Source organism: Aquaspirillum sp. LM1, from assembly GCF_002002905.1.
Classification (GTDB): domain Bacteria; phylum Pseudomonadota; class Gammaproteobacteria; order Burkholderiales; family Aquaspirillaceae; genus Rivihabitans.
Map to the genome: position 1 here is coordinate 1,775,672 of NZ_CP019509.1, position 230,686 is coordinate 2,006,357.

General features: G+C 61.5%; 189 protein-coding genes, 5 tRNA genes, 2 pseudogenes and 2 riboswitches. Of the genes and pseudogenes, 96 read left to right on the forward strand and 100 right to left on the reverse strand.

The features are described 5' to 3' along the window. Positions 1–66 precede the first annotated feature (66 nt). The 6 genes from BXU06_RS07575 to BXU06_RS07600 all read left to right on the forward strand — a co-directional run bounded on the left by BXU06_RS07575 (position 67) and on the right by BXU06_RS07600 (position 8,087). Positions 67–1,101, forward strand: a complete 1,035-nt coding sequence (locus BXU06_RS07575; RefSeq protein WP_077298326.1) for a dienelactone hydrolase — start codon at positions 67–69, stop codon at positions 1,099–1,101. Between the two features lie 6 nt (positions 1,102–1,107). After that, complete coding sequence (locus BXU06_RS07580; RefSeq protein ID WP_216352555.1) at positions 1,108–1,830, forward strand: MOSC domain-containing protein; 723 nt, start codon at positions 1,108–1,110, stop codon at positions 1,828–1,830. A 131-nt stretch (positions 1,831–1,961) separates the two neighbouring features. Beyond that, on the forward strand, positions 1,962–2,360 hold the full coding sequence (locus tag BXU06_RS07585) for an acyl-CoA thioesterase (protein WP_077298328.1): 399 nt from the start codon (positions 1,962–1,964) through the stop codon (positions 2,358–2,360). A gap of 286 nt (positions 2,361–2,646) precedes the next feature. Next, a complete protein-coding gene (locus tag BXU06_RS07590) occupies positions 2,647–4,125 on the forward strand; it encodes an OmpP1/FadL family transporter (protein ID WP_077298329.1) in 1,479 nt (492 codons plus the stop codon). A gap of 325 nt (positions 4,126–4,450) precedes the next feature. Further along, on the forward strand, positions 4,451–6,829 hold the full coding sequence (locus BXU06_RS07595; RefSeq protein WP_077298331.1) for a 3-hydroxyacyl-CoA dehydrogenase/enoyl-CoA hydratase family protein: 2,379 nt from the start codon (positions 4,451–4,453) through the stop codon (positions 6,827–6,829). A 55-nt stretch (positions 6,830–6,884) separates the two neighbouring features. Then, a complete protein-coding gene (locus BXU06_RS07600) occupies positions 6,885–8,087 on the forward strand; it encodes an acetyl-CoA C-acyltransferase (RefSeq protein ID WP_077298333.1) in 1,203 nt (400 codons plus the stop codon). 39 nt (positions 8,088–8,126) lie between these two features. Here BXU06_RS07600 and BXU06_RS07605 read toward each other — a convergent pair whose 3' ends face one another. Next, the gene (locus tag BXU06_RS07605; RefSeq protein WP_077298335.1) at positions 8,127–9,335 is read right to left on the reverse strand and encodes an RNA-guided endonuclease TnpB family protein; all 1,209 of its coding nucleotides are present in this window, start codon (positions 9,333–9,335) and stop codon (positions 8,127–8,129) included. A 61-nt stretch (positions 9,336–9,396) separates the two neighbouring features. Between BXU06_RS07605 and tnpA (BXU06_RS07610) the strand changes: the two genes are divergently transcribed. Continuing rightward, positions 9,397–9,774 (forward strand): IS200/IS605 family transposase, encoded by a 378-nt coding sequence (gene tnpA, locus BXU06_RS07610; RefSeq protein ID WP_256364074.1) that lies wholly within the window; start codon positions 9,397–9,399, stop codon positions 9,772–9,774. Between the two features lie 153 nt (positions 9,775–9,927). Then, positions 9,928–10,065: a hypothetical protein gene (locus tag BXU06_RS17685; RefSeq protein WP_171982152.1), complete on the forward strand. Its 138-nt coding sequence runs from the start codon at positions 9,928–9,930 to the stop codon at positions 10,063–10,065. Between the two features lie 102 nt (positions 10,066–10,167). On the opposite strand, the gene BXU06_RS17350 is transcribed toward BXU06_RS17685, so the two are convergent. Beyond that, positions 10,168–13,266, reverse strand: a complete 3,099-nt coding sequence (locus BXU06_RS17350) for a hypothetical protein (RefSeq protein ID WP_150125145.1) — start codon at positions 13,264–13,266, stop codon at positions 10,168–10,170. Between the two features lie 461 nt (positions 13,267–13,727). Between BXU06_RS17350 and putA the strand changes: the two genes are divergently transcribed. The 3 genes from putA (at position 13,728) to BXU06_RS07630 (ending at position 18,987) form a co-directional block, all read left to right on the forward strand. After that, entirely contained in the window at positions 13,728–17,363 is a 3,636-nt protein-coding gene (putA, locus tag BXU06_RS07620; protein ID WP_077298339.1) for a trifunctional transcriptional regulator/proline dehydrogenase/L-glutamate gamma-semialdehyde dehydrogenase, read from the forward strand. Positions 17,364–17,468: 105 nt separating this feature from the next. Continuing rightward, the gene (locus BXU06_RS07625) at positions 17,469–17,735 is read left to right on the forward strand and encodes a hypothetical protein (protein WP_150125146.1); all 267 of its coding nucleotides are present in this window, start codon (positions 17,469–17,471) and stop codon (positions 17,733–17,735) included. A 58-nt stretch (positions 17,736–17,793) separates the two neighbouring features. Then, complete coding sequence (locus BXU06_RS07630) at positions 17,794–18,987, forward strand: branched-chain amino acid ABC transporter substrate-binding protein (protein WP_077298343.1); 1,194 nt, start codon at positions 17,794–17,796, stop codon at positions 18,985–18,987. A 119-nt stretch (positions 18,988–19,106) separates the two neighbouring features. Here BXU06_RS07630 and BXU06_RS07635 read toward each other — a convergent pair whose 3' ends face one another. The 9 genes from BXU06_RS07635 to BXU06_RS07675 all read right to left on the reverse strand — a co-directional run bounded on the left by BXU06_RS07635 (position 19,107) and on the right by BXU06_RS07675 (position 34,419). Continuing rightward, positions 19,107–19,988: a prephenate dehydrogenase/arogenate dehydrogenase family protein gene (locus tag BXU06_RS07635; RefSeq protein ID WP_077298345.1), complete on the reverse strand. Its 882-nt coding sequence runs from the start codon at positions 19,986–19,988 to the stop codon at positions 19,107–19,109. Between the two features lie 211 nt (positions 19,989–20,199). Next, positions 20,200–20,637 (reverse strand): hypothetical protein, encoded by a 438-nt coding sequence (locus BXU06_RS07640; RefSeq protein ID WP_077298347.1) that lies wholly within the window; start codon positions 20,635–20,637, stop codon positions 20,200–20,202. Continuing rightward, positions 20,634–21,575 carry a Nudix family hydrolase gene (locus BXU06_RS07645; protein ID WP_171982153.1) on the reverse strand — a complete coding sequence of 314 codons (942 nt, stop codon included), beginning with the start codon at positions 21,573–21,575 and terminating at the stop codon, positions 20,634–20,636. The genes BXU06_RS07640 and BXU06_RS07645 overlap by 4 nt, the downstream gene beginning before the upstream one ends. A 42-nt stretch (positions 21,576–21,617) precedes the next feature. After that, the gene (locus BXU06_RS07650) at positions 21,618–22,496 is read right to left on the reverse strand and encodes an ATP-binding protein (RefSeq protein ID WP_077298350.1); all 879 of its coding nucleotides are present in this window, start codon (positions 22,494–22,496) and stop codon (positions 21,618–21,620) included. Positions 22,497–22,595: 99 nt separating this feature from the next. After that, positions 22,596–23,261, reverse strand: coding sequence for an HAD family phosphatase (locus tag BXU06_RS07655; protein ID WP_077298352.1), 666 nt, complete (start codon positions 23,259–23,261; stop codon positions 22,596–22,598). Between the two features lie 28 nt (positions 23,262–23,289). Continuing rightward, positions 23,290–23,967 carry a DnaA regulatory inactivator Hda gene (hda, locus tag BXU06_RS07660; RefSeq protein ID WP_077298354.1) on the reverse strand — a complete coding sequence of 226 codons (678 nt, stop codon included), beginning with the start codon at positions 23,965–23,967 and terminating at the stop codon, positions 23,290–23,292. A gap of 178 nt (positions 23,968–24,145) precedes the next feature. Continuing rightward, complete coding sequence (locus tag BXU06_RS07665; protein ID WP_077298356.1) at positions 24,146–31,729, reverse strand: SwmB domain-containing protein; 7,584 nt, start codon at positions 31,727–31,729, stop codon at positions 24,146–24,148. 402 nt (positions 31,730–32,131) lie between these two features. Further along, complete coding sequence (locus tag BXU06_RS07670; protein WP_077298358.1) at positions 32,132–33,271, reverse strand: ABC transporter permease; 1,140 nt, start codon at positions 33,269–33,271, stop codon at positions 32,132–32,134. Then, entirely contained in the window at positions 33,268–34,419 is a 1,152-nt protein-coding gene (locus tag BXU06_RS07675) for an ABC transporter permease (RefSeq protein ID WP_077298360.1), read from the reverse strand. Before BXU06_RS07675 ends, BXU06_RS07670 begins: the two co-directional genes overlap by 4 nt. A 256-nt stretch (positions 34,420–34,675) precedes the next feature. Between BXU06_RS07675 and BXU06_RS07680 the strand changes: the two genes are divergently transcribed. Beyond that, positions 34,676–36,730 carry a di-heme-cytochrome C peroxidase gene (locus tag BXU06_RS07680; protein ID WP_216352556.1) on the forward strand — a complete coding sequence of 685 codons (2,055 nt, stop codon included), beginning with the start codon at positions 34,676–34,678 and terminating at the stop codon, positions 36,728–36,730. Positions 36,731–36,768: 38 nt separating this feature from the next. On the opposite strand, the gene BXU06_RS07685 is transcribed toward BXU06_RS07680, so the two are convergent. Genes BXU06_RS07685 through BXU06_RS07695 form a run of 3 tightly spaced genes read right to left on the reverse strand, consistent with a single transcriptional unit; the run spans position 36,769 to position 41,068 of the window. Then, positions 36,769–38,703, reverse strand: a complete 1,935-nt coding sequence (locus BXU06_RS07685; RefSeq protein ID WP_077298364.1) for an ATP-binding cassette domain-containing protein — start codon at positions 38,701–38,703, stop codon at positions 36,769–36,771. Positions 38,704–38,710: 7 nt separating this feature from the next. Then, on the reverse strand, positions 38,711–39,733 hold the full coding sequence (locus BXU06_RS07690) for an HlyD family secretion protein (RefSeq protein WP_077298365.1): 1,023 nt from the start codon (positions 39,731–39,733) through the stop codon (positions 38,711–38,713). Next, entirely contained in the window at positions 39,734–41,068 is a 1,335-nt protein-coding gene (locus tag BXU06_RS07695; RefSeq protein WP_171982154.1) for a TolC family protein, read from the reverse strand. It abuts the gene before it with no gap. 710 nt (positions 41,069–41,778) lie between these two features. On the opposite strand from BXU06_RS07695, the gene BXU06_RS07700 reads away from it, so the two are divergent. Beyond that, the gene (locus BXU06_RS07700) at positions 41,779–43,077 is read left to right on the forward strand and encodes a calcium-binding protein (RefSeq protein WP_077298369.1); all 1,299 of its coding nucleotides are present in this window, start codon (positions 41,779–41,781) and stop codon (positions 43,075–43,077) included. Between the two features lie 239 nt (positions 43,078–43,316). Here the strand turns inward: BXU06_RS07700 and BXU06_RS07705 are convergent, their stop codons facing one another. Further along, positions 43,317–44,453 carry an ISAs1 family transposase gene (locus BXU06_RS07705; RefSeq protein ID WP_077297545.1) on the reverse strand — a complete coding sequence of 379 codons (1,137 nt, stop codon included), beginning with the start codon at positions 44,451–44,453 and terminating at the stop codon, positions 43,317–43,319. A gap of 214 nt (positions 44,454–44,667) precedes the next feature. After that, positions 44,668–44,882, forward strand: a riboswitch (cobalamin riboswitch). Positions 44,883–45,028: 146 nt separating this feature from the next. On the opposite strand from BXU06_RS07705, the gene BXU06_RS07710 reads away from it, so the two are divergent. The 7 genes from BXU06_RS07710 to cobD are packed head-to-tail and all read left to right on the forward strand — an operon-like array spanning position 45,029 to position 52,601. Further along, entirely contained in the window at positions 45,029–46,873 is a 1,845-nt protein-coding gene (locus BXU06_RS07710) for a TonB-dependent receptor domain-containing protein (RefSeq protein WP_171982155.1), read from the forward strand. Continuing rightward, positions 46,870–47,907 carry an iron ABC transporter permease gene (locus BXU06_RS07715; RefSeq protein ID WP_253189550.1) on the forward strand — a complete coding sequence of 346 codons (1,038 nt, stop codon included), beginning with the start codon at positions 46,870–46,872 and terminating at the stop codon, positions 47,905–47,907. The genes BXU06_RS07710 and BXU06_RS07715 overlap by 4 nt, the downstream gene beginning before the upstream one ends. Next, the gene (locus BXU06_RS07720) at positions 47,904–48,677 is read left to right on the forward strand and encodes an ABC transporter ATP-binding protein (protein WP_077298373.1); all 774 of its coding nucleotides are present in this window, start codon (positions 47,904–47,906) and stop codon (positions 48,675–48,677) included. Before BXU06_RS07715 ends, BXU06_RS07720 begins: the two co-directional genes overlap by 4 nt. A 27-nt stretch (positions 48,678–48,704) precedes the next feature. Further along, on the forward strand, positions 48,705–49,334 hold the full coding sequence (cobO, locus tag BXU06_RS07725; protein WP_077298375.1) for a cob(I)yrinic acid a,c-diamide adenosyltransferase: 630 nt from the start codon (positions 48,705–48,707) through the stop codon (positions 49,332–49,334). Beyond that, positions 49,328–50,617, forward strand: coding sequence for a cobyrinate a,c-diamide synthase (locus tag BXU06_RS07730; protein WP_077298377.1), 1,290 nt, complete (start codon positions 49,328–49,330; stop codon positions 50,615–50,617). The genes cobO and BXU06_RS07730 overlap by 7 nt, the downstream gene beginning before the upstream one ends. Further along, on the forward strand, positions 50,611–51,573 hold the full coding sequence (cbiB, locus tag BXU06_RS07735) for an adenosylcobinamide-phosphate synthase CbiB (protein ID WP_077298379.1): 963 nt from the start codon (positions 50,611–50,613) through the stop codon (positions 51,571–51,573). The genes BXU06_RS07730 and cbiB overlap by 7 nt, the downstream gene beginning before the upstream one ends. Then, positions 51,564–52,601: a threonine-phosphate decarboxylase CobD gene (cobD, locus tag BXU06_RS07740; protein ID WP_077298381.1), complete on the forward strand. Its 1,038-nt coding sequence runs from the start codon at positions 51,564–51,566 to the stop codon at positions 52,599–52,601. Before cbiB ends, cobD begins: the two co-directional genes overlap by 10 nt. A 24-nt stretch (positions 52,602–52,625) precedes the next feature. Here cobD and BXU06_RS07745 read toward each other — a convergent pair whose 3' ends face one another. From BXU06_RS07745 to BXU06_RS07755, 3 genes are all read right to left on the reverse strand, one after another. Continuing rightward, positions 52,626–52,940, reverse strand: coding sequence for a metal-sensitive transcriptional regulator (locus BXU06_RS07745; RefSeq protein WP_305764635.1), 315 nt, complete (start codon positions 52,938–52,940; stop codon positions 52,626–52,628). Continuing rightward, positions 52,933–53,142 carry a heavy-metal-associated domain-containing protein gene (locus BXU06_RS07750; RefSeq protein WP_077298385.1) on the reverse strand — a complete coding sequence of 70 codons (210 nt, stop codon included), beginning with the start codon at positions 53,140–53,142 and terminating at the stop codon, positions 52,933–52,935. Before BXU06_RS07750 ends, BXU06_RS07745 begins: the two co-directional genes overlap by 8 nt. A gap of 87 nt (positions 53,143–53,229) precedes the next feature. After that, the gene (locus tag BXU06_RS07755) at positions 53,230–55,584 is read right to left on the reverse strand and encodes a heavy metal translocating P-type ATPase (RefSeq protein WP_077298387.1); all 2,355 of its coding nucleotides are present in this window, start codon (positions 55,582–55,584) and stop codon (positions 53,230–53,232) included. A gap of 585 nt (positions 55,585–56,169) precedes the next feature. On the opposite strand from BXU06_RS07755, the gene BXU06_RS07760 reads away from it, so the two are divergent. Then, positions 56,170–57,186 (forward strand): IS481 family transposase, encoded by a 1,017-nt coding sequence (locus BXU06_RS07760; protein ID WP_077298389.1) that lies wholly within the window; start codon positions 56,170–56,172, stop codon positions 57,184–57,186. Positions 57,187–57,348: 162 nt separating this feature from the next. On the opposite strand, the gene BXU06_RS07765 is transcribed toward BXU06_RS07760, so the two are convergent. The 7 genes from BXU06_RS07765 to BXU06_RS07790 all read right to left on the reverse strand — a co-directional run bounded on the left by BXU06_RS07765 (position 57,349) and on the right by BXU06_RS07790 (position 64,691). Then, on the reverse strand, positions 57,349–57,651 hold the full coding sequence (locus BXU06_RS07765) for a hypothetical protein (protein ID WP_077298391.1): 303 nt from the start codon (positions 57,649–57,651) through the stop codon (positions 57,349–57,351). Beyond that, entirely contained in the window at positions 57,648–58,259 is a 612-nt protein-coding gene (locus BXU06_RS17355) for a nucleotidyltransferase domain-containing protein (protein WP_150125149.1), read from the reverse strand. Before BXU06_RS17355 ends, BXU06_RS07765 begins: the two co-directional genes overlap by 4 nt. Position 58,260: 1 nt before the next feature. Then, complete coding sequence (locus tag BXU06_RS07770; protein ID WP_077298393.1) at positions 58,261–59,112, reverse strand: pentapeptide repeat-containing protein; 852 nt, start codon at positions 59,110–59,112, stop codon at positions 58,261–58,263. A 566-nt stretch (positions 59,113–59,678) separates the two neighbouring features. Beyond that, positions 59,679–60,710 carry an ABC transporter permease gene (locus BXU06_RS07775; RefSeq protein WP_077298395.1) on the reverse strand — a complete coding sequence of 344 codons (1,032 nt, stop codon included), beginning with the start codon at positions 60,708–60,710 and terminating at the stop codon, positions 59,679–59,681. Further along, positions 60,703–61,785, reverse strand: a complete 1,083-nt coding sequence (locus BXU06_RS07780) for a DUF484 family protein (RefSeq protein WP_077298397.1) — start codon at positions 61,783–61,785, stop codon at positions 60,703–60,705. The genes BXU06_RS07775 and BXU06_RS07780 overlap by 8 nt, the downstream gene beginning before the upstream one ends. A 24-nt stretch (positions 61,786–61,809) precedes the next feature. Beyond that, entirely contained in the window at positions 61,810–62,865 is a 1,056-nt protein-coding gene (locus tag BXU06_RS07785) for a microcin C ABC transporter permease YejB (protein ID WP_216352587.1), read from the reverse strand. A 2-nt stretch (positions 62,866–62,867) separates the two neighbouring features. Next, a complete protein-coding gene (locus tag BXU06_RS07790) occupies positions 62,868–64,691 on the reverse strand; it encodes an extracellular solute-binding protein (protein WP_077302748.1) in 1,824 nt (607 codons plus the stop codon). A 72-nt stretch (positions 64,692–64,763) separates the two neighbouring features. Here BXU06_RS07790 and fabI point away from each other — a divergent pair, with 72 nt between their 5' ends. The 5 genes from fabI (at position 64,764) to BXU06_RS07815 (ending at position 70,069) form a co-directional block, all read left to right on the forward strand. Continuing rightward, positions 64,764–65,555, forward strand: coding sequence for an enoyl-ACP reductase FabI (gene fabI / locus BXU06_RS07795; RefSeq protein WP_077298402.1), 792 nt, complete (start codon positions 64,764–64,766; stop codon positions 65,553–65,555). Positions 65,556–65,741: 186 nt separating this feature from the next. Beyond that, positions 65,742–65,981, forward strand: a complete 240-nt coding sequence (locus tag BXU06_RS07800) for an exodeoxyribonuclease VII small subunit (protein ID WP_077302750.1) — start codon at positions 65,742–65,744, stop codon at positions 65,979–65,981. Further along, on the forward strand, positions 65,974–66,870 hold the full coding sequence (locus tag BXU06_RS07805; RefSeq protein WP_077298404.1) for a polyprenyl synthetase family protein: 897 nt from the start codon (positions 65,974–65,976) through the stop codon (positions 66,868–66,870). The genes BXU06_RS07800 and BXU06_RS07805 overlap by 8 nt, the downstream gene beginning before the upstream one ends. 14 nt (positions 66,871–66,884) lie before the next feature. After that, complete coding sequence (gene dxs / locus BXU06_RS07810) at positions 66,885–68,765, forward strand: 1-deoxy-D-xylulose-5-phosphate synthase (protein ID WP_077298406.1); 1,881 nt, start codon at positions 66,885–66,887, stop codon at positions 68,763–68,765. Further along, positions 68,765–70,069, forward strand: coding sequence for an MgtC/SapB family protein (locus BXU06_RS07815; protein ID WP_077298408.1), 1,305 nt, complete (start codon positions 68,765–68,767; stop codon positions 70,067–70,069). Before dxs ends, BXU06_RS07815 begins: the two co-directional genes overlap by 1 nt. Before the next feature lie 30 nt (positions 70,070–70,099). Here the strand turns inward: BXU06_RS07815 and radA are convergent, their stop codons facing one another. Then, complete coding sequence (gene radA / locus BXU06_RS07820) at positions 70,100–71,467, reverse strand: DNA repair protein RadA (RefSeq protein ID WP_077298410.1); 1,368 nt, start codon at positions 71,465–71,467, stop codon at positions 70,100–70,102. Position 71,468: 1 nt separating this feature from the next. Beyond that, complete coding sequence (locus tag BXU06_RS07825; RefSeq protein ID WP_077298412.1) at positions 71,469–72,392, reverse strand: alpha/beta fold hydrolase; 924 nt, start codon at positions 72,390–72,392, stop codon at positions 71,469–71,471. 174 nt (positions 72,393–72,566) lie between these two features. On the opposite strand from BXU06_RS07825, the gene BXU06_RS07830 reads away from it, so the two are divergent. The 4 genes from BXU06_RS07830 (at position 72,567) to murB (ending at position 76,212) form a co-directional block, all read left to right on the forward strand. Further along, a tRNA-Ser gene (locus BXU06_RS07830) sits at positions 72,567–72,656 on the forward strand. Positions 72,657–72,774: 118 nt separating this feature from the next. Then, positions 72,775–73,617 carry a 23S rRNA (adenine(2030)-N(6))-methyltransferase RlmJ gene (locus BXU06_RS07835; protein ID WP_077298414.1) on the forward strand — a complete coding sequence of 281 codons (843 nt, stop codon included), beginning with the start codon at positions 72,775–72,777 and terminating at the stop codon, positions 73,615–73,617. Positions 73,618–73,779: 162 nt separating this feature from the next. Further along, complete coding sequence (locus BXU06_RS07840) at positions 73,780–75,186, forward strand: MATE family efflux transporter (protein ID WP_077298416.1); 1,407 nt, start codon at positions 73,780–73,782, stop codon at positions 75,184–75,186. 3 nt (positions 75,187–75,189) lie between these two features. Continuing rightward, entirely contained in the window at positions 75,190–76,212 is a 1,023-nt protein-coding gene (gene murB / locus BXU06_RS07845; protein ID WP_077298418.1) for a UDP-N-acetylmuramate dehydrogenase, read from the forward strand. A gap of 90 nt (positions 76,213–76,302) precedes the next feature. Here murB and BXU06_RS07850 read toward each other — a convergent pair whose 3' ends face one another. From BXU06_RS07850 to dinG, 8 genes and pseudogenes are all read right to left on the reverse strand, one after another. Beyond that, positions 76,303–76,992 (reverse strand): RNA ligase family protein, encoded by a 690-nt coding sequence (locus tag BXU06_RS07850; protein ID WP_077298420.1) that lies wholly within the window; start codon positions 76,990–76,992, stop codon positions 76,303–76,305. Positions 76,993–76,997: 5 nt separating this feature from the next. Then, positions 76,998–77,540, reverse strand: coding sequence for a hypothetical protein (locus BXU06_RS07855; protein WP_077298422.1), 543 nt, complete (start codon positions 77,538–77,540; stop codon positions 76,998–77,000). Then, positions 77,537–78,637 (reverse strand): DUF3696 domain-containing protein, encoded by a 1,101-nt coding sequence (locus tag BXU06_RS07860; protein WP_216352557.1) that lies wholly within the window; start codon positions 78,635–78,637, stop codon positions 77,537–77,539. Before BXU06_RS07860 ends, BXU06_RS07855 begins: the two co-directional genes overlap by 4 nt. Then, positions 78,619–78,864, reverse strand: coding sequence for an AAA family ATPase (locus BXU06_RS18600; RefSeq protein WP_216352558.1), 246 nt, complete (start codon positions 78,862–78,864; stop codon positions 78,619–78,621). The genes BXU06_RS07860 and BXU06_RS18600 overlap by 19 nt, the downstream gene beginning before the upstream one ends. A gap of 367 nt (positions 78,865–79,231) precedes the next feature. Further along, a complete protein-coding gene (locus BXU06_RS07865) occupies positions 79,232–80,452 on the reverse strand; it encodes an RNA-guided endonuclease TnpB family protein (RefSeq protein WP_077302752.1) in 1,221 nt (406 codons plus the stop codon). A gap of 335 nt (positions 80,453–80,787) precedes the next feature. Beyond that, the gene (locus BXU06_RS07870; RefSeq protein ID WP_077298424.1) at positions 80,788–84,699 is read right to left on the reverse strand and encodes a Dyp-type peroxidase; all 3,912 of its coding nucleotides are present in this window, start codon (positions 84,697–84,699) and stop codon (positions 80,788–80,790) included. 481 nt (positions 84,700–85,180) lie between these two features. Further along, positions 85,181–85,468 (reverse strand): annotated as a pseudogene (locus BXU06_RS07875) (DUF3579 domain-containing protein); the annotation flags it as partial. Positions 85,469–85,641: 173 nt separating this feature from the next. Then, positions 85,642–87,777: an ATP-dependent DNA helicase DinG gene (dinG, locus tag BXU06_RS07880; RefSeq protein WP_077298428.1), complete on the reverse strand. Its 2,136-nt coding sequence runs from the start codon at positions 87,775–87,777 to the stop codon at positions 85,642–85,644. A 967-nt stretch (positions 87,778–88,744) separates the two neighbouring features. On the opposite strand from dinG, the gene BXU06_RS18480 reads away from it, so the two are divergent. Then, complete coding sequence (locus BXU06_RS18480) at positions 88,745–91,075, forward strand: calcium-binding protein (RefSeq protein WP_171982156.1); 2,331 nt, start codon at positions 88,745–88,747, stop codon at positions 91,073–91,075. Between the two features lie 28 nt (positions 91,076–91,103). Here BXU06_RS18480 and BXU06_RS07890 read toward each other — a convergent pair whose 3' ends face one another. Next, positions 91,104–92,378: an RNA-guided endonuclease TnpB family protein gene (locus tag BXU06_RS07890; protein ID WP_077298432.1), complete on the reverse strand. Its 1,275-nt coding sequence runs from the start codon at positions 92,376–92,378 to the stop codon at positions 91,104–91,106. A 251-nt stretch (positions 92,379–92,629) separates the two neighbouring features. Here BXU06_RS07890 and BXU06_RS07895 point away from each other — a divergent pair, with 251 nt between their 5' ends. After that, entirely contained in the window at positions 92,630–93,736 is a 1,107-nt protein-coding gene (locus BXU06_RS07895) for an alpha-hydroxy acid oxidase (protein WP_077298434.1), read from the forward strand. 91 nt (positions 93,737–93,827) lie between these two features. Here the strand turns inward: BXU06_RS07895 and BXU06_RS07900 are convergent, their stop codons facing one another. Next, a complete protein-coding gene (locus tag BXU06_RS07900) occupies positions 93,828–95,072 on the reverse strand; it encodes an RNA-guided endonuclease TnpB family protein (protein WP_077298436.1) in 1,245 nt (414 codons plus the stop codon). A 23-nt stretch (positions 95,073–95,095) separates the two neighbouring features. On the opposite strand from BXU06_RS07900, the pseudogene tnpA (BXU06_RS07905) reads away from it, so the two are divergent. Together tnpA (BXU06_RS07905) and BXU06_RS07910 are read left to right on the forward strand one after the other, a co-directional pair. Then, positions 95,096–95,425: pseudogene (gene tnpA, locus BXU06_RS07905) on the forward strand (IS200/IS605 family transposase). Between the two features lie 67 nt (positions 95,426–95,492). Further along, on the forward strand, positions 95,493–95,711 hold the full coding sequence (locus BXU06_RS07910) for a hypothetical protein (RefSeq protein ID WP_077298438.1): 219 nt from the start codon (positions 95,493–95,495) through the stop codon (positions 95,709–95,711). A 27-nt stretch (positions 95,712–95,738) separates the two neighbouring features. Here BXU06_RS07910 and BXU06_RS07915 read toward each other — a convergent pair whose 3' ends face one another. From BXU06_RS07915 to BXU06_RS07925, 3 genes are all read right to left on the reverse strand, one after another. Beyond that, positions 95,739–98,543 carry an EAL domain-containing protein gene (locus BXU06_RS07915; protein ID WP_077298440.1) on the reverse strand — a complete coding sequence of 935 codons (2,805 nt, stop codon included), beginning with the start codon at positions 98,541–98,543 and terminating at the stop codon, positions 95,739–95,741. Positions 98,544–98,551: 8 nt separating this feature from the next. Then, a complete protein-coding gene (locus BXU06_RS07920; RefSeq protein WP_077298442.1) occupies positions 98,552–99,400 on the reverse strand; it encodes a phosphate/phosphite/phosphonate ABC transporter substrate-binding protein in 849 nt (282 codons plus the stop codon). A 121-nt stretch (positions 99,401–99,521) separates the two neighbouring features. Next, entirely contained in the window at positions 99,522–99,941 is a 420-nt protein-coding gene (locus tag BXU06_RS07925) for a YbaY family lipoprotein (protein WP_171982157.1), read from the reverse strand. A 270-nt stretch (positions 99,942–100,211) separates the two neighbouring features. Between BXU06_RS07925 and BXU06_RS07930 the strand changes: the two genes are divergently transcribed. The 10 genes from BXU06_RS07930 (at position 100,212) to BXU06_RS07975 (ending at position 113,942) form a co-directional block, all read left to right on the forward strand. Then, positions 100,212–101,585 (forward strand): phosphomannomutase/phosphoglucomutase, encoded by a 1,374-nt coding sequence (locus BXU06_RS07930; RefSeq protein ID WP_077298446.1) that lies wholly within the window; start codon positions 100,212–100,214, stop codon positions 101,583–101,585. Between the two features lie 78 nt (positions 101,586–101,663). Continuing rightward, on the forward strand, positions 101,664–102,566 hold the full coding sequence (gene prmB / locus BXU06_RS07935; protein WP_077298448.1) for a 50S ribosomal protein L3 N(5)-glutamine methyltransferase: 903 nt from the start codon (positions 101,664–101,666) through the stop codon (positions 102,564–102,566). Next, positions 102,563–103,411, forward strand: a complete 849-nt coding sequence (locus BXU06_RS07940) for a DMT family transporter (protein ID WP_077298450.1) — start codon at positions 102,563–102,565, stop codon at positions 103,409–103,411. Before prmB ends, BXU06_RS07940 begins: the two co-directional genes overlap by 4 nt. A 145-nt stretch (positions 103,412–103,556) precedes the next feature. Beyond that, complete coding sequence (gene folE2 / locus BXU06_RS07945; RefSeq protein WP_077298452.1) at positions 103,557–104,357, forward strand: GTP cyclohydrolase FolE2; 801 nt, start codon at positions 103,557–103,559, stop codon at positions 104,355–104,357. Positions 104,358–105,151: 794 nt separating this feature from the next. Continuing rightward, positions 105,152–109,453, forward strand: coding sequence for a cadherin domain-containing protein (locus BXU06_RS07950; RefSeq protein WP_077298454.1), 4,302 nt, complete (start codon positions 105,152–105,154; stop codon positions 109,451–109,453). A gap of 420 nt (positions 109,454–109,873) precedes the next feature. Beyond that, positions 109,874–110,905: a hypothetical protein gene (locus BXU06_RS07955; RefSeq protein ID WP_150125150.1), complete on the forward strand. Its 1,032-nt coding sequence runs from the start codon at positions 109,874–109,876 to the stop codon at positions 110,903–110,905. 42 nt (positions 110,906–110,947) lie between these two features. Beyond that, positions 110,948–112,192 carry an RNA-guided endonuclease TnpB family protein gene (locus BXU06_RS07960; protein WP_077302754.1) on the forward strand — a complete coding sequence of 415 codons (1,245 nt, stop codon included), beginning with the start codon at positions 110,948–110,950 and terminating at the stop codon, positions 112,190–112,192. A 161-nt stretch (positions 112,193–112,353) separates the two neighbouring features. Then, complete coding sequence (locus BXU06_RS18130; RefSeq protein WP_077298458.1) at positions 112,354–112,956, forward strand: hypothetical protein; 603 nt, start codon at positions 112,354–112,356, stop codon at positions 112,954–112,956. Next, a complete protein-coding gene (locus BXU06_RS07970; protein WP_077298460.1) occupies positions 112,910–113,137 on the forward strand; it encodes a hypothetical protein in 228 nt (75 codons plus the stop codon). Before BXU06_RS18130 ends, BXU06_RS07970 begins: the two co-directional genes overlap by 47 nt. Next, positions 113,130–113,942, forward strand: coding sequence for a substrate-binding domain-containing protein (locus BXU06_RS07975; RefSeq protein WP_150125151.1), 813 nt, complete (start codon positions 113,130–113,132; stop codon positions 113,940–113,942). Before BXU06_RS07970 ends, BXU06_RS07975 begins: the two co-directional genes overlap by 8 nt. A gap of 102 nt (positions 113,943–114,044) precedes the next feature. On the opposite strand, the gene htpX is transcribed toward BXU06_RS07975, so the two are convergent. Further along, entirely contained in the window at positions 114,045–114,920 is an 876-nt protein-coding gene (htpX, locus tag BXU06_RS07980; protein WP_077298464.1) for a protease HtpX, read from the reverse strand. 591 nt (positions 114,921–115,511) lie between these two features. Between htpX and BXU06_RS07985 the strand changes: the two genes are divergently transcribed. The 10 genes from BXU06_RS07985 (at position 115,512) to leuA (ending at position 128,424) form a co-directional block, all read left to right on the forward strand. Then, complete coding sequence (locus tag BXU06_RS07985; protein WP_077298466.1) at positions 115,512–117,386, forward strand: hypothetical protein; 1,875 nt, start codon at positions 115,512–115,514, stop codon at positions 117,384–117,386. Between the two features lie 69 nt (positions 117,387–117,455). Then, positions 117,456–118,562 (forward strand): ferritin-like protein, encoded by a 1,107-nt coding sequence (locus tag BXU06_RS07990; RefSeq protein WP_077298468.1) that lies wholly within the window; start codon positions 117,456–117,458, stop codon positions 118,560–118,562. Positions 118,563–118,881: 319 nt separating this feature from the next. Beyond that, the gene (locus BXU06_RS07995; RefSeq protein ID WP_077298470.1) at positions 118,882–120,063 is read left to right on the forward strand and encodes a 3-dehydroquinate synthase; all 1,182 of its coding nucleotides are present in this window, start codon (positions 118,882–118,884) and stop codon (positions 120,061–120,063) included. Positions 120,064–120,102: 39 nt separating this feature from the next. Beyond that, a complete protein-coding gene (locus BXU06_RS08000; protein ID WP_077298472.1) occupies positions 120,103–120,402 on the forward strand; it encodes a hypothetical protein in 300 nt (99 codons plus the stop codon). Beyond that, positions 120,402–121,205: a TatD family hydrolase gene (locus BXU06_RS08005; protein ID WP_077298474.1), complete on the forward strand. Its 804-nt coding sequence runs from the start codon at positions 120,402–120,404 to the stop codon at positions 121,203–121,205. The genes BXU06_RS08000 and BXU06_RS08005 overlap by 1 nt, the downstream gene beginning before the upstream one ends. Further along, positions 121,181–122,299: a metabolite traffic protein EboE gene (gene eboE, locus BXU06_RS08010; protein ID WP_077298476.1), complete on the forward strand. Its 1,119-nt coding sequence runs from the start codon at positions 121,181–121,183 to the stop codon at positions 122,297–122,299. The genes BXU06_RS08005 and eboE overlap by 25 nt, the downstream gene beginning before the upstream one ends. Beyond that, positions 122,289–123,659, forward strand: coding sequence for an alkaline phosphatase family protein (locus BXU06_RS08015; RefSeq protein WP_077298478.1), 1,371 nt, complete (start codon positions 122,289–122,291; stop codon positions 123,657–123,659). The genes eboE and BXU06_RS08015 overlap by 11 nt, the downstream gene beginning before the upstream one ends. Before the next feature lie 3 nt (positions 123,660–123,662). Beyond that, positions 123,663–124,370, forward strand: a complete 708-nt coding sequence (locus tag BXU06_RS08020) for a UbiA family prenyltransferase (RefSeq protein WP_077298480.1) — start codon at positions 123,663–123,665, stop codon at positions 124,368–124,370. Positions 124,371–125,037: 667 nt separating this feature from the next. After that, on the forward strand, positions 125,038–126,705 hold the full coding sequence (locus tag BXU06_RS08025) for an alpha-isopropylmalate synthase regulatory domain-containing protein (protein WP_077298482.1): 1,668 nt from the start codon (positions 125,038–125,040) through the stop codon (positions 126,703–126,705). 54 nt (positions 126,706–126,759) lie between these two features. Next, a complete protein-coding gene (leuA, locus tag BXU06_RS08030; protein ID WP_077298484.1) occupies positions 126,760–128,424 on the forward strand; it encodes a 2-isopropylmalate synthase in 1,665 nt (554 codons plus the stop codon). 71 nt (positions 128,425–128,495) lie between these two features. Here the strand turns inward: leuA and BXU06_RS08035 are convergent, their stop codons facing one another. The 6 genes from BXU06_RS08035 to flhB all read right to left on the reverse strand — a co-directional run bounded on the left by BXU06_RS08035 (position 128,496) and on the right by flhB (position 135,878). Beyond that, positions 128,496–129,314, reverse strand: a complete 819-nt coding sequence (locus BXU06_RS08035; RefSeq protein WP_077298486.1) for a flagellar motor protein — start codon at positions 129,312–129,314, stop codon at positions 128,496–128,498. A 105-nt stretch (positions 129,315–129,419) separates the two neighbouring features. Further along, a complete protein-coding gene (locus BXU06_RS08040; protein ID WP_077298488.1) occupies positions 129,420–130,160 on the reverse strand; it encodes an RNA polymerase sigma factor FliA in 741 nt (246 codons plus the stop codon). Between the two features lie 40 nt (positions 130,161–130,200). Continuing rightward, positions 130,201–131,061 (reverse strand): cellulose synthase operon protein YhjQ/BcsQ, encoded by an 861-nt coding sequence (locus tag BXU06_RS08045; RefSeq protein ID WP_077298490.1) that lies wholly within the window; start codon positions 131,059–131,061, stop codon positions 130,201–130,203. Between the two features lie 13 nt (positions 131,062–131,074). Next, a complete protein-coding gene (gene flhF / locus BXU06_RS08050) occupies positions 131,075–132,610 on the reverse strand; it encodes a flagellar biosynthesis protein FlhF (RefSeq protein ID WP_077298492.1) in 1,536 nt (511 codons plus the stop codon). Between the two features lie 6 nt (positions 132,611–132,616). Next, positions 132,617–134,701, reverse strand: a complete 2,085-nt coding sequence (gene flhA / locus BXU06_RS08055; RefSeq protein ID WP_077298494.1) for a flagellar biosynthesis protein FlhA — start codon at positions 134,699–134,701, stop codon at positions 132,617–132,619. Positions 134,702–134,711: 10 nt separating this feature from the next. After that, positions 134,712–135,878 carry a flagellar biosynthesis protein FlhB gene (gene flhB / locus BXU06_RS08060; RefSeq protein ID WP_077298496.1) on the reverse strand — a complete coding sequence of 389 codons (1,167 nt, stop codon included), beginning with the start codon at positions 135,876–135,878 and terminating at the stop codon, positions 134,712–134,714. Between the two features lie 88 nt (positions 135,879–135,966). Between flhB and BXU06_RS08065 the strand changes: the two genes are divergently transcribed. From BXU06_RS08065 to infA, 8 genes are all read left to right on the forward strand, one after another. Further along, positions 135,967–136,761, forward strand: coding sequence for a thymidylate synthase (locus tag BXU06_RS08065; RefSeq protein ID WP_077302756.1), 795 nt, complete (start codon positions 135,967–135,969; stop codon positions 136,759–136,761). Continuing rightward, complete coding sequence (locus BXU06_RS08070) at positions 136,758–137,273, forward strand: dihydrofolate reductase (protein ID WP_077298498.1); 516 nt, start codon at positions 136,758–136,760, stop codon at positions 137,271–137,273. Before BXU06_RS08065 ends, BXU06_RS08070 begins: the two co-directional genes overlap by 4 nt. A 137-nt stretch (positions 137,274–137,410) precedes the next feature. Further along, positions 137,411–138,244: a diaminopimelate epimerase gene (gene dapF / locus BXU06_RS08075; protein WP_077298500.1), complete on the forward strand. Its 834-nt coding sequence runs from the start codon at positions 137,411–137,413 to the stop codon at positions 138,242–138,244. A gap of 74 nt (positions 138,245–138,318) precedes the next feature. Then, entirely contained in the window at positions 138,319–138,984 is a 666-nt protein-coding gene (locus tag BXU06_RS08080) for a DUF484 family protein (RefSeq protein WP_171982159.1), read from the forward strand. A gap of 8 nt (positions 138,985–138,992) precedes the next feature. Beyond that, positions 138,993–139,547, forward strand: coding sequence for a hypothetical protein (locus BXU06_RS08085; protein WP_077298504.1), 555 nt, complete (start codon positions 138,993–138,995; stop codon positions 139,545–139,547). Positions 139,548–139,777: 230 nt separating this feature from the next. Continuing rightward, entirely contained in the window at positions 139,778–140,092 is a 315-nt protein-coding gene (locus tag BXU06_RS08090) for a hypothetical protein (RefSeq protein ID WP_077298506.1), read from the forward strand. 265 nt (positions 140,093–140,357) lie between these two features. Next, a tRNA-Met gene (locus tag BXU06_RS08095) sits at positions 140,358–140,433 on the forward strand. Positions 140,434–140,737: 304 nt separating this feature from the next. Next, entirely contained in the window at positions 140,738–141,004 is a 267-nt protein-coding gene (gene infA / locus BXU06_RS08100; RefSeq protein ID WP_077298508.1) for a translation initiation factor IF-1, read from the forward strand. Positions 141,005–141,152: 148 nt separating this feature from the next. On the opposite strand, the gene BXU06_RS08105 is transcribed toward infA, so the two are convergent. The 4 genes from BXU06_RS08105 to lptF form a co-directional block, all read right to left on the reverse strand. After that, on the reverse strand, positions 141,153–141,818 hold the full coding sequence (locus tag BXU06_RS08105; protein ID WP_216352559.1) for an alpha/beta fold hydrolase: 666 nt from the start codon (positions 141,816–141,818) through the stop codon (positions 141,153–141,155). Between the two features lie 138 nt (positions 141,819–141,956). Next, the gene (locus tag BXU06_RS08110; protein WP_077298510.1) at positions 141,957–144,539 is read right to left on the reverse strand and encodes a [protein-PII] uridylyltransferase; all 2,583 of its coding nucleotides are present in this window, start codon (positions 144,537–144,539) and stop codon (positions 141,957–141,959) included. Positions 144,540–144,582: 43 nt separating this feature from the next. Next, entirely contained in the window at positions 144,583–145,656 is a 1,074-nt protein-coding gene (gene lptG / locus BXU06_RS08115) for an LPS export ABC transporter permease LptG (RefSeq protein WP_077298512.1), read from the reverse strand. Then, positions 145,653–146,738: an LPS export ABC transporter permease LptF gene (gene lptF / locus BXU06_RS08120; RefSeq protein WP_077298514.1), complete on the reverse strand. Its 1,086-nt coding sequence runs from the start codon at positions 146,736–146,738 to the stop codon at positions 145,653–145,655. The genes lptG and lptF overlap by 4 nt, the downstream gene beginning before the upstream one ends. Positions 146,739–146,965: 227 nt before the next feature. Between lptF and BXU06_RS08125 the strand changes: the two genes are divergently transcribed. The 3 genes from BXU06_RS08125 to BXU06_RS08135 all read left to right on the forward strand — a co-directional run bounded on the left by BXU06_RS08125 (position 146,966) and on the right by BXU06_RS08135 (position 149,681). Further along, the gene (locus BXU06_RS08125) at positions 146,966–148,534 is read left to right on the forward strand and encodes a leucyl aminopeptidase (protein ID WP_077298516.1); all 1,569 of its coding nucleotides are present in this window, start codon (positions 146,966–146,968) and stop codon (positions 148,532–148,534) included. Further along, a complete protein-coding gene (locus tag BXU06_RS08130) occupies positions 148,518–148,946 on the forward strand; it encodes a DNA polymerase III subunit chi (RefSeq protein WP_171982160.1) in 429 nt (142 codons plus the stop codon). The genes BXU06_RS08125 and BXU06_RS08130 overlap by 17 nt, the downstream gene beginning before the upstream one ends. 96 nt (positions 148,947–149,042) lie before the next feature. After that, positions 149,043–149,681 (forward strand): Rpn family recombination-promoting nuclease/putative transposase, encoded by a 639-nt coding sequence (locus BXU06_RS08135; protein WP_077298518.1) that lies wholly within the window; start codon positions 149,043–149,045, stop codon positions 149,679–149,681. 165 nt (positions 149,682–149,846) lie between these two features. Here the strand turns inward: BXU06_RS08135 and BXU06_RS08140 are convergent, their stop codons facing one another. The 6 genes from BXU06_RS08140 to hpnC form a co-directional block, all read right to left on the reverse strand. Further along, positions 149,847–150,431, reverse strand: coding sequence for a thermonuclease family protein (locus BXU06_RS08140; RefSeq protein WP_077298520.1), 585 nt, complete (start codon positions 150,429–150,431; stop codon positions 149,847–149,849). 157 nt (positions 150,432–150,588) lie between these two features. After that, positions 150,589–151,092 carry a hypothetical protein gene (locus BXU06_RS08145; protein WP_150125152.1) on the reverse strand — a complete coding sequence of 168 codons (504 nt, stop codon included), beginning with the start codon at positions 151,090–151,092 and terminating at the stop codon, positions 150,589–150,591. A 5-nt stretch (positions 151,093–151,097) separates the two neighbouring features. Then, entirely contained in the window at positions 151,098–151,856 is a 759-nt protein-coding gene (locus BXU06_RS08150) for an SDR family oxidoreductase (RefSeq protein WP_077298524.1), read from the reverse strand. Next, complete coding sequence (gene hpnE, locus BXU06_RS08155; RefSeq protein ID WP_077298526.1) at positions 151,856–153,154, reverse strand: hydroxysqualene dehydroxylase HpnE; 1,299 nt, start codon at positions 153,152–153,154, stop codon at positions 151,856–151,858. Before hpnE ends, BXU06_RS08150 begins: the two co-directional genes overlap by 1 nt. After that, the gene (gene hpnD / locus BXU06_RS08160) at positions 153,151–153,987 is read right to left on the reverse strand and encodes a presqualene diphosphate synthase HpnD (RefSeq protein WP_077298528.1); all 837 of its coding nucleotides are present in this window, start codon (positions 153,985–153,987) and stop codon (positions 153,151–153,153) included. The genes hpnE and hpnD overlap by 4 nt, the downstream gene beginning before the upstream one ends. Before the next feature lie 104 nt (positions 153,988–154,091). Then, entirely contained in the window at positions 154,092–154,907 is an 816-nt protein-coding gene (gene hpnC / locus BXU06_RS08165) for a squalene synthase HpnC (protein WP_077298531.1), read from the reverse strand. Positions 154,908–155,076: 169 nt separating this feature from the next. Between hpnC and BXU06_RS08170 the strand changes: the two genes are divergently transcribed. The 6 genes from BXU06_RS08170 to ribD all read left to right on the forward strand — a co-directional run bounded on the left by BXU06_RS08170 (position 155,077) and on the right by ribD (position 157,777). Next, positions 155,077–155,152: transfer RNA gene (locus BXU06_RS08170), tRNA-Ala, on the forward strand. A gap of 56 nt (positions 155,153–155,208) precedes the next feature. Next, positions 155,209–155,284: transfer RNA gene (locus BXU06_RS08175), tRNA-Glu, on the forward strand. A gap of 62 nt (positions 155,285–155,346) precedes the next feature. Next, positions 155,347–155,422 (forward strand) — tRNA-Ala (locus BXU06_RS08180). Between the two features lie 115 nt (positions 155,423–155,537). Then, on the forward strand, positions 155,538–155,852 hold the full coding sequence (locus tag BXU06_RS08185; RefSeq protein ID WP_077298533.1) for a hypothetical protein: 315 nt from the start codon (positions 155,538–155,540) through the stop codon (positions 155,850–155,852). Positions 155,853–156,200: 348 nt separating this feature from the next. Beyond that, positions 156,201–156,665, forward strand: a complete 465-nt coding sequence (gene nrdR, locus BXU06_RS08190) for a transcriptional regulator NrdR (RefSeq protein WP_077298535.1) — start codon at positions 156,201–156,203, stop codon at positions 156,663–156,665. Further along, complete coding sequence (gene ribD, locus BXU06_RS08195) at positions 156,662–157,777, forward strand: bifunctional diaminohydroxyphosphoribosylaminopyrimidine deaminase/5-amino-6-(5-phosphoribosylamino)uracil reductase RibD (RefSeq protein ID WP_077298537.1); 1,116 nt, start codon at positions 156,662–156,664, stop codon at positions 157,775–157,777. The genes nrdR and ribD overlap by 4 nt, the downstream gene beginning before the upstream one ends. 97 nt (positions 157,778–157,874) lie before the next feature. Here ribD and BXU06_RS08200 read toward each other — a convergent pair whose 3' ends face one another. The 10 genes from BXU06_RS08200 to BXU06_RS08245 form a co-directional block, all read right to left on the reverse strand. Next, complete coding sequence (locus BXU06_RS08200; RefSeq protein ID WP_077298539.1) at positions 157,875–158,081, reverse strand: hypothetical protein; 207 nt, start codon at positions 158,079–158,081, stop codon at positions 157,875–157,877. 278 nt (positions 158,082–158,359) lie between these two features. Further along, positions 158,360–159,775 (reverse strand): sodium:proton antiporter, encoded by a 1,416-nt coding sequence (locus tag BXU06_RS08205; RefSeq protein WP_150125153.1) that lies wholly within the window; start codon positions 159,773–159,775, stop codon positions 158,360–158,362. Between the two features lie 260 nt (positions 159,776–160,035). Next, the gene (gene gloA, locus BXU06_RS08210; protein ID WP_077298543.1) at positions 160,036–160,425 is read right to left on the reverse strand and encodes a lactoylglutathione lyase; all 390 of its coding nucleotides are present in this window, start codon (positions 160,423–160,425) and stop codon (positions 160,036–160,038) included. A 194-nt stretch (positions 160,426–160,619) separates the two neighbouring features. After that, on the reverse strand, positions 160,620–161,330 hold the full coding sequence (locus BXU06_RS08215; RefSeq protein ID WP_077298545.1) for a M48 family metallopeptidase: 711 nt from the start codon (positions 161,328–161,330) through the stop codon (positions 160,620–160,622). A 9-nt stretch (positions 161,331–161,339) separates the two neighbouring features. After that, a complete protein-coding gene (locus tag BXU06_RS08220; protein WP_077298547.1) occupies positions 161,340–162,065 on the reverse strand; it encodes a 1-acyl-sn-glycerol-3-phosphate acyltransferase in 726 nt (241 codons plus the stop codon). A 37-nt stretch (positions 162,066–162,102) separates the two neighbouring features. Continuing rightward, on the reverse strand, positions 162,103–162,648 hold the full coding sequence (gmhB, locus tag BXU06_RS08225) for a D-glycero-beta-D-manno-heptose 1,7-bisphosphate 7-phosphatase (protein ID WP_077298549.1): 546 nt from the start codon (positions 162,646–162,648) through the stop codon (positions 162,103–162,105). Positions 162,649–162,796: 148 nt separating this feature from the next. Continuing rightward, positions 162,797–164,872 (reverse strand): glycine--tRNA ligase subunit beta, encoded by a 2,076-nt coding sequence (gene glyS / locus BXU06_RS08230; RefSeq protein WP_077298551.1) that lies wholly within the window; start codon positions 164,870–164,872, stop codon positions 162,797–162,799. A 20-nt stretch (positions 164,873–164,892) separates the two neighbouring features. Further along, positions 164,893–165,312, reverse strand: coding sequence for a surface-adhesin E family protein (locus tag BXU06_RS08235; protein ID WP_077298553.1), 420 nt, complete (start codon positions 165,310–165,312; stop codon positions 164,893–164,895). 5 nt (positions 165,313–165,317) lie between these two features. Further along, a complete protein-coding gene (glyQ, locus tag BXU06_RS08240; protein WP_077298555.1) occupies positions 165,318–166,208 on the reverse strand; it encodes a glycine--tRNA ligase subunit alpha in 891 nt (296 codons plus the stop codon). Positions 166,209–166,383: 175 nt separating this feature from the next. Continuing rightward, positions 166,384–166,749 carry an Mth938-like domain-containing protein gene (locus tag BXU06_RS08245; RefSeq protein ID WP_077298557.1) on the reverse strand — a complete coding sequence of 122 codons (366 nt, stop codon included), beginning with the start codon at positions 166,747–166,749 and terminating at the stop codon, positions 166,384–166,386. Between the two features lie 274 nt (positions 166,750–167,023). Between BXU06_RS08245 and BXU06_RS08250 the strand changes: the two genes are divergently transcribed. The 7 genes from BXU06_RS08250 to BXU06_RS08280 all read left to right on the forward strand — a co-directional run bounded on the left by BXU06_RS08250 (position 167,024) and on the right by BXU06_RS08280 (position 175,670). Next, the gene (locus BXU06_RS08250) at positions 167,024–168,253 is read left to right on the forward strand and encodes a pyridoxal phosphate-dependent aminotransferase (protein WP_077298559.1); all 1,230 of its coding nucleotides are present in this window, start codon (positions 167,024–167,026) and stop codon (positions 168,251–168,253) included. An 84-nt stretch (positions 168,254–168,337) separates the two neighbouring features. Then, positions 168,338–169,648, forward strand: coding sequence for a homoserine dehydrogenase (locus tag BXU06_RS08255; protein WP_077298561.1), 1,311 nt, complete (start codon positions 168,338–168,340; stop codon positions 169,646–169,648). An 84-nt stretch (positions 169,649–169,732) separates the two neighbouring features. After that, the gene (gene thrC / locus BXU06_RS08260) at positions 169,733–171,142 is read left to right on the forward strand and encodes a threonine synthase (protein WP_077298563.1); all 1,410 of its coding nucleotides are present in this window, start codon (positions 169,733–169,735) and stop codon (positions 171,140–171,142) included. 304 nt (positions 171,143–171,446) lie between these two features. Continuing rightward, entirely contained in the window at positions 171,447–171,932 is a 486-nt protein-coding gene (locus tag BXU06_RS08265; RefSeq protein WP_077298565.1) for a hypothetical protein, read from the forward strand. 136 nt (positions 171,933–172,068) lie between these two features. Next, complete coding sequence (locus tag BXU06_RS08270; RefSeq protein ID WP_171982090.1) at positions 172,069–173,295, forward strand: IS4 family transposase; 1,227 nt, start codon at positions 172,069–172,071, stop codon at positions 173,293–173,295. A gap of 82 nt (positions 173,296–173,377) precedes the next feature. Then, complete coding sequence (locus tag BXU06_RS08275) at positions 173,378–174,874, forward strand: hypothetical protein (RefSeq protein WP_171982161.1); 1,497 nt, start codon at positions 173,378–173,380, stop codon at positions 174,872–174,874. Between the two features lie 205 nt (positions 174,875–175,079). Further along, on the forward strand, positions 175,080–175,670 hold the full coding sequence (locus BXU06_RS08280) for a cyclopropane-fatty-acyl-phospholipid synthase family protein (RefSeq protein ID WP_077298567.1): 591 nt from the start codon (positions 175,080–175,082) through the stop codon (positions 175,668–175,670). Positions 175,671–175,717: 47 nt separating this feature from the next. Here BXU06_RS08280 and BXU06_RS08285 read toward each other — a convergent pair whose 3' ends face one another. Then, a complete protein-coding gene (locus tag BXU06_RS08285) occupies positions 175,718–176,671 on the reverse strand; it encodes an RsmB/NOP family class I SAM-dependent RNA methyltransferase (protein ID WP_077298569.1) in 954 nt (317 codons plus the stop codon). Between the two features lie 336 nt (positions 176,672–177,007). Here BXU06_RS08285 and BXU06_RS08290 point away from each other — a divergent pair, with 336 nt between their 5' ends. Beyond that, positions 177,008–178,414, forward strand: coding sequence for a 3'-5' exonuclease family protein (locus tag BXU06_RS08290; RefSeq protein WP_253189551.1), 1,407 nt, complete (start codon positions 177,008–177,010; stop codon positions 178,412–178,414). 86 nt (positions 178,415–178,500) lie between these two features. Here the strand turns inward: BXU06_RS08290 and BXU06_RS08295 are convergent, their stop codons facing one another. The 3 genes from BXU06_RS08295 to BXU06_RS08305 all read right to left on the reverse strand — a co-directional run bounded on the left by BXU06_RS08295 (position 178,501) and on the right by BXU06_RS08305 (position 182,232). Continuing rightward, the gene (locus BXU06_RS08295; protein ID WP_077298573.1) at positions 178,501–179,775 is read right to left on the reverse strand and encodes an RNA-guided endonuclease TnpB family protein; all 1,275 of its coding nucleotides are present in this window, start codon (positions 179,773–179,775) and stop codon (positions 178,501–178,503) included. 163 nt (positions 179,776–179,938) lie between these two features. After that, complete coding sequence (locus BXU06_RS08300) at positions 179,939–181,375, reverse strand: cobyric acid synthase (protein ID WP_253189552.1); 1,437 nt, start codon at positions 181,373–181,375, stop codon at positions 179,939–179,941. A gap of 23 nt (positions 181,376–181,398) precedes the next feature. Next, complete coding sequence (locus BXU06_RS08305) at positions 181,399–182,232, reverse strand: ABC transporter substrate-binding protein (RefSeq protein ID WP_077298575.1); 834 nt, start codon at positions 182,230–182,232, stop codon at positions 181,399–181,401. Positions 182,233–182,641: 409 nt separating this feature from the next. Here BXU06_RS08305 and BXU06_RS08310 point away from each other — a divergent pair, with 409 nt between their 5' ends. The 4 genes from BXU06_RS08310 to BXU06_RS08325 all read left to right on the forward strand — a co-directional run bounded on the left by BXU06_RS08310 (position 182,642) and on the right by BXU06_RS08325 (position 185,172). Then, the gene (locus BXU06_RS08310) at positions 182,642–182,956 is read left to right on the forward strand and encodes a cupin domain-containing protein (protein ID WP_077298577.1); all 315 of its coding nucleotides are present in this window, start codon (positions 182,642–182,644) and stop codon (positions 182,954–182,956) included. Between the two features lie 96 nt (positions 182,957–183,052). Further along, positions 183,053–184,309 carry a cation diffusion facilitator family transporter gene (locus tag BXU06_RS08315; protein WP_077298579.1) on the forward strand — a complete coding sequence of 419 codons (1,257 nt, stop codon included), beginning with the start codon at positions 183,053–183,055 and terminating at the stop codon, positions 184,307–184,309. A gap of 42 nt (positions 184,310–184,351) precedes the next feature. Further along, complete coding sequence (locus BXU06_RS08320) at positions 184,352–184,957, forward strand: sigma-70 family RNA polymerase sigma factor (RefSeq protein ID WP_077298581.1); 606 nt, start codon at positions 184,352–184,354, stop codon at positions 184,955–184,957. After that, positions 184,954–185,172: a zf-HC2 domain-containing protein gene (locus BXU06_RS08325; protein WP_077298583.1), complete on the forward strand. Its 219-nt coding sequence runs from the start codon at positions 184,954–184,956 to the stop codon at positions 185,170–185,172. Before BXU06_RS08320 ends, BXU06_RS08325 begins: the two co-directional genes overlap by 4 nt. 21 nt (positions 185,173–185,193) lie before the next feature. On the opposite strand, the gene BXU06_RS08330 is transcribed toward BXU06_RS08325, so the two are convergent. After that, on the reverse strand, positions 185,194–186,876 hold the full coding sequence (locus BXU06_RS08330; RefSeq protein WP_077298585.1) for an AarF/ABC1/UbiB kinase family protein: 1,683 nt from the start codon (positions 186,874–186,876) through the stop codon (positions 185,194–185,196). Between the two features lie 249 nt (positions 186,877–187,125). On the opposite strand from BXU06_RS08330, the gene BXU06_RS18605 reads away from it, so the two are divergent. Continuing rightward, complete coding sequence (locus BXU06_RS18605; protein ID WP_253189553.1) at positions 187,126–187,983, forward strand: C40 family peptidase; 858 nt, start codon at positions 187,126–187,128, stop codon at positions 187,981–187,983. Continuing rightward, entirely contained in the window at positions 187,980–188,195 is a 216-nt protein-coding gene (locus tag BXU06_RS08340; RefSeq protein WP_077298589.1) for a hypothetical protein, read from the forward strand. The genes BXU06_RS18605 and BXU06_RS08340 overlap by 4 nt, the downstream gene beginning before the upstream one ends. Positions 188,196–188,270: 75 nt before the next feature. Here the strand turns inward: BXU06_RS08340 and kdpE are convergent, their stop codons facing one another. The 8 genes from kdpE to ribB all read right to left on the reverse strand — a co-directional run bounded on the left by kdpE (position 188,271) and on the right by ribB (position 199,652). Next, complete coding sequence (gene kdpE, locus BXU06_RS08345) at positions 188,271–188,963, reverse strand: two-component system response regulator KdpE (protein ID WP_077298591.1); 693 nt, start codon at positions 188,961–188,963, stop codon at positions 188,271–188,273. Beyond that, the gene (locus tag BXU06_RS08350) at positions 188,935–191,598 is read right to left on the reverse strand and encodes a DUF4118 domain-containing protein (protein ID WP_216352560.1); all 2,664 of its coding nucleotides are present in this window, start codon (positions 191,596–191,598) and stop codon (positions 188,935–188,937) included. The genes kdpE and BXU06_RS08350 overlap by 29 nt, the downstream gene beginning before the upstream one ends. Next, the gene (gene kdpC, locus BXU06_RS08355; protein ID WP_150125155.1) at positions 191,595–192,185 is read right to left on the reverse strand and encodes a potassium-transporting ATPase subunit KdpC; all 591 of its coding nucleotides are present in this window, start codon (positions 192,183–192,185) and stop codon (positions 191,595–191,597) included. Before kdpC ends, BXU06_RS08350 begins: the two co-directional genes overlap by 4 nt. Positions 192,186–192,240: 55 nt before the next feature. Then, entirely contained in the window at positions 192,241–194,340 is a 2,100-nt protein-coding gene (gene kdpB / locus BXU06_RS08360) for a potassium-transporting ATPase subunit KdpB (protein ID WP_077298595.1), read from the reverse strand. A 20-nt stretch (positions 194,341–194,360) separates the two neighbouring features. Further along, positions 194,361–196,046, reverse strand: coding sequence for a potassium-transporting ATPase subunit KdpA (gene kdpA, locus BXU06_RS08365; RefSeq protein ID WP_216352561.1), 1,686 nt, complete (start codon positions 196,044–196,046; stop codon positions 194,361–194,363). 424 nt (positions 196,047–196,470) lie between these two features. Further along, positions 196,471–198,441 (reverse strand): bifunctional diguanylate cyclase/phosphodiesterase, encoded by a 1,971-nt coding sequence (locus BXU06_RS08375; RefSeq protein WP_171982162.1) that lies wholly within the window; start codon positions 198,439–198,441, stop codon positions 196,471–196,473. Between the two features lie 145 nt (positions 198,442–198,586). Further along, positions 198,587–198,913 carry a hypothetical protein gene (locus BXU06_RS17690; protein ID WP_171982163.1) on the reverse strand — a complete coding sequence of 109 codons (327 nt, stop codon included), beginning with the start codon at positions 198,911–198,913 and terminating at the stop codon, positions 198,587–198,589. A 115-nt stretch (positions 198,914–199,028) separates the two neighbouring features. Next, complete coding sequence (gene ribB / locus BXU06_RS08385) at positions 199,029–199,652, reverse strand: 3,4-dihydroxy-2-butanone-4-phosphate synthase (RefSeq protein ID WP_077298603.1); 624 nt, start codon at positions 199,650–199,652, stop codon at positions 199,029–199,031. A gap of 128 nt (positions 199,653–199,780) precedes the next feature. Next, positions 199,781–199,928: riboswitch (FMN riboswitch) on the reverse strand. A gap of 351 nt (positions 199,929–200,279) precedes the next feature. Here ribB and trpE point away from each other — a divergent pair. The 8 genes from trpE (at position 200,280) to cysN (ending at position 209,354) form a co-directional block, all read left to right on the forward strand. Further along, positions 200,280–201,752 carry an anthranilate synthase component I gene (gene trpE / locus BXU06_RS08390; RefSeq protein WP_171982164.1) on the forward strand — a complete coding sequence of 491 codons (1,473 nt, stop codon included), beginning with the start codon at positions 200,280–200,282 and terminating at the stop codon, positions 201,750–201,752. A 457-nt stretch (positions 201,753–202,209) separates the two neighbouring features. After that, positions 202,210–202,761, forward strand: a complete 552-nt coding sequence (locus tag BXU06_RS08395; protein WP_077298605.1) for a hypothetical protein — start codon at positions 202,210–202,212, stop codon at positions 202,759–202,761. Between the two features lie 162 nt (positions 202,762–202,923). Further along, on the forward strand, positions 202,924–203,523 hold the full coding sequence (locus tag BXU06_RS17360) for a HEPN domain-containing protein (RefSeq protein ID WP_150125156.1): 600 nt from the start codon (positions 202,924–202,926) through the stop codon (positions 203,521–203,523). 64 nt (positions 203,524–203,587) lie between these two features. Further along, complete coding sequence (locus tag BXU06_RS08405; protein WP_077298609.1) at positions 203,588–205,063, forward strand: hypothetical protein; 1,476 nt, start codon at positions 203,588–203,590, stop codon at positions 205,061–205,063. A gap of 31 nt (positions 205,064–205,094) precedes the next feature. Next, positions 205,095–205,691, forward strand: a complete 597-nt coding sequence (locus tag BXU06_RS17365) for a hypothetical protein (RefSeq protein WP_150125157.1) — start codon at positions 205,095–205,097, stop codon at positions 205,689–205,691. A gap of 108 nt (positions 205,692–205,799) precedes the next feature. Beyond that, positions 205,800–206,675 carry an AEC family transporter gene (locus BXU06_RS08410; RefSeq protein ID WP_077298611.1) on the forward strand — a complete coding sequence of 292 codons (876 nt, stop codon included), beginning with the start codon at positions 205,800–205,802 and terminating at the stop codon, positions 206,673–206,675. Positions 206,676–206,909: 234 nt separating this feature from the next. Continuing rightward, the gene (gene cysD / locus BXU06_RS08415; protein ID WP_077298613.1) at positions 206,910–207,830 is read left to right on the forward strand and encodes a sulfate adenylyltransferase subunit CysD; all 921 of its coding nucleotides are present in this window, start codon (positions 206,910–206,912) and stop codon (positions 207,828–207,830) included. Between the two features lie 87 nt (positions 207,831–207,917). Beyond that, the gene (cysN, locus tag BXU06_RS08420) at positions 207,918–209,354 is read left to right on the forward strand and encodes a sulfate adenylyltransferase subunit CysN (protein ID WP_077298615.1); all 1,437 of its coding nucleotides are present in this window, start codon (positions 207,918–207,920) and stop codon (positions 209,352–209,354) included. 235 nt (positions 209,355–209,589) lie between these two features. On the opposite strand, the gene BXU06_RS08425 is transcribed toward cysN, so the two are convergent. From BXU06_RS08425 to hybD, 15 genes are all read right to left on the reverse strand, one after another. Then, positions 209,590–210,813 (reverse strand): IS110 family transposase, encoded by a 1,224-nt coding sequence (locus tag BXU06_RS08425; protein ID WP_077296620.1) that lies wholly within the window; start codon positions 210,811–210,813, stop codon positions 209,590–209,592. Between the two features lie 378 nt (positions 210,814–211,191). Beyond that, positions 211,192–212,238: a hydrogenase expression/formation protein HypE gene (gene hypE / locus BXU06_RS08430; protein ID WP_077298617.1), complete on the reverse strand. Its 1,047-nt coding sequence runs from the start codon at positions 212,236–212,238 to the stop codon at positions 211,192–211,194. Beyond that, positions 212,235–213,353 carry a hydrogenase formation protein HypD gene (gene hypD / locus BXU06_RS08435; protein WP_077298619.1) on the reverse strand — a complete coding sequence of 373 codons (1,119 nt, stop codon included), beginning with the start codon at positions 213,351–213,353 and terminating at the stop codon, positions 212,235–212,237. The genes hypE and hypD overlap by 4 nt, the downstream gene beginning before the upstream one ends. After that, positions 213,350–213,574, reverse strand: coding sequence for a HypC/HybG/HupF family hydrogenase formation chaperone (locus BXU06_RS08440; protein WP_253189425.1), 225 nt, complete (start codon positions 213,572–213,574; stop codon positions 213,350–213,352). Before BXU06_RS08440 ends, hypD begins: the two co-directional genes overlap by 4 nt. An 832-nt stretch (positions 213,575–214,406) precedes the next feature. Continuing rightward, a complete protein-coding gene (locus BXU06_RS08445) occupies positions 214,407–214,715 on the reverse strand; it encodes a GIY-YIG nuclease family protein (protein ID WP_077298623.1) in 309 nt (102 codons plus the stop codon). Next, positions 214,712–217,051, reverse strand: coding sequence for a carbamoyltransferase HypF (gene hypF / locus BXU06_RS08450; RefSeq protein ID WP_077298625.1), 2,340 nt, complete (start codon positions 217,049–217,051; stop codon positions 214,712–214,714). The genes BXU06_RS08445 and hypF overlap by 4 nt, the downstream gene beginning before the upstream one ends. Continuing rightward, positions 217,051–217,968 (reverse strand): hydrogenase nickel incorporation protein HypB, encoded by a 918-nt coding sequence (hypB, locus tag BXU06_RS08455; RefSeq protein ID WP_077298627.1) that lies wholly within the window; start codon positions 217,966–217,968, stop codon positions 217,051–217,053. Before hypB ends, hypF begins: the two co-directional genes overlap by 1 nt. Before the next feature lie 585 nt (positions 217,969–218,553). Further along, entirely contained in the window at positions 218,554–218,895 is a 342-nt protein-coding gene (hypA, locus tag BXU06_RS08460; RefSeq protein ID WP_077298629.1) for a hydrogenase maturation nickel metallochaperone HypA, read from the reverse strand. Then, complete coding sequence (locus BXU06_RS08465; RefSeq protein ID WP_077298631.1) at positions 218,888–219,931, reverse strand: hypothetical protein; 1,044 nt, start codon at positions 219,929–219,931, stop codon at positions 218,888–218,890. Before BXU06_RS08465 ends, hypA begins: the two co-directional genes overlap by 8 nt. Then, positions 219,928–220,359, reverse strand: a complete 432-nt coding sequence (gene hybE, locus BXU06_RS08470) for a [NiFe]-hydrogenase assembly chaperone HybE (protein ID WP_077298633.1) — start codon at positions 220,357–220,359, stop codon at positions 219,928–219,930. Before hybE ends, BXU06_RS08465 begins: the two co-directional genes overlap by 4 nt. Next, positions 220,356–220,562 (reverse strand): rubredoxin, encoded by a 207-nt coding sequence (locus BXU06_RS08475; RefSeq protein ID WP_253189426.1) that lies wholly within the window; start codon positions 220,560–220,562, stop codon positions 220,356–220,358. Before BXU06_RS08475 ends, hybE begins: the two co-directional genes overlap by 4 nt. Continuing rightward, a complete protein-coding gene (locus tag BXU06_RS08480) occupies positions 220,555–221,421 on the reverse strand; it encodes a hydrogenase expression/formation protein (RefSeq protein ID WP_077298637.1) in 867 nt (288 codons plus the stop codon). The genes BXU06_RS08475 and BXU06_RS08480 overlap by 8 nt, the downstream gene beginning before the upstream one ends. Continuing rightward, positions 221,418–221,867, reverse strand: coding sequence for a hydrogenase-1 expression HyaE (locus BXU06_RS08485; RefSeq protein ID WP_171982165.1), 450 nt, complete (start codon positions 221,865–221,867; stop codon positions 221,418–221,420). The genes BXU06_RS08480 and BXU06_RS08485 overlap by 4 nt, the downstream gene beginning before the upstream one ends. Before the next feature lie 14 nt (positions 221,868–221,881). Then, positions 221,882–222,181, reverse strand: coding sequence for a HypC/HybG/HupF family hydrogenase formation chaperone (locus BXU06_RS08490; protein WP_216352448.1), 300 nt, complete (start codon positions 222,179–222,181; stop codon positions 221,882–221,884). Between the two features lie 9 nt (positions 222,182–222,190). Continuing rightward, positions 222,191–222,811: a HyaD/HybD family hydrogenase maturation endopeptidase gene (hybD, locus tag BXU06_RS08495; protein WP_077298643.1), complete on the reverse strand. Its 621-nt coding sequence runs from the start codon at positions 222,809–222,811 to the stop codon at positions 222,191–222,193. A 108-nt stretch (positions 222,812–222,919) separates the two neighbouring features. On the opposite strand from hybD, the gene BXU06_RS17370 reads away from it, so the two are divergent. Next, on the forward strand, positions 222,920–223,303 hold the full coding sequence (locus BXU06_RS17370; protein WP_150125158.1) for a hypothetical protein: 384 nt from the start codon (positions 222,920–222,922) through the stop codon (positions 223,301–223,303). A 57-nt stretch (positions 223,304–223,360) separates the two neighbouring features. Here BXU06_RS17370 and BXU06_RS08500 read toward each other — a convergent pair whose 3' ends face one another. The 5 genes from BXU06_RS08500 to BXU06_RS08520 form a co-directional block, all read right to left on the reverse strand. After that, entirely contained in the window at positions 223,361–224,194 is an 834-nt protein-coding gene (locus BXU06_RS08500) for a calcium-binding protein (RefSeq protein WP_077298645.1), read from the reverse strand. A gap of 158 nt (positions 224,195–224,352) precedes the next feature. Beyond that, complete coding sequence (locus BXU06_RS08505; RefSeq protein ID WP_077298647.1) at positions 224,353–225,030, reverse strand: alpha/beta hydrolase; 678 nt, start codon at positions 225,028–225,030, stop codon at positions 224,353–224,355. Positions 225,031–225,125: 95 nt separating this feature from the next. Further along, the gene (locus BXU06_RS08510; protein ID WP_077302768.1) at positions 225,126–226,361 is read right to left on the reverse strand and encodes a branched-chain amino acid ABC transporter substrate-binding protein; all 1,236 of its coding nucleotides are present in this window, start codon (positions 226,359–226,361) and stop codon (positions 225,126–225,128) included. 188 nt (positions 226,362–226,549) lie between these two features. Then, positions 226,550–227,779, reverse strand: coding sequence for a branched-chain amino acid ABC transporter substrate-binding protein (locus tag BXU06_RS08515; protein ID WP_077298649.1), 1,230 nt, complete (start codon positions 227,777–227,779; stop codon positions 226,550–226,552). 747 nt (positions 227,780–228,526) lie between these two features. Then, positions 228,527–229,084 (reverse strand): glutathione peroxidase, encoded by a 558-nt coding sequence (locus tag BXU06_RS08520; RefSeq protein WP_077298651.1) that lies wholly within the window; start codon positions 229,082–229,084, stop codon positions 228,527–228,529. 452 nt (positions 229,085–229,536) lie between these two features. Between BXU06_RS08520 and BXU06_RS17380 the strand changes: the two genes are divergently transcribed. Further along, entirely contained in the window at positions 229,537–229,725 is a 189-nt protein-coding gene (locus BXU06_RS17380; RefSeq protein ID WP_150125159.1) for a hypothetical protein, read from the forward strand. Positions 229,726–230,058: 333 nt separating this feature from the next. Further along, positions 230,059–230,607, forward strand: a complete 549-nt coding sequence (locus BXU06_RS08525) for a hypothetical protein (RefSeq protein ID WP_077298653.1) — start codon at positions 230,059–230,061, stop codon at positions 230,605–230,607. The last annotated feature ends 79 nt before the right edge of the window (positions 230,608–230,686 follow it).

Here is a 230,686-nt window from a genome sequence, read left to right on the forward strand (position 1 = left end):
TGATGGTGATGCTGGGGGTTTGTCTGGTTATGCACCATTCATATTGTTGGATCACGATACGAGCTCATGCCCATGTGGATTCGCACCCTCTTAAGCGGGTTGGCGCTAGCACTTTGCGCCAGCTCGGCGCTGGCGTCGGTTGGCCTACAGGAGTGGCCGGCCAATGCGCTGTCAGGGCCAATCACCCTGTTTTATCCCAGTCAGGCGACGGCCAGCAACACACAGCGTGACGGTTTTGCCATGCCGCTGGCGGTAAATGCGCCGCCTTTACCTGGCAACCGCAAGCTGATTGTCATGTCACATGGCTCACCCGCTTCTCCCTGGGTGCATTTCGATCTGGCGCAGACCTTGGTTGAGGCGGGGTTTACTGTGGCGCTTCCCGAACATTTTGCCGATCACGCCAAAGACGACAGTGACCCCGGCCCGCCCAGCTGGAAACGGCGGCCACAGGAAATTTCGCGGGCAATTGACCGACTGCAGCAGGATGCCCGGTTTGCGGCGCTGGATTTTGCCCACATTGGCCTGTTTGGCATGTCGGCAGGAGGCCACACGGCGTTGACGCTGGCAGGCGGGCGCTGGTCTGCTGCGCGCTTGCGTGATCATTGCGAGGGGAATCTTGAACAGGATTTTCATGCTTGCGCCGGGCTGAGCGTGACGCTGACTGGCGGACTGCTGGACGGCCTGAAAAAATGGCTGGTGTTAACCATCAACGCCTACAAGCTCAGCGATGCCAGCTGGCATGAGCATACCGATCCACGCATTGTCGCCATTGTTTCCGGCGTGCCTTTTGCCGCAGACTTTGACCCAGCTTCCTTGCGCCAGCCAAAAGCCGCTCTGGCCATCATCAGCGCCAGACAAGACCAATGGCTTATCCCCCGTTTTCATAGCGATGCGGTATTGGCCGCCTGTCCGCCCTGCACCCATCTGGCCGATCTGCCCAACGCTGGGCACGGCGCGCTGCTGGGGCCTTTACCGCCGCATCCTCCAGGACGGTTGGCCCAACTGATTGCGGATTCAGCCACGTTTGACCGGCGCCTTGAGATGCCAAAACTGAACCGTACCATTACTGATTATTTTTCTGACAAGCTGCTCCCGCGCTGAATCCTCTTGTCCGTCGAAGATTCCGTGGTAGCACACCTGTCCAACCATTTTGCCCATGTGATCAAGTCCATGCCCGACCTCACCCTCTCCCAACTGTTCATCGGCCAGCTTGCCAACCTGCCCGGCGATGGCACGCCCACCGGCATGTACAAACACCCGGTGGCCGAGGCCTGGGCCGACCTGAACGGCCTGCGCGGCGATGTGCAGGCCGACCGGCGCTTTCATGGCGGGCCGGACAAGGCCGTGCATCACTATCCGGCTGAGCACTACCCCCGGCTGGCCGCGCAGGCACCAGCGGCGGCGCAGGCGCTGTGTGCCGGCAGCCTGGGCGAAAACCTGTCCACCACCGGTTGGGATGAGCATAACGTGTGCATTGGCGACTGTTACCAGGTGGGCGATGCGCTGCTGCAGGTGACCCAGCCGCGCAAGCCCTGCTGGAAAATCAATGCCCGCTTTGAAGTGGAAGGCTTGTCGGTATTTGTCGCCGAACAGGGGCTGACCGGCTGGTATTGCGCGGTGCGCCGCCCTGGCCGGCTGTGGCCGGGCGCGCCGCTGCGGCGGGTGTCGCGTCCGGCGGAGACATTGAGTCTGGCCGACTTCACCCGTTTGCAGGCCGAACACCGCCCCGATCCGGCCCGCCTGCTGGCGGCGGCCAGCATTGACGGCCTGGCGGCGGATCTGGCGCAGCGTCTGCGCGAGCGGGCGGCATGGTTGCAGCAGCTGGCGTGAACACACTGCTGCAGCCCGCCGCCCAGATCGCGCACCTTGCCATCTGGGCTCGCATTTTGTAGCGACACTCTCTAAGCTAAGCACATCTGCCCAGCCAAAAATGATGGGCTTTCTTTCCCGGGAGATTTTTCATGCCTGATCGTTCTGTGATTGAACGTTGTGACTTGCCCAAAGACCGCATGCCCACCATCCGCGTCAATGCCGAGCCGCGCAGCACCAATGCCCATGGCAAGGTACATGCCGGCTGGCTGATGGCCAAGATGGACCTCGCTGGCGCGCTGGACGCCGAGCGGGTGGCCAAGGGGCAGGTCACCACCGTGGCGGTGAATTCGTTTCAGTTTGCTGCGCCGGTTCTGGTGGGCGACCTGCTCAGTTTTTACGTGGAGCGTCTGCGCATGGGGCAGAAGTCAATCACCAGCAAGGTGGAAGTGTTTGCCGAGCGGCTGGACGGCAGCTGTGTGCGCATTACCGAGGCGGTCATGACATTTGTAGCCATTGATGATGCTGGCCGTTCGCGCTTGATTGCCTGAGGTAAAATTGGCAAAACCCGCTTGCCAAGTCAGGAATTTCGTGAGGGCAAGCACTGACAAGGCATGGCTGCCAGAACAGCCAAGGCTTCTGCTGCAGTGCAACATGGTCAAAATTCGTAAAGTTGTAAAAAAACAACACTTGGCGGATTTAAACGGTTGTTTAGAATAAATGTACGAAACGGGCTTCTCCTCGGCAAAAAATCTTTGCTAGTATCGTCTCAGGCTGCCAGATGGCATGACCTCACGCAAAAACATCCAAGTCCACGTTGGAGTAGAGGAAGAGCACATGAAATTCAACACATTGAGCCTGTCGGTGATGATGATGGGAACGCTGGCCAGCGCAGCCAGCCTCCAGGCCCATGCTTCCGGGTATCACTTTGGCACCCAGTCGGTCAGCGCTCAAGCGACGGCCAATGCCAGTGCTGCCGAAGCCACAGACGCCACCACGCTGTTTTACAACCCGGCGGGGATGACCCGACTCAAGGGCACCCACTTTTCTGGCGCGCTGAACCTGGTGATGCCCAGCGTCAAGTACAACAACGCCCGCGCCAGCTACCCCACCCAGCCTTACGCGGCACAGCCGCTGCCCAACGGCATGACCCTGCCAGCCGGGCTGAACCGCAGCACCGCCATCAATGGCACCACCAGCGGCAAGCTGACTGACGACCTGATTGCCGTGCCGCACATGTACCTCACTCACCAGCTCAACGACCGCATCACCCTCGGTGTGGGCGTGTATGTGCCCTATGCCTCGGAAACCGAATACCAGCGCGACTCGGTACTGCGTTACAACGTTAACCAGACTTCGCTGAAAACCATCGACATCAACCCGACGGTGGCGTTCAAGCTCAATGACCAGCACTCGCTGGCAGTCGGCGTGATTGCCCAGCACGCTGAAGCCTCGCTGCGCCAGTACGCCAACTTTGGCGGCAGCGCCAACCCGGCGCTGAACAGCCTGATGAGCGGCGTGGGCGGCGGCCATGGCAATTCCGACGGTTATGCCGATGTGGAAGGCAAGGACTGGGGCTTTGGCTACACCCTGGGCTGGATGTGGGAAATCGACCCGACCGCCCGCGTGGGCCTGGCCTACCGTTCGGCCATCAAGCACACCCTGACCGGCACCGCCGACTGGACCACGCCGTCCACCCTGGCCGGCCAGGCCGCAGCAGCACGCGGCTATATCGACAGCGATGCCAAGGTGAACATCAAGACCCCGGAATCGCTGTCGCTGCATGGCTTCAAGCAGCTGGACAGCAAGTGGGCAGTGATGGGCGACATCACCTGGACCCGTCACTCGCGCTTTGACTCGCTGTCGATCAACTACAGCCAGCCGAAGTCTGCCCCGTTCAGCGCCAGCAACTTTGCCGGCCAGACCACCGATAAAACCACGCTGGTGCCGCAGTGGAAAAACAGCATGAAAGTGGCCATCGGCGGCACCTACCAGTACAGCGCGCCGTTGCAGCTGCGTTTTGGCGTGGCCTACGACCAATCCCCGGTGCCGGACGAAGAACACCGTCTGTCCACCATGCCGGACAACGACCGCATCTGGCTGTCGTTTGGCGGCAAGTATGACCTGAGCAAGACCAGCTCGATCAACGTGGCGTACAGCTACATCCACATCAAGGACTCCACTGCCAAGGTGAACGGCTATTGCGGTGGTGCCACTGCGGGTGCAGTCAACTGCGTGTCCAGCTACACCGCTGGCCAGGCTGATTACAAGAGCCACGCCCATATTCTGGGTGTGCAGTACAACCACCAGTTCTGATGGGGGTTCCGCCCGGTTTTGATGCCGGGCGGCCAACCTGGTGCGTGGCCAGCCCCGCTGTTCAAGGGCGGGGGAAACGCCAGTTTATCGTTGTGTGAACTGAGTGCAGGCCGTAGTATTCCTGCACTGCTGCCTTGCCGCAGGGAAACCTGCCCAAGGCAGCAGTTTGTAAACAAGCGTTTTAAACGTTTAAATTAGTGATACACCATCGGATGGCCCTGCCATCCGGCCTGTGGGTGGGGATAAACAGATTTCAACCGGAACATACCGGCAATCGCAGGGCCACCCCGCCCGTTTTGCAAGTGCTGACCATTCTGAGGAAACCATGTCTCAAGCCAAATTCAACGTGCGCAAGGTAGCCGTGCTGGGCGCCGGTGTGATGGGAGCGCAAATTGCTGCTCACCTCGTCAACGCCAAGGTGCAAACTGTACTGTTTGACCTGCCGGCAAAAGAAGGCAACAAGAACGGCATCGCGCTCAAAGCCATTGCCGGGCTGAAAAAACTCAAGCCAGCGCCGCTGGCAGGCCGCGATCGGGCCGACTACATCACCCCGGCCAACTACGAAGAACATCTGCATTTGCTGCAGGACTGCGATCTGGTGATTGAAGCCATTGCCGAACGCATGGACTGGAAAGCCGACCTTTACCAAAAAGTGGCCCCGCATCTGGGCGCGCACACCATTTTTGCCACCAACACCTCCGGCCTGAGCATCAACACCCTGGCCCAGGCCTGCCCGGACAGCCTGCGCCCGCGCTTTTGCGGCGTACACTTTTTCAACCCGCCGCGCTATATGCACCTGGTGGAAATCATCCCCTGCCTGACCAGCGACGCTGGCGTGCTGGACAACCTGGAACGCTTCCTGGTCACCACCCTGGGCAAGGGCGTGGTGCGCGCCAAAGACACCCCGAACTTTGTCGCCAACCGCATCGGCGTGTTCTCCATGCTGGCCACCATCGCCAATGCCGAAAAATACGGCATCCGCTTTGACGTGGTGGACGACCTCACCGGCCCGCGCCTGGGCCGCCCGAAATCCGCCACCTTCCGCACCGCCGACGTGGTGGGCCTGGATACTTTTGCCCACGTGGTCAAGACCATGCAGGACACCCTGCCCAACGACCCGTGGCACGGCCTGTTCAAAACCCCGGCCTGGCTGGCCGCGCTGATTGAAAAAGGCGCGCTGGGGCAAAAAACCAAGTGCGGCATCTACAAAAAAGAAGGCAAGCAAACCCTGGTGCTCGACCCGGCCAAGGGTGAATACGTCAATGCCGGCGAAAAGGGCGACGACGCGGTCAAGGCCATCCTGAAAGAAACCAACCCGGCGGTGAAATTCAAAAAGCTGCGCGACAGCCAGCACCCGCAGGCGCAGTTCCTGTGGGCGTGCTTTCGCGACGTGTTCCACTACATCGCCTACCACCTGGCCGACGTGGCCGACAACGCCCGCGACCTCGACCTGGCCATCCGCTGGGGCTTTGGCTGGTCGGTTGGCCCGTTTGAAACCTGGCAGGCCGCCGGCTGGCAGCAAGTGGCCGGCTGGATGCAAGAAGACATCGCCGCTGGCCACAGCCTGAGCCAGGCCGCGCTGCCGGCCTGGGCGCTGGAAGCCGACCGCGCAGGCGTACACTTTGCCCACGGCTCGTACAACGCCGCCCAAGGCACGCTGGCCGGCCGCTCCACCCTGGACGTTTACCAGCGCCAGCTGGCCCCGGCCCGCGTGCTGGGCGAAGATGCGCCGCAACTGGGCGAAACCGTGTTCGAAACCGAAGGCGGCGTGCGCGCCTTCACCTCGGGCGACGGCGTGCTGGTGGTGAGCTTCACCTCCAAGGCCCACGCCATTGGCCCGGCAGTGATCGAAGGGCTGAACAAGGCCATCGACCTGGCCGAAGCGCAATATAAAGCCCTGGTGATCTGGCAAACCGAAGAGCCGTTCTCGGTGGGCGCCGACCTGCAATCGATGATGCCGGCCTTCATGACCGGCAACTGGGCGGCGATTGACGACACCGTGCGTCAGTTCCAGAACACCTCGATGCGCCTGCGCTACAGCCTTGTGCCGGTGGTGGCGGCCTCGCAAGGCTACGCCTTTGGCGGCGGCTGCGAGTTCCTGATGCACTGCGACAAGGTAGTGGCCGCGCTGGAAACCTATATCGGCCTGGTGGAAGTGGGTGTGGGCCTGCTGCCGGGCGGCGGCGGCTGCAAGGAATTTGCCCTGCGCGCCGCGCAGGAATCCCGTGGCGACGTGCTGGCCGCGCTGAAAGACTATTTCATGGCCATCGCCACCGCCAAGGTGGGGACCAGCGCGCTGGAAGGCCAGGCCATCGGCTACCTGAAAAAGACCGACACCGTGGTGTTCAATGTGCACGAGCTGCTGTACGTGGCCAAGCAAGAAGCGCTGGCCATGGCCGAAGCCGGCTATCGCCCGCCGCTGAAGGCCAAGGGCTTCCCGGTGGCCGGCCGCAGCGGCGCCGCCTCGATCAAGGGCCAGCTGGTGAACATGCTGGAAGGCAATTTCATCAGCAAGCATGACTTCACCATCGCCAGCCTGATTGCCGACGTGATGACCGGCGGCGACCTGGAAGCTGGCACGCTGGTGGACGAACAATGGCTGCTGGATCTGGAGCGCAAGGCCTTCATGAGCCTGCTGAAAAACCCGCTGAGCCAGGCGCGCATCGCCAATATGCTGACCACTGGCAAGCCGCTGCGCAACTGATCGCCCGAACCCTTGCGGCGCGCGCCCAGTCGGCGCGCGCCTGGAGAATGACCTCATGAGCAAACAGATTCAAGAAGCCTATATCGTCGCCACCACCCGCACCCCGGTGGGCAAAGCCCCGCGCGGCATGCTGCGCCACGTCCGCCCGGACGACATGCTGGCCCACGTGCTCAAGGGCGCGCTGGCGCAAGTGCCGGAACTGGATGTCAACCTGATCAACGATGTGGTGGTGGGCTGCGCCTTCCCCGAAGCCGAGCAAGGCCTGAACATGGCCCGCATCGGCGCCCTGCTGGCCGGCCTGCCGGAAACCGTCGGCGGCCTCACCATCAACCGCTACTGCTCGTCCGGCATCAACGCCGTGCAAATCGCCGCCGACCGCATCCGCACGGGTGAAGCCGACGTGGTGATTGCCGCCGGTTCGGAATCCATGTCCATGGTGCCGATGATGGGCAACAAGGTGTCGCTGAACCCGGCCATTTTTGCCAAAGACGAAAACTACGCCATCGCCTACGGCATGGGCCTGACCGCAGAAAAAGTTGCCCAGCAGTGGAAAGTCAGCCGCGAAGACCAGGACGCCTTTGCCGTGGAATCCCACCGCCGCGCCATCGCCGCCATCCAGTCTGGCGCCTTTGCCAATGAAATCACCCCGCTGGACGCCACCTACCGCACGCCCAACCTGGCCACTGGCGAAGTGATTCTGCGCAATAAAGTGCTGGACACCGACGAAGGCCCGCGCCTGGACACCACGCTGGAAGGCCTGGCCAAGCTGAAAACCGTGTTCGACGCCAAGGGCAGCGTCACCGCCGGCAACAGCTCGCAAATGTCCGACGGCGCTGGCGCCGTGGTGCTGGTCAGCGAAAAGGTGCTCAAGCAGTTCAACCTCACCCCGCTGGCCCGCTATGTCAGCTTTGCCGTCAAAGGTGTGCCGCCGGCCATCATGGGCATCGGCCCGAAAGTGGCCATCCCCGCCGCCCTGGCCAACGCCGGCATCGCCCAGTCCGACCTGAAATGGATTGAACTGAACGAAGCCTTCGCCGCCCAGGCACTGGCGGTGATCCGCGACCTGGAGCTGGACCCGGCAGTGATTAACCCCAACGGCGGTGCCATCGCCCTGGGCCACCCGCTGGGTGCCACCGGCGCCATCCGCACCGCCACCCTGGTACACGGCATGCGCCGCCGTGGCGAAACCGGCTACGGCATGGTCACCATGTGCATCGGCACCGGCATGGGCGCAGCGGGCATTTTGGAAATTCTTTGACATCCTCGCCGGCCTGAAGGACGGCGATTCCTACGGCACTCAGGCGACAATCGCCTGAGTTGCTTCGGTGGGTTCCTGCTTCACCGAGCGGCCCGACTGCACCGACTCTCCACAGGCTAAAACGCGATGCCCTCGCGCTAGGATATTGATTGCGCCGACTAGATCGGCGTTTTCTTCGTAGGCACACTCGACGCAGGCGAATTTCGTTTGTACCTGACGGTTGTCTTTCGATACGTGGCCGCAGCACGGACAGGTTTGACTGGTGTATTGCGGCGGCACGGCGACGACGAAACCGCCATTCCACGCAGCCTTGTACTCCAGTTGTCGGCGAAACTCGCACCAACCTTGATCGAGAATCGAACGATTCAGGCCGGACTTCTGCTTCACCCTCTTGCCGTGCTGTTCGCTGTTGCCCTTGGCAGACTTGGACATATTCCGAACCTGCAAATCTTCGATGGCGATCATGGCGTGGTTTTGGCTGATCTGGCACGAAGCTTTGTGCAGGAAGTCTTTCCGGGTATTGGCGATGCGAGTGTGAATGCGCTGGATCTGGGCTTTCGCCTTCTTCCAGTTATTGCTGAATTTGACTTTGCGGCTCATGGCTCGCTGGTAGCGCGCCAGCCGTTGCTGGTGTTTCTTGAAGCTGTTGAGCGGTTCGATATGGCGTCCATCGCTCAGAGTGGCGAAACGGGCGATACCCATGTCGATGCCAACAGCCTCACCTTGCGGCAAAGGCTGATCGACTTCGCGCTCCGTTTGGATCGACACAAACCACTTGCCGCCTGACTGGCTGACGGTCGCGTTCTTGACCTCGCCCAACACGTCACGGCTGTTGCGGTAGCGCAGCCAACCCAGCTTCGGCAGGAAGATGCGGCTGTTGCCCTGATCGAGTTTGATGCCTTTCGGATAGCGGAAACTGTCCGACTGGCCTTTTTTCTTGAAGCGCGGAAAATTGGCACGTTTCTCGAAGAAGTTTTTGTAGGCGTGTTCCAGATTCTTGAGTGCCTGTTGCAATGCTTGGCTTGGCGTTTCGTTCAGCCAGAGCGTTTCCGGCCGCGCCTTCCATTCGGTTAGCGCCTTGCATAGAGCGGCGTAGCCGAGCTTCTTTTCTCCCGCCTCATGCCGCGCCTGCTGCAACGCCAGCGCCTTGTTGTAGACGTGCCGACACGAACCGGCAAAGCGGCGCATGAGGCGCTGTTGTTCGCCGTTGAGCTTTAGCTCGAATCGGTAGGCTTGAAGACGTTGCATGTCGCATAGTGTATTTTGGTCTATGGAAGAAAACAACGACATTTAGCACGGACAGCACTATATTTTTAACATGCACGTCAATTTGGTCTTTGTGGCGAAGTATCGTTGCAAAGTATTCGACTCGGCAGCTAACGACAGGCTGCGCGAACTGTTTACCAAGGTTTGCAACGACTTCGAGGCGCAACTGGTCGAAATGGACGGCGAGCGCGACCATGTGCATTTATTGGTCAGCTATCCGCCGAAAGCGCCGGTGTCTGCCTTGGTCAATAGCTTGAAAGGTGCATCCAGTCGTGTGCTGCGAAAAGAAAGGCCAGACATCGCCAAACGCTTCGACTACAAGGGTGTGCTGTGGTCGCCGTCCTACTTTGCATCCTCTTGCGGCGGCGCTCCGATCAGCATCATTCGCCAATACATTGAGCAGCAGGCGACTCCAACTTAACGGCTGAAAAGGAGTCCTGCGGACTCCGCGCTATCCATCCCCGGCCTGAACGCCGGGGCTTTCCGCGCTAACTGGTAAGCGGCGCGTGCCGCCGCCCTGCCCTGCTACAATCTGACTTATTGACCACCCACGCGCCGCAAGGCGTTTTTTGCCATGCATATTATCTGGATTGGCTGGCTTTACGTGGTGCTGATGTTCGCCCTGGGCCAGCGCAAGCGGGGTGAGGGGGGGAAAGAGAAGATTAGTGGCGTCAATGGCTTGGTGTGGCCAGCACCATCTCTTGCTTGCTAAGCCAGCCCACCCTCACCAGCGACAGCTCATGACCTTGGTTTATATGAGGGAGCGGTGAGCCAGGATAAACTCATGCTTCCCTCTATTTGAAAAACAGCTGGTTTATGTTGAAACGGGAGAAGCGTCAAGCGATGGTTCTTCAGGGGGAAGTGGTAAGCCGCGTGCGAGTGCCCAATATTTACCAAAATCTTGTCGCAACATAAGGTCGTCAATATACTTAATAAGCCCACGGTATTCAGTTCTAATTTGCTCGATGGGCATTGGTGTCTTTAGGTTTTTTTCTACCCACCTGTAAAGATCTTCAAGCTCATTAGAATCAACTGATACAGTCGGCGGTGTACCATATAACCTCATCCAAAAAGGAAGAAGAATACAGTCTTCATTTTCATTCGACCAAAAAAACAAAGGGGTAGCAAAAGATTTGCGATAATCTTTAAGAGCAAGGCAACCCCAAGCTTTTAGCTCTTCCACACTAATCAAGAATCTGCCAGGGTTAAGATATGTGTGATAAATCAGTGCGCCGGAAATTGCAGCATCCACATCTAGCGATGAAGGAGGGGTATCGCTAAGCATAAAAATATTTTGATACACCCACCAACCCTTGTCTCCAGTAGATTTATCGATCGGGCACAGATCCCCAACAGTATCATCAGGATTTTCTACATATACAGTTTTTCCCACAGGGTAAATTCGACCTTGGTGTTTTTCTTTCCATTCGCGGATCAAAAATCCACAGAACAAATCATAATCAGAAATTCTTTCAATGAATAAATCCACATCTGAACCAGCAGGGGAATTTTTAGCAACAAACCAAATACCCGAGTTGACTTTACAGCCAAAATACATGGAGCTTAACTCAAGAAAATCCTTAATAACCACACCACTCTGCAATGGAAATAGCCCCCACTCTTTATCATCTTTATCCCCATCCCACCTGTTACTATCTTCAGCAGCTGAATTCAAAGCCAATCGCGAGACCCGTTTTTTAAATAGTGATTGAATAGTTGGTTTGCGTGCCTTTACCTGAATTTTACCTAGCTTTAACAGCTCCACTAATCCACCCTCTACAAGCCCCACTAAAGATTGTAAATTTTCCTGCACAATACTACCTCTATTTAATGCAAGCCAATTCTCAGCAGACCCAGCCAAAATATTTACATTCAAATAACAAAAGGGAAAGTAATTTAGTTCATGTGATTCTTTAGCAACAGGCCTGCCTCGATAGAAAATTCGATGCTCTCTTTGTGAGTTAAAGAACGAAATTGCAATTTTACGATGCTGATCGTAATGCCATTCTTGCCCAGGGACATTATCACTCTCAGTTGGAATTCGGATAGTTTTTCGTGCCCGCCCATTGAGCGTTAGATCAATTTTACCAAGCGCCACCCTTGGCATAGCCATACACTCTAATTCATTGAGTTTTTGGGCAATTAGAATTAACTCGACCGGAAAGCCAAGCACAGGGTCAATTGTAGATAAAATGTGATTTCTACCACGATACAAGCGGCTATTCAATTTTTGCTTCTCGGTTTTAAATTCAAAGCTTAATTTTGTCCCATATTTATTACACTCTCCATGTAGGGCAGTTGGTTTCCTTATAACTACCAAACCCTCATCTTTCCCCATGGGGCTATGCAACGTAACAGAAAGGCCTGTTTTATCAAAAAAACTGTAGGTTTCAATGCGCACCTCATCTACCCACAAAAACACACTTTGCAAACCGATTCCAAATATACCTGATGGCCTCATCCATTCAGGCATCTCACGAATTAGCCTCTGGCGAAATTTGTTTTCTTTAGAACCTCCAATCTTCAGCATGTGAGCAAGGTCTTTTTGATGAATTCCTGTTCCGGCATCTCGAATGGTAACAACACACTTAAAATAGCCATCTTGTTCTCCCTCTAACTCTTCGAGATCAACATCCACCAAAACTTTATTTTCTTCTTGGTGTAAGATTTTTTGAGGGGTAGGGTTTAGTGGATTCTCCCACTCCTCTCGTGAGTACTGCCCGTCTGTCAACCAAATTCTAATCAATGTTGAGTCAATTGCATTTTGCACCAACTCGTTAATACAGGCGAATCTATCCGAGTATAAATTACTGCCCTGAAGCAATTTAACCGCATTTTTGCCTTCAATACTGAACTGAGGCCGCTCACCATCGCGCAAAATTTCCTGTCCCTTAAGAGAAACCTTTAACTCCCCCAGTGTCGGCAGCAGCCCCAATTCTCGACGTGGGGCAATATCACTCCAGTGCGACATCTGCTGTTGCATTTCCTGCTTCAACCAGTCAAACCATTTCCAGGTTTCCAGATAGCTGTCGATGTCTTCGCATTCGGCGCTGACTTCGATGCGCTCGCGGTCCATGCGCAGGTGGCGGATGCTTTGGTGTTTGGCTTCGTGCGCCTTGCTCAGCGCCGGGCGGTTGTCGCCGGCAATGTTTTGCATGACCGGGCAAAAACGGTTGTCGTCCAGGTCGAGCAAATCCCCCAGGCGCAGCAGGCAGGCCACAAAACGCGGGTGGCAGTCTTCTTGCGCCATGCCGGCCTCGCGGAAAGGCAGGCGTTCCATCATGGTGTCAAAGTCGCTGCCATGCATCAGGCAGATTTGCCCCAGCAGGCGGAACAGGCGGGAGGGGATCAGCTCGGTGCGCGGCGAGCTCAGGCCGATGGTTTGCCAGGGGGATTGCACCACTTCGCTGGCGCGGCGGGCATGTTGGCGGCGAAACCATTCCGCCATCAGTTGGCGGAATTTATCCACGGCATCCACCGGGGAATGCGCGCCAGCAAAGCATCGGCAGGGATCGCGGGCGTCAAACTGGCTGGCCAGCTGGTGCAGTTCGTGGTGTTCGTTGCGGCTCAGCTCGGCCAGGTAGTCCTTGAAGCCTTCTTCGGCCAGGGCGTCTTCCAGCGCTTTTTGCGGCACCACCATGCCGATATCGTGCCAGTAGGCGGCTTCCAGCAGCAGCCAGGTGTCGGTGGCGGTGAGCAAGGAGAGATTGTCGGCAAGCAGACGCTCGATATTCACCAGGATTTGCTTGCTGTGTGATTCGTCGTGACGGCTGTAGTGCGGAAACAGCGCGCCAACACTTTGCAGGGCCTTGGGAATCAGCTGTTGGTCAAACCCCCATTGGTTCACCAGCATGGCGAGTGAAGAATGTTTTTGACCTTTTTCTTCAAGGTGACGGATCAGCAAGTCGGCCATGGGGTGTCCTGGGGTGGCGTTGGGCTCAGTGTCATAAATGATAACACTGGCATGGCACACCCCTCAAAAGATCGCGGAGAGCAATCGGTCAGCGCCGCTCGCAACTCCGCATCGGGCCAGTAGCCAGGCCTGGCAAAGGCGGGCCATGAGCGCCAAGCCAGGGGAAGATTGGGCTGATGGTGCTGGCAAAATCTGGCCAACGCTGGCCAAACTGGGGGTTTTGTTCGGAATTGCGACATGGGCAACCATGGCTGTGTCATTCCGGCCCTGGGTGGATTTCCGCCCCGCCACTTTCGCGACACAATGCGCCGGTCACTGCTTGAGCGACCCCGCTTGAGCAGTGGCGGGCCCAGCCAGAAGCGGGCATGTGCCGCCGCACCGGACAGCGACCCTGACCGGTGCGGACTGCCTTCCTTGCGCCTGCTCCGGCGGCTCGCCCGATTACCTACGGAGTCCACACCATGCCGTCGTTTACCGAACTGTCCCGCGCACAAACCCCGCTGCGTGACGCCATCACTTCTGCTTACCGCCGCGACGAACGCGAATGCGTTCACACGCTGGTTCCGCAAGCCTCGCTCTCTCCCGCCCAGGTGCTGGACGTCAAGGGCCTGGCGCGCCGGCTGGTAACCGAAGTGCGCGCCAAGCGGACCCGGGCCAGTGGCGTGGACGCGCTGATGCATGAATTTTCGCTGTCCAGCCAGGAAGGCGTGGCGCTGATGTGTCTGGCCGAAGCGCTGCTGCGCATCCCGGACAAGCACACCGCCGACCGCCTGATCCGCGACAAGATCAGCAAGGGCGACTGGAAAGCCCACCTGGGGCAAAGCCAGTCGCTGTTTGTCAACGCCGCCACCTGGGGCCTGGTGGTCACTGGCAAGCTGGTGTCCACTCACAGCGAAACCAGCCTGTCCTCGGCGCTCACCCGCCTGATTGCCAAACAGGGTGAGCCGGTGATCCGCAAGGGCGTGGACCTGGCCATGCGCATGCTGGGCAAGCAGTTTGTCACCGGCGAAACCATCGACGAAGCACTGGCCAATGGCCGCGAGCGCGAAGCGCGCGGCTATCGCTTCAGCTACGACATGCTGGGCGAAGCGGCCATGACCGAAGCCGACGCCCAGCGCTATCTGGCCGACTACGAAATGGCCATCCACGCCATCGGCAAGGCCTCGACTGGCCGTGGCGTGTACGAAGGGCCGGGCATTTCGGTCAAGCTGTCGGCCATCCACCCGCGCTATAGCCGCGCCCAGCGCGAACGGGTGATGAGCGAGCTGCTGCCGCGCCTGAAAAAACTGCTGGTGCTGGCCAAGCAATACGATATCGGCCTGAACATCGACGCCGAAGAAGCCGACCGCATGGAGCTGTCGCTGGATTTGCTGGAAGCGCTGGCGTTTGATGCCGACCTGGCCGGCTGGAACGGCATTGGCCTGGTGGTGCAGGCTTACCAGAAACGCTGCCCGTACATCATCGACTACCTGATTGACCTGGCCCGGCGCAGCAACCACCGCTTCATGATTCGTCTGGTGAAGGGCGCTTACTGGGATGCCGAAATCAAGCGCGCCCAGGTGGACGGCCTGCCGGGTTATCCGGTGTACACCCGCAAGGTGTACACCGACGTGTCTTACCTGGCCTGCGCGCAAAAGCTGCTGGCCGCGCAAGACGCCATCTACCCGCAGTTCGCCACCCACAATGCCTACTCGCTGGCGGCGGTGTACGAGCTGGGCGAAGGCAAGGATTACGAATTCCAGTGCCTGCACGGCATGGGCGAAACCCTGTACGACCAGGTGGTGGGCGACGACAAGCTGGGCCGTGCCTGCCGCATTTACGCGCCGGTGGGCTCGCATGAAACCCTGCTGGCCTATCTGGTGCGCCGTCTGCTGGAAAACGGGGCCAATACCTCGTTTGTGAACCGCATTGTGGACGAAACCGTCAGCATCGACGACCTGATTGCCGACCCGGTGGAAGAGTCCCTCCGTCTGGATGGTCAGCCGCACGACAAGATTGCCCTGCCGCGCGCGCTGTACGGCGCGGTGCGCGCCAACTCGCGTGGCATTGATCTGTCCAGCGAACACGCGCTGGCCACCCTGTCGCTGGGCCTGGCGGACAGCAGCCATGAACCCTGGCAGGCCCTGCCGATTCTGGCCGACGGCGATGTGACCAGCGCCGCCGCGCTGCCGGTACTCAACCCGGCCAACCACGCCGACAAGGTGGGCACGGTGCAGGAAGCCACGCTGGCCGATGTCGATGCCGCGCTGAGCGCCGCCACCGCTGCCGCACCGCGCTGGGCCGCCACCCCGGTGACCGAACGTGCCGCCTGCCTGCTGCGCGTGGCCGACGCCATGGAAGACAATCTGGCCACGCTGATGGGCCTGGCGATTCGCGAAGCCGGTAAATCCATTCCCAACGCCATTGCCGAAGTACGCGAGGCGATTGATTTCTGCCGTTACTACGCCGAACGCATCAGCCTGGAATTCCACAATGACACCCATCAGGCGCTGGGCCCGGTGGTGTGCATCAGCCCGTGGAATTTCCCGCTGGCCATCTTTACCGGCGAAGTGGCCGCCGCGCTGGCCGCCGGCAACCCGGTGCTGGCCAAGCCGGCAGAACAAACCGCGCTGATTGCCACCCTGGCCGTGCGCCTGTTCCACGCCGCCGGCGTGCCGCGTGATGTGCTGCAACTGCTGCCGGGCCGGGGCGAAGTGGTGGGCGCGGCGCTGACCGGCGACGCCCGTATCAAGGGCGGCATCTTCACCGGCTCGACCGAAGTGGCCAAGCTGATTCACCGCACCCTGGCGGCGCGCAGCGAAGAAGTGCCGCTGATTGCCGAAACCGGCGGCCAGAACGCCATGATCGTCGACAGCTCGGCACTGCCCGAGCAAGTGGTGGCCGACGTGATCAACTCGGCCTTCGACAGCGCCGGCCAGCGCTGCTCGGCACTGCGCGTGCTGTATCTGCAGGAAGACATTGCCGACAAAGTAGTGAGCATGCTCAAGGGCGCGATGGACCAGCTGACCGTGGGCAACCCGGCGCTGCTGTCCACCGACATTGGCCCGGTCATCGACGCCGAAGCGCGCGACGGCCTGCTGGCGCACATCACCCGGATGAAGGGCGAAGCCAGAAGCTGCTACCAGACCCGCCTGGGCGACGATTGCACCAACGGCACCTTTGTGCCGCCGACGCTGTTTGAAATCGACCGCATCGACCAGCTCAAGCGCGAAGTGTTTGGCCCGGTGCTGCATGTCATCCGCTTTGCCGCGCCAGAGCTGGCCCAGGTGATCCGTGACATCAACGCCACCGGTTACGGCCTGACCCTGGGCGTACACAGCCGCATCGACGACACTATTGATCTGGTGTGCGACACCGCCCATGTGGGCAATATCTACGTCAACCGTAATATCGTCGGCGCAGTGGTCGGCGTGCAGCCGTTTGGCGGTGAAGGCTTGTCTGGCACCGGCCCGAAAGCCGGCGGCCCGCTGTATCTGCACCGGCTGATCCGCAGCGCGCGTGCGCCGCAACTGGCCGCCCCGGAGCAAGCGCCGCCCGCGCTGGAGCGTCTGGCCCAGCTGCGCGCCGCGCTGCCGATGCTGAAATGCCTGAGCCGTCAGGAATGCGACCAGTTGCAACACTGGGCCGACCTGGCCGCCCGCCACACCCCGCTGGCGCAGATGCAAACCCTGCCAGGGCCGACCGGGGAAACCAACACCCTGCGCTTTGCCCCGCGCGGCACGGTAGCCTGCGTGGCCGACCACGCCCCGGCGCTGGTGGCGCAGCTGATTGCCGCGCTGGCCACCGACAACCGCGTGCTGCTGGGTGGCGCGGCGGCGGACGAAGTGATGCACGCGCTGCCGCAAACGCTGGCCATTGCCTGGCTGGCCTCGCCGGTCACCCAGCCAACGCTGGATGCCGTGCTGTACGCTGGCGACGCCGCCGGAGCCAGCGCGCTGCGTCAGGCGCTGGCCGAACGCAGCGGCGCGCTGGTCAGCGTGCATGGGGTCGATCAAGTGGGCGAAGCCGATTTGTACCGGCTGGTGGCCGAACGCACGGTAAGCGTGAACACCACGGCGGCAGGTGGGAATGCCAGCCTGATGACGATTGGCGATTAAGCGTTGCGCACACACCCCGCCTGGCGTTGTGGTGTGGTGTGTGCTGTCTGCGGCAGCGCGTCGGGCCAGGCGCGCTGCGCTGGGTTTTGTTTAGGGACGCGCGGATTGATTCAGAAAAATCGTGTTTGCCAAAAGCAAAACCCAGCAAAATCAACACCTTGGATTCCCGCTTTCGCGGGAATGACGATTTTTTCGGCGTTTCCTCAGGCAAATGCTGAAAAAAATCGCCCCCTGTTCTATTACAAGTGTTTGGGTGAAAACGCACGCAACGGCCAGCCCGCCGTGCGTTTTCACGTACAATCCTGGGCGCGCACCATAAGTGCGTCCAAATCACCGGGCTTTGCCGCGCAGCAAGGCAAAAGCCGGTTTTGATACCTGTTGCCGGGAGAACCGGCAGCCAGTTTCATTCCACAATCAGAGGAAGAAGACTATGTCTCACAAACTTTTGACCATCTCGTGCGCAGTGGCTGCTGCGTTGTCCATCGCCGCCTGCGGCAAGAAGGAAGAAGCCAAGCCGGCAGACACCGCTGCGGCCCCGGCTGCTGCGGCTCCGGCAGGTGACCTGGTGGTCAAGCTGGGTTTTGCCGCGCCGCTGACCGGCCCGCAAGCCCACTACGGTGAAGAATATAAAAACGGCGTGACCCTGGCCATCGAAGATGCCAACGCTGAAAAACCGACCATCGACGGCAAGCCGGTGAAGTTTGAGCTGGTGGCCGAAGACGACCTGGCCGACCCGAAGGCAGCCACCCAGATCGCGCAAAAGTTTGTGGACGCCAAGGTGAACGGCATTATCGGTCACTTCAACTCGGGCACCTCGATCCCGGCTTCCAAGATCTATTCCGACGCCGGCATTCCGCAAGTGGCCATGGCCACCGCCCCGGCCTACACCCAGCAAGGCTTCAAGACCACCTTCCGTTCGATGACCTCGGACACCCAGCAAGGCACGGTGATGGGCAAGTTTGTGGTGGAAGTGCTCAAGGCCAAGAAAGTGGCGATCATCGACGACCGCACCGCCTATGGCCAAGGTCTGGCTGATGAATTCGAAAAGGCCGTCAAGGCCAACGGCGGCGAAGTGGTGAAGCGTGAATTCACCACCGACAAGGCCACCGACTTTGCCGCCATTCTGACCACCCTGAAGGGCGTCAGCCCGGATGCGGTGTTCTACGGCGGTGCCGACGCCCAGTCCGCCCCGATGGCCAAGCAGATGAAGCGCCTGGGCCTGAAAGCGCCGCTGGTGTCGGGCGAAATGACCAAGACCCCCACCTTCCTGAAGCTGGCCGGCAAGGAAGCCGAAGGCAGCATCGCCTCGCTGGCTGGCCTGCCGCTGGACCAAATGCCCAAGGGCAAGGACTACGAAACCCGCTACAAGGCACGTTTCAATGCTGACGTGGCCACCTACTCGCCGTACGGCTACGACGCCACCCGCGTGGTGATCGAAGCGATGAAGAAAGCCAACTCGGTTGAGCCGGCCAAGTACCTGCCGGAACTGGCCAAGATCGAATACGCTGGCGTAACCTCGTCGAGCTGGGCCTACGACGACAAGGGTGACCTGAAAGACGGCGGCATCACCGTGTACAAGGTAGAAAACGGCGAATGGAAGGTCATGCAGACCGTGGGCAAGTAATTACCCGCCTGTAGCCAGCTCAGGAAGTGCTGAAAAAACCTTGATTCCCGTGCATGCCTGAGCACATAGCAAACACCCCCGCCGCGATGCCTTCGCAGCGGGGGTGTTTGCATGCCACATCAGTTTTTGCCAAAGCCCTGATGCCAGCGGGTGCGGGCTTCGCGTGCCTGCTCGAACATCTGCTCCAACGCCTCGCCATCGCCGGCTTCCACCCACTGCGTCAGCTGGGCCAGCTGGGCCTGGTAGGCGTGCAGGTCGGCCAGCAGGGCGTCGCGGTTGGCCAGGCTGATGTCGCGCCACATTTCCGGGTGGCTGCCGGCAATCCGGGTAAAGTCGCGAAAGCCGGTGGCGGCAAAGTCGAAGCAGCGCTCGGCGTCGGCTTTTTGCCGGATCATGTCCACATAGCTGAACGCCAGCAGGTGCGGCAGGTGGCTGACGCTGGCAAACACCGCGTCGTGCTCGTCCGGGCGCATGGTGAACACCGTGGCACCGCTGGCCTGCCACCAGTGGCTGATGGCGGCTACTGCGTCGGGCTGGGTGTCGGCCAGCGGGGTGAGCACCACCCGGCGCTGTTCAAACAGGCCGTACTGCGCGGCCACCGCGCCAGAGCGGTCGGAACCGGCAATCGGGTGGGCGGGCACGCAGTAGCCCAGGTGCTTGGGCAGATGCTGGCGCATCAGCGCGGCCACGTCGCCCTTGGTGCTGCCGGCGTCGCTGACAATCGCCTGCGCCGGCAGCACCGGGGCAATGGCGTCAAACACCCGGCCCATCTGCCCCACCGGGGTGGCCACCAGCACCAGGTCGGCGTGCTGCACCGCCAGGGCCGGGTCGTGGCTGGCCTGGTCAATCACCCCCAGTTCGATGGCGCGCTGCAGGTTTTCTGCTGAACGGCCCACGCCCACCACCTGGCTGACCAGGCCGGCGCGTTTCATCGCCAGCGCAAACGAGCCGCCAATCAGGCCCACGCCAATTACTACCAGTTTGCCGATGCTGCGCACCACAGTTCTCCTTGCGCGCTGGCGCGGTTGCCAGCGGGGGTCAGATTGTTCATGTTTCAACGGGCTTTTCGCGCCGCTAAAGAAACGCTGAAAAAATCGTCATCCCCGCGCAGGCGGGGATCCAGGGGGTTGATGTTGCCGGGGGTTGCCTGATACCGCGCCAGCCAGTGCGGCAAGGCCCATCACCACGCCAGCAGGATTTGCTGAGCGGCGCTTACTTGGGGCCGGCCACAAAATCCACCTGCAGGCGTTTGCCGTGCAGATCCAGCAGCAGCAGCCAGTCCTGCCGGCCCGTCACGCACACCGGCAGCATGATATCGGCCTGCCAGCGGCCATGGCCCTGGTCGCGCAGCGGAAAACGCGCGCTGCCCATGTCCATGCCGGCCATGGCGAATTCCACCACCGGCGGCGGGCTGTTGGCCGGCCAGCCGTCCAGCTGCACCGGAAAATGCTGGCCATGGCGGGCCGGGCGCAAAAAACGCAGGCTGACGCCGTCGGCCAGCGGGCAGCCCTGGTTCAGGTCGGCGCAACTTACCCGCTCCGGGGTGCTGTGCTGGCGGGCCAGATAGGTGTTGATCAGCCAGAACTTCACCCCGGCAAAAATCAGCAGCGCCACGCCAATCAGCGCCCATTTGCGTTGGCTGTCGCTCATGCCCACGCTCCCCGCATCAGCGCCACGCCGTGGGCACCCTGCTGGTGTGCGCAGGCCAGATCCGCCGCGCTGAGCCCGCCCAGCGCGTATACCGGCAGGCGCGGGCCAGCCTGGGTCAGCCGGCAGGCCAGACCTTCCCAGCCCAGCGGCGGCGCGTCCGGATGGCTGGCGCTGGGCTGCACATGGCCGAGCAAGGCGTAGTCCAGCCCCAGCTTGGCGGCGTGTTGCAACTCATCCACCCGGTGGGTAGATGCGCCCACCCAGGCAAAGTCCGGGCGCTGGCGGCAGGCAACCAGCCGCGCGCTATTCAGATGCACGCCGTCAATCGGCCAACCGGCCAGCCAGTCGGGGTCGGCGTTGACCAGTAGCCGGCAACCGGCGGGGCGGGTGTGTTCGGCCAGTTTCGCCACCCAGTCGGCCAGTTCGGCGCGTGAATAGCCGGGTTCGCGCACCAGCAGCAGACGCAGGCCGTGGGCCAGTTGTGCCGGCAGCGCGGCCAGAATGCGTGCCTGGCCGATTTCGCCCGCGCAGGTCAGCGCAGCCAGGTCGGGCAGCGACAGCGCGCGCAAGATGGGCGTATTGGCCGGCAGCATTGGACTGACGTCCAGCTGGCCGGGGTGTTGCCAGCGCAGTTGCTGGCCTTCCTGCGCGTGCGGCTCGCCCTGCCAGGCGCTGATGCGGTAAAAGCGCAGATGGACATGGGCGTGCGGATAGATAAATTGTTGCACCAGCCACGGCGTGGCGGCGGTAACGGTGATGGCCAGTTCTTCCTGCAGCTCGCGCACCAGCGCGGCGTAAGGCGCTTCGCCGGGTTCAATCTTGCCGCCGGGAAACTCCCAGTAGCCGGCGTAGGCCTTGCCGGGCGGGCGCGAGGCCAGCAAAAAACTGCCGTCGGGGCGTTGCAGCACCCCGGCGACCACTTCGAGCATCTTGGACATGGTGTGGCGGGTTCTCAACGATAGGCAAAGTCAGGTGGGGGTTCAGTCGGCCTTGCGTTCAGCCGGGGTACGCCCGGCCCAGTCGCAGGCAAACTGCCAGGCCACCCGGCCACTGCGCGCGCCACGGGTCAGCGCCCACAGCAGCGCAGCGCGTTCGGCCTGGGCGGTAAGCTTAAGCCGGTAATGTGCCAGCCAGACGCTGACGGCGGCCAGATAGGTGTCCTGGTCAAACGGATAAAACGACAGCCACAGGCCAAAGCGCTCAGACAGCGAAACTTTTTCTTCTACCGCTTCGCCGGGGTGGATTTCGCCATTGACGTTGCGGGTGTCGAGGTTGTCCTGCATGCGCTCGGGCATCAGGTGGCGGCGGTTGGAGGTGGCGTAGATCAGCACATTGTCGGCGCGCTGGGCAATGCCGCCGTCCAGCGCGGTTTTCAGCGCCTTGTAGGCATCGTCGCCTTCTTCAAACGACAGGTCATCACAATACAGAATGAAGCGCTCGGGCCGCCCCGCCACCAGACTGACAATATCGGCCAGATCGGCCAGATGGGTTTTGTCCACTTCAATCAGGCGCAAGCCCTGCGCGGCCAGCGCCGGCAGCAGTGCCTTGACCATCGACGACTTGCCGGTGCCGCGTGCGCCGGTCAGCAGCACATTATTGGCGGGTCGGCCAGCCACAAACTGGCGGGTGTTGCGCAGCAGCCGGGCTTTTTGCTCGTCCACGCCGATCAGCGCGTCCAGCGCCAGCGCGTGCGGCTGGCTCACGGCTTCCAGCGTGCCACGCCCGCCGGGGGTGACCCGCCAGCGCCAGGCGGTGGCGTTCCAGTCGATGGCAGCCGGGGCAGGCGGCAGCCAGGCTTCCAGGCGCGCCAGCACGGCTTCGGCGCGAATCAGCAGGGTGCTCAGCTCAGAGGTGGACATGGCAGATTTCCTGTAATAGGGGGGCTGATGGCGTCAGGGAAAGCGTTATTCAGCAGTCTGGACCCCGCCTGGCGGGGAGGACAGTTGTTCAGCGTTTCCTTAGCGCAGCGAGATTACCGGCCAGCCATACGCCTGGGCGTGGCTACGCAGCGCATCGTCCGGGTCTACCGCCACCGGGTCGCTCACTTGCTCCAGCAGCGGGATGTCATTGCGTGAATCGCTGTAAAACCAGCTGCGCGGAAAATCGCCCAGGGTTTGCCCGCGTTCGGCCAGCCAGGCGTTCAGCCGGGTGATCTTGCCGTCCTGAAAGCACGGCGTGCCCAGCGGCTTGCCGGTGTAGCGGCCATCGGCACCTACCTCGGCCTCGGTGGCAATCAGGTGTTCCACCCCCAGTTCGGCGGCAATCGGGCCGGTGATGAAGCGGTTGGTGGCGGTGATGATCACCACGCAGTCGCCGTTGGCCTGATGTTGCTGGACCAGCGCACGGCCCTTGGCGGTGATGATCGGGCGGATATGGCTATCCAGGTATTGCCGATGCCAGGCATCCAGCTGTTCGCGGCTGTGGGCGGCCAGGGGTGCCAGCTGGAAGTCGAGAAAGGCGTAGATATCCAGGGTGCCGGCCTTGTAGTCGGCGTAAAAGCGGTCGTTTTCCCGGTTGTAGTGGTCGGCATCCAGCGCGCCCTGGGCAATCAGGAAACGCGGCCATTCCACGTCGGAATCACCGGCCAGCAGGGTATTGTCGAGGTCAAACAGGGCAAGATTCATGGCAGAGCTTCAAGAGGGAAGGGGCGGCTCAGTCCTGCAGCAGCCGGGATTGCAGAATATTTTTCACCAGCGGCACGGTCACGGGCCGTTGCAGCGCCAGCGAGTAGCGATCCAGTGTGTCGAGCATGCTGGTCAGGCTGGACAGGTCACGCCGCCAGTGGGTGAGCAGATAGCGGAACACTTCGTCCGGCACGTTCAGTTGGCGGGCACCGGCATGGCGGCGCAGCGCGGTGAGCTTGTCGCTGTCGGACAGCGGCTTGACTTCCAGCACCAGGCCGGAGGCCAGCCGGGTGGCCAGGTCGGGGCGCAGCGCCAGCTGGGCCGGCGGCAGGCGGCCTGCCGTGAGCAGGCGGCCACCGGATTCTTTCAGGGCGTTGAACACCGAAAACAGGGTGATCTGGTCGTCCGGGTCAAGGTCGTCCACGTGGTCAACCGCCACTGCGCTGGCCTCGCGGACAAAATCCGGCAGGCGTTCGCTGCGCGCATCCAGATAAATGGCGGCCCGGCCTAGCGCGTGGGCGTGCTCCACCCAGGCGTTGAGCAGGTGGGACTTGCCGCTGCCGCCCTCGCCCCACAAGTGAACAAAACGTTCGGCTGGCGGGGCCGCTGCGGTGAGCGCGGCAATGACTTCCCGGTTGCGCTCGGCAATGAAGGTGTCAAAGGCCGGCGCGGGAGGCGGGCTGAGGTCGAGGATCAGTTGGTTCAACGGTGTGCGTCGCCGGTGGCAAATCATGAAAAAAACATCAGGAGGCGATTTTACCGTATTTGCGGCAAAAGCTTGTGGCTTCTCGCACGCATGGGCTGACAAAAGCCCGCCCCCCGCTACCGGGCAGGGCAGCGGGGGGCGGGGTGGGGTGGCTTGGGCGGTGGCCCCTGCCGATGGATTACATCTTGACGAAAGCCAGATCGCTGAAGGTGAATGCCGGCGTTCCGCTGAGCTTGATGGCCAGGTCATCGCTGGTAAAGCTGCTGGCACTGGTTTGATCCAGCACCAGATAGGTATCACCGGCAAAGGCAAACGCAGTGACCTTGGGCGCGCTGGCCGAGCCGGCCACTGCCGCCTGGTTAAGCAGCGAAGCCAGGGTGGCACCGCCCGATGGCGTCAGGGTGGTCAGGGTAGTGGGCAGGGTGGCGCTGAGGCTCAGGGTAAACTTGACCTTGTCCTGACCATGAACAAAATCGCTGAGGGTCAGGGTATTGCCGCCGCTGCTGTGGTCGCCCACATAGCCCTGGGTCATCCAGAACACATCGCTGCCGTTGCCGCCGGTCAGGGTGATCTGGCCGGTGTGGACATTGGGCGTACCCAGCGAGCTGGCGTGGGTGACCGGAGCCAGGGTGTCGTTACCGTTACCGCCATCCAGCAAGTCGTTGCCGCCCTGACCGACCAGGGTGTCAGCACCATCCCGGCCCAGCAGCACATTATTGCCAGCGTTGCCCAGCAGGTAATTGACCAGCTCGTTGCCAAAACCGTCGATATTGGCCGTGCCGGTCATCAGCAAGCGCTCGACATTGCCGGTGGTCACCGGCACATCGACGCTATCGGGAATGAACATTTCGCCGGCTTGCAAAGAGAAGCTGACGCTGGTTTGCACGGTGTCGTAGCCATCATTCACATTTTCAATCACGCGGTTGTGGATATTGTTGATGACATAGGTGTCGTTGCCCGCTCCCCCCATCAGGTCGGATTTTACATCGCCTTGTGTGGCGTTGAGCGTATCGTCACCCGCATCGCCATAGACATACGACCCCCGGTCGCCATTGGCCAGCGTACCACTCACATATAAGGTGTCGCTGCCCAAGCCACCATGGACATGCTGCTCCCCGCCTTTGTCTCCCAGGGTATAGATGGTGTCATTGCCTTCGCCACCATCAATCAGCACATCCTGGCCAGCAGAACCATAAATGACATTGTTGGCGGCATTGCCAATGGCGGTTTGCCCATCCGCTGTCATCCGCAAGGTTTCCACATTGTCTGCCAGGGTGTGGCTCACGGAGGCATAGACCGTATCCACGCCTTCATTGGCTTGCTCGGTCACCACATCAGCAGTGTGATCCACATAATAGGTATCGTTGCCCAAACCGCCAATCAGGGTATCTGCCCCCTGCTTGCCATCCAGGCGATCGTTGCCCGCCAGACCCATCAGGGTATTGTCCAGTGCATTACCGTTGAGCATATTGCCCAGCTCATTGCCCTGCCCCACCACGGCCAGAGTGCCCAGCAAGTTCAGCCCTTCCTGATTGGCACCCAGCGTGTAATCGAGGTAGGCATAAATGGTGTCATTCCCTTCGTTGGCCAGCTCGATCACGCTGTCACCGGCCTGATCCACATAGTAGTAGTCATTGCCGGTGCCGCCCAGCATGGTGTCCGCACCCTGTTTGCCGTCAATCCGGTCATCACCAGCCAGGCCAGTCAAGGTATTGGCCAGCGCGTTCCCGGTCAATCCATTGGCCAGCTCATTGCCCTGGCCCTGGGTGGCCTGGCCCATCAACACCAGATGTTCCAGATCATTGCCCAAGGTGTAATTGATCGAGGCGTACACCGTGTCGGCAATGCTGTCATTCGCCTGTTCAATAATCTGGTCATCAACAGAATCCACATAGTAGGCGTCATTGCCTGCGCCACCACTCAGGGTATCGCTGCCTGCGCCACCATCCAGCGAATCGCTGCCGTCCTCTCCCAGCAATTGATCATTGCCCAGCCCGCCCAGCAGACGGTCATTGCCTTGTCCGCCACGAATCACGTTGTCTGCGGCGTTACCGGTGATCTGGTTGTTCAATGCATTGCCCTGGATAGTCAGCGCCGCCGTGCCGGTAGCGGTGTAGTTGACGGTGGTGGCATCCATCACATAGCTGGTATTGGTGCCAAGATTACTCACCACACGGTTCAATACGGTTTGCGCATCGTTGCCGCTGCCATCCTGAACGGCTTGTGCATCGTTGCCGCTGCTCGGGTCGGTGTAGCTGACCGTCACCGCTTGCCCGGCCAGCACCGGATCGGCCAGCGTCAGGGTCACTGTGCGTGCCGTGGCGTTGACCACTGGCGTGCCAGTCAGGCTGACGGTCACGCCTGCCACCTTGACATTGAATGCCGACAGCGCCGGTGGATGGGCAGCATCCAGCGGGCTGGTGTCGCTATAGGTCAGCACCAGGGTGCTGTCCGTCAGGCTGGCGCTTTGCAGCACCGGTGGGGTGACGTCAGCGGGTGTTGTCAGGTTATTGACCGGGGTGGCCGCCAGTGAGGTGGCATCGTTACCATAGCGGTCCTGAATGGCGGCGCTATCGTTGCCGCTGCTCGGGTCGGTATAGCTGACGGTCACCGCCTGGCCATTTTGTACCGGGCTGGCCAGGGTCAGGGTCACGGTTCTGGCCAGGGAATTAACACTGGCGGCACTCACACTGGCGGCATTGCCGTTCACCATCACGGCAAACGCGCCAAGCGGCAGCGCAACACTGTCCAGCGGGCTGGCATCACTGTAGCTGAGCACCAGCTGATTGCCATTCACGCTGGCCTGGGTGAATACCGGCGGCGCGCTTTCTGCTGGCAACAGCTGATTCTGCTGGCTGAGCTTGGTGAACATCAGGTCGCCAATGCCCAGCGGCATGGAATAATTGAGCTTGATGGCCAGATCGTTGCTGGAGAATGTGCTGGCATCGCTCTGGTCAAGCACCAGATACGCGCAGCCCACGTTTTCATTCAGGATGATGGTCACTTGGGGTGCCGCCGCAGAGCCCCGGCTGGCAGCTTGATCCACGGCGCTGGCCAGCGTCATGCCGGCGGTCAGGGTAAGGGTGTTCACCGTGGTGGGCACTAGGGCAGCTTCACTCAGGGTCAGGCTGATTTTGTCCACGCCGCGTTCAAAGTCGGAAATGTACACGCCCTGGATGCCGACTGGCTGGCTTGGCGAGTAGTAATTGCCGCTAAATTCATTCGGGTTCCAGCCATCCTTATGGTCACCCACAAACCCTTCGGCCATCACAAAAATATCTGCGCCATTGCCGCCGCTCAGTTGCATGTTGCCGGTCAGCACGCGGGTATTTTCGGTCATGTGGCTATGCGCCACCGGCGCAATCACATCGTCGCCATCGCCCCCTTCCAGCGTGTCATCTCCACCTTGGCTAATCAGCGTGTCGTTGCCAGCCAGGCCTTTTAACAAACCGCTGGCCTGATTGCCCAGAAGATAATTGTCACTGGCGTTGCCAACTACATTAAAACTCTCGCTATTTTTAGCGATCAGATTCTCAATATTGGCCGACAAGGTAATCAGCGACACAACCAGATTGGCTCCTGGCATCACGTATACGCTATCGTTGCCTTCATCCGGCTGCTCAACCAAAAGGGTAGCCAGGTAAGCAATTTCATACCGGTCGTCACCGCTTCCCCCAACCAGCCTATGGCTGCCACCCAGCCCGCTATTGAGCACATCATTACCGGCCTCGCCATATAGCCTGTCACCGTTATTGCCGCCACCAAGCAATGTATCGTTGCCGGCACCGCCCATCAGATTATTGGGTTTGCTGTCCCCCGTCATCAGGTTGTCGAGCGCATTGCCCATCACGTTGTACTGCGTGGCAGTCACGGTATAGCTGGTTTCGCCTGCCGCCATCTGGTAGGTTGGCACCGTCAGATTGCTGACAGAAAAATCCACTACGCTCGCGGCGTCATTGCCGGCCACATCCTGAATGGCCAGAAGATCATTACCGCTGGTCGGGTCGGTATAGCTGAAGGTCACTACCTGACCCGCCAGGACGGCATTGGCCAAGGTGATTAAAATAGTGTTATTGCTGGGATTGGCCGTCATACCATACGTCTGGGCAACAACGCCATCCACCTTAATGACATAGAGGCCACCCATTGAGGATTTCAGCGGGCTACTGTCGGTATAGCTCAACAGCACCTGGTCGCCATTTACCGTAGCGGATGTCAGCACGGGAGGCGTGACGTCGCCAAGCGGCGTGAGATTGCTTACCGCAATGTTATTCAGCGATGCGGCATCGTTTCCTGATGCATCCTGAATGGCCTGGCTGTCATTGCCGCTGGTTGGGTCGGTGTAGCTGAGGGTAACTGCCTGGCCATTCTGAGCTGGAGTGGCAAGGGTCAGCGTGATGGTTTTAGCCGTGGTGTTCACCACGGGTGCCCCACTCAGAGTGGCCACACTACCCGCCAGCTTCACCGAGAAGGCGCTCAGCAGCGGGCCCTGGCTGCTTAATACGTTGGTGTCGGTATAGCTGAGCACAACTTCATGGCCGGAAACAGTGGCGGATGTCAGCACAGGCGGGGTGGTGTCCACTGGCGTGATATTGCTTACGGCAACGTTATTCAGTGATGCTGCGTCATTTCCATACACATCCTGAATGGCCTGGCTGTCGTTGCCGCTGGTCGGGTCGGTGTAGCTGACGGTAACCACCTGACCATTCAACACCGGGTTGATCAGCGTCAGGGTGACGGTTTTTGCTGCTGTATCGACTTCTGGCACACCACCGCTCAGCAACACTGCGTTACCGGCCACGTTGACCGAAAATGCACTCAGCAACGGAATCTGGCTGTGCAATGCGCTGGCGTCGGCATAGCTAAGCACGAGCTTTTTACCATTGATGGTGGCGGATGTCAGTACAGGTGGCGTGATGTCTATCGGCGTGAGATTGTTTACCGTGACTTGAGCCAGCGATGCGGCATCATTTCCATACACATCCTGAATGGCCTTGCTGTCATTGCCACTGGTGGGATCGGTGTAGGAGACCGTCACCGCCTGACCATTCAGCACCGAGTTGACCAGCGTCAGGGTGATGGTTTTTCCCCCTGAGTTGACAACTGGCGTGCCGGTCAGCGCGACCACGCTATTATCCACTTTCACCGAGAAGGCGCTCAGCAATGGGCTGTTATTGACATCTAATCCGCTGGCATCGGCGTAGCTGAGCACGAGCTTGCTACCATTGATTGATGCCGAACGGAATACAGGGGCAGTAATATCGGGCGTATAGTTGCTTAACATGGCCATACCATCCATAGCATCTGCGCCGCCAATATCCTGTAATGCATCCATAGCATCCAGAATAAACTGACCGTCATCTGGCATGGGGTCGTTATATTTGACCAGCACCTGTTGGCCCGCCAGGACAGGGTTGGCCAGAGTCAATGTCAGTGTTCTGGCATTGCCATCAACCACGGCAACTCCGCTCAGTGCAACGGCTACGTTGTCAGCGAGAACTTCAAAACTGTCCAGGCTTGGCGGGTGGCTGGCATCCAGTGGCAAATCTGACGAAAACTGCACTTTGATGTTATTGCCATTTACGGAGCCACTTTCCATAAAAATGCGCCCACTCCAAGTCAGATCGTAATTCTGACTTGCCACCTCGGTATTGCTGCTGGCGGTATGCAAACGAACCTTCAGCACATTCGGGCCCTGATACAGAGATTGACCCAGCAACGATTGATCTAGCGACCAGTAGGTTTGGCCGGTGCTGTGATTGGCTGTTTCCCAGCTCATGCCGTTATTCACAGACACTTGCACTGTCTGGCCATCAACGGTAGGTGTTTGCAGGTGTCCACTAAGGGTTTGCACTGGCTGGAAAGTGATCAAATCGCTATCACTCACCCCAGTGTCAGCAGAAAACCGGACGGCGGCCATCGGTGCCGTGGTCAATGTAAATGAAGCTGCATCATTGCCAGCCAGATCCTGCACAGCCTGGACGTCATTATTGGTACTGGCGTCGGTATAGCTCAGAGAAACGGTTTGTCCCAATGCCACCGGGGTGCCAAGAGTCAGGGTGACCGTATGATGCACGGCATCAACCACGGGGGCACCGGTCAGGGCAACTGGGCTATTGTTGATCTTGGCGGCAAACTGGCTCAGCGCCGGTGGATGAACGGCATCCAGTTGGGTGATTTCGGTGTAATGGACAATCAGGGAAGTACCAGCAACTTCCAGCCGGGAAACCACCGGCGCAATGCTGTCAACACTGCCTGTGGTATTCAGCAGCACGGACACACTGTTGCCGCTGTAGCTACCCACCACCAGATCCTGCTTGCCATCTTGATTAAGATCGCCGGCCCGAATATGTTTTGGCAGTGTATCCAGCTGAATATCCTGCTTGGCGGCAAAGCTGCCATCGCCATTGCCCAACAAAACTGAGACGGAGCTCGTATTGGCTGTGGCCAAGTCCACCGCGCCATCGCCATTGAGGTCAACCGCCACAATATCTGTAGGTGCCGTCCCCGTGGCGTAATGGCTAGCGGGGCCAAGCAGGCCATTACCCTGGTTCAGCTTGACAGAGACGCTACCAGCAAAGATGTCAACAGCGACTACATCCTGATAACCATCGCCATTCACATCCGCACTGGTCAGATTAAAAAGCTGGTTCTGATAGTCGCCTTCTTGGTAGCTCACACTGTTGGCAAATGTGCCATCGCCATTATTCATCAATACGGAGATAGTATTATTATAGCTAAGCGCAATGACATCCTGCTTGCCGTCATTGTTCAGATCCGTGGCATGCAATTGGTTAGCGTCACCCTCACTCGCCAAGGCATAGTTGACCGGAGCCGCCAGTGTGCCATCGCTCTGGCCAAGCAAGACACTGAGCGTCTGCTGCCCTTGTATTGTGCGGCTAACCAGCAGATCAAACCGTCCATCATTATTTACCTGTGCGGCAATGGCATCATAGACAGTTTCATTTTGCAGATAATATTGCTGATTGGTAAAGCCATTTTGGGCAGAACCCCGATTAACGACCACCGCATTATAGATACGGGAAACCAAATCAAGATGGCCATCACCATTTAAGTCTGCCAGTTCGCAGCCCCACTCCCCATTCGGCTGTCCAGTGCCACTGGCATCATTGGCAAAAGAACCATCTCCATCATTAATTAGCGTGCTCGCGTCATTGAAGATTCCGGTAGTCTGAATGTCCAGTGTGCCATCACCATTCAGATCCCCCAAGGCCAGCCCTCCCATCTCTTGGCTGGCCTGATAAGTGACACTGCTGGCAAACTGCGCCGGCGCGGGCAGCGTATGGGCAAATTCAAGCTGGGCGCGCGCTGAAAATGGCGCGTTGACTGCCGGAGACAGCTGCCAGAACCCTGCACCAACCTCCACTGCACTGGCCGCCACCTGCGCCCCCGTGGCGCGAGTCAATGCCTCGACAAAGGCATATCCTGGTTCGCCGGCTCCGGTATGGCACGACCAGAAAGCCACGTCCAGATCCCGCTCGGCAGCACCATCAAAACGCTGGCAAAAGTCAGCGGCTGTCAGGGCTTGCCCGGCAATCATCACACCGCCGGGCATCCCATGCGACAGCCAATGCAGTTGGGTCAGGCCAGCGCTGGCCAGTGCCTGCCAGAATTCACCCAGCGCCTCGCTGGCACTGTGAACCAGACGCAAATGCACCGACGCCGGCAAGTCAGCCAGCAGTACCGGCAAATCCTGCAAGGTGGCATCGGCGATCAATATGCACGTATAGGACTTATCCATTTTTTAATGCCCTTGTATTATCGTTGAAAATAAAATAAACATCAACGAATACTTTATCACAAGGTCATCAATGCATCAATCAAACGCAGTGGCCCATCCATTAGGGCTGATGACTGACCGAACGGACTGTTACCTGCCAGTGACATAAACCAGGTTTAGCCATTTATGGTGGTAGTTCACCAGGCAAAGATCACAATCTCGTGTTATCACCTGTCATTGCATTTGCCTGGAAAAATGGATAAGCAAGTTACATTGCACGTCGTGCATTCCTGACTGGCTGGTCGCCCGCCTAGGGATACGCTGAAAAAATCGTCATTCCCGCGAAGGCGGGAATCCAGGGTGTTGATTTTACTGGGTTTTGTTTTTGGCAAAAACGGTTTTTCTGAATAAATCAGCGCGTCCCTAGCCCATCCGCACCCGCCGCAGCCCCCAGACAAACACCGTTACCCCAATCAGCAGCATGCTGGCCAGCGAGCGCCACAGCTCGGTCAGACCCTGGCCCTTGAGCAGCACGCCAAACGAAGCATCGATGTAATAGTGCATCGGCGACAGATACATCAGCGCGCGCAGCCAGGCTGGCATGGCTTCAGGCGGCGTCCACGCGCCGGATAAAAAGATCATCGGTGCCAGAATCAGGATCGACAACATGCCCACCTGCGCCAGATTGCGCGCCACGGTGGCAGCCGCCAGGCCCAGGCCAGCGGTGGTGAATACATACAGCGCGGTCAGCAGCAAAAACAGCAGCGGGTTGCCACGAATCGGAATGGCAAAACCCAGGTGCAGCACGGCAAACAGCGCCAGCGCGCTGCCCAGCACAATCACCACCGTCATCGCCAGCACCTTGGGAAACACAATCTGGAAGGGCGACAAGGGGCTGACCAGCAACTGCTCCACCGTGCCGCGTTCTTTTTCCCGCACCATGGCCGCCGCAGGCAGCAGGATGGCAAACACGGTGACAATATTCAGCAGTTCGGTAATCCCCATAAACCAGCTGTCCAGCTGGTTGGGGTTGAACCACACCCGGATCTGGTTATCAATCACCGGCAGCGTGCCGCCGCCGCCGCCGTTCAGGCTGGCGGCCTGTTCCAGGCCAAAGCGGCTGACCATCAGGTTGGCGTAGCTGGCCGCCAGAAAACCCAGCACCGAGTTGGTGGTGTCCACTTGCAGCTGCACCGAGGTGGGCAGGCCGCGTTGCAGGTCGGCCTGAAAGCCGGGCGGGATGGACAACACCAGCATGCTGCGCCCATCGTCCAGCCGCGCCTGCGCCTGGCTGTCGTGCGCAATCTGGCCGTCGATGCGGAAATATGGCGGCACAAAGCGGGAAATCAGCTCGCGCGAGGCGGCGGACTGGTCAAAGTCCTGCACCACAGTGGCGGCGCGGTTCAGTTGCAAGCTCACCCCAGACGCCGCCAGAAAAATATCCACGCTGAAGGCGTAAACAATAAACGCCAGCAACACCCGGTCGCGCAGCAGCTGGCGCATTTCCTTGACCAGCATCACCCGCAGCCGCAGCCACGCCAAAGACAGATCCGACCACGTCATGTGCTGGGCCTTTTGGTAAACAGCAGATAGCCGGCGGTGAACAGCGCGCCAGCGTAAGCGGCCAGAATCAGCAGCTCCGGCCACAGGGCAGCCAAGCCCACGCCCTTAAGAAAACACCCCACGGCAATCCGGGTGTAGTACACCGCCGGCATCAAGTGGGCAATGCCCTGCGCCAATGGCTTGAGCGACGGAATCGGAATAATAAAGCCGGAATACAAGATGGCCGGCACCAGGGTCACAATCAGGGTGACGATCATCGCCGCCATTTGCGTGCGCACCAGCACCGACACCAGCAAACCAATCCCGGTGGTGCACAGCACATACACCACACTGGCCAGCATGAAAAAGCCAAAGCTGCCCTTGAATGGCACATGGTACAGCCACACCGCCATCGCCCATAAAATCAGGATGTTCAGCGTGGAAATTGCCACATACGGTGCCAGCTTGCCCAACAGGAACTCGCCCCGGCTGGTGTTGGACGCGTACAGATTGAAAATCGACCCACGTTCTTTTTCACGCACCACGCCCAGCGCGGTGAGAAAGGGCGGCGAGGCAATCAGGATGAACATGATCAGCTTGGGTGCCAGCCCCCAGATGCTGGAAATGCTCTGGTTGTACAAATAGCGGGTGTCCAGCTTCACCGGCTGCAAAGCGCGACGGGCCTCTTCCGGCGTGACCCCCAGCTGGCCGGCCTGGCTGGCCAGATTATCCAGGCTGGCCGCAGCATTGATGGCGGTAATGTAGCCCTTGGCAATCAGCGCCCGGCTGGGAAATGTACCGTCCAGCAGGGTTTGCACCTGCGCCGGCTGGCCAGACAGCAACTGGCGGCCAAATTGCGGCGGAATGATGATCACCGCCCGCAACTGATTGGTGGACAACAGCTCGCCCGCCTGGCGTTCGTTGTCCAGCTGACCATAAAAGCGGAAATAATGCGAGGCGCTGAAGCGTTCGACATAGGCGCGGCTTTGCGCGCTGCGGTCGTAATCCACCACACCCAGCGGCAGATGGTCCACATCCAGCGACAGGCCGTAGCCAAACAGCAGCATCAAAAAGGCCGGCACGATAAACGCCAGGGCAAAAAACAGCCGGTCGCGAATGATCTCGCGCCATTCCTTGCTGGCCACGGCGAGGATGCGTTGTCGGTTCATGGGGGAGCAATCCAATGCGCCGTGAGCAGGGGTAGCGCGTAAGTCAATGTAATCGACATATCGGGTCAGAGGCTTGAACCTTGCAGCTCCTTGGCATGTTGTGCGTCTCGCCAGATGCCAGGCAGATAAGAATCTGTACCCAGCCTGCTGGGGCATTTCCAAAAACACTGTTCTCGAACAAGCGATTGTACCAGCGTAAACGCCCACATCGCTTTCCGAGCTGCAAAATCCCTTACTGGAGACCTGCATGGAGTCTATGTCAACGATAAAGCGCTGGATCAAATGGGGGCTATGGCTCCTGCTGGGCCTGGTGGTGTTGGTGGTGGTGTCCAACTGGCTGGCACGTACCTACCAATACCGGGACAAAGATCCCAATCGAGGCAGCATGACCATGCCGCAGCCCGATGCCATGGGCGACCGTTTTGACAAGGTCGTGTACCTGGAGCAAGGCTGGAAACCGGAACAAAGCCTGTGGTTTTACAATACCTCGCAGGGCTCGGACTTGATCCCGTATGATTTTTTTCTGGCGCTGGAACAGGAAAAATCCGGCAAGCGCTTTGCCGATCACGACAATATGAACGCCTACCGCTACCTGCCACAAAAGCCCACCTCCAGCAATCCGGATGGGCTGCCGGTGGGCTTTGTGCGGGATAATTACAAAGGCAAGAACTACGTCGGCCTGACCTGTGCCGCCTGCCACACCGGCCAGGTGAATTATCAAGGTACAGCCATCCGCGTGGATGGTGCGCCCGCTGCTGCCGACATGGAAAGCTTTATCACCGACCTGGGCAAGGCGCTGTCTGCCACCCAGCAGGATAAAGACAAGCTGCAACGCTTTATCCAGACCGTGCTGGCCAAGGGCGACTACCGCAACGCCAGCGAGGTCAAAACCGACCTGGACGCCTTTACCCTGCGCCTGCAAAGCTATGCTTTCTTTAACCAGCCTACTCGCGCCAACAACCCGAACATCCAGTATCACTATGGCCGGCTGGACGCCTTTGGCCGGATTTACAACCGGGTGCTGGAGCATGTAATGACCGGAGATCAGCTGCGCGACATCCTGATCACCGAATTTGGCCAGGCCGAGTATGAGCGCCTGAAGGTCAAGATCGACGGCGTGTTCAGCAGCCAATCCCGTGACACCTTGCTGGCCCGTCTGAGCCGGGAACTGACCCCGGATCAACGAGCCCACCTGCGCAACCGGATTTTCAACCCGCCCAATGCCCCGGTCAGCTATCCCTTCCTGTGGGACATCGCCCAGCATGACTATGTGCAATGGAATGGCCTGGCCAGCAACGCCGGCCTGGGGCCGCTGGGCCGCAACGCCGGTGAGGTGATTGGCGTGTTTGGCACACTGGACTGGCGTGCCGAAGACCGCAACTCGCTGCTGACCACACTGACCGGACAGAAAGACGCCCCGTTCAAGGTCAATTATGAATCGTCGGTCAATGTGCACAATCTGGTGGGCATGGAGCAACAACTGACCAGCCTGCAATCGCCGCAGTGGCCAGAGGCCATTTTGGGCAAGCCTGATCCGGTCAGTGTACAACGTGGCCGCAAGCTTTACGACAACCAGTGCATGTCCTGCCACGACACCCTCGACCGCAGCGACCCCAAGCGCCGGGTGGTGGCACAAATGACCGGGCTGGATGTGGTCAAAACCGACCGCACCATGGCCGACAACAGCGTCAGCTACATCGGTTACAGCGGCATTTTGCGCAATCTGTATGTCAGCGCTGGCGTGGGTGACATCCTGATTCAGCGGCAAGCGCCGGTGGCCAGCCTGCTGACCAAGGCCGACATGAATGTGATCCTGACGCCCGACCCAGACAAATCGCGCATCCGCGCCACGCTGGAACGTGTTTACGATTACATCAACGGCTATCGCGAAAACGAAATCAGCGCCTCAATCAAGCAGGGCACTTACACACCAGACACCACCGCTGCGCCGTTTAACTCGCTGCAAGCCTATAAGGCGCGTCCGCTCAACGGTATCTGGGCCACCGCGCCGTATCTGCACAATGGGTCGGTGCCCACGCTGTATGCCTTGCTGCAACCGGCCTGCACGGCGAACAGCGCGCAGGCCGACTGCCGACCCGCACAGTTCAAGGTGGGATCGCGCGAATTTGACCCAAATCTGGTAGGCTTTCGCACCGATGTTGGCCAGCTGTTTGACACCCGCACGCCGGGCAATGGCAATGGCGGCCATGAATACGGTGCCGTGGCCACCAAACTGCCCAATGGCAAGGCGATTCCGGCGCTCACCCATCAGGAACGCCTGGATTTGGTTGCGTATCTGAAAACCCTGTAAAGCCAGATGGCTTCGGCCAGTCAGGTCAGTGGGGCGCATCAGCGCCCCGCTGTGCTTTCCAGCGCCGTCACCCGCTCGACAAACACATCTTCCATGCTCACCGGGTGGCGGCGGCACTGCGCGTCCGCCACCTGGGCGCGCACCACGCTGCCAGGGTCGGCCAGTGGGCTGAGCAGGTGCAGCCGATTACCGTAGGCCGATACGTCCAGCCCCTGCGCCCGCAGCCGCAGCAGCGCGCTGGCCGGGTCGGCGCAGCGGATTTCCCACAGTTGGCCTTTTTGTGCCACCAGCGCCTGCTTCATCTGCGCCGGGCTGGCATCGGCCACCACCCGGCCAGCAAACATCAGCGCCAGATGGTCGCAGTGCTCGGCCTCGCTCATGGCATGAGTGGTCACCAGCAGCGCCACGCCATCGCGGCGTGCCAGGGTGAATAAAATATCCCAGAACTGGCGGCGGCCCAGTGGATCGACGCCAGAGGTGGGTTCATCCAGAAACAGCACCTGCGGTTCGTGTACCAGCGCGCAGCCCAGCGCCAGCCGCTGGCGCAGGCCCATCGGCAGGCTGGCGGCCAGCGCGTTTTCAAAGCCAGGCAGGCCGGCCATGTCGAGAATCCAGTCCAGCCGGCGCTGGGTGCGGGCGCGGTTCAGGCCGTAAATCCCGGCGTACAGGCGGATGTTTTCCACCACAGTGAGATCCAGGTACAAGGAAAACGCCTGCGACATATAGCCAATGCGCTCCTTGATGGCCTGGCCGGCGCTGCGCATGTCCGCGCCCGCCACCCGGCCCACCCCCGAGGTAGGCGGCAGAATGCCGGTGAGCATCTTGATCACCGTGGTCTTGCCCGCGCCATTGGCACCAAGCAAGCCAAAAATCTCGCCGGGCATCACCTTGAAGCTGACGGCATCGGTGGCGCGAAACTCAGCAAACAGCCGGGTCAGCTGATGGGCTTCAATCGCCGGCTGGTCGTGGTCGCCGCGCCGCTGCTGCGCCGCGCCCAGCCCGCTGCTGTCGGGCAGACGCTGGCCGCGCAGCCGCAGCATGGCAATAAACACGTCTTCCAGCTCGGGCTCGCTGGCTTCCAGCTGCAGCTGGGCCAGATCCAGCGCCGGGCGCAGGCAGTCGGCCACCGCCTGGCAGGCGGCGGCTTCGTCGGGCTGGGTTTGGTCCACATAAACGGTCAGCAGGCTGCCCAGGGCGCTCAGTTGGGGAAACTGCGGGCGCAACGCCGCCATGGCGTCCAGTTGCTGTGGGGTGCTGACGCTGACCAGGCTGCCCGGCGCATGCGCCAGCAGCTCGCCGGGCCGGCCCAGCGCCAGGGTCTGGCCGGCGTGCATCAGCGCCACCCGGTGAAAGCGGCTGGCTTCGTCCATATAGGCGGTGGACACCAGCGCGGTCATCTGTTCTTCGGCCAGCAGCTCGGCCAGAATCGCCCAGAAATCCCGCCGCGATACCGGGTCCACGCCGGTGGTGGGTTCGTCCAGAATCACCAGCGCCGGGGCGTGGATCAGCGTACACACCAGGCCGAGTTTCTGCTTCATCCCGCCCGACAGGTTTTTCATGGGCCGCTGGCGAAACGGGGTCAGCCGGGTCATCGCCAGCAGTTTATCCTTGCGCGCGGCGGCAATGTCGGGCGGCACCAGGCGCAGGCGGGCGAAGAAATCCAGGTTTTCTTCCACCGACAGATCGGCGTACAGGTTTTGCCCCAGCCCCTGCGGCATCAGCCCCAGCCGGGCTTTGACCATTTCGCCGTCGGCCTCGCTGTCCAGCGACTGGCCAAACACTTCCACCCTGCCGGCGTCGAAGGTCAGCACCCCGGCAATCGCCTTCATCAGGCTGGATTTGCCCGCCCCATCCGGGCCAATCAGGCCAAACAGCTCGCCGGGGGCAACATCCAGATCCATGCCATTCAGCGCCACACTGGCACCGTAGCGTTTGACCACGCCACGGACGCGGATCAGCGAAGAAACCGTCATGGCCGGCTTACCAGCGCGGTTTCTGCCAGGCCACGCCGTCTTTCCAGCGGATCACCGCATCGGCAGGCAGGCCAGGGCTGAGCTTGCGCTCGCGGTTGTCCGCCACATTCAGCTTGACCGCGTACACCAGCTTCACCCGTTCGTCCGGGGTTTGCACTTCCTTGGGGGTAAATTCGGCGCGGCTGGCCACGGTGGCCACCTGGGCGGCAAATGCGCTGTCTGGCCAGGCGTCCACATACAGCTGCGCCGGCTGGCCCAGCCGCACCTTGCCAATCAGGTTTTCCGGCACATACACCTTGAGGTAAAGCCGGTCGAGATCAACCAGATCCAGCAGCGGCGTGCCGGCAGCCAGGGTTTCACCGGTCTGTTTCAGCTTGCTGGTCACCACCCCGGCGCTGGGGGCGCGCAGGGTGAGGTCGGTCAGCACCGATTGCGCTTCGGCTTGCGCCGCCTGCGCCTGTGCCAGCTGGGCGCGCAGCGCCTCCAGCCGTTGCGGGCCGAGTTCGGCTTCGCGCACCTGCTGGTCAGCCTGGGTCAGCTGGGTGCTGGCGCTGATGGCAGCCAGGCGCATCTGCTCGGCGCGGCGGCGGTCTACCGAGCCGCGTTCAAGCAGCGCGTCAAAGCGTTCGGCGTCGCGACCGGCCTGCTGGGCGCTGGCGGCGGCGCGTTCACGCCCGGCACGCGCCGAGGCCAGCGCCAGCGGCACTTGCTGTTCGGCCACCCGCAACTGCGCGCTTACCGCCGCCACCGCCGCGCTAGCCTGCGCCAGCTTGGCCTGAATCTGGCTGTCGTCCAGTTCGGCCAGCACCTGGCCGGCCTGCACCGTATCGCCTTCGCGCACCAGCACCTTGGCCAGCCGGCCAGGAAACTTGCTGGCAATCAGCACATGATCGCCTTCAATCCGGCCATTGGCCTGCACCAGACCATCTGGCAGGGCCGGGTGCTGGCTGCGCCAGAACAGATAAGCACCGCCGGCCAGCGCGGCAGCCAGCAGCGCAGCCAGGATGACAGGGCGCGTCAGGGGGGGCATTTATAATTCTCCAGTGGCCCGCTTCAGCCGCAACAGGGCCAGCGCGTGGTCATAACGGGCATTAAACAGATGGCGCGCCGCATCGGCACGGCGGGTTTGCGCGTCCAGCACTTCGGTCTGGATGGCCAGGCCGTTGGCGTAACGGTCGCGCTGGATGGTCAGGTTTTCGTCGGCCAGCGCCAGCGCCGCCTGCGCCACCTCGCGGCGTTCGGCGGCTTCGTCTTGCAACGACCACGCCTGTTCCACCTGCAACGCCACCTGGCTGGCCAGATCGTTGCGCTGGGCGCGCAATGCATCGGCCTTTACCGCCAGCGCGGCGGCGCGCTCGCGGTGGATGCCGGCGTCCAGCAGGTTCCAGCGGATCATTACCCCGGCAGAGTTGACATGCTCGCGGGTCAGGTAGGAGTTTTGCACATAGGTGTGGGCGGCAAACAGCGCCACTTGCGGGCCGTCTTCGGCGCGCAGGCCGCGTGCCTGGGCGTGCAGCGCTTGCGACTGCGCTGCCAGTTCGTCCAGCTCGGGCCGGTGTTGCGCGGCGCTGTCCTGCAGCGCCGGCAGCGGCTCGGCCTGACGCGGCCAGTCTATCTCGTCCAGCGCCACCGGCGTGGACAAGGGGCGCGCCAGCAGGCGGTTATATGCGCTGCGGCTCAGGCTGAGCGCATGGCGCGCCTGAATCTGCCGCTGGCGGGCGTCGGCCAGCATCACCTCCACCGCCAGCACATCACTGCGCGCCACCAGCCCCTGCCGGTAAAACTGGCCCACATCGCGCTGATGCACGCCCAGGCTGGCCACCAGCTGGTCGGCCACCGTCTGCGCGGCGCGGCTGCGCAGCACATTCAGATACGCCTCGGCCACCGCCAGCTTGAGATCTTGCCGCGCCCGGTTTTCAGCCGCTTCGGCAGCGTCCACCCCGGCTTCAGCGGCGCGGATGCCGGCAGAAATCTTGCCGCTGGTAAACACCGGCAGCGTTACCGTGGCATTGGCCGCCCAGCCCCGATCATCCGCCACCGGCTGAGCCAACGAGCCGGGCAGCCGGGCAATGGCCTGCGGCGGCAACAAGCCGGCCAGCCCGCTGGACAGCCCGGACAGGTCGGTTTGCACCTTGGGCATTTCCTGGTGATGCGCCCACACCGCCCCCAGGCTGAGCGTGGGCCAGCGGGTGGCCTTGGCGCTATTCACCAGATGGCGGCTGGATTCGGTATTGGCCTGGCTGGCCTGCCAGGCCGGATTAGCCGCCAGCGCCACCGCCCAGGCCCCTTCCAGCGTCTCCGCCTGAACCGGGCCACCCAGCAGGGCGAGGGGCCATAGCGCGTAAAGCCATCGGGCGTGTGTCATGCCGACTCCCACAGGAAAAACAGCGCCAGATTGATCACACTGGCGCAGGGGCTCAAGCATACGTTTGAAAAATGGGGCTGACAAGCGGGAATGCCAAGGGTATCTCATGGCCGCCACGCTACCAGAATGGGGCTGGGGCGTCGAGCGGGGGGGGGTGATGGGGTGGGGAGGGTTTTGCTGTCCATGCGAGCTAGCCAAGGTCAGGATGTGGTGGGGAGCAGAGGGGCGTGGGTAGGAAGGGTATGGCGTAGTGGCGGCTTGTGATTGAGCGAATGGCATTGATGCGATTGCTTGGTGGGGTGTTGCTTCAGGGCAATCACATCGATGCTTTTATCATGCGATTGACTGGGGTTTACCCACAACCGACAAGCCAGAGACTGTCCACACCCTCTCTACTTGTGATTTTTTTGGACGGAATCATGGACAAAGAAGGCCCGTAGCGGCTGGCAGAGTGTTCATTTCATGAGAATGGCCATCAACTGTTCTGCGAACTTGGGTTGATATCCGTTCATGCGATTGCCCTGGATGTTGCTTGTCATGGGAGATGATATGGTGTTTAATCCGGAATACATACAATCTGTTCTACTCGTCAGTAAGCTGGCCTGGGGCTCAAGGATACGCTGAAAAAAATCGCCATTCCCGCGTCGGGTCGCGATACCTATTGACTGTTGCACTTACTTTTTGAACTCACCACCTATGAAAGCATTCTGATGTCCATCATTGAGCGCGCTGATAGCAAATATTATACCATGGCCCCTGACGCCGATATTTTGTATCTTTACGGGGTGAGTTCGCCAGATGCTAATGGGCGACTTGTGAACTTTTCCTCAGGCATTGGCAACGACAAAAACAATGCCATATACGGCACGGATGGTGCCAAAAGCAATACTCCAGGCGACGGAGGCAACTGGATTGACGCTGGGGCTGGTAACGATACGGTATTTGGTTATGAAGGCAATGACATCATCCATGGCGGTGATGGCAATGACCGCCTGTATGGTGGCGCAGGTGGCGATGTGTTGTATGGAGAAGCCGGTAACGACGTGATTTACGCGGGCAATGTCATTTACAATGGTTATACTGACAATACTGCATGGTATTACTATGGTGATGGCCTGGGGATTTCACCTGGTCTGGCCACAACCCAGATGGGGATTGCTGGGGACAGCATTGATGGTGGTGATGGTGATGACCGCATTTACTCTGATGGTTACGATGTCATCTATGGTGGAGCAGGAAATGACCGAATTTTTCTGCAAAATTCCGTGCATTCTTATGTCTACGGCGACGACGGGAATGATCGTTTCTTTGTAGCCGGTTACGCCTACGATGATTTGCTGGGCTATACTGATGCCGCTATTCATGGCGGTAACGGTGTTGATACCATTGTGGTGACGCGCGGCAATTTTAACTTGTCTCGCGTGGACGCGGATGTTGAACGCGTCGTGGTGCGCACCACGACCGGCTCTTATATTGTTGGCCGTTCAGCAGACGAAACCATGATGGGTGGCACGGGTGACGACACGCTGATTGGCGGTGGTGGTAAAGACCGTCTGGTTGGCAACGATGGTAACGATACATTGCAAATCGGTAATTCTGGCCGAACCAATCTGGTAGGTGGCAATGGCATTGACACGTTTTATTTTACCCAAAACATGTCGGGGAATTGTGCCCAGGGTGCAGACGACATGATTTTGATCCAAGACTTTGAGGGTGGTGTTGATAAAATTCGTTTTGGTTATGACGATACTCAATCCCCCTACAAAACCTCTGTCGGCACCACCCTCACACAGATTGCCAATACCGGCCAATCCTTTAATACACTGTACAATCAGGCCAAATCCGTGCATACCAGCTTGTACGGCACATCCGTGGCTTACTTTGAATACAATGGCAATACTTACGTTGTTCAAGACAAGTCTTCTTCTGCCTCGGTTGCAGAGTTTTCCATCCGCTTGACGGGGGTGCATAACCTGACCATGTCTGATTTTCTGATTGAGCCATTCTAACGATCATGGAGAGTAGCGCCACCCCAGAAGATGAAAGAGACTATCGGGTGGAAGTTGGCGGGTCGAGGTCGTATTAGTACTTTGCGGCTTGACCCAGCCTCTAACGTGACCTGCCAGACTGACTCGCACCCCGGATTGCTTCCATCGAGAGCGCACGCTAAACAGGCCGTTGGCGACTTGTCGCCTTCAGGCTCATTCAGTCCTGGTGCCCGCCTCCTTCCCAGGGCAATCGCATGAATTCACGCCCGCCCAAGTCCGAAAAGCTGCTCACGGTATTCATCCGACGTCGCCGCAATCAGTCGGCGCACCTTGATGCCCCCCTTGCGCGGAATCGGATCCAGCCGAATCAGATTCAGCGTGATGTGCTTGAGCACCGCCAGGTTGTGCGCGGCATGGCCCGTACGGGCACGCATCTGATCATCACCAAACACCACGTCCATGCACCAGTGCAGGCGGTTCTCAACTGACCAATGCGCCCTGATGGCATGCGCCAGGCGTTGTGCATCCGCTGCCAGACTGGTGAGGTAGTAGCGCTGCTCGCGGGTGGTTTTGCCTTTGACCAGACGCTCTGAATCCATCACCACAAAAGCATATAAATCAGGCCATTGCGTTGGTTTGTACAGACAATCCAGTTGGTCGAAGACGTAGCAGCGACGATGTTCAATACGTCCGTGATCCTTCTCTATCTGCTCATGAAAGCTGTGCGGGGTTTGTTCCGCCGGGGCAGATTGGAACTGTGTGAAGAAGTCGCGCATTGAGTCGGCGAGCGTAGGGTGGTTGTCCTTGACCGCCAGAACATAGTCAGCTTTCTTGTCGCGGATGGCCTGGGCAATGTTGGTTTGCGTGCCCATCGCGTCGATGGTCACGATGCAACCTTCCAGCGCCAGGGTATTGAGCAGCGTCGGGATGGCGGTTTTTTCATTGGATTTTTTTGCCGTTGCCGTTTGTCCCATCACCAGCCCGGCCCCGGCGGCAAAGGCGCTGACCAGATGCAGTGCGGTGGCGTCCACCTTGCCGGAGCGTCGGCTGGTTTTGCCGTCGATTGCCACCACATCCTGAGCAGCCAGAGCGGGCAGTATGCTGCGAACCCAGCGTTGAAAGGCAGACTCGAATTCTGTTGGATCAATCAGCCCGAACAGCCGCCCAAACGTGTCATGAGAGGGAATGCCGTGTTCCAGCTTGAGATAGCGACGAAACCATGTCAGTTTCTCGTTGGCCCAGGCTTCGATCTCGACGAAGGTGTCGGCACCGGCCAGTACGCCGTTGACGGCGACCACGAGCACTTCGACCAGATCGTGCCGTGTCTTGCGGGTTTGGCGAGGGTCGGTGATGGAGACAAACACATCCGCTAGCTGCAACTTGCCTTCTGTCTCCATGAGTCGCTCCCAAAAAGCGGGACGCTACACAAATCAGGGGCAGGTGAACAGTCTGGGGCGTCATGGCTTGTAGGCGTTAGGGCAATGGCATTCATGCGATTGCCCTGACCCGGTCGATGCTTCGGGATGAACTGACGCCACTCTGTGCTACACTCCCCCGCCTTGCTGGTGCCTGCGCGCAATTTGATGATCGCGCAGGGCCAGCCCATCCGCCTGCTGCGGCCCACTTCCGGGCCGCGCGGCGATGGGCTGAAACGGGAAACAGCGTCGCGCCTTGCGCGGCCACTGTGCTGCCCCCGCAACGGTAAGCGCTTGCCCGGCCACTTGGCCAGGGCTAGCCGGATTGACGCCACTGCACGCCTTGCGTGTGGGAAGGGAATCCGGAGACGAGCGCCAGCCCGGATACCGGCCAGCAAGGGCGGTGAAGTTGCCGCATGCGTGAGGCACTGCGGTGGGCGGTGGCCGGAAGCGCCACTGGCGTCCTGCCGTGGCGCGTCCTGCCCTGGCCGACGGCGGGCCTTGTCCGTGAGTCCGGACATGCGGGGTCGCATGTCCCAGCAAGAGCAGGTTTTTTTATGGTTTTAATGTTTCCTGGCCAGCCATCGCGTCTGGCCGCACTCTGTCTGAGCGCCTGGTGCGCCTCATCGCTTTCCCTGGCCCAATCCCTGCCTGAAATCACGGTGACCGGTGCGCGCAGCGCACAGGCGCGCGCCGAAACGCTGGCGGATATCACCGTGATCGACCGCGACACACTCAGCCGCGCCGGGCAGGATGCCCTGCCGCAGCTGCTGGCGCGTGAGCACGGCGTGGAAATCGCCGGTAACGGCGGTATCCACAACAGCACCGGGGTGTTTATTCGTGGGGCCAACAGCAATCAGACGCTAGTGCTGATCGACGGCCAGCGCATTGGCTCGGCCACCAGCGGCGGGGCCAGCCTGGACGCCATTCCGCTGGGCAGCATCGAGCGGGTGGAAATCTTGCGCGGGCCAGCCAGCAGCCTGTACGGGGCAGATGCCATTGGCGGGGTCATCAATGTGGTCACCCGCCAGGGCGAGGCCGGGCCGGCGCGCTTGACGGCCACCATCGGCGCGGGCAGTGACGAAACCGTGCGCACCCAGCTGGGGGTGAGTGGCGGCCAGGAGGGCTGGCAGTACGCATTCAGCGGCAACTATGGCCGCAGCCGGGGCTTCAGCGTCATCGCCAATCGCGGCAGCAGCCAGTTTAACCCCGACCGTGACGGCTACGCCGAACGCGGGGCCTCGGCTCGGGTGGGCTATCAGTGGCAGCCGGGGCAGTCACTGCAGGCCAGCTATCTGAGCAGCCGGGTGAATAGCGAATACGACGGCAGCAAAACCGGCTACGACCGCACCCGCCAGCGTGTCTCGGCGCTCAACCTCGCCAGCCTGAACCAGCTCACCCCGTGGTGGCACAGCCGGGTGCGCGTGGGCGAAACGCTGGACGACAGCACCACCTATTCGCTGTATCCGTCGCAAATCCGCACCCAGCAGCGGCAGTACAGCTGGCAAAACGACCTGACCCTGGCCGCGCAGCAGCAGCTGAGCGTGGCGCTGGAGCGGCTGGAAGAAACCGTCAGCAGCTCGGGCTTCAGTGGCCAGGCCCCTACCGAACGCAATACCGATTCGCTGACCGCCGTGTATCGCGGCCAGTTTGCCGCCCATCACCTGCAGGCCAATCTGCGCCACGACCACAGCAGCGCCTATGGCGACAAGACGACCGGCGGGCTGACCTACGGCTACGACCTGAACCCGCACTGGCGTGCCAGCCTGAGCGCCAGCACCGGGTTTCGCGCACCCACCTTCAACGAGCTGTACTATCCCGGCTACGGCCAGACGCAGATTCGTCCGGAAACCTCGCGCAATCTGGAGGCCAGCCTGCGCTATCAGGAGGGCGGCAGCCAGGCCGGGCTGACCGTTTACCGCAACCGCGTGCATGATCTGATCGTGTCGCAAAACCCGTGCAGCACGCCCGGCTACCGGTATTCCTGCGCCAACAACGTCAGCCGCGCCGTGCTGGAAGGCGTCAGCCTGGGCCTGGGCCAGCAGTGGGCCGACACCCGCGTGCGCGCCGACCTGGACTGGCAAAACCCGCACGACGCCAACACCGGCAAGCGCCTGGCACGTCGCGCCAGCCGGCTGGCCAAGTTCAGCGTCAGCCAGCAATGGGCCGGCTGGGATCTGGGCGCGGAATGGCAGCTGAGCAACCGCCGCTACGACAATGTCACCAACACCAACCCGCTGGGCGGCTACGGCCTGGTCAACCTCACCGCCAGCCATGCGCTTAACCGCGACTGGCAGCTGCAGGCGCGCTGGAACAATATTGGCAATAAACAGTACGAACAGGCCAAAGACTACGCCACCGCCGGCAGCAGCGTGTTTGTCAGCCTGGTGTACCAGCCGTGACACTGAGCCGACCCCGCCTGCCCGCTGCCGGCAGCCCGGCGCATGCGCTGTGGCTGCTGGGCGGCTTGCTGCTGGCCTCGCTGGCGGCACTGCTGCTGGCCTGCCGGCTGGGGTCGGTGCCGCTTTCCAGCGCCGAGCTGTGGGAGGCGCTGGGGGGCTGGCTGCACGGCCAGCCTGACTCACTGGCCGGCACCCTGCTGGGTTTGCGCCTGGAGCGGGCGCTGGCCGCCTGGCTGACCGGCGCGGCGCTGGCGCTGGCCGGCGTGCTGATGCAGGCGCTGCTGCGCAACCCGCTGGCCGACCCGTATATTCTGGGCGTTTCCAGCGGCGCAGCCGTGGGCGCGCTGCTGACCCTGCTGCTGGGTGGCGCGCTGTGGATGGTAGACCTGGCCGCGCTGGCCGGGGCGGCGCTGGTGTCGGCGGTATTGCTGGGCCTGGCCCGGCAGGATTTGCGCGGGGGGCCACTCGGGGCCACCCTGCTGTTGTTGACCGGCGTGATGGTCTCCGCCGGCTGTAATGCCTTGATCAGCCTGATGCTGGCGATTGCCCCGGACAGCCGCTTGCGGCCCATGGTGTTCTGGCTGATTGGCGATTTATCAGGCAGTAGCTGGCGCGGCGCTGGCGTGGCGGTGCTGGCACTGGCCTTGCTGCTGTGCGCGCGCCAGGCACGCGCCTGCAATGTGCTGGCCTTGTACGGTGACGCCGCCAGCACGCTGGGCGTGCCGGTGGCGCGGCTGCGCACGCTGCTGTTTACCGCAGCGGCAGCGCTGACCGCCAGCGCCGTGGCTACCGCCGGCAGTATTGGCTTTGTCGGGCTGATTGTGCCGCACGCCTGCCGCTTTGCCCTGGGGCCGGACCACCGCGTACTGATGCCCGCCGCCGCCCTGAGCGGCGGCCTGCTGCTGGTGCTGGCCGACACCGCCGCCCGCACCTTGCTGGCTCCGATGCAACTGCCGGTGGGGGTGATTACCGCGCTGATTGGCGTGCCGGCATTTTTGCTGCAGCTGCGCCATGTGCGCCGGGGGCAGTCATGACGCCGCGCCACGCCACCGGCCTGGCCTGCCAGGGCCTGCACCTGGAACTGGGCGGGCGCTGCCTGCTGGCCGCGCTGGACTGGCAGGCCCACCCCGGCGAATGCTGGGTGGTGATTGGCCGCAATGGCGCGGGTAAAAGCACACTGCTGCGCACCCTGGCCGGCTTGCACACCGCCAACGCCGGCCAGGTGCAGCTGGGCGGTGCGCCACTGGCCACGCTGGCGCTGGCCGAACGCGCCCGCCGTCAGGCCTATCTGCCGCAAAGCCAGCGCGATGCTTTTTCCTGCAGCGTGCGCAGCGCCATCCTGATGGCCCGCCATCCGCACCGGCAGGGCTACTGGGACAGCGCCGACGACCACGCCCACGCCAGCGCCGCACTGGCGGCGCTGGATATCGCCCACCTGGCCGAGCGCGACATCCGCACCCTGTCTGGCGGCGAGCGCCAGCGGGTGGCAATGGCCGCGCTGCTGGCGCAAGACACCCCGGTGCTGCTGCTGGACGAACCTGCCGCCGCGCTGGACATTGCCCACCAGGCGCAGCTGATGGCGCTGCTGGCGCAACGCTGCCGCGACCATGGCCACACCGTGGTGCTGGTCAGCCACGAGCTCAACCTGACGCTGAACCACGCCAGCCACGCCCTGTTGCTGCTGGAACATGGCCAGTGGCAGGCCAGCCCGGTGGCCGAGCTGGCCGCCGATGCGCTTAGCGCCTGCCTGGGCCATCCCCTGAGCGCGGTCAGCCACGCTGGCCGCCGCTATTTTTTACCCTGATTTGCCCACCTTGCCGGAGAGCTGCCAATGCCCGCCCCCCTGACCCCTGCTGAAGAAGCCGCCCGCAATGCCCGCCACCATGACCGCATGGCGCGCAAAAAAGCCCTGATGGACGCCCGGATTGCCCAGGCGCAAGGCCAGGCCGGGCTGCTGCTGGTGAACTGCGGCAACGGCAAGGGCAAAAGTTCCAGCGCGTTTGGCATGGTGGCGCGCGCGCTGGGGCATGGCATGAAAGTGGGCATTGTCCAGTTTATCAAGGGGGCCTTGCCCACCGGCGAAGAACAGTTTTTTCGGCGCTTTCCCGATGAAGTGCAGTTTTACGTGATGGGCGAAGGCTACACCTGGAACACCCAGGACCGCGCCCGTGATATCGCCTGCGCCGAACAGGCCTGGGCGCAGGCGCAGCTGCTGCTGGCCGACCCGGCCATTGGCCTGGTGGTGCTGGACGAACTGAACATTGCCCTGAAATACCGCTATCTTGACCTTGAGCAGGTGCTGGACGACCTCAGCCAGCGCCCGGCCATGCAGCATGTGATTGTCACCGGGCGCGGCGCGCCGGAAGCGCTGATTCTGGAAGCCGACACGGTCACCGACATGCATCTGGTCAAACACGCATTTGCCAGCGGCATTGGCGCGCAGGCGGGCATCGAATGGTAAACCCGGTACGCGTACTGCTGGTGGCTGCCTGCGCCTCCGGCCAGGGCAAAACCACCGTGACCGCCGCGCTGGCCCGCCGGCTGACGCGCAGCGGCCAACGGGTGCGGGTGTTCAAGACCGGGCCGGATTTTCTGGATCCGCTGACCCTGGCGCGCGCCAGCGGCGCGGCAGTGGACACGCTCGACCTGTGGATGGTGGGTGAAGACGAATGCCGCCGCCGGCTGGCGAAAGCCGCTGAACAGGCCGAGGTAATCCTGATTGAAGCGGTGATGGGTCTGTACGACGGCGCGCCGTCATCTGCCGACCTGGCCCGGCGCTTTGGCCTGCCCGTGCTGGCGGTACTCGACGCCAGAGCCATGGCGCAAACCGCCGGTGCGGTGGCGCTGGGCCTGCGCGACTACGGCCCGGTGCAGTTGGCCGGGGTGCTGGCCAACCGGGTGGGCAGCGCCAGCCACGCCGCCATGGTGGCCGAATCCTTGCGCGACATTCCCTTGCTCGGGCATTTGCCAGCGCAGGCGGCATCGCTGCCCGAGCGCCACCTGGGCCTGGTCAGCCCGGACGAACTGGCCGACTTTGACGCCCGGCTGGATGCGCTGGCCGACAGCCTGGTGCTGGACGACGCCGCGCTGGCGGCGCTGCCGCTGGTGCAGTTTGCCCCTCCCGCCCCGCAACCCCAGCCACGCTGGCTGGCCGGCTGCCGGGTGGCGGTGGCCCGCGATGCAGCGTTTGCGTTTATTTACCCGGCCAATCTGGACTGCCTGCGCGCGCTGGGCGCAGAGGTGCTGGAATTCTCCCCGCTGGCCAACCAGCCGCTGCCGGCGCAAGCCAACGCGCTCTACCTGCCCGGCGGCTACCCGGAACTGCACGCTGCCACCCTCAGCCAGGCGCAGTGCTGGCAAGCCAGCGTGCGTGCCGCCCACGCCGCCGGCCTGCCAATCTGGGCCGAGTGCGGCGGCATGATGGCGCTGGCCGACGCAATTGAAACCGCTGATGGCCAGCAATGGAGCATGGCCGGGCTGCTGCCAGGCATTGCCCGCATGCAAACGCGGCTGGCCGGCTTGGGCAGCCAGGCCTGGGGCACACTGCGCGGGCATACATTTCATTACTCGCAGCTGGCGCTGGCCCCGCAAGCCTGCGCCCACACCGTGGCCTTGCGCAGCGGCCAGCCTGGTGAGGCGGTGTATCGGGTGGGCAGCCTGCAGGCCAGTTATTTTCATGCTTATTTTCCATCCTGCCCGCGCAGCGCCGCCGCGCTGTTTTGCCAGGAGCCGCCAGCATGCTGAGCGGCCTGCCTGGCTGGCTGCTAGCACTGGCCCTGCTGGCCGGGGTGGCACTGGATGCGTGGTGGGGCGAGCCGCGCCGCTGGCATCCGCTGGTGGGCTTTGGCCGGCTGGCTCAGGCGCTGGAAGCGCGGATAAACCGGGGACGGGCCGGCGTGCGGCGCGGGGCATTGGGCTGGGCACTGCTGGTGCTGCCGCCCGTGGCAGTGCTGGCGCTGGGCCTGGCCGCACTGCAAGACAATGGCGGACTGGCGCTCGCCCTGGCCGTTGCCGTGCATGCGCTGACGCTGTATGCAGCGCTGGGCTTGCGCAGCCTGGGCGAGCACACCTTGTCGATTGCCCAGGCACTGGACGCCGGCCAGCTGACCCTGGCCCGCCAGCGCACCCGCTGGATTGTCAGCCGCGATACCGACCAGGCCAGCCCGGACGAACTGGCCAAGGCGGCGGTGGAATCCCTGCTGGAAAACGGCAATGACGCGGTGTTTGCCACCTTGTTCTGGTTTGCTGTGGCCGGTGGCCCCGGCGCGCTGCTGTTTCGCCTGGCCAACACCCTGGACGCGATGTGGGGCTATCGCTCGGCGCGGTTCAACCGGTTTGGCCGCTGCGCTGCCCGGCTGGACGACGCGCTGAACTACCTGCCGGCCCGGCTGACCGCCGGCAGCTACGCGCTGCTGGGCCACACCCGGCTGGCCTGGCGTTGCTGGCGCAGCCAGGCACCGGCCTGGCCCAGCCCGAACGCCGGCCCGGTGATGGCCGCTGGCGCGGGCGCGCTGGGGGTGCAACTGGGCGGGCTGGCCCGCTACGACGGCGTGGACGAATACCGCCCGCCGCTGGGCGACGGCCCAGCAGCACAGCCGGCTGACATTGGCCGCGCCTGGCGGCTGGTATGGTGCAGCTGTGCGCTATGGCTGCTGGTGCTGAGCGGGCTGGCGCTGGGGGTGGAGTGGGCATGCCGCTGAACGCCCTGCTCGACTGGCCAGCGCGCCCGCCGCACGGCGGCAATCTGCACACCGCCATCGCCCGCTTTGGCGGCACGCCGGACGACTGGCTGGATCTCTCCGCCGCGCTCAACCCGCAGCCCTACCCCACGCCCACGCTCGACCCAGCCCTGTGGCAGCATCTGCCGCCGCCCTGCCCGGCGCTGCTGGACGCCGCCCGCGCCTACTACCGCGCGCCGCACCTGCTGGCCGTAGCCGGCAGCCAGGCCGCCATCCACACCTTGCCGCGCCTGCGCCGGCCTGGCCGGGTGGCGCTGGTGTCGCCCAGCTACGCCGAGCACCGCTGGGGCTGGCAGGCCGCCGGCCATCAGCTCAGCGCCTGCCCGCCCGACGCTCACGCCCTGCTGGCCGCTGCCGCGCAGCACGACGTGCTGGTGGTGTGCCAGCCAAACAACCCGACCGGCCACTGCTACCCGCCTGAACTGCTGATTCACTGCGCCCGCCAGCTGGCAGCACACGGCGGCTGGCTGGTGGTGGATGAAGCCTTCATCGACCCCACCCCTGAGCTCAGCGTGGCCGCCGCCGGCACCCACTGGCCGGGCCTGGTGGTGCTGCGTTCGGTAGGCAAGTTTTTTGGTCTGGCCGGCCTGCGTCTGGGCTTTGTACTGGGCCATCCGCAGCTGCTGGCCGCGCTGGACTGTGCGCTGGGCCCCTGGACGGTCAGCGCTGCCGCCCAGCAGATTGGCAGCCTGGCGCTGGCCGACCCCCACTGGCCCGCCCAGGCCCGCCAGCACCTGCATCACGCCAGCGCCCAACTGGCCGCCCTGCTCACCAGGCATGGGCTGGCGGAATCCGGCACGGCGCTGTTTCGCAGCGGCTGGCCGGACGCGGGTGCCATCCCTGCCGCCCAGCTGCATCAGCGGCTGGCCGAACAGCGCATCTGGACCCGCCTGCTGGAAGGCGATCGCCCCGGCGTGCGCTTTGGCCTGCCGGCGGATGCCGTGGGCTGGGCGCGGCTGGCGCGCGCGCTGTCGGCCAGTGTGAGGTGAGCGCATGGTTGGCGGCAAACCGGCTTACACCAGTTTTTTTACCACCCCCATCAGCTCATTGATCGCCGCGTCGCCTTCGCCGCTGCGAATGGCCTGCTGGACACAGCCATGGGCGTGGTGGGTGAGCAGTTGCATGGCCACGCCGTTGAGCGCAGCGCGCACGGCGGCCAGCTGGGTCAGCACATCCACGCAATAGCGGTCGTCTTCCACCATGCGTGCCACGCCGCGCACCTGGCCTTCAATCCGTGCCAGCCGGGCAAGCAGGGCGGCTTTGTCGGGCTGGACCACCCGGCGCGGGTCGCCTGCGTCGGGGTCGGGGGGTTGGCAGCACTCAGTCACGGACGTCAAACCCGGCGTCTTCGATGGCCTGCTTGAACGACGCGGCATTTTGCTGGGTTTCGTCAAAGGTGAGGGTGGCGCTGGCGGTTTCCTTGCTGACATCGGCCTGGCTGACGCCGGGCAGGGCGGTCAGCACGCGGGTGATATTGCTGACGCAGCCCATGCAGGTCATGCCATCAATCGAGAGGGTGAGGGTTTGCATGCGGTGTGCTCCTGATACGGGGTTGATAAAGAGAAAAAAAATGGCGTGTTTGGATGCAAGCAGGGGCAATGGCCTGGTCGGGCGGGTTCACCGCGCGGGCCGCCAGCGGCGCAACAACAGGGCATTGCTGACCACCGACACCGAGCTCATCGCCATTGCCGCGCCGGCAATCACCGGGTTCAGCCCGCCCAGCGCCGCCAGCGGAATGCCCAGAATATTGTAAATAAAAGCAAAAAACAGGTTCTGGCGGATTTTGCTCAGGGTGCGGCGCGACAGCTCGATGGCGTCGGCGGCGGCCAGCAAATCGCCGTGCATCAGGGTAATGTCGGCAGTTTCAATCGCCACATGGCTGCCGCCGCCCATGGCCAGGCTGACATCGGCCTGCGCCAGCGCCGGGGCGTCGTTAATGCCGTCGCCGGCCATGCCCACCCGCTCGCCGCGCGCCTGCAGCTCGGCAATGGCGCGCGCCTTGCCGTCCGGACGCACGCTGGCCTGCCAGTGGCGAATGCCCAGCTGGCCGGCCACGCGGGCGGCGGTGGCCGGGTTATCACCGGTCAGCATATGCACCTCAATGCCCAACGCATGCAGGCGGGCAATCGCCGGTGCGGCAGAAGGGCGCAGGGCATCGGCCAGCGCCAGCAACGCCAGCACCTGTTTCTCATCGGCCAGCGCCACCACGGTCTGGCCGGCGTTGGCCAGGCGGGTGACTTCCGCGTGGCCGGCCAGCGCCGGGTCAACCCAGCCTGGCACGCCCAGCCGCAACTGCCGGCCTTCCAGCCGGGCGCTGACGCCCTGGCCCACGCTGACGGCAAACTCGCTCACCGGCTGGTGGCGGGCACCACATGCGCTGGCCGCGCGCAAAATAGCCGCCGCCAGCGGGTGTTCGCTGCCGGCTTCCAGACTGGCAGCCCAGCCCAGCACACTCACCTGATCGTCGCCGGCCAGACAGCACACCTCAGTCACTTGCGGGCGGCCTTCGGTCAGCGTGCCGGTTTTGTCCACCGCCAGCACCGTCAGCCGGCCCGCGTGCTCCAGCGCGGTGGCGTGGCGAAACAGCATGCCATGCCGCGCCCCCAGGCCAATGCCCACCATCACCGCTGCCGGCGTGGCCAGGCCCAGCGCGCACGGGCAGGCAATCACCAGCACGGCCACCGCCTGCATGATGGCACGGGTCCAGTCGCCACTGAGTGCGCCCACCAGCAGCAAGGTCAGCAGGGAAATGGCCAGCACGCCAGGCACAAAATACCCGGAAATCACATCAGCCAGATGCTGGATGGGCGCTTTCGAGCCTTGCGCCTGCCCCACCTGGCGGATAATCGCCGCCAGCTGGGTGTGCCCACCCACGCCGCTGGCGCGCAGGCGCAGCACGCCTTGCAGATTGCGCGTGGCGGCGTACACCGGGCTGTCGGCGGTTTTGCTGACCGGCGCGCTTTCGCCGGTCAGCAGGCTTTCGTCCACGCTGCCCTGGCCATCAATCACCACGCCATCCACCGGCACGCTTTCACCTTCGCGCACCCACACCACATCGCCCACCTGCACCTGCGCCGCCGGCACGTCCACCACTGCGCCATCGCGTTCGATGCGCGCCGTGCCTGGGGCCAGACGCAGCAGCGCTTCCATGGCACCTGCCGTTTTGCGCCGGGCGCGCTGTTCCAGCCATTTGCCCAGCAGCACCAGGGTGATTACCGACACGCTGGCTTCAAAATACACATGGCCGTGATGCGGTGCCGTCAGCACCGTCCACACGCTAAGCAGGTAGGCCATGCTGGTGCCCAGCGCCACCAGCACGTCCATATTGGCCCCGCCACCGCGCAGGCTGTGCCAGGCACCGCGATAAAACCGCCAGCCCACCAGAAACTGCACCGGCGTGGCCAAGGCCCACTGCCACAGCGGCGGAATCAGGCCATGCCGACCGCCCAGCATGGCCAGCATTTCCAGCGCAAACGGCAGGCTGAACAGGGCAGACAGCAGCAGCCAGCGCCCACTGCCATCGCTGGCCGGCACGCGGCTGGGCGCATCATCGGCGGCCCACTGAGCGTGATAACCCGCTCGGCTGACCGCCTCCAGCAAGGCGGCAGGCTCCAGCACGCCAGCCGGGTAGCGCACCTGGGCGCTGGCGCTGGCAAAGTTGACTTGCGCCTCTACTCCCGGCAGGCGATTGAGCACTTTTTCAATCCGCTGGGCGCAGGCCGCGCAGCTCATGCCGTCGATATTCAGTGAGTGTTCCACCTGCGGCACAGCAAACCCGGCACGCTGAACCGCCGCCACCGCTGCCTGAGCATCCGGCGCAGACTCGCCAGTGGCGGTGAGCTGGGCGCTGCTGGTGGCAAAGTTGACCTCGGCGCGCACGCCTGGCAGGCGGTTCAGCACTTTTTCCAGACGGGTGGCGCAGGCCGCGCAGGTCATGCCGGTAACCGGCAGATGCAGAATGGGGTGGGACATGGTGAGCAGGCTTTCTTATACCCTATGGGGGTATGTTAGCAAGCGAGTGCGCAGGCAGGCAAGGGGGGCTGGCCATGGGGGTGGTTGGGGGATCTGGGGATACGCTGAACAAATCGTCATTTCGGTGAGCCGGTGGGCTTCTTCCTGGTCGGTGTAGTCTCTACGCCATACCTGCTCCATCTTCAGATTCAGGAAGAAGTACTCCATCGGGGCGTTGTGCCGGGCTGCGCCCTCTCGCCTACGGCTCGCAAAACTGCGCTACGCTGGTTTTCCCAGCAGTTTCTTTTAAGGATACGCTGAAAAAGCTGAAAAAATCGTCATTCCCGCGAAGGCGGGAATCCAGGACTTTGATTTTACTGGATTTTGCTTTTGGCAAAAACGGTTTTTCTGAATAAATCAGCGCGTCCTTAAAGATTGGGCCACTACAAAACCTGAATTTTTCAAGAAACGCATTTATAGCTGGGCGAGACTTGACAGTATATGTTGCATCCCGTGTGATCATATTCCAATTCGTAGCAGGCCACTCTTCTGGGCAAGAGACATGATGCGTGGTCTAATTGAGACCTTGAAAGCGGAGCAATCAACATGAGTGAAGTCCACGCCCAGGCTCGAACCACCCCTCGTACGCGAGCGGAGATCAAGAATTCAGCCGCATCGTTGCTTGAGTTGGCAAAACGCTACAACATCAGCGTGGCAACCGCACGCAAGTGGAAACAGCGCGACAGCCCGGAGGATTTATCCCATCGCCCGCACAAGCTCTGCACCACGCTGACTCCGGCACAAGAGGCGATTGCCGTGGCCTTGCGAAGCCTGACGCTACTGGGATTGGATGACCTGGTCGCTGTGGTGCGCGAATTCATCAATCCAGACGTCTCTCGCTCTGGGCTGGATCGCTGTCTGCGCCGCCATGGCGTGGCCAATTTGCGTCAACTGCAAGCCCAGGCGCTGGCTGATGCCGGCCAGGTTGAGCCACAGGTCAAAACCTTCAAGGATTACGAACCTGGCTTCCTGCACATGGATATCAAGTACTTGCCGCGGATGCCTGACGAGAAAGAGCGACGTTACCTGTTTGTAGCCATCGACCGCGCCACACGCTGGGTGTTCATGCATATCTATGCCGACCAAAGTGAGCAAAGCAGCGTGGACTTTTTAAACCGGCTGGAACGCGCGGCACCGATGAAGATCGTCAAATTGCTCACTGACAACGGCAGTCAGTTCACCGACCGCTTCACCAGCAAAAAGCGTGAGCCAACCGGACGCCACGCCTTTGATGTCCGTTGCATGACGCTGAATATTGAGCACCGCCTGTGCCCGCCGCGCCACCCGCAGACAAACGGGATGGTTGAGCGCTTCAATGGCCGAATCAGTGAGGTGGTGAACCAGACCCGATTTGCTTCAGCGGCTGAGTTGGAGACAACGCTTAAGCGCTATGTGAACACTTACAACCAGCAGATTCCGCAGCGTGCGCTCAACCATCTTTCGCCCATTCAGGCGCTGAAAGAATGGCAGAAGAAAAAACCTGAATTGTTCAAGAAGCGCATTTATAACCAGGCGGGACTTGACAAGTATAGTGGTGATTATCAGAGAGTTCAGCAAGCATGATGATTTTGTCTATCATCAAAGAGACCGAGCAGGTGGCGTTTTTGGATTCTGCGCTGTGCCGATTAATCATAAATTTTATATTGGTGTTATTTTGTCCCCATGGTGTGGGTTTCTTGTTGGGTTGAACTCTTCTTTATAATAAAAATGGCTAATGCAGGGCATTCAATTTTTTCGAATATGATTTACAATATCAGACACTTCTTTTGTTAAAAGAGAGATTTCTGTAGATAGGATAGAGTACTCTTCCGTTACTTGTTCCTGGCTTTTGTTTGCAAGAAAAAATAATTTTTCAGCTGATTTTTTTACTAAAACAAAGAGCTTTCCTTTTTCATCTATATTGTTAACTTTTACCCATCTTTCTATAGCCCCCTTGGATAACCCGCAGAGATCTTCTTGCCAAGGGAGTTTATTTACCAGTTTTAATATGTTGCGCTGGGCTTCAATGCGGTTATTGAATTCACTCATTTTTGCTTCCTTAAATCATGCATCCACGCAGCTATATTTTTTGTGGCCTTCAAAACCCTGGCAACCTCAAAATTTTCGATAACCTCACCATATCCACGCGTTGATAATAGTCTTGCTCTAACTAGTATTGAGAATATGGAAGGGTCAATGTCGAGCGGTGGATTTACCAGCATTGGAGAATTTCTAGAAAAAACCGGCTGTCCTTTTTGTAAAGAGTGGCAAGTTGCAAAATTCCTAATCGCTAAAAACATACATGAAATGTTAAACACATAATTTTTCTCACTAGCCCCTAATTCATTTGAAGATGTCTCGAATAATCTATTGAATTTTTGACAGTCAGCATCTCCTGACACATATTCATTTGGACTGCCGAGGCTTTTCAGGAAATTTGTTCCGTCAGATGAAAAAACTAATTTTGATTCTAAATGAAGATGCCAAGCAAAAGCACTTCCGTCCTGCCAGAGTTTCTTAAGCTTATCATAGGTGTAAATTGAATACACGTTTGGGTCAAACTGACCTTCTCTACAGGGGACGCAAGCTAATAAATCAACATCTGAACCGAGGTCTACCTCTCCTCGACATACAGAACCAAATATATAAATATGCATGTTATCGCCTTCCGAAACGCTTAACAAGTATTGCCGTAAGAAAAGCAAAACAAATGAGTCGTATAGCTGCAATTAGAGACAGGACTCCTATTGAATACTCTTTTGGTGATATTATGCCAAAAAATATGCCAGAAGCTCTAAGGAGGCTGTCTAGATAGTCATGTAGATTCCATGGGTTTTTAAACGCCAAAGTATCCCCGATAGTGATTAAAAAATGAATAAAAACAATTGTTCTCAACAGTTTTGGTGAGCTTTCCCCATTACCCCAAATAACATCCAAAAGGGCAAATTCTAACCATTTAAAAAACTGAAAAATTCTGCGCCATCCAGGAAATTTTTTTTGGTAGTAGCTCTCATTGGATAGCCAAGATTTCTTTAAATATGTTGCCGTCGCCTCTAGCTCTAAGGAAATAGCTTTATTTACAGCCTTGGCATCACCTATTTGCTGAAAATTTACTCTTAATGATCGAGCAAACTTCAATCTAAGATTTTCTTCTCTTGGAGCTTCTCTTTCGAGAATGTCATCATCTATATGACATCTTTCGAAAATGGCGTACTTAAAGCTACAACCAGTAAAAGTAGTTTGATGGAAGTTACAACCAATAAATTTACACCCAGTAAAATTACATGAATCAAATACACAATTATTAAAATAACACGACTCAAATGTGCTATGCTCGAAAGATACGTTACGAATAGTATGGCGCTTTCCATAAAGTCTAGTATATCGTTTGAATTTATAGCCTTGGCCATTTTCAATATCTTCTGCAATCTGCTTATCAGAAACATTCTGTATTTTTCTTGGCACTAATCCCAAGGTTGGCTCTTCTGTAATATTATCTTCAGCATCCATTTATGTATTTTCCAATCCTATATTTGGCATAACAATTTATTCTTAGGAAAATCTAGTAAATAAAGTCAAGCACGGATAACGCTCAAGGGTTAACATGACTTGCATTATTATAATAACTTTTTTAGTTATGCGTACTATACTCGCTCAAGTTAAACAGATCGTATTGGTTATGTTTTTAAAATTGCTAACAAAACCCTCCTAGTAGCCAGTCACCATGATCTGAACCGAATGACTGGCAATTCGACCGCTTTCGGCATGAGCTTCACCTCCGGCGTCATTCCCGCGCAGGCGGGAATCCAGGAGTATCCACAGCGTACAGCGGTGTGAGCTCTCACCAGCGCTTACCTGCGCTATGCCCACGGCGCACGCTGTGGCGCGGTCTGGGTTCCCGCCTGCGCTGGAATGACGCGGTGTAGCGCGACGAGTGGTTCGTCGTGGAACATGAACTCTTGTGTTTCAGCGTGACTGGCTACTAGCGTTGTTGTGTGACCTTGCCGTACTCCCTGTACTGTCTGCGGTCACACGCCTAGCCAGGACCGCTTCGCTGCGTTTGGTGAGCGGCTTTATTACCCCCTGCGCGTATCCGCCGCCTCCCGCAACGCTTCGCCAATAAAAATCAGCAGCACCAGCGTGCCCACCAGCACGCCAAAGGTGGAGAGCGAAATCCACCAGGCGTCCAGGTTGTCCTTGCCCTGCGCCAGCAGTTCGCCCAGGCTGGGGGTGGAGGCGGGGACGCCCAGGCCGAGAAAGTCCAGGCTGGTCAGCGCCAGGATGGCACCGGAGATGCGAAACGGCAAAAAGGTGATCACCGGGGTGAGGCTGTTGGGCAGGATGTGCCGCCACATGATGGCCGGGCCAGACAGGCCCAGCGCGCGGGCGGCCAGCACGTATTCCATTTGCCGGTTGCGCAGAAATTCGGCGCGAACATAGTCCGATAGGCCCATCCAGCCAAACAGCGACAGCAGCGCCAGCAGCAGCCACAGGCTGGGGGTGAACAGCGAGGCAAAGATGATCAGCAGATACAGCTCGGGCAGCGAGCCCCAGATTTCGATCAGCCGTTGCAGCAGCAGGTCGGTGCGTCCGCCAAAATAGCCCTGTACCGCGCCGGCCAGAATGCCCAGCACGGTGCCCACCACGGTGAGGGCGACGGCAAACAGCACCGACAGGCGAAAGCCATACAGCAGCCGGGCCAGCACGTCGCGGCCCCGGTCGTCGGTGCCCAGCCAGTTGTCGGCAGAGGGGGCCGCCGGGTTGGCGGCCTGGGCAAAGTAGTTGATGGTGTCAAACCGGTAGGGGTTGGGCGGGTACAGCGCCCAATTGCCGTCGCGGCTGAGCTGCTGGCGGATGAATGGGTCCAGATAGTCGGTGGGGCTGGTGAAGTCGCCACCAAAGGTGGTTTCCGGGTAGGTGTGCCACAGCGGAAAGTAATAGCTGCCCTGATACTGGGCAATCACCGGTTTGTCGTTGCTCAGCACTTCGGCAAACAGGCTCAGGCCAAACAGCGCCAGAAAAATCCACAAGCTCCACCAGCCGCGCCGGTTGCGGGCAAAGCGCTGCCAGGCGCGCTGGCGTGGGGTGAGGATGCGCGCGTCAGTCATGCTCGCCGCCTTCGTTCAGGCACTGGCACACCACCCGGTTGCGACCGCCTTCCTTGGCCTGATACAGCGCGGTATCGGCTTCGTGCAGCAGGCGGCCACCGGCCTGGCTGGCGTTTTCCTGGGCGCGCAGGCCATGAAAAGTGCTTACGCCAATTGACAGGGTAACCGGAATATCCATGCCTTCACCCAGGCATACCGGGCTGGCGGCCACGGCAGCGCGAATCCGCTCGGCCACCCGCACCGCCTGGCTGGCGTCGGCTTGCACCAGCAGCGCGGCAAATTCCTCGCCGCCGTAGCGGGCCAGGGTATCGGTGATGCGCAATTGTTCCTTCACCCGGCGTGCCACTTCCTGCAGCACGGCATCGCCGGCGGGGTGGCCCCAGGTGTCGTTGATGCGCTTGAAAAAATCGATGTCAAGAAACAGCCCGGCCAGCATGCTGCCCTGGCGGTGGCTGCGGGTGATTTCCTCGTCCAGGCGCTGGTCGAAGTAACGACGGTTATGCACGCCAGTCAGCGCGTCGGTCAGCCCCAGCCGTTTCAGCCGTTCGTGGTTGAACACGTTTTCCAGGCACACCCCGGCAATGGCCGCCAGCCGGGCCAGAAAGTCGGTAGACAGCGCCGGGCTGAAGCGTTCCGGGTCGTGGCTGCCCAGCACCAGACAGCCCATCAGGTGCCCCTGACGCACCAGTGGCAAAAACGCCACACTGCCCAGGTGGTCATGGCCGGGCAGCCAGTCGGCATGCTGGTGCGGCACAAACAGCGCCAGGCGGGTGCTCAGGTCGGGGCCAAGCTGGTTGCTGAGCGGAAACGCGCTGGCAATAAAATGCAGCTCGGGGTAGTCGGCTTCGTCCAGCCCGATGGAGGCCAGCAGGCCGCGCACTTCGCTGGTGGGGTCTACCCAGTGCAGGTGAACGGCATCCAGCGCAAACGCCTGCTGCATTTCTGTCAGCAGCAGCGGCAGCAGCCCGGTAAAGTCGGCGGTGGCAATCAGTGCCATTTCCAGGCACTGCATTTTGGACATCACCTGTTCGTTATGACGGGCGTTTTCCAGCAGTTGTTCAAACGGGGTCGGCACAGCGGGGCGCTTTCTCACGCCGGGTCAGCCCCGCGCGGCGTCAAATTGCACGCGCGGGTCTACCCAGACATAACACAAATCGGACAACAGGCGGGTGAACAACCCCACCAGGGTAAATACATACAGGCTGCCCATCACCACCGGGTAGTCGCGCTTGACCACCGCTTCGTAGGAGAGCAGGCCCAGGCCATCCAGCGAAAACAGCGTTTCAATCAGCAGGCTGCCAGTAAAAAACGCGCCAACAAACGCCGCCGGAAAGCCGGTGACCAGCGGAATCATCGCATTGCGGAACACATGCTTGTATAAAATCTTGCGCTCCGACAAGCCCTTGGCGCGGGCGGTCAGCACATACTGGCAGCGGATTTGCTCCAGAAAGGTGTTTTTGGTCAGCAGCGTCATCACGGCAAAACTGCCCACTACCGACGCTGTCACCGGCAGCACCAGGTGCCACAGGTAGTCCATCACCTTGCCCAGTGGCGACAGCGTGGCCCAGTCGTCGCTGGTCAGCCCGCGCAGCGGAAACCACTGCAAAAAGCTGCCGCCGCCAAACAGCACCAGCAGGGCAATGCCCAGCACAAAGCCGGGAATGGCGTAGCCCACCAGAATCACCGTGCTGGTCAGCACGTCAAACGCCGAGCCATCGCGCACCGCCTTGGCAATGCCCAGCGGAATGCAGCACAGGTAAACAATCAAAAAGGTGGACAGCCCCAGGCTCATCGACACCGGCAGCTTGGACACAATCAGGCTGCCCACCGACTGATGGTGGTAAAAACTCTCGCCCAGATCAAAGCGGGCGTAGCGCGTCAGCATCTCGGCAAAGCGTTGCGGGGCGGGTTTGTCAAAGCCGTACAGCGCCTTGAGTTCGTCCAGCCGCTCCTGATCCAGCCCACCCTGCGCCCGGTACAGCCCGCCCGATGGCGCGCTGCCGGCTTCGCCGCCTTCGGCGCTGTGGCGCAGTTGCTGGGCCAGCTGTTCCACCGGCCCGCCAGGCACAAACTGGATGACCGCAAAGGTCACCAGCAAAATGCCCAGCACGGTGGGCACCATCAGCAGCAGCCGTTTGGCCAGATAGCGCCACAGATTCATTGGGTGTCTCCACTGGCGCGGGCCGGCAAGGCCCACCAGGTGCGCATTACCCAGTCCTGCGCGGCAAAATAGCGCGGCAGACGGTCCGGACGGCCAAAAATATCGCGGTAGGCAATGCGGTGATAGGCCAGATGCCAGTTGGGCACCAGGTAGTAGCCAGCGCGCAGCACCCGGTCCAGCGCCCGGCTGGCGGCGCGCAGTTCGTGGCGGTTGTGAAAGGTGAGAAAGCGCTGCAGCAGCGCGTCCACCGCCGGATCGCGCAGGCCCAGCACATTATTGGAGCCAGGCTGGCTGGCGGCGGCGCTGCCAAAGTAATCCAGCTGTTCATTGCCGGGGCTGGCCGACTGGCCAAAGCCGGAGATGGTCATGTCAAAGTCAAACTGGTTGAGCTTTTGCTGAAAAATCGCCGGGTCTACCATGCGCACGGTCATGTGTACGCCCAGTTTTTCCAGATTGCGCTGATACGGCGCGGCCACCCGCTCGAAGGTGCGCGAGTAGGTGAGAAACTCAAACGTCAGCGGCTGGCCGGCAGCGTTAACCAGCTGGCCGTCGCGCATGCGCCAGCCGGCGTCGGCCAGCAGCTTTTGCGCCTGGCGCAGATTGGCGCGCAGGCTGAGCGCATCCGGGCTTTTTGGTGCGTCAATGGCCGGGCCGAACACCGCCGGGTCGAGCCGGTCTTTCAGCGGGGTGAGCAGCGCCAGTTCGTCGGCGTCGGGCAGGCCGCTGGCGGCCAGGTCGCTGTTGCTGAAATAGCTGTCGCTGCGGGTGTACTGGCGGTAAAACAGCTGGCGGTTGGCCCAGTCGAAGTCAAATGCCAGTACCAGCGCCTGACGCACGCGCTTGTCGGCAAACAAGGGCCGGCGCAGGTTCATGGCAAAGCCCTGCATGCCGGCACCATTGCCGTGCGGCACTTCCAGCTTTTTGATCGCTCCGCTGGCAAATGCCCGACCGGTATAGCCACGCGCCCACAGCTTGGCCACGTTTTCGGCAGACACGTCAAACTCGCCAGCCTTGAAGGCTTCCAGCCGCACGGTGTCGTCCAGCAGATAGCGGAATTCAATCCGGTCGAAGTTGTACTGCCCGCGTCGGCTGGGCAGCTCGCGCGCCCAGTAGTCGGCGCGGCGCTGGTACACGCTGAACTTGCCCAGTGCGTGGCGCTCCAGCCGGTAAGGGCCGCTGGCCAGCGGCGGCTGCAGTGTGCGGCTGGCCAGCGGCTGGCCTTGCAGCCAGCGGCGGGAAAACACCGGCAGCTCGCCCAGAATCATGTGCAGTTCGGCGTTGCGCTGGCGAAAGTCAAAGCGCACCGTGCGTTCATCCACCACCACTGCCTGCCTGACGTCGCCCCAGTACATGCGGTAGCGCGGGTGGGCGGTCTTGTCGCGGGTCAGCGTGTCAAAACTGGCCTTGACGTCTTCGGCCAGCACTGGCGAGCCATCGCTGAAGCGCGCCTGCGGGTGCAGGTGAAAGCGCACCGACAGGCCATCCGCCGCCAGGCTCATGTCATCGGCCAGCAGGCCATACATGGAAGATGGCTCATCCAGGCTTTTTTCTGCCAGGGTGTCCACCAGCAGGCCCAAGCCGGATTCCTTGTCGCCCTTGAGGGTGAACGGGTTGAGCGAGTCAAAGCCGCCCAGCGCCGGCAGCACCAGCCGCCCACCCTTGGGCGCGTTTGGATTAACGTAGTCAAAGTGCTGAAAGCCCGCCGGATACCGGGGCGCATCGCCCAGCGCCATGGCTGCCGCCGCCTGGGCCGCGCCGCTGGCCAGCAGCAGCGCAAGCAGGCAAAACTGCCACAAAAAAGAAAGATGTCGTATCCGCATGCACAGCATTGTAAAGCGCAGCCCCGGCTTAGGCTATAATCGCCCAGTTTTCCGACTTACCAAGGACTGACGATGGGTTTTCTGCAAGACAAAAAGATCCTGATTACCGGCCTGCTTTCCAACCGCTCGATCGCCTACGGCATTGCCAAAGCCTGTCATCGTGAAGGTGCGCAGCTGGCCTTTACCTATGTGAACGACAAGCTCAAGGATCGTGTGGTTGACCTGGCCGCCGAGTTCGGCAGTGATCTGGTGTTGCGCTGCGATGTTGCCAACGATGACGACATCACCCAGGTATTCGAGCAGTTGGCCCAGCAGTGGGACGGGCTGGATGGTTTTGTCCATGCCATCGCCTTTGCCCCGCGCGAATCGCTGGAAGGCGACTTCCTGGATTCGCTCAGCCGCGAAGCCTTCCAGGTGGCGCACGACATCAGCTCGTACAGCTTCCCGGCGCTGGCCAAAGCCGCCCGCCCGATGATGCGTGGCCGCAATGGTGCCTGCCTGACGCTGTCCTACCTGGGCGCGGTGCGCGCCATCCCGCATTACAATGTGATGGGCCTGGCCAAGGCCAGCCTGGAAGCCAGCGTGCGCTTTACCGCCGCCAGCCTGGGCCGCGACAATATCCGCGCCAACGGCATTTCTGCCGGCCCGATCAAGACCCTGGCGGCTTCCGGTATTTCCGGCTTTGGCAAACTGCTGAAAATGGCCTCGGACAATTCGCCGCTCAAGCGCAATGTCACCATTGAAGAAGTCGGCAATACCGCCGCCTTCCTGCTCTCCGACCTGGCGTCGGGCATTACCGGCGAAATCACCTATGTGGACGCCGGTTACAGCATCAATGCCCTGAACGTGCCGGAAGAAGCATAAGCCCGGTTGCCACGGGCGGCCTGCCAGCAGGATGCCGCCCGTGGTGCCTGCCGCGCCAACACGCCCCCGGCGCAGCCCTCCTCTGGCCCGGTGCCGGTGCGGGGCGCAGGCCCCGGCAGGCGGCCCGGCTGGAACCCCCCGCCCGAAGCGGCTACAATCCAGGGGTTTGCATTCTGTCTGTTCATCATGGCCCCTACTGCGCCTGTCGCCCCTGCCTCGTTTGAAGAAGCTGTCTCCCGCCTGGAAAGTCTGATCCGCGAGATGGAAAGTGGCGAACTGCCGCTGGATGCCTCGCTGGCCGCCTACCAGCAGGGCACCGAACTGATCCGTTTTTGCCAGGCCAGGCTGGCCGACGCCGAGCAGCAGCTCAGCGTGCTGGAAAACGGCGAACTGAAACCGTTGTCGCTGGAGGTGGCTGATGTCTGATGGCGAATTTATCGGCTGGATGAGCGCCATCCAGCAAGAAATGGAAACCCTTCTGGCGGCGCAGCTGCCCAACCCGGAACACGAACCACGCGCGCTGAATGCCGCCATGCGCTACGCCACCCTGGGCGGTGGCAAGCGGGTGCGGGCGCTGCTGGTGTTTGCGGCTGGCGAACTGGTCAATGCCGCGCCAGCGGCGCTGGGCCGGGCGGCGGCGGCGGTGGAGATGATCCACGCCTATTCGCTGGTACACGACGACCTGCCGTGCATGGACGACGACGTGCTGCGCCGTGGCAAGCCCACCTGCCATGTGGCGTTTGACGAAGCGACTGCGCTGCTGGCCGGCGATGCGCTGCAAACCCAGGCATTTGCCGTGCTGGCCGCCGACCACGGCGACCTGGCTCCGGCCCGTCAGCTGGCCATGTTGCGCCTGCTCAGTCATGCCTCTGGCGCGCTGGGTATGGCCGGCGGCCAGGCCATCGACCTGGCCTCGGTGGGCCAGGCGCTGACGCTGCCGCAGCTGGAATTCATGCACGCGCTGAAAACCGGCGCGCTGATCCGCGCCGCCGTGCTGCTGGGCGCGCTGGCCGGCGATGCACTGAGCGACGAGGCCATGGCCCGGCTCGACCACTTTGCCCGCACCATCGGCCTGGCTTTCCAGGTGGTGGACGACGTACTCGACTGCGAAGCCGACAGCGCCACGCTGGGCAAAACCGCCGGCAAGGACGCCGCCCACGACAAACCCACCTACGTCAGCCTGCTGGGTCTGGCTGAAGCCCGGCGCATGGCGCAGGGTCTGCGCGAGGAAGCCTTTGCCGCGCTGGTGCCGTTTGGTGCATCTGCGGAACGTCTGCGCGCGCTGGCTGACTATATTGTTGTCCGTTCTTTTTGATTAGGCTTGACCGCATGACCACTGCCGCACGCTATCCCCTGCTCGACACCATCGACCTGCCTGCCGACCTGCGCCGGCTCGACCGCCGCCAGCTGCCACAACTGGCGCGCGAGCTGCGCGAGTTTCTGGTGGAGTCGGTCAGCAAGACCGGTGGCCACTTCGCTTCCAACCTGGGCTGCATCGAGCTGACCGTGGCGCTGCACTATGTGTTCGACACCCCGCACGACCGGCTGGTATGGGACGTGGGCCACCAGACCTACCCGCATAAAATCCTGACGGGCCGGCGCGCGCGCATGGACACCATGCGCATGAAAGACGGCCTGGCCGGCTTTCCCAAGCGCGAAGAATCCGAATACGACACCTTTGGCGTCGGCCATTCGTCCACCTCAATTGGCGCGGCGCTGGGCATGGCTGCCGCCGCCCGCACCCAGGGCCAGGCGCGCAAGGTGGTGGCGGTGATTGGCGACGGCGCGATGACCGCCGGCATGGCCTTCGAGGCGCTGAACAACGCCGGCGCGATGGACACCGACCTGCTGGTGATCCTCAACGACAACGATATGTCGATCTCGCCCAATGTCGGCGCGCTCAACCACTACCTGACCAAGCTGATGTCCGGACGCTTTTACGCCGCAGTCAAAGAAGGCTCCAGCAAGGTGCTGGGCATGGCCCCGCCGGTGCATGCGCTGGTCAAACGCGCCGAAGAACACGTCAAGGGCATGATCACCCCCGGCGCGCTGTTTGAAGAATTTGGCTTTAACTATCTTGGCCCGATCGACGGCCACGACCTGGACACCCTGGTGGAAACCCTGGGCAATGTGCGCAAGCTCAAGGGCCCGCAGTTCCTGCATGTGGTCACCAAAAAGGGCCAGGGTTACAAGCTGGCAGAAAAAGACCCGATTGCTTATCACGGCGTGTCGCGCTTCAGCCCGGAAAACGGCCTGGCCGGCGGCAAGAGCGGCGGGAAGCCCAGCTACACCCAGGTGTTTGGCGACTGGCTGTGCGACATGGCCAAGCAGGATAGCCGGCTGGTGGGCATTACCCCGGCCATGCGCGAAGGCTCGGGCATGGTGCGCTTTGCCGGCGAATATGCCGACCGCTATTTTGACGTGGGCATTGCCGAGCAGCACGCCGTGACGTTTGCCGCCGGGCTGGCCTGTGAAGGCATCAAGCCGGTGGTGGCGATTTATTCCACCTTTTTGCAACGCGCTTACGATCAGCTGATTCACGATGTAGCGCTGCAAAACCTGCCGGTGGTGTTCGCCATCGACCGTGCCGGCTTGGTCGGTGCCGACGGCCCCACCCACGCTGGCGCGTTTGATCTGTCCTTCCTGCGCTGCATCCCCAATATGGTGGTGATGGCGCCGTCGGACGAAAACGAATGCCGGCAAATGCTGTACACCGCCTTCACCCTGGACGCGCCCACGGCGGTGCGCTATCCGCGCGGCACCGGCCCCGGCGCGCATATCCAGAGCGAGATGACCGCGCTGCCGGTTGGCCAGGGCCATATCCGCCGCCAGGGCGACGGCGGCGTGGCATTTCTGGCCTTTGGCAGCATGGTCACTCCGGCCATGGCCGCTGCCGAGGCGCTGAATGCCACGGTGGCCGACATGCGCTTTGTCAAACCGCTGGACGAAGCGCTGGTGCGCCAGCTGGCCGCCAGCCATCGTCTGCTGGTTACCGTAGAAGAAAACGTCATCCAGGGCGGGGCGGGCAGCGCCGTGCTGGAAGCACTGAGCGCCGCCGGCCTGGACAACACCCCCTGTCTGCAACTGGGCCTGCCCGACAGCTATGTCGAGCACGGCGACCCGGCGCTGCTGCTGGCCGACTGCGGGCTGGACGCCGCCGGGCTGGAAGCCAGCGTGCGGGCGCGCCTGGCCGTCCAGGCGGACGCCTGATGGGCGACTGGCTCGGGCAGGTTTTTCAGCTGCAAGGCACCGGCTATGCCGCGCTGCCGCAGTTTCTCACCAGCCTGGGCATTGGCCTGCTGCTGGGGATAGAGCGCGAACGCAAGCAGGACCCACGCGCCGGGGTGCGCACCTTTGCCCTGGCCTGCCTGTTTGGCACGCTCAGCGGGCATATTGCCAGCCTGGCGGCATGGCCGCTGCTGCCGGTGGTGGGCCTGGCAGGGGTGGTGGCGCTGGCACTGGCGGCATACTGGCACCCGGCCCACTGTGCCAGCCCGCCGGATTCCACCACACAAATTGCCCTGCTGCTGGCCTACTGTCTGGGCCTTCTGGTGCAGGCCGGCCCGGCGGAGCTGGCGGTGGCGCTGGCCATCATCGCCACCCTGCTGCTTTACCTGAAACCAGAGCTGTCTGGCCTGAGCCAGAAGCTCACCCGCCCGGATATCCTGGCCGTACTGCAGTTTGGCGCGGTGTCGGCCATTATTTTGCCCATTCTGCCCAATCGGGCTTTTGGCCCGTATCAGGCGATTAACCCATATGAAATCTGGCTGATGGTGGTGCTGATTTCCGGGGTCAGCCTGACTGGCTATGTGGCGGTGCGCCTGTTTGGAGAAAAAGTGGGCGGCCCATTGCTGGGCCTGCTGGGTGGCATGGTGTCGTCCACCGCCACCAGCATGAGCTTTGCCCGCCAGGTGCGCGACGACGCCAAGGCGCTGCATTTGTCTGCCACGGTGATTCAGCTGGCCAATCTGGTGGTGTTTGTCCGGCTGGCGATTCTGGCCGGGCTGCTGGCCCCGCTGGCGCTGCCGGCGGTGTTGCCGCTGCTGGGCAGCGCCCTGGCTGGCGGGCTGCTGGCCACCGGGCTGGGCCATTTGCGCCATGGCTCGGGCAATGGCAGCCAGGACGGCGACGACGACGGCTTTACCCCGCACAATCCGGTGGAAATGCGCACCGCGCTGGTGTTTGGCGGCCTGTATGCGGTGGTCACGCTGGCCGCAGCAGCGCTGATGCACCAGTTTGGCTCCAGCGGCCTGTACGGCGTGGCGCTGGTGTCCGGGGTAACGGATGTTGATCCGATTTCATTGTCGGCGTTCAATCAGTTTGCCGATGGCCATCTAAGCGCCGGCCAGGTGGCCGCCACGCTGGCGCTGGCCTTGCTGACCAACAGCCTGTTCAAGTTTGGCATGGTGGCCAGCCTGGGCGGCAAGGCGCTGATGTGGCGCACCGCGCCGATGTTTGCCAGCTCGCTGGGGGCGATGTTGCTGTGCTGGGGCTGGCTGGCACAGCGGGGGTGATAATTCCCTGGCGCGTTGTGTTCGCCGCGCTTATCCGCCCGAGCGACAATATTCCACCGCCTGCTCCAGCCGCTCCACGGTAATCACCTCCAGGCCGTCCAGCGCCTGACGCGGCGCGTTGGCCAGCGGCACAATCGCCCGCTTGAAACCCAGCTTGGCGGCTTCTTTCAGCCGCTCCTGGCCGTGCGCCACCGGGCGCACCTCACCGGCCAGGCCCACCTCGCCAAACACCACCAGCTTGTCCGGCAAGGGCCGATTGCGCAGCGACGACACAATGGCCAGCAGCACGGCCAGATCGGCTGCCGGCTCGCCAATGCGCACGCCGCCCACCGCGTTGATGAACACATCCTGATCAAAACACGCCACCCCGGCGTGGCGATGCAGCACCGCCAGCAGCATGGCCAGCCGGTTTTGCTCCAGCCCCACCGACAGCCGGCGCGGCTGGCCGTGTGATTCGTCCACCAGTGCCTGAATTTCCACCAGCAGCGGGCGGGTGCCTTCCATGGTTACCAGCACGCTGGAGCCGGGCACTTCGTCACGGTGGCTGGACAAAAAGATGGCCGAGGGGTTGGACACGCCTTTCAGCCCGCGCTCGGTCATGGCAAACACACCCAGTTCGTTGACCGCGCCAAAGCGGTTTTTGATGGCGCGGATCATGCGGAAGCTGGAATGGCTGTCACCCTCGAAATACAGCACGGTATCGACAATATGCTCCAGCACGCGCGGCCCGGCCAGCGCGCCTTCCTTGGTGACATGCCCCACCAGGATCATGGTCACCCCGGTCTGCTTGGCCACCCGGGTCAGCTGGGCGGCGCATTCGCGCACCTGCGCCACCGAGCCGGGTGCCGAGTTGAGCATATCGGTGTACACGGTCTGGATCGAGTCAATCACCACCACATCGGGGCGGTCGCCCTGCAAGGTGGCCAGCACCTGCTCCAGACGGATTTCCGCCAAGAGGCGTACCCGACCAGCGTCCACCGCCAGCCGCGAGGCGCGTAGTGCCACCTGCTGGGCAGATTCTTCACCGGTGACATACAGCACCTTGCGCCGCGCGCCCACGCTGGCCAGGGTTTGCAGCAGCAGGGTGGATTTGCCAATGCCAGGATCGCCGCCAATCAGGATCACCGCGCCATGCACCAGCCCGCCGCCCAGCACGCGGTCGAGTTCGTCGATGCCGGATGGCTCGCGCGGCACTTCCTCGGCCTGTACCTCGGCCAGCACCTGCACTTCGCTGGTCACCGCCAGCGCCTGAAAGCGGCTGTTGCCCGGTGGTGCCGGCGGGGCCTGCACGGTTTCGCTCAGGGTGTTCCAGCTGGTGCAGTGTGGGCACTGACCCTGCCACTTTGGGCTGATGCCGCCGCATTCGCTGCACACATAAATGGTTTTGGCTTTGGCCATGTCAGTTCTCACTTCTGGCGTGCGCTGCGACGGGGTCGGCGCAGCGGGTGGGGGCCATAAAGCGCTCAATCGCCTGCGCCACCTGTTCCGGTTGTTCCTGCTGGACCATATGCCCGGAATCGTACACCGTCAGTTGCTCCAGGTCGGCAAAACAGGCGGCGCGTTCGGCCAGGCTGGCCTTGATCTTGCCGGTCAGCGGGTGATCGCTGGCCCCGCCGCCGATAATCCATTGCACCGGGCAGCGAATGGCCCGCCAGCATGCCTTGGCTTCTTCCAGCCGGTACAGCACCGGGTTGACCATCTTGTGCCGGGGGTCGGCCAGATGGCGGCGCACGCCGTTGGCGTCCAGCGCAGTCAGGTGCTCGGTGAGAAAGCGCGCCCGGTCGAGGGTCAGATGCGGGTTACGGCGAATCAGCCGGCTGGCAAAGTGTTCCGGGTCGGCCACCGGGGCAAAGCCGGGCGGCTGGGCGCATTCCTGCAGCCATTGCGCGTAGCGCTGCGGGGCCAGATCCGGGGTGAGGTCAAGCAGGCCAAAGCCGTCAATCGACACCAGCCGGCTGACCCGCTCCGGGCGAATGCCGGCGTACATCATCGCCACCATGCCGCCCATGCTGTGCCCCACCAGCCGGACCGGGGCCTGCGGGCAGTAGTGCGCCAGCAGCGCATCCAGGTCGGCCAGGTAGTCAGGAAAATAATAGCTGCCGGCATTCCAGGCGCTCAGGCCAAAGCCGCGCCAGTCCGGGGCCAGCACATGCCAGTCGCGGCTGAAGGCGTCCACCACAAACTGGAAGGTGGGCGAAGCATCCATCCAGCCGTGCAGCATCCAGAGTTTGGGCGCATCGTCCCGGCCCCAGTGGCGCACATGGTAGGCGTGGCCACGGATGGACAGGATTTCCGAGCGCGATACAAGATGAGGGGTATACATGGCGGTGATTGTAATGGATGTTGCGATTCTCGCCACCAGGGCAATGACCTCTCCCAGCAAATGGTTAAACGGTTGGCCGGCACCAGAACGAGCCCCCATGCACGAGCCGGTAAAAAATTTGGCAAAACCCCCTTGCCAAACCCCATCACCCCGCCTATAATGCGCATCTCTTTTGGAGAGATGCCGGAGCGGCTAAACGGCCCTGACTCGAAATCAGTGGGGGACGCAAGTCCCACTAGGGTTCGAATCCCTATCTCTCCGCCAGATACAAGCAAAAGGCCCTGATTCTGTCAGGGCTTTTTGCTTTTTCGGGTTGTTTGTCCCATATTCCCCCCAGCCGGGCCTGCCGCCAGGGCAGGGCGGTCAGACCAGGGGTTGCGCCATGCTCAGTTATCGTCATGCCTTTCATGCCGGCAATCACGCCGATGTCCTCAAGCACTGGGTGCAAATCCTGCTGCTGACGCACCTGGGCCACAAAGACAAGCCCTACTGGTATATCGACACCCACGCCGGTGCCGGCGCGTATGCGCTGGACAGTGGCTACGCCAGCAAGAACGCCGAGTTCGACACCGGTATTGGCCGCCTGTGGACGCGCGATGACCTGCCGGCCACGCTGGCCGAATACGTGGCGCTGGTGCGCCAGTTCAATCCGGATGGCGCGCTGCGCGCCTACCCCGGCTCACCAATGGTGGCGCAGCGCTGCCTGCGTCCCAGCGACCGCATGCGCCTGTTTGAACTGCACAGCACCGACCACGGCCTGCTGGCCGGCAACTTTGCCGACGCCCATCGTCAGGTGCGGGTGGAACACACCGACGGCTTTGAAGGCATCAAGGCCGTGCTGCCGCCGCCGCCGCGCCGGGCGCTGGTGCTGATCGACCCCCCCTATGAAGACAAACGCGACTACGCCCGCGTGGTGACCAGCCTGAAAGAAGCGCTCAAACGCTTTGCCACCGGCTGCTACGCGGTGTGGTATCCGCAACTGCAACGGCTGGAATCGCGCGATTTGCCGGAAAAACTCAAGCTGCTCGGGGTGGACTGGCTGCATGTCAGCCTGTCGGTGCAACGCCCCTCGGACAACGGCTTTGGCATGCACGGCAGTGGCATGTTTGTGCTCAACCCGCCCTGGACCCTGCCCGACACGCTGAACACCGCCCTGCCTTATCTGGTTGAGGTGCTGGGCCAGGATCGCGGCGCGCGGTATACGCTGGAGTGGGAGATCCGCTAATCCGGCGGGCACCCGCTGACGAATCTTGCCGGCAGCCTGAACCGCCTGACGGCTGAAGCACTCCGCGCCGTCCCGGCGCTTTCCCCGCCGGCCCCCTCCCCGGTATACTCAAGCGTTTTGTCCGTCCGGGTTCACCGGGCGGCCACAGGCTGATCCAAACGTATGTTCTTCTCTTCCCCATCACGCCGCGCTGCGGTGCGGGCCGAAACCCACGCCCTGCTGGCGCTGGCCTTGCCAATCATGATTGCCCAGCTGGCGTACACCGCCACCGGCTTTGTTGATACGGTGATGTCGGGCCGGCTGGGGGCCGACGCGCTGGCAGCGGTGTCGATTGGCTCGGCCATCATGATCACCGTGTATATCACCCTCAGCGGCGTGGTCACCGCGCTCAACCCGCTGGTGGCCCATCAGATAGGTGCCGGTCAGCACGCCCAGGTGGGCGGCCAGGTGCGCCAGGGGCTGTGGACGGCGCTGGCGTGCGGCCTGCTGGGCACCGGGGTGATGCTGGCCGCAGGCGAATGGGTGGCGCGCGGCATGCAGCTGGAGCCCGCCGTGGCCCAGGCCGCGCAAGGCTATTTGATTGGCGCGGCACTGGGCATGCCGGCGGCGCTGGTGTACCGGGCACTGCACGCCTATTCATCCGCCGTGGGCCAGGCCCGCCCGATCATGGTCATCAGCCTGGTGGCGCTGGCGCTGAACATCCCGCTCAACTACATCCTGATGTACGGCAAGCTTGGCCTGCCGGCACTGGGCGGGGCGGGCAGCGGCTGGGCCACTGGCCTGGTGTTCTGGTTCAGCTCCCTGGCGCTGGCCGGCTGGGTACGCTGGCGGCCCGCCTACCAGCGCTATGCTGTGTGGCAGCGCTGGGACTGGCCGCACGGCGCGGCGCAGCGCGCCATTCTCAAGCTGGGCGTGCCGATTGCCCTGTCGTATTTTGTTGAAGTCAGCGCGTTTACCTCGGTGGCGCTGCTGATTGCCAAGCTGGGTGCCAAAACCGTGGCCAGCCATCAGGTGGTGATCAACTTCACCAGCCTGCTGTACATGATTCCGCAAAGCCTGGGCGCGGCGTTGTCGGTGCGCGTGGGCCACGCCGTTGGCGCAGGCAACTATGTCGCCGCCCGCTTCAACAGCCAGATTGGCCTGTGGCTGGGTTGTGCGGTGGCATTGCTGGCATCGCTGACGGTGTTCGGCCTGCGCGACAGCGTTGCCGGCATGTACAGCACCGACGCCAGCGTGGTGGCCATGGCCGCCAGCCTGCTGGCGTTTGCTGCCGTGTTCCAGCTGGCCGACGCCATGCAGACCATCGCCTCCGGCGCGTTGCGCGGCTACAAGCTGACCACCGTGCCGATGATAATCCACACCGTATCGTTCTGGGGCATTGGCCTGGGCTTGGGCATCTGGCTGGGCCTGAGCGAAGGCCCGCTGCCCGGCGGCTGGCAGCGCCCGCTGGGCGCGTATGGTTTCTGGGCGGCGCTGACCCTGAGCATTCTGCTGGCCGCCATCCTGCTGCTGGCGCTGCTGCGCCACGAAAGCCGTCGCCGCCTGCCCTGCCCCCGACCGAAAGCCTGACCGATGACCGGATTTTTTCATGAGCATGTGGCGCTGACCGCGCTCAACACCTTGGGCATTGTCGCCCACGCCCGCCGGCTGGCGGTGCTGCGCGACGAAGCCCAGCTGCCCACCCTGCTGGCCGATGGCGACTTCTGCCACGGCCCCCGGCTGATCCTGGGCGGCGGCAGCAATCTGCTGATCACCCAGCCCGAGGTGAACGCCAGCGTGCTGCAACTGGCCACCCAGGGCATTCAGCTGGTTGCCGATGACGGCCATCACGTGCTGATCGACGTGGCCGGCGGCGAGCCCTGGCACCGCACCGTGCGCCACACCCTGGAACAGGGCTGGTATGGCCTGGAAAACCTGTCGCTGATTCCTGGCACGGTGGGTGCCAGCCCAATCCAGAACATCGGCGCTTACGGCGTGGAAGTGCAAGACCGCCTGCATTCACTGCGCGCGCTGTCGCTGCCGGAGGGCAAGATGCATGTGTTCAGCCGCGACGACTGCCAGTTTGGCTACCGCGACAGCCTGTTCAAGCAGCAAGCCGGACGCTGGCTGGTGCTGAGCGTGCGCCTGAGCCTGAGCCGCCAGCCCGGCGCGCTGACCCTGTACGGCGATATCCGCCAGGCGCTGGAGCAGGACGGCATTGCCCAGCCCACCCCGCTGGATGTGTCCAATGCGGTGATGCGCATCCGCCAGGCCAAACTGCCCGACCCAGCTACCCTGGGCAACGCCGGCAGCTTTTTCAAAAACCCGGTGGTGGATGCCCAGCACGCCGCCCGCCTGCTGGCCGACCACCCCGACCTGCCGCACTACCCGCAGGCTGATGGCCAGGTCAAACTGGCCGCCGGCTGGCTGATTGACCGCGCCGGCTGGAAAGGCCGCCGCCTGGGCCCTGCCGGGGTACACGACCGTCAGGCACTGGTGCTGGTCAACCATGGCGGTGCCACCGGGGCGGATATCCTGGCACTGGCCAGCGCAATACAAGCGGCGGTGTGGGCACATTATGCGGTGACGCTGGAACGGGAGCCGGTGACGGTGTAGTGCGTGGGGCAACGCGCTTGCGTTTGGCTTTTTTGGGCCATACATGCTGGACATTCGCGAAAGATGGCGTTGGCTGCTGCAATGTGATGGTTACCCTGAACGGGCAAAATCCACGCGATTCCATTCAATTGCCCGCCGCTGCCAATGTGCGTCAATCGCCTGAGTGAAGTCCGGGCGCACCAGCTTGGCGCGCGCCTCGCACCACAAGGCGGACTCCTGGCGCACCACCACGCCTTCCAGCGGCCCTGGCCGATAACGGCTGGGCTGATCCAACAATTGCCGCAAGGCCGCCAGCGTGGTCTGGCCATGCGCCCGCTGTGGCGTGGTCACCAGCCCAGCCGTCGTGGCCAATGCATTGCGTCGCGGCACACTCCAAAAACGGCCAGCGGCGCGGTCGTAGACATCAAACAGCAAAAACCAGTCTGGCAAGGCCGGATAATCCAGTGAATGCCGGGCGGCGCACCACTCGCCAAACAGGATCAAATCTGGCATCAGCACCCCCTGCAGTGCCAGGCCATGCAAGGCCAGCCAGGCCGGCAAGCGGGCAAACTGTCCGGCATGCGGGTCAGCCAGATACTGCCCCCGGTTTTGCGCGCGCAACTCGCCGTCCAGTGCCAAGGAAAACCCCAGATTGGCACCATCCAGTTTTTCTTCCACCACTACCTCGCCCGCCAGCAAAGCTTGGGCTTGCGCGGCGGACAGCACTTTGTCATCGCGCGGCGAACCCGCGCCCAGCCAGGTCAGATGAGGGATGTGGGGGAAGCGGAAGAAGTCGGGCATGGTTTTCAGGATAATGGTCGTGATTGGCGTTGTTTTTTCTCAGCGTGTTTTTGACGTGACCAGGCTTCGATAATTGGCTCCAGCAATACTTGATGCTGATACAGAGCATTCTCCCAATCATGCCAATCGGTATCGCCCGCAAACGCCACACACCCTTCGCCATACAACACATGGGCTGCCAAAGCCGCTGCCACCATTTTTCTGTCTGCGGGGTCATGCACCAGCGCTAAAGTGGGCGGCAAGAGGCCATGCCCGTCAGCGTCATAATCCACAGGCACAGGGTCTACGGCACACGTGCTCCATTTGTGTTGAACTACTTGACGGCCAAAATCATTGAAGCCAAGTTTATTCTGGTATTCGTCAAAAATCCTTTCAGCATCATCCAGCACCAAATGCGCTGAACTTTGCTGAAACTGATCCAGCCAACACCACACCTGCTCACGCAGCACCGGATCAGTCGGCGTGGCATCAATATCTTTGGGATGCAGCGGGTCTGCCGCGCTGGCGGCGATGAGCACGTTGGTGTCCACCACATAGCGCGCTCTCATGCTTGCTCCGCTTGCTCACGCGCCGCTTTCTGGCGGGCAAACATCCGACTGGCCTGCTCGCGGGTTTCACCCAAGGCATCACCAAAAAAGCCATCTGGCCAGTTTTGCACGCGGCCAAATTCGTCCATATCTAACTTGCGTAATGTAGCGGGTGAAGGGGTTTTGCGTTCGGCGATTGGCTGGGGTTTGCGCTCGACAAAATACATGGCAACTTCATCCGCCCCGACCTCTTCTCTGGCCATCAAGGTTTGCATACGGCGGAACAGATGCTCAGAGTGGGTTTCCACAATAAATTGCACCTTGCGCTCTTGACTCACCTGGACAAACAGCTCGGCCAGCACCGATTGCGCCAACGGGTGCAGATGGATTTCTGGTTCTTCCAGGATAATGGTGCTGCCCGGTGCAGCAAAATATGCCACCACCAGCACCGGCAACACCTGCGAGATGCCAATCCCCACATCGCGCAGATTGCACGCCACACCATCGCGATGAATGATCAGCTCATAGCGGTTAGCACGCCCTTGCTGGCGCACTTCCAGCTTGTCCGCCACTTTCATGCGCGCCAACCAAGTTGACACACCATTTACCACGTAACTTTGTTCTTCGCCCTTGAGCAAGGCGCTGGCAAGCAAAACATCCACGGCGCGGCTGCCGTCGGTACCCACATCTCCGGGCTTAGTTCGATTCCAGGGGTAGTCCCGCTCAGGTTTGCGCCGCAGTGGCCCCAGATAACTGATGGACTCCAGCTCACGGCGAATGGCCAGGCTCAGGTCTTCAAGCAGCGGGCCATCCTGATCAAGCGCGGCAATGGCGTCTGCTGAAAATGCGATGGAGCGTTCTGGCGCGTAGTTGCGGCCTTTGACTCGGGGCTGTGTTTCATTGTCCACCATAATGGAGAATGCCCCTTTATCGCGGCGAATAGCGCGGAAGCAGCGATTTTCTGTGCATAATATTAATTCCTGAATCGCTACGCTGCCTGACGAGGTTTGGCCATAATCGCAATCGAACTGCCCAGCCTGAATTCGTGTACTGCCATTACGTTGGAAGTTAAATCCGATTGCAAATTGACGTGGGCCTTCTACCCCCTGATACAGCACATCATCAAACCCACCAAAATTGAAGAGGTCGTTGATCTCATCCCCCCTAGATTCAAGTGCACAGTACGATCAGGAGATTGTGCGGTTTGCTTCAGTAATAGTAGACTCTGAATTAGAGTGGACTTACCTGAGGAGTTAGTGCCCAACAGCATAGTGACTGGTTTTAAAACTATTTCACCTGTATCTTTCCAGGCTTTAAAATTTTGCAAGTAGAGTGTAGTAAACATGGCAGATAAACTTTCTGTTACAAGTGAGGCTGTACAGCCAGAGCAAGAAGATAGGCGCAGCAATTATTTTATTTGCAAAAAATCTGTATATTCTACTAAAGCATTACAATAGCCAAGCCATATTGGTTACGCAATAACACCTAAAAAAATAAAATTAAAAATCATAAATTGGCCAATTTTCGCACAAGATCAATTTATTAAACCCGCTTGCGCATGCAGGGCAATCACACGATGCAAAACGCGATGGGCCTTGCACAATCCACAAAACACCCTTGACCCACCCCACTGGCTGGTAGCCGCAATATGCTGATCACCCAGCTTGATTTGACATCCTCCCCGGCCTAAAGGCCGGAGATTCCTACGGCACTCAGGCGCGGCATTGAACCGCCCCTGAGTCGCTTCGCTGGGTTCCTGCTGCTGGCGGCATGACTGCACCGCTCACTTCACAGGCTAACCGGGCCTGTCCCGCCCTTAGCACATTGATCGCGCCGACCACATCGGCGTTTTCCTCGAAACCGCATTCCACACACTGGAACCGTGCCTGCGTCTGGCGGTTGTCCGCCGACACATGGCCGCAGGCAGGGCACGTCCGCGACGTGTTGCGTGGCGGCACGGTGATGAGATGCCCACCGTTCCACGCCAGCTTGTAGTCCAGTTGGCGGCGGAATTCGAACCAGCCTTGATCAAGGATGGCTTTGTTCAGGCCGGACTTGGCCCGAACGTTCTTGCCCGCTGTTTCGGGTGTGCCTGCCGCTGACCTGGACATATTCCGCACCTGCAAGTCCTCAAGACACACGATCGCGTGGTTTTGGCTGATCGTGGTGGAGCACTTGTGCAGGAAGTCGCGGCGGGCATTGCCGATGCGGGAATGGATGCGCTGAACGCGGGCTTTCGCCTTCTTCCAGTTGCTACTGAACTTCACTTTGCGGCTCATCGCACGTTGCGCACGGCGCAAGGCGGTTTCATGCCGTTTGAAGCTGTTGAGCGGGGCATGGAACGTGCCATCCGAGAGCGTGGCGAACCGTGCAATACCCATGTCGATGCCGACTGTACCGCCCTTTGGAATTGGCTGCTCGACCTCGCGTTCGGTCTGGATCGACACGAACCATTTGCCGCAGGACTGGCTGACGGTCACATTTTTCACCGCACCCAATACTTCCCGGCTGTTGCGGTAGCGCAGCCAGCCGAGCTTGGGCAGGAAGATGCGGGCATTGGCCTGGTCAAGCCTGATCTGTTTCGGGTCGGGATAGCGAAAGCTGTCGGACTGGCCCTTCTTCCTGAAACGCGGGAAGTCGGCCCGCTTGGCGAAGAAGTTGGCGTAAGCGCGCTCCAGGTCCTTGAGCGTCTGTTGCAGCGGATGCGTTGGCGCATCGGCCAGCCATGCCGTTTCTGTGCTGTTGCGCCACTCGGTGAGCAGCTTGCACAGGCCCGCATAGCCCAGTTTCTTCTCTGCACGCTCGTAGCGCGCCTGCTGCAACGCCAGCGCCTTGTTGAAGACGAAGCGGCACGAGCCAGCGAAGCGGCGCATTTGCCGCTCTTGCTGGCCGTCTGGCCGCAATTCGTATTTGTAGGCTTGAAGTCGTTGCATACTGGTATTTTTACAGTCCACACCCATCGATGGCAAGGACGGCTACGCCGTCCGCGCTATCCTTCCCCGCCCTGAACGGCGGGGCTTGCCGCGCACCGGGTCAACGCCAGCGTGTGGTCAGGTCAAGCTGGCCGCCGTCTCGGCCCTGCCGGGTACACGACCGTCAGGTGCTGGCCAGCGCAGTACAGGCGGCGGTGTGGGCACATTATGCGGTGACGCTGGAACGGGAGCCGGTGACGGTGTAGTGCGGGCAAGCAAGCGCGAGCCCCTGGCAGTGAGGGCTGCCAGGGGCTCGCGCAAGTCAGTAGAACACCTTCAAGCCAGCGGGTGCGGCCTTACTCAGTTGCCACATCCAGCGGGCGGCGCTGGTGTTGCGCCTGGTGCGCCGGGAACATCGACACAAAAAACTCCGACCAGCCGCCCATGCGCACGCGAATCAGGTCGAATTTTTCCGGGTCGCGGCTGGCGTTGGCCAGGGTGTCCGGGTTGGCGCAGGTCAGCGTCAGGATATTGCTGCCTTCGCCCTGGGCGAACAGGTGCAGCGCTTCGACCAGTTTTTCTGGCGGGTAGTCCTCGCGGATGCACAAATCGGTGGGTGCGCCGTCGCTGTACACCCGCGCCACCTGGCCGGTCTGGCCGCGCAGCACGTCGTTGAGCGGGGCTTCCTGATGCGCCACCGGCGCATCAGCCGGGCTGGGCGTCGGACTGAGGTCGGACGACAGGGTTTCGCCGTTGCGGCGACCATCCGCCGACGCGCCGGACATGCCGCCAAACTCCACGTAGTTTTCGAAGGTGCCCACCCCCGGCTGAATCTGGAAGCCGCCAAACGGCTGCTCCGGCGTGCCCAGCGTCTGCGCCAGCCGCACCATGCTGTCAGCGGTGCTGGCCGCCGGGTTGCGGAACACATCGACGATGGTTTCGGCAATGCGCGCGGCCAGATCGTCGCCAAAGGCATTGATGGCGGCGTGGTCGCGGCCATAGCGCGGCAGCGACAGCGCCACCTGGCGCAGGGCCTGATAGCGCTCGGCCTGGGCGGCAATCCGCGTCGGGCCGGCCAGCGTGCTGATGAACGGCTCCTGCATGGCATGGCCCCAATCGCACATCAAGGCCAGGGTGAGCTCCGGCAGCGAGGTGACAGCGGTGGCCGGGTCAAACACCATGGACTGGATCGCCCACAGCGCATTCACCAGATTGGGAATGGCGGTAAAGCACGGCGCCACCACATTGTAGCGTGCGCCGCCGGCGTACAGGTCCAGCCCCTTGTCCAGGCAATCGTCGATGAACAAGGACAGCAACGGGGTCGGGCAGACGTTCTGCAGCTGGCCAAAGCCGCCGATCTGGCCGTCCAGCTGCTTGGCGTACATCCATTTCAGGTGCTGGAAGAACAGCGCTTCCAGTTGCGCATAGCTGGTGATGGCTTCCGGCGGCGGCGAGGTGAACGACACTTTCTGGCCACGGAACCACACCGGGCCGGCGGTCGCCCAGGATTTGCCCTGGTTCATCGCTGCTTCCAGCACCACCAGGGTATTCAGCCCGCCCAGGGTGAACCAGTTCAGGCCGGTCAGCTGCGGCTCATAGCAGCCGTCGCAGGCATAGTCGCGCGCCGCGCTCAGCGCCACTTCGCTGCGCCAGCGGCCTTCGGCGCGCTGGCTGACCTGGGCACCGTCGCCCACGCCGTCGCCGCTGCGATGCAGGCCGTCGATAATGGCGGCGTCGTTAAGCAGGATGGGATGCGCGCCGCCGGAGAGAATCGCCAGCGCGGCTTCTTCCAGCAGTTCTTGCGGAATGTCCGGGCGCACGCGCAGCGACAGGCAGGGCGCATTCAGCGGCAGCCGACGCGCAGCGCGCAGGCACAGCCGAGTGACATCGTTATAGGCCGGCAGGCCGGCACCGGGGCTGTCGTCGGCAATGGTGCCACCGATGGTGACTTGCTGCACCCACTGGTTATTGCCGGCACCTTGCGGGTAGTTGCCGCTGCTGCCGCCCATGGCCAGGTTGCCAAACGGCTGATGATCTTCGACAAACAGCCGGTTGCTCTGGACTTTTTCGCCCACTTTCAGCCAGAAGCAGTCGATGATTTCCTGCGCGCCGGCTTCATCCAGCCGGCCTGCGGCCACATCGGCGGCGTAATAGGGTTGCAGCAGTTGATCCAGCCGGCCAATGGCGGTGGGTTCACCGCTCAGGTGCAGGGCAGCGTGCAGGGTGAAGATCAGTTGGGTGGCTTCCACCAGCGTGTCGGGCGCGGCGCTGGCCAGCTTTTGCATGCGCGCCGCCACCTGGTGCAGATTGTGTTTTTCGGCGGCCATACCTTCCGGCAGACGGGCGGCGGTGACGCAGGCCAGGCGGGCGTAAGCCAGGCAGTGTTCGCTGATGCCTTCCAGCGCCACCAGCACGCCACGGTAAAACGGCTGTTTTTCCGCGCTCTGGCAGGCCGCCAGCTTGGCGTTGACCTGGGCTTTCAGGCCATCCAGGCCCAGTTCCAACGCTTTTTGGTAGCCCGGCACCACATGGCCCACGCCCGAGGCGTAGCTCAGCCCCAGGAAGAAATTGGGCAGCGCTTCATCCTCGCGGGCGTAATCCATCACATACTTGCCCTGGCCCAGGCCGATATTGGGCAGGCCGCCAACAATCAGCTCCTGCGGCTGGATGCGGTAGGTGTCGGCACCATTCACCCAGTTGCCGTCAGCGTCGCGCACCCGGCCACGGAAACCATACGCTTCGCTGACACAAGCATGGCCCACGGTCATGCGGATCGCCCAGCCCATGCGCTCGGCCACCGGCAGGGCCATCACCTCGCGTGATTTGTCCGCGCCAAACACCCGCTCCACCCAGACCGACACATGCTCCAGCTCTTGCTGTTTGCGGTCAAAGTACCAGTTGTCCTGCCAGCGCAAGAAAGTATTGGCCAGCAGCAACTGCACGCGCACGCTGGGCGGCAGCTTGATGGCCTGTTCTTCTGCCGGCATGGTGGCCATGGCGTAGAGAAAATCCTTGTGGTTGTAGTACATCAGGCCATTGGTCGAGCGCTGGGTGAAATGGCGGTCCAGCCGGCTCCAGTCCACGCCGGGAAAGCGCGTCCAGTCGGTGTCGGCGCGTTTGGGCGTCGGCACTTCCGGCAAGCCCAGGTCAGCCTGGCTGGGAATGTAAAAAAATCCGCCCAGGTCAGCGCGCACCTGGCTGAGCAGGCGGTCGCGCAAAAAGCCAAACTGGTCGCCAATCTGCTGGTCGAGAATCGCCTCCAGCACCTGCACGCTACGCGCGTAACCGGCAAAATAAATACCAGCTTCATCGCGCAGTGTCGCGCCCTTGCGGCGCAAGTCGGTATTCAGCGTGGCGCTGGACTGGCCAAACGGCAGGCCCAGACGCAGCAAGGCCATGGTGTTGCCCTGGGCATCCTGCGCGCGTGAGGCCTTGATATGGCTGCGATCGTCGTGACTGGGCACAATAATATCGTCTGTGGTGCGCCCAACCAGATCTTCGATCTGCTCCGGGCTCATGTTCAGGATATTTTCCCAGTTGATCGTAAAGCGCTGGGACAGCACAAACGACGCGCCCAGATGCGCCGGGTCTTCCGCGCCCACCAGCGCCTGGGTCTGGATGCTCAGCGGATCAGACGGGTTGTTCAGGTTTTCTGAAAACCGGCAGCCCAGCACCTTGCCGCCCAGTCGGTCGGGCTGGGTGGATTTGGTCGAGCCGTGCTGATACACGGTGCGGGCCGGATCAATCGCCCCATGCGCTTCCAGCCAGCGGGCAATCTCGGCAAACACTTGATCGCAATACTCGGCGCTGTCGGATTTGATGTGAAACCACAAGTCGCCCTGGCTGTCGGCAAAGGTACTGACCCCGCGCTCGAACACTGCCGAATGGGTGGTGGATGGCTGACCGCTGGCATCCAGCGCCGGTTGGCTCAGGCGCATGCCGCTGGGCAAGGCGCTGCCGTCCTGGGTGGCCCACGCCTGCCACAGCGCAAAGCCCACCCCCACCACCGCCGAGGTGTGGCGGTTGCCACAGTGTTGGTGGATGTATTCACGAATATGCAGCATCAGGGTGCGCAGCGTATCCTTGCTCAGCCCGGATGCACTGTGCCAGAAGGTGGCAAACACCGCCTCCGGTGCCGGATAGGGCAAGCCCCGCTGCATCTGTTTCCATACGTCGTGGCTGGCGTCGGCACCCGTGTGCGGGTCCAGTCGGCGGGCTTGGGCGGCAGACAGGTCAGACTGAGCGACATGAGGCGAAACAGATGGCATGAGCGTTTCCTTTTGCAAGAGAGAGCCGTGAAGATGGCAGGGGGGCGTGGTCTGTGTCAGGCCGCCCCGGCAGATGGGGCTCGAGCCAAAACCGGCCAGAATCAGCCAGAGTAACTGGCTGCCCGGTCTCTGGATATTACGTTTGATTGCAGCGCCAGGATGCAATCGCCGGCTATTCCGCTGGCACACGCCAGACAGCAGCCAGGTTCAGGTGACCAATACGGCCATCGGCTGGCCCAGCAAGCCTGCGTGCTGCGCGCGCTTTAACGATATCCGACCCACGGTGGCGTGGGTCGGACTGACTGCAGATGGGGAGGGTAAGGCAACAGAAACAGCCTGTGCTCCGGATGGAGACAGGCAGTCAGCTGTCATTCGAAAACGAAAGCCGGGTGGCTATCCGCTGCGCCCAGCCCGCCGATGGGCAGCGGGCGGGCACAGCGCCAGGGTCGTAGGGTCAGCCCAGAAACTGATTGGGGTAGACTTCATCGATCAGCGTGCGGCAGTCGATTACCCGCAGGTCGTTGTCTTTGGCAAACGACAGCAGGAACTGATACACGCGGGGGTCGATTTTTTCCAGCTTTTTGTCCACGGCCACGCAGCGGACATTGTCCAGCATCAAGGGCCGGACATAGCTGTGGTAAGACATTTTTTTATCGGAGCCAAAGCTGGCCAGAATGCCCGACAGGCGCTCCGCCCAATCACTGGGCCGAAAGGTACGCCCTTCGGAAGTGATGCCTTGAATGATGATTTCGTAGGGATTACAGATCATGTTGCCAGAACGCCAGGTGTGTCTCGCGGAGAGTGTGTGGACAGGCATCCGCCGGGGGCGGTCGGTGCCTATCGCTTTTTTTCGATTCTACGCCTTTTTCTTTCGTTCTTGAATCACGCTGCGGCAATTCGCACGAAAAAACTGTCCGCCAGGCCACACATGAGACACGCGGATCACAAGCGGCGAAACGGCGGCAGCGCGGCCAGCAGTTTTTTGCCATACGCCTGGCGCAGCAGCCGGTTGTCCAGAATGGTCACCCGGCCATAGTCCGATTCAGTGCGGATCAGCCGGCCCACGGCCTGAATCAGCTTGATTGACGCTTCTGGCACAGTGATTTCAATAAACGGGTTGCCGCCGCGCGATTCGATCCACTGCGACAGGGTCAGCCCCACCGGGTCGTCGGGCATGGCAAACGGCAGCTTGGCCAGAATCACCTGCACACAGGCTTCGCCGGGCAAGTCCAGCCCTTCGGCAAACGAATCCAGACCAAAAATCACGCTGGCCTGCTGCTGGGCCAGCCGTTCGGCGTGGCGCGCCAGCAGCACCGACTTGGGCAGGCTGCCCTGCACCAGAATGCACGCCGACAGCGGCTCGCCCAGGCTGTCGAACACTTCCTGCATCTGCCTGCGTGAGGTAAACAGCACCAGTGTGCCCAGCGGTGCCTGCGGATCGATCAGTGTGGGCAGCAGTTTGGCAATTTCGGCGGTGTGCGCCGGGGCGTCCTTGGGTGAAGCCAGCATGGCCGGCAGGTACAGCTCGCCCTGCCGCTGAAAATCAAACGGCGATTCCAGCGCCACGCATTCGGTTTGCCCCAGCCATTTCAGCCCGGTCTGCGCCAGCAGTAGGTCAAACGAACCCAGTGAACGCAAGGTGGCCGAGGTCAGCAGCGCGCCGGCGGCCTGCCGCCACAGCGAATTGGCCAAATCTGCCGCTGCCGATACCGGCGAGGCGCTGACCTGCCAGTCGCGGCGGTTATTGCTGTTGTTGCGGGTGGTGATCCACTTGGCAATCGGCGGCGCGCCTTCGGGCGGCACGCTGCACATCAGCGCCCATACCGCAGCAAACGGTTCGGCACGGGCGATGAAAAACCCCAGCTCGGACGCCAGCTGGTCAATCAGCGCGCCCTGGTCGGATTTATCACGGCGGGCTTCAGTCAGCGCGTCCTGCACGGCGTTCAGTTGCTTGAGCAGGGTGGCCGCCGACACATTCAGATTGGCCGCCACCCCCGCCAGTGCCTCAGGCAGCTCGCCATTGTCCAGCAGCCAGGTGGGCTCGGCTTCCTGGCTGCTGGGCAGCAGGCGTTCAATCGGGGTCAGAATCTGCGCCAGTTCACCCAGCGCCTGGGCGCAGCCGGTGGCGGCGTCCAGCGCCTGTGGCACCAGCAGCTCGGCCCGGCCAATCAGCCCTTCGCAACGGCCCACGGTGGCGTCGAGCTTGTCCAGCCACCACAGGGTCTGCTGCACATTATGGTCGGCGGCAAACTGGTTGATGGCTTTTTTGGCCAGTTGGTGGGCTTCGTCGATGCAATAAAACGTGTCAATGGGCGGCGGCAGAATCACCCCACCCCCCATCGCCGCATCAGCTAGCAGCAGGTCGTGGTTGGATACCACGATGTCCACCGTGTCCAGCTGGTCGCGGGCCAGGTAAAACGGGCATTCCGAGCGGTTTGGGCAGGCGCTTTTCAGGCAGCCGTGGCGATCGTTGGTGACCCGGCTCCACAGCCGGTCTTCCACGCTTTCGTCGAAAGCGTCGCGGTCGCCGTCCCAGCGCCGGTAATAAAACGCATCGGCCATGCGCTTGAGTTGTTCCAGCTCGCGTTTTTCTGGCTTGTGGTTCCACAGCAACATCGACGGGTCGGGGGCGAGCAGTTCGGCCTGGGCCGATTCAGCCGTGTGCTGGTACAAGCGGTAAGGACACAGATAACGCCCCCGGCCCTTGGCCAGGGCAAAGCTGGCGTCCAGCTCGCTGTGCTGCAGCACAAACGGCAGGTCGCGGTTGACCAGTTGCTCCTGCAGGGCGATGGTGGCCGAGCTGATCACCAGTTTTTTGCCGCGCGACTTGGCCATCACACAGCCAGCCAGCAGATAGGCCAGACTTTTGCCTACCCCAGTGGGGCCTTCCACCACCACAATGCTTTCGCCTTCGCGCTCGGGCAGCGCGTCGCCCTCGCGGACCTTGCTGCGGGCAAAGGCCTGCGCCACGCACGCCAGCATCTGGCGTTGCGCGCTACGGGGACGAAAGCCAGGCAGGCTTTTGCCTATGGCCTGGTAGTGGTGACGGATGGCGTCTTTTTCAGCGTCGGTAAGCATTCACGAATTGTAACGCAAATTGCCCGCCTGCCGGGCTGATGCTGGCTTGACCCCGCTCCCACCTAGTAGCCAGTCACGATGATATGAAGCAAATGACTGGCAGCTAGACCGCTTTCGGCATGCGTTTCACCTGACGTGTCGTTCCCGCGCAGGCGGGAACCCAGACCGCGCTACAGCGTGCGCGGTGGGTGTTGAGCGTTGTCGGATAGTCAGCGCGCTGTGGATGCTCCTGGATTCCCGCCTGCGCGGGAATGACGCGGTGGGGTGCGGCGGATGGTTCGCTGTGTCAAATCAAGATGTTTGACATAAATAAAGCAAGACATCCGACGTCGGCTTGCTCGCAGGCACCCTCGTGTTTCAACGTGACTGGCTACTAGCCCCACCTAGCCCATCCACCCCCGCCGCAGCCCCGACCGTCACCCAGCCCCCTCACACAAGATCTGAATACGTGCAGAGATACGCCAAAAAAATTAACCATATAAAATAATTTTATTACTTATAAATTTAAATTGATCATGCCATGCTTGCCAGGGATATGCTGAAAAAATCGTCATTCCAGCAAAAATTGGAATCCAGCATTTTGATTTTAATAGGTTTTGTTTTTGGAAAAACGATTTTTCTGAATAAATCAGCGCGCCCCTGGTCAGAACCTTGCCAACAGGGTGTCAAACAGATTTAACAATCAAAATATATCAAGACAAACAAAAAGATAGCCCATCAGAGCGCTATCATTTTCACACTCAATTTTTCAGAGGCCACAAGCGATGATGCCAGCGCATATTAGCCATTTCCCTATTGCGTGCGGCCAAGAAAAAAATTAAGCATTTCTACTAATAGCATGTTTTTGGTGAGTGTGCTCTACTGAAGACTCCAAATAAATTACTTGACCAGTAATACATGCCATATTGCCTATAAGTGATTTTTTGCCTCACCTCCGCTTTAATATTTCATGCAAAAGGAAGTAATCATGATCAGTTCGTCCGGCACGACTTTTGTTCTCTCTCCGACTGCAACCACGTTCACCCTAGTCGTCAGCGATGACAGCACGGTGATTGGCAATGATCTGAACAACCGCATCACCGGTAACATCGGCAACGATGTGCTGCAAGGCAATCTGGGTAATGACACCCTGTACGGCGGTGCCGGCAATGACACGCTGGAAGGTGGCGACGGCAATGATTATCTGGATGGCCAGGCTGGCGCTGACAGCATGGTGGGTGGCGCTGGCAATGACATTTATGTCATTGATGATGCTGGCGACAAGGCAGTCGAACTGGTTGATAGCGGCACGGATACGGTATATGCCTATGCCAGCTACACCCTGGAAGATAATATCGAAAATGCCTATATTAAAGCAGCATCTGGCCTGACACTGACTGGCAATGCCGCCAATAATGTGCTCAAAGGCGGTGTGGGTGATGATTATCTGTATGGCGGCGCGGGCAACGATAATCTGAACGGCGGCGAAGGCACGGATTATCTGTATGGCGGCGATGGCAATGACGTGCTCAATGGCGGAACCGGCGAAGTGGTTCCTTTTGGCGGCGTGCTGGACGGTGGTGCTGGCAATGACACCCTGAACGGTGATCTGAATGGCTCGGAGTATCTGATCGGCGGCGATGGTAATGACCGCCTGAATGGTTACAAAGACGATCACATGTCCGGTGGCGCTGGCAATGACGTTTATCTGTTCACCGGGGTGCAGTACAACATTGTTGAAAGCGCCGGCGAAGGCACTGACCTGATTCAGTCCAGCGTCAGCTTTGATATGATCAACACCACCAGCCTCTACGATGGCGGTCGCGTGGTGTCTGGCGAAGTGGAAAACCTTACCCTGACCGGCACGGACGACACCAATGGCAGCGGCAATGAACTGAACAACCTGATTACCGGCAATAGCGGCAAGAATGTGCTGGATGGCCGTGACGGCAACGATACGCTCAAGGCTGGCGATGGCGTTGACTCCCTGATTGGCGGTAATGGCAACGACGTGCTGGATGGCGGCGCAGGCATTGACCACATGGAAGGTAATGCCGGCAATGACATCTACTACGTCGATGTGCAGGAAGACGAAGTGGTTGAACTGGCCGATGAAGGCACTGACCAGGTGCGCGCCTCGTTCACCTACACCCTGGCCCAGGGTAACAACGTCGAAAACCTGCAATTGCTGGGTGCCGACAACCTCAACGGCACGGGCAACGAGCTGAACAACCAGATTCTGGGCAATAGCGGTGCCAATACGCTCAGCGGCTTGCTGGGCAATGACAGCATCTATGGTTACGCCGGCAATGACACCCTGAATGGCGACGAAGGCAACGATTACCTGGATGGTGGCGACGGTACCGACATGATTTATGGCGGCGACGGCAATGATGTGCTGCGCGGCGGTATCGGTGAAGGCCTGTCTCCTGGCGGCACGCTGGATGGCGGCGCTGGCAACGACAGCCTGTATGGCGATGTGAACGGCTCGGAATACCTGATCGGCGGTGAGGGCAACGACCGCATGTATGGTCTGAAGGACGATCACATGGACGGCGGCGCTGGTGACGATGCCTTCTACTACACCGGCGTTCAGTACAACATCGTCGAAGCGGCGGGTGGCGGCAACGACACCATCTATTCCACCGTTACCCTGCACATGCAGACCACCACCCAGCTTTACGATGGCGGCGTTGTGGTGTCTGGCGAAGTGGAAAACCTCACCCTGACCGGCACGGACAATATCGACGGCAGCGCCAACGATCTGGCCAACCGCATTATCGGCAATACTGGCAATAATGCGCTAAATGGCCTGGGTGGCAACGACATCCTCTCTGGCCTGGGCGGTAGCGACACCCTCAGCGGCGGCGATGGCAACGATACCTTCTATGTGGGCACCGCTGCCGGCAACTGGGACGCTGTGACCGAAATCTCCACCGGTGCCGACAAGGATCTGATCCGCTTTGGCAAGTATTTCACTGGTGATCACACCTCTGGTGCCAGCTTGTTGACCGTCACCGACTTTACTCAGGGCAGTGACTTGCTGCGCTTTGACATCGGCACCGGCAACACCCGTCCGACCACCGTCACCAAGATCACTGCCAGCGCCAGCGATACACTGAGCAGCCTGCTCACCCAGGCCGCCAGCCTGGCCAGCAGCGCCACCGCACCGAAGGCTGCGTATTTCACCCTGGAAGGCGATACCTACTTTGTGCTGGATAAGAGCGTCGACGCTGGCTTGGTCAGCACCGACGTAGCCATCAAGCTGACCGGCGAAGTTAGCCTCAAACTGGCCGACTTCCAGTTTGTGGCAGCGTAAGCTCAGCCACTTTGACATCCTCCCCCGCCTAAAGTCGGGGGATTCCTACGGCGCTCATCCCGGCATCAAGCCGGCATGAGTCGCTTCGGCGGGTTCCTGCTGCTGGCGGCATGACTGCACCGCTCACTTCACAGGCGATCCGGGCATCGTCCTGCCCTTCGCTACTCAGTAGCGCTTCGCCGTGGCGAAGCACGTTGATCGCGCCGACCAGATCGGCGTTTTCCTTAAAACCGCATTCCACACACTCGAACCGTTCCTGTGTGCGCCGGTTGTCCGCCGACACATGGCCGCAGGCAGGGCACGTCCGCGACGTGTTGCGTGGCGGCACGGCAATGAGATGCCCGCCGTTCCACGCCAGCTTGTAGTCCAGTTGGCGGCGGAACTCGGCCCATCCTTGATCGAGGATGGCTTTGTTCAGGCCGGACTTGGCTCGAACGTTCTTGCCCGGCTGCCCGGTTGTACCTGCCGCCGACCTGGATATATTCCGCACCTGCAAGTCCTCGATACACACCATCGCGTGGTTTTGGCTGATCGTGGTGGAGCACTTGTGCAGGTAGTCGCGGCGGGCGTTGCCGATGCGGGAATGGATGCGCTGGACGCGGGCTTTGGCCTTCTTCCAGTTGCTGCTGAACTTCACTTTGCGGCTCATCGCCTGCTGCGCTTTGCGCAGTGCCGTTTCATGCCACTTGAAGCTGTTGAGCGGCGCGTAGAACGCGCCATCCGAGAGCGTGGCGAAGCGCACCACGCCCAGGTCGATACCGACTGCGCCGCCGTTGGGTATCGGCTGTTCGACCTCTCGTTCGGTCTGGATCGACATGGACCATTTGCCGCAGGACTGGCTGACGGTCACATTTTTCACCACACCCAATACTTCCCGGCTGTTGCGGTAGCGCAGCCAGCCGAGCTTGGGCAGGAAGATTCGGGCATTGGCCTGATCGAGCTTGATCTGTTTCGGGTCTGGATAACGGAAGCTGTCGGACTGGCCCTTCTTCTTGAAGCGCGGAAAATCAGCGCGTCTGGCGAAGAAGTTGGTGTAGGCCCGTTCCAGGTCCTTGAGCGTCTGCTGCAAGGGATGAACCGGCGCCTCGGCCAGCCATGCCGTTTCTACGCTGTTGCGCCACTCGGTGAGCAGCTTGCATAGCCCTGCATAGCCCAGTTTCTTCTCTCCACGCTCGTAGCGTGCCCTCTGCAACGCCAGCGCCTTGTTGAAGACGAAGCGGCACGAGCCAGCGAAGCGGCGCATTTGCCGCTCTTGCTGGCCGTCTGGCCGCAATTCGTATTTGTAGGCTTGAAGGCGTTGCATACTGGTATTTTATACAGTCCACCCCCATCGACGGCAAGGACGGCTACGCCGTCCGCGCTATCCTTCCCCGCCCTGAACGGCGGGGCTTGCCGCGCACCGGGTCAGGTCTTGTTTGCCTGGGTTGAGCGCTACGCGCTGAACCATTGAAGCAACCTGCTCACCCCCGGTCCTGTTGAATCAGGCCGGGGGTGTGTTTTTGCTGGCAATAACGATAAAATAACTCATTATCGTTTTAATCAGGCGCTCTTTCCATGTTGCACGCCGCACGCCCTACGCCCCCCCGGCTTCAGCATATCCCCCGCGAGATTGCCAGCATGGCCGACTACCCGCGCTATGCCCGCGAGCGGCTGGACGCCAACGCCTGGGCCTACCTCAGCGGAGCCGCTGGCGACGGGCTGACCGAGCAGGACAACCGCCAGGCTTTCGACCGCCTGCGCCTGCTGCCACGGGTGCTGGCCGAAGTCAGCCATGGGCATACCGGACTGACCCTGTTTGGCCAGCGGCTGGCCCATCCGATTGTGCTTGCGCCTGTGGCTTACCAGCGGCTGTTTCATCCGGATGGCGAGCTGGCCACCGTGTTGGGGGCGGCGGCCATGGACACGCCGATGGTGGTCAGCACGCTGGCGTCGGTATCGCTGGAAGCCCTGGCCGGGCAGGCAGAAACCCCGCTGTGGTTTCAGCTTTACCCACAAGCCAACCCGGCGCATACCCTGGATTTGATCCAGCGCGCCCAAGCCTGCGGGTATCAGGCGCTGGTGGTCACCGTCGATGCGCCGCTGGCCGGTATTCGCCACCAGGAGCACCGCGCCGGTTTTGCCCTGCCTGCCGGGGTGGAGGCAAGCAATCTGTGCGACTATCCGGTCAGTGCGGCCATGGCCGGTGGGGTATTTGCCCAGTGCGCGGCCAACGGGCTGCGCTGGGCCGATCTGGACTGGCTATTGAGTTGTACCCGACTGCCAGTGATTTTGAAGGGCATTCTGCATCCTGACGACGCCCGCCGCGCCGTGGCGGCTGGGGTGGCCGGGCTGATTGTGTCCAACCACGGCGGGCGCACGCTGGATACGCTGCCTGCCAGCCTGGACGCCTTGCCGGCAGTGGTGCAGGCGGTAAATGGCGCGGTTCCGGTGCTGCTGGATGGCGGCATCTATCGGGGCGGCGATGTGTTCAAGGCGCTGGCGCTGGGCGCACAGGCGGTGCTGCTGGGACGTGGTTATGTCTACGCCCTGGCTGCCGCAGGGGCGCTGGGCGTGGCGCATGCGCTGCGCACGCTGCGCGAAGAACTGGAAGTGACCATGGCGCTGTGCGGCTGCGCCACGCTGGCAGATATTCAGGCGCAGGCGCTCTATCCTGCCAGGTGAGCATGTGAGCGGCATCCCCGCTAAAAGGCGATACCCCGGCCAGGCCAAATCTTGACATCCTCCCCTCCCTCTCGCCTATGGCTCGCCGCGCTTAAGCGCGGGAAGGAAGGGGATTCCTACTGCGGTTAGCTAAAAGCTCACTCACTTCGGCGGGTTCCTGCTTCACCGAGCGGCCTGACTGCGCCAACTCTCCACAGGCTAACCGGGCATGTCCTGCCCTTAATACGTTGATCGCGCCGACCAGATCGGCATTTTCCTCGAAACCGCATTCCATACACTCGAATCGGGCTTGTGTTGGTCGGTTCTCCGCCGACACATGGCCGCAACTCGGACAGGTACGGCTTGTGTTTTGCGGTGGCACGGCAATGAGATGCCCGCCGTTCCAGGCCAGCTTGTAATCGAGCTGGCGGCGAAACTCGGCCCAGCCTTGGTCGAGAATGGCTTTGTTCAGGCCGGATTTGGCGCGAACATTTCTGCCCGGACTTTCGCTTGTCCCTGCCGCTGACCTGGACATATTCCGCACCTGCAAATCTTCGATGCACACAATCGCGTGGTTTTGGCTGATGGTGGTCGTGGCTTTGTGCAGGTAGTCGCGGCGGGTATTGCCGATACGGGCGTGAATCTTCTGGATGCGGGCTTTGGCCTTCTTCCAGTTGTGGCTGAATCTGGTTTTACGGCTCATTGCCCGCTGCGCAGATCGCAACGCGGATTCGTTCCGTTTGAAGCTATTGAGCGGAGCGAGAAATGAACCATCTGACAGCGTGACAAAACGGGCAATGCCCATGTCGATGCCGACCATACCGCCCCTCGGCGTGGCAGCTTCAACTTCACGTTGCGTCTGGATGGACACGAACCACTTGCCGCCCGACTGGCTCACCGTCGCATTGCGCACTTCTCCCAGCGCTTCCCGGCTGTTGCGGTAGCGCAGCCAGCCAAGCTTGGGCAGGAAGATGCGCCCATTAGCCTGATCGAGTTTAATTTGCTTCGGGTCGGGGTAGCGGAAGCTGTCGCCTTGGCCTTTCTTCTTGAAGCGGGGAAATGCTGTCCGCTTGGCAAAGAAGTTCTTGTAGGCTTTTTCCAAATCCTTGAGCGCGTGTTGCAGCGGGTGAACCGGCGCATCTTTGAGCCAGGGTGTCTCGGTGCCATTGCGCCACGCGGTCAGATTCCTGGCCATTGCCACATAGCCAATGAACGTGTTGCCGGCCTCGTGATTGTCCTTTTGCAATGCCAGCGCCTTGTTGAATACGAAGCGACAAGCGCCCGCGTAGCGGCGCATATTGTGCTGCTGTTCGCCGGTCGGCTGTAGTTCGTATTTGAAGGCTTGAAGTCGTTGCATGGCGGCCAGTATACTCTTGGCCTATGAGCGAAGAAATTGATATTCTGCACGGTAGACACTGTGTTTTCAGGATGCATTTTCACTTGGTCTTTGTTACCAGGTATCGACGTGATGTGTTCACTAAAGAGGCTCTGGTGCTGGTGAACTACCCGCCGAAGGTGGCGGTATCGGCACTGGTGAACAGCCTGAAAGGCGTGTCCAGCCGCATGATTGGCTAGAAGAACTCCCCGAGCATCCGCAAGAAGTTATGGGGCGGCGCATTGTGGTCGCCATCGTATTTTGCTGGAAGCTGCGGCGGTGCGCCCATCGAGGTCATCCGCCAATACATCGAACAGCAGAAGACGCCGCACTAAACGGCAAAAGCAAGGACGGCTACGCTGTCCGCGCTATCCTTCCCCGCCCTGAAGCGCGAGGTTTGCCGTGCAACGGATCAACCCGGATGAAGCCGCCCGCATTCATCAGGATGTGCGGGCGCGTCATTCCATTGGTGTGCGCTGGGGCACTTTTGAACTGGCCGATGACGCGCTGGACGCGCCATTCACCGAAGCGCCGCTGGCGCGCCAGCGCGCCGGGCTGGATGAGACGGCGCTGCGCTTGTTGCACCATGGTGAAACCTGGCGACGGCCTACCCGGCCTTGAGCTTGAGCGTGGTTGCCCGACAGAACGTCACGCTTCCAGCTCTTCCCGGTGCAGCAGATTGTCCATGCGGTCAGGTCGCCAGTTGTTCATCCAGCTGACGACATCCTCCACCGGCATCGGACGGGCGATGCAGTAGCCCTGGCCAACCGCGCAACCCAGTTCCAGCAGGCGCTGGTAATGGGCGGACGATTCCACCCCTTCGGCCACCACCTGGCGGTGGAAGGCGCGCGACAGGGCGATGATGCCTTCGACAATGGCCAGATCGTTGACATCGTCGAGCATGTCGCGGACAAAGGTGCGGTCGATCTTGATCACGTCGGCAGGCAGCCGGCGCAGGTATTCCAGCGAGGCATAGCCGGTGCCAAAGTCGTCCAGGGCAAAACGCACCCCCAGCGCCCGGCAGGCGTCCATCTTGTACGACACACCGTCCATATCGCCCAGCGCCACGGTTTCCAGGATTTCCAGCTCCAGCCGCTCGCGCGGCACGTCCGGATACAGCTTGAACAAACCTTCCAGCTGGGACACAAACTCCGGCGACTGCAGGTGCTGGCCCGGCACATTGGCGCTGATATGCAGGCTGATGCCTTGCTGGTTCCAGCAGTGCAGCTGTTCCACCACGCTGCGGATCACCCAGCGCGACAGCGCCACTTCAAATTCGCTGCCTTCAATCAGCGGCAGGAATTCACCCGGCGACACCAGGCCGCGCACCGGATGCTGCCAGCGCAGCAGTGCTTCCACGCCAGTTACCTTGCCGCTGCTCAGCTCCACCTGGGGCTGGTAGTACAGCACCAGTTCGTGATTGAGCAGCGCTTCCGACACCCGTTCGCGGCTTTCAAACCGGGCACGCACATGGCGGTCAACGTCCGGGTCGAAGGCGTGCCAGCGGTTGCGCCCCTGCTGCTTGGCGGCGTACATGGCCTGGTCGGCGTGGCGCAGCAGCGCGTCGGCGTCGGCGCTGTCGTCCGGGTACATCGTCAGGCCAATGCTGGCCGACAGATTGGCTGCCACGCCAAAGCGTTCCAGCACATAAGGTTCTGCCAGGACCGTGAGTATTTTGTCCAGCACGGGCACTTCATTGCCTGGCTGCAGGCCGGTGAGCACCAGCACGAATTCGTCGCCGCCCAGCCGGGCTGCGGTATCCGTTTCGCGGATATGCCGGGTCAGGCGCAGTGCCACTTCCTTGAGCACCAGATCGCCGGTTTCGTGGCCGTAGGCGTCGTTGATGGCCTTGAAGCCGTCCAGGTCGATCAGCGCCACGCCGGTTTTGTCGCCGGTGCGTCGCGACAGGCTGATGGCAGTATTCAGCCGGTCGGCCAGCAGGGTGCGGTTGGGCAGGCTGGTCAGCATGTCGTAGCGGGCCAGGCGTTCGAGTTTTTCCTGCTGGGCCTTGACCTGGGAAATATCGGTGAATATACCAATGTAGTGCAGCACCTTGCCGTTATTGTCCTGCACCATGGTCAGGCTCAGGTGCTCGTGAAACAGCTCGCCAGTGGCGCGGCGATTGACGATTTCGCCACTCCAGTGGCCATGGTCGCTGAGCGCCTTGCGCATGCTGCCGCGAATTTCCACGTCAGCACCGCCGTCTACATGCAGCAGGTCAGAAGGCTGGCCCACCACCGCCGAGCGGGAATAGCCGGTGATGTCGTGGTAGGCGCGGTTGACTTCCAGAATCAGTCCGTCGGCATCGGTAATCATGATGCCTTCCTGAGCATAACGGAACACACTGGCCAGCAGGCGCAGCCGCGCCTCGGTGGCCTTGCGCTCGGTGATGTCAAGCAGGGTGCCGATCATGCGCACCGCACGGGCCTGCTGGTTGCGCTCCACCACCTTGCCCCGGCTGAGCAGCCAGACCCAATGGCCGGCGGCGTGACGCACGCGGAATTCGCACTCAAACATTGCGCTATGGCCTTTGACATGCTCAATCGCGGTATAGCGCAAGCTGTGGGCGTCTTCCGGATGCGCCCGCATCTGCCAGCTGACCACATCCGGGGTAAACTGGCCGGGCGTCTCGCCCAGCATGGCAGCGCAACGGGCGTTGACCGAAATTTTGCCCGTGCGGAAATCGGTATCCCACAGCCCCAGCTCACCGCCATCCAGTGCCAGATTCAGCCGTTGTTCGCTGGCGTGCAACGCATCCAGCCGGTCGCGAATGGCCCGCGACATGGCGTTGAAGGCGCGGCCCAGCCGGCCAATTTCATCGTCGCCTTCGGTCACCAGCCGCGAGGCCAACTGGCCTCTGGCCACCGCTTCACTGGCGTGGGTCAGCTCGGACAACTGGCGGGTCAGGTACAGGCCCAGCAGGGTGAGCAGCCCGGCCGACAGCATGATTTCCCCTAGTGCAATCAGGATACCCTGGCTGACCAGTGATTCGCGGGCGGCGACAATATGGCTCAGATCCAGGCCAAAACGCAGCGAGCCGAGTTTTTGCCCGTACAGGGTAATGGGCATGTCCACATCATAGCGCGCGCCGCCCTCATCTTTGTCGTTCAGGGTGAACACTGCGTCAGGCTGCGGCAGCGGAGTGGCGGCAGGCCAGCCGCTGCGCGCCACCGTTACCCCGCGTGAGTCGCTGACCGCCAGGTAGGTGATGCCATTCTTGCCACGGCTTTCGTCCAGAATGGCGCGCACGGTGGCGTAGTCGCGCTGGGCCAGCGGGGCCATCAGTGCGGCATTCAGGATCGGGGACATCTGCTCGGCGTGCCGCTGGGCCTGTTCCGACAGGCTGTCGTACAGCAGTCGCACGCTGTTGCCGATCAGCAGCGCCAGCATCAGCGCTTCAACCAGCAAGGCTGCCAGCAGCAACCGTCCCCGAACCGTTTTTACAAGATGCATGCCATATCCTAGTGCGCAGATGAAGTGGTCAGCGTGCGGCGGACTTCCTCCGCATAAGGCCGCATGACCTCAAGTTCGCCGGGTTTGATTGCGCGATAACCGTCGAGCTTGTTTTCCTGAAAATACTGCAACCCTTCCGGGCTTTGGGCAAACTGGGCCAGCAGCCGCTGCATCTGGGGCAAGCGGCTGTGCTGGCGGGAATGCAGCAGATAAATCCGCCCGGCCATTTCCGGGCTGCGGGCCACCACGCGCAGTTGGGCGCGGATATCGGCACCGAGTTTTTCGTAATTGGCCTGCGACATGAAGCCCACCACCGCATCCTGCTGAATCACCAGCTGGGCCATGCTGTCTGCCGCGCTGATGAACTGCATGCGTTGCGGGCGGATTTTATTTTGTTCCAGCCAGTGAATGCCCCATAGCGTGACCAGCGAAGACGGGCTCAGCCCCAATACGGTTTTGCCCTGCACATGGCTGGCCACATTGCCCTGCGGCAGGCTGGGCAGGCCCACCACCACCGCCTGAAATGGCGCGCGATAGGTCAGCAATGGAATATAACGCGCATCGTCGCGCAACAGCAGCGCCTGATGGCCAGTGGTGATCACCATATCGAATTCACCGCGCAAGCCCCGGCGGGCAAAATCAGTAAAATCAGACGCGGTGGCAATTTCCACTGGCCGGCCCAGGCCCTTCTCCAGGCTGGCGCGCAGTGGCTGGTATTGCTGCAAAATCAGGCGTGCGCTGGTATGGGGCGCCACGCCGATTCGAAACGGCATATCACTGGCCATGCTCAGTGCGGCGTACACACACAACACCACGCCACAGCACCAGCGCATGCACGACATAAGCATCGTGTGCATGACAAAAGCTCCTTTATATTCATCTTGATACACAGACCCATACCTTGCGCTGTGTATCCTGCCGGCTATTGTTATCATTGTCGGTAAAGCCCGCAAGCAGAAAAGTCAAGCTTTTGCCGGATTATGGCCGGGATATCACAATATTCAGTGCCAGCGGCGCAGTGCTGACTGCCGGTTGCCAGTTCAGCGCCGGACTATGGCCGCGTTCGCCCTGCTCATCATACAGCCGTGCTTCCACCTGGTACTGGCCAGTGGCTGGCAAACGTGATGCATCAATCACCGGCAGGCTGAATGCCAGCGGAAAACCACGCGGGCGCACCAGTGTTTGTTCGGCCAGAATCACCGGCATGTTAGGCTGACTTCGGTCAATCAGCTGCACCACCACGGCAGCAGGTACCATGGCCGATGCCGGTGCCAGGGTAATCTGACCCTGAATCAGGCTGGGGCCACTGGCGCTCCACCAACTGGCACACGCGGCCAGCCACAGCACAGCCAGCGCCGTCATCAGGCGCGGCAACCGGCGAAAAACAGACAAGATCAAGATACAGCTCCTTTGGGTAGGGTAAGCCAGGGCCGGGTTCAGGGGCAAAGGACGGACAGGGCGATCCACCGCGCTATGGTACCTGCGCTGGCTGCGCTTGTCAGACACTGGCTTTTCGGGCATCTCCGATGACCCTGCTACCCGCCTGCACGCCTTGCCTGTAAAATCCCCGCCCAGTGTCTTTCCAAATGTCTTTCAATGGTTCTCCCCTCCACCCCTTGCAATGCAGCCGCGCCAGTGTGTCGGTCGGCTGCCGGTACTGAAGCCATCATGAGCAAATTCCCCAAGGAAATTTTCAAGGCCTACGATATTCGTGGGATTGTCGGCAAAACCCTCACCCCCGAGATCGCCCAGGCGATTGGCCAGGCGATTGGCAGCGAGGCGCGGGCGCGTGAGGTGAAGGCGGTGTGCATTGGCCGCGATGGCCGCCTGTCCGGGCCGGAGTTGTCCGATGCGCTGGCCGCCGGCCTGCGCCAGGCCGGGGTGGATGTGATTGACGTGGGCCGGGTGGCCACGCCCATGCTGTACTTTGCCGCGTATGAACTGGGCACCCTGTCCGGGGTGATGGTCACTGGCAGCCATAATCCGCCGGAATACAATGGCCTGAAAATGATGCTGGCCGGCGAAACGCTGGCTGGCGAGGCCATTCAGCAGCTTTATCAGCGGCTGGAAACCGGCAATCTGAGCGAAGGCGCGGGCAGTTACCGTGAACACGAGATTGCCGAAGCCTATCTGCAGCGCATTGTCGGCGAGGTGAAACTGGCCCGGCCAATGAATATTGTGGTGGACTGCGGCAACGGTGTGCCGGGCGACTTTGCCCCCAAGCTGTACCGGCGCATGGGCTGCCGGGTGCGCGAGCTGTTTTGCGACGTGGACGGCAATTTCCCCAACCATCATCCCGACCCATCGCAGCCAGCCAACCTGCAGGATGTGATCCAGGCGCTGGCGCACACCGACGCTGAGCTGGGCCTGGCGTTTGACGGCGACGGCGACCGGCTGGGTGTGGTCACCAAAGACGGCCAGATCATCTACCCGGACCGCCAGCTGATGCTGTTTGCCGGTGATGTACTGTCGCGCAACCCTGGGGCCAAGATCATCTACGACGTGAAATCCACCCGCAACCTGGCACCGTGGATTCGTGACCTGGGCGGCGAGCCAATCATGGCGCGCACTGGCCACAGCTTCATCAAGGCCAAAATGAAAGAAACCGGCGCAGCGCTGGCCGGCGAGATGAGCGGCCATGTGTTCTTCAAAGAGCGCTGGTACGGCTTTGACGATGGCCTGTATGCGGGCGCGCGCCTGCTGGAAATTCTCTCCCAGGTGGACGACCCCAGCGCCGTGCTGAATGCGCTGCCTAATTCGGTATCCACCCCGGAACTGAACATCAAGATGAAGGAAGGCGAGCATTACGCGCTGATCGACCGTCTGCAGGCCAACGCCCGCTTTGAAGGTGCCAGCGAAATCATCACCATCGATGGCCTGCGGGTGGAATACCCGGATGGCTTTGGCCTGGCGCGCGCTTCCAACACCACGCCGGTGATCGTGCTGCGCTTTGAAGCCGACAGCACCGAGGCGCTGACCCGCATCCAGAATGATTTCCGCCGGGTGATTTCTGCCGAAACCGACGCCGAACTGCCCTTTTAACCCGGCCAGCGCCCAAGTGCGCTGACTGCCCTGGCGGCCCGCCTGTGGCCGCCTTTTTTTGTGATGTGTGAGATGCCCATGTTTGACCAAGCCGCTACCCAGCTGCACACCGTGCGCGACCTGCTGCGCTTTGCCGTCAGCCGCTTTACCGAAGCCGGCCTGAGCTTTGGCCACGGCAGCGACAACGCCTACGACGAAGCCGCCTACCTGATTCTGCACACCCTGAAACTGCCGCTGGACCGGCTGGAGCCGTTTCTAGATGCCCGGCTGGTCAGCGATGAAGTGGAGCAGGTGCTCGACGTGCTGGCCCGCCGCGCCAACCTGCGCCTGCCTGCCGCCTACCTGACCCAGGAAGCCTGGCTGGGCGACTATCGCTTTTTTGTTGATGAGCGGGTGATTGTGCCGCGCTCGTTTATTGCCGAACTGCTGCCCGAGGCGCTGGCACCGTGGATCGAATACCCCGAGCTGGTGCATCGCGCGCTGGACATGTGTACCGGCTCCGGCTGCCTGGCCATTTTGCTGGCCGACGCCTACCCGGATGCCGAAGTGGATGCCGTGGACCTGTCGGCAGATGCGCTGGCAGTGGCCGCCATCAATGTGGCCGACTACGGCCTGCAGGAGCGCATCACGCTGATTCAGTCTGATCTGTTTGCTGCGCTGGCCGGGCAGGAATACGACCTGATCATCAGCAACCCGCCCTACGTCAATGCCCCGTCGGTGGCCGAACTGCCCGACGAATACCGCCACGAACCCGAGCTGGCGCTGGGTTCGGGCGAGGATGGGCTGGACGCCACCCGCGAGATTCTGCGCTGCGCGCCGGCCTTCCTCAGCGAACACGGCGTGCTGGTGGTGGAAATCGGCCATAACCGCGACGAACTGGAAGCCGCCTTCCCGCAGCTGCCGTTTACCTGGCTGGCCACCGCCAGCGGCGATGGCTTTGTGTTCCTGCTCAGCCGTCAAGACCTGCTGGCTGCGGCATGAGTCAGCGTTGGTCCCTGGCCAGCCTGCACCTGACCGTGCTGCTGTTTGGCGGTGCCGGGCTGTTTGGCCGCTGGCTCAGTGTGTCGCCCTGGATGATGGTGTTTGGCCGTACCCTGTTTGCCGCCATCGCGCTGGCGCTGTGTCTGCGCTGGCTGCGTCGTCCGGCGGCCTCAGCGCTGGACTGGCGCTGGGCGGCGCAGGCCGGCGGCTGTCTGGCGCTGCACTGGGTGACGTTCTTTCAGGCCATTCAGGTGGGCGGCGTGGCGGCGGGCCTGCTGGGGTTTGCCGCATTTCCCGCGTGCGTGGTGGTGCTGGACAGCCTGCGCCAACGATGCTGGCCGTCGGCGCAGTCGCTGGGCATGGTGGCGCTGGTCAGCCTGGGCCTGGTGCTGGTCACTCCACTGGATGCCGGCGGCAGCGCCGTGCGGCTGGGGGTGCTGTGGGGCGCGCTGTCGGCACTGTTGTTTGCCGTGCTGGTGCTGCTGAACCGTCAGGCTGCCGGACACGACCCCTTGCGCACGGCGGGCTGGCAAAACACCGCTGCCGCGCTATGGCTGCTGCCGATGGCCTGGCCGGAGCTACCGGGCCTGAGCCGTTACGACTGGCTGGGCCTGGCGCTGCTCGGGGTGGTGTTCACCGCGCTGGCGCATGCGCTGTTCCTGCTCAGCCTGCGCCGCCTGTCGGCGCAGCGGGTGGCGGTGGTGACCGCGCTGGAGCCGGTGTACGGCATGCTGTTTGCCTGGCTGCTGTTTGCCGACGTGCCCAGCGGGCAGATGCTGCTGGGCGGGGCGGTGATCATGCTGGCCACCACCTGGGCGTCGTGGCGCGATGGGGAGGCCGGGTAGCTCAGCGACGGTGCGGGAGCGTGATGATGTCAACATACCACAGTCATTCCGAAGTCATTGCCCAACCAAAAGCCGACTGCTTTACTCAACTATTAGCCGCCGGTATACTGGGCTGGTACTCCCCACTGGACACTGACTCTTTCCAATGACTGACTCTATCCTTATTCCCGACGTGCAGTCCTCCGCCGACCTGCGCAATATCGCCATCAACAAGGTGGGGATCAAGTCGATCCGCCACCCGGTGCAGGTGGCCGACCGCAGTGGCGGCGTGCAGCACAGCATCGGGCTGTTCGACATGTATGTGTATCTGCCACACCAGTTCAAGGGCACGCATATGTCGCGGTTTGTTGAGATTCTCAACAGCCATGAGCGGGAAATTTCCGCCCGTTCGTTTGAGCAGATTGCCCGGCAGATGGTCGAGCGGCTGGATGCCGAGTCGGGCTATCTGGAGATGCGCTTTCCGTACTTTGTCAATAAAACTGCACCGGTGTCAGGGGTGAAAAGCCTGCTCGACTACGATGTGACCTTTATTGGCGAGCTGAAGAACGGCCAGTATTACTTCACCCTGAAGGTGCTGGTGCCCGTCACCAGCCTGTGCCCGTGCTCGAAAAAAATCTCCGAACGCGGCGCACATAACCAGCGCTCGCATATCACCCTCACCGTGCGCACCCAGGCGCATATGTGGATTGAAGAACTGATTGATATTGCCGAACGTCAGGCCTCCTGCGAGCTGTACGGCCTGCTCAAGCGCCCGGACGAAAAATATGTCACCGAACGCGCCTACGACAACCCCAAGTTTGTCGAAGACCTGGTGCGTGACGTGGCCGCCGCGCTCACTGCCGACCCGCGCATTGACGGGTATGTGGTGGAAAGCGAAAACTTTGAATCGATTCACAATCACTCGGCCTACGCGCTGATCGAGTTTGATCGCGCCAGTCAGCATTGACCCACACACGCCAGTATTGGGCATGCGCTGATTGATTTAAAAAACTGGCGTTTTCAAAACAAAAATCAAAAAAATCAAGTACCTGAACCCCGGCCCTGAGCCGGGGTAACTGTTTTTAGGGACACGCTGACTTATTCAGGAAACCCCCTTTTTTCCAAAAAAACCCCAGTAAAATCAATATCCTGCATTTCAGTCTTCGCGGGAATGACGATTTTTTCAGCGTATCCTCAGTGTTTCCTCAAAACATTGCTGCCAGGAAGCTTTTCCTGCGGCGAGTCGCTCACTGCCGCCCATTTTTAATGTCCCTATCAGGCTTGTGACAGATAGCCTTTTGCTGCAAAATATTCCTCAGCTTCCATTTCTCCATTTCGGTCGACTTTTGTCGACCGATTTGCTTTACTGCGTCCCAGCTCAGGGATGGTGTGTTGCATCGGCGCAAAATGACTGGTATAGAAACATTGTCGGTTTTATTTCTTGCGTTCATTCATGAAAACACGAAATATTAATTTCGTAGTTTTCCTGTGCGCAAGACGAGCCCCCTTGGCAAGAAAGTTATTCAACATACCAAATTGGAATATTCAGCTGAGTTGGATGCAGAAATACCAATCAATTAATCTAAAAGCATAACGCTGTTGCAGCATTCATGACCGGCACACAACCGTCCCGCCAAATGGTCATGCAGTGAGTCCTGCCTGCCCCCTCAGGCACTGACTGAGCCCCATCCACCTCACGCTGCACAAGCACGGCTGATTGTCTCCGCGCGGCGTGCCGAGTTATTCATTCAGGAGACGTTCATGCAATTTTCATACAAAGTGGGCAACTTCACCAGCGGTTACTCCAGTGTCCGCGTCAATTCGGGTGGGTTTGCCGCACTCGACGCAATAGGAAATGGTGCCGTCACGGCAACCGTCCAGCTCAACGGCAGCACTTGGGAAATCATCAATGCTGCCGTAAACGGCGGCGCGGCAGCCACCCTGCTTGACACCTCCAACATTGCGCTGTCCACCACGACGCACGGGGTAGGCATGGCCTGGACCGGTGAGTCGTCATCGGTCAGCTTCATGGGGGGGGATCTGGTGGATATGCTGATCGGCAGCGGCAACAACGATACCCTGCAAGGGGGGCTGGGTGGGGACAGCCTTTACGGCGGCGCGGGCGATGATAGCCTGGTTGGCGGCGAGGGCAACGACTCCATGAGAGGAGAAGCCGGCCATGACATCGTGTATGGCGACAACGGCAACGACAGTGTGCTTGGCGCGGATGGCAATGACACCGTGTATGGGGGCAATGGCAGCGATTCGCTCAACGGCGGCAACCAGGATGACAGCCTGTTTGGCGAGGCCGACAACGATACCTTGCTGGGCGGTACAGGCAACGACACCCTGTCAGGTGGCGCGGGTAACGACAGTCTGACGGCGGGGGATGGCGACGACAGCGTGGAAGGTGGCGACGGCAACGACACCCTGATCGGCGGCCTGGGTGCCGACACGCTCGACGGCGGTGCTGGCATCGACATCTTCCTCGATCCGAACGGCGATACCATTAGCAGCGCCACCTTTGATATGACCGATATCATCCGGGTGACCGGCGGCGCGGCGCAAGCGCTGAGCGCAAGCCACCTGCAATACGACAACAGCGCCAAAACGCTGACGGTGGATTACGACAAGAACGGCACATTTGGCGGCGGAACGGATCTTGTCATCACGTTTACCGATACGCCCGCGTCTCAGGCATTTCAAATCAGCAATAACAGCACGTTTGCTGAAATCAAGCTTGCCACCGCGCCCGCCAGTGTCGCGCCCACCCTCACCAGCGGCACCAGCGCCAGCGTGGCGGAAAACACCGCCACCAGCACCGTGGTTTACACCATTACCGCCACCGACCCGGAAAGCGACACCCTCAGCTACGCGCTGACCGGCACCGATGCCGCGTCGTTCTCGATTGATGCCAGCACCGGCCAGGTCAAGCTGCTCACCCCGGCAGACTTTGAAACCAAGTCCAGCTACAGCATCACCGTCAATGCCAAGGATGCCAGCAACACCACCACCCAGGCGGTGACCCTTAATGTCACCGATGTGGACGAAGCGCCCAGTTTCACCAGCGGTGCCACCGGTACCGTGGCCGAAAATGCCGCTACCGGTGCCACCGTCTACACTGCTGCCGCCGCTGATCCAGAAACCGGCACCGTCACTTATTCGCTGTCGGGCTCCGACGCCAGCGCTTTCAGCATTGGCAGCAGCACCGGTGTGGTCACGCTGAATGCCTCGGCGGACTACGAAACCAAATCCAGCTACAGCCTCTCCGTCATTGCCTCTGACGCCGCCAGCAACACCGTCAGCAAAACGGTGACGATCAGTGTGAGCGATGTGAACGAAGCCCCCACCGCCGCCAACTTCACCAGCGCCGGGCTGGATAACACCACCGCCATTACCGGCGCTTCGGTCGGCACGCTGGCTGCCGTGGACCCGGACGCTGGCGACACCCACACCTTCACCCTGGTGGCGGGCAATGGCACCAATGATGCCGACAACAGCAAGTTCACGATGGTGGGTAATACGCTTAAAGTAGGCGGAACGGCACTGAGCGATGGGACTTACCAGGTGATGACCCGCGCCACCGATGCCGCTGGGCTGACTTTCGATCAGGCGCAAACCATCACCATTGCCGCACCCAATGCGGCACCCACCCTCACCAGCGGGGCCAGTGGTAGCGTTGCCGAAAACGCCGCCACCAGCACCGTGGTCTACACCGCCGCCGCCACCGATGCGGAAAGTGATGCCCTCACCTACGCGCTGACCGGCACCGATGCAGCCGCATTCTCGATTGACGCCACCACCGGCCAGGTCAAGCTGCTCACCCCGGCAGACTTTGAAGTCAAGAACAGCTACAGCATCACCGTCAACGCCAAGGATGCGACTCATACCACCACCCAGGCGGTGACCATCGATGTTAACGATGTCAACGAAGCACCCAGTTTCACCAGCGGGGCCACCGGTACCGTGGCCGAAAATGCCGCTACCGGTGCCACCGTCTACACTGCTGCCGCCGCTGATCCGGAAACCGGCACCGTCACTTATTCGCTGTCGGGCACCGACGCCAGCGCTTTCAGCATTGGCAGCAGCTCTGGCGTGGTCACCCTCAACGGCTCGGCGGACTACGAAACCAAATCCAGCTACAACATCAACGTGATTGCCTCTGACGCCGCCAGCAACACCGTCAGCAAAACGGTGACCATCAATGCCACCAACGTCAACGAAGCGCCCACCGCCGCCAACTTCACCAGTGCCGGGCTGACCAGCAGCACCGCCGTCACCGGTGCTTCGGTAGGCACGCTGGCCGCCGTGGATCCGGACGCTGGCGACACCCACACCTTTACCCTGGTGGCAGGCAATGGCACCAATGATGCCGACAACAGCAAGTTCACGATGGTGGGTAACACACTCAAAGTAGGCGGAACGGCACTGACCACCGGCACCTACCAGGTGATGACCCGCGCCACTGACGCCGGCGGCCTGACCGTCGATCAAGCGCAGACCATCACGATTAGCGCTGCCGGTGGCGGCGGAGGCGGTGGCGGTGGTGGCGGTGGTGGCGGCGATCCGACCCCGCCGGACCCGACACCTCCCACTACCCCAACCACACCGACGGTGCCGACCACGCCAACGGAACCGACGACGCCCACGGTGCCGACCACGCCCACCACGCCGACGGAACCCACCACACCGACCACGCCCACCGTGCCGGTGGATCCGACGCCACCCACGCCTAGCGTGCCCGAGCCACCTGCGCCAGTCACGCCCACACCGCCGGTCACCCCCAGCATTCCGCTGGTCGATGGCGTGGCGGTGGCGTCCACCACCATGACCCGCGTCGATGGCTCACAAGTCAATACGCTGATTATTCCGGTGATCAGCCGTGAGCGGCAGGAGCAGGACACTTCCAGTGGCAGCGCCGACATTCCGCTGGCAGTCAGCGATGGGCGCACCCAGATCAAGGGCGAGATTCCCACCGGCATCGGCATGACCGTGGAAGGCGGCGACAGCACCCAGCCAGGCAACACCGACCTGCTCATCGCCATCCGCAGCCACACCACCGAGCAATCCGCTGACCAGACCGCCATGGTGAGCCTGGGGCAATCTTTCCTTAACTCCCTGCCCGGCAGCACCGCGCTGTGGGTGCGCACCGTGGTGGTCCGCGCTGACTCCAGCCAGGATGCCAGTGGCACACTGGTATTCCGTGACCAGACCGCAGACAGCAACACCGACACCGCCCTGGTGCTGGACTTCAACAACTTGCCAACAAACAGCACCGTGGGTCTGGAGAACGTGAACTTTGCTGCCATTGTGGGCAGCGTGTCGGTGACCACCGGCGACGGCAACCAACTGCTGGTGGCCGACAGCAAGGCGCAAACCCTCGACCTGGGCGCTGGCGACGACACCGTCTACGCCGGATCGGGCAACGATGTCCTGACCAACACCCGTGGCAACGACAAACTGTTTGGCCAGGGCGGCAACGACACCCTCAGCGGGGAAAATGGCCAGAACATCCTGCACGGCGGCGCGGACTCCGACACCGCCAAATTCACCGGCAAGGCCGACGACTACACCGTGGAAAAACACCATGGCTTCGTCACGGTGATCAACAAAGCCGACCCAAGCAAGAGCACGCTGGTGATCAATACCGAAACCCTGCAGTTTGCTGACAACGCACTGAACGTGCAAAACCCACCCGCGCTGAATGCGCTGGCCGGGATGTACCAGAAGGTACTCGGACGTCAGGCGGATATTTATGGCTTTGACTACTTTGGTGATCTGCAAGCCAAGGGCTACAGCATGGGCAGCATGGCACTGAACATGATGAAAACCGCCGAAGGCCAGGCGCGTGGCTGGGCGCTGACCGGCGACCCGGTGAACGACGTGGAAGTGCTGTACCAGGCACTGCTGGGGCGTAATTCCGATGCAGGCGGCAAGGCGGCGTGGGTGCAGTTGCTGAAGTCGGGTTCGGTATCGCTGGATCAGGTGGCGACGGCGTTTGTTGAGTCGCCGGAAATGAAAACCCATTATGTCGGGCCAACCGGCTGGGATTTTATGGTGTAAGCGCATGCGGCTTGCACCAGGCCAGCCAGCAGTGTGCTGGCTGAATGGGTAACTCCCCGATCAAATGCCCGGCCCTTGGCCGGGCATTGGTCTGACCCCCGGCTGGCGCAGGCCGGTATTGCGCCAGTCTGATTGCACGATTTGCACGATGTGCGACAATCGTTGTATTAAAAATAACATAACGATGTGGCTGCCATGCCTGCCTCCCGCACAAACCAATGAATTTACGTAGTTTTACTGCCAGGCCCAGTCCTTGCTGTCAAGTCATGGCCTGCCCACGTCTTGCGTTATATAGATAAAACTATTGCGTATGTCGGGCAGGCGCAGAACTTATGGCTGAACACGATCAAGGAATGCGCAGATGACAGATACGCGATTGAACTGGCCGCGCCCCCGGCTATTGCCTGCCCTGCTGGCAGGGTGCTGGGGCAGTTAGAGCCGACGGTGCTGTCCGAGGTGGAGGTTCGCGCCCCGCTGCAGCAGGATACTGGCTGGCTGACGCCAGACCGCAACAGTCCGTCCACGGTGTACCGGGTGGGGCGCGATGCGCTGGGGGTGTTTGATTCGCCTGGCGGAACCAATCCGTATACCGCCGTGGCCGAATTGCCCGGAGTGAAGGTCAGCACGGTGGACGCCTACGGCCTGAACAATATGCAGGGCGGGCAAAAGGGCATGCGCGTGCGCGGCGAAGTGAGCACCCATGGCGTGTCTGGCACGGTGGAAGGCCTCTCGCTGGGCGGGCCGGGGCCAGGGCCGGGTTATCTGTTTCTGTTCGATAAGGAAAACCTGGCCGGGCTGAGCTTTGCCCAGGGGCCGGTCAGCGCCGACCAGGCCGGCCTGTTCAATACCTATGGCGCGCTGAACAGCCAGCTGCGCTGGCCACAGGCCCAGGCCGGCGGGGAAGTCTCGCTAGCGGTGGGGTCGGAACACTTCCAGCGCCTGTTTGTCCGCCTGGACAGTGGCGAACTGGCCAGCGGCACGGCGGTATTTCTGTCGGCGTCCGACACCTCGGCAGACAAATGGCGCGGCCTGGGCCAGGCCCCGGCCAACCGTGACAATCTGGAACTGGGCATCCGCCAGCGGCTGGGCCCGGCCACCTTGCAACTGCTGTACGCCCGCAACGAGCAGTCGCAGCACAATTACAAGGCGCTGACCTACCGCGAAGCCACCGACCTGGCCAACCACTGGCGCAACGACTACCCGGACAACCGCAATTCGGCCCAGCATTACGACTACAACCGCCAGGATTTTCGCAACGAAGCCCTGCTGGCGGTGCTGGAATACCCGCTGAGCGCGACCACCACGCTGACGGTCAAGCCATTTTACGCCAAGGAAGAAGGCTACTACCTGTATGCCGGCAGCGCCGACAACCAGGTGCAGAAATGGCTGATTGACCCGGTGCGCGGCAAGCCCCGCCGTTCAGAGCGGGGAAGGATAGCGCGGACGGCGTAGCCGTCCTTGCCGTCGATGGGTGTGGACTGCAAAAATACCAGTATGCAACGACTTCAAGCCTACAAATACGAACTGATGCCGACCAGCGAACAGCAGCGCGACATGCGGCGCTTCGCCGGGTCGTGCCGCTTCGTGTTCAACAAGGCGCTGGCGTTGCAGAAGGCGCGCTACGAGCGTGGAGAGAAGAAACTGGGCTATGCGGGCCTGTGCAAGCTGCTCACCGAGTGGCGCCACAGCGCAGAAACGGCATGGCTGGCCGATGCGCCAACGCATCCGCTGCAGCAGACGCTCAAGGACCTGGAACGGGCCTACACCAACTTCTTCGCCAGACGCGCTGACTTCCCGCGTTTCAAGAAGAAGGGCCAGTCCGACAGCTTCCGTTATCCAGACCCGAAACAGATCAAGCTCGACCAGGCCAACAGCCGAATCTTCCTGCCCAAGCTCGGCTGGCTGCGCTACCGCAACAGCCGGGAAGTATTGGGTGCGGTGAAAAATGTGACCGTGAGCCAGTCCTGCGGCAAATGGTTCGTGTCGATCCAGACCGAACGCGAGATTGAGCAGCCCATCCCGCAGGGTGGTGCCGTCGGCATCGACATGGGCATCACCCGTTTCGCCACGCTCTCGGACGGCACGTTCCATGCCCCGCTCAACAGCTTCAAACGGCATGAAACCGCCTTGCGCCGTGCGCAACGTGCGATGAGCCGCAAACAGAAGTTCAGCAGCAACTGGAAGAAGGCCAAAGCCCGCGTCCAGCGCATCCATTCCCGCATCGGCAACGCCCGCCGCGACTACCTGCACAAGTGCTCCACCACGATCAGCCAAAACCACGCGATGGTGTGTATCGAGGACTTGCAGGTGAGAAACATGTCCAAGTCGGCAGCAGGCAGCCCCGAAAAGCCGGGGAAGCAGGTTCGGGCCAAATCCGGCCTGAACAAGTCCATCCTCGATCAAGGCTGGTTCGAATTCCGTCGCCAACTGGACTACAAGCTGGCGTGGAACGGCGGGCATCTCATCGCCGTGCCGGCGCAGAACACCAGCCGCACCTGTCCGTGTTGCGGCCATGTGTCGGCGGATAACCGCCAGACGCAGGCCAAGTTCGAGTGTGTGGCGTGTGGTTTCGAGGAAAACGCCGATGTGGTCGGCGCGATCAATGTGCTAAGGGCGGGACACGCCCGGTTAGCCTGTGAAGTGAGCGGTGCAGTCATGCCGCCAGCAGCAGGAACCCGCCGAAGCGACTCATGCCGGCTCGATGCCGGGATGAGCGCCGTAGGAATCCCCCGACTTTAGGCGGGGGAGGATGTCAACGCCGCTATATCAGCCAGGTAAGCACCAGCGAGATCAACACCAGCAGCAATGGGGCAATTTATTACCCCGGCGTGCCACGCACGCTGGTGGCCAAGGTCAAGCTGGCATTCTGAGTGTTGCACACTGGATCAAGGAGAATCGCCATGCATCGCCGTTTTTGCTTCACCCTGGCCGCCCTGCTGCTGATGGGCAGCGCCCAGGCGCGCGAGATTGTCGATATGACGGGCCGCAAGGTGCAGGCACCGGAGCGGATTGAACGGGTGTTTGGCTCGGCCCCGCCGTTGAATGTGCTGCTGCATGCGGTAGCGCCAGAGCAGATGATCGGCCTGAGTTTTCCGCTGCCGGCTGAGGCAAAACGCTATTTCCCGCCGCGTTTGCAGTCTTTGCCGGTGGTGGGTGGCATTTTTGGCATGGGCCAGCAGATGAACCCGGAAACCGTGCTCACCCTGCGCCCGGATATTGCGCTGGCGTGGAAGAGCCCGTTTATTGACCAAGGCCGGATTGAGGCGGCGTTTGCCAAGATTGGCCTGCCGGTGGTGTTTATCCAGCTGGATACCCTGGCCGACTGGCCAGCGGCCCTGCGCTACACCGGCCAGTTGCTTGGCCAGGAGGCACGCGGTCAGGCGCTGGCCAGCTACACCGAGCTCGCCCTGCAACGGGGGGCGCGCAGCCTACACCCCGGTACACGGCAACACCTGCATGCGCACCCGGCATTTTCCGTTCACCATCGACGAATCCGCGCGTGAGGTGTGGCTCACCCTGCTGTGGCAGGCAATGCAAGACACCGACTTCTCTTCTGCCGCACGGGAAGAATACTGGAACTGGATGGAGCCGTTTTCGCTGCGCATGGTCAACCGCCGCACCACCAAGGCACAGCCGGTGCGCTGGGCGTTTGCCGACATGCCGGCGGTGAGCGACCATGCTTAAGCCACGCTGGATGCTGTGGCTGGCGCTGCTGCTGATGGCCGGGGCGCAGGCTGCGCCCACGGTGCGGGTGGCGGTGGTGGGTGGCCTCACCCTGAGCGGGGTGTGGCCCAGATTGGCCAGCAAGGCCAGCGCCGCCACCGGGCTGAGCATCGACACAGTGGCTGCTGCGCCCAAGGAAGGGGTGATTCCGGCCTTCAGCCGGGGTGATGCCGACCTGCTGCTGATTCATGGCAGCGACGAAAGCTTTGCCCTGCTGGCCGCCGGCCTGGCCGCCCCGCTACGCGCCTGGGCGTTCAATGAACATGTGCTGGTGGGCCCGGCCAATGATCCGGCACAGGTGGCCAGTGCGGGCAGTGGCCGCGCCGCCATGGCGCGGATTGTGGCTGCCAATGCGCCGCTGCTGGCGTTTCGCGATCCGGGCAGCTTCAGCATTGCCCAAGCCTTGTTCCGCCGCGCCGGGGTACGGCCCGGCCCTGACCAGCAGCTGTACGACGACGCCGAATCGCCGCAGGCCGTGCTGGCCAGCGCAGCGCGTCAGCACGCCTATGCGGTGGTTGGGCATATTCCGGTGGCGTTGGGCAAAATGCCCAGCCATGGGCTGAAGGTGCTGCTGCACGGCGACCCGGCCATGCGGCGCGTGTACGTGCTGATAGAGCCCGGCCCGGCGCATCCGGCCAGTGCCGAACAGCGCCAGCACGCCCGGCAACTGGCCGATTACCTGCTCAGCCCCGCTGGCCAGGCCGATTTGCGCGCCGCCGACCGCGAGGCCGGCGGGCCATGGGTGTTTCCGCTCCAGGCGGAATAAAAAACGGGTGGAGTCTGCCTGCCGCCAGTGCTGGCGACACGCCTGATTCCACCCGTTTTTAGCTGGTGGCCACTGGCGATGCACGCGCCGGCGGCTTTGCCATCAATACGACTGCAAGGCGGCGATGCGGTCTTCCAGGCTGGGATGGCTGGCAAACAGCGACATCGCGCCGCCAGCAATGCCCATTGCCTGCATGTCCTTGGGCAGGTCATTGCCATCCACGCCACCCAGCCGGCGCAGGGCACCGATCATCGGCTGGGTGGAACCCATCAGCTCGGCGGCACCCGCATCGGCAGCGTATTCGCGCTGACGCGAGAAGTAGGCAACGATCATGCTGGCCAGAATGCCAAACACCATCTCACAGACAAACACCGTCACCATATAGCCAATGCCGGGGCCGGACGATTCTTCGTCATTGCGGCGCAAGGCGCTGTCGATGGCGTAGCCCACCACCCGCGCCAGGAAAAACACAAAGGTGTTCACCACGCCCTGAATCAGCGTCAGCGTCACCATGTCACCATTGGCCACATGCGCCACTTCATGGGCAATCACCGCTTCCACTTCCTGCTGGCTCATGCCGTGCAGCAGGCCGGTGGATACCGCCACCAGGGAATTATTGCGCGACGGGCCGGTGGCAAAGGCATTGGCCTCGCCTTCGTAGATGGCCACTTCCGGCATGGCAATGCCAGCGCGCTGGGCGTGGCGGGCCACGGTGTTGACCAGCCAGGCTTCGGTCTGGTTACGCGGCTGGTCGATGATCTCCGCGCCAGTAGACCATTTGGCCATGGTTTTGGACATCAGCAGCGAAATGAATGAGCCACCAAAGCCCATCACCATGGCAAAGCCCAGCAGCGCCCCCAGGTTAAGGCCGCCGGAGGTGAGATAGCGATTCACCCCCAGCAGGCTGGCGGTCACGCTGAGCACCAGCATGATGGCCAGGTTGGTGGCAAGAAACAGGGCAACACGTTTGAAGTTCATGGCAGGCAATCCGGTCAGGGGTTGTCGATCTACGGCAGACGGCCTGCACGGCGGAAAGTTCGCCGGGGTGCAGGCGCAACAAAGCGCAGGAGGCGGGCTCCTGCGCTTTGTATATGGATGTGAGGGGGTGGGATTTCAACTGGGAGGAGACCGCTTGTTCTGGTGCGGGCTGTTGTTGAAGATTCTCTGAAGTAAGGGTTGGGTTTGACAGACGTTTGATTGGATTATCGTCCGGGATGCGACACCCAGTGGTGAACCTGGGGCATTGCCTCTGCTGCTGCGCGCAGGTGATGAGTGCATCAGGCGGCCAGGCCGACACTGGTCATTATGCCAATAGTGTAAATGCAGTGCATTCTGTGGCATAACGCAATGTCTGGTTTTCATACTGCCATCACAATCGTCATATAAAGGCAATAAATATATGTAATGTCATGTAATGTGAAGATTTCTCCAGTCATGACATCCTAGTCGGAACGACAGGCCTGCCCAGTCCTGCCCATTGGGTAGCTTGTGTGGCCATTGGCATGGTCAAGCGGAATCAGGCGGTTCCAACAGTACAACAACCCTGTGCAGACTAATTCTGGAGAAGCAATGAGCTATTTGAATTTTCCACGGCTGGCGTTTTCTGGCCAGTTTCAGGCGGATGTCTCGACGGTTAATAATGACACTCGCCATTTTGACAATGATATGTTCGAGAAAATCTTCCAGGATTTTCAAATCAAACGATTGAATGGCACCCAGTACAATGGCTGGTGGAACCCGGTGGGCACCGGGATCTTCCGCCTGAATGACTGCAAGATCACTGCACTGCTGGGGCCGGATGGCCTGGCGGCCAATGATCTGGCGCTGGGCTGTGTGCTGGGCAATTCGTCCGACCAGCCCTCGGGCAAGCTGGTGGACCTGGATCCTGACTGGCAGATGGCTTCGTCGATTTATGGCTTGAGCGTCACGCTGACAAATGCAAATGGCGTGATTGTCATGCAGGGGGATTACCAGCCCAACCCATTCCGGGATTTGTGGTTTACCCGCGCCGAAGGTTTGCGGGGAGATCCTGCCGCATCGGCCATGTTTCAGTCGGTGCTGACCAACGTGCAATGGAATCTCGACGCCATACACAGCCCATTTTTGCAGGAACTGAAAGCGGCTTCCCAGGAAGGCCTGCTGTCGATCCGGCTGACCACCTATGGTTATCAGAATGCCAAGGATGGCTCTGGCTTCACCTATGGCAAGCTGATCGGTGCCATTGGCCCGGTGTACGCCCATGAACCGCGTTCGTTTGTTCTGGGTCGGCGTTTCATGCCATACCTCATGTCGGACGGCGTTGCCAGTTTTGACAGTCGTCCGACGTGTAGAATCACCTGTTTCTCTGCCGTGGTGGACCAGGCGACCCACACCGTGCAGCTTGATCTGAGCAATGCCCTGTCAACCGACGCCAATTATGCCATTCAGGATCTGGGCAGCCGGCAGCTGGTGGTGCTCAAGAACCCCGACACGGCACAAGATGCCGTGGTAGGCCCGCAAGACTATGTGCTGCTGGGCGCGCTGAACTACAGCCAGGACACGCAGAATATTTTGTCCGGGATTCAGGCATTCAAAATCTCTGCAGAAGCCGCCGGTTTGATTGCCAACCATCCGCTGGCGCTGATTGCCCCGACGCCTTCCGGAGAGCAGTCGCGTGTTGTCATCCGCGAAGGGATGGGCGGCCTGGAAGTGCGTGCCGAGGAATTTGCCTTCCGGCTTGACCCCAATCATCCCGATGGCAATCACTTCGAATCGACGGTGTACGCCGCACAATACGGCGCCCCACTGGCCAACCCGCAGCTACAGGTGATTTTCAATGACAAAGACGTAAGTGAAATGCCTGGTAGTGTGCCAGCAGAAACCACGCCTCAGGCCCCCATGACCAGCAATAACACTCCCTCTGCGGCCATCACGGTAGCCGTTAAAGCGGATCCCGTGCTCAATCCGCAGGGTGTAGTTCAGATTGGTTTTCAAGGGCCAAAAACCATGAACACGCCGAGAAGTTATATTGATGGTCAGATTTATACCCTGAATTACAATTTTTCCGGCAAGCAAACCACCGTGCAGCAAAATCTTGACAACTATGCTGTCTTGCTGTTCAGCACATTTTCCGCACCAGAAACCCCCAGTTGGGAAGATGTCAAGCCGATTCTCACCCAGTATGCCAATCTCTATCCGGTGATGAGCAAGGGCTTGTTTGACTTCTCGAAACAGGCAGTGGCTGATGCCAATGCCCATATCATGTACTTTGTGTTCAGCAATATGGATGTGAATGACCCGGATTATATGCCGGTCACCCGTGACATGTCGTACAGCAAGCGGAAAATGCTGATCCAATACTTTGCCAATGTGATGGCCAGCGCGCCAGCGCCAAAAGACACACAACAGCGCTTTGCCGCACGTTGCCCGATGGGTTTTGACCGTCAGCCCACTGTGCCTCGCTGATGCACACGCGAAGCAATACCGGCAACGATCCCGCTTATCTCATTCATTTATCAGGCAAAAGGATTTGACATGCTGTCAATCAAACCCGAATTCATGCGGCGCTTGCGCGCTGCCACCACGGTGGCTGAAGTGCAGTCCATGGTGACTGCGGCTTACACCCTGGAGTTGGCCACCATTCCCACTTACCTGACCGGCGCATTTTCGGTGAAACCGGGGTTCAATCCGGAAGCCCTGGCCCTGGTCCAGTCGGTGGCGTATGAAGAAATGCTCCACCTGACCCTGGCCTGTAATCTGCTGATTGCCATTGGCGGCACCCCGGCCATTCTGGATACCGGCTTGAGCCTGGAATTTCCCACCCCACTGCCGATGTGCGTGGACGAAGGCCTCACGGTTGCGCTGGGTGCCATGACCCCCGAGCAGGTGTACACCGTGTTCATGGGCATTGAGCACCCGGACACCCAGGCTATTTTGCCGGGTGAACAAACCGTCAGCGCGCTGATGCTGCAAAAGCAAAGCCAGGGTTATGAGTCGATCGGGGATTTCTACCAAGCGATTCTGGACAAGCTGGCAGAGCTGGAAGCCGCAGGCCTGGCCCCGTTTGGCCAGCCCAATCTGGACAACCAGGTGGATATCCGGCCATGGTTTCCGCATGTGGAATGCGGCGACGGAAAAGTCAGCAATATGGAGACGGCCCGGGCGATTGTGGCGGTGATTCTGGCCCAGGGCGAGGGCGCGCAAATTGGCGACGATCCGATTGATCCGCACGGTGGCTTTGCCGGTTCTTTCGCCCATTATTTCAAGTTTGGCGAGATTTATTTTGGCAAGCGCCTGGTGGCCGATGCCCAGGCGGCGTCTGGCTGGTCGTATAGCGGTGCGCCTGTCGCGCTGGATCCGGAGGGGGTATACCGTTTTCTGCCCAATGCCGCCGTCAGCGATTATGTGCCCGGTACAGCAGTGCATACCGCCGCAGCGGATTTCTTCAATTCTTACAAGCGGCTGCTGACCTCGCTGGATCAGGTATTTAATGGCGCGCCGGAAAAACTCAAATCCGCCCTGGCCATCATGTACGAACTGAAGCTGCTGGCGCAAAAAGTGGTGCAGTTCCCGGCTTACCCGGATCAACCGGCAAGCTATGTGGCCGCGCCGCCGTTCATGTTGAACAAAAAACCGGCCTGAGCCGGATTTAATCCACGGCGCGGCTACCTGGCCTGATGGTGTGCAATCAGTCAGGTCAGCCCGCCGGGGTTTCAAGAACATGCTGAAAAAACCGTTAGGGATACGCTGAAAAAATCGTCATTCCCGCGAAGGCGGGAATCCAGGGTGTTGATTTTGCTAGGTTTTGATTTTGGCAAACACGATTTTTCTGAATAAATCAGCGCATCCTTAGCTCCGCCAAGGTGGGAATCCATGGAGTTGATTTTGCTGGGTTTTACGCTGGTCCAACACGGTTTTTTGAATCACCCCGCACTATTGCGCATTCTTGAGTGGCCATCACATGCATTGTATCCAGCAGGAATTTACCGTCCGCTATCGTTTTCCGGTGATTTTCACCCAAGATGTCTTTGCGATTGACAACCCGGTTCTGGCGGATGTGCTCTGCCAGGGCGGCCATCCGCACAACAAGATCTTGCTGGTGCTAGACAGCGAAGTAGCGCGTCTGCACCCCGACCTGCCTGACGCCATTCATCGCTATGCCCAGGCGCACCAGCCCCTGATGACGCTGGTGGCACCGCCTTTTGTGGTGCGCGGCGGCGAAATCTGCAAGCACGATCCGCAGGAAGTGGCGCAGATTCATGCGCTGGTGGAACGCCACCAGATTGACCGGCATGCCTACATTCTTGCCATCGGCGGCGGGGCGGTGCTGGATGCGGTGGGCTACGCCGCCGCCACCGCCCATCGCGGGGTGCGGCTGATTCGTCTGCCCAGCACGGTGCTGGCGCAGAACGATGCCGGGATTGGCGTCAAGAACGGGGTCAATGCGTTTGGCAAGAAAAACTTTCTGGGCAGTTTTGCCCCGCCGTTTGCCGTGATCAATGACCGTGATTTTCTCGCTACCCTGCCGGCGCGCAGCCTGCGCGCCGGCATGGCCGAGGCGGTCAAGGTGGCGCTGATTCGCGACGCCCGGTTTTTTGCCGCACTCGACGCCCAGCGTGACGCCCTGGCCCGCTTTGCCCCTGATGCCATGCAAATGATGATCGAGCACTGCGCCAGACTGCATCTGGCACATATCGCCGAAGCGGGCGACCCCTTTGAACAGGGCTCATCGCGCCCGCTGGATTTTGGCCACTGGGCAGCGCACAAGCTGGAAGAATTGTCCCACAGCCAGCTCAGCCACGGCGAGGCCGTCGCCATCGGTATTGCCCTGGACACGCTGTATTCCGCCGCACAGGGCCTGCTGCCCGACAAAGACGCCGAACGGGTGATTGCCTTGCTGACTGCGCTGGGGTTTGCGCTGGATCACCCGGCCTTGCAGGCACTGGATGTTGACACTGCGCTGGCAGATTTTCGTGAGCACCTGGGCGGAGCGCTGTCCATTCCGCTGCTGGCCGGCATTGGCCATAAACAGGAAGCCCACGCCATTGAGGTCAACACCATGCAGCGGTGCATTGCACAGTTGCACGCCCGCTTTGGCTCGCCTGTTCCGGCATTGTCACCCTGTCTGGCCCATTCGGTGTGATCTCTGTCTTTCCCATCCCATCCAACGCAAAGGAGCCCCATGAGCGCCCCCTACACCCCCATGAATGCAATGGATGCACTTGACGTCTATTTCATTGAAAACCGCTCCCGTCTGCTGGACATTGCCGCCTTTCTTGACCGGATCGACCGCTATCCTGGCACCGAGCAGGCGCGGGCCGATTACCGCTATCAGGCTTTCATGCAGATTATCGACGTGCTGAAATCCGGCACCCCCGAGCGCACCAAGCAGGTGCAGCTGGCGCTGAGCGACCCCACCGACACGCCGCTGGCCAGCGCCCGTGGCAAACGGGCCTACGGTGCCTGGAAAGGACAACAGTGATGAGTTTCATTGATCCGCATATCCATATGGTTTCCCGCACCACGGATGACTATATGAAGCTGACCATCAGCGGCATCCGCACCGTGGTCGAGCCGGCATTCTGGGCCGGGTTTGACCGCAGCGCGGCGTCCAGCTTTCGCGATTACTTTGAACAGCTGACCGTCACCGAGCCAGCCCGCGCCGCCCGCTTTGGCGTGCGTCATTATTGCTGGCTGGGCCTGAACGCCAAGGAAGCCGAAGACCTGGCGCTGGCGGAACAGGTGCTGGCTTTTCTGCCGGAGTTTCTCGACCGGCCCAATGTCCTGGGCATTGGCGAAATCGGGCTGAACACCAACAGCCGCAATGAGATTGCCACGCTGGAAAAACACCTGGACATCGCCGTGGCGCGCAATGAGCTGATTCTGATCCACACCCCGCACCTGGAAGACAAGCTCAAGGGCACCCGCATCATCATGGACATGATTCGCGCCGAACCGCGCATCGACCCGGCGCGGGTGCTGATTGACCATGCCGAAGAACACACCATTGGCGAAATCAAGGACCGGGGTTTCTGGTTTGGCCTGACGCTGTATCCCAATTCCAAAGGCAGCCCGGAACGGGCGATTGACGCCGTGGAAACCTATGGCCCTGAGCGGCTGTGCATCAATTCATCCGCCGACTGGAGCGTCAGCGACCCGCTGTCCATTTTGAAATGTGCCAATGAAATGCGTCGACGTGGCCACCCGGAAACTGCCATCGAGCAGATTTTTGCCCAAAACCCACACGCCTTTCTCAGCCAATGTCCCAAGTTCCACCACGCCTGATCACCTACTGCAGCAATGTCCATGCCGGAGAAAGCTGGTCAGCGGTGTGGGCCGCCTTGCAGCAGCATATTCCGCCCATCAAGGCGGCGCTGTCGCCTGACCGGCCTTTCCCGATTGGCTTGCGCCTGTCATGCCAGGCAGCGGACGAGCTGACGCCTGCGGATATGGCGCAGTTTGCCAACTGGCTGGCAGCGCAGGGGTGTTATGTGCCCAGCCTGAATGGCTTTCCCTACGGCGAGTTTCATGGCGCTCGGGTGAAGGAGCAGGTTTACCTGCCCGACTGGCGCAGCCCGGAGCGGGCGCGCTACAGCATGCGCCTGGCGGACATCCTGGCCACCTGGCTGCCGGCTGGGCACATGGGCTCGATTTCCAGCGTGCCGCTGGGGTTCAAGCACGCGCTGCCTGAGCGTGAACTGCCCGCCGTGCGCCAGCAACTGCTGGACACCCTGCGCCATTTGCACACCCTGCACCACACGCTGGGCAAGGAAATCGTGCTGGCGCTGGAGCCCGAGCCGGGTTGCCTGCTGGAAACCACCGATGAGGTTTGTCAGTTTTTTGCCTGGCTGGATCTGCCGGATGCCCTGCGCCCCTACCTGGGCGTGTGCTACGACTGCTGCCATCAGGCGGTTCAGTTCGAGAACCCCGCCACCTCATTGGCGCAGTTGCAGGCAGCCGGCATCCGGATTGCCAAGGTGCAGGTGTCTTCAGCGCTGCATCTGGATGCGCCAACGCCGGCCCAGCTTCAGCGCTTTGACGAAGCGCGCTATCTGCATCAGGTGGTGATCCAGACCGCAGAGGGCACGCTGTTGCGCTTTGACGATCTGCCCGAGGCACTGGCCAGCCATCCCGCCCAGGCTGGCGAGCGCTGGCGCTGCCATTTTCATCTGCCGATTTTTCTGGGGGCGCTGGATGGTGGCATGGCTACCACCCAGCCATTTATCAAAGCCCTGCTGCCCCTGCTGCCGGCTGAGCTGCTGCTGGAAGTAGAAACCTACACCTGGGACGTGCTGCCCGCCGCGCTGCGCGGTGAGCCCCTCACCCAGGCGATCATCCGCGAGCTGCAATGGCTGAAGGAACACTGTGATGCAACGTAGTGTCGTGCTGAATGTGGTGGGCTTAAGCCGGGCATTGCTGGGCGGGCCGCACACCCCGCATCTGAACGCCTTGCTGGCCAATAGCGTGCCCATCCACACGCTGACCCCGGCAGTCACCTGCTCGGTGCAGGCCACCTACCTGACCGGCAAACTGCCCAGCAACCATGGCATTGTGGGCAATGGCTGGTATTTTCGCGAGCTGGGCGAGGTGCTGTTCTGGCGGCAATCCAACTCACTGATTCAGGGCGACAAGCTCTGGGACACCGCCCGGCGGCGCAACCCGGCGTTTACCGTGGCGCACACCTTCTGGTGGTATGCCATGAACAGTAGCGCCGATTACGCGCTGACCCCGCGCCCGCTGTACTGTGCCGATGGCCTGAAACTGCCCGACTGCTACAGCACGCCAGCCGGGCTGCGCGAGCGCTTTAATCAGGAATTTGGCCAGTTTCCGCTGTTCCAGTTTTGGGGGCCGGCCACCTCGATAGTGGCCAGCGACTGGATTGCCCGCGCCGCCATGGCCATCGAAGACACCTATCAGCCCACCCTGCAGCTGGTGTACCTGCCGCATCTGGATTACTGCCTGCAAAAACTGGGGCCGCAGGGAGATATCGCCAGGGATCTGGCCGAGATTGACGCGCTGTGTGGCCAACTGCTGGCGTATTTTCAGCCACGCGGCTGCCGGGTGGTGGTGCTGTCCGAATACGGCATCACCCCGGTGCAACGCGCCATCCACCCCAACCGCCTGTTGCGCGACGCCGGGCTGCTGACACTGAAAACCGACCTGGGCCGGGAGTATCTCGACCCCACCGCCAGCCGGGCATTTGCCGTGGCCGACCACCAGATTTGCCATGTGTATGTGCGCCACCCCAGCGACCTGCCCAGGGTGCGGGAGGTGTTTGCCCAACAGCCGGGGATAGAACAGATCCTCGATCAGGAAGGCAAGCGCGCCGCCGGCCTGGACCATCCACGCAGCGGCGAACTGGTGCTGGTGGCCCAGGCCGACAGCTGGTTCAGCTATTACTGGTGGCAGGACGATGCCCGCGCACCCGACTATGCCCGCACAGTGAACATCCACGCCAAACCCGGCTACGACCCGTGCGAGCTGTTTATCGACCCGGCCATCCGGTTTCCCCGGTTGAAGCTGGCCACCACCCTGGCCAAGAAAGCGCTGGGCATGCGCTATCTGATGGACGTGATTCCGCTGGACGCCAGCCTGGTGAAAGGCTCGCATGGCCGCATCACCGATTCACCTGACGACGGCCCCTTGCTGATGACCACCGAACCCGCGTTGCTGACCAGCGATCACATCGCCGCCACCGAAGTCCACGACCTGCTGCTGCGGCATATTTTTGCGGAATAAACCATGACCCCCTTGAAAACCTATCTGGAGCTGTGCCGGATCAGCAACCTGCCCACGGTCTGGACCAATGTGCTGGCCGCCGCCGTGCTCAGCGGCGCGGGGCTGAGCATTGGCAGCTATCTGCCACTGGCACTGGCCATGTCGTGCTTTTACATGGCCGGCATGTGCTTTAACGACGTCTGCGACCGTGAGATTGACCGGCTGACACAAGCCCGGCGGCCCTTGCCCTCCGGGCGCATTTCACTGCGCCGCGCCATCGGGCTGACCTGCGCGCTGTTTGGCCTGGGCCTGGGCCTGCTCGGGCTGAGCCCGCATCCGCTGGCCCTGGCCGCCGGATTGTTGCTGGTGGGCACCATCGTGTTTTACGACCTGCACCACAAAGGCAACCCCTTCAGCGTGCTGGTGATGGCCGCCTGCCGCCTGCTGGTGTTTGTGGTAACCGCGCTGGCGTTAAGCGGGCAGTTGAACACCTGGGTGCTGCTGGCCGGCGGCGCACAGTTTGGCTATGTGGTGCTGATTAGCCTGGTGGCCCGCCATGAAAACCAGTCGGCGCGCCGGTTTGCCTTTCCGGTGATTCCCGCCATGCTGGCGGGTATTTCACTGCTGGATGGTCTGCTGCTGGCCGGACTGGTCGGCTGGCCCTGGCTGGGATGTGGCGTAGCGGGTGCGGCGCTGACTTGGCTGGCACAGCGCTATGTGCGTGGTGATTGAAGACACGCTGACCGACCTGCTCGTTGGCGTGACGGTGCTGGCTGGCATTGGTTGCGACGCTATTTTAGAGCGCACTGATTGATTCAAAAACAGGTCGGCAGCAACCTCTGGCCGCATTTTTTACAACAGCATGTGACATGGACAGCCAGCGCAGAGGCAAAACGGCTGCCAGATTAAGCGCCAGCGCTGCCACGGCCAAGTCCAAGCCAGCAACGAACTGCGCCAACGGAGTATCTTTGTTTCACCGTTCGGCGTTCTACGTCGGCACTCTCAAAACTGCCATCCATACCCGCACCGATGCGGCACTCCTCACTACGTGGCCAAATTAGACATAATGACAGATTTTGATGCATGCCCCATTTTCTCAGCGTGGCATCACGGAAAAAAACCATCGAATATGGCTATTGTCTAATGTAAAAAAGCCCAGGCTCTTGTCGAAAACATCAAAAACTCACCACTGGAACATGGCTCTCACGCTACCACATAAAAAATAATGGACACTTTGTCCAAAATCACGCCAAAATTGTCCTACGGTTCTCTAAGAACCATTGACCATCCATAAAAAATCCCATAGTATTTCTATCTAATTGTCTAAAAACTGAAAAGCCACACCAGTTTTCTACTTTATCTGACATCAAAAAAATCACGCTAAGATTTTGGGAGGAATTTGGACATCAACATTGACAAGCTGATCTCCGATTTTGGCGGCGTAGCACCTCTGGCGCGCCTGCTGGAACAGCACTTCCCCGATCAGCCCATCTCGCGTGCTGCCATCTACAAATGGCGAAAGAGAGGCAGCATGCCGTTCAGTCAAATAAAACGCATCGCCAGGCTGGCTTCGCTGGCAGGCAAGTCGTTTGAACTCAGCGATTACTTTGCCAACCAGGATCAAGACCAAAATAGCCATACAGCTACATTGCGCGTGCTTGATGCCAGCCTGCGTCCAGCGCATCTTGGCCTGGCCCCGGCACTTGGCGAACGCAACCAACAGACCCTGGTGCGGCAACTGGAAAAACTCGGAGTCGATCGGATTGAAATAGGCCAGAGCAGCGGGCATGCACAGATCGGGAAAACCCTGGCCACGCTCTCTGCCGTGCTTGAACATGCCCTGCCCTGTGTGGTCAGCGAACTGGATGAACACGCGGTTCTTCGTGCCGCCGAGCTGTTTTCCGGGCGCAAGCACGGTGTGATCCGTCTGCATGTGCCAGTCGAAGCCCTGCATGGCCCGGGGGGAATCACCTTACGGCGCTGCATCCAGCTGGTTTGCCATCTTGGCCTGCAGACCGAATTGCTCATTCCGGCACAAGAAGGCTGGAGTGATGAGCAACAGGACGGTTTATGCCGGGTGATTTCACTGGGCGTCACCACGCTTACCCTGCACGATGCTGGCCAGCATTGGATACCCGAACAATGGGCACGCGTCATCCGCATGGCACGGCAGGCACTGCCTGCCCATTCCGAAGTCTGCTGGGGGGCTTGCTGCCATGACGGATATGGACTGGGAACCGCCAATACCCTGGCGGCAATACGCGCAGGGGCAAATCAGGTTGAAACCACCTTTGTCGGAGAACATGCCGCGTCGATCAATCCGCTGCAGGCCACACTGGAAGCACACACCTCCCTTTATCGGGTGCGTAGTGATTTGCGCATGGATGCTTTACCCGCCACCAACAGCCTGATTGCGTCACTCACTGGGGCCAACCGGCATATGGCCATCCATGATTCATCGCCACACCGCCATGCCATTGGCCCCATCTCTGGGCGTAAGGCATTTCGTGCCAAGCTACACAGCCTGGGCATTGAATTCGACAGCGAAGCGATGCTGAATCAGGCATTTGCCCACTTCCGTGATCTGGAGTCCCGCAAACGGGATGTATTTGATGAAGATTTGCATGCCTTGCTGGTAGACCTGACTCCGGCACAAGAGCCTTACCGGCTGATTTCGCAATACATCGTGTCTGAAACCGGCGAACCTCCGCAGGCACGCCTGCGGATCTGGAGCCATGGGCAGGAAGTCACCACACAAGCCAGCGGCTCCGGTGTAGTCGACGCTGCGTTTCGTGCCATTGAAAACGTGATTCAGACCGGTGCCAGACTGGTGCTGTACTCGGTCAATGCCCTGACCGAAGGCACCGACAGCCAGGGCGAAGTGCTGGTTCGGCTGGAGGCAGATGGATATCGCCACAGTGGACTGGGGGCCGATACCGACATTCTGGCATCCAGCATCAAGGCCTATCTGGCGGCAGCCAACCGCTTGGCACAAGCCCGTCAGGCCGCAGCAGAGCCCCAGGACAACACCACATCACCCCACCCGGCAAGCAGCCAGGGGATATGACCGATTCACCCCCCAGGCAATCGCCTGACTTTTGGATAGATAAAGGAGCACACCATGCTGAAGAACCCTGCCAGTAAATATCGCGCATTTCAGCCGATTTCCCTGCCTGACCGCACCTGGCCCAATCAGGTGATCCGCCAGCCACCCATCTGGATGAGCACCGATCTGCGTGATGGCAACCAGGCCTTGATCGAACCGATGTCAGGTGAACGCAAACTGCGTATGTTCCAGCTGCTGGTTGCGGCGGGTTTCAAGGAAATCGAAGTGGCCTTTCCGTCCGCCTCGCAAACAGATTTCGATTTTGTCCGCCATTTGATCGAAAACCATCTGATTCCGGATGATGTGACGATCGAAGTGCTGACGCAATCACGCGAAGACCTCATCCGCCGCACCATCGAATCCTTGCGTGGCGCACGCCGCGCCATTGTGCACCTTTACAACCCGATTGCTCCCAGCTTCCGCCGTATTGTGTTCGACACCGATCGGGAAGGCGTCAAGGCGATTGCCGTACGCGGCGCCCAGCTGATCAAGGAGGTCACTGCCAGCATATCGGATACCGAATGGGTGTTCGAGTATTCCCCGGAAACATTCTCGGCAAGTGAGCCGGCGTTTGCTCTGGAAGTCTGTGATGCCGTCAGCGCCATGTGGCAACCGACGCCGCAACAAAAAATGATCATCAATTTGCCGGCCACGGTGGAAATGTCTACCCCCAACACGTATGCCGACCAGATTGAATGGATGCATCGCCACCTTGCCCGCCGAGACAGCATCATTCTGAGCGTCCATCCGCATAACGACCGAGGTACCGCCGTGGCAGCAGCAGAACTGGCCGTGATGGCCGGTGCGGATCGGGTCGAGGGCTGCCTGTTTGGCAATGGCGAACGTACGGGCAACGTGGATCTGGTGACGCTGGCCATGAACCTTTATTCGCAAGGCGTTGACCCGGGCCTGGATTTCTCCGACATCGACCATGTTCGAGAAGTGGTGGAATACTGCAATCAACTGCCGGTACACCCACGCCATCCGTATGCCGGAGACCTGGTATACACGGCATTTTCCGGATCGCACCAGGATGCCATCAAAAAAGGCTTTGCCCAGCAAAAGCCGGAGGCGTACTGGGACGTTCCCTATCTGCCGATTGATCCTGCCGATGTCAAACGCAGTTATGATGCCGTGATCCGGGTGAATAGCCAGTCAGGGAAGGGCGGCGTCAGCTATCTGCTGCAGCAGGAATATGGATTTGACTTGCCCCGACGCTTGCAGATCGAGTTCAGCCGGGTCATCCAGCACCATACTGACCTTCAGGGCGGTGAGGTGACGGCGGATGCCATTCACCAACTGTTCCGGCAGGAATACCTGAACCACGATACGCCTTATGCCTATCTTGCCCACAGCCTGGCAGACCAGGGGGGACGTGGCGCACAAGAGGTGAAACTGTCTGCCACCATCTCCCGTCACGGTGAGGAATATGTGCTGACGGGGGCAGGCAATGGCCCGATTGATGCCTTTATTGCTGGCCTGTCGCTGCCGGTTTCCGTGGTGGATTACCACGAGCATGCCATTGGCGCAGGTGCCAATGCCGAGGCCGTCTGTTACGTGGAACTGCGCGTCAACAATAACGATATCGTATTCGGGGTAGGCGTGGATGGCAATATTGTTGCCGCTGCCATGAAAGCCATTCTGGCCGGATTGAATCGCCACGCACGCGATACGGCGTAGATCCTGTTGGGCAAAATCATCAGGCTGCTGCGTTGCTCGGGCATCCTGATGACCAGCACAAGGGAGCCTGGTTATCCGGCAGATGGCGGGCTGCCCGGCGGGTTGCCGGCCTGGCTGGGGGTCAGTTTGGGCGGTGCGGGCAGGTCTGGATCCAGAAAGCCCTGCAGGCGGTTTTCCAGCAGGCGCGGGTTTTCCCCGCTACCGATCGACACCAGGCCTTCAATCTGCATTTCCATCAGGTCAAGCTGTGTGGCCAGCTGGGTTTTCAGCTTGTGTGCCACTGGCAGAAACAGCACATTGGCCAGGCCCACGCCGTAGACAGTGGCCACAAAGGCCACGGCGATGCCACCGCCCAGTTTGGATGGGTCGCTGAGGTTTTCCATCACATGAATCAGACCCAGCACCGCACCGAGAATCCCCAGGGTGGGCGCATAGCCGCCTGCGGCTTCCCAGACTCGGGCCGCCAGCCGTTCACGCTGCTCCAGCGTATGGACGTCCAGTTCCAGCGCCGCGCGCAGTGACACCGGGTCTACCCCATCAGCCAGCAGTTGCAGGCCTTTTTGCAAAAACGGGTGATCGACATTGGCCTGGGCAAATTCTTCCATGGAAAGAATGCCGTTTTTCCGGGCAATCTGGCTCCAGCTCACCAGGTCGCTGAGCTGCTGGTGCAAATTGGGTCGGGGCGGCAGGAACACCCGTGGCAGGCGACGCATGCCAAGCATGAATTGCGCAGGCGTGCATTGCAGCATCACGGCCCCCAGGGTGCCGCCCAGTACAATCAGCAGTGCAGTGGGCTGAAACAGCGAGCCAATATGGCCGCCTTCCAGCGCCTGCCCCAGCAGGATGGCCGCCACGCCAACAATCAGGCCCAGTACGCTGGTCAGATCCATGTCCGGCCCTCCGGGCAAATACGGCAGGGCAGGGGTGGGGTGGAGAAGGCTAAGTGTCGCGGCATCGGGAGTTCAGTATTCAAACGGGGACAATCGGAACGCGGGCTAGATCCACTCGCGCATTTTGGCGCGCAGACGCACCACCACCTGGCTGTGCAGCTGACATACCCGGGATTCGGTCACGCCGAGCACTTCGCCAATTTCTTTCAGGTTGAGCTCCTGCTCGTAGTACAGGCTCATCATCAGCTGGTCGCGTTCCGGCAGGGTTTTGATCGCTTCAACCAGTCCCTGGCGAAAACTGCTGTCGTTGAGAATTTCTACTGGGTCAACCTGACGTGGATCGGCAATGCTTTCCACCACACTGCCGCCGCCGTGGTCTTCGTCGGTGGCAAAGTCTTCGTAATAGACCAGCTGGTGGCCCTTGCAGTCGAACAGGGTGCCCTGGTAATCGTCCAGCGACAGCCCTAGCGCTTCGGCAATTTCGGGTTCACGTGGCGGTCGGGCCAGGCTTTGCTCCAGTTTGCCGATGGCTTCTTCGATTTGCTTGGCTTGCTTGCGTGCCTGACGCGGCAGCCAGTCGGCACGACGCAGTTCATCCAGCATGGCACCCCGCACCCGCTGGCTGGCAAAGGTTTCAAACAGCACGCCCTGGCTGGCGTCAAACTGGCGGGACGCTTCCAAAAGGCCAATCAGGCCCACCTGCACCAGATCGTCCAGCTCTACCGATGCGGGCAGCCGGCTCATCAACAGGTAGGCGATTTTTTTAACCAGCGAGGTATGGCGTTCAATATCGGGAGCACCCGATGCAGCGGCGGTATGGCTGGGATAGGTCACTCGCCGGTTCATGCGGAATCTCTGCGAAATACGAGGTCAGGCATAGGGTTGATCATAGCGGGGTGGCTTCCTCGGCCAGATGGCGGGAGGCAGCCAGATAGCGTTCAAAAAGTTGGCGGGCATTGCCATGTTCAACCGAACACCAGCGCGGCAACACCGCAGCCAGCTGGGAACAGGCGGTGCTGGCTTCGCTGTCGGGGAAACCATGCAGGGTGGTGGTACGCAATAGCGCGGCGCGGCGCATCATTGGATCTTCCGGCACAAAACCCACCCAGCGCAACGATACGCCAAGAAATTCGCTGGTGACTTGCGACAGGCGCTGGAAAATGGCCTGTGCTTCGTTGACATCACGGGCGCGATTGACCAGCACGTCAAAGCGGCGGCGGGCAAACTCCAGCGCCAGCCGCTTGATCATGGCGTAGGCTTGCATCAGCGTCTGGATATCCGGGGTCAGCACCAGCACCAGGTTATCCGCCAGCGCCGCCAGCGCCGGATCGGTGCCCACTGAAGGCGTGTCGATCAGCACCAGTTCCACGTCGCGGGTCAGCGCTTCATACTCCGAAACCAGACGGCGCTCCACCGTGTCGGACAAATGGGTGAGGGTGTTGGGCCGGGTGTAGACATTCATCACCGAGCTGCCAAACGGCAGGGGCGTGACAGCGTCGTCGAGCGAACCCTGGCTGTTGACCACCATGTCCAGCGTGACGCCAGGGTCGTCAACAAAGCGTTGCGCCAGTGGATTGCCCGGATGGGCATCCAGAATCAGCACGCGCCGCTGTGCCGCCACCAGGCCGGCGGCCATTTCTGCCACCACCGTGGTGGTGCCACAGCCGCTCACGCCCAGAAAGGCGAAGCTGCGCCCTACTTGGGCGGACGGGGTCAGTCGGCGCAGGCTGGCTGCCTGGTCTTCCATGGCGGTCCCGTTCCTACAGCGTGCCAACAAAGGCAGAGGTCAACAGCTGATATTCATCACTTTTCAGGCTGTATGGGCTGGCTTCGCGCGCCATCTTGAAGGCGCGGTCAATCAGGTAATTGGATTTGGCCAGGTGAAGGTCTTCTGGCACGCGCTGGCCGTTGGTGACGTACAGCAGCGGCAGGCGATGGCGAATCACCGTGTCGATGGCACCGCCCAGGGTGGGGGCTTCGTCAATTTTCGACATCACGCAGCCCACCAGCCCGCCGCCAGGCAGGTAGCGGTTGACCACATCTTCCAGCGTGGCACCGTCAGCATTGGCCGCCAGCACCAGAATCCGGGCAATCGAGCGCCCGCCATTGGCGGCGTTGTGTGCGTACATCTGGGTTTGTGCGTCCACCCGCGCATCGCGCTGGCCCATGCCGGTGGAGTCGATCAGCACCAGATGCTTGTCGGCCAGGTCGGCCAGGGTCACGTGCAGGTCGGCTTCGTTTTGCACCGAGAACACCGACACGCCGAGAATCTTGCCGTACAGGCGCAGTTGATCCTGTGCGCCAATCCGGTAGCTGTCGGTGGTGATCAGGGCGATGCGTTCAGTGCCGTGGCGCAGGGTGGCGCGGGCGGCCAGCTTGGCCACCGTGGTGGTCTTGCCGATTCCGGTGGGACCTACCAGTGCGTATACCCCGCCCCGTGCGATGATTTCATCGGATTCTTCTACGGTTTTCAGGTTATGCACCAAGGCCAGCTTGGCCCATTTCAGCGCGGCTTCGTCACCCAGATTGTCTGGCAGCTTGGCCACCAGCTGGCGGCACAGCGCTGGCGACAGGCCCAGCGCCAGCATCTGGCGGAACAGCTCGGCCTGGCGCGGATGGTGCTCTTCCATATTGGCCCAGGCCAGGCTGGCCAGCTGGCTTTGCAGCATGGTGCGCATTTCGCGCATTTCACCCGACAGCGAGTCGATTTTTTCCATGGCTTGATCGCTCAGTGCCGGGTTGTCGCCCAGATCGGGCAGGCTGTCGGCAGACGGGGCGAGTTCACGGCTGGGCTGTTCGGGCGCTTCATAACGAGCGTATACCGACTGCGGCGATGGTGCGGGCGGTGGCGGCGGCGGCGAGGTGGAGGTCAGCGCCGACATCGGAATGCTGATTGAGGGTGGCGACGAGCTGCGCGGGGTCGGATCGGCGGCAACCTGGCGGGTGGCCTGGCTGCTGAAGGTTTCCGTGGTGGCCGGGCGGGATGGCGTAGGCTCATCCAGCGGCTCCACCGGCATGGCGTAAGTGCGCGCCACGGCGTTGGACATTGGCGAGGCCTTGCCACCTGCGGCCGGTTTGGGCGCTGCAGACGTGCTGGCCTGCACCGCCGGTGTGGCGGTGCTGCCGGGTTTCATGCTGGATGCCAGCGCACTGACATCCGCGTCAGCCACCGCCATGATCTCTACCCCGCCGCCTACCGGGCGGTTGGACAGGATCAGGGCGTCCTCTCCCAGTTCGTTACGGACCTGTTTGAGGGCATCGCGAGTGGTGGCCCCAAAAAACTTCTTCACAACCATATGCGCTTACTCTCGACCACCCACCACAGAAATGATGCGGATGGTTTTGTTGTCCGGAATTTCATTATGCGCCAGCACGGCCAGTTGCGGCATGGCCCGGCGCAGGAATTTGGCCAGCAGCGGACGCAAGGCTGCCGGTGTCAACAGCACTGGCGCTTGCCCTTGCTGCTCAACGCGTTCAGCTTCACGCGAGGTATTGGCCAGCAAGCTTTCGGCCAGCCCCGGTTCCAGGCCGCCGCCCTTGGATTGTACGGCGTTCACCAGGATTTGTTCCAGGTTCGGGTCCAGCGTCATCACCGGCAATTCATCCGCGCTGCCATACAGCTGGTACACAATGGTACGCCCCAGCGCCACCCGCACCGCCGAGGTCAGGTCGTCGATATCCTGGGTAATCGGCGTGTGTTCGGCCAGTGTTTCGATGATGGTGCGAATATCGCGAATGTGCAAGCCTTCGGTCAGCATGTTCTGCAGCACTTTTTGCAGAATGCCAATCGGCACCACTTTCGGGATCAGGTCTTCCACCAGCTTCGGTGCATCCTTGGCCACATGGTCAACCAGTTGCTGGGTTTCTTCGCGACCCAGCAGTTCGGCAGAGTGATTGGACAGGATATTGGAAATATGCGTGGCCACCACGGTGCTGGCGTCCACCACGGTGTAGCCCAGCGATTGGGCCTCATCGCGCAGACCGGATTCAATCCACAGTGCTGGCAGACCAAACGCCGGGTCAGTGGTGGGCGTGCCCTGTACAGTGCCCAGCACCCGGCCCGGATTGATGGCCAGATACTGGCCGACAAACGCTTCACCCTGGCCCACTTCCACGCCCTTGAGCAGAATGCGGTATTCGTTCGGGCGGATTTCCAGGTTGTCACGGATATGCACCGATGGCACCAGGAAACCCAGCTCCTGGGCAATTTTCTTGCGGATGCCGCGCACCCGGCGCAAAAGCTCGCCATCCTGGGCGCGGTCGACCAGCGGAATCAGCCGGTAGCCCACTTCCAGCCCGACCGGATCGACAGCCTGCACGTCCTTCCAGCTGACTTCGGCCAGTGGTGTTTCGGTCAGTTGCTGGGCATCGGCCAGATCGGGTTCGTCAAAGGCCATTTCGGCCTGTTTCTGCTTGCTGCGCTCCAGCGCCCAGGCCAGGCCGGCCAGCGAAGCGGCAATCAGCAAGAAGGCAAAGTGCGGCATGTTCGGGATGATCCCGATCAGGCCAATCACGCCGGCGGTGATGTACAGCACCTGCGAGTTGGCAAACATCTGCCCCAGCATCTGCTCGGACAGGTCTTTGTCGGTGCCCACGCGCGACACCACAATACCGGCGGCAGTGGAGATGATCAGGCCAGGAATCTGCGCCACCAGGCCATCGCCGATGGTCAGCAGCGTATAGGTTTCCAGCGCCTTGCCCAGCGGCAGGTCATGCTGCACCAGGCCAACGGTCAGCCCGCCAACAATGTTGATCAGCATGATCATGATGCCGGCAATCGCGTCACCACGGACAAACTTGGAGGCACCGTCCATTGAGCCAAAGAAGTTGGCTTCGTCGGCAATCTGCGCCCGACGTTTTTTGGCGTCTTCTTCACCAATCAGGCCAGCGTTCAGGTCGGCGTCAATCGCCATCTGCTTGCCGGGCATGGCATCCAGGGTAAAGCGGGCACTCACTTCGGCGATCCGCCCGGCACCCTTGGTGATCACCACAAAATTGATGATGGTCAGGATGATGAACACCACAATACCGACAGCGTAATTGCTGCCGACCAGAAAGTGCGAGAACGCTTCAATTACCTTGCCGGCGGCATCCGGGCCGTTATGCCCGTGCAGCAGAATGGTCCGGCTGGACGCCACGTTCAGCGACAGCCGCAGCAGGGTGGTGACCAGCAGCACGGCAGGAAACGCCGAGAACTCCAGTGGTTGCCGGGTATTCAGCCCGACCATCAGCACGATGATCGATACGGCAATGTTGAAGGTAAAGAAAATGTCCAATAACACCGCCGGCAGCGGCAGGACCATCATCCCCAGAATCATGATGATGAGGATCGGGCCTGCCAGCGAGGTGTAGTTGTAGCGTTTCAGGAACAGGGAGAATTTATCCATCCAGCATCATTCACGATTTCGGGGTTGGCGAAGTATCTTGCTGGCTCTTGCTGGCCGGGTCAAGCTCAGGGGGTACGGGCAGTGTGTCCGGATAGACCGGGGTGATGCCGCCGTGGGCATTATAATGGCGTAACTGGAAAACATAGGCGAGAACTTGCGCGGCAGCGGTGTACAGCTGATGCGGAATTTCCTGGCCAATTTCGGCATTATGGTACAAAGCACGGGCAAAGGGCGGCGCGCGCATGATGGCAACCTTGTGCTCCTTCCCCAGCGCAATGATGTTTTCGGCGGTTTTCAGCTTGCCCTTGGCCAGTACTTTGGGCGCGCGCATGCCTTCTTCGTACTTGATGGCTACCGCATAATGCGTCGGGTTGGTGACAATCACGTCGGCGTTGGGCACTTCCGACATCATCCGCTTGCGCGCGGCTTCGCGTTGCAACTGGCGAATCCGGCCCTTCACTTCGGGGCTGCCTTCCGAGGTTTTGTTCTCCTGTTTCATTTCCTCTTTGGTCATGCGCAGACCCTTGCGGAAATTCCACCACTGGAATGGCACGTCAATCAGCACCAGCAGCAGCAGCGAACTGACCACAATCAGCGTGGTGTGCACGGTCAGTTCCATCATGCGCGCAATGCTTTCGTCCAGCGGCAGGGTAATCAGCTGGATAATCTGGCCCATTTCCAGCCAGATCACCCAGGTGGATATGCCACCAATCAGCGCACTTTTCAGTACCGCCTTGCCGCCTTCCATCACCGCCGAGACGGAAAACATCCGCTTGATCCCTGGACCAGGGTTCAGCTTGTTGAACTTGAAGCCAATCGGATTCAGGGTAAAATTCCAGCCGCCCAGCAGCAGGGTAGGGCCAATTGATGCGACCATCAACGCACCCAGAATAGGCATCAGCATGATGATCATATCCACCATATCCTGGCGGAAATGCTCGTTGATCAAGCCTTCCTGCAGCAGGGTTTTCTGGTCGAAGATGAACTCCCGGCGGATAATGTTGTTGAGCGAGTCCATGAGCTGATCGCCCAGCACAATCAGCAGCGCCACCCCGGTCATGGTCACGGCAAACGTGGCCAGCTCCTTGGATCGGGGTAACTGACCATCTTCGCGCGCCCGCTGGAGTTTCTGCTCTGAGGGCTCTTCGGTTTTTTCGAGGTCGCTTTCTTCGGACATGGCGCGCAGGCGGTCAAGGGTGTCAACCTGGCGATTTTACCGGACTTTTGTGTCCATCAGTTCATCATGAGAGGGTTTGGGGTTTTTCATGCAGGTTTATCTTGATCTCATGCGCCATGTGCTGGCGCATGGCCACGTCAAAACCGATCGTACCGGCACCGGCACGCGCTCGGTGTTTGGTTACCAGATGCGCTTTGATCTGGCCGCCGGTTTTCCCTTGGTCACCACCAAAAAAGCCCACGTCAAATCCATCATTCACGAGCTGCTGTGGTTTCTGGCCGGCGACACCAATATCCGCTACCTGAAAGACCATGGCGTATCCATCTGGGATGAATGGGCGGATGCCAATGGCGACCTGGGCCCGGTGTATGGCTACCAGTGGCGCAGTTGGCCCGCGCCGGATGGCCGGCATATCGACCAGATCAGCCAGGTGCTGCGCCAGTTGCGCGACACCCCCGACTCGCGGCGGATGATTGTCTCGGCGTGGAATCCGGCGCTGGTTGAGCAAATGGCCTTGCCACCGTGCCATGCGCTGTTCCAGTTTTATGTGGCCGATGGCAAATTATCCTGTCAGCTTTACCAGCGCAGCGCCGATATCTTTCTTGGCGTGCCGTTCAATATTGCCAGCTATGCACTGCTGACCCTGATGGTGGCGCAGGTGTGCGGCCTGCAGCCGGGCGAGTTCATTCATACCCTGGGTGACGCGCATCTGTACAGCAACCACCTGGAACAGGCCGCGCTGCAATTAAGCCGCGAGCCGCGCGCCTTGCCGGTGATGCGCCTCAACCCGGCGGTAACCGACCTGTTTGCCTTCCGCTTTGACGACTTCACCCTGGAAAGCTACGATCCGCATCCGGCCATCCGGGCGGAGGTGGCGGTATGAGTGCGCTGGCCTTGATTGTCGCCATGGCCCGCAACCGGGTGATTGGCAAAAACAATGCGCTGCCCTGGCATCTGCCGGAAGACTTGCAGCACTTCAAGCGCACCACGCTGGGCGCGCCGATCATCATGGGCAGGCATACCTGGGCGTCAATTGGCCGGCCTTTGCCGGGGCGGCGCAATATTGTGCTCAGCCGCAATCCGGCCTGGCAGGCCGAGGGCGCTGAACGCGCGGCGTCGCTGGAAGACGCGCTGGCCTTGTGCCGACAGAGCGACCCTGCACCAGCGCGGGTGTTTGTGATTGGCGGAGCCCAGTTGTACGCCCAGGCGCTGCTGCTGGCAGATGAGTTGTTTATGACTGAAATTGACGCAGATATCGACGGCGATGCGTATTTTCCACCTATCGACGCTGGCGCATGGCACACCCTGTCCACCGACAGCCATGTGCAGGCCAGCAGCGGCTGGACCTATCGCTTTATCCATCTCACCCGGCGGCAACAGACTGCCGGAAGATGACAATATGGTTTATGATTTTGCCTGCACAGCCGCAGTGCAGGCAGTTTGCATCGGAGTTGCCCGGCTTGGCCGCCGCGCAACCATGTTGATGCACGTGCCCTTATAAAAAAACCTGACGGCAGAGAAATACAGACTCCATGACCTTACAGTTCAGCAAAATGCACGGCCTGGGCAACGATTTTATGGTGATTGATGGTGTGCGCCAGCGCGTGCGCCTGAGCCCGGCACAAATCCGCCAACTGGGCGACCGCCACACGGGCATCGGCTTTGATCAGCTGCTGCTGGTGGAAGCCCCAGCGCTGCCAGACACCGATTTTCGCTACCGGATCTTCAACAGCGATGGCGGCGAAGTGGAGCAATGCGGCAATGGCGCGCGCTGTTTTGCCCGCTTTGTGGTTGAGCAGGGGCTGACCGACAAACGCGCCATCCGGGTGGAAACCGCCAAGGGCATCATTACCCCGGTGCTGGGCGACGACGGCATGGTCACCGTCGATATGGGCGCGCCGCGCTTTTTTCCGGTGGACATCCCGTTTGAAGCCGACGCCGAGACGGTGATTCATCCGCTTACCCTGGCCGATGGCAGCGAGCTGGCCATCACCGTGGTGTCGATGGGCAACCCGCACGCGGTGCAGGTGGTGGAAGACATCGCCACCGCACCGGTGGCCAGCCAGGGCCCGCAAATTGAATCACACCCACGCTTTCCCCAGCGGGTGAATGCCGGTTTCATGCAAATCCTGTCACCAGATGAAATTGCCCTGCGCGTTTACGAGCGCGGCGCGGGTGAAACCCTGGCCTGTGGCACCGGAGCCTGTGCAGCGGTAGTCGCCGGCATTCGCCGGGGGCTGCTGGCATCGGCGGTGACCGTCCACACCCGTGGCGGCGACTTGCGGATTGAATGGGCTGGTCCAGGCCAGCCGGTGCGCATGACCGGCCCCACGGTGACAGTGTTTCACGGCACGGTGTCCCTCTAACCCTTTTGACGGTGACAACAGTGCCCGCAAGCGGGCCGTTGACGCCCCGCACTGCCCCGACGGAGTCCTGTTTGATGTCGATGACCGCCAGCGAAGTGGCCGCCTACCTGGAAGCCCACCCGGAGTTTTTTGACCAGCATAGCGAATTACTGGCCAGCGTGCGGGTGCCGCACCCGCAATCCGACTATGCGGTGCCGCTGGTGGAGCGGCAAGTGCTGGCCCTGCGCGATAAAAACCGTCAGTTGGGTGCCAAAATGACCCAGCTGATCCGCTTTGGCGAACGCAATGACCAGATCATCACCCGTCTGCATGCCTTGTCGATTCGCCTGGTGCGCACCCTGGATGCGCGGGATGCGGTACAAACCACGCTCAGCAGCCTGGAGCGCGACTTCGACATCACCCATGCCGGCCTGCGGCTGTGGGGCAGCGGAACCGACCACGACAGCCTGACTGACTGGCACGCCAATGATGTGCGCCTGCCCATTATTGCCCGCAACCTCACCCAGCCCTACGCTGGCCCGTTTGCCCCGGACCACATCATCGACTGGTTCTCGCGTGACCCGGTGATGCAGTCATTTGGCCAGGTGGCTCTGCGCCGCGACAGCGGCGAAGCCTTTGGCCTGCTGGTGCTGGCCAGCCTGGACAGCTATCGTTTCACCACCGACATGGAAACCGACTACCTGGCCAATCTGGGTGAACTGCTCAGCGCCGCGCTGATGCGCACCCTGTCGATGCACTGACCTTCGCCATGGCCGACGCCCCGCTGTGGATCAGCCTGCTGTTGCTGCCTGCCTTTGCCGCGCGCGGCCTGTGGCGGGTGCAGCGCAGTGGCGATGGCCTTGCCTGGGTGATGTGGCTGGCCGGCTGGGCACTGTTAGCCATTGGTTTCAAGCTGCTGCGTCCGCAACTGGCGGTCAGCGCCTTGTGGCTGCCGTGTTTTTATCCCTATCTGTGGCAAGGCGTGGCCGCCACCGGCTGGCTGTTGTGTCGCCCGTTTCCACTGGACCTTCCGCCGCATGACCGTCTGGCCAGCGATAGCCTGGCAATGATGCTCGGTCATCTGGGCGTGCTGGCTGGCGGCCTGTTCAGTGACGATATCCGCTACGCTTACTGGTACCGCCCTGCTGCCATGACCCTGGTATTCTGGCTGGCCACCCTGTTGCTGCAGTTTTACCGGCTGAGAAGCGCACGGCGAACGCCCAGCGTGCTGGCTTTGTTCAGCCAGATGCTGTTGCCCGCCTTGCTGGCTGCCGGGGTGGGCTGGCTGGCGCGTGGCGGGCGCAGCCCGTTCGGGCCATGGTGATTCAAGACGATTGTCTCGTACTGGGTCGCGGAATTTCATTTATTCAGACATTCATGCCGGCACAGCCGCCTGCCACCTGCTAAGCTGAAAGCCGGAGCGTATGCCGGGATGACTGGCGCGCACCGGGGAGAGCAGGCACCGTGGTCGGGTCACACTCCGCAAGTGTTGGGTGCTGCCCGGCAAGCTTGGCCTGCTGTTTTTTCGTGTCTGCCGCAAACAGGAGTTTCGCGATGCAACACAAACCTATCCTGATTCTATGGCCCGCCTTTATCATCGCCTTGGTGATGACGGTCACGTTTTTTTCCATTTTTGATCCGATGGAGCTCACCCTGAATGGCAGCGCGCTGTTTATCAGCCCACTGGCCGGTTACAGCGTGTTCTTTTTTGCGTCCTGGGCGCTCTGTGCGCTGGTCAGTGCGCTGACGCTGTATCTGCAACATGGCAGTGGTGAGATCAACGGCTTTTGCCCGGTGGACCCGCCCAATACCCGTCAGGACGACGAAGACCCGGATGCGCGTCTGAGCGCATCGCTGCACGGGCAGTAAGGCATTCAGCCAGGTGGTGTGCCCCTGCTGGCGGGGCGCACCACCTGGTCGGGTTGATGCTTTATAACCATATAAAAATAAAAGCTCGACATTAAGCAAACTTGCTGTTATATTGGCTGTTCGTTAGCTGTTGGATACGTCCGGATCTTGCAAATCATCGCACGACCACCATTGATGAAGTATCAGGCGGGGAGTACTGTAATCATCCCTGCACCACCTAATTTAGGCGGTATGGAAAATTTTCCGTATCGCCGTGTCGTTCAGTCGCGGGATGGAGCAGTTGGCAGCTCGTCGGGCTCATAACCCGAAGGTCACAGGTTCGAGTCCTGTTCCCGCAACCAGTTATACTTGGCCCAGCCATGGGTCAGGCAAGCAGCACCCTCCCGTCTCGCAGGGCATGCCTGCCGGTTCAGCGCCTGATGCGCCGAACGGCAAGCTGGTTTCATGCAGCGCTGCTGCCCATGCTCTGCCCTATTGCCCGTCAGCCAGGCTCTGGTCAATGACGGGCCTGTGTCTTTCCACTGTATCCCCGAAGCGGTCTGTGTTTCGATCTGCCGTCGTTGACGGACTACCGATCAGGCCCTGTCGCCGGATTGTCTTGACGCACGCGCGCTTGGTCGGCGTGGCCGGTCATGGAGCGCCATCATGGCAAAAGAAGAACCGATTGAATTTGAAGGCCTGGTAACCGAACTGCTGCCGGGATCGACCTTTCTGGTCAAGCTGGAAAACGGTGCCGAAGTGATCGCCTATGCCTCAGGCAAAATGCGCAAGCACCGCATCCGCATTCTGGCAGGTGACCGGGTAACGGTGGAAATGTCGCCATATGACCTGACCAAGGCACGCGTCAGCTTCCGCCACAAGGACGAGCGCGCACCTGGCCCGCGTCCGGCACCGCGTCCGTACGGGCGTTGATCGATTGCCGCAGCCGTTGGCGTGGGATCAGTGGGCACCCACCGGAAGATGCCGGTTGAGGTAGCCTGCAAAAGTTTGAATCAAAGCCATGCGCGTGCATGGCTTTTTGCTGTCTGGCTTGCGCGGGACACCATGCCGCCCTCAGCAGTCAGGCGGGAGAATGTGCCGCCAGAAACGCCTGAACGGCAGCAGTCACCGCCTCCGGCTGGTCGCGGTGCGGGCTGTGGCCACAGTGGGCCAGCTTTAACAGCTGGGTGTGCGGCACGATGCGCTGGATGCCGTCGATTTGCGCCATGCTGGCGTACTCATCATCTTCACCCTGAATCGCCAGCAGCGGGCACGCCATTCCGGCAATGTCCTGCTCCAGATTCCAGTCACGAAACGCCGGGTTCAGCCAGGCGTGGTTCCAGCCCCAGAATGGCGAATCCGGGTCGGCGTGGTGGCGTGCCAGTCGTTCGCGCAGACCGCCTTGCTGGTAGCCTTCACGCGCAGCGCGGATGCCGGCGATAGTGACTTCTTCCACAAAAATATGCGGTGCCAGCACGATGATTCCCTGGGTGCGCTGGGGAAAACGGGCGGCAAACAGCAGGGCGATTGAACCGCCATCGCTATGACCAAACAGCCAGCATGGCGCATCCACCCCCAGGGCGTCGAGCAAGGCCGGCAGCACGTCCCAGCTTTCCTGATGCAGATAGTCCGGTGCCCAGCAGGTATCTGGCTGACGCGGGGTGGACTGACCGTAGCCATGGCGCGAATACACCAGACCCCGGCAGCCGGTAGCCGCGCACAGCCGCTGCGGATAGTCGCGCCACATGGAAATGAACCCAGACCTTCGTGCAGAAACACCAGCAAGGGGGCCTGGCTGCGCTCGGCAAACAGCCACTGGCATTCCAGCTTAATGGTCTGGCCGGCGCGGTGCAGGGTGACGGTGTCTTTCATGCTCGGGTTTCCATCAGCCTTGCAGCTGCAGCACGTCGAGCAGCTCGCCTTCCATTTGCAGGGCGGTTTTCGGGTCGTTGAGCGCGCCGCCTTCCAGCAGGAAGGAGTCTTCCACCCGCGAGCCCAGGGTCATGATCTTGGCCGACTGCACCCGCACCTGATGGCGCGACAGCACCCAGGCAATCCGCGCCAGCAGGCCGGGGCGGTCGCCGGTGACAATCGACAGCACATGGTAATTGCCGCGATCGTCCGGGCGAATGCTGACCTGCGGCTCAATCGGAAAATATTTCAGATGGCGGTTGATGCGTCCACCGTTCGGCGGTGCCAGCGGTGCCTGGCGGGCAAGCAGGGCGGCCAGTTCGAATTCCACGTAGTTGATCAGGTCGCGGTAATCGCCGTCAAAATGCTCGGGCACAAACACATGGAAGGTATCCAGCGCGTAGCCATGCCGGGTGGTGTACACCTTGGCGTCGGCAATGCTGTAATGGGTGCGGCCAAAAAAGCCGCAGATGCGGGCAAACAGGTCGGGTTGGTCGGGGGTGTAGACCAGCACCTTGATGCCTTCCTTGCTGCTGGAAATCCGTGCCTTGACAATCGGCGTGTCAGTATCAACAAAGCGGTTGAGCACGCGGGCGTGCCAGGCGATTTCCCGCGCTTCGTGGCGCAGGAAATACACCGTATCCAGCTGCTTCCACAGTTTTTCTTCCACACCATCCGGCACCAGTGACAGCCGCAGCAGGCAGCGCGCTTCATCGCGGCGTTCTTCCAGTTCGGACTCCATGTCCACATGGCCACCACGCGCCAGCACGCGCAGGGTGGAGGTGTACAGGTCTTCCAGCAGCTTGCCTTTCCAGGCGTTCCACACCTTGGGGCTGGTGCCGCGAATATCAGCCACGGTCAGCAGGTAAAGCGCGGTCAGCCGGCGTGGGTCGCCCACCCGCTCGGCAAAGCGCTGCACGGTTTCCGGGTCGTAGATATCTTCTTTTTGCGCGATGGCCGACATGCTCAGATGCTGGCCAACCAGCCATTCCACCAGCGCGCCGTCTTCTTCTGCCAGGCCATGGCTGACGCAAAATGCCCTGGCGTCGGCCATGCCCAGGGTTGAGTGGTCGCCGCCTCGCCCCTTGGCGATGTCGTGAAACAGGCCGGCCAGATACAACGCTTCCGGGCGGTCAAAGTCATTGATCAGGCGGCTGCAAAACGGGTATTCGTGGTTGAATGCCGGTGAGGCAAAGCGGCGCAGATTGCGCACCACCATCAGGATGTGTTCGTCCACGGTGTAGACATGAAACAGATCGTGCTGCATCTGGCCGACAATCCGTCCCCAGGCCGGCAGATAGCGGCCCAGCACACCGTACAGATTCATCCGGCGCAGGCCACGGGTCAGCCCGGCTGGTTCGCGGAACATCTGCACAAACAGTGCGCGGTTGGCCGGGTCACGCCGGAATGCTTCGTTGATGCGCCCTCGGGCGTGCCACAGCGCGCGCAGGGTTTTCGGGGTGAAGCCGGTCAGCTCGGGATGGCGCTGCAACAGCAGAAAGCCTTCCAGAATCGCCGATGGGGTTTTTTCAAACACATCCGGACGGCGCACGGCAAGCATGCCGTTGAGCGTGCGAAAACGTTCGTTGAGCACATGGCTAACCTGACGCACCTGTGAGTACAGCCGGGCTTTGAGATTGGGCAGCAAAATGCCGTTGAGCTGGCTGACCAGCCGGGCGGCGCGGTAGTACAGCTGCATCAGCTGCTCGGAGGCGCGGCGGGTGGGGCTGTCGTGCAGGCCCCAGCGCAGTGCCACCTGCTGCTGAAAATCAAAAATCAGCCGGTCTTCACGGCGTTTGGCGGTCAGATGCAGGTCGATGCGTAGGCATTGCAGCTGTTTTTCGCTGTGGCGAATCAGCCGTGCTTCCTGGGCGGTAAGAATGCCGCCTTCCACCAGCGCCCCCCAGCTGTCGCCCAGCCCGCTGGCCTTGCTGATCCACAAAATGGTTTGCAAATCGCGCAGGCCACCGGGGCTTTCCTTGACGTTGGGCTCCAGATTATTGGCCACGCCAAAGTATTTGTTGTGCCGCTGCTGCTGCTCGAACTGCTTGGCCTCGAAAAACGCCACCGGGTCGATATGTGCTTCCAGCTGCTGGTTCAGCTGGGTGTGCAGCGCCGTGTTGCCAATCAGCCAGCGGTTTTCCAGCAGGGTGGTTTCGATGGTGATGTCGCCGGCGGCCTCGGCCATGCATTCGTTCAGCGTGCGCACGCTGTGGCCCACCTCCAGCCCGGCGTCCCACAGCGCGCCAATCAGTTGTTCAACTCTGGCGGAGAGTGCCTCGTCGGGATTTTCCGGCAGCAGCACCAGCAGGTCGATGTCGGAATGCGGAAACTGCTGGGCGCGGCCATAGCCCCCCACGGCAATTGCCGCCGCCTGGTCGCCCAGGCCCAGTTCACGCCAGACCTCGCGGATAATGCCATCAACAATATCGGTGGTGCGTTTCATGACCCAGTGCGGGTCGCGCTGGCGGGAAAAGTGTTCGGCCAGTTTTTCCCGGCCATGCTGCAGCTTGCTGCGCCAGCGGGCAAGGTGTTCGGCAGAAAGGGGCGTGTTCATCCGACAGGGTTCCGGTGCAGAAAGGGGGGAGTGGCCCGACGCATCAGCGCCGCTCGCGCCAGGTGGTCAGGACAGCGCCTGCCGCCAGGAAAGTCAGCGTGGGCAGAATGGCCACTGCCGCTGGCCACCAGTTATACAGCAGGCCGAGATGGCCGAGCAGGCGATTGAAAAAGTGAAAGGTCAGGCCAATCAGGATGCCAATAAACAGCTGCATGCCCAGATTGCCCTGCCGGCGGTTGACCGGGGTGAACGCCAGCGCCATCAGCGCCATCGACAGACAGGCCAGCGGGTAAAAGATTTTGCCCCACAAGGCAATTTCGTAGCGTGAGGTTTTCTGGCTGTTCTTTTTCAGGTGCTCGATATACGCCATCAGGTTCAAGCCAGACATCTGCTCGGGCACCACCAGCAACACCGACAGGATTTCCGGGCGAATCACCGACTTCCACACCACCGACGCCTGCTCGGTACGCACGATGCGGGTGGGGGTGATTTTGGAGTCCTGTACCTTGTCCAGCTGCCAGGCACCCTCGCCCAGATAATGGCCGCGTTCGGCGTAGCGGGTGTGAATCAGGCGCAGATTGGCGTCATACTGGTAAATGCGCACGCCCATCAGCGAATTATCCGGCAGGATTTCCCGCACATTGATGAAATTGCGGTCGTCTTTCATCCACGAGCCGGAATTGAACTGCTGCGCCACCACTGACCGGGTGGCGCGGATTTTCAGCCGCTCGGCTTCCTGTTCGGCCTTGGGCGCGATGAACTCGCCCATCAGCAGGGTCACCAGGGCAAAGCCCAGCCCCACCTGCAGCAGAATGCTGCCCACGCGCCACAATGACACCCCCGAGGCGCGCATCACCGTGTATTCCGACGCCGAGGCCAGCAGGCTCATCGCCACCAGCGTGCCAATCAGCACCGCCAGCGGCAGCAGTTCATACACATGGCCTGGCGCTTGCAGCAGCACATGCACCAGCATGATGCCCAGGGTGTAATGGCCTTTGCCCAGGTCGGAGGCTTCGTTGATGATGTCAAAAAACGAAAACAGCGCCACCAGCGCCATCAGGGTAAACAGCGTGGTCAGGCTAATCCGGCGAATCAGATAACGGGTCATCAGGCTCATGTGCGGCTCCTCCAGCGGCGCAGTACGCCACTGCGCCAGGCCATCAGCCCGACAAACAGCGCAAACAGCGCCAGATGCAAAGGCAGCATGCCAGACAGCCAGCTGAGTTTGTCACGCGAAATGGCGGATTCGACCACGCCCATGGTGTTGTAATAAAACATGTAGATAAACAGCGCCAGCAACAGGTTGAAGGTTTGCCCGGCTCGCGGGTTGTAATACGACAAGGGAATAGCCAGCAAGGCCAGAATCAGCGCGCTGACCGGCATCGACAGCCGCCAGGCCAGTTCGCCCCGGTCGGCGCTATCCTGGCTGGCCAGCAAGGCCTGGGTCTGGCGTATCTTGCTGCTGCTTTCGGTCAGCGGTTTCAGCGCCTGGTCGATCCGTACCCGGTAGCGTTCAAATTCCACAATGCGAAAATCCTGCTGGCCGGCTTCGCCTTCGTAACGGCGGCCATGCTCCAGCAGCAAAAAGCGCTCGCCGTGCTGCTCGTCGGTATACAGCCGGCCCGAACGGGCAAACACCGCCGACAGCTTGCCGTTGCCATCAATCAGCTGGACAAAGATATTCGACGCCGACCCGGCTTCACCCGAGTAGTTTTCGATGAAGTACACCCGCTTGCCACCCTGGGTTTCCTTGAACACCCCTGGTGCCAGCGCCGAGATTTCCTCGCGTTGCTTGAGCAGGTTGGCGTACTGGTTGCCCTTGCCCTTGGCCCAGGGGGCCAGAAACAGGCTGACAATGGCCACCAGCAGCACCAGCGGCACGGCAAAGGTGAGCACCGGACGGATCCATGCTGCGGGGGACAGCCCGGCGGTCAGCCATACCGACATTTCACTGTCGCGGTACAGCCGGGTCAGCACAATCATGATTGAGATGAACAAGGTCAGCGACAATACCACGCCAAACGACGCCAGGGTGGCAAAGCCCACCATGGCCAGAATGGCGTCAGACGCCAGCTGACCCGCCGCCGCCCGGCCAAACAGTTTGAGCACCTGAGTGGTGAGCACAATGGCCAGCAGCACGGTAAACACCGCCATGGCCACCTGGGTCAGCTCACGAATCAGGCTGCGTTGAAAAATCATGCGAAAAACGCCTTCTTTGACTTTTTATCAGGGACAAGCCGATAATTGAAAACAACGAAAAAACGGCGGTGATTGCAAAAAAGCCGGGCTTAGCCCCGGTTTTGTCATGCTTGCCGCTGGGCGCCCGCCCGGCGCCGACCCCGGACCGCGTGGATCAGGGCCTGCTCATGCAGGCCTAAAGCCCGGATCAGCCGAAACTTCACCATGCCAGAATATGGGAGCGAATCATGGAATTTAGCATAAAAAGTGGCAGCCCAGAGAAGCAGCGGGTCGCGTGTGTGATTGTCGGGGTGTACGAAGCGCGCAAATTGTCGTTTGCCGCTGACCTGCTCGACCGGATTTCCAATGGCTTCATCAGCGATGTGCTGCGCCGTGGCGACCTGGAAGGCAAGCTGGGCAGCACGCTGGTGCTGCATTCGGTACCGCACACCCTGTGTGACCGGGTGATGCTGGTTGGCCTGGGCAAAGAGCGCGAGTTCCGCGAAAAAGAATACCGTGAAGCCATTCGCGCCTCGCTGACCGCGCTGAGCAAGACCGCCGCGCTGGAAGCGGTCAGCTACCTGACCGAGCTGACGGTGAAAAAACGCGATGTGGAATGGATGATCGAAACTGCCGCCAGCCTGTCGCTGGATGCGCAATACCGCTTTGACCAGTTCAAGAGCAAGCCGGATGAGAACCTGCGCGAGCTGCGCAAGCTCACCCTGTCGGTCAGCCGGCGCAGCGATCTGGCCGAGGGCGAAGCCGGCCTGGTGCGTGGCCTGGCCATTGCCAATGGCATGAAACTGGCGCGTGACCTGGGCAATCTGCCGGGCAATGTCTGCACGCCAACCTACCTGGCCGACACCGCCCGGGCACTGGCCGAACGCTTTGGCAGCGAACTGACCGTGCTGGAGCAGGCCGACATGGCCGAGCTGGGCATGGGCTCGCTGCTGTCAGTGGGCAAGGGCAGCATTCAGCCGCCCAAGCTGATTGTGCTCAAGCATCTGGGTGGCGACGCCGGGCAAAAACCGGTGGTGCTGGTCGGCAAGGGCATTACGTTTGATTCCGGTGGCATTTCGCTCAAGCCCGGCGAAGGCATGGACGAAATGAAGTACGATATGTGCGGTGCCGCCAGCGTGCTGGGCACCTTCCAGGCGATTGCCGAGATGAAGCTGCCGCTTAATGTGATTGCCGTGGTGGCCGCTGCCGAAAACATGCCGTCCGGCGGCGCGTCCAAACCGGGCGACATTGTCACCAGCCTGTCTGGCCAGACCATCGAAATTCTCAATACCGACGCCGAAGGCCGGCTGGTGCTGTGCGATGCGCTGACCTACTGCGAACGCTTTGACCCTGCCGCCGTGGTGGATGTGGCCACGCTGACCGGGGCCTGCATCATCGCCCTGGGCCATCAGGCCAGCGCGCTGTTCAGCAATCAGGACAGCCTGAGCCGCGAGCTGCAGGCCGCTGCTGACGAAGCCGCCGACCGCGTCTGGCCGATGCCGATGTGGGAGGAATACCACGAGGTGCTGAAAAGCAACTTTGCCGATGTGGCCAATGTGGGCGGTCGCCCCGGTGGCAGCATCACCGCCGCGTGCTTTTTGTCGCGCTTCACCAAGGCCTACGACTGGGCGCATCTGGACATTGCTGGGGTGGCATGGAAAAGCGGCAAGGAAAAAGGGGCCACTGGCCGTCCGGTGCCGCTGCTGACCCAGTTCCTGCTGGATCGCGCCGACACTGCCGCCGGCAATGTGGTACGCCGTGGCCGTCCACGCCGTGACACCCCGGAAGCCGGGCACGACGATGACGCAGCAGATTGATTTTTATCACCATGTGCGTGACCCGCTGGGCTTTGCCTGCAAGCTGGCCAGCACGGTGATGGGCAAGGGGCAGCGCCTGCTGGTGCTGCTGCCGGACAGCGCCAGTCTGGCCAGGCTGGATGAGTTGCTCTGGACCTGGCAGCCCACCAGCTTCATTCCGCATTGCACGCTCGACCACCCGCACGCAGCAGAAACGCCGGTGTTGCTCAGCACCCAGCTGCCTGCTGGTGCGGTGCCAGCGCCGGTGCTGCTGAATCTGTCGCTGGGGGTGCCCGAGGGCTATGCCCGCTTTGAGCGTTTGCTGGAGATTGTTGGCGAAGACCCGTCTTCGCTGGCGCGCGCGCGCCAGGTGGCCCGGGCGTACAAGGCCGCCGGGCTGGCGGCGGTATACCATGACATGACCGGGCGCTAAGCCCGGCAGATGCGAGGCCCAAGGCAAGCGCCTCAACCCGCTACCACCCTGACGTAGCATCTTGAGCCCACCCATCCGTCACGCGACACTTGGGCGATGGCACACCTTCACGACAGCGGTTATAAACACCTGTTTTCCCGCGCCGAACTGGTGCAGGAACTGCTGGAAGCCTTTGCCCCGCCGGGCGTCTCAGCGCTGCTCGACTACACCACCCTGCGGCTGGAAAACGGCAACTACGTCACTCCGGCGATGAAGCCGCGCGCGGATGATCTTGTCTGGTCTGTGGAGTTGCAGGGACGGCGGATTTACTTGTATCTGCTGCTGGAATTCCAATCCACCCCGGACGACACCATGCCGGCGCGCATGCTGCAATATGTGGCTGCGCTGTACGATCATCTGCTGCGCAGCAAGGCAGTCAATACCACCGAAGGGCTGCCGCCGGTGCTGCCCATCGTGCTGTACAACGGCGACGCCCGCTGGCGGCAAAGCAGCGAACGCTACGATCTGATCCGCGTCCATCCGCAGGTGCTCAAAGCCTTTCAGCCCCGGCTGAAATTCTGGCTGCTGGACGAAGGGGCATTCCCCGCTGCCGAGCTGGAAGACATGCAGCGCGTGGTGGCGGCCATCTTTTGTTTTGAACACACGCCAGACAGCGCAGCGGCCAAACGCGCCATTCGCAACCTGGCTGATGCCGTCGCTCACTCCCCATCAAGCAGCGCATCGACCGGGTGGTGACGCGCTGGACGACGTATTTGGCGACACACGGCATTGAGTGTACGTTTTCCTGGGTTGCCGCAGCGATGCCAATCGCTGCGCCGATCCCATGACCACAAACTGCTCAGGGCGTGGCAGTTTGTGGGCCGTTAAGCATCGCGTTCATGGAACTCCCTGATGCGGGGCCTAATTGCCTGCGGTTTCGCGTTTGGACTGGCGATAGTCCCACGGTGCCGTGGGACTGGCATCCTGCCACAGGCCAAGATGGTTTTGCCGGGCCGTGTGTTCAGCCTGCTGGTAGGCCTGGAAATCACTGGCGGACTGGTTTTTCTTGGCGTACTGGGCGTAGTGCCAGGCGTAGCCGTCTTCTACCTGGGCCAGGTTGACATCGACATTGTCCACCCACACCCGCCCCACATTGCGGCCATAGCGGTCTTTTTCGATCACCTCTACCTTAACCTCACGGCCAAACAGGCGCGCCGACAGCGCCACTTTGGCCGCCTGACCATGCGGCTGGGCCTTTTCCGGGGCATCGATAAAGGCAAAACGGACTTTTTCCGGGCTATTGCCCAGCGCCAGCACGGTAATGGTGTCGCCATCCGCCACCCCCACTACCCGGCCTTCAATCAGGCCATGGCCGCCAACGGTGCCAGTAAAGAACAGCCCGGCCACCGCGCTGACCAGCACCAGCAGGGCCATCAGCTTGGTTTTCAGGCTGCCATTGCCAAACAGGGAAAACACGGCTCGAATTTCACGTTGAGAAATGCGCATGGGGATTTTCAGTCAAGAACATCGGACAACTGCGCAGTCTAGCAGCCCACAGGGGGATCAGGGAATGTCCAACCGCACTGCCAGCGCGTGAAACACCAGCAGCCAGCCCGACATAAGGTGGGGCTGGCTGCTGTGGGCCTGACCGTTCAGGGCCGGCTTACTGCTTGCTGCCGGGGGCGGGCGGTGGCGACAGGGACGGGTCGTTGATGATCGACAACACCCGGCCCAGCTCGCCTTCCTGAGCCTGGGAAATGCTAGCCGGCTTGCTGGAGCGCAGATTGCGCAGCACGGCTTCCACTTCCGGATCCGGTTTGCCGGCGTCCGGGTCGACTTCGGCAAAGCGCTCTGCCCTGGCCTTGGAGGCGCTGTCCTTATCCTTGCCGTTGGTTTTTTGTTCAGCCAGCGGTTTCGGGTCAGGCGGCGGCGTCATGGTGGTCAGGTTGTTCTTGGTCATGTACTCGTTCATGCCACGCCAGCCAGCGTACACCTGGGCCCGGTCGGCCTCAGGGTGGCGGTTGAAGCACTCTTCCAGCGAGCGCCCGGTTTGCCGGCAACCGGCACCGATGGCTTCGTTGGCTTCGCGGTTCAGACCGCTGACATTGCCGACCCAGTTGCAGCCGCCAAGCAAAATGGCACACGTCAAGGGCAGTAAGACTCGCATACGGTTTACCTTTGCGGGTTAAGTTCGATGATCTGGCCACTCTGGCCCTGGCTTTGCGGCCCCAGCCAGTACAGAAAGGCCGGCATCAGGCTGTCGGCGGGCGGCAGCGCGGTTTTGGCTTCGCCGGGGTGGGTGCGCACGCGTTGCGGCGATTGCACCGGGCCAGGAATCAGCAGATTGATGCGCAGATTGGGCTGATTGTCCCATTCGCTGGCCGCCATGCGCACCCAGTGCGGCAGGCCGGCGTGCGACACGGCAAAGCCGCCCCAGAACGGGCCGGGGTGCAGGCCATGGGTTTCGCCCACGGCCAGCACCGAGGCATCAGCCGACGCCTTGAGCAGCGGCAGGCAGGCGCGGGTGAGCGCAGCCGGGGCAACGGTATTGATTCGGAACTGGTTCATCCATTCGTCGATGCCCTGGTTTTCCAGCGGCGACAGCGCATAAAAGTGCGAGGCACAATGCACAATCCCGTCCAGCTGGCCCAGTTCCTGATGAATCTTCACCGCCACGGCGTTGAAATCATCGTCGCTGGCGGTCAGCAGGTCCAGCGGGATGGCCGCTGGCTCCGGGCCGCCTGCAGCCAGGATGTCATCGTACACCGCTTCCAGGCGCTTGATATTGCGCGCCAGCAGCACCACGGTGGCACCGTGGGCGGCGGCGGCCAGCGCCACGGCACGGCCCAGGCCCTGCGAAGCGCCGGTCACCAGAATGGTCCGCCCGGCCAGCAGGTCGGACGGCAGCGGAGTGTCTTGTGTTGCGTGCATCAGCAATTCAGTACTTTCTCAAGAATATGCGCCGCGTGTGCGCCACTGCGCACCGCGCCTTCCAGCGTGGCCGGATACGGCCCCGCCACATGATCGCCCGCCAGCACCAGGCGTGGCCAGGGGCTGCGGGGGTGAATCCGTTGCATGCCGGCATCGCAACTGAAGGTGGCGCGCCGCTCGGCAACCACCCGGCCTTCGGCCTGGGCGCGCAAATCGGGAAAACGCCGGTTCAGCATGGCGGCAGTGTGCTGCAGCAAGGTGTCGGGGCTCAGTGCCTGATGCGGGCCGGGCCCGCTGATCACCACCGCCAGCCAGCCAGCCTGCCCAACACAACGCTGCCGGTCGAATACCCATTGCCCCCACGGCTCGCCAGCCAGCCCCAGCCACGCCTGCGGCAGCGCGGCTGGCCGTTGCGCGCGCAAATACACCGTGTATATCGGCTGATAGCCCAGTTTATTGACCGGGGCCAGCCAGTCTTGTGCGGCAGCGGGCAGCAGCGCGGCCAGGTGCTGTGGCGCGGTGGCCAGCACCACGGCGTCAAAGCGCTCGGCATCCACCGTCACCCCGTCGGCATCGGGCAGCAGGGATTTTACCCTGTTCGCCAAACGGGTGGCATGTCCTTGTGCGCGCAGCCAGTGCAGCGCCGGTTCGGGAAACAGCGCCGACAGGTCCACTTTGGGCATCAGCATCTCGCTGTGCGCCGCCGGGCCGGCCACGCCATCGCGCAGCACCGTGGCCAGCACCTGCATCGACGCTTGCGCCAGCGGGGTATTCAGCGCCGCCAGCACCAGCGGCTCCCAAAAGCAACGCACCAGCCGCGCCGACTGGCGCTGTTCAGCCAACCAGTCGGCCACGGTCTGCGTGGCGGGCACAGTAAAGCCTTGGCGGCGCAAGTGCAAGAGGGCGCGCAGCCAGGCCCAGCGTTCTGCCCAGCTCAGTCCGCGCAAGCCCAGCCAGCCGGCCAGTTGGTTAAGCGGCGCGGGCAGACGCGGCAGCGTCAGGCAAAACTCGTCGGCCATTTCCAGCCGCTGCGGCACGCGCCACAGCAGGGTGTCCGGGTTGGCCCCCACCTGGCGCATCAGTTGCAGGCAGTGCTGATAAGCGCCCAGCAGCAAATGCTGGCCATTGTCGAACACGCCTTCACTGGCCGGGGCCGCCAGCCGTCGGGCGCGACCGCCCGCCACCCTGCCAGCCTCGAACACCGTGAGATCTGCCCAGTCCGCCAGGGTGACGGCAGCCGCCAGCCCGGCCCAGCCCGCGCCAACCACCGCCACCCGTGGCCGCGTTGGCCGGCTCATCCAAACACCGAGGTTTTCCAGGCCAGCCACAGTTTGCGGATGGGGGTCAGCGACAACCGCTGATTCAGCACCTTTTCGGCACCATCGCGGCGGATTTCTTCCAGCGTGGCGCGGTAAATCGCTGCCATCATCAGGCCGGGGCGTTGTGGCTTGCGGTCTACTGCCGGCAGCAGTGCCAGCGCCTGCGTGTAAAACTGTTCGGCGCGTTCGATCTGAAACAGCATCAGCGCCTGAAACGCCGGGGTTTCCCGGTAGTTGAGAATATCCTCCGCCGGCACATTGAAGCGCTGCAAGTCTTCTACCGGCAGATAAATCCGCCCGCGCCGGGCGTCTTCACCTACATCGCGGATGATGTTGGTCAGCTGAAAGGCAATCCCCAGATCATGCGCGTATTTCAGCGTCTGCCGGTCCTGGTAGCCAAAAATCTGCGCGCACAGCTGGCCCACCACGCCGGCTACCCGGTAACAGTACAGCTGCAAGTCGCGGAAGCTGGCGTAGCGCGCCTGGTCGAGGTCCATTTCCATGCCGTCGATGATTTCCAGCAACTGGCCTTGCGGCAAATCCAGCGCACGCACATGCGGCAGCAAGGCCTGGCCCACCGGGTGTTCGGGTGCGCCGGCGTACAGCCGCGCCACTTCGCTGCGCCACCAGGCCAGCTTGACCCGCGCCACCCGTTCGTCCTGGCATTCGTCCACCACATCGTCCACTTCACGGCAAAAGGCGTACAGCGCCGTCACCGCGCGGCGGCGGTCTTCCGGCAAGAAGCGAAAGCTGTAGTAGAAGCTGGAACCGCTTTTGGCGGCCTTGTCTTCACAATATTGGTCGGGCGTCACCGTGGGGCTTCCTCGGATAAAGAATCAGTCTGCAGCCTGCCTGACAGACACGTCACGGCAAGCTGATGTATTTGGCATGTTCTGGCGCAGCATGGCGCAATGGGTCAGCGGCCCAACAGCGCGCGATAGCCCATATACAGCCAGTCGCGGGCGGTCAGCACCGGGCGCTGCTGAAAGACATCGCCGCCGCTGCGATGCAGCTTGCGCAAAATGGTTTCCCCGCCCAGCACAATCAGCCGCAATTCCAGGCCAAAGCGCCCCGGCAGGCGTTTGCCCAGCGGCGCGCCCGCCGCCAGCATGCTGCGCGCCCGGCCAATCTGCTGCTGCATCATCACCGACCACAGCCCGCTGGTGTCGCCAGCGGCAATCTGCGCTTCGCTGACCCGGTATTTGGCCAGCGCGTCCTGCGGCAGGTACACCCGGCCTTTTTGCCAGTCCAGGGCGATATCCTGCAAGAAATTGGTCAGTTGCAGCGCAGTGCAAATGCCGTCGGACATAGCCAGGCTGCGCGGGTCGTGCTCATCAAACAAGTGCAGCATCAGCCGGCCCACCGGGTTGGCCGACAGCCGGCAATAGCTGACCAGCTCGGCAAATGTGGCGTAGCGGGTGGTGGTCACGTCCTGGCTGAAGGCGCTGAGCAGATCGTAAAATGGGGCCAGCGGCAGCTGGTGGCGGGTAATCGCCTGGGCCAGCGGCGCAAACACCGGGTCGCCCGCACAGTGTTCTCCCTGGGCAATGGCATCCAGCCGGGCACGGTAGCCCGCCAGCGCCGCCAGCCGCTGGGCCGGGCTGGCGTCACCTTCATCGGCCAGGTCGTCGGCGCTGCGGGCAAAGCGGTAAATAGCGTGTACCGCTGGCCGTAACCGTGCCGGCAGCAAAACCGAGCCTACCGGGAAATTTTCATAGTGACCGACCGACATGGGCCATCCTTGCTGGAACGAGACAGTCAAATTATACCCCGAGCGCCATTTTTAAAAATTTTTACAAAAAAGCCTTTACAGCTGAAAAGAGCTCCTGCATAATGCGCCCCACATTGAACGACAGCACTGCTACCAGCCAGCAGCGCAATTCGGTTGTTCTCTGTTCTGTGGGGGTATAGCTCAGCTGGGAGAGCGCTTGCATGGCATGCAAGAGGTCAGCGGTTCGATCCCGCTTACCTCCACCATTCAGTTTCGATCAAAAGCGCCGCTGCTTGCGGCGTTTTTAGTCAACCAGGCCGTAGTCCCCATCGTCTAGAGGCCTAGGACACCGCCCTTTCACGGCGATAACCGGGGTTCGAATCCCCGTGGGGACGCCAGTATTCTGGTGTTGTTTCATCAGCACCCCGTTTCCCTAGCCCGGAAACGCGCACCCGACAGTGGGGGTATAGCTCAGCTGGGAGAGCGCTTGCATGGCATGCAAGAGGTCAGCGGTTCGATCCCGCTTACCTCCACCACTTCAAAGCAACGCAGCAAACGCCGCTCTATGCGGCGTTTGCTGTTTTTGCGCTGCAAAATCGTGACAAAACTGTTATAACACGCGCCGTCCCCGTCACTTTTGAGCGCCCCGCCATGCCCACCCCCGACATCTCCGACTACACCGCGCTGTTTACCCGCTACGGCAATTTGTCCGACATCTACATGGGTCCGGACGACGAACGTTTTCGCCTGCTGTTCGAGCAGGTCTGTCATCTGCTCAGTCAGCCATCCAGCTTTAACCAGCACCTGCCCGATGGCTTTGTGCGCACCGCCAAAAACTACCTGGCCGGCGACCCGCGCACCGTCACCCATATGCGCAACCCGGAAAACCGCCATTTCATGCTCAGCGACCTGTTCGACTACGTGGAACTCAAGCGCCGCATCGACAGCCGCCGCCACCCGCACTGAGGCGGCGCTGATTGATTCAGAAAAATCGTGTTTGCCAAAAGCAACATCCAGCCACATCAACACCCTGGATTCCCGCCTTCGCGGGAATGACGATTTTTTCAGCGTTTCCCTAAGAGATGCGCAGAGGGCTGATTGATGCCGGGCCAGCGTGTTGGCAGAAAGCCAAGCCCAGCAAAATCAAAAACCTGCATTCCAGTCTTTGCGGGAGTGACCATTTTTTTCCGCATTTTCCCAGTGGCCAGCTGGCGGGTTTTGCCGGCTGGCCCACCGATTACACCGCCGCTGTCATGGCGGCCAGCGGGGCGTTTCGGATAAGATACGCCCCATCAATTCAGTGGAACCCGCCTCATGAAATGCCCATTTTGCGGCCACGCTGACACCCAGGTGATCGATTCCCGCGTCAGCGAGGACGGTGCCAGCATCCGCCGCCGCCGCCGTTGCCTGCACTGCGAAAAGCGCTTCACCACCTTTGAAACCGCCGAAGTGCGCATGCCCCAGGTGGTCAAGCAGAACGGCCACCGCGCCGAATACGACGCCAGCAAGGTTCACACCAGCTTTATGCGCGCCCTGCACAAGCGCCCGGTGTCCACCACGCTGGTGGACGCCGCCATCGAGCGGATTGGCCACAAGCTGCTGGCGCTGGGCGAGCGGGAAATCAGCTCGCGCGAAATCGGCGAAATGGTGATGAACGAACTGGCCAAGCTAGACAAGGTGGCTTATGTGCGCTTTGCCTCGGTGTACCGCAGCTTCCAGGACGTGTCGGAGTTTTCCGACGCCATTCGCGAAATTTCCCATTCCCCCCATCAGCCATGACCGCATTCAGCACCGAAGACCACCAGTGGATGAGCCAGGCGCTGCGCCTGGCCGCGCAAGGCCTGCGCACCACCTCCCCTAACCCGCGCGTCGGCTGCCTGCTGGTGCGTGACGGCCAGCTGGTTGGCAGCGGCTGGCATCAGCGCGCGGGCGAACCACACGCCGAAGTGTACGCGCTGGCCGCCGCTGGCGAGCGCGCCGCCGGTGCCACCGCCTACGTCACCCTGGAGCCGTGCAGCCACCATGGCCGCACCCCGCCATGCGCCGATGCGCTGATTGCCGCCGGGGTCAGGCGGGTGGTGGCGGCGATGACCGACCCCAATCCACTGGTGGCCGGACGCGGCCTGCAACGACTGGCCGATGCCGGCATTCAGGCCGAACACGGCCTATTGGCCAGCGAAGCCGCCGAACTGAACAAGGGTTTCATCCTGCGCATGGTGGCAGGTCGGCCCTGGGTGACGGTCAAGCTGGGAGCCAGCCTGGACGGCAAAACCGCGCTCAGCGATGGGCGCAGCCAGTGGATTACCGGCCCGGCCGCCCGCGCCGATGTACAGGCGCTGCGTGCGCGCAGCTGTGCCATCCTGACCGGCTCTGGCACGGTGGCCGCCGATAACCCACGGCTGACCGTGCGCGATTTTGCCGTGGAGCGCCAGCCGCTGCGGGTGGTGGTGGAAGGGGTGATGTGTGCCGATTCTGCCGACCGGGAAATTTTCAGCGATGGCGGGGCCACCCTGCTGGCTTGCGCGCTGCCTCACCCGGCGCATCAGGCGCGGCTGCAGGCACAAGGCGTGCGGGTACAGGTGCTGCCCGCCACCAATAACCCGGCCAAGGTAGACCTGGCCGCGCTCTTGCAGCAACTGGGCAGTGAAGGCATCAATGAAGTGCTGGTGGAAGCCGGCATGAGCCTGAATGGCGCGCTGCTGCACGCCGGGCTGGTGGATGAGCTGGTACTCTACCTGGCCCCGGTGACCCTGGGCCACGACAGCCGCGGCCTGTTCAGTATGCCACCCCTGCCCGGCCTGGAGCAGGCACAGCGCTGGCGCTGGCATGACATCAGCCGGGTGGGCGACGATATCCGCCTGACCCTGCGCCGCCCGCAGGCCCCGGCCTGATGCAGTCAAGCGGCCCTGGCCAGACGTGTGGGCGCGGCAGCGCAAGAAGTCCGGCAAGGCACCTCTCCCCACCGCCAGGCCGCTATGGTGAGTGCTTTTAGCGTCCTGCGTCGGTGCGTGCGCCAGGCATTGGCCGCAGACGACCGCCAACAATCTGTACCCTGACCCCGCGCCGCCACGGCGGCGGGCTGGCAAAGGCAAACTGCTGCACGCTGCCACCATCCAGCTGGACATGCACCGTCCAGCTGCGATTGCGCCAGCGCTCGGCAGCCAGTTCCTGCTCGATCCTCTCACCAGCCAGCATGCCTGCTGCACCGCCGTACACCGCGCCGGGTGGGCCGGATTGCTGAGCCCCCAATGCGCGCCGGCCTGGGCTCCAGCGTGCTTGCCAGCACCGCTTGGGCGCTCGGCCACCGGGGCCTCCACCCACACCACCACGCCCTGACGCGGCTGGGTGTGGACATTCCAGTTGCCTGCCCACGCCGGCAGCGCCAGCAAAATCAGGCCAAGCAGTCGCCAAGGTGACATCGGGGGCTCCTTGCGCAGTGCCAGCGCCAGCCTGTGGCCAGCGCGCGGCGCGGTTTAACGGAAAAACACCAGGGTGAGCAGCACAAACAGCGGGAACAGAAACACCCAAGCCCACCCCATATAGCCAAAAAACCCTGGCATTGGCACGCCGCGCTGTTCGGCAATGGCCTTGATCATGAAATTGGGCGCATTGCCAATATAGCTGTTTGCTCCCATGAACACCGCCCCGGCAGAAATGGCCAGCAGGGTGGCGCTGTACTCGGTCATCATCTGCGTGGCATCGCCGCTGGCCAGGTTGAAGAACACCAGGTAGGTCGGTGCATTGTCCAGGAAGCTGGACAGCGAACCGGTCAGCCAGAAATACATCGGGTTGATCGGGCTGCCGTCAGCGCTGGACACCAGCGCCACCAGCGCGGCCAGATCGCCTTGCGGGCCGGCGCGCAAAATGGCAATCGCCGGGGCCATGGTGATGAAGATGGCGGCAAACAGCTTGCCCACTTCGGCAATTGGCCCCCAATTGAATTCATTGGCGTCGCGCAGGGTGGTGGGCGTCAGCGCCAGCGAGGCCCCCGCCAGCGTCAGCAAAATGCCGTCGCGCAGCAGATTCTGAATGCCTACCTTGACCCCGAGCACATTCAGGTCCAGCCCTGGCTGCCACATGCCGGACATCAGCACGGCGCCCACCACGCCGGCCAGCAGGGCAAAATTGAACACGCCCTGAATACCCAGACGCGCGTTGTCCGGGGTGGGGTCGCGCGGCAGCACACCTTCCTTACGGTAGTAATGGCTGTCGAGCAGATAAAACACCACCAGCAGAATCAGGCAGGCCGTCAGCACCGGCAGCAGCATATTGCTGAACGTCCAGGCAAAGCTGACGCCTTTCAAAAAACCCAGAAACAACGGCGGGTCACCAATCGGGGTGAGGCCGCCGCCGATATTGCCCACCAGGAAAATAAAAAACACCACCACATGCACATTATGGCGGCGGTTGTCGTTGGCACGCAGCAGCGGGCGAATCAGCAGCATGGCGGCGCCGGTGGTGCCCATCAGGCTGGCGCAGGCCGCGCCCAGCGCCAGCAGGCCAGTGTTCAGCACGGGTGAGCCGTGCAGGTTGCCGGTAATCAGAATGCCGCCAGAAATGGTGTACAAGGCAAACAGCAGCACAATAAATGGCAGGTATTCGTCCACCATGGCGTGTACCACCACCCCACCCGCCGTGGCCGGATCCAGCCACAGCGCGCAGGGCAGCAAAAACGCCAGCGCCCAGCCCAGCGAGATTTTGCCAAAATGATGGTGCCAGACTTCCGGAGCCACGATCGGAAACAGCGCAATCGACAGCAATAGCCCGGCAAAAGGCAGCGCCCACAGCAGGGAAAGCTGGCTGCCATCCAGGCCAGCCGCGTGCGCCAGGCCAGGGCTGAGCGCGCCGGCCAGCAGGGTCAGTCGGAACAACGTGCGTGCAACAGACATGCAAACTCCTCTTAAAGGCAGGCCAGAGGGCGCACCGGCCATCCGGCAAGAATGAAAGCCACATCGACGCGGCGCAGTGTCCGTCAGAGTCGTTACGGTCGCAGACAGTACAAAGAAGTACGGCAAGGCTGCGAACAACGCCAGGAGGGTTTTGTGAGTGGCTCTTAAGGAAACGCTGAAAAAATCGTCATTCCCGCGAAGGCGGGAATCCAGGGTGTTGATTTTGGCAAAACGATTTTTCTGAATAAATCAGCGCGTCCTTAATGGCTGCCGCGCTGGATGAACTCGATCTTGTAGCCATCCGGGTCTTCGACAAAGGCAATGATGGTACTGCCATGCTTCATCGGGCCGGCTTCGCGGGTCACCTTGCCACCCAGCGCGCGCACCTGGTCACAGGCAGCGGCGGCATCGGCCACTTCCACGGCAATATGGCCGTAGCCATTACCCAGTTCATAGCGGGCGGTGTCCCAGTTATGGGTGAGCTCAATCACCGTGTGGTCGGCCTCGTCGCCGTAACCAACAAACGCCAGGGTGAAACGGCCTTCTGGGTAGTCGGTGCGGCGCAGCAGGCGCATACCCAGCACTTCGGTGTAAAAACGCAGCGAGGCATCCAGATCGCCAACGCGCAACATGGTGTGCAATAAACGCATGAAATCATCTCCAGCAAGCTTGGGGCCGGCACAGTCTGACTCACGCCAGCGCAGGCGTCGAGTCGGGGCAAGCCCGTCGCGGGGGTGGGGGAAAGGGCGGGCAGGCCAGCGCAGGCGTCATGATCTGACCGGGGCGGTCAGCCTGATCTTGACAAGGCTGGATCAGGCAAGCAAATTGACCTGAAAAGGCCAGTTCACCACTGTGGCGCGTATTGTCCGTGCTGTTTCAGCCAGGCGCGCTGGGCGGCCCAATCCGGGTATAAACGGCTTACTTCGACCCAGAACGCCGCCGAATGGTTCATTTCCAGGCAATGCGCCAGCTCGTGGGCAATGACATAGTCAATCACCGTCAGCGGGGCAAATAGTAGCCGCCAGGACAGGCGGATCACCCTGGCCTGGGTGCAACTGCCCCAGCGCCCCTTGGCCGATGACAGTTTCAGCGTGCTGGGGGCAAGCTGCCAGCGCGGGGCAAACAGGGCCAGTCGTTCGGCAAACAGCCGTTCGGCCATGCTGCGGTAGCGCTGTTCCAGCAGCTGTCTGGCGTGCGCATCGTCGCGCGCGCCGCATACCCGCACCCGATCGGGCTCCAGCACCACGCTGGGCCGGTCGGCTTGTTCACGCGAGACCGGCAAGGGCTTGCCCAGCAGCCAGACCTGCTCCAGCGCGGCCTGCGCCTGGCTGGGGGCGTGCGCGGCCAGCCGGTCGAGGTGTCGCCACAGCCAGTCGTGGCGGGTGGCCAGAATGGCCAGGATTTGCACCTGGCTCATTGCCAGGGGCGCGCGCACTTCTACCCCGTTCGGGCTGACCTGCAGCCCCAGGCTTTTGCGGTTGCTGCGCACCAGGATAAATGGCAGCGGGCCGCGCGCGGTGTTGAGCTGGCTGTGGGTGACGGTGGGGGTAGCCATGCGGTCAGGTCAGGCAGGCGAAGGCGTGCCGTTGCCAGGCAACTGAGCCTGCTGGGCGCTGATCCACTGTTCCACGGCCTGGGTCAGGCTTTCGGCGGTGTGGCCGGCGGGCAGGATGGCCGGGCCGATGATGACGTCAATCGTACCGGGGTACTTCAAAAATGCATTGCGCGGCCACAGCGTGCCGGAATTCAGCGCCACCGGCACGGTGGGCGCATCCAGCGACAGTGCCAGCCGGGCACCGCCCTGCTTGAACTTGCCCAGCTGACCGGGTGGCATGCGGGTGCCTTCCGGAAAAATCACAATCCAGAAGCCATCCTTCATCCGGTCTTTGCCCAGGGCCACCAGCTGCTGGGCGGCCTGGCGGCTTTTGCGGTCGATCATGATCGCGCTGACCGCGGCCAGCCCCCAGCCAAAAAACGGCACCCACATCAGTTCTTTTTTGGCCACCCACACCTGACGCGGAAAAATCAGCTGCAGCGCCATGGTTTCCCAGCCAGACTGATGCTGGCAGGCAATGATCGACGGCGTACTGGGAATATGCTCGGCCCCGCGCACCCGAAACCCCAGCCCGCAGGTCAGCCGCAGCCAGGCCAGCATCAGGTGGGTCCAGGTGGTGACCACCCGATGCCGAAACACTCGGGGAAACGGCAGCATGGCAATCGCCAGCAGCGAATACGGCGGGGTGAGCAGCAAAAAGCCCACCCAGTACAGCAGATTACGCAACAGCAACATAAAGGGTTTGTCTCGAGTCACAACGTTCAGGAACAGTTTAATCGTCGCCCTGGCCAATCAGGTACTCGGCGGCAATAAACAAATCATCAAACACCTGGGTGCGCGGCGGCAGGTCGCCTTTGGCCAGGGTAGCGTCGCCCTTGCCGGTGCGCACCAGGATAGGCTGGCCGCCCACTGCCGCCACGGCCTGCAGGTCGCGCAGGCTGTCGCCAATCAGCGGCAGGCTTTCCGGGCGCACGCCAAAGCGTTCGGCAATGTCCAGCACCATGCCCGGCAGCGGCTTGCGACAGGCGCACTGGCTGTCTGGCTTGTGCGGACAGAAAAACACCGCGTCAATCCGCCCGCCGGCCTTGTGTGCCAGGCGGTGCATCTTTTCATGCATGGCATTGAGCGCATGCATGTCAAACAAGCCCCGACCCAGGCCGGACTGATTGGTGGCCACCACCACATGCCAGCCGGCTTGCGACAGCAGGGCGATGGCTTCCAGGCTGCGTGGCAGGGCCACCCATTCCAGGCTGTTCTTGACGAAGTCGTCGCGGTCCTGGTTGATGACGCCGTCGCGGTCGAGGATGACGAGTTTCATGTAGGCAATCCAAGTCAGAAAGCGCCGGCCCGGCTGTGGCCCGGCTGCACTTCATTGTGTCAGCGCTGCCGGGGCGCTGGCAAGGCCAGCGCGCAGACAGCAGGCGGCCCGCCGGTCATGGCGGGCCGCAGAGGGGGTGGTACAGGGTTTATTCCAGCAGCAGGGAAATATCCGCCACCCGGTTGAACAACCCAGCCAGCTGCGCCAGCAGGGCCAGGCGGTTTTGCCGCACGGCCAAGTCGTCGGCCATCACCATCACGCCATCAAAGAACGCATCCACCGGCGCTTTCAGCGCGGCCAGACGGGTGAGCGCGCCGGTCAGGTCGTGGGCGGCGTAAGCGCTGTCCACTTCGCTGCGCACGGTGACAATCGCCGCCGCCAGCGCCTGCTCGGCGGCTTCGGCCAGCAGTGCCGGGTTGAGCGTGTCGCTGACTTCGCCTTCCACCTTTTTCAGGATGTTCTTCACCCGCTTGTTGGCGGCGGCCAGGGTGGCGGCTTCTGGCAGGGCACGGAAGGCGGCCACGGCGGCCAGGGTGGCGCGCAGGCGGTCCAGCCGGGTGGGGGCCAGCGCCAGCACGGCGTCGATTTCATCGGCGCGGGCGTCGGCCAGCAGCAGGTTTTTCAGCCGGTCGAGCATAAAGCCAAACACATCGCTGGCCACGCTGGCGGACAGCTTGCCCGCCGGGAAAGCCGCAGCGGTCAGCGCCAGCAGCTCGGTGATGTCCAGCGGCAGCTCCAGCGCCATGCGCAGAATGCCCAGCGCGTGACGGCGCAGGCCGAACGGGTCTTTGTCGCCGGTCGGAATCAGGCCGATGCCGTAGATGCCGACCACGGTTTCCAGCTTGTCGGCCAGCGCCACCGCCTTGGCCACGTCGCCCACCGGCAGGCTGTCGCCGGCAAAGCGCGGGTGGTAGTGGCCTTCGATGGCGGCGGCGACGGTGTCGTTTTCGCCATCCAGATGGGCGTAGTACATGCCCATGATGCCTTGCAGCTCGGGGAACTCGCCCACCATATCGCTGACCAGGTCAGCCTTGGCCAGGCGAGCGGCGCGGCGGGCGTCGTCCACATTGGCACCAATCAGTGCGGCAATCTGGCCGGCCAGGCTTTCCAGCCGCTCGACGCGCTCCAGCTGGGTGCCAATCTGGTTGTGGTACACCACATTGCCCAGGCGCGGCACGCGGCTTTCCAGCTTTTGCTTCTGGTCTTGCTCAAAGAAAAACTTGGCGTCGGACAGGCGGGCGCGCAGCACGCGCTCGTTGCCGTGGATGATGTGCGACGGGTCGGCGTTTTCCAGGTTGGACACCAGCAGGAAGCGGTTCATCAGCTTGCCTTGTGCATCCAGCAGCGGGAAATACTTCTGGTTTTGCTGCATGGTCAGGATCAGGCATTCCTGCGGCACGTTCAGGAAGGTCTCGGCAAAGCCGGCTTCCAGCACCACCGGCCATTCCACCAGCGCGGTCACTTCGTCCAGCAGGGCGTCGTCGCTGGCCAGGGTGGCGTTCAGCGCGGCGGCGCGGCTGGCCAGGCCGGCGCGGATGGCGTCGCGGCGGGCGTCAAAGCTGGCTACTACCTTGCCCACGCTGTGCAGCGTGCTGGCGTAGCTGTCGGCGTCGGTCAGCGTCACCGCGCCAGCAGACAAAAAGCGATGACCGCCGGTTTCGCGGCCTGCGGTGAGGCCCAGCACTTCGCCGGCCACCACGTCGGCACCGTGCAGCATCACCAGCTTGTGCACCGGACGGACAAAGGTCACATCGGAATCGCCCCAGCGCATCACCTTGGGAATCGGCAGCTTTTTCAGGGCATCCTGCACCATGCCGGCCAGCACGTCGGCCAGCTTGGCCCCGGCGGCCTGGTAGCGGTAGAAAAAGGTTTCGCTCTTGCCGTCCAGCCGGCGTTCAAACTGGGCAACGGCGTCCAGGGCAATGCCGCGCGCTTCCAGCTTTTTGCGCAGCGCCGGGCTGGGCTGGCCATCGGCGCCCAGCGCCACCGCCACCGGCATGATTTTTTCAACGGCTTCTTCGTCGGCGGCCACCGCCAGCACGGCGGGGATGCTCACGCCCAGGCGGCGCGGGCTGGCAAAAATGGTGGGCTGGGCGTCAGCTGCCACCAGTTTTTTCTCGATCAGGCTGGCAACAATCGCGCCGGCAAAGCTGGCCGCCAGGCGCGGCAGCGCCTTGGGCGGGAGTTCTTCAGTAAACAGTTCGACAAGCAGGGTGTGTTTCATGGCGTCAGGTCAGGCATTCGTTAGGGTTGCGCGGGTGCGAGCTTGCAGACCACATCCAGCATGCCCGCGCCCATCGAGCCGTCCGGCGCAGGCTGGAATTTCCACTGGAAATCCTGCAGCGGGAACAGCGAGTGGTAGACCGACTTGCCGGCCTGGTCAAACAAATCAATCGAGGCAAAGGCGTAGCGGCGCTGCAGGCAGTCGCCGATGACCAGCATGCGTCGGGTGTGGAAGGAAATTTTCAGCTGCGGGTCACGTTGCTGCTGGGAGTAGCGTTCTTCGTGCTCAAAGCGCAGCAGATTGTTTTTTTCCGTCCGCACCGAATTGTGGTCCACTGCCAGCGTGGTCAACGAGCCACGCTGGTACACCACCCAGTCCGGGGCGGCGAAGGCGGGCGCGGTGGCCAGCAGGGACAATGACAGCAGGGCAAGTCGGCGCATGAGCGTCAGTCCTTTTTCAGCATCGGGAAACCCAGTGCTTCGCGTGAATCGTAGTAAGCCTGCGCCACCAGCCGGGCCAGTGCGCGCACCCGACCAATATAGGCGGCACGCTCAGTCACCGAAATGGCACCACGGGCGTCGAGCAGGTTGAAGGTGTGCGAGCACTTGACCACCATTTCATACATCGGCAGCGCCAGCCCCACTTCGTGCAGGCGCTTGGCCTCGCCTTCAAAGTCATTGAACAGGCGGAACAGCAGCTCGGTGTTGCTGTGCTCGAAGTTATAAGTGGATTGCTCCACTTCGTTCTGGTGGAACACATCGCCGTAGGTGACGATCTGGCCATCCGGCAGCACGTTCCACACCAGGTCGTAGACGTTTTCCACGCCCTGCAGATACATGGCCAGCCGTTCCAGGCCATAGGTGATCTCGCCCAGCACCGGCTTGCAATCCAGGCCGCCCACTTGCTGGAAGTAGGTGAACTGGGTGACTTCCATGCCGTTCAGCCAGACTTCCCAGCCCAGGCCCCAGGCACCCAGCGTCGGGCTTTCCCAGTCATCTTCGACAAAGCGGATATCGTGCACCGTGGTGTCGATGCCCAGCTCGCGCAGGCTGCCCAGGTACAGGTCCTGAATGTCCGGCGGGCTAGGTTTCAACACCACCTGATACTGGTAATAGTGCTGCAGGCGGTTGGGGTTTTCCCCGTAACGGCCATCTTTCGGGCGACGCGACGGCTGCACATAGGCGGCGCGCCACGGCTCCGGACCCAGGGCGCGCAGAAAAGTGGCGGTATGGAAGGTGCCTGCGCCCATTTCCATATCGTAAGGTTGCAGCAATGCGCAGCCTTGCGCATTCCAGTAGTTCTGCAAGCGAAGGACAATTTCCTGAAAGGTAAGCATATTTCCGGACACGGCAAAAAAATAACACGTCATTTTACTGGCGTTTACCGGGGGGCGAAAGGGCAAGCGGCGCAATACTTGGCGCTGGCGGGCGGGGAAAGACCGTTCAGCCCGGCCAGATGGCCGCAGCGGGCGCGTTAGCCTACCCCGTGCAGGAGAAGAACCCGCCTGGGCCTTACAGCACCATGGCCGCCAGCACCCGGCGGTTTTCCCCCATCAGGATATTGTAGGTGCGGCAGGCAGCACCGGTGTCCATGGTTTCCACGCCAATACCGGCATTGATCAGCGCGGCGGTCAGGCGCGGATGGACAAAGCGCATGCGCGCGCCGCTGCCAAACACCACCACCTCGGGCTGGTAGGCCAGCAGCGCGGCAAAATCGGCCTCGCCCAGCCCATCCAGCCCCGCTTCGCCCCACGGTGCCAACTGGTCGGCCATGAGCAGAATGCCGTGACTGTAACGGATTTTATTCACTTCGATATGGTCGTCGCCGTAGCCGGTGACGATATTCTGGTTGGCGGCGGTGGTCAGATGCAGTTTCATCGGCGGGGGCGTCCTTAAGTTCAGGCAATGCGCACCACAACAGGGCGGTGGCCCGGGCGTGTGACAAGGATGGTGCGCGGATTCGTGCGTTGCACAACAGTTTTAGGTTACGATTATAAGTTCCTTTATACCCACACGTAAGCAACGTGTAGCCAGGAGCGTGATCGTGACTGCCCGCCGCGCCAATGCACCGAAAGCCCCGCGCGGCCAGCGTAGCCCGCGGGCGCGTGTGTTGGCGGCCCCCCGCCCAGACCCTCAGCCGGATTTTCCTAAAATGCAACCTATTCGCAAATCGAAAAAGCTCGACAACGTCTGCTACGACATCCGTGGCCCGGTGCTGGCTCGCGCCAAGCAAATGGAAGAAGACGGCCAGAAGATCATCAAGCTGAATATCGGCAATCTGGCGGCGTTTGGCTTTGATGCGCCGGAAGAAATCCAGCAGGACATGATCCGCAACCTGCCCAACTCGGCAGGCTATTCCGATTCCAAGGGGATTTTTGCCGCACGCAAGGCGATCATGCACTACACCCAGGAAAAGAAAATCAAGGGTGTGACGCTGGAAGACATTTACGTTGGCAACGGCGTGTCCGAGCTGATTGTGATGGCGATGAACGCCCTGCTCGACGCCGGCGACGAAGTGCTGGTGCCGGCACCGGACTACCCGCTGTGGACTGCCGCCGTCAGCCTGTCTGGCGGCACGCCGGTGCATTACCTGTGTGACGAAGCCAATGAGTGGCTGCCCGACCTGGACGACATGCGCGCCAAGATCACCCCGAACACCCGGGCGATTGTCATCATCAACCCGAACAACCCCACCGGCGCGCTGTATCCGGACAGCACGCTGAAAGCCATTGTCGAGCTGGCACGCCAGCACGGGCTGATTGTCTGTGCCGACGAGGTGTACGACAAGGTGCTGTACGACGGTGCCACCCACACCTCGATTGCCTCGCTGTCGGAAGACGTGCTGACGCTCACCTTCAATGGCCTGTCGAAAAACTACCGTTCCTGCGGCTACCGCGCCGGCTGGATGGTAGTGTCCGGCGACAAGCGCCCGGCCAAGGATTACATCGAAGGGCTGGACATGCTGGCGTCGATGCGGCTGTGCGCCAATGTGCCCGGCCAGTGGGCGATCCAGACCGCGCTGGGCGGCTACCAGAGCATCGACGACCTGGTGGCCGAAGGCGGGCGCATGCGTCGCCAGCGCGACCTGGCCCACCAGCTGATCAACGCCATTCCCGGCGTCAGCTGCGTCAAGCCCAAGGCCACGCTGTACATGTTTCCGCGCCTGGATCCGGCGGTATACCCGATTGCCGACGATCAAGAGTTCATCAGCGAACTGCTGCAGGAAGAAAAAGTGCTGCTGGTGCAGGGCAGCGGCTTTAACTGGCCGCACCCGGACCACTTCCGCCTGGTGTTTTTGCCGCACGAAGACGACCTGCGCGAAGCCATCAACCGGGTGGCCCGCTTCCTGGAGACTTATCGCCGCCGCCACGGTACGGCATAATCCGCGCAAAGCCTGAACTTGGCCGGCGCGCCGCATGACGCGCCGGCCTGCTGTCAACCAACCAACTCTTGGAATCAAGCAACCATGAAACCAATCAATGTAGGCCTGCTGGGCGTGGGGACTGTGGGTGGCGGCACCGCCACCGTATTAAAGCGCAACGCGGCTGAAATCAGCCGTCGCGCCGGGCGTGACATTGTGCTGAAAATGGCCGCCAACCTGGACCTGGACGCCGCCCGCGCCATTGTGGGCGAAGGCGTGGACGTGGTCGCCGACGGCTTTGCCGTGGCCCGCCACCCGGACATCGACATTGTGGTCGAACTGATTGGCGGCACCGGCATCGCCAAAGAACTGGTGCTGGCCGCCATCGACAGCGGCAAGCATGTGGTCACCGCCAACAAAAAACTGCTGGCCGAACACGGCAACGAAATTTTTGCCCGCGCCCAGGAAAAAGGCGTCACCGTGGCGTTTGAAGCCGCCGTGGCCGGTGGCATCCCCATCATCAAGGCGCTGCGCGAAGGCCTGTCGGCCAACCACATCGAATGGATTGCCGGCATCATCAATGGCACCTCCAACTTCATCCTCACCGAAATGCGCGACAAGGGTGCCGCCTTTGCCGACGTGCTGGCCGAAGCCCAGCGTCTGGGTTACGCCGAAGCCGACCCCACTTTCGACATCGAAGGCCACGACGCCGCGCACAAGCTGACCATCATGGCCGCGCTGGCCTATGGCATTCCGATGCAGTTCGACAAGGCCTACCTGGAAGGCATCAGCAAGCTGTCGGCCTGCGACATCCGCTATGCCGAAGAACTGGGCTACCGCATCAAGCTCTTGGGCATCACCCGCCGCACCGACAAGGGTGTCGAGCTGCGCGTCCACCCGACGCTGATTCCGGAAAAGCGCCTGATCGCCAATGTGGACGGCGTGATGAACGCGGTGATGGTCAAAGGCGACGCCGTGGGTGCCACCATGTACTACGGTGCCGGTGCCGGCAGCCTGCCCACCGCCTCTGCCGTGGTGGCCGACATTATCGATGTCACCCGCCTGGCCACCGCCGATCCGGAACACCGCGTGCCGCATCTGGCCTTCCAGCCCGACCGCCTGGCCGACCTGCCGATTTTGCCGATTGGCGAAGTGGAAAGCTCCTACTACCTGCGCGTGAACGTGATCGACCGCGCTGGCGTGCTGGCCGAACTCACCCACATCCTGGCCAGCGAAGGCATCTCGATTGAAGCGCTGATCCAGAAGGGCAGCGAACGCGGTGCCGAAGCCGAAATCGTGCTGCTCACCCACCGTGTGGTGGAAAAGCATGTCAATGCCGCCATCGCCCAGATCGAGGCGCTGGACAGCGTCACCGGCAGCGTCACCAAGCTGCGCATGGAAGCCCTCAACGGCTGATTGCCCGCCCGGCCCCGGCCCGCCCGCCCCGGCGGTGCCGGGGTTGCCGTTTTTTATCTGCGCAACCCCGCAAAGCGACCGAACATGAACTACATCAGCACTCGCGGCGGCATGGCCCCCGCTTCTTTTTCCGACATCCTGCTGGCCGGCCTGGCCCCCGACGGCGGCCTGGCCATGTGCGAAAGCTACCCGCAACTGAGCCGCGCCGAACTGGACGCCATGCGCGGCATGAGCTACCCGGAACTGGCCTTTGACCTGATCCGCCGCTTTGCCGATGATATTCCGGCCAGTGACCTGAAAGCCATCATCGACAAGACCTACACCCGCGCCACCTACGGCACGGATGAGATCACCCCGCTCAAGCGTCTGGAAGACGGCCTGTATATTCAGGAACTGTCCAACGGCCCGACCCTGGCCTTCAAAGACATGGCCATGCAATTGTTGGGCAATCTGTTCGAGTACACGCTGGCCAAGCAGGGCGAAACCCTGAACATCCTCGGTGCCACCTCCGGCGACACCGGCTCCGCTGCCGAATACGCCATGCGCGGCAAGCAGGGCGTGCGCGTGTTCATGCTCTCCCCGCATGAAAAAATGAGCCCGTTCCAGACCGCGCAGATGTTCAGCCTGCAAGACCCGAACATCTTCAACCTGGCGGTGCGCGGCGTGTTTGACGACTGTCAGGACATCGTCAAGGCCGTGTCCAACGACCACGCCTTCAAGGCCAAGTACAAAATCGGCACGGTGAATTCCATCAACTGGGCGCGTGTGGTGGCGCAGGTGGTGTACTACTTCAAGGGCTACTTTGCCGCCACGCAAAGCAATGACCAGCAAGTCAGCTTCAGCGTGCCGTCCGGCAACTTTGGCAATGTCTGCGCCGGCCACATCGCCCGCATGATGGGCCTGCCGATCCGCAAGCTGATTGTCGCCACCAACGAAAACGACGTGCTCGACGAGTTTTTCCGCACTGGCCGCTACACCGTGCGCGGCGCGGCCAACACCTGGCAAACCTCCAGCCCGTCGATGGACATCTCCAAGGCGTCCAACTTCGAGCGCTTTATTTTCGATCTGGTGGGCCGCGACGCCGAGCAAGTGCGCGCGCTGTGGCACGCGGTGGACACCACCGGCGAGTTTGACCTCTCCGCCAGCCCGCTGTTCGCCAAGGTCAGCGCCGAATACGGCTTTGCCTCCGGCAAGAGCACCCACGCCGACCGCCTGGCCACCATCCGCCACACCTTCGAGCAATACGGCGTGATCATCGACACCCACACCGCCGACGGCCTGAAAGTGGGCCTGGAACAGCGCGAAGCCGGCGTGCCGCTGATCTGCCTGGAAACCGCCCTGCCGGCCAAGTTCGAAGCCACCATCCGCGAAGCCCTGGACCGCGATCCACCGCGCCCGGCGGGGTTGGAAAATATCGAAGCGCTGCCGCAGCGCTTTGAGGTGATGGATGCGGATGTGGCGCAGATTAAGGGGTTTATTGCCAATCGCGTATGAAGCTGCTATGTAAGACGGAAGTGTAGTAGCGCGAGCATTCATGCTGTGTGAAAAAACGCCTGCCTGGGAAAACTCGGGCAGGCGTTTTTTTGCCACAAAAAATTTATGGCATAATATAGTTTTTGCTGATATATTGCATATTGCACAAATTTTCGCGCAAGAAGCGCCACTGTCATGCTTGGCATAGCCAACAAAACTTCAGTGTGGCGCACCTGGTTAAACATGCGGCTACAGACAATATGGGTGGCAAAACAGCCCAAAAAATTGTGTGCTGCGCTTATTTTTTTGATGATGAGGACTCACCATGGCAAAAGTGTATCTGGACGCGCAGGATGCGTTCAATGTCAGTAATAATAATGTTTCTGTGTATGGTTCCACTGGCAATGAAGCCGTGAATGTCGCCAGTAATATCAGTGGCCTGGTATTTGACCAAAATATCGAGCAAGTCATTTTTACTGGCGCACGCAGCAGCTATACTTTTCAACAAACCGGCAATATTCTGCAAGTACGCTCCGGCTCGACAATTTTAAGTAAAATACCCATTCAGGATGATATGGATGGCACAAAAATCACTTTTTCTGACGCCACTGCCAATGCCAAGCTCAGCGCAGCTGGCATGACGCTGGGAGAGGCTATTGTCAGCACAAGCGGCACGACAACCACTGGCACCTCAGGCTCTACCGCGACTGGAACAGGCACCCCAGCTAATCTACTGTCAGCAGAAGCTATTTTCAAGGTGGAAGGCCGGCTCAACGGTGACGGTTCAGAGCACTGCCGCGAAATTAGCTAAAAATCATACACCGTGCAACCTTCCCTTACGGTAGAATAGCGCGCACAACCAATTGATCAGTATGTAAAAATGACAAAAAAACCGCCCCTCTCAATACTCCAGTTCAATCCATAAAATTCACACCCTCATCACGTCCGTGGACTTCATTGCCCGACATCGCCAGGCTGCTCGCGACTTTACCCGCCGCGCCGTTTTCACCTTCGAGCGTGTCGTCGGCGTCTTGCTCGTCAATCTGATGCGCTCGCTGCAAGTCGAGCTTGATCAGTTCTTCTCCCGGATTTCCTTGCCCTTGGGCCGTCGCGCTCATGACGATGCTTTCCGCATGGCGCGCAAGAAGTTGCGTTGGCAAGCCTTTGTCGAACTTAACCAGGCGGTTCTGGCAGACCTCCATCCCGCACCAGATTGGCACGGCTTGCGTGTGGTTGCCTGCGATGGCACCACGCTTTATCTGCCCACCACACACCCTGACACCATCAGCAGCGGCCCAGATGGATTCAACTGCTACCACTCGCAGGGCGGCATCTACAGTCTTGCCCGCGCCAGCGCCTTGTGTGAAACCAGTTCAGGTCTGATTCTGCACGCCAGTCTGGCTGCCGACACCCGTGACGAACGCAGCATGTTGGCCGAACAGTTTGAGCATCTGCGCCCTGACGATTTGTTGGTGTTGGATCGCGGGTATCCGGCTTATTGGCTGTTTGCCTTGTTGCTGGCGCGCCAGCAACATTTCTGCATTCGTCTGCCACAGAGTTTTTCGCCACAGGTTCAGGCTTTTGTGGCGTCTGGTCAGGCTTGTGCTGTCATCAGGATGCAGCCTGGCCACGGGCAGCGCCAGGATTTTGTCCAGCACCAGCTGCCGATGGATGCATTCTCGGTGCGCCTGGTGCGTGTTCCGCTCAAAACAGGCCAGATTGAAATTCTGGCCACGTCGCTGCTGGATGCGTCACGCTGGCCCGCAGTAGACTTTGCAGCGCTGTATCAGCAACGCTGGCGCATCGAAGAGGCGTTCCGGCATCTCAAATGTCGCTTGCAACTGGAGCAGTTTGGCGGAGAGACGCCACAGGCGATTCGTCAGGAGTTCCACGCCTCAATCCTGTTGCACAATCTGACCATCATTGCCGCGCAGGATGTGTTGGCGGAACAGGAGCTGGATGCGGCCACGCTGGTGCCAAACCTGACTCATGCCACACATCTGGTGCGTTTGTATCTGCCGCAGTTGCTGGAAGACCCGGCATCAATCGACAGGATTGGGCCGGCCTTGTTTGCTGGAATTGCTGGGCAGATCAGCAAACGACGGCCTGGCAAGCCAGCGCCGCCACGTAAGCCGAACCGGAAGAAACCACGCCGTCACCGGGCTTATAAATGACGGTAGGGTCATGCGATGTGGCTATTTTCGCGGCAGTGACGGTTCAGAGACTGGCGTACTGGATGCCGGGAAAATTCGTGTAATGGCAGATTTTGCCAAGGCGGCATATTGCCTGCAAAGCTGGGAGTCTAATGAAATCAATGAACCAAGCCCTTATGCTGATCAAGCTTATGCTGAGATTATTCGTCAAGGCTGGTTGCCGATGGAAATATCCACAGAAATTAAAGCAGCATCCGAGATAAATGGAAAAAGCATAGAAAACAAAATGACTGGTGGGTACTACACCAATGGCAATTCGGCGGCATTAGTGGCAGCATGCGCAGATTCATTGGTTATTGCATTTAGAGGCACAAACGATAAAAGCTTAAATAGCCATCCTGATGAAGATCAGTGGGCAGCTATGTCCGATCATTACTCATTGCTAATGCCACTAATCAATTCTCTAGAAAATCTAATTTCTGCCAATAGCAGCACGATCAAAAATGTATTTATAACTGGCCATAGCCTGGGCGGGGCAATGGCGGCTAAATACCTTGCCACCCATACTGGCAGTCAATATGTTGCAGTCACATTTGCCGCTCCAGGATTTATAGATGGTCTCCAGTGGCAACACTATGGAGATAAAGCCAGGCTGCTACAGATTGAGATTAATGGCGACGTGGTGCCTGATGTGGGATGGCATGATGGAAGAAATCTTCATTTTGAAGGCAATCAAACCACAGGTCTTCATCTTTCGGCAAACCATGCTATGGATTATTATCGTCAGATTGTAGATAGTATTGATAATACAAGTTTTTCACGCATTCTGGCTGAGCCAGATGGCACAGAGGTTTTGCTTGGTGCCAAACGATCTGGCTCAGACTTTATTGTAGATGGTAGGCAAAGCGGGACGAATACATTTAAGTCTGGCCAGGAAAACGATCGCTTGGGCGATCCATCATTGCACGATTACGGCGTATTTTATGGTGGGATGGGTGATGATGCGCTGACAGGTGGAAAAGATAGCGAGCTGATGCTGGGAGGGACAGGAAATGACACCATTAATGGCGATGGAGATGCTGATCGGTTATTTGGTGGTGCTGGAAATGATCGATTAATTGGTGACACCAATTCTACGGTTGATAAAATTATCGATTGGATTTCAGGGGAAAGCTCCAGCGATTTTCTGGATGGTGAGTCGGGTAATGATACTTTATCTGGCGGTAGTCACAGCGATACGCTGATCGGCGGAAGTGGAATGGATATACTAGAAGGTGGAGGGGGAAGCGATGTCTTTCGTTTTGTGCGCACAGATGACGGAAAAGATACGATCACTGATTTTGTACATGGAACTGACAAGATTCAGATTGTGGCAGCCAACTTCACCAATTTGCCGCTTGGCAGCTTGAGCAGTAGCCGCTTGGTTGTCAGCAATAACCCAATGGCAAGTTTAACTAGTTCTGTTTTTTTATACAATAGCGCAACGGGTGAATTGTCTTTTGACAGCAATGGCAATGCTGGGCAGGGGATTTATTCACTTGCAGTATTGACGGGCCGGCCTTCATTAACGACTAGTGACTTTGACATCATTGCTATCTGACCTCCGTCAAGCGCTGAACGTGTACAGTTGATCCATCTGAATAGTCCCTATGGCAGCGTGTGCTGTCATAGGGACGTAATATTATCTCCTTTGAATCACAAATGTGCCAACACCCACCGGCCACGCCAGCGCTGGCGGCCAGCCAGGTGGCGTAGTTCAGCTAGCAGCGAAACAGCCACCCTCACCCCCCCCAAGGCCCCTCAAGATGAACTGGAACGACCGCTACGCCGTGGACGAATATATCTACGGCACCGAACCCAATGCCTTTCTGGCCGAACATGCCCATTTGCTCACTGGCCCGGTGTTGTCGCTGGCCGAAGGCGAGGGGCGCAATGCGGTGTTTCTGGCCGGGCTGGGCTTGTCGGTGCATGGGGTGGACAGCTCGGCGGTGGGGCTGGCCAAGGCGCAGGCGCTGGCGGCTGCGCGTGGGGTGAACATTGGCACCGAGGTGGCCGATCTGGCGGAATTTGTTCCAGCCGCTGGCAGGTATGGCGCGGTGGTGTCGATTTTTGCCCATTTGCCCGGTGCGCTGCGTGCGCGCTTGTATCCGCTCTTGGCGCAAAGCTTGCAGCCGGGTGGGCTGGTGCTGCTGGAGGCGTATTCGCTGGATCAGCTGCCGCGCAACACCGGCGGGCCGAAAGATGCGGATATGCTGATGTCGCTGGACAAGGTTCGCCAGGGGTTTCCCGGTTTTGAGCCGGTGCTGCTGCGCGAGCTGAGCCGCGATGTCTGTGAAGGCAGTTATCACACCGGGCTGGCCTCGGTGGTGCAGTTTATTGGCAGAAAAACCGCCTGAGCCGTCAGGGGCCGGTGCGATGGCTGTTGCGGCGCTTACCACGCTGCTTAGCGGGTGGACTGCCGCTTGACCAGCCTGGCCAGAAAAAACCCGTCAATCAGCGCATCTGGCAGCACGCGCACGCTGTGCGCCACGGCGGGATTGAGCGCTTTGCCGTCCCATTCGGTCAGGCCCGGCTGGTGCGCCACCGGCAGGCTGACCGCTTCCAGCTGCACCGCGTCGCCCAGGCTGCGCAGGGTGGCGTGCAGGATGCATTCGTTTTCTTCCGGGGCAAACGAGCAGGTGGAATACACCAGCACGCCGCCCGGTTTCAGCGCATGGATGGCCGACAGCAGCAGGCGTTTTTGCTTGTGCGCCACTTCGCGCACCTTGGCCGGGCTCCAGTGGGCCATCGAGCTGGCGTCGTTCAGGTCAAAGCGCGCCTCGCTGGAGCATGGCGCGTCGAGCAATACCCGGTCAAAGCGCTCCGGCACCAGCGCGCCCACGGCGCGGCCATCTTTCTGGTAGGTGCGGGCGATGCTGACGCCTTGTTGTTCCAGATTGTTTTTCAGCCGGAAATAGCGGTCGCGCACCGGCTCCACGGCAGAAATCTGCCCCTGATTGGCCATCATCGCTGCCATCTGGCAGGTTTTGCCGCCGGGGGCGGCGGCCAGGTCGAGCACCATTTCGCCGGGCTGTGGGTCCAGCACCCAGGGGGCCAGCTGGCTGGCCAGGTTCTGGATATAGATTTCCCCGGCGTAAAACGCGGGGGTTTCGGTCAGCGCGCGTTTGTCGGCGGCGGGCAGCACCCAGGCCAGCGGCGACCAGCTGACTGGCCGGGGATCCAGGCCGGCGGCGCGCAGGGCGGTCAGCACGCGGTCTGGGTCGGCTTTCAGGGTGTTGATGCGAAATGCCACGTCCTTGACCGCAGCAAAGCTGGCCAGCACGCCAGGCAGCTGGTCGGCAGGCAGGATGCGGGTCAGGCGGTCGGCAAAGGCGGCGGGCAGGCTGGCAAGGGTCATCAGGGGCTTTGGCAATCCGGAAACAAAAATCCGCTGGGCCGCGTGGGCGCGGCCTGGCGGTGGGCTGGGCGGATTGTAATCAGGCCGGGGTGATTGTGGAACAGGCATGGCCTGACTTTATTCGGGACAGCCCGGGATTCCCGCCCTCCGGACCCGCCAGCGGGCGGCGGCGCTGGTGGCGGGTTCACCTGGCCGCCAGCTTGGAGGCGTGGCAGGGGCGGAGTATAGTCTGGCGTTTTTTGGCTGACGAGCGCACGATATCCGCCCCGGAACATGTCACGCCAACTGCACTCGCCCGCTTGTTTCAATCCGACTGCCCATTGCGAAAGCCTGCCTGTGTTTGATCGTCCTCTTGCCATTGTTGACCTGGAAACCACTGGCGGCCACATCACCCGCGACCGCATCACCGAAATTGGCATTTTGCTGGTAGACGGCGAGCAGGTGCGGCCATGGCGGGCGCTGGTCAACCCTGGCCAGCCGATTCCCCCATTTATCGAGCAGATGACCGGCATCAGCAACGCCATGGTGGCCGATGCGCCGCCATTTGAGGCACTGGCCGCTACGGTGCTCGAACTGCTGCAGGGCCGGCTGTTTGTGGCGCATAACGCCCGTTTTGACTACGGCCTGCTGAAAAACGCCTTTCGCCGGCTGAATATGAACTGGCAGGCCCCGCAGCTGTGTACGGTCAAGCTGTCGCGGCTGCTCTACCCGCAGCACCACAAACACAGCCTGGACAGCCTGATCGACCGTTTTCAGCTGGGCTGCGCCAGCCGCCACCGTGCGCTGGACGACGCCGAGGCGGTGTGGCGGTTTTTGTCGGCGGCGCGCACCGAACTGGGCGAAGCCGCGCTGAACCAGGCCGCCAGGCAGCTGTTTGGCCAGCCGCCGGCGCTGCCGCCACATCTGGACGCCAGCCTGCTGGAAGACTTGCCGGATACGCCAGGGGTGTACCGCTTCTGGGACGAACAGGGCGTGCCGCTGTATGTGGGCAAGAGCATCAATCTGCGCAGCCGGGTGTGGGCGCATTTTGGCGCGGACACCCGGCAAAACAAGGAAATGCGCATCAGCCAGCAGGTGGCGCGGATCGACTGGATTGAAACCGTGGGTGAGTTTGGCGCGCTGTTGATGGAGTCGCAGCAGATCAAGGCGCTGCAGCCGGTGCACAATGTGCGGGGCCGGCGCGAGCGCGCCTTGTGCGCCTGGCAGCTGTGGCCCAGAGAAGACGGTTTTTTATTGCCCCGGCTGGTGCAGGGGCAGGAGATGGATCTGGGGCAGGTGCGGGATATTTTTGGGGTGTTCCGTTCGGTGCGCGAAGCCAAGAAAACCCTGACCGACGTGGCCGACGCCTACCGGCTGTGCCATGGTGTGCTGGGCATCGACCGGGTCAGCGGCAAAAAAGGCCAGCCCTGCTTTGCCCGGCAACTGGGCCGCTGCCGGGGGGCGTGCGTGGGCCAGGAATCGGCCAGCCAGCATAATGAACGGCTGCTGCATGCCTTGCAACGGTTGCAGCTCAAGCCATGGCCGTTTGATGGGGCCGTGGCCGTGGTCGAGCAGGATGAGGTCAGCGGCAGCGTGGAACAGCATGTGTTTGACCACTGGCGCTTTTTGGGCAGCTGGCGGGATGGCCAGCCGCTGAACCCGGCTGAGCCAGTGTTTGAGCTGGACACTTACCGGCTGCTGGCCAAGTATCTGCTCAAGCCGCTGAAAAACACCCGCTTGCAACCTTGGCCGCCAGCGCCGTAATGCCATGAGGACGGTGGCAGGAGCATCGGCCTCTGTGGAGGGATGGATGATGCCCTCTGCCCAGACTGGTTGACATCCTCCCCCGCCTAAAGTCGGGGGATTCCTACGGCGCTCATCCCGGCATCAAGCCGGCATGAGTCGCTTCGGCGGGTTCCTGCTGCTGGCGGCATGACTGCACCGCTCACTTCACAGGCGATCCGGGCATCGTCCTGCCCTTCGCTACTCAGTAGCGCTTCGCCGTGGCGAAGCACGTTGATCGCGCCGACCAGATCGGCGTTTTCCTTAAAACCGCATTCCACACACTCGAACCGTTCCTGTGTGCGCCGGTTGTCCGCCGACACATGGCCGCAGGCAGGGCACGTCCGCGACGTGTTGCGTGGCGGCACGGCAATGAGATGCCCGCCGTTCCACGCCAGCTTGTAGTCCAGTTGGCGGCGGAACTCGGCCCATCCTTGATCGAGGATGGCTTTGTTCAGGCCGGACTTGGCTCGAACGTTCTTGCCCGGCTGCCCGGTTGTACCTGCCGCCGACCTGGACATATTCCGCACCTGCAAGTCCTCGATACACACCATCGCGTGGTTTTGGCTGATCGTGGTTGTGGCTTTGTGCAGATAATCGCGGCGGGCGTTGCCGATGCGGGAATGGATGCGCTGGACGCGGGCTTTCGCCTTTTTCCAGTTGCTGCTGAATTTGGTCTTGCGGCTCATGGCCTGCTGCGCTTTGCGCAAGCGGGCTTCGTGTCGCTTGAAGCTGTTGAGCGGGGCATGGAACGTGCCATCCGAGAGCGTGGCGAACCGTGCAATACCCATGTCGATGCCGACTGTACCGCCCTTTGGAATTGGCTGCTCGACCTCGCGTTCGGTCTGGATCGACACGAACCATTTGCCGCAAGACTGGCTCACGGTGACGTTCTTCACCGCACCCAACACTTCCCGGCTGTTGCGGTAGCGCAGCCAGCCGAGCTTGGGCAGGAAGATTCGGGCATTGGCCTGGTCGAGCTTGATCTGTTTCGGGTCTGGATAACGGAAGCTGTCGGACTGGCCCTTTTTCTTGAAACGCGGGAAGTCGGCCCGCCTGGCGAAGAAGTTGGCGTAAGCGCGCTCCAGGTCCTTGAGCGTTTGTTGCAGCGGATGAACCGGCGCATCCGCCAGCCATGCTGTCTCCGCGCTGTTGCGCCACTCGGTGAGCAGCTTGCACAGGCCCGCATAGCCCAGTTTCTTCTCTGCACGCTCGTAGCGCGCCTTCTGCAACGCCAGCGCCTTGTTGAACACGAAACGGCACGAGCCAGCAAAGCGGCGCATGTCGCGCTGCTGTTGGCCGGTCGGCATCAGTTCGTATTTGTAGGCTTGAAGGCGTTGCATACTGGTTTTTATACAGCCCATCCCCATCGACGGCAAGGACGGCTACGCCGTCCGCGCTATCCTTCCCCGCCCTGAACGGCGGGGCTTGCCGCGCACCGGGTCATGTGTTGGGGGTGACACCCGGTTTGCCGGGCGTCACTTCGAGCATGGCGTGCCACACCGCTCAGCGCGTGCGGCAGTCAATCTGCTGCAAACGCTGATACAGCGGCAGGCAGGCGTCGGCCAGCCGGTTCAGGCTGGTTTCGCGCAGGGCGTTGAGATCCACCTGCTGCTGGCTATGCAGCCCGGCCCAGGCCAGCAAGGCCTGGCTGGCCTGGGGATGGTCGAACAGGCCATGCAGATAGCTGCCCAGAATCTGGCCGTCGGCGCTGATGGCCCCGTCAGTGCGGCCATCGTCCAGCACAAATGCCGGGCGCTGGCAATCGGCACCATCGGTGTGGCCCAGGTGAATTTCATAGCCGCTGACTGGCGCATTGGCAAAGCTGCACTGGCCACTGACCTGGCGCAGCTGCTTGCTGGCGGCCAGTGTGGTGTTCACTGCCAGCAGGCCCAGCCCGGCACTGCTGCCAGCCTGGCCTTCGTGGCCGTCGGGGTCGGCAATCTGCTGGCCCAGCATCTGGTAACCGCCGCAAATGCCGATCAGCTTGCCGCCATAGCGCAAATGGCGGCGCAGATAGTCCGGCCAACCTTGCGCCTGCAAAAATGCCAGATCGGCGCGGGTGTGCTTGCTGCCGGGCAGGATCACCAGATCCGCCGCCGGCTTGGGCGCATCCGGGCCAACAAACTGCAGATTCACCTCGGGATGGGCGCGCAAGGCGTCAAAGTCGGTGTGATTGCTGATGCGCGGCAGCACTGGCACCACCACGTTCAGCCCTTCGCCGCGCTGCTCGGCCTGGATGGCGTCTTCGGCGTCCAGCATCAGGCCGTGCAGATACGGCAGCACTGCCAGCACCGGCTTGCCGGTTTTGGCTTCCAGCCAGTCCAGCCCGCCTTGCAGCAGGCGGATGTCGCCGCGAAAACGGTTGATGACAAAGCCCACCACGCGCGCGCGCTCGCTGGCCGACAGGCAATCGAGCGTGCCGGTGAGGTGGGCAAACACCCCGCCACGGTCGATATCCGCCACCAGAATCACCGGGCAGTCCACGGCTTCGGCAAAGCCCATATTGGCAATGTCACGCGCGCGCAGATTGATTTCCGCCGGGCTGCCGGCCCCTTCCACCACCACACAGGCGTACTGCTGGCGCAGGCGGGCAAACGATTCCAGCACCGCCTGCATGGCCGTGGTTTTATAGTGGTGGTAGTCGCGGGCAGACATGTCGGCGCGTACGCGGCCATGGATGATCACCTGTGCGCCAGTGTCGCTGCTGGGTTTGAGCAGCACCGGGTTGAAGTCGCTGTGCGCGGCCAGCCCGGCGGCCTGTGCCTGTAGCGCCTGGGCGCGGCCAATTTCACCGCCATCGACGGTGACGGCGCTGTTAAGCGCCATGTTTTGTGGCTTGAACGGTGCCACCGCCACGCCATCGCGCGCCAGTAGCCGGCACAAGCCGGCCACCAGGGTGCTTTTGCCGGCATCCGAGGTGCAACCCTGCACCATCAACATCGAAAAAGGAAAGTCTGTTGGCGTCATTCCGCCAGTGTACCGTGGTGGTGGGCATGCCAGCGACCAATCAGCTGTTGCAGCTGACTCAAACCATGCTGAATTGCCGCCGGACCTGGGGCGAGAATGTCGCTGGAGGGAATTTCACACACCATGCCATGCTCAGCCTGGCGCACGGCGGGAATCTCCGCCCAGCCGGGCCGGGCCAGCACTTCGTCGGCCTTGAACGCCCGGCCGCACCAGGAGCCGACAATAATGTCGGGCTGGCGGCGTACCACGTCGTCGGGGTCGGCAATCTTGCGCTCGCGCGCGCTGGCTCCCTGGCTGAGTTCGGCAAAGGCGTCTACCCCGCCAGCCAGCTGGATCAGCTCGGACACCCAGCCAATGCCGGTGGTGAGCGGCTCGTTCCATTCTTCAAAGTACACCACGGGCCGCCGCCAGCCGACCAGATCCCACAGCTTGGCCTGGGTGCGCGCCATGTCCAGCCGGGTGTGCAGGGTGATTTCCAGCAGATTGCCCTGTTTTTCCCGCTCCACCAGCGCGGCCAGCACCCGCACCATGCGCAGGATGCCAGACAAGGTGCGCTGATTGAACAGCAGCACTTCCACCCCGGCTTTGGACAGATCCCGGCACAGCTCGGCCTGCAGGCCAGAATAGCCCACCACCAGGTCGGGCTCCACCGCCAGGATGCGCTCCAGCTTGCCCGATGAAAACCCGCTGATTTTGGGCTTTTCCTGGCGTGCGCGCGGTGGATGGACGGTAAAGCCGGAGATTCCGGCAATATGCTCTTCGGCGCCCAAGGCATACAGCGTGTCCACCGCTTCGGTGCACAAGCAGGCAATACGTTGGTAATGGCTCATGACGGATTGGGCCTTTTCCTCATTGAACAGATAGATGAGAACCACGATAGTCAGGTGTGCCGGAGGCAGCCTCCCAGCACCCTGGGCAAGGGCATGGCAGGATGTGACACATGCCTATAAAAATGACATTTGGGTTTATTATCCTGCTAAGAATGTCATGGTAATGCATGTTGCGGCCACTGGCTACGTTTTGCCGGGCAAACGTGGCACAGAAGGCCCGCTTTGGGGGAATGCACGGGAAAGTGTGTGTGAAAGCAGCAGCAGAAGCCCGGTCTGCCGGGGTGGCTCCGGCGCATGCCGGCGCGGAAGACGGCCCTGGAAACCCTGGTGCGGGTTGGGCACAATAGCGGGGATTGCCAATTCAGGCCTGAGTATGCGCTCAGGCGCGCCTTTCGATGAACAGGATGTTATGTCTGCCGCCAATCTGCTGTCCCCGTTGCCCACCGCCATGCCGGATGAAATAGTCGATACCCTGCTCCAGCATGCTGCCCTGCGCATCGAGCGGATTGTGTCCAGAGGGCAGCATTCCGCACCGGATTTCTGGTACGACCAGGATCAGGCCGAGTGGGTGTTGCTGATTCAGGGCGCGGCGCGGCTGGAATTTGCCCAGCGCATGGTGTCCTTGCAGGCGGGGGATTATCTGCATATTGCCGCGCATGAAAAACACCGGGTGGACTGGACCGACCCAGAGCAGGACACGGTGTGGCTAGCGGTGTTTTATTGAGCTGGCGCGCACGTCTTCCTGCTGGCGCTTCATAAGCGAAAATTCATTAAGCTGTGTCACAATGGCCAACCATTTGATTTACATGGAAATTATATTGTGACGCATTCCCATTCGTTTGATCCGCGCGAAGAAGCTCCCTCCGCCCTGCGCCAGGCTGCCGCGCAACGCAGCACCTGGGTCAGCGTGGCGGTCAATGTGCTGCTGTCGTCGGTGCAGGTGGTGGTGGGCTTCTGGGCCAATTCCCAGGCGCTGGTGGCCGACGGGATTCATTCCTTGTCGGATCTGGTGTCGGATTTTGTCGTACTGTTTGCCAACCGCCACAGCGCCGCCGAAGCCGACGCCAACCATCCGTATGGCCATGGCCGGTTTGAAACCGCCGCATCGCTGGTGATTGGCATGCTGCTGCTGAGCGTGGGTGCCGGCATGCTGTGGTCTGCCGGGCATAAAATCCAGGACCCCAGCCAGATTCCGGCGGTACACAGCATTGCGCTGTGGGTGGCCGGGCTGGCGCTGGTCTGCAAGGAGCTGCTGTTTCGCTATATGCTGCGGGTGGCCGAGGCAGTGAAATCCAGCATGCTGGTGGCCAATGCCTGGCACGCCCGTTCTGATGCAGCGTCGTCGCTGGTGGTGGGCATCGGCGTGGCGGGCAATCTGCTCGGCTTTAGCTGGCTCGATCCGCTGGCGGCGGCGCTGGTGGGTTTCATGATTGGCCATATGGGCTGGAAATTCAGCTGGTCGGCGCTGTCTGACCTGATGGACCGTGGCCTGAGCGAAGACGAACTGGACGCCATCCGCGCCACGCTAAAGGCCACCCCCGGTGTGCGCGGGGTACACGATCTGCGCACCCGGCGCATGGGCGACCTGGCCATGGTGGACGCCCATTTGCTGGTGGACGGCTATATCAGCGTGTCGGAAGGGCATTATATTGCGGCCATTGCCCGGCAACATGTGCTGCAGGCGCACCGGGTGCTGGATGTGCTGGTACACATCGACCCGGAAGACGACAGCGGCCATTCGGCGCAGATGCTGGCACTGCCGCATCGCCAGCGGATTGAACAGGCGCTGAGCGAGGTGCTGGACGACACCGTGCGCGCCCAGGTGTCGCTCAAGCTGCATTATCTGCATGGTGAAATCGAGCTGGAAGCCGTGCTGGATCCACACGCCTGTCAGAATCAGGCCGAGCGTGAAGCGCTGGCGTATCAGCTGCATGCGCTGACCCACCAGATTGCCGGGCTGGGCCGGGTGCGCGTGCACCATACGCTGGATCTGCCGGCCTTGCCATCGCCCCCCGCCGCACTGGACAATGCCGGGGCGGCGCAGCCTGCGGCAGCGGGGGCATCGCCCAAACCCTGAGCGCAGCGCGCTTGGAGACATCAATTTGATCAGGAATCCAGCATGAGTGTTTCTGTCGGTGGCCAGGAAGCCGCCAGTCTGTTGCAGGATGCCGGTTTTCTGGCGGGCTTGCGCCGTGACCTGCTGCGTTTTGCCCAGCTGTATCTGAACCAGGACACCGACAGCGCCGAAGATGCCGTGCAGGAAGCGCTGCTGGCCGCCAGCCGGGCACCGGAGCGGTTTGCTGGCCGGGCGGCGGTGCGCACCTGGGTGTTTGGCATTCTCAAGCACAAGCTGATTGACGAAATCCGCCGCCAGCGCCGTCGGGTGTACCTGACCCCGCTGGACACTGACGACGACAACGATTTTGACGCCCAGTTTGACGCCAGTGGCCACTGGAATGCCGACGACCGTCCGCCGGTATGGAGCGACCCGGACGCTTCCTTGCAGCAGCGCCAGTTCTGGACCGTATTTGAAGCCTGCCTGACCCATCTGCCCGAGGCCACTGCCAGGGTGTTCATGATGCGCGAGTTTCTTGACCTGGATACCCCGGAAATCTGCACCCATCTGGAAATCACCCCGAATCACTGCTGGGTGATCCTGCACCGGGCGCGCCAGGGGTTGCGCCTGTGCCTGCAAACCCGCTGGTTTGGCGAGGAGGCGGCATGAACTGCAAACACGCCGCCTGGCTGATGTCGCTGCGTCAGGACCGCCCGCTGAAGCTGGGCGAGAACCTGGGCTTGCGCCTGCACCTGAGCTACTGCCCCGGCTGCCGGGCCTACCGCCAGCAGCTGGATTTTTTACAGCGCGCCTGCCGGGCGTTCACGCCACCGGAATCGACCGAAGCGCCCCCCTCTGACACCGACACGCCGTCCTCGCGCTGAATGGGCGTTGCCCAGGCGGGTTTACAGATCCTTGCCCGAACGCCAGATCGACGCCATCAGCCACAGGCTGTTGAGAAACGCCACCACAAACCCCAGAAACCCGAGCATGGGCAGGCCAAACAGCATCGGCCCGGCTTTCACCGTCATCACAATCGACGAGCCAATAATCAGGCAGCCGGTGACAATGCCCAGGGTCAGACGGTTGGCGCTTTTGTCCAGTTGCTGGCCAAAGTGGTCCAGCCGCTTGACGTCGATGTCAATGCGAAACTTGCCCCGGCGCACTTCCTTGGCAAACCGCGACAAGTCCTTGGGCAGGCCGCCCACCATGCCCAGCAGGTCCATCAGCGTGCGCCCGCCTTTTTCCAGCAGGGTGGCCGGGGTATAGCGGTCGATGATGATCTTGCGCACAAACGGCGTCAGGTGCTCCACCATCTGGAACGACGGGTTGATCTGCCGGGCAAAGCCTTCCAGGGTGATCAGCGCCTTGAACAGCATCGACAAGTCCGATGGCAGCATGATCGAGTGGTCGCGCATCAGCGCCATCACGTCGTTGATCAGTTGCGACAGGTTCAGGTCTTTCAGCTGCACCTGATCGTACTGAAACAAAAACTCGCCGATATCGGCCTGCAGAATGGCTTCATCCACCGCCTCGCTGCCGGTCCATTCCAGCAGCACCTCCAGAATGCCGCGCTCATTGCGCCGTGACAACGCCGCCAGCAAGTCCACCAGCTCGTCGCGCCGGCTGGCCGACAGGCGGCCCACCATGCCAAAGTCGATAAACACAATGCGGTTGTCGGGCAGGAAAAATACATTGCCAGGGTGGGGGTCGGCGTGAAAAAACCCGTCGAGCAGAATCATTTTCAGCACCGCATCGGCCCCGCGCGAGGCCAGCAGGGTGCGGTCCAGCCCGGCAGCGTCAGCCAGGTCCAGCCGGCTGGCCGGAATGCCTTCGATAAAGTCCTGCACATTCAGCCGGGCGTGGGTCAGCTCCCAGTACACCTTGGGCACCACAATCACCGGGTCGTGGGCAAAATGCTGGGCAAAGCGCTCCATATTGCGCGCTTCGGCAGCCAGATCGAGCTCGCGGCGCAGCGATTTGGCAAACTGATTGATCATTTCCCCCGGCTGATAGCGCCGAACGTCGGGAAATTCCAGCTCCACCAAGTAGGCCAGGTGCGACAGGATACGCAAGTCGGCCTCGATGGTTTCGGCAATGCCAGGCCGGCGCAACTTGACCGCCACCGGCGTGCCATCGTGCAGGCGGGCGCGGTGTACCTGGGCAATCGAGGCGCTGCCAATCGGGGTGTAGTCAAACTCGGCAAACACCGTGTGCGGGTCGCCATTGAGCTGCTTGGCCAGCCACGGCAGCAGCACCGCTTCTGGCAGCGGCGGGACATCGGTTTGCAGTTTTTCAAATTCGGCAATCCAGTCAGGCGGAAACACGTCCACCCGGGTGGATAAAATCTGCCCGAACTTGATAAAGGTAGGGCCAAGCTCCTCAAAGGCCCGGCGCACCCGCACCGGGGTTTCGATAAATTCTTCCGGATCGGGCAAGGGCACGCGCAGCCATTCGGTGGCGCGCTCCATGGCCTTGGGCAGTTTCAGCCGCTGGGCAAACTCGCCCAGGCCGTGGCGGATCAAAATGGCGCTGATTTCGCGCAGGCGCGGCAGGTCGCGCATGGCGACCAAGGTTTCTTTCAACATGAAAACATTCCCGCCCAATACAGGCGATAGACCGGCAACAGCATGGACAACGCGGCTTTACAGCGCAGACATCCTTCGATTAGAGTGCAGTCTATGAAATTGACCGTCCGCACGCTAGCCCTGCTGTGTGCCCTTCTCATGCCAGTCGCGTATGCGGCACCCGACACCGAGGCTGAACCTACCGGAAAATCCGGTCGGACGCCTGCGGCTGCCGACGCCCCGCATGTATCAGCGCCGGGTGAAGGGGCCGTGGGGGATCTGATTCTGCAAGCTGTCAGCCTGATGGGGATTGCTTACCGCTTTGGCGGCAACACCCCGGTCAACGGCTTTGATTGCAGTGGCTTCATTCGCTATATTTTTCAGTCTGCCGGGGTAAATCTGCCGCGCAGCGCCGCCGAGCAGGCCCAGGTGGGCCATCCGGTCAGCCGCGATGAGCTCAAGCCCGGCGATGTGCTGTTTTTCAACACCCGTGGCTTCAATTACTCACACAACGGGTTGTATCTGGGCAATGGCCGCTTTATCCACGCCCCGCGCACCGGCAAGAACATTGAAATCGCCAGCCTGAGCGCCAGCTACTGGAGTGGCCGCTTCAATGGTGCCCGGCGCATGGCCAAGGGCGCTGGCGGTGTGGTGCCGCGTGGCATCAGCGACGACATCAAACGCGCCGAAAGCCTGCCACGCAAGCCCCAGCCGGATGAAGCCGGATCGGGCACACTGGCCGACGCTGGTGCAGCCGCCCTGCTGGGCGGTGGCGTGGCGGCATTGACCAGTGGCAACCGCGTGCACGCCACGCTGGGCCGCGACCGTGAGCCGGTGGTGAAGGTGCCGGTGCTGTCTGCTGCGTGCAAGAGCAGCCGCAACGCCCGCACCGCCAAGTGCAAGGCAGAAAAGCTGACGATTGCCAAGGCCGAAAAGCAAGCGGCCAAGGCCGGGAAAAACGCCAAGGGCAGCCAATACACGCTGAAAGCCGGCAAGGCTGAATCGGGCAAGACGCTGAAAGGCAAAAGCCGCGATAAAGCCAGCAGCAAGGCCAACAGCAAGTATCGCGCCGCCAGCAGCAGCAAGGGCAAGGCGGCAGTGAAACCTTCTCACAAGAAAAAGCGATGAGCACGATGACCTTTCCCGTCTGGTGTGACCCGGACGGCCAGCCGGTGGCCTGTGTCGAAAAGATCAAGGTCATGCACGAAAATCTGGAAGAGCTGCGCCAGATGGCCCAGGATGCGCTGGAAGACGCCATCCTGATGGGCTGCGACGAGCACCAGGTACGCGCCTTCATGGTGGGCCTGATGCAGGGGCTGGAAAACCCGTATCAGGCCTGAGCAGGGTCAGCCCTTGCTCTTGGGACGCGCGGATGAATTCAGCAAAATTGTTTTTGCTGAATTCATCCGCGCCCTCTACCCCGCCGCCAGCCGGTAGCCCACCCCGGTTGCAGTGAGCAAAAACGCCGGGCGGGCGGGGGTGGCTTCCAGTTTCTGGCGCAGGTGGGCCATGTAAATGCGCAGATAGTGGCTGTGCTCCACCGCATTGGGCCCCCATACCGCCTTGAGTAGGTGGCGGTGGGTCAGCACCTTGCCGCGTTCGGCAATCAGCGCGCCCAGCAGGCGGTATTCCAGCTGGGTGAGGTGAACCGGCTCGCCGTTGCGGGTGACCTGGCGGGTGCGCAGGTCCACGCTGACCTGGTCGCCCAGGGTGACCACGCTGCTGGCCGGGCTGGCGTCGCCAGGGCGGCGGCGCAGCAGGGCGCGTACCCGCGCCTGCAGCTCGCCCACGCCAAACGGCTTGGTCAGGTAATCATCAGCACCCGCATCCAGCGCCAGGATTTTATCGCTTTCATCCACCCGCGCCGACAGCACCAGCACCGGCACGTCGCTCCAGCCGCGCACATCGCGCAACAGATCAACACCATCGCCATCGGGCAGGCCCAAATCCAGAATCAGCAGGTCGGGCTGGCGCGCGCCGGCCTCCACCAGGCCGCGCGCCAGGGTGTCGGCCTCATGCACGCGGTGGCCCTGTTCTTCCAGCGCCAGCCGGACAAAGCGGCGGATGGCGGCGTCGTCTTCAATCAGCAGCAGGGTGGCAGGGGTCATCGGGGCAGTTCTCCGGGTCAAAATCCAGCACTGGGGCATCGGTCAGCGGCAGCCACAAGGTAAAGCACGCGCCGCCCTGTGGCCGGTTGGCGGCAGCCAGGCGGCCATGGTGAACCTCGGCAATGGTGCGGCAAATGGCCAGGCCCAGCCCCACGCCGCTGATGCTGGATTCACGCTCGCCGCGACTGAACGCCTCAAACAACCGGGCCGGGTCGCCGCCGGGCAGGCCGGGGCCGTGGTCGGCCACCCGCAGCACAATCCAGTTGTCCTCACGGGCGACAGACAGGCAGATCGGGCTGCCGGATGGGCTGTATTTGCTGGCATTATCCACCAGATTGACCAGCAGGCGCTCCAGCAGCAGCGGGTCGCCGTACAGCAGCGGGCAATCGGCGGCCACGTCGATCTCCACCGGGTGGGCATCCAGGCTGCTGCCCAGCGCGGCCAGGGCGCTGCCGATCAGCTCGTCGGCGGGCAGCCAGTCCTGGCGCAGGGTAACGCCGCCGGCTTGCAGTCGGGCCATTTCCAGCAGATTGGTCACCAGCCGGGCCATGCGCCGGCTGTCGTCCAGCAGCAGGCCGGCCTGCTCGGCTTCCGGGCGCTGGGCGCGGCGCAAGCTATTGCACAGGGTTTCTGCGTTACCGGACAAGGCGGTCAGCGGGGTGCGCAGGTCGTGCGACAGCGCCGCCAGCAAGGAATGACGCAGGCGTTCGGACTCCATCGCCACCAGGGTGTGCTGGGCCACGTCGATATAGTGCAGCCGCTCCAGGGTTTGCGCCGCCAGCGCGGCCACCGCCTCGCACAGCCGGCGGTTGTCCGGGTCGGCCAGCTGGGCCGGGTCGGGCAGGGCAATCACCAGCACGCCACGGGTGCGCATGGGCGCTTTCAGCGGCAGATACAGGCACGGCGCGGTGGGCAGGGTGTGGGTGGCCTGACCGGCGGCTTCGGTGTGGTCGTAGCTCCAGCGCACAATCGCCGGATCGCCTTCCGGATTGAGCGTGGCATGCGGCTGCAGCGGGCCATCGTCGGCGTCGGGCAGCCACAGGCTGACGCGGGCGTCCAGGCTGCTGTGCAAAAACCGCGTGGTGATGTCGCTGACCTGCTCGGCCAGCAGCGCCGAGCCCAGCGCCCTGGCCATTTCGTACAGGGTGCGGGTGTGCGCCTCGCGCTGGCGGGCGCGGGCGGCGCTGTGTTGCTGGCTGGCCACCAACTGCCCGGCCACCAGGCCGACAATCAGCATCACGGCAAAGGTAATCAGGTATTCGACGTCGGACACCGCAAACGACAAATGCGGCTGGACAAAGAAAAAATCGAACAACGCCACCGACAGCACCGCGCTAAGCGCTGCCGGGCCACGGCCATGGCGCACCGCCACCCACAGCACGCCCAGCAGGTAAAACATCACCAGATTGGTCGGGTCGAGCACCCCGCGCAGGGGCAGCGCCAGCAGGGTGATGGCCGCGCACAGCAGAGCGGCGGCCAGGCTGCCCTGCCAGCCCAGCGGCGGCAGGGCAGCCGTGGGCAGCCAGCGCCGCCGGCGCGGCGCAGCCTGCGCCAGCCACAGCACGTTCAGCTCCGGTGCCTGCCGGGCCATCGCCTGCGCCAGCCGGGCCTGGCCAGCGCCCAGCGCCAGCAGTGACAGATTATGCCGCCGGGCGTAGTCAGCCAGCAGCGAAGCGGCGCTGGGGCCGGACAGCACCAGCGTGGTGGCACCTTGCTCCGCCGCACGCGACAACGCCGCCAGCGCCTGGGCCCGCGTCCGGGTGTCGCCATGACCGTCGTCCACCCATACCATATGCCAGGGGGCGGCCAGCGCCCGGCTCAGGCGCAGGCATTGGCGAATGGCGTCGTCGCAGCCATCGGCGGGTAAATGTAGCAACAGACCAAACGAGGTGTCCCACACCGGTGGGCGGCTTTGCACCGCGCGCTGGGCGCGCATCTGGCCGTCCACCCGGTCGGCCAGCCGGCGCAGCGCCAGTTCGCGCAGGGCAATCAGATTGCCCTTGCGAAAAAAATGCCCGGCGGCACGCTCGGCCACCTCGGGCAGGTACACCTTGCCGGCAGCCAGCCGCTGCAGCAGGTCGTCTGGCGGCAGGTCCACCAGCTGCACTTCGTCGGCATGGTCAAATACCGCATCCGGCACGGTTTCGCTGACCGCCACGCCCGTTACCCGGCTGACCACATCGTTCAGGCTGTCCAGATGCTGCACATTCATTGCGCTGTACACGTCAATGCCGGCAGCCAGCAGCTCTTCCACGTCCTGCCAGCGTTTGGGGTGGCGGCTGCCGGAGACATTGCTGTGCGGCAGCTCGTCCACCACCACCAGCGCCGGCTGGCGGGCCAGCACCGCGTCCAGGTCAAATTCGGCCAGGGTTTTGCCGCGATGTGCCAGCGCCTTGCGCGGCAGGGTTGCCAGGCCGGCCAGCATGGCCTCGGTGTCGGCGCGGCCATGGGTGTCCACCCAGCCAATCAGCACATCCAGCCCCTGGGCGTGCTTGGCCTGCGCTTCGGCCAGCATGGCGTAGGTTTTGCCCACGCCGGGGGCGGCACCAAAAAACAGCTTGAGCCGCCCACGCCGGCGCGGCAGCGCGGCCAGCAGGGCGTCTGGGTCCGGGCGCGGCGCATCACTCACACTCATGGCTGCCCCAGCATCTGGTTAAGTGCCAGCACATTTACCCGGCGCAAGCTGGGGTTGCCGTCGTCAAACCAGGCGGTTTCGGCCAGCTGGCGCACCTGTCCGGCCAGATGAACCGGATCCAGCCCGCGCGCTTGTGCCACCCTGGGCACCTGATACAAAGCGGCGGCCAGGCTGATATGCGGGTCCAGCCCGCTGGCCGATGCGGTCAGCAGATCCAGCGGCACCGGGCCGGCAGGCACCGGCCCCGCCGCCCGCAGTGCCGCGATGCGCGCCGTCACGGCCTGAGCCAGTTCCGGATGGCTGGGGCCCCAGTTGCTGCCCCCGGAGGCCATGGCCTGATACGGCTGTTCCGCCGTGGCGGATGGACGCCCCCAGAACCAATGCGGCTGGGTAAACGACTGGCCAATCAGGCTGGAGCCGATCACCCGGCCATTGGTCTGCACCAGGCTGCCATTGGCCTGGTGGGGAAACAGGCTTTGCGCCAGGGCAGTGACCAGCAGCGGATAAGCCAGCCCGAGCACAAGGCTAAGCAGCGCCAGCACGCGCAGGGCGGGAGAACACACAGCCAGAAATGGTGTAGGGGACATGATGGTTTCCTTGTGAAAGTCAATGCAGTGCAGCATGCAGCCTGGCTGCGCCAGGCTACACCCAGCCCAGCAGGGTGAGCAGCAGGTCGATGGCCTTGATGCCGACAAACGGCAGCAGCAGCCCGCCCACGCCATATACCAGCAGATTGCGCCGCAGCAGGGCTGCTGCGCCCAGCGCCCGGTAGCGCACGCCCTTCAGCGCCAGCGGAATCAGCGCGATGATGATCAGCGCATTGAACATCACCGCCGACAGCAAGGCCGACGCCGGGCTGCTCAGGCCCATGACATTGAGCAGGTTCAGCTGCGGATAGGTGGCGGCAAACGCCGCCGGGATGATGGCAAAGTATTTGGCCACATCGTTGGCCAGGCTGAAGGTGGTCAGCGCGCCACGGGTCATCAGCATCTGCTTGCCGATTTCCACCACTTCGATCAGCTTGGTCGGGCTGGAATCCAGATCGACCATATTGGCGGCTTCGCGGGCGGCCTGGGTGCCGCTATTCATTGCCACCGCCACGTCGGCCTGCGCCAGCGCCGGAGCGTCGTTGGTGCCGTCGCCGGTCATCGCCACCAGCTGGCCGCGTTTCTGGTAGTCGCGGATCATCGCCAGCTTGGCTTCCGGGGTGGCTTCGGCCAGAAAATCATCCACGCCGGCCTCGGCAGCAATTGCCGCTGCCGTCAGCCGGTTGTCGCCGGTAATCATCACCGTGCGGATGCCCATCTGGCGCAGCTGGGCAAAGCGTTCGCGAATGCCTGGCTTGACCACGTCTTTCAGCTCGATCACGCCCAGCGCCTGCGCGCCTTCGGCCACCACCAGCGGGGTGCTGCCCCGGCTGGCCACGCTGTCCACCTGCTGCTGCAGCGCCGGGCTGAACTGGCCGCCGGCCATTTCCACCTGACGGCGGATGGCATCTGCCGCGCCCTTGCGGATCTGCCGGCCTGCCACATTCACCCCGGACATGCGCGACTGCGCGGTAAACGGCACAAAGCTGCTGTCGGCGGGGGTGTCACCGCGTTGCAGTGCGGCGAGCATGCCGCTGTCGGCAGCGCGGGTCAGTTGCGCCGCCAGCGCCACCAGGCTTTTGCCTTCTGGCGTATCGTCGGCCAGCGACGCCAGCCAGGCGGCTTCGGCCAGTTGTTGCTGGCTGACGCCGGCGGCCGGCAGCAGCGCCGACGCCTGCCGGTTGCCAAAGGTGATGGTACCGGTCTTGTCCAGCAGCAGCACGTCCACATCGCCTGCGGCTTCCACTGCCCGGCCTGAGGTGGCAATCACATTGGCCGCCATCAACCGGCTCATCCCGGCCACGCCAATCGCCGACAGCAAGCCGCCAATGGTGGTGGGAATCAGGCAGACCAGCAGCGCCAGCAACACCGGCAGCGACACCACGTCGCCGCTGCCGGCGGCGTTGACGCTGTACAGTGAAAACGGCAGCAAGGTGACGGTAACCAGCAAAAAGATCAGGGTCAGCGCCAGCAGCAGGATGGTCAGCGCCACTTCATTGGGGGTTTTGCCGCGCTTGGCCCCTTCCACCATGGCAATCATCCGGTCGATGAAGGTTTCGCCAGGGTTGACGGTAGCGCGCACCACCATCCAGTCGGACAGCACGCGGGTGCCGCCGGTCACCGAGCTGAAGTCGCCGCCCGATTCGCGTATCACGGGCGCGGACTCGCCGGTAATGGCGGATTCATCCACCGAGGCGATGCCTTCAATCACCTCGCCATCGCAGGGAATGGTCTCGCCAGCCTGCACCAGCACCACATCGCCCTTGCGCAGGTCGGACGATTCCACCGTGCTGAAGGCAGCCCCATAGCGCTGGGGTGCCGCCAGCTTTTTGGCCCACGCCGCTTTTTTCAGGCCCTTCAGGCTGGCGGCCTGCGCCTTGCTGCGCCCTTCGGCCAGCGCTTCGGCAAAGTTGGCAAACAGCACGGTGAACCACAGCCACACGGCAATGCTGCCGGTCAGCCAGGCCGGGCTGTCGCCGTGGCCCAGCAGCGCCTGCACCCACAAGGCGCTGCACAGCAGGCTGCCCAGATAGACCACGGCCATCACCGGATTGCGCAGTTGGGCGCGCAGCGACAGTTTCTTGCCGGCCTCCCACAGCGCCGGGCGCAATAGCTGCGGGTCGAGCAGCGGCAGGGTGAGTTTTTTCTCGGACATATGCGTTCTCCTTGCCCTGGTCATTGCCACAGGGTCAGATGTTCAACCACGGGCCCCAGGGCCAGCGCGGGCAGGTAGGTGAGTGCGCCCACCAGCAATACACTGCCAATCAGCAGGCCAATGAACAGCCCGCCGTGGGTGGGCATGCTGCCCAGCGAAGGCGGCAGGGTTTTCTTGGCTGCCAGCGAGCCGGCCAGCGCCAGTACCGGCACGATCACGGCAAAACGCCCCAGCCACATCACCCCACCCAGCAAACCGTTATAAAACGGGGTGTTGGCCGACAGCCCGGCAAAGGCGCTGCCATTGTTGTTGGCTGCCGACGACAGCGCATAGAGGATTTCCGAAAACCCGTGCGCGCCGCCATTGGCCAGCCCGGCCAGGCCAGCGGGGCTGACCACCGCCAGCGCCGCGCCCAGCAACACCAGCATCGGCGTGACCAGAATCACCAGCGCCACCATCTTCATCTCGAAGGCCTCGATTTTCTTGCCCAGATATTCCGGCGTGCGCCCCACCATCAGCCCGGCGACAAACACCGCCAGCAGCGCAAACACCAGCATGCCGTACAAGCCAGACCCCACCCCACCAAACACCACTTCACCCAACTGCATCAACCACATGGGCACCATGCCGCCCAGCGGGGTAAACGAATCGTGCATGGCGTTCACCGCCCCGCAGCTGGCCGCCGTGGTCACCGCGGCAAACAGGCTGCTGCCGGCCATGCCAAAGCGCAGGTCCTTGCCTTCCAGATTGCCCATCAAGCCATCTGCGCCCAGCGCGGTCAGCCGTGGGTTGCCCTGTGCCTCGAACAGCGCCACCGCGCAGGCGGCCAGCACAAACAGCACGCTCATGGCCAGATACAGCGCCCAGCCCTGGCGACGGTCGCCCACCACCCGGCCAAACGCATGACACAGCCCCGCCGGAATCAAGAAGATCGCCAGCATCTGCAGCAGATTGCTCAGCTCGCCGGGGTTTTCAAACGGGTGCGCTGAATTGGCGTTGAAAAAACCACCGCCATTGGTGCCCAGCAGCTTGATCGCCTCCTGCGACGCCACCGGCCCCAGCGCCAGGGTTTGGGTGCCGCCGGCCAGCGGATGCACGGTCAGCGCCGGGTCCAGGGTTTGCACCACGCCCAGGCTGACCAGCACCAGCGCCAGCAGCAAGGATAAAGGCAGCAGCACGTACACGCTGATGCGCAGCACATCCACCCAGAAATTGCCCAGATCGGCGCTTTCCCGCCGGGCAAAGCCGCGCATCAGCGCAAACGCCACGGCAATGCCGCTGGCTGCCGACAAAAAGTTTTGCACCGCCAGCCCGAGCATCTGGGTCAGATAGCTCATGGTGGTTTCGCCGGCATAACCTTGCCAGTTGGTATTGCTGACAAAACTGATGGCGGTATTGAACGCCGAGCCGGCTTCCACCGCACCCAGCCCCTGCGGGTTGAATGGCAAGCTGCCTTGCAGCCGTTGCAGCGCATACAGCAGCACCGCGCCCAGCAGGCTGAACACCAGCAGCGCCAGCGCATAGTCACGCCAGTTCATTGGCCGGGGGCGAATCCCGGCCAGCCGCAACAGTGCGGCGTCCAGCGTCTGCCAGCGCGCCGGCAACTGCTCGGTGGCCAGCGGGGCCAGCCACGCCCCCATCGGGCGCACGCTCAGGCTCAGCAACAGCATGAACAGCGCCAGCAACCAGAAAAATGCGGTCATCATCCGATTTCCTCCGCATTCAGCAAGGCATACACCAGCCAGGCCGCCAGGCCCAGCGCCAGCCCTGCAGCCATCCAGGTCAGTAGCGTCATCGCGCCCCCTTGCGCCGCAGCGCGGCATACGCCCACACCAGGCCGTGCGTGGCGGCATACAGCGCCAGCAGGCTGGTCAGGCACAGCAGATCATTCATGGAAAACTCCCGGTCGGAAACACGCTGTCACTTTAGGCAGGGCGGTGTAAAGACGGGATCAAGATTGGGGTGGGGCGTATAAAAAAGCTGTAAAAAAGCGCGGCGTGATGCGGCGTGATTCAGCAAGGCCGCTTTGGCAAAACAGCAACCCCGCCCAATGCATCGCATTGGGCGGGGTTGCTGTTTTTATCGGGATGTGGGGTGTTCAGGGCTTACGCAATCACCACAAAAAACCGATCAGCGCCCTGCTGCTGCGCCCGGCCCCTGTGCCGATGGGCGGCCAAACCAGTAGCCCTGCAGTTCGTCCACCCCCAGCAGAGCCAGCGCGCTGGCCTGTGCGGCAGACTCGATGCCTTCGGCAATCACCCGCAGGCCAAAGCGATGGGCAATCAGCACCGCGCCTTCAATCACTGCCAGGGAATGCACATCGCCGGACAGGGCAAAGCTCTTGTCGATCTTGATGGCATGCACCGGAAATTCGCGCAGGCGCGACAGCGACGAATAGCCGGTGCCAAAGTCGTCAATGTGAATCTCCACGCCCAGCTGATGCAGGGCGTGCAGGCTGGTCAGCGCCTGCTGCAGGTGTTGCGCGTCGAGCACACTCTCGGTCACTTCGATCACCAGCCGCACTGCCGGCAAGCCGGATTGCGCCAGCGCAGCGCTGACTTCGGCGCAAAAATCCGCCCTGACCAACTGCCTGATCGAGGTGTTGACGGCAACCTTGGCTGGCGTCGGGCCGGGCCAGCCGGCGGCAGTCTGACAGGCCTGGTGCAGCACCCAGTGGCCCAGGGCGACAATATGGTCGGTTTCTTCCGCCAGCAGGATGAATTCTTCCGGCGACACTGGGCCCAGGCCAGCGCAATGCCAGCGCAGCAAGGCTTCGTAGGCCACCGGCACGCCGCTGTGGGCGCAGACAATCGGCTGAAACAGCAGGTGCAGCGAACCGTCCTGGTGGGCGGTGTTCAGCGCCACACTGAGCGCCAGTTTGCGCTGCTGCCGGGTGGCCAGTTCGTCGCGGTAGCCCTCCACCCGCCCACGCCCCAGCCGCTTGGCTTCCGAGGTAGCCAGGTCGGCGCAACTGATGGCGGTTTTCAGGGTCAGGGCCGGGTCAATCGGGTGCAGGGCCACGCCGATGCTGGCCCCCAGATGCAGATGATGGCCGCCAATCACACAGGGCTCGGCCAGCCGCGCCTGCACGGCGCGGGCCACCTGCTGCATGGCCAGCGCCGAAGGCGCATCGCATACCAGACATAAAATGAATTCGTCGCCGCCCCAGCGGCTGACCAGATGCAGCCGGGCGTGACACTGGCTGGCCAGCGTCTGCGCCACCTGCTGCAGGCGTTGGCCCACCTCCTGCAAGACCAGGTCGCCCCAGTCGTGGCTCAGGCCATCGTTGATCTGCTTGAAGCGGTCGAGGTCGATAAACAGCGTGGCCAGGCTGGCCGCCTGATGCGCTTGCACGGAGGCTTCGGCAAACAGGATGCCGCGCCGGTTGAGCAGGCCGGTGAGCAGGTCGTGGTGGGCAATCTGGTGCAGTTCGCGGGTGCGCTCGGCCACCCGTTCCTCCAGATGGCTGTTGGTTTTCAGCACCTGTTCGGTTTTGGCCGACAGCGCCTGCACCAGCGCTTCCTTGTCCCGCGCCAGTGCAATGGAACGCACCAGCAGCAGGTGGTTATGGTGGTGGCTGCTGACCATCACCCAGGCAAACATTCCGCCCAGCACGGTGAGCATCAGCGATGCTGCGCCGCCGTGGGCAAGAATCTGCACGCAGGCCGGCACAATCAGCAGCAGCACATACAGCTTGCCAGTCACCCGCATCGGTGCCAGCGTGCCGGTGGCACCACCGGCCAGCGCCGACAGAATCACCAGAATGGCAAACTGCTGCGCGCCCACAAAAAACGGCATGCCCCACCAGCCCAGCGCGCCCCAGCTGGCCCCGGCCAGCAGCACGGCCAGATGGTGCAGCCGCACCTGACCGCGCGGCGGCGGGGTACCGGGCTGACGGCGCTGCACCTGCTTGCAGTGCAGATAAAACACAAAGCGCGCGGTGGTCAGCGCCAGCGACGCCATCGCCCAGGTTTTGAACCAGGGCGGCGCATTGGTTTGCAGAATCAGCGCAGCAGCAACAATCGCCACCAGATTGACCAGCAGCCCCTTGAGGTGATGGTGCAGGGTTTCCCGCCAGAGTTCAGTGCTGCAAGCCAACATGATGGCGCTACCTTGGGTCAGCCGACTGCAAGAGGGCCATGCCGGCGCTGATCCCGTCATGCCCCCGCCTGTGGCCGCCCGCCACCCGGTCTTGGCCCGGCAGACAGGGGGAATGGGCAGCCGGCGGGAATGGGGTAAACCACAATTATCCGACGCGCCTTATATCACCGTTCTTCAGGGCGGTGACAGATAGGTGATAGATATAAGGCGCGGACGCCGCAGGCGTCCTGTCGTTGAGAAACACCCTCAATAATGAACGCATGCCGAACGGCGAGCAACAGCCCAACACGCGCCGCTTCGCCGCATCGGCAACATCCGCAAAGACTTCCTGCACCAGGCGACCAACGCAATCAGCCAAAACCACGCGATTGTCTGCCTCGAAGACCTGAAGGTGCGGGCGATGTCGAAGTCTGCGGCGGGCGATGCCGACCAGCCGGGCAGGAACGTGCGGGCAAAATGTGGCGTAATCCATCCCTAAGGATGCGCTGATTTATTCAGACAAACCGTTTTTGCCAAAAACAAAACCCAGTAAAATCAAAAACCTGGATTCCCGCCTTCGCGGGAATGACAATTTTTTCAGCGTATCCCTAACGATCCAGCCAGCGTACCAGCTCATCCACCGTCAGCCGGGGCAGGTGGTGCTGTTCAGCGTAGGCATCCAGCTCGGCACCACGCATCATGCTGCCATCCGGGTTCATCAGCTCGCACAATACCCCGGCAGGACTGAACCCAGCCAGTTGCGCCAGCGCCACGGCTGCCTCGGTGTGGCCGCGCCGCTCGCGCACCCCGCCGGGGCGGGCCACCAGCGGGTAGACATGACCCGGGCGGGCCAGATGCTCGGGCCGGGCGTCGGGTGCAATGGCGGCGCGGATGGTGGTGACCCGATCCTGCGCCGACACGCCCGTGCTTACCCCTTCTGCCGCTTCAATGCTGACGGTAAACGCCGTGCCATAGCGGCTGCGGTTGTCTGCCACCATCGGTGGCAGGGCCAGCCGTTCGGCATGTTCCGGGGTCAGGCACAGGCAGACAATGCCGCTGCAATCGCGGATCAGCCGGGCCATTTCTGCCACGCTAAGCGCATCGGCGGCCAGAATCAGATCGGCTTCGTTTTCGCGGTCGTCGTCATCACTGACCACCACCGGCAGGCCACGCCGCAACGCCGCCAGGGCGGCATCCATGCGCAGGGAGAGTAATTCAACAGGAGAATTCATGGGAACGGTCCTCAAAAATGGTTCATGAGAAACACGTCACCGGGCAGAAAAGCGGGCCATGGCTGGCCCGTCGGCGGGCAACGAGCGCGCACGCCAACCCTCCCGGCTGCCTTGAGCAGGCCGGGAGGCATCATCTTCTTTCATCCGGACTATCACCGTCGGCTCTGGCATCGCACCAGATCTGCTGACCTTTCGCCAAGGCGGCGAAAGCGCTCGCGGGCTCGGCCCGAAGGCCATACCGCCGGTGGGGAATTACACCCCGCCCCGAAGACGCAGCAGCAGCCTGGCCAAGTGTCGGCACAGGCTGCTGCGGGCCAGAGTATAGCGTGGCAAAACCGGCTTGTCGCCTCAGCGTCGCCCCGCTTTGGGGGGTGACAGCGCTGGCGCTTGATCTGGCTGCCGTCTTGCCTCTGCGCTGGCCGCCCATGCCATTGCTGTTTTGATTGAGGCCTGCGCCCCTGCCGCCGCTTGTGCCCGGCGGCAAAATGGGCAAGAATCCTGCCATTGTCTTTTTTACCCCTGTGGATTGCCTGCTGTCATGACTGCGTATCCGAACACCCTGCGATGGCGTTGCCCGTCCGACTCCCATCCCGTCTGATTTTAACTGTTGTTGTTCGGAGCCCTGTCATGCTGACCCAAGCCGAATTCGACGCGCTGGCGCGTCAAGGTTTTAACCGCATTCCCGTGATTCTTTCCCTGTTTGCCGACCTGGACACCCCGCTGTCGGTCTACCTGAAGCTGGCCAACCAGCCGTATTCCTATCTGCTGGAATCGGTGGTCGGCGGCGAGCGCTTTGGCCGTTATTCCTTTATCGGCCTGCCCGCCGCCACCCGCTTGCGCGTCAATGGCCTGCGCGTGCAGGTGGAGCACGGCGACCGCGTGGTGGAAACCCACGAAGGCGACCCGCTGGGCTTTATCGAGGCCTTTCAGGCGCGCTTTTCCACGCCGCCGCACGAAGGCTTGCCGCGTTTTGCCGGCGGCCTGGTCGGCTATTTTGGTTACGAAACCATCAAGCTGATCGAGAAAAAACTCGCCGCCCGCCCGGCCAAGCCCGACCCGATCGGCACCCCGGACATCCTGCTGATGCAATCCGAAGAGCTGGCGGTGGTGGACAATCTGTCCGGCAAGCTGTATCTGATTGTGTACGCCGACCCGGCAGTGCCCAATGCCTACGCCAAGGCGCAAACCCGGCTGGCCCAGCTGCGCACCCTGCTGCGCCAGCCCGCGCCGTTGCCGCTGCAGGGGCCGGTGCCACGCAGCGAAGCCGTGTCGGAATTTGGCGAGCAGCCGTTCAAAAACGCGGTGCTGCGCGCCAAGGACTACATTGTTGACGGCGATATCATGCAGGTGGTGCTGAGCCAGCGCATGCAAATGCCGTTTAGCGAACCGCCGCTGTCGCTGTACCGCGCACTGCGCAGCCTGAACCCGTCGCCGTATATGTTTTTCTATCATTTCGACGACTTCCATGTGGTCGGCTCATCGCCAGAAATCCTGGTGCGCCAGGAAAACCAGACCGTCACCGTGCGCCCGATTGCCGGCACCCGCCCACGCGGCCAGACCCGCCTGGAAGATGAAGCGCTGGCCGAAGACCTGCTGGCCGACCCGAAGGAAATTGCCGAACATGTGATGCTGATGGACCTGGGCCGTAACGATGTGGGTCGGGTGGCCGACGTTGGCTCGGTGAAGATTACCGAAAACATGATCATCGAGCGCTACTCGCATGTGATGCATATTGTCTCCAGTGTGGAAGGCCGGCTGCGCCAGGGCATGAGCAATCTGGACGTACTGCGCGCCACCTTTCCGGCAGGCACGCTGTCTGGCGCGGCCAAAGTGCGGGCAATGGAGATCATCGACGAGCTGGAGCCCAGCAAGCGCGGCGTGTATGGCGGCGCGGTGGGCTATCTGGGTTTTAACGGCGATATGGACCTGGCCATCGCCATCCGCACGGCGGTGATCAAGGATCACACCTTGTACGTGCAGGCAGGTGCCGGGATTGTGGCCGACTCGCAAACCGAAGCCGAATGGCAGGAAACCCGCAACAAGGCGCGCGCGGTGATTCGTGCGGCTGAGCTGGTGCAGCAGGGGTTGGATGCGGAGTAATAATGGTTGTGGCGCTGGGGATGCGGAGGTGCGTGTATTCCCAGCGCTGACCAAGGCGCTGGCGTGAATATATTCATTCGACTTAAACCTACACTGATTTTTCAGCCCGATATGGTGCAATGCCTTGTGTGGTGGCGTGGGTTTGTTAGGGATACGCTGAAAAAATCGTCATTCCCGCGAAGGCGGGAATCCAGGTTGTTGATTTTGCTAGGTTTTGATTTTGGCAAACACGATTTTTCTGAATAAATCAGCGCATCCTTAAGTTGTTGTTTGCTGATTTGTCCAACAATTTCATCAAAAGTGATCTATCTTGGCAAAACGGTAGGTTGCTGTATATTATTGGCTTATACGAAAGTCATCTAAGCCAATTAAGACGACAGTTGTCGTCTATTACAAGTTAGGCTTCAGAAATTCTACGATGTACGCCTAGCAATATCGAAAACCCCAGGGAGATCCAATGAATATTATCAAGCGTGTCACTTTAGTTGCGGCGATTGCTGCTAGTACACCTACATTCGCACAGCTTGCAGGAGTTTCCGTACAGGAGATTAACCGAGGCGTCTTGAAGGCAGCGACTAATTATGCGAACGGTATTTCTTGTGTTGACGCTCCCGCGACAGCCAAAGATATCCTCGCACTCAAGCCGATACGAACCCCAGACGACGCAAGCGAAGCGGAATTCTTGGTTACGTGGGTTGGAGATATTGGATGCAACGGCGGCAGTGGAACCGTTGGAACCAACTTCGCGATTGTCAAAGTCGGCAGCGGCGGGTCTTTCTACGTTGATCCGCTGCGCTCAAGCCCGGCCATTTCGGTAGCACTGAATACGCGCTTTGTCGAGAGGCTCGTCGGCAATACACGCGATACGATCGTCGTTGATGCGGCTGACTTCGGGCCGAACGATTCGAATCAATGGCCTACGCTTCGCTTCCGCTACACGCTTAAGGTTGACGCCAAAGGCAATTGGAAGCAGGTGGAGAGGAAACCGCTTCCGCCTCGCAAGGGGTGAACTTCACTCCTACTGCGCTGAAGCCTAACCATTCGTTCAACCGGAAGCGATGGGGCATGCCGCCGTTTGGGGCCCCATTTCATTCTGCCCCAAACACCGTCATGCCCCACCGCTCCGGTTAACTTTAACTCGCGCGTTAGGCAACACACGTAAAGAGTATTCATGCGGCCAATCATCGAAGAACGATTCCAGCTCAACCTTAAGCGCGTGCGAAACCTTGTGTCCATTTATACAAATCATTTGTCATGCAAAGGCAGTGGCCGAAGGGGGCATCAAGCAACGGATGTGTTACGCGCCGCAACAGTCTTATTGCACGCGACTCTTGAGGATGTGCTACGGAGCTTGGCTTATTGGAAGCTACCTCAAGCAAACGTGGCAGTGCTAGAAAAAATCGCTCTTGTTGGCGGCACAGCAACAAAATTCAATCTCGGGGAACTTGCCTCCCATCGAGGCAAAACAATCGACGAAGTCATAAAGGAGTCAACAGATGCGAGCTTGGAGCGATCCAATTACAACAATCCAAAAGAAGTCATTCAGTTACTTGAATCAATTGGCCTGGATGTTGACCTCATTAAGCAGTACATGGCAACACTTGAGCAGGCTATGTCGCGCCGTCATCAGATTGTTCATCGCGCAGACACAAATCAAAATCAACGTCCTGGTCGAGGAAACCATAGAGTTGCATCAATCTCGCCAGCCACACTAAATAGCTGGATCTCCAACACAGAACAGTTCGTTTATGCTGTTCTCGCTCAGGTCTAGAAAAACAGTTGCCTAACTGGGCGGTCAAGCAGACACCAACAAAATCAATGCTTTTGGCATTTTCATGACCCTTACTGGCGTACGCTTGCCTTGGGCGTTATGCATCTTTCACAAAGAATTCGGGAGGCTAGAAGTGGCACATTTGTCTGACATGGAAGAACTATTGGCGACAATTTCTGCTACGCAGATTCGAGACTACATGCGCGAGGCGATGAATTGCTACATGGCCAGCGCCTACCGGGGTTGCGTTGTCCTGAGTTACATCGCCTTATTTGATGACTTGCTCGCCAAACTTGGCGAACTTGGTAAAGTGAACGCTGCAGCGAAAACAATCCACATGGACGCCACAAAGAGGAAAGGCAACCAGGACGTATTCGAGAGCTATCTAATGGATCAACTCGGCTCCAATAATTTGATCTCAGGCCTTGATGTAGACTTTTTAACCACATTGCGGAAATTACGGAACAAATCAGCACATCCATCCGGCCACAAGCCTTCACCGGAGGAAGCAAGATTTATCTTCTACGAGACAATCACCCGTTTCTTGTCCCGTCCGATTCTGTCCACAACTCAGCTTGTAGGCGAGATCGTGGTGCGCCTCAGTAACGTCAACTTCTTCCCGACAATTGTATTCGAAGAGATGAAGGCGATTGTTGAGGAGGAGATATCGCCCCTTCATGACGAAGCAATTCCGCAGCTAATAGCAAAACTTGTAGTGGCGATAACTTCTACCGACCCCACATTGGCTAAAAACTCTAGCTACTTCTTGATCGGTCTTGCGCTATTGGACCAAGATTTGGTTAGCAAGGAATTACGGACAAGAGTTCTTACTGCTAAGTCGGATGATCCGCAATACTCGCCAATAGTCGTTCAGCTCCTTTCGGCCAATGGAAAGCTGATTATTGGTCTAACTCCGGCCTGTCTCGCCCGAATTCGGCAAGTACTATCGAAACAAATTGATGACATAACGCCAGCACTGACCGAATCGAAATTACTCCATCCAACTTCAGCACTTACTTCAATTGTCGTGCATCTTGATGAAGCTGAACTACTCACCAACTTCAAATCCGAATTAGAAAAGCTGTTTGACAAGCGGCCCTACTCGCAAAAATTAGTAAGAGCGCTTATCAACCGCCCAACTACCTTTGCGAGCTACTTCAGCACCATCTTGGGCAAAGCAGGGTCCAGCGACTTTGGAACCGCAAATGCCTTTGCGAATGCAATCGAAGACATTAGCGCGGAGTTGTCGGCACTTGCTTCTGAGGAACAAGCATTCCAACTCCTAGTTGCAGTGCTCCAGGCGGCGAGTTGGGGGGCGTTTGACGCTAAGGGTTTGCGGCAAGCAAAGTTTGCCTCAATCCCAGAGCTACGCGCGAAGGCCATTACATTTGCAACCGCAAGCGCAGCTGCGGCTTCAGCTTACTTGGCAGATAAACTTAATCTTCCCATATCAGGTGAGAATTTTGTCGATGAGTACTTTACCGATGAGCACGCTCGATACACCGGACGCTGTGCGATAAAGCCGCGCAGCGTCCGGTGACCTCCACGTTAGGCATACGGAACCATCTCGCATGAGACGATTGATTGAACCATCCTTAGACGCTGCAATTGCAGAGGTGAAACGCCACGAGCATGATTCACATGGACTGCTGAAGTCTTTACTGCCATATTGCTCGCAGCTTGCACCATTCGAGAAGCGCCTCAGGCAAGGAGTCACTTTGTGGAGCCTTGCAAGCACCTTGATGCTACTTCGAGACAACGACGAATTAGCACAAAAGATCCTGCCTCCATGCCCAAGTATAGGCGATCCATTTGTTAATCGTTTGTTACGGGCGGAGAGCCTTACTTCTTCATCAATAGTTTTCCGTTCGTGGGTGTCTTTGGTTTTTATGCGCCCCGATGATATCTTGAAGGTTCTGAAATCAATTCCAAAACCAGATGCCCATCTTCAAGCATTTCTTGATCTTTTCATGCACAACCAAGTTCGGCGTATTCGAAATGCAATATCTCACGGCACTTTTAATGCTGAATTTCAAGAGGTCGAGTACCGAGATAGAGAAAAGGTTGGGCAGATTTCATTTCCAGAGCTAGATCATCTAAATTCATGCATTTTTGCATTCTGGGCCTCGCTGTGGGCTACCTCGTTGGCTCCAGAAAATCGTGCCTAACCCGACGCTCAACATCCATTCCACCGGGAGAAAATTTCTCCCGGTTTTTAATCAGCCAGGCCGTTTGGTCTGACCATCCGACCTCAATCTTCGTCTGGAGAGCCCCCCATGCTATTGCGGATTGTCTCGATTCTGCTGCCGGTGTTGTCCATCGTGCTCATCGGCTATCTGTATGGCCGTCGGCATGCGCCGGATATGGTGACGGTGAACCGCATCAATATGGATTTGTTTGTGCCGGCGCTGGTGTTTGTCGCCCTGGCCGGCAAGGATGTGCAGCTGGCGCAGTATGGCTGGCTGGCGCTGGGTGCGGCGGGGGTGGTGCTGGGCTCCGGGTTGCTGGCCTGGCCGCTGGCGCGGCTGCTGGGCATTGCCCCGCTGACCTTTGTGCCGCCAATGATGTTCAATAACTCGGGCAATATGGGCCTGCCGCTGATTGTGCTGGCGTTTGGCGCGGTGGCGCTGCCAGGTGCGGTGATTCTGTTTCTGGTGGAAATGATTCTGCATTTTTCGCTCGGTCTGTGGCTGATGGACCGCCACGCGCCGATTGGCCGGTTGTTTCGTCAGCCGGTGATGCTGGCCACCGCTGCCGGGCTGCTGGTCAGCCTGTCTGGCTGGGCCTTGCCCGATGCGCTGGCGCTGGGGCTGAAAATGCTGGGTGATGTGTCGGTGCCCTTGCTGTTGTTTTCGCTGGGGGTGCGCATTGCCGGGGTGTCGTGGGCGGAATGGAAGCTGGGCGTGCTGGGCGGGCTGGTGTGTCCGGCCAGCGGGCTATTGATGGTGGCGCTGATGCAGCCGGTGTTGCCGCTGCCGGCCAACCAGCAGGCCTGGCTGTGGCTGTTTGCCGCGCTGCCGCCGGCGGTGCTGAATTTTCTGGTGGCGGAACAGTACCGGCAGGAGCCCAGCCGGGTGGCGTCGCTGGTGCTGATTGGCAATCTGATGAGCCTGCTGGTGCTGCCGCCGGTGTTGTATGTGCTGCTGAGCTGAACGGCGCAAGGCCGGCTTTATGCCCGATTAACCCGGTTGGCCGGGCTTTTCACGCCAGATTGGTCATATGGATATGGCGAATTGGTTTATGCGCTTGCCCCGGCTTGCGGTAAAGTGCCAACCTGCCGGGCACAATACTGCACTGCCCGAAACCCCGACCCATTCTCCGAGCGCGTGCTGCGCTGTGCCGCAGCACGGATGACCGAACCTTGCATGGAAAGCCGCATACCCACCATGGCGATTGATATTCCTGACTCCCGGCTGACGCACCTGAAGCAACTTGAGGCCGAATCCATCCACATCATCCGTGAAGTGGCCGCCGAATTTGACAATCCGGTGATGCTGTATTCCATTGGCAAGGATTCTGCCGTCATGCTGCATCTGGCGCTGAAGGCGTTTTACCCTGGCAAGCCGCCGTTTCCGCTGCTGCATGTGGACACCACCTGGAAGTTTCGCGACATGATTGCCTTCCGCGACCAGGTGGTGAGCAAGAACGGCCTGAAACTGCTCACCCACACCAACCCGGTGGGGGCCAACGGTGAAGTCAGCCCGTTCAGCCACGGCAGCGCCAAGTACACCGACATCATGAAGACCGACGCGCTCAAGCAGGCGCTGGATCATTATGGCTTTGATGCCGCGTTTGGCGGCGCGCGCCGTGATGAAGAAAAATCCCGCGCCAAAGAGCGGGTGTACTCGTTCCGCGACAAAAACCACCGCTGGGACCCGAAAAACCAGCGTCCGGAATGGTGGAATGTGTACAACAGCCAGGTGAACAAGGGCGAGTCGATCCGGGTGTTCCCGCTGTCGAACTGGACCGAACTGGATATCTGGCAGTACATCTATCTGGAAAACATTGAAATTGTGCCGCTGTACTTCTCGGCACCGCGCCCGGTGGTCGATCGTGACGGCCTGCTGGTGATGGTGGACGACGATCGCCTGCCGCTGAAGGAAGGCGAAGTGCCACAAACCCGTTCGGTGCGTTTCCGCACCCTGGGCTGTTACCCGCTGACGGGCGCGGTAGAATCCACCGCCGCCACCCTGCCGGAAATCATCCAGGAAATGCTGCTTACCCGCACCAGCGAGCGCCAGGGCCGCGCCATTGACCATGATCAGTCGGGGTCGATGGAGAAGAAAAAAATGGAAGGCTATTTCTAAAAGCCCGGCGCGCCTGACGCCACGCCATTTTCCGGATTGCCGCCGCCGCCCCACGCGGGCGACGGCCACACAGTAGAGAACCCGACCATGTCACACCAGTCCGAACTGATTGCCAGCGACATTCTTGGCTATTTGAAACAACACGAAAACAAAGACCTGCTGCGCTTTATCACCTGCGGCAACGTCGATGACGGCAAATCCACCCTGATTGGCCGCCTGCTGCATGATTCCAAGCTGATTTTTGAAGACCATCTGGCCGCGATTGCCAAAGACTCGCAAAAGTACAACACCACCGACCAGGACATCGACCTGGCCTTGCTGGTGGATGGCCTGCAGGCTGAGCGCGAACAGGGCATCACCATCGACGTGGCTTACCGCTATTTCAGCACCGAGCAGCGCAAGTTCATCATTGCCGACTGCCCAGGGCACGAGCAGTACACCCGCAATATGGCCACCGGTGCCTCCACCTGCGACCTGGCGGTGATTTTGATCGACGCCCGCCGTGGCGTGCAGACGCAAACCCGCCGCCACAGCTTTATTGTGTCGCTGCTGGGCGTGCGCCATGTGATTGTGGCGGTGAACAAGATGGATCTGGTGGACTTCAGCCAGCAGGTGTTTGACGACATCCGCCGCGATTACCTGGCCTTTGCTGAAGGCTTGAACATTCCCGATATCCGCTTTGTGCCGATTTCCGCCCTGCGCGGCGACAATGTGGTCAGCGCCAGCGAGCGCGCGCCGTGGTACGACGGCCCAACGCTGATGGCCTTGCTGGAAAGCATTCAGCTGGAAAGCGACGCCCCGCTGGCGGCGTTCCGCCTGCCGGTGCAGTACGTCAACCGCCCGAACCTGGATTTCCGTGGCTTTTGCGGCACCATCGCCGCCGGCCACATCCGCCCTGGCGACACCGTGCGCGCCCTGCCCGGCGGCAAGAGCAGCAAGGTGAAGGCGATTGTCACCGCCGATGGCGAGCTGGACTATGCCCACGCCGGCCAGGCCATCACCCTGACCCTGGAAGACGAAATCGACATCTCGCGCGGCGACATGCTGGTCAACGCCAGCGAAGCAGCACCGCAAGTGGCGCAAAACCTGAGCGCGCATCTGGTGTGGATGGACGAAACCCCGCTGCTGCTGGGCAAGGAATACCTGTTCAAGCTGGGCGGCAAGAAAGTGACTGGCCGCATCAGCGCCATCGAAGCGCGCATCGACGTCAACAGCCTGGAAGCCAGCGCTGCCAGCGAGTTGAAGCTGAATGAAATTGGCCGGGTACACGTCACCCTGAACGCCCCGGCGGCGTTTGACGCCTACACCGACTGCCGGGGGACTGGTGGTTTCATTGTCATCGACCGCATCAGCAACGCCACCTCGGCAGCCGGCATGGTGATTGCTGCCCTGGCTGACGCCGGCCAACGCAGCGACGCTGACGAACTGGCCCGCCTGCGCGCCTTTGAGGTGGAACTCAACGCGCTGGTGCGCCGCTACTTCCCGCATTGGGAAGCGAAGGATATTGTCAGTAAGTTGGGTTGAGCACGCCTGAGGGATTGGGGTATTTCAGCAAAGCGCATCCGGCCAGAAGGCCGGCTTGCCAAGCCTGGCCCAGAGGCGTTTTGATCCAGTGCGCGGCAATCCCCGTCCTTCAGGGCGGGGAAGGATAGCGCGGATTGCGCAGCAATCCTGTTTTTGGGTTTAGCGTGAAAGAGCCCACCACCAGGACGAGCGTCACCCTGGCCCGAAGGCCATGTAAAAAAACGCCCATGCAGAATCAGGCGCTGGCTGGCGTGATAAAGCCAAATTTAGTCAGCGCCTTGATCCAGCGTGGGGCATTGCGCTGAACAGAGAGCGCCTCGTAATCCGTCGCGCAATCCCGGTAATGCTCGCGCCGCTTGAGCATGAAGAACAGCGTGCGCAGAATTTTGTGACCAATTGCAATAATGGCGCGTTTGTAGCCACGCCTGACCACAAGAGCCTGGAACTTCGACTTGAACACCGATGTGGTGCGACTGGCGGCATGCGCAAACTCGCACAGCAGGCGGCGCACATATGGGTTGCCCTTGCGGGTGTGGCCTGACTTGCGCTTGCCCGCCGACTCGTTGTTGCCCGGGCAAACGCCAACCCACGAAGCCAAACGATCTGCGCTGCCGAAGGCGCCCATGTCCGAGCCAATTTCCACCAACAGCATCGCCGCGCCGATCAGGTCAACGCCAGGGATCGTTTGCAGCAGCGCCAGCGTGCCCCGCTCGGATTCAAGCCCAGCCAGCAATCGGACGTCGAAGCGGTCGATCCTGGCTTCGATCTCCTCAATATGCTGCATCAGTTCGTCGAGCACGAAGCGGTGACTGGCGGTCAGATCGCCTTGTAGGGCATCGAAGATCTCCTCACGGCTGGCCTTCAGTCGGCGGCTGGCCAGGTTGATCACCTGCTGTGGGGCTTGCCCGGCGATGATCGCCTTGACCATGGCGCGGGCAGATTGCCCATGCAGATCGCTGACCACTACGCCAAGGCGAATTCCACTGTCGGTCAGCACTTTGTGCAGCCGGTTCTTCTCAGAGGCCAGTTGGCCAACCAGTTTCTGTCGCTGACGGGCAATCAGGCGCAATTCGCGCAATGCTGCAGGCGGGACAAACGAGGCGCGCAACAAACCGGCCCGCGCCAGCATCGCCAGCCAATGGGCATCGCCCACATCGGTCTTGCGGCCAGGGACATGCTTGACGTGGCGGGCATTCACCACCTTGGCGCGGATGCCGACTGCCTCCAGCGCGGCATACGGGCTCTTCCAGTAGATGCCGGTGCTCTCCATCACGACTTCATCCGGGTGCAAGGAAGCGGCCCAATCCGCGAGTTCCCGGCGGTCGCGGGCAAAGCCGCCAAACTGCCGCTGCTCGATGCGCGTGCTGCCATCGGGTTGCTGAATCAATGCGCAGGCGGTGATTTGCGCCTGATGGACGTCGAGTCCGATGACGCATTTGTACAGTGCTGACAGTTCCATGGCGCTTCCTATCGATTTACACTTGAGGATGGAAGGAGGCGGGCACCAGGACTGAATGAGCCTGAAGGCGACAAGTCGCCAACGGCCTGTTTAGCGTGCGCTCTCGATGGAAGCAATCCGGGGTGCGAGTCAGTCTGGCAGGTCACGTTAGAGGCTGGGTCAAGCCGCAAAGTACTAATACGACCTCGACCCGCCAACTTCCACCCGATAGTCTCTTTCATCTTCTGGGGTGGCGCTACTCTCCATGATCGTTAGTTAGACCACGACACTATTACCGCCCGCTTCGTGTACCGCCCGCTTCGTGGTTGGCTTTCTGTAAGGTCAGCGCCTGGTTGAACACGAAGAGGTTTGCCGCACAACAGATCAGCCCACCGTGCCTCAACAAATCCTCGGCAACATCTCCCCGTTCAGCCAGTCCACCAGCCGCTCGCCGCCAAACGGGGTGCGGGCGCGGACAAAGCAGCGCGGGTCGGCGATCACCTCGCCGATGATGGCCGCGTCCTGACCCAGCGGGTGGGCACGCATGGCGGCCAGCAGCGCCGGGGCGTCGGCGGCGGCGCAGATGGCGGTGAGCTTGCCTTCGTTGGCACAGTACAGCGGATCCAGTCCCAGAAACTCGCAGGCGGCGCGCACCACCGGGCGCACCGGAATTGCCGCTTCGTCCAGGCGGATGCCGACGCCGGATTGCACGGCAATTTCGTTCAGCGTGGTGGCCAGGCCGCCCCGGGTGGGGTCGCGCATCAGCCGCAGCGACGGGCAGGCGGCTACCAGTTGGGCGGCCAGGGTATGCAGCGCGGCGCTGTCGCTGACCACATCGGCGGCAAACGCCAGGCCCTCGCGCTGGCTGAGAATCGCCACGCCGTGGTCGCCCAGCATGCCGGACACCAGCACCGCGTCGCCCGGCTGCGCCAGATGGCCAGACAGATTCACCCCGTCGGGCACCACACCAATGCCGGTGGTGGTGATGAACACGCCATCGCCCTTGCCCTGCTCCACCACCTTGGTGTCGCCGGTGATCACCGCCACGCCGGCCTCACGTGCGGCGTGCGCCAGCGAACGGACAATGCGCGCCAGATCAGCCAGCGGCAGGCCTTCTTCCAGAATAAAACCCACGGTCAGGTATAAGGGCGTGGCACCGCCCATGGCCAGGTCGTTGACCGTGCCGTGCACCGCCAGGCTGCCAATGTCGCCGCCGGGAAAAAACAGCGGCGACACCACATGGCCGTCGGTGGCCACCGCCAGCCGACCGCCCGGCGGCGGCACAATCGCCTGATCGTTGCCCTGCGCCAGCCATTCATTGCCAAATTCGGCGGCAAACAGCTCGTGAATCAGCTGCGCCATCGCCCGGCCACCGCTGCCGTGGGTCATGTCCACCCGGCCATGTTTCAGGTCCAGCGGTCGGGTGTAGCCTGGTTTGATGCTCATGCCGGCTCCTTGCTGACAAAACGGCCATAACTGTAATGGGCGGCGCAGGCCCCTTCGCTGGACACCATACAGGCCCCCAGCGGATTGTCCGGGGTACACACCGTGGCAAACACCTTGCAGTCCTGCGGTTTTTTGCGCCCTTGCAAAATGGCACCGCATTCACAGGCTTTGTTATCAGCCACGCTGTGAGTGGTGAGGCCAAATTTCACCTCGGCGTCCCAGGCCGACCATTCCGGGCGGATGGCCAGCGCGCTGGCTGCCACCTCGCCCAGCCCGCGCCAGTCAAACGCCGGGCGCAGGGCAAACACCTCGTCCACCACCTGGCGCGCCTTGCGGTTGCCAGCGGCAGTCACCGCGCGGATGAACTGGTTTTCCACCTCGGCGCGGCCCTGGTTGATCTGCTCAATCAGCATGCGCACGCCAATCAGCACGTCCAGCGGCTCAAAGCCGGTGATCACCACCGGCTTGCCCGAATCGCGGGCAATGTCGGCGTAGACGTCCGAGCCAATCACCGTGCTGACGTGCGACGGCCCGATAAAACCATCCAGCGCCACGCCGTCGCCGCTGGCCAGCAAATGGCGCATCGCCGCCGGGGTCAGCACATGGTTGGCGTATACGCTGAAATTGCTCAGCCCCTCGGCGCGCGCGGTCAGCAGCGCCAGCGCGGTGGGCGGCGTGGTGGTTTCAAAACCGATGGCAAAAAACACCACCTGACGCTGCGGCTCGGCGCGCGCCAGGGCCAGCGCGTCGTCCACCGAATAGACCATGCGCACATCGCCGCCAGCGGCACGCGCCTTGTACAGGCTCATGCGCCCGGAACCGGGCACGCGCAGGGTGTCGCCGTAAGTGCACAAGGTCACGCCGTGCTCCAGCGCCAGGGCAATCGCCCCGTCCAACCGGCCAATCGGCAGCACGCACACCGGACAGCCGGGGCCGTGGATCAGCTCGACATTGTCCGGCAGCAGGGCGCTCAGCCCATAGCGGGCAATGGCGTGGGTGTGGCCGCCGCAAAATTCCATCAGCCGATACTGGCGGTCGGGCTGGACCACGGCGGCAATTTCCGCCGCCAGCGCGCGCGCGGCGTGACCATCGCGAAATTCGTCCACGTATTTCATGCCGCCCCCTCCGCGAGTTTGCCCACCGCCTCGGCAATCAAGGCCAGCGTGCGCCGCGCCTCGTCCTCGTCCAGCTTGCCGATGGCGTAGCCGACGTGCAGGATGACAAAATCCCCCACCGCCAGATCGTCCACCAGCGCCACCGACACCTCACGGCTGACGCCATCCACGCTGACGCGCGCGCGCTGACCGGGCAACAGCTCGGTCACTTGAACTGGCATGGCCAGACACATGGTTGTGACTCCTTGCAAAATGCCCTGGCAGAAATCGCCAGGGTGAAAAATCCATCCATCGCACCCCACCCCGTCATTCCCGCGCAGGCGGGAATCCAGAAGCATCCACAACGTGCGGTCGGTCATTTCCATCACGGCACACCGCAGGTGAACACACTACGTTTGCACTGCGTGGCACGGCCTGGGTTCCCGCCTGCGCGGGAACGACGAGCGGGTGGAGTGCTGCCGGTGTGGGATGTGGCACCGTTGCAACCATTCACATTTCAGTTGCCTTCATCCACCGTCCGTTGCACTTCCACCCCGTCATTCCCGCGCAGGCGGGAATCCAGGGGCATCCACAACGTGCAGCAGGTGCGTGTTCTCACGATTGCCCCGCAACGCTCAACGCCCACGGCGCACGCTGTGGCGCGGTCTGGGTTCCCGCCTGCGCGGGAACGACGAGCGGGTGGGGTGCTGCCGGTGTGGGATGTGGCACCGTTGCAACCATTCACATTTCAGTTGCCTTCATCCACCGTCCGTTGCACTTCCACTCCGTCATTCCCGCGCAGGCGGGAATCCAGGGGCATCCACAGCGTGCAGCAGGTGCGTGTTCGACTGCCCCGCAACGCTCAACGCCCACGGCGCACGCTGTGGCGCGGTCTGGGTTCCCGCCTGCGCGGGAACGACGAGCGGGTGGAGTGCTGCCGGTGTGGGATGTGGCACCGTTGCAACCATTCACATTTCAGTTGCCTTCATCCACCGTCCGTTGCACTTCCACCCCGTCATTCCCGCGCAGGCGGGAATCCAGAAGCATCCACAGCGAGCCACCGGACGCACGCTGTCACCCAGGGCCATTGCCAATAATCTCATCCCACAAATCCCGCCAACTGGGGTTGTGTTGTTCAATCAGGCGCAGTTTCCACGCCCGGTTCCATTTTTTCAGTTGCTTCTCGCGCAGGATGGCGTCGGCCATGCTGGCGTGTTGTTCGTAGTACACCAGCTGTTTGATGGCGTATTGACGGGTAAATCCGTCCGTCTCACCTTGCCGGTGTTGCCAGATGCGCTGCACCAGGTCAGAAGTCACCCCAACGTACAGCGTGCCGTTGCGCTGGCTGGCCAGGATGTACACCGCTGGCGCACGCGCGGTCATCGGCCAATGTGTCGCGCCACCCACGCCTGCCCCAGGCTGATGCCGCCGTCGCTGGGCGGCAGGTCGATGGCCAGCAGCGGGGTAAGGCCGACCTCGTTCAGCCGGGCGCATAGCGCATCCAGCAAAGTGAGGTTGAGGCAGACACCACCCGCCAGCACGATGTGGCGCACGCCTTCGCGCTGGCTGGCGGCGTGTGCCCAGGTGGCCAGCGCCGCCGCCAGGTTGGCGTGCCACAGCGTGGCGATGGCGTCGGCGTCGGCCAGCGCGCTGATGCGCGCCAGCAGCGGGCGCAGATCCAGTTCAGACAAATCATCGGCCAGCCGCCACAGCGCCGGGTCGGGCGTGGGCCAGGGGCCTTGGGCGTGGGCTTCCAGTTTTTGCGCGGCTTCGCTTTCGTAGCTTTGTTCGGTACAGACACTGGCCAGCGCGGCCACCGCGTCGAAGGCGCGGCCCAGGCTGCTGGTGGGCGGGCAGTTGACGCCGCGCGCCAGCATGGCGGCCACCGCCGCCGCGCCGGGCTGGGCGGATAGCCGGGCGGTGATGTCGGCTTCATCGTGGCCCAGCGCCGCCAGGACGCTGGCGGCCATGCGCCAGGGTTGGCGGGCGGCGATGTCGCCGCCGGGCAAGGCCAGCGGACGCAGCCGGCCCAGCCGCACGCAGTCGGCACCGCGCACGCGCAGCAGCTCGCCGCCCCAGGCACCGCCATCGTCGCCCAGGCCAAAGCCATCCAGCGCCAGGCCCAATACTGGGGCGTCCCCCGGCCAGTGGTGTTCGGCCAGCACGGCAGCCAGGTGGGCGTGGTGGTGCTGTACCGGAATCAGCTCGGCGTCAAAGCGCAGCGCCAGCTCGGCGGCCAGCCGTGAGGACAGCGCATCCGGGTGCAGGTCGTGGGCGATGCGGGTGGGCTGCGCGCTGGTCAGCGTCAGCCAGTGGCGCATGGCGTCTTCCAGCACGTCCCAGCTGTCCGGGTGATCCAGGTCGCCCAGGTGCTGCGAGGTGTGCCAGGCGCTGCCGCTAGCCACAGTAAGGGTGGCTTTCAGCTGCGCGCCCAAGGCCAGCACATCCATGCCGGAAGGCGCGGCCAGCGGTGCCGGCGTGCGGCCCCGGGCGCGGCGCACCCATACCTGGCGCTCACCGCGCACCGCCAGCACGCTGTCGTCGCAGCGAGCGACAATTTCGCGGTCGTGCAGCAGAATAAAATCCGCCAGCCCGGCCAGCTCACGCAGCGCCTGGGCGTTGTCGGTAATCAGCGGTGCGCCGTTAAGGTTGGCGCTGGTGAACACCAGCCGCAGCGGGTGTGGCTGGCTTAGCCAGTCCACCCCGGTTGGGCGGCCAGCGGCTTCGTGAAACAGCAGGTAATGCAAGGGCGACATCGGCAGCAGCGCGCCCACCCGGCCCACACCGGGGGCAATGCCCGGCCAGATAGCGTCCAGTTCGGCACGCGCCGGGCTGAGCACCACGGGCCGGCTGGAGTGGTTCAGCCAGCGTACTGCCAGTGGCGACAGCTCGGCCACGTCGGCCAGCGATTCGGCGTTCAGCGCCAGCACCGCCAGCGGCTTGGCGGGCCGACGCTTGCGTGCGCGCAGCATGGCCACCGCCTGCGGCTGGTCGGCGTCGCACACCAGATGAAACCCGCCCACGCCCTTGATGGCGACAATCTGCCCGGCACGCAGCAGCGCCACGGTATGCGACAGCGCATCGCCAGCCACCGGGCTGCCGTTCAGGTCGCACAGGCTCAGCCGGGGGCCGCAGTGTGGGCAGGCAATCGGCTCGGCATGAAAGCGCCGGTCAGCCGGCTGACGGTATTCGCCGGCGCAGTCAGGGCACAAGGCAAAGCCGGCCAGGCTGGTGTGGGCGCGGTCATACGGCAGCCGGCGGCTGACGGTAAAGCGCGGGCCGCAGTCGGTGCAGTTGATGAACGGATGCCGCCAGCGGCGGTTATTGGGGTCAAACAGCTCGGCCAGGCAGGCTGGGCACGGGGCCAGATCCGGCGGCAGGCGTGCGCTACCGCCGGTGCCGGGCTGGCTGTCGATCACGGCAAAGCCCGTTTCGCCCTGACACGGCTGCACGCTCAGTTCGGCATGGTCCACCTGTGCCAGCGGCGGCAGCGCAGCAGGCAGCGCCGCCAGCCAGGCGTACAGATCGGCAGCCTGACCTTCCAGCACGATGCTGACGCCGTCGCTGTCGTTGCGCACCCAGCCGGCCAGTGGCCAGCGCTGGCTCAGCCGCCAGATGGCCGGGCGCAGGCCCACGCCCTGCACGCCGCCGCACAGCCGCACGTCAAGGCGTGCCGGGCCAGCATCGGGCAGCGCCGGGCAGGGCAGCGGCCAGGGCATTACAGCCCCTGCTCGGCCAGTTGGGCTTCCAGTGCGGCAATCCGGGCTTTCAGGTCGGCCACCGTGCTGTGCTGGGCGGCCATCACCTCGTTGCGCCGCGCCGCCAGCCAGGCCAGCCAGGCGTCCATGCCTTCGCCGGTGCGCGCCGACAATTGCAGCACTTCAATGGTCGGGTTGACCCGACGGGCGTAGGCCATGCAGGCGGCCACGTCGAAGTCCAGATGGGGCAGCAGGTCAATCTTGTTGAGGATCATCAGCCGGGCGGCGGCAAACATGTCCGGGTATTTCAGCGGTTTGTCCTCGCCCTCGGTCACCGACAAAATCGCCACCTTGGCCGCTTCGCCCAGGTCGAACGCCGCCGGGCACACCAGATTGCCCACGTTTTCAATAAACAGCACGCTGTGCTCGGCGGGTGCCAGGCGTTGCAACGCTTCGCCGACCATATGGCCATCCAGATGGCAGCCCTTGCCGGTGTTGATCTGCACCGCCGGTGCGCCAGCGGCGCGAATGCGTTCGGCGTCGTGGCTGGTTTGCTGGTCGCCTTCAATCACCGCCACCGGCATGTCAGGCAGCAGGCGCGCCACGGTGGCGGCCAGCAGGGTGGTCTTGCCCGAACCGGGGCTGGATACCAGGTTCAGCGCCAGCACACCGTGTTCTTCCAGCCAGTCGCGGTTATGCTGGGCGTACTGGTCGTTTTTCGACAGGATGTCCTGCTCGATCCTGACCATGCGCGCCTGGCTCAGGCCGGGCGCATGCGCACGCGCCGGGCCGCTGCCGTAATCCAGCGCGCCGTCATCCGCGCGTGTCGGCGACAGTGCCGCTGCTGGTTTGCGACCCAGCGCGCGATAATTGAAATGACCGGGCACCTGCCCGTCGATATGGACCTGATCCGGGCCGCAGCCGCATACCGTACACATAAGACTCTCCTTGTCGGCCCTGCTCCGGGCCGCCTGTTGCTATCCGCGCCGACCACAACGCGCATCCTGCTTGCCCAGCCTGCCGGGCAAGTGTTGTTATTTTTTTAACTATTTTTACTTACAAAAACCAAACAAAATCAAAAACCGTCATTCCCGCCTGCGCGGGAATGACGGTTGTTTTCAGCGGCGGTGAGGGGCATGAAAAAAGCACGTTCGACATGACGCAAAACATCAATGCCAAAATTCAAAACAGACAATATTCAATGCCCAAACCGTCGCGTCTAACCGGTTTACCTCCCCCTAAAGCGCGCCGAGCATCGCAGCCAGCCCGGGGGCAGTCCGGCCTGGTTGTTTGAGCGGCAGCGCAGCTGACGCGAGTTTCCGGGACGGCCCGGGCTGGCGAGAAGCACAGGGCACCGCCGACGCCGCAGGCGGCGGACAGGCGCGCGTCCCGGGGTCGCCTTTCTTTGCCTACTTTCTTTGGCGAAGCAAAGAAAGTAGGGCGCGCACGGGGCGCATCCCCGTCTCAATCCAGCCCCAGCCCCTCTGCGCGCAGCGCAGCCAACCCACCGCCAACCTACCCCCTCACTCCACCTCCAGCTCCGCCACCCGCAACGCCTCCCCACCACTCACCTGCAACTGATGACTGCCGCACAACGGACACCCACTCACCCGATCCCGCACCTCCACCGCCTGCGAACAGGCCAGACACCAGCCTTCGGCAGGCAGGCGGCGGATATGCACCTGCGCGCCGGCCATCAGCGTATCGCGCATCACCACCTCCAGGCTAAAAGTCAGCGCCTCGACCTCTACGCCGGCCAGTTCGCCAATTTCCAGCCAGATGGCCTTTACCCGGCTGAAGCCTTCCGCTTCGGCGTGGCTTTCCACCAGACTGACAATGCTTTCGGCCAGTGACATTTCATGCATGGGAACGGCTGTCCTTTACGGTAATGGTCCAGGCCACGCACGGGTCCAGCCACAGCGCGGCGCGCTCGGCGGCGTACCCGGCCTGCTCGGGCAAGGCGCGGTCCAGCGCCGCCGCCCACGCCCCTTCGGGATGAAAATTCCAGGCAGTGGGCGGCAGGATGCGCCAGTCGGCCACCTGGCCGGCAGCGTCCAGCGCCACCGCGTGCAGCAACAGCCCGCGCGCGGTGTCCACCGCCGCCACCGCGCGTTGCCCATCCAGCGCCACCGCGCGCGCCTGATAACCCGCGCTGCCCTGACTCAGACGCACCAGTTCAACCAGCCGCGCCAGCATGCGTGCTGCTGGCCAGTATTCGGCGGCAAACAGGCCGGCCACCCAGTTGGCCTGGCGCGCCAGCGGGCCGGTTTCTGCCGGGCTGCCCACCCAGGTAGGGGCCAGGGCAAAGGCATCGTCGTCGAGCAGGTCACGGCCCAGCGCGGCCAGTTCGCGTTCGGTCGGAAACCCCAGCAAGGGCATGCCGCCGCAGGATTCGGCCATCAGCTCGGCCAGCCGCCAGGCGTACTGGGTGTGACGTTGACGTGCCCAGGCCAGCCAGCCGTGGTAGCCGCGTGCCAGCCAGTCGGCGCAGGGTTCGCCCAGCACAAATTCAGCCAGCGCGTCGGCCACCGCGTCTGGCCGGGTGCGCAGCGCCGCCAGAAAATCCGCGTCCGGGCTGTCGCCGCAGGCGGCGGGCCAGTCCAGCGCCACCCGGCGCAGCATGTCCTGGCGGGCTTCGGCTTCCACCGCAGCCAGGGAGGCGGGGTCGGCCTGGGCTGGGCCATTCAGGGCGGCCACCGCCAGGCTGGCGGCCAGGCCATGTGCATGACGGCACACGGTAAACAGCGGCGGCAGGCGCTGGGCGGCGTCAGCCGGGCTCAGGCCGGCACACAGGCGGGCGGCCAGCGCCGGGCGGTCAAACCGGCTGTGGCAGTGGGTCAGGGTGTGGCCATCGTGAAGCACGGTCAGGCTCAGATGGCCGGCAAGGTCAGCAGGGGTCATGCGCGCAATCCAAACAGCCGACGCCGCGACAAATCAGGCGCGGGCGTGGCCGGAAACAGCAGGTTCATCACTTCCTCAGCCGTGGCCCGCGCCGCTGCCTGACTGGCAAATTGCCACATCGGCGAAAACAGCGAAGCTTGGCGGTAATGGCCGAGCGCCGGCTCGAAGGCCCCGGCAAAGTTTACCGGGCCATCGGGCAGGGCAATGCTGTGGCTGCCATCCAGCGCCAGCGGCGCGAACGGGACAGTTTCCGCCAGTGCCAGCAAATTCATGCACCAGGGGGTGATCAGCACGCCCAGCCAGCTATCCTGCCACAAGCGAAAGCCCACCGCCTCTACTTGAATGGCCGGATTGAGTAACGGCACGTCGGCCATGCGCTCGGTCTGGATGCGCTGGAACACCGCACACAGGGTGGCCGACGGGTTCATTCCAGCACCATGAACTGGTCGCGCGCGCCATCACACACCGGGCATTTCCAGTGCGCGGGCAGCTCGACAAACGGGGTGCCAGGCGGAATCTGCCAGACATCATCGCCCTGGGCCGGGTCGTAGACATACCAGCAGATCTTGCATTCCAGCCGGGTGTCCGCCGTCAGCCGCTGGGCATCGCCCAGATAGCTGCCTTCAAACATGGTCAAATTCTCCCAGCAGCCAGCCATGCGCCTGGGCCAGGCGTTCGGCAGAATCGGCAATGTCCTCGCCGTCGGCCAGGGTCACGTCGGGGATGCGGGTGATTTCCAGCGTGTCCAGCAGCAGGGTGTTCATGGTGTTGAAATACTGCACCCGCCACACATGCACCAGCGCGGTGGCCAGCACCCGGCATTTGCCGTAGCCACGCGAAAAAATGCCCACCTGGCCTTCGCCAATCAGCCCTTCGATCCAGGCCATGTCGTCGGGGGTAACGGGCAGCAGGGTAAAGTTGATCACATGCGGGTGGTCCAGCGCCTGGCGCTGGCGGGCCAGCAGTTCCGCGCCAATTGGCGCCGCATTCATCAGGGTGGGCGGCAGGGCCGGCAGGCTGTCCAGCCAGCGGCTGCTGGCCTGGGCGCGCTCAATCAGCACGCTGGGCACCGGGGCAATTTCCACCGCATCGCCGGTTTGCTCGCCGGCAGCGTTGAACGTACACACCCGCCACACCCCGGCAAACACCGATTCCTGGATACGCACTTCACCGCCGTCGGCCAGCAATGCCCTGGCGCTGACTTCGCCTTCGCCCAGTACCTGGTTGATCAGGGTCAGGTCGGCTGCCGGCAGGCCGGCCAGCGAGCGGCTGAGGCTGCCGGCAGCCGGGGTCCAGCGGGTGGCCAGTTCGGCCAGCTCGCCCACCACCGCCAGTGCGGTGTTCAGATGGCGAATGTCTTCCGAGCTGGGCAGCGCCGGCATGGTGAAGCTGTCCATCTGTACTGGCAGCGGCATATAGGCCAGATCGGGGTCTTCAGGTTGCGAACCGGCCCCGACAAAGGCCACCACGGGAAGGGGAAACGGTTTCATGCGCACGCTCCTGGCGAGGTCGGGCTGGCCACCTTGATGCCGATGGCCGGTGGGCGGCTGACCGGTCGGGCCAGCACAGCCTGAATGTCCTGCTGATATTCGCCCCAGCCACGCAAACCGGCCAGCGTGCCCAGATAGCCGCCGTCGCGCAAAAACAGAAACGCCGGGTATTTCATCACCCCGTACTGCGCCTGCAGCGCAGCGTTGTCCGCCGGGTGCAGCAGACAGGGGGTAAGGGCAAAGCCACCATCCTTGAGCAGTTCGGGCAAAATCACCGCCGCATCGGCCACTTCTGGCAGGCGGGTGGGGTCATCGCTGCAAAACGCCACAATGGCACCGTGCTGGCGGGAAAATCCGTCCAGTTCGGCCAGGCGCAGCAGCGGCCAGCCACGCGCGGTCAGGCGGGCCAGCAGGGGGGTCAGGGCAGCGGAAAGCGGGGCAGTCACGCGGGGGAGCTCCATCAGGCAGGGGGTTGCAAAAAGTCGGGCAGTTGCGGTTCGCGGTTGATTAGGTCAGCAAAATGCGCGTCCAGGTCGGTGGCCCCGCCCAGTGCGGCGGCCACCGCGTCCAGCGCCTGCTGGATTTGCGCGGCGGTGTTGGCGTCGATCACTTCACGGGCGGCACCCAGAAAGGTCATCAGCCAGGTGCCAGGCGGCTGTGGCCCCACCAGCGACAAGTCAATGGTTTCCTCGCCTTGCGCGCCACGGCACAACGCGGTGAACGGCGAGTTCAGCGTCACAATCTGCAGGGGAATGCCCACACACATGGCTTAATCCTCCCGCTGGGCCAGCACCCGCGCATCGCCCACCCGACAGGCGTCTGCGGCGCTGGGCCGGCCTTGTTCGTAGGCAGACAGCGCCAGGCTGGCGTCGTGCAGGCCCCCTTGCGCCGGCTGGCTGCGCGGGGTCAGCGTCACCCCCCAGCGGGCCAGAATCCGGCAGGCATGGGTCAGTGCAGCGGGCAGCTGGGCACGCACCGCGTCGGTTAGGCTGCCGCCGTAGTCTTCCAGTTGCACCGGCTGCACCCCCACCAGCGCCAGCTGCGCCGGCCCCTGGCCGGACAGTTCGGCCAGCGCCAGCACTTCGGAAAACCCGGTCTGGTGCAGGCTCATTTTTTTGGCGGTCAGGTAGGCCGGCACGGCGTCGTCTTCAAATACGGCCAGCTCGCCAGGCGTCAGGCCGGCGTCGATGGCATCCAGAATCAGCAAATGGCTGGCCGACTGGACAATGGGCAACAGTGCCAGGCCCTGGGTGCCGCCATCCACCACTTCCACATGGTCGGGCAACGCCCAGCCGGCGTACAGCGCTTCGGCGGCGCGCACGCCAAAGCCTTCATCAGCCCACAGCAGATTGCCAATGCCAAGGATGACGATATGGGGAGAGTCAGTCATAAGGGCCGCTTGTTGGTGTGTTACGGGTGATGTAACACAGACACAAAGCGTGCCATGGGTCAAAAAAGGCGGTCAGGATAGATTTATGTTTTAGATCAGTAGCTTGCTGTGATTTATCAGATAGGGCCAGATTTTTACTGGTTATCTGATTTGCAGTTTTATACTGAAAACGAAAGTGATATATGCAGCTTGCTATCCATGGCTGCCGGGCCGGTAAGCATCTGCACCGCCGGCGCAAAAAAAAGCGGCGCCTGGGGGCGCCGCCAAACTCATCAACATCACTCAAACTTCACGCCTATCAGCGTAGTAGCCAGTCACCCAGATATGAACCGATCATTGGCACAGATACCCAAGGTCAGCGCACTCGCCTGCACGCGGGTATTTCAACGGGACGGCGACTCGACCACTTTCGGCATGAACCTCACCCGACTTGTCGTTCCCGCCTTCGCGGGAACGACACCTGAGGTGAAACTCATGCCGAAAGCGGTCTAATCGCCTGTCAGTCGATTCAGATCATGGTGACTGGCTACTAGTAGGACGCCCCCTGCTTCATCCCCCGTGGGTAAAATCAAAATCGCTGGCGCTGACCGAGCTGACGCCCACCAGGGTCACGCTGGGGCCACCGCTCAGGCTGATGGTGGTGTTGCCGTCGGCGCTGGTGACGGTGGCCACGGTCAGCAGTTCGGCATAGCTGGACACATGGCCATCGTGTACTTGCAGCAGGTCGCTGCCCTGGGTGAAGCTGGTGACCGTGGCGCTACCGCTGCCATGACCAAGGTCGATCACGTCCACGCCGGTACCGGCTGTCAGGGTCACCTTGCCCCAGCCCAGGTCGATATGGCTGCCGCCACTGCCGGCAATAATGCTGGTGATGCCGGATTCAGCGCGCACATTCAGGGCACCGCTGCCGCCGGTAATCACATCGGTGCCGCCGTGGGTGGTCACCAGCGTGGTGCCGGCCCCTGCCGTGACGGTATTGCTGCCGCTGCCCAGTTGCAGGCTTTGGGTGCCGCTGGCACCGGTGGTGATGGTGTTGTGACCACTGCCGGTGCTCAGGCTAAGGTCTGCCCCGTCCTTGAGCTGAAACACCTGGTCGCTGCTGTCGCCCTGGATGCGTTCAATGCCGGAAAACGCCGTCAGGCTGTTCAGGTTGAAGGTGCCGCTGCCGCTCAGGCTGAGGGTGTCCATGCCGGTGTCACCCACCAGGCTGTCGCCGCTGTTCAGTGTGGCCGCCGTGGCCAGAATCAGGTCGTTGCCGGTGGTGCCCACACTGTCCGCACCGCTGGTCAGGGTGACCGAGGTCACGGTTGCGCCCACGCCCTTGCCACCGCCAGCCAGCCCGTCATTACCCGGTCCGCGACCGTTGCCATGTCCATGTCCCATCAAGCTTCTCCTCTGGTAAAAACCGTTGAATCAGATGCTTGTCATGGTAAAAACTTCCGCCACTGTCGTCAGCAGCACAGAGGGTAAAGCTGGGTAAAGATAGGTAAACCGGGCCATCAGGGCGGCAATCCGCATCGGAGCGACCTGGCCGCTGTGGCTTATTTCAGCACGCTGCGCAGCCACTGGCCAATGGCCTGGATTTCTTCGATGCACACCGCGTGCATCATCGGGTAGGTGTGCCAGCTTACCGGCTGGCCGTGGGCCTTGAGCGTATCCACTGCGCGCTGGCCCAGCGCCACCGGCACGATATTGTCAAATTCGCCATGGCCGGCAAACACCGGGGTGTGCTGGTTGGCCGGATGGCGGTGTTCGCTCAGGTAGTCCAGGCTGGGAATATAAGTAGACAGGGCGATGATGCCGGCCAGGGTGTCCGGCTGGGTCAGCCCGGTGGTGTAGGCCATGGCACCGCCCTGGGAAAACCCGGCCAGCACAATGTGCTCAGCTGGTACGCCACGGCTGATTTCGCGGGCAATCAGCGCGTCGATTTGCGCGCGTGAGTCACGAATGCCGTTCAGGTCCACTTTGCGGTCGATCGAATCAATATACAGAATGTCGTACCAGGCGCGCATCACATAGCCGTTATTGCAGGTCACCGGCATGGTCTGCGCGTGCGGAAACACAAAGCGCACCGGCAAATCGTCGGGCAGCTCCAGTTCAGGCACGATCGGGGCAAAGTCGCTGCCGTCAGCGCCCAGGCCATGTAGCCAGATCACCGCGTGGCGGGGTGTGCCAATGCCGGTGACCACTTCAATGCAATCCAGGAGAGGGAGGCTCATCAGGGGGATCCACAAAAAATAAAATAAAAAACGGCATCGTTGCCGATGCCGTTTTTGTCGTCAAGCCAGCCGGCTTGTCAGCGGGGCTGAAGAGATTACTGCTTTTTCTCTTCGGCTGCCGGTGCTGCCGCCGGGGCTGCAGCGGCAGCTGCGCCACCCACGGTGCCCATGACTTCCCACTTGCCGCCCTTGACCTGGTAAACGGTAATCGCGCCGTCGAGCACGTCACCCTTGTCATCAAACTTGATCTTGCCCACCACGCCGTCGTACTCGATGCCAGCCAGGGCTGCCAGGTACTTCTTCGGGTCAGCCGAATCGGCCTTCTTCATCGCTGCTACCACCAGCTTGGTGGCGTCGTAGGCGTACGGGGAGTACAGCTGCACTTCGCCGTACTTGGCCTTGAACTTTTCGTTGAAGGTGGCAAAGCCCGGCAGTTGTTCCTTCGGCACGCCGGTATTGGAAGCAAACTGGCCTTCAGCCGCGTCAGCGGCCAGCTTGATGAATTCCGGGGTCTGGAAGCCGTCGCCACCGATCAGCTTGGCAGTGATGCCCAGCTTCTTGATCTGCTTGGCCATCGGGCCGGCTTGTGCGTCCATGCCACCAAAGAAGATCACGTCCGGCTTGGCACCCTTGATCGAGGTCAGGATGGCCATGAAGTCGGTGGCGGTGTTGGTGGTGAATTCGTGCTTGGCGATGGTGACGCCCTTGGCCTTGGCGGCTTTTTCCACTTCGTCAGCCAGACCCTGGCCGTAAGCGGTGCGGTCGTCAATGATGGCAATTTTCTTGGCCTTCAGCGTATCGGCGATGAAGTCGCCAATGGCCTTGCCCTGTTGCACATCGTTCGGGATCACACGGAAAGCGCTCTTGAAGCCCTGGGTGGTGTAGGCCGGGTTGGTGGCCGACGGCGAGATTTGCACGATGCCGGCATCGGCGTACACCTTGGAAGCCGGGATGGTGGTGCCGGAGTTCAGGTGGCCAATGACGGCGGCCACCTTGGCGTCCACCAGGCGCTGGGCAACCTGGGTGGCGATTTTCGGGTCAGCCTGGTCATCTTCGGACACCAGTTCGAACTTGACCTTCTGGCCGCCGAGGGTCACGCCTTCGGCATTCAGTTCGTCAACCGCCAGCTTCACGCCGGATTCGCTGTCTTTACCCAGGTGGGCGATCGGGCCGGTCAGCGGGGACACTTGACCCAGCTTGACCACCAGTTCGCTGGCAGCGGCGGGTGCCGCCGGGGCAGCGGCCTGTTCAGCCGGTTTTTGTTCGCCCTTGCCGCAAGCGGCCAGTGCCAGGACGGCGGTAGCAATAAGGCTCAAACGCGCATACTTCATGAAACTTTCCCCTGTGAAATTTTGGAAGGCCGGCTGATTATTCATGATGCGATTTCGCGCTGTCAACGCCGATTTGACAAGCGTTTGAATCTGTCGAGGATACAGCAGTGGCTTAATATGTTCCATTGCAGTGCACAAAAAAACGCGGCCCCTGTCCGGGTGCCGCGTTCGGGAGCATCACGCTGGGGTCAGTCGGGTTTTTTTCCGCTGTCTTTGCCCGCTGCTGGTGCATCCGCCTGTGCAGAATTTTCACCACCCACCACGCCAATCACTTCCCAGCGGCCCTGGCGAACCTGGTAAATCGTCACTGCCGAATGCTGGCGATTGCCCTGGGCATCAAAGCGGATCAGCCCGGTGGCCCCCTGATACTGGGTGGCGGCCAGCACCGGCAGATACTTGGCCGGGTCGGCTGAGCCGGCTTTCTGCATGGCGGCGGCCATCACCTTCACTGCGTCGTAGCTGTACGGCGAATAAATCACCACCTCGGCGTTGTATTTCTTTTTCAGCTTTTCGGCAAAGCTGGCGTAGCCAGGCAGTTGCTCTTTCGGTGCGCCGGCAGCCGAGGCGTACTGGCCTTCGGCGGCGTCGGCGGCCAGCTTGATGAAGTTGCCGGTTTGCGTGCCGTCACCGCTGAGCAGCGGGGCCTTCACGCCCAGCTTGTGCATCTGCTTGACCATTGGTGCCGCCTGGGCGTCCACCCCACCAAAGAAGATCAGATCCGGCTGCGCACCCTTGATGCCGGTGAGGATGGCCATGAAGTCGGTGGCGCTGGTCGAAGTGAATTCGCGTTTAACAATTTCAACACCCAGCGCCTTGGCGGCCTTGTCAAATTCATCGGCCAGCCCCTGGCCGTAGGCCGAGCGGTCGTCAATGATGGCGATTTTCTTGGCCTTCAGCGTATTCACGGCAAAATCCGCCAGCGCCTTGCCTTGCTGCACGTCATCGGCAATCAGGCGGAAAGTGGTTTTAAAGCCCTGCTGGGTAAATGCCGGATTGGTGGCCGATGGGGTGATCTGGCCAATATTGGCGTCGGCGTAGATTTTCGAGGCCGGAATGGTGGTGCCGGAATTCAAATGGCCAATCATGCCGGCAATTTTGGCGTCTACCATGCGCTGGGCAATCTGGGTGGCCATTTTCGGGTCGCCCTGGTCGTCTTCCGACACCAGCTGGAACGTCACCGGCTTGCCGTCCAGCTGGACGCCTTCGCTGTTGAGCTCGTCCACGGCAATTTGCGCGCCGTATTCGGTGTCCTTGCCAATATGGGCAATCGGGCCAGTCATCGGTGAGGCATGGCCGAGTTTGATCACCGTGGTGCCAGGCGCAGCCGCAGCAGCAGCCGGCTTGTCGGCAGATTGGCCACAGCCGGCCAGGGCCAGCAGGGACAGCATCAACACAGGATAACGGTGGGCAATACGCATAACCAGCTCCAGAAACAGTCAGTCAATTAAAACAACTCAGTCAATCATTGACATCATCGCAGAACCAGCGCGCTTGGCAATTTTACTCAGGGAAAATGGCTTTATCCTGACTGTTTATGTCGCAAAGTAGCAAAATCAATCAGGATGATTGCTGTTGGTGGCCATGGCGATGGCCAGGCAGGGGCTGGGGCGTTGTCGCGGCGTTGAGTTGAGAGAGGGGGACCTTGCGGCAGCCCTGTCCCACCGCTGCGGCAGGCGCAACCCCCTGGGCAAGCCTGGCTTGTCTGTTTCACGACAACGTTATGTCGTATTTTATATAGCCAGTTCAGCCCACACCGGCAAACCGCCACAAAACATCAGGCTTGCGTCTGGCGATTGTCCGCCGACACATGGCCGCAGCACGGACACGTCCGGCTGGTGTTCTGCAGCAGTGCGCCCATCAAGATCATCTGCCAATACATGCAGACCCAACACTGACCGCCGAAAGAACGCCTACGGCACCGCGCTATCCTTCCCCGGCCTGGAGGCCGAGGCTTGCCGCGCACCGGGTCAGTTGGCATGAGTGGGGATTTAAAGGTTTGCGCATGTATTCAAGTCGGCAAACCAAGCCGATCAAGTCAGCAAAGGATACGCTGAAAAAATTGTCATTCCCGCGAAGGCGGGAATCCAGTGTTTTGATTTTGCTGGGTTTTGCTTTTGGCAAACACGATTTTTCTGAATAAATCAGCGCGTCCCAAATGGCTGCCATTACAAGCCGCTGGACTCACGCAAATACGGCTGAATTGCCTTCAGCAGTTGCGGCGAATCCGGCTCGACTTCGGACGGAAACGCCCACACCTGCTTGCCGCCCGGCGCAATCACATATTTATGAAAGTTCCAGCGCGGCGGCTGGCCGGTGGCCGCGGCCAGCTGACGGTAAAACGGCATGGCCTGCGCGCTGCTGACCCGGGCTTTTTCGATCATCGGGAAATCGACAAAGTAAGTGAGCTTGCAGAACTCGGCCACCTCCTGATTGCTGGCCAGCTCCTGGTTGAAATCATTGCTGGGAAAGCCGATCACCAGCAAGCCTTGATCGCGCCAGCGCCGCGACAGCGCCTCCAGCGGCTCAAACTGGCGGGTATAGCCGCATTTGCTGGCGGTGTTGACCACCAGAATCACCTTGTTCTGGTGCGCACACAAATCCAGCGGCTGGCCTTGCAGCGTGGTGAAGCGGTGCTTGAGCAGCGGTGGGCAGTCGGCAGCATGGGCCAGGCCGGTACTGAAGGCCAGCAGCAGCGCGCTAAGACAAAAAAGGGGACGCAACATGACAGGTTCTCCAAGCGCATGCGCGAGGCGCGCGCCAAATGATCAGGCAATCGTTTCAACATAGAAGCGGTTGCTATGGTTGTCAATGTTTTGTCATGGACAAAATAAAACACCACGCCGGCATGCCGACATGGTGTGCGTGGCAGACGCCTACCCTAACGGTCATTGTACGGTTGCGTGCTACCCCACCCCATCGTGTAGCAGGGGTCCGTCCAGATTGGTCAAGGTGTACTGCACACGGCGTGTAGGCCAATATTCATGCCTCTGTCGCTAAATTGCCACAGTTTTATCTCCGTATGAATACGGAATTTGCCATCATCATGCTAGCGTTAGGTAGTTTTGCGCTGGTCAAACCTGATCGTCAGTCCCTAAGCTGGGTTCATCGCCACGCCGCGCCAAGCATCTGCCCAGATGCACGCTGACGGGCTTTTTCTGACAGACAGGATTTGATCATGCCCAACCTTGCCACTGCCCGAACCAGTCTTACCCAAATAGCGCGTACTGAACGCGCCGTGCCCAGCATCAAGCCAGCGGCCAGTGAGTCTGCCCGCCGTGCGCCCTGGCTGGCGCGCTTGCGTCAGTGGCTGCGTGGCGATACACGCCTGGCGGAGCGGCTGAATGCGGTGGATTGGTCGCTGTAAGTCATGCTAAGGATGCGCTGATTTATCCATAAAATCGTGTTTGCCAAAAGCAAAACCCCGCCGCCAATCCTGGCAACGGGGTTCTTGTCTATCCGGGCAACACCTGCATGCCCACGGGGGGTAGAGCGACGAACAAAACTCAGCGCAGCGATTCTGGCTAGGCGCACGACCGCAGGCAGTACGAGACGTACGGCAAGGTCGGGAAACAACGCCAGGAGGGTTGTACGTGGTAGTTCGGCGCTTCCTGACCCAAGCACAGAACCCTGTGCTTAGCATTCACGCATCATCTGCTTATGGTAATGGCTGTTTCTTTACTCTCAAATGGAATGGATTATGCTAAATATTACTTCCTCGCTGGCCAGCATTGGTCAGATATTGCGTGCCAACAATAGCAAACCTGCCGTCACGCTGCCCTCCACGCCAGCTTCCACCCGCAACCCAGCCAGTGCCGCCAGCATCTCTGACCAAGGGCAGGCGATGTTGGCGCAAGAGGCAGCCAAGGGCGCTACATCTTCTGCTGTGCAAGGCGAACTGCCTGTGGAGATGTATCAAATTCCACCATGGTTGGCTTCCGTGCTGCCCATGACGGGAGGTGAGTTGCCAAAATTGTTCAATGGTTTTGGAGATAGCCATCTTACGTTAAACAAAAGTTTCTTATATGATGGAAAAGATCAAGAACGGGCAGACTACACAAAAATTTTTAACATGCACTGGGAAAATGTTTTACAAGAGCACAATATTAATACCACCGAAGATTTTTATCAAAAAATTATTGTGGATAAGAAATTTAGTGAAAATATTCATCAACAGCTAAAAGAAGTTATTCAGGGTGACCGTCAAATGATGAGTTTGGCTACCAAATTCAATTGGACAGCAGAGTAGCATTAATTTTGGCATTTGAAAATTTAGCAACTGAGAAGTATTTAAATTATCTTGACTTGTTTTTATAAATTTTATTTCT

What these genes read in the sequence shown, in the direction of transcription:
- BXU06_RS08340 (WP_077298589.1), top strand. Translation starts at nt 187,980, where the DNA reads ATGAGCACGATGACCTTTCCCGTCTGGTGTGACCCGGACGGCCAGCCG.
- BXU06_RS07590 (WP_077298329.1), top strand. Translation starts at nt 2,647, where the DNA reads ATGAAATTCAACACATTGAGCCTGTCGGTGATGATGATGGGAACGCTG.
- BXU06_RS08220 (WP_077298547.1), bottom strand. Translation starts at nt 162,065, where the DNA reads ATGTTGCTGTTGCGTAATCTGCTGTACTGGGTGGGCTTTTTGCTGCTC.
- BXU06_RS08070 (WP_077298498.1), top strand. Translation starts at nt 136,758, where the DNA reads ATGAGTGCGCTGGCCTTGATTGTCGCCATGGCCCGCAACCGGGTGATT.
- BXU06_RS07645 (WP_171982153.1), bottom strand. Translation starts at nt 21,575, where the DNA reads ATGTCCAAGATGCTCGAAGTGGTCGCCGGGGTGCTGCAACGCCCCGAC.
- BXU06_RS07775 (WP_077298395.1), bottom strand. Translation starts at nt 60,710, where the DNA reads ATGACTGACGCGCGCATCCTCACCCCACGCCAGCGCGCCTGGCAGCGC.
- BXU06_RS07895 (WP_077298434.1), top strand. Translation starts at nt 92,630, where the DNA reads ATGTTGCACGCCGCACGCCCTACGCCCCCCCGGCTTCAGCATATCCCC.
- cobD (WP_077298381.1), top strand. Translation starts at nt 51,564, where the DNA reads ATGCCGCTGAACGCCCTGCTCGACTGGCCAGCGCGCCCGCCGCACGGC.
- trpE (WP_171982164.1), top strand. Translation starts at nt 200,280, where the DNA reads ATGCTGACCCAAGCCGAATTCGACGCGCTGGCGCGTCAAGGTTTTAAC.
- BXU06_RS08310 (WP_077298577.1), top strand. Translation starts at nt 182,642, where the DNA reads ATGTCTGCCGCCAATCTGCTGTCCCCGTTGCCCACCGCCATGCCGGAT.
- BXU06_RS07985 (WP_077298466.1), top strand. Translation starts at nt 115,512, where the DNA reads ATGAGCTATTTGAATTTTCCACGGCTGGCGTTTTCTGGCCAGTTTCAG.
- BXU06_RS07835 (WP_077298414.1), top strand. Translation starts at nt 72,775, where the DNA reads ATGCTCAGTTATCGTCATGCCTTTCATGCCGGCAATCACGCCGATGTC.
- cobO (WP_077298375.1), top strand. Translation starts at nt 48,705, where the DNA reads ATGCCCGCCCCCCTGACCCCTGCTGAAGAAGCCGCCCGCAATGCCCGC.
- hypD (WP_077298619.1), bottom strand. Translation starts at nt 213,353, where the DNA reads ATGAAATACGTGGACGAATTTCGCGATGGTCACGCCGCGCGCGCGCTG.
- BXU06_RS17685 (WP_171982152.1), top strand. Translation starts at nt 9,928, where the DNA reads ATGCATATTATCTGGATTGGCTGGCTTTACGTGGTGCTGATGTTCGCC.
- BXU06_RS07705 (WP_077297545.1), bottom strand. Translation starts at nt 44,453, where the DNA reads ATGGAGACAGAAGGCAAGTTGCAGCTAGCGGATGTGTTTGTCTCCATC.
- BXU06_RS08305 (WP_077298575.1), bottom strand. Translation starts at nt 182,232, where the DNA reads ATGAGCCATTACCAACGTATTGCCTGCTTGTGCACCGAAGCGGTGGAC.
- radA (WP_077298410.1), bottom strand. Translation starts at nt 71,467, where the DNA reads ATGGCCAAAGCCAAAACCATTTATGTGTGCAGCGAATGCGGCGGCATC.
- BXU06_RS07640 (WP_077298347.1), bottom strand. Translation starts at nt 20,637, where the DNA reads ATGAGCGACAGCCAACGCAAATGGGCGCTGATTGGCGTGGCGCTGCTG.
- BXU06_RS17360 (WP_150125156.1), top strand. Translation starts at nt 202,924, where the DNA reads ATGCGGCCAATCATCGAAGAACGATTCCAGCTCAACCTTAAGCGCGTG.
- BXU06_RS07995 (WP_077298470.1), top strand. Translation starts at nt 118,882, where the DNA reads ATGCATTGTATCCAGCAGGAATTTACCGTCCGCTATCGTTTTCCGGTG.
- dapF (WP_077298500.1), top strand. Translation starts at nt 137,411, where the DNA reads ATGACCTTACAGTTCAGCAAAATGCACGGCCTGGGCAACGATTTTATG.
- BXU06_RS07815 (WP_077298408.1), top strand. Translation starts at nt 68,765, where the DNA reads ATGGGCGACTGGCTCGGGCAGGTTTTTCAGCTGCAAGGCACCGGCTAT.
- BXU06_RS07630 (WP_077298343.1), top strand. Translation starts at nt 17,794, where the DNA reads ATGTCTCACAAACTTTTGACCATCTCGTGCGCAGTGGCTGCTGCGTTG.
- nrdR (WP_077298535.1), top strand. Translation starts at nt 156,201, where the DNA reads ATGAAATGCCCATTTTGCGGCCACGCTGACACCCAGGTGATCGATTCC.
- BXU06_RS07870 (WP_077298424.1), bottom strand. Translation starts at nt 84,699, where the DNA reads ATGCCATCTGTTTCGCCTCATGTCGCTCAGTCTGACCTGTCTGCCGCC.
- kdpA (WP_216352561.1), bottom strand. Translation starts at nt 196,046, where the DNA reads ATGATGACCGCATTTTTCTGGTTGCTGGCGCTGTTCATGCTGTTGCTG.
- BXU06_RS18130 (WP_077298458.1), top strand. Translation starts at nt 112,354, where the DNA reads ATGCATCGCCGTTTTTGCTTCACCCTGGCCGCCCTGCTGCTGATGGGC.
- BXU06_RS08125 (WP_077298516.1), top strand. Translation starts at nt 146,966, where the DNA reads ATGGAATTTAGCATAAAAAGTGGCAGCCCAGAGAAGCAGCGGGTCGCG.
- BXU06_RS07730 (WP_077298377.1), top strand. Translation starts at nt 49,328, where the DNA reads ATGGTAAACCCGGTACGCGTACTGCTGGTGGCTGCCTGCGCCTCCGGC.
- BXU06_RS08510 (WP_077302768.1), bottom strand. Translation starts at nt 226,361, where the DNA reads ATGAAGTATGCGCGTTTGAGCCTTATTGCTACCGCCGTCCTGGCACTG.
- BXU06_RS08110 (WP_077298510.1), bottom strand. Translation starts at nt 144,539, where the DNA reads ATGAACACGCCCCTTTCTGCCGAACACCTTGCCCGCTGGCGCAGCAAG.
- BXU06_RS07690 (WP_077298365.1), bottom strand. Translation starts at nt 39,733, where the DNA reads ATGCCCCCCCTGACGCGCCCTGTCATCCTGGCTGCGCTGCTGGCTGCC.
- BXU06_RS08505 (WP_077298647.1), bottom strand. Translation starts at nt 225,030, where the DNA reads ATGAGCCTCCCTCTCCTGGATTGCATTGAAGTGGTCACCGGCATTGGC.
- BXU06_RS07850 (WP_077298420.1), bottom strand. Translation starts at nt 76,992, where the DNA reads ATGCCCGACTTCTTCCGCTTCCCCCACATCCCTCATCTGACCTGGCTG.
- BXU06_RS07825 (WP_077298412.1), bottom strand. Translation starts at nt 72,392, where the DNA reads ATGTATACCCCTCATCTTGTATCGCGCTCGGAAATCCTGTCCATCCGT.
- BXU06_RS07665 (WP_077298356.1), bottom strand. Translation starts at nt 31,729, where the DNA reads ATGGATAAGTCCTATACGTGCATATTGATCGCCGATGCCACCTTGCAG.
- hpnC (WP_077298531.1), bottom strand. Translation starts at nt 154,907, where the DNA reads ATGTCGGTCGGTCACTATGAAAATTTCCCGGTAGGCTCGGTTTTGCTG.
- BXU06_RS08440 (WP_253189425.1), bottom strand. Translation starts at nt 213,574, where the DNA reads ATGCCAGTTCAAGTGACCGAGCTGTTGCCCGGTCAGCGCGCGCGCGTC.
- dinG (WP_077298428.1), bottom strand. Translation starts at nt 87,777, where the DNA reads ATGCTTACCGACGCTGAAAAAGACGCCATCCGTCACCACTACCAGGCC.
- cbiB (WP_077298379.1), top strand. Translation starts at nt 50,611, where the DNA reads ATGCTGAGCGGCCTGCCTGGCTGGCTGCTAGCACTGGCCCTGCTGGCC.
- BXU06_RS08145 (WP_150125152.1), bottom strand. Translation starts at nt 151,092, where the DNA reads ATGCGAGTCTTACTGCCCTTGACGTGTGCCATTTTGCTTGGCGGCTGC.
- BXU06_RS17365 (WP_150125157.1), top strand. Translation starts at nt 205,095, where the DNA reads ATGAGACGATTGATTGAACCATCCTTAGACGCTGCAATTGCAGAGGTG.
- flhF (WP_077298492.1), bottom strand. Translation starts at nt 132,610, where the DNA reads ATGGTTGTGAAGAAGTTTTTTGGGGCCACCACTCGCGATGCCCTCAAA.
- murB (WP_077298418.1), top strand. Translation starts at nt 75,190, where the DNA reads ATGACCGGATTTTTTCATGAGCATGTGGCGCTGACCGCGCTCAACACC.
- BXU06_RS07710 (WP_171982155.1), top strand. Translation starts at nt 45,029, where the DNA reads ATGGTTTTAATGTTTCCTGGCCAGCCATCGCGTCTGGCCGCACTCTGT.
- BXU06_RS07605 (WP_077298335.1), bottom strand. Translation starts at nt 9,335, where the DNA reads ATGCAACGTCTTCAAGCCTACCGATTCGAGCTAAAGCTCAACGGCGAA.
- BXU06_RS08410 (WP_077298611.1), top strand. Translation starts at nt 205,800, where the DNA reads ATGCTATTGCGGATTGTCTCGATTCTGCTGCCGGTGTTGTCCATCGTG.
- BXU06_RS07900 (WP_077298436.1), bottom strand. Translation starts at nt 95,072, where the DNA reads ATGCAACGACTTCAAGCCTTCAAATACGAACTACAGCCGACCGGCGAA.
- ribB (WP_077298603.1), bottom strand. Translation starts at nt 199,652, where the DNA reads ATGAATTCTCCTGTTGAATTACTCTCCCTGCGCATGGATGCCGCCCTG.
- BXU06_RS07920 (WP_077298442.1), bottom strand. Translation starts at nt 99,400, where the DNA reads ATGCACACGATGCTTATGTCGTGCATGCGCTGGTGCTGTGGCGTGGTG.
- gloA (WP_077298543.1), bottom strand. Translation starts at nt 160,425, where the DNA reads ATGCGTTTATTGCACACCATGTTGCGCGTTGGCGATCTGGATGCCTCG.
- BXU06_RS07790 (WP_077302748.1), bottom strand. Translation starts at nt 64,691, where the DNA reads ATGCGGATACGACATCTTTCTTTTTTGTGGCAGTTTTGCCTGCTTGCG.
- hybD (WP_077298643.1), bottom strand. Translation starts at nt 222,811, where the DNA reads ATGACTGACTCTCCCCATATCGTCATCCTTGGCATTGGCAATCTGCTG.
- BXU06_RS07940 (WP_077298450.1), top strand. Translation starts at nt 102,563, where the DNA reads ATGAGTCAGCGTTGGTCCCTGGCCAGCCTGCACCTGACCGTGCTGCTG.
- BXU06_RS08255 (WP_077298561.1), top strand. Translation starts at nt 168,338, where the DNA reads ATGAAACCAATCAATGTAGGCCTGCTGGGCGTGGGGACTGTGGGTGGC.
- lptF (WP_077298514.1), bottom strand. Translation starts at nt 146,738, where the DNA reads ATGATTTTTCAACGCAGCCTGATTCGTGAGCTGACCCAGGTGGCCATG.
- BXU06_RS08280 (WP_077298567.1), top strand. Translation starts at nt 175,080, where the DNA reads ATGAACTGGAACGACCGCTACGCCGTGGACGAATATATCTACGGCACC.
- BXU06_RS08295 (WP_077298573.1), bottom strand. Translation starts at nt 179,775, where the DNA reads ATGCAACGCCTTCAAGCCTACAAATACGAACTGATGCCGACCGGCCAA.
- BXU06_RS08235 (WP_077298553.1), bottom strand. Translation starts at nt 165,312, where the DNA reads ATGCGCCGACTTGCCCTGCTGTCATTGTCCCTGCTGGCCACCGCGCCC.
- BXU06_RS08330 (WP_077298585.1), bottom strand. Translation starts at nt 186,876, where the DNA reads ATGTTGAAAGAAACCTTGGTCGCCATGCGCGACCTGCCGCGCCTGCGC.
- BXU06_RS08105 (WP_216352559.1), bottom strand. Translation starts at nt 141,818, where the DNA reads ATGTGGCGCGACTATCCGCAGCGGCTGTGCGCGGCTACCGGCTGCCGG.
- BXU06_RS08015 (WP_077298478.1), top strand. Translation starts at nt 122,289, where the DNA reads ATGCAACGTAGTGTCGTGCTGAATGTGGTGGGCTTAAGCCGGGCATTG.
- BXU06_RS07805 (WP_077298404.1), top strand. Translation starts at nt 65,974, where the DNA reads ATGTCTGATGGCGAATTTATCGGCTGGATGAGCGCCATCCAGCAAGAA.
- BXU06_RS08500 (WP_077298645.1), bottom strand. Translation starts at nt 224,194, where the DNA reads ATGGGACATGGACATGGCAACGGTCGCGGACCGGGTAATGACGGGCTG.
- BXU06_RS08475 (WP_253189426.1), bottom strand. Translation starts at nt 220,562, where the DNA reads ATGTTTGAAGGCAGCTATCTGGGCGATGCCCAGCGGCTGACGGCGGAC.
- BXU06_RS08130 (WP_171982160.1), top strand. Translation starts at nt 148,518, where the DNA reads ATGACGCAGCAGATTGATTTTTATCACCATGTGCGTGACCCGCTGGGC.
- putA (WP_077298339.1), top strand. Translation starts at nt 13,728, where the DNA reads ATGCCGTCGTTTACCGAACTGTCCCGCGCACAAACCCCGCTGCGTGAC.
- BXU06_RS08065 (WP_077302756.1), top strand. Translation starts at nt 135,967, where the DNA reads ATGCAGGTTTATCTTGATCTCATGCGCCATGTGCTGGCGCATGGCCAC.
- BXU06_RS08020 (WP_077298480.1), top strand. Translation starts at nt 123,663, where the DNA reads ATGACCCCCTTGAAAACCTATCTGGAGCTGTGCCGGATCAGCAACCTG.
- BXU06_RS08250 (WP_077298559.1), top strand. Translation starts at nt 167,024, where the DNA reads ATGCAACCTATTCGCAAATCGAAAAAGCTCGACAACGTCTGCTACGAC.
- thrC (WP_077298563.1), top strand. Translation starts at nt 169,733, where the DNA reads ATGAACTACATCAGCACTCGCGGCGGCATGGCCCCCGCTTCTTTTTCC.
- BXU06_RS08085 (WP_077298504.1), top strand. Translation starts at nt 138,993, where the DNA reads ATGGCCGACGCCCCGCTGTGGATCAGCCTGCTGTTGCTGCCTGCCTTT.
- BXU06_RS08135 (WP_077298518.1), top strand. Translation starts at nt 149,043, where the DNA reads ATGGCACACCTTCACGACAGCGGTTATAAACACCTGTTTTCCCGCGCC.
- BXU06_RS08375 (WP_171982162.1), bottom strand. Translation starts at nt 198,441, where the DNA reads ATGTTGGCTTGCAGCACTGAACTCTGGCGGGAAACCCTGCACCATCAC.
- BXU06_RS08465 (WP_077298631.1), bottom strand. Translation starts at nt 219,931, where the DNA reads ATGACCCCTGCTGACCTTGCCGGCCATCTGAGCCTGACCGTGCTTCAC.
- kdpC (WP_150125155.1), bottom strand. Translation starts at nt 192,185, where the DNA reads ATGTCCCCTACACCATTTCTGGCTGTGTGTTCTCCCGCCCTGCGCGTG.
- hypA (WP_077298629.1), bottom strand. Translation starts at nt 218,895, where the DNA reads ATGCATGAAATGTCACTGGCCGAAAGCATTGTCAGTCTGGTGGAAAGC.
- BXU06_RS07680 (WP_216352556.1), top strand. Translation starts at nt 34,676, where the DNA reads ATGTCAACGATAAAGCGCTGGATCAAATGGGGGCTATGGCTCCTGCTG.
- lptG (WP_077298512.1), bottom strand. Translation starts at nt 145,656, where the DNA reads ATGAGCCTGATGACCCGTTATCTGATTCGCCGGATTAGCCTGACCACG.
- BXU06_RS08185 (WP_077298533.1), top strand. Translation starts at nt 155,538, where the DNA reads ATGCCCACCCCCGACATCTCCGACTACACCGCGCTGTTTACCCGCTAC.
- BXU06_RS08140 (WP_077298520.1), bottom strand. Translation starts at nt 150,431, where the DNA reads ATGCGCATTTCTCAACGTGAAATTCGAGCCGTGTTTTCCCTGTTTGGC.
- hybE (WP_077298633.1), bottom strand. Translation starts at nt 220,359, where the DNA reads ATGAACCCGTCGGCCACCCTGTGTGCGGTGTTCCAGCGCATCCAGACC.
- ribD (WP_077298537.1), top strand. Translation starts at nt 156,662, where the DNA reads ATGACCGCATTCAGCACCGAAGACCACCAGTGGATGAGCCAGGCGCTG.
- BXU06_RS08265 (WP_077298565.1), top strand. Translation starts at nt 171,447, where the DNA reads ATGGCAAAAGTGTATCTGGACGCGCAGGATGCGTTCAATGTCAGTAAT.
- BXU06_RS08040 (WP_077298488.1), bottom strand. Translation starts at nt 130,160, where the DNA reads ATGAACCGGCGAGTGACCTATCCCAGCCATACCGCCGCTGCATCGGGT.
- BXU06_RS08090 (WP_077298506.1), top strand. Translation starts at nt 139,778, where the DNA reads ATGCAACACAAACCTATCCTGATTCTATGGCCCGCCTTTATCATCGCC.
- cysN (WP_077298615.1), top strand. Translation starts at nt 207,918, where the DNA reads ATGTCACACCAGTCCGAACTGATTGCCAGCGACATTCTTGGCTATTTG.
- hypE (WP_077298617.1), bottom strand. Translation starts at nt 212,238, where the DNA reads ATGAGCATCAAACCAGGCTACACCCGACCGCTGGACCTGAAACATGGC.
- BXU06_RS07930 (WP_077298446.1), top strand. Translation starts at nt 100,212, where the DNA reads ATGAGCAAATTCCCCAAGGAAATTTTCAAGGCCTACGATATTCGTGGG.
- BXU06_RS08320 (WP_077298581.1), top strand. Translation starts at nt 184,352, where the DNA reads ATGAGTGTTTCTGTCGGTGGCCAGGAAGCCGCCAGTCTGTTGCAGGAT.
- BXU06_RS08205 (WP_150125153.1), bottom strand. Translation starts at nt 159,775, where the DNA reads ATGTCTGTTGCACGCACGTTGTTCCGACTGACCCTGCTGGCCGGCGCG.
- BXU06_RS07855 (WP_077298422.1), bottom strand. Translation starts at nt 77,540, where the DNA reads ATGAGAGCGCGCTATGTGGTGGACACCAACGTGCTCATCGCCGCCAGC.
- BXU06_RS08350 (WP_216352560.1), bottom strand. Translation starts at nt 191,598, where the DNA reads ATGAGTGTGAGTGATGCGCCGCGCCCGGACCCAGACGCCCTGCTGGCC.
- BXU06_RS07720 (WP_077298373.1), top strand. Translation starts at nt 47,904, where the DNA reads ATGACGCCGCGCCACGCCACCGGCCTGGCCTGCCAGGGCCTGCACCTG.
- BXU06_RS07575 (WP_077298326.1), top strand. Translation starts at nt 67, where the DNA reads ATGCCCATGTGGATTCGCACCCTCTTAAGCGGGTTGGCGCTAGCACTT.
- BXU06_RS17355 (WP_150125149.1), bottom strand. Translation starts at nt 58,259, where the DNA reads ATGCATATTTATATATTTGGTTCTGTATGTCGAGGAGAGGTAGACCTC.
- BXU06_RS07760 (WP_077298389.1), top strand. Translation starts at nt 56,170, where the DNA reads ATGAGTGAAGTCCACGCCCAGGCTCGAACCACCCCTCGTACGCGAGCG.
- BXU06_RS08395 (WP_077298605.1), top strand. Translation starts at nt 202,210, where the DNA reads ATGAATATTATCAAGCGTGTCACTTTAGTTGCGGCGATTGCTGCTAGT.
- BXU06_RS07755 (WP_077298387.1), bottom strand. Translation starts at nt 55,584, where the DNA reads ATGTCCCACCCCATTCTGCATCTGCCGGTTACCGGCATGACCTGCGCG.
- dxs (WP_077298406.1), top strand. Translation starts at nt 66,885, where the DNA reads ATGACCACTGCCGCACGCTATCCCCTGCTCGACACCATCGACCTGCCT.
- BXU06_RS08445 (WP_077298623.1), bottom strand. Translation starts at nt 214,715, where the DNA reads ATGACCGCGCGTGCGCCAGCGGTGTACATCCTGGCCAGCCAGCGCAAC.
- kdpB (WP_077298595.1), bottom strand. Translation starts at nt 194,340, where the DNA reads ATGTCCGAGAAAAAACTCACCCTGCCGCTGCTCGACCCGCAGCTATTG.
- BXU06_RS07675 (WP_077298360.1), bottom strand. Translation starts at nt 34,419, where the DNA reads ATGAACCGACAACGCATCCTCGCCGTGGCCAGCAAGGAATGGCGCGAG.
- BXU06_RS07960 (WP_077302754.1), top strand. Translation starts at nt 110,948, where the DNA reads ATGCAACGACTTCAAGCCTACAAATACGAACTGATGCCGACCAGCGAA.
- BXU06_RS07915 (WP_077298440.1), bottom strand. Translation starts at nt 98,543, where the DNA reads ATGCATCTTGTAAAAACGGTTCGGGGACGGTTGCTGCTGGCAGCCTTG.
- glyS (WP_077298551.1), bottom strand. Translation starts at nt 164,872, where the DNA reads ATGAAACACACCCTGCTTGTCGAACTGTTTACTGAAGAACTCCCGCCC.
- BXU06_RS08525 (WP_077298653.1), top strand. Translation starts at nt 230,059, where the DNA reads ATGCTAAATATTACTTCCTCGCTGGCCAGCATTGGTCAGATATTGCGT.
- BXU06_RS08480 (WP_077298637.1), bottom strand. Translation starts at nt 221,421, where the DNA reads ATGAAACCGTTTCCCCTTCCCGTGGTGGCCTTTGTCGGGGCCGGTTCG.
- BXU06_RS08515 (WP_077298649.1), bottom strand. Translation starts at nt 227,779, where the DNA reads ATGCGTATTGCCCACCGTTATCCTGTGTTGATGCTGTCCCTGCTGGCC.
- hpnE (WP_077298526.1), bottom strand. Translation starts at nt 153,154, where the DNA reads ATGAGCCGGCCAACGCGGCCACGGGTGGCGGTGGTTGGCGCGGGCTGG.
- flhB (WP_077298496.1), bottom strand. Translation starts at nt 135,878, where the DNA reads ATGTCCGAAGAAAGCGACCTCGAAAAAACCGAAGAGCCCTCAGAGCAG.
- BXU06_RS07595 (WP_077298331.1), top strand. Translation starts at nt 4,451, where the DNA reads ATGTCTCAAGCCAAATTCAACGTGCGCAAGGTAGCCGTGCTGGGCGCC.
- leuA (WP_077298484.1), top strand. Translation starts at nt 126,760, where the DNA reads ATGCTGAAGAACCCTGCCAGTAAATATCGCGCATTTCAGCCGATTTCC.
- glyQ (WP_077298555.1), bottom strand. Translation starts at nt 166,208, where the DNA reads ATGCTTACCTTTCAGGAAATTGTCCTTCGCTTGCAGAACTACTGGAAT.
- BXU06_RS07990 (WP_077298468.1), top strand. Translation starts at nt 117,456, where the DNA reads ATGCTGTCAATCAAACCCGAATTCATGCGGCGCTTGCGCGCTGCCACC.
- BXU06_RS07585 (WP_077298328.1), top strand. Translation starts at nt 1,962, where the DNA reads ATGCCTGATCGTTCTGTGATTGAACGTTGTGACTTGCCCAAAGACCGC.
- BXU06_RS08325 (WP_077298583.1), top strand. Translation starts at nt 184,954, where the DNA reads ATGAACTGCAAACACGCCGCCTGGCTGATGTCGCTGCGTCAGGACCGC.
- BXU06_RS07865 (WP_077302752.1), bottom strand. Translation starts at nt 80,452, where the DNA reads ATGCAACGACTTCAAGCCTACAAATACGAATTGCGGCCAGACGGCCAG.
- BXU06_RS17690 (WP_171982163.1), bottom strand. Translation starts at nt 198,913, where the DNA reads ATGGATTACGCCACATTTTGCCCGCACGTTCCTGCCCGGCTGGTCGGC.
- BXU06_RS08080 (WP_171982159.1), top strand. Translation starts at nt 138,319, where the DNA reads ATGTCGATGACCGCCAGCGAAGTGGCCGCCTACCTGGAAGCCCACCCG.
- BXU06_RS18600 (WP_216352558.1), bottom strand. Translation starts at nt 78,864, where the DNA reads ATGTTTACTACACTCTACTTGCAAAATTTTAAAGCCTGGAAAGATACA.
- BXU06_RS07970 (WP_077298460.1), top strand. Translation starts at nt 112,910, where the DNA reads ATGCGCACCCGGCATTTTCCGTTCACCATCGACGAATCCGCGCGTGAG.
- BXU06_RS08245 (WP_077298557.1), bottom strand. Translation starts at nt 166,749, where the DNA reads ATGAAACTGCATCTGACCACCGCCGCCAACCAGAATATCGTCACCGGC.
- BXU06_RS07700 (WP_077298369.1), top strand. Translation starts at nt 41,779, where the DNA reads ATGTCCATCATTGAGCGCGCTGATAGCAAATATTATACCATGGCCCCT.
- BXU06_RS07750 (WP_077298385.1), bottom strand. Translation starts at nt 53,142, where the DNA reads ATGCAAACCCTCACCCTCTCGATTGATGGCATGACCTGCATGGGCTGC.
- hypF (WP_077298625.1), bottom strand. Translation starts at nt 217,051, where the DNA reads ATGCCCTGGCCGCTGCCCTGCCCGGCGCTGCCCGATGCTGGCCCGGCA.
- cysD (WP_077298613.1), top strand. Translation starts at nt 206,910, where the DNA reads ATGGCGATTGATATTCCTGACTCCCGGCTGACGCACCTGAAGCAACTT.
- prmB (WP_077298448.1), top strand. Translation starts at nt 101,664, where the DNA reads ATGTTTGACCAAGCCGCTACCCAGCTGCACACCGTGCGCGACCTGCTG.
- BXU06_RS07695 (WP_171982154.1), bottom strand. Translation starts at nt 41,068, where the DNA reads ATGACACACGCCCGATGGCTTTACGCGCTATGGCCCCTCGCCCTGCTG.
- BXU06_RS08275 (WP_171982161.1), top strand. Translation starts at nt 173,378, where the DNA reads ATGGCAGATTTTGCCAAGGCGGCATATTGCCTGCAAAGCTGGGAGTCT.
- BXU06_RS07655 (WP_077298352.1), bottom strand. Translation starts at nt 23,261, where the DNA reads ATGAATCTTGCCCTGTTTGACCTCGACAATACCCTGCTGGCCGGTGAT.
- BXU06_RS08045 (WP_077298490.1), bottom strand. Translation starts at nt 131,061, where the DNA reads ATGGAAGACCAGGCAGCCAGCCTGCGCCGACTGACCCCGTCCGCCCAA.
- BXU06_RS08285 (WP_077298569.1), bottom strand. Translation starts at nt 176,671, where the DNA reads ATGACCCTTGCCAGCCTGCCCGCCGCCTTTGCCGACCGCCTGACCCGC.
- folE2 (WP_077298452.1), top strand. Translation starts at nt 103,557, where the DNA reads ATGACTGACTCTATCCTTATTCCCGACGTGCAGTCCTCCGCCGACCTG.
- kdpE (WP_077298591.1), bottom strand. Translation starts at nt 188,963, where the DNA reads ATGACCCCTGCCACCCTGCTGCTGATTGAAGACGACGCCGCCATCCGC.
- htpX (WP_077298464.1), bottom strand. Translation starts at nt 114,920, where the DNA reads ATGAACTTCAAACGTGTTGCCCTGTTTCTTGCCACCAACCTGGCCATC.
- BXU06_RS07770 (WP_077298393.1), bottom strand. Translation starts at nt 59,112, where the DNA reads ATGGATGCTGAAGATAATATTACAGAAGAGCCAACCTTGGGATTAGTG.
- BXU06_RS08005 (WP_077298474.1), top strand. Translation starts at nt 120,402, where the DNA reads ATGAGTTTCATTGATCCGCATATCCATATGGTTTCCCGCACCACGGAT.
- BXU06_RS18480 (WP_171982156.1), top strand. Translation starts at nt 88,745, where the DNA reads ATGATCAGTTCGTCCGGCACGACTTTTGTTCTCTCTCCGACTGCAACC.
- BXU06_RS07950 (WP_077298454.1), top strand. Translation starts at nt 105,152, where the DNA reads ATGCAATTTTCATACAAAGTGGGCAACTTCACCAGCGGTTACTCCAGT.
- BXU06_RS07650 (WP_077298350.1), bottom strand. Translation starts at nt 22,496, where the DNA reads ATGTCCACCTCTGAGCTGAGCACCCTGCTGATTCGCGCCGAAGCCGTG.
- BXU06_RS08300 (WP_253189552.1), bottom strand. Translation starts at nt 181,375, where the DNA reads ATGTTGATGGTGCAGGGTTGCACCTCGGATGCCGGCAAAAGCACCCTG.
- BXU06_RS08405 (WP_077298609.1), top strand. Translation starts at nt 203,588, where the DNA reads ATGACCCTTACTGGCGTACGCTTGCCTTGGGCGTTATGCATCTTTCAC.
- eboE (WP_077298476.1), top strand. Translation starts at nt 121,181, where the DNA reads ATGTCCCAAGTTCCACCACGCCTGATCACCTACTGCAGCAATGTCCAT.
- BXU06_RS08425 (WP_077296620.1), bottom strand. Translation starts at nt 210,813, where the DNA reads ATGGAACTGTCAGCACTGTACAAATGCGTCATCGGACTCGACGTCCAT.
- BXU06_RS07800 (WP_077302750.1), top strand. Translation starts at nt 65,742, where the DNA reads ATGGCCCCTACTGCGCCTGTCGCCCCTGCCTCGTTTGAAGAAGCTGTC.
- BXU06_RS07890 (WP_077298432.1), bottom strand. Translation starts at nt 92,378, where the DNA reads ATGCAACGCCTTCAAGCCTACAAATACGAATTGCGGCCAGACGGCCAG.
- BXU06_RS07975 (WP_150125151.1), top strand. Translation starts at nt 113,130, where the DNA reads ATGCTTAAGCCACGCTGGATGCTGTGGCTGGCGCTGCTGCTGATGGCC.
- gmhB (WP_077298549.1), bottom strand. Translation starts at nt 162,648, where the DNA reads ATGAAACTCGTCATCCTCGACCGCGACGGCGTCATCAACCAGGACCGC.
- BXU06_RS08150 (WP_077298524.1), bottom strand. Translation starts at nt 151,856, where the DNA reads ATGCACGCAACACAAGACACTCCGCTGCCGTCCGACCTGCTGGCCGGG.
- BXU06_RS08000 (WP_077298472.1), top strand. Translation starts at nt 120,103, where the DNA reads ATGAGCGCCCCCTACACCCCCATGAATGCAATGGATGCACTTGACGTC.
- infA (WP_077298508.1), top strand. Translation starts at nt 140,738, where the DNA reads ATGGCAAAAGAAGAACCGATTGAATTTGAAGGCCTGGTAACCGAACTG.
- BXU06_RS08520 (WP_077298651.1), bottom strand. Translation starts at nt 229,084, where the DNA reads ATGTTGCGTCCCCTTTTTTGTCTTAGCGCGCTGCTGCTGGCCTTCAGT.
- fabI (WP_077298402.1), top strand. Translation starts at nt 64,764, where the DNA reads ATGGGTTTTCTGCAAGACAAAAAGATCCTGATTACCGGCCTGCTTTCC.
- BXU06_RS07600 (WP_077298333.1), top strand. Translation starts at nt 6,885, where the DNA reads ATGAGCAAACAGATTCAAGAAGCCTATATCGTCGCCACCACCCGCACC.
- BXU06_RS08035 (WP_077298486.1), bottom strand. Translation starts at nt 129,314, where the DNA reads ATGGATCTGACCAGCGTACTGGGCCTGATTGTTGGCGTGGCGGCCATC.
- BXU06_RS08215 (WP_077298545.1), bottom strand. Translation starts at nt 161,330, where the DNA reads ATGGCTACCCCCACCGTCACCCACAGCCAGCTCAACACCGCGCGCGGC.
- BXU06_RS08200 (WP_077298539.1), bottom strand. Translation starts at nt 158,081, where the DNA reads ATGCTGGCTGGTGAGAGGATCGAGCAGGAACTGGCTGCCGAGCGCTGG.
- BXU06_RS07765 (WP_077298391.1), bottom strand. Translation starts at nt 57,651, where the DNA reads ATGAGTGAATTCAATAACCGCATTGAAGCCCAGCGCAACATATTAAAA.
- BXU06_RS07840 (WP_077298416.1), top strand. Translation starts at nt 73,780, where the DNA reads ATGTTCTTCTCTTCCCCATCACGCCGCGCTGCGGTGCGGGCCGAAACC.
- BXU06_RS07685 (WP_077298364.1), bottom strand. Translation starts at nt 38,703, where the DNA reads ATGACGGTTTCTTCGCTGATCCGCGTCCGTGGCGTGGTCAAACGCTAC.
- hypB (WP_077298627.1), bottom strand. Translation starts at nt 217,968, where the DNA reads ATGTGTACGGTATGCGGCTGCGGCCCGGATCAGGTCCATATCGACGGG.
- flhA (WP_077298494.1), bottom strand. Translation starts at nt 134,701, where the DNA reads ATGGATAAATTCTCCCTGTTCCTGAAACGCTACAACTACACCTCGCTG.
- BXU06_RS17380 (WP_150125159.1), top strand. Translation starts at nt 229,537, where the DNA reads ATGCCCAACCTTGCCACTGCCCGAACCAGTCTTACCCAAATAGCGCGT.
- BXU06_RS17350 (WP_150125145.1), bottom strand. Translation starts at nt 13,266, where the DNA reads ATGGCCGACTTGCTGATCCGTCACCTTGAAGAAAAAGGTCAAAAACAT.
- BXU06_RS07670 (WP_077298358.1), bottom strand. Translation starts at nt 33,271, where the DNA reads ATGACGTGGTCGGATCTGTCTTTGGCGTGGCTGCGGCTGCGGGTGATG.